This window comes from Duganella sp. Root198D2, from assembly GCF_001428585.1.
Taxonomy (GTDB): domain Bacteria; phylum Pseudomonadota; class Gammaproteobacteria; order Burkholderiales; family Burkholderiaceae_D; genus Rugamonas.
Map to the genome: position 1 here is coordinate 57,322 of NZ_LMIC01000048.1, position 224,594 is coordinate 281,915.

General features: G+C 62.5%; 216 protein-coding genes and 4 tRNA genes (2 of these 220 only partly in view). 76 read left to right on the plus strand and 144 right to left on the minus strand.

Annotated elements, in window-relative coordinates:
* Positions 1–528: the 3' portion of a TetR/AcrR family transcriptional regulator gene (locus tag ASE26_RS23980; protein ID WP_055929655.1), read on the plus strand. It extends 54 nt beyond the left edge of the window; 528 of the gene's 582 nt are visible here — the last part of the coding sequence; the start codon falls outside the window, past its left edge; its stop codon occupies positions 526–528.
* Here ASE26_RS23980 and ASE26_RS23985 read toward each other — a convergent pair.
* A complete protein-coding gene (locus ASE26_RS23985; RefSeq protein ID WP_055929652.1) occupies positions 525–1,106 on the minus strand; it encodes a DJ-1/PfpI family protein in 582 nt (193 codons plus the stop codon). The two genes, ASE26_RS23980 and ASE26_RS23985, sit on opposite strands and share 4 nt — an antisense overlap.
* A 141-nt stretch (positions 1,107–1,247) precedes the next feature.
* On the opposite strand from ASE26_RS23985, the gene ASE26_RS23990 reads away from it, so the two are divergent.
* Entirely contained in the window at positions 1,248–2,183 is a 936-nt protein-coding gene (locus ASE26_RS23990; protein ID WP_055929649.1) for a GlxA family transcriptional regulator, read from the plus strand.
* A gap of 83 nt (positions 2,184–2,266) precedes the next feature.
* On the plus strand, positions 2,267–3,187 hold the full coding sequence (locus ASE26_RS23995; RefSeq protein ID WP_055929647.1) for an alpha/beta fold hydrolase: 921 nt from the start codon (positions 2,267–2,269) through the stop codon (positions 3,185–3,187).
* Between the two features lie 19 nt (positions 3,188–3,206).
* Here the strand turns inward: ASE26_RS23995 and ASE26_RS24000 are convergent, their stop codons facing one another.
* The 11 genes from ASE26_RS24000 to ybiB all read right to left on the minus strand — a co-directional run bounded on the left by ASE26_RS24000 (position 3,207) and on the right by ybiB (position 14,263).
* The gene (locus ASE26_RS24000; RefSeq protein WP_156410004.1) at positions 3,207–4,259 is read right to left on the minus strand and encodes a DUF5694 domain-containing protein; all 1,053 of its coding nucleotides are present in this window, start codon (positions 4,257–4,259) and stop codon (positions 3,207–3,209) included.
* A 102-nt stretch (positions 4,260–4,361) separates the two neighbouring features.
* The gene (locus ASE26_RS24005) at positions 4,362–5,846 is read right to left on the minus strand and encodes a hypothetical protein (protein ID WP_057247075.1); all 1,485 of its coding nucleotides are present in this window, start codon (positions 5,844–5,846) and stop codon (positions 4,362–4,364) included.
* Between the two features lie 129 nt (positions 5,847–5,975).
* Positions 5,976–6,054, minus strand: a tRNA-Ile gene (locus tag ASE26_RS24010).
* Positions 6,055–6,098: 44 nt separating this feature from the next.
* Complete coding sequence (locus ASE26_RS24015; protein ID WP_057247076.1) at positions 6,099–6,650, minus strand: hypothetical protein; 552 nt, start codon at positions 6,648–6,650, stop codon at positions 6,099–6,101.
* 58 nt (positions 6,651–6,708) lie between these two features.
* A tRNA-Ile gene (locus ASE26_RS24020) sits at positions 6,709–6,787 on the minus strand.
* A gap of 8 nt (positions 6,788–6,795) precedes the next feature.
* Complete coding sequence (gene rpoD, locus ASE26_RS24025; RefSeq protein WP_055929639.1) at positions 6,796–9,039, minus strand: RNA polymerase sigma factor RpoD; 2,244 nt, start codon at positions 9,037–9,039, stop codon at positions 6,796–6,798.
* 170 nt (positions 9,040–9,209) lie between these two features.
* Positions 9,210–11,006 carry a DNA primase gene (gene dnaG, locus ASE26_RS24030; RefSeq protein ID WP_055929636.1) on the minus strand — a complete coding sequence of 599 codons (1,797 nt, stop codon included), beginning with the start codon at positions 11,004–11,006 and terminating at the stop codon, positions 9,210–9,212.
* A gap of 102 nt (positions 11,007–11,108) precedes the next feature.
* Complete coding sequence (locus ASE26_RS24035) at positions 11,109–11,558, minus strand: GatB/YqeY domain-containing protein (protein ID WP_055929634.1); 450 nt, start codon at positions 11,556–11,558, stop codon at positions 11,109–11,111.
* 126 nt (positions 11,559–11,684) lie between these two features.
* Positions 11,685–11,897, minus strand: coding sequence for a 30S ribosomal protein S21 (rpsU, locus tag ASE26_RS24040; RefSeq protein ID WP_005665410.1), 213 nt, complete (start codon positions 11,895–11,897; stop codon positions 11,685–11,687).
* Positions 11,898–12,094: 197 nt separating this feature from the next.
* Positions 12,095–13,306, minus strand: coding sequence for an NAD(P)/FAD-dependent oxidoreductase (locus tag ASE26_RS24045; RefSeq protein ID WP_057247077.1), 1,212 nt, complete (start codon positions 13,304–13,306; stop codon positions 12,095–12,097).
* Positions 13,307–13,312: 6 nt separating this feature from the next.
* Positions 13,313–14,263, minus strand: coding sequence for a DNA-binding protein YbiB (gene ybiB, locus ASE26_RS24050; RefSeq protein ID WP_055929628.1), 951 nt, complete (start codon positions 14,261–14,263; stop codon positions 13,313–13,315).
* A gap of 73 nt (positions 14,264–14,336) precedes the next feature.
* On the opposite strand from ybiB, the gene ASE26_RS24055 reads away from it, so the two are divergent.
* The gene (locus tag ASE26_RS24055) at positions 14,337–15,395 is read left to right on the plus strand and encodes a 3-deoxy-7-phosphoheptulonate synthase (RefSeq protein WP_055929625.1); all 1,059 of its coding nucleotides are present in this window, start codon (positions 14,337–14,339) and stop codon (positions 15,393–15,395) included.
* On the opposite strand, the gene ASE26_RS24060 is transcribed toward ASE26_RS24055, so the two are convergent.
* Positions 15,392–15,847 (minus strand): OsmC family protein, encoded by a 456-nt coding sequence (locus tag ASE26_RS24060; protein WP_055929622.1) that lies wholly within the window; start codon positions 15,845–15,847, stop codon positions 15,392–15,394. The two genes, ASE26_RS24055 and ASE26_RS24060, sit on opposite strands and share 4 nt — an antisense overlap.
* Positions 15,844–16,473: a GntR family transcriptional regulator gene (locus ASE26_RS24065; RefSeq protein WP_057247078.1), complete on the minus strand. Its 630-nt coding sequence runs from the start codon at positions 16,471–16,473 to the stop codon at positions 15,844–15,846. Before ASE26_RS24065 ends, ASE26_RS24060 begins: the two co-directional genes overlap by 4 nt.
* 86 nt (positions 16,474–16,559) lie before the next feature.
* Here ASE26_RS24065 and tsaD point away from each other — a divergent pair, with 86 nt between their 5' ends.
* Entirely contained in the window at positions 16,560–17,594 is a 1,035-nt protein-coding gene (tsaD, locus tag ASE26_RS24070) for a tRNA (adenosine(37)-N6)-threonylcarbamoyltransferase complex transferase subunit TsaD (RefSeq protein ID WP_055929616.1), read from the plus strand.
* Here the strand turns inward: tsaD and ASE26_RS30920 are convergent, their stop codons facing one another.
* From ASE26_RS30920 to ASE26_RS24095, 6 genes are all read right to left on the minus strand, one after another.
* Positions 17,595–17,765 (minus strand): hypothetical protein, encoded by a 171-nt coding sequence (locus tag ASE26_RS30920; RefSeq protein ID WP_156397970.1) that lies wholly within the window; start codon positions 17,763–17,765, stop codon positions 17,595–17,597. It abuts the gene before it with no gap.
* Between the two features lie 68 nt (positions 17,766–17,833).
* Positions 17,834–18,628, minus strand: coding sequence for an ABC transporter ATP-binding protein (locus ASE26_RS24075; RefSeq protein ID WP_055929613.1), 795 nt, complete (start codon positions 18,626–18,628; stop codon positions 17,834–17,836).
* 1 nt (position 18,629) lies between these two features.
* Entirely contained in the window at positions 18,630–19,526 is an 897-nt protein-coding gene (ntrB, locus tag ASE26_RS24080) for a nitrate ABC transporter permease (protein ID WP_055929610.1), read from the minus strand.
* 11 nt (positions 19,527–19,537) lie between these two features.
* The gene (locus ASE26_RS24085; protein WP_055929607.1) at positions 19,538–20,758 is read right to left on the minus strand and encodes a CmpA/NrtA family ABC transporter substrate-binding protein; all 1,221 of its coding nucleotides are present in this window, start codon (positions 20,756–20,758) and stop codon (positions 19,538–19,540) included.
* A 116-nt stretch (positions 20,759–20,874) separates the two neighbouring features.
* Positions 20,875–21,783 carry a LysR family transcriptional regulator gene (locus ASE26_RS24090; protein WP_055929604.1) on the minus strand — a complete coding sequence of 303 codons (909 nt, stop codon included), beginning with the start codon at positions 21,781–21,783 and terminating at the stop codon, positions 20,875–20,877.
* A complete protein-coding gene (locus ASE26_RS24095; protein WP_057247079.1) occupies positions 21,765–22,664 on the minus strand; it encodes a LysR family transcriptional regulator in 900 nt (299 codons plus the stop codon). The genes ASE26_RS24090 and ASE26_RS24095 overlap by 19 nt, the downstream gene beginning before the upstream one ends.
* A 109-nt stretch (positions 22,665–22,773) precedes the next feature.
* Between ASE26_RS24095 and ASE26_RS24100 the strand changes: the two genes are divergently transcribed.
* On the plus strand, positions 22,774–23,628 hold the full coding sequence (locus ASE26_RS24100) for an oxidoreductase (RefSeq protein ID WP_057247080.1): 855 nt from the start codon (positions 22,774–22,776) through the stop codon (positions 23,626–23,628).
* Here the strand turns inward: ASE26_RS24100 and ASE26_RS24105 are convergent.
* The 7 genes from ASE26_RS24105 to ybaK all read right to left on the minus strand — a co-directional run bounded on the left by ASE26_RS24105 (position 23,625) and on the right by ybaK (position 29,044).
* On the minus strand, positions 23,625–24,464 hold the full coding sequence (locus ASE26_RS24105; protein WP_055929595.1) for an ion transporter: 840 nt from the start codon (positions 24,462–24,464) through the stop codon (positions 23,625–23,627). The two genes, ASE26_RS24100 and ASE26_RS24105, sit on opposite strands and share 4 nt — an antisense overlap.
* A complete protein-coding gene (locus ASE26_RS24110) occupies positions 24,461–25,687 on the minus strand; it encodes a metal-dependent hydrolase (RefSeq protein ID WP_057247081.1) in 1,227 nt (408 codons plus the stop codon). Before ASE26_RS24110 ends, ASE26_RS24105 begins: the two co-directional genes overlap by 4 nt.
* 88 nt (positions 25,688–25,775) lie before the next feature.
* On the minus strand, positions 25,776–26,066 hold the full coding sequence (locus ASE26_RS24115) for a DUF427 domain-containing protein (protein WP_057247082.1): 291 nt from the start codon (positions 26,064–26,066) through the stop codon (positions 25,776–25,778).
* 17 nt (positions 26,067–26,083) lie between these two features.
* Positions 26,084–27,127 carry a sensor domain-containing diguanylate cyclase gene (locus ASE26_RS24120; protein ID WP_057247083.1) on the minus strand — a complete coding sequence of 348 codons (1,044 nt, stop codon included), beginning with the start codon at positions 27,125–27,127 and terminating at the stop codon, positions 26,084–26,086.
* Between the two features lie 56 nt (positions 27,128–27,183).
* Complete coding sequence (locus ASE26_RS24125) at positions 27,184–27,834, minus strand: DsbA family oxidoreductase (RefSeq protein WP_055929584.1); 651 nt, start codon at positions 27,832–27,834, stop codon at positions 27,184–27,186.
* Between the two features lie 6 nt (positions 27,835–27,840).
* The gene (gene plsY / locus ASE26_RS24130) at positions 27,841–28,464 is read right to left on the minus strand and encodes a glycerol-3-phosphate 1-O-acyltransferase PlsY (protein WP_055929581.1); all 624 of its coding nucleotides are present in this window, start codon (positions 28,462–28,464) and stop codon (positions 27,841–27,843) included.
* Between the two features lie 88 nt (positions 28,465–28,552).
* Positions 28,553–29,044: a Cys-tRNA(Pro) deacylase gene (gene ybaK / locus ASE26_RS24135; protein ID WP_055929578.1), complete on the minus strand. Its 492-nt coding sequence runs from the start codon at positions 29,042–29,044 to the stop codon at positions 28,553–28,555.
* Between the two features lie 38 nt (positions 29,045–29,082).
* Between ybaK and ASE26_RS24140 the strand changes: the two genes are divergently transcribed.
* Positions 29,083–30,042, plus strand: a complete 960-nt coding sequence (locus ASE26_RS24140; protein WP_055929575.1) for an endonuclease/exonuclease/phosphatase family protein — start codon at positions 29,083–29,085, stop codon at positions 30,040–30,042.
* A 29-nt stretch (positions 30,043–30,071) separates the two neighbouring features.
* On the opposite strand, the gene ASE26_RS24145 is transcribed toward ASE26_RS24140, so the two are convergent.
* A complete protein-coding gene (locus ASE26_RS24145) occupies positions 30,072–32,501 on the minus strand; it encodes a bifunctional diguanylate cyclase/phosphodiesterase (RefSeq protein ID WP_055929572.1) in 2,430 nt (809 codons plus the stop codon).
* 190 nt (positions 32,502–32,691) lie between these two features.
* On the opposite strand from ASE26_RS24145, the gene ASE26_RS24150 reads away from it, so the two are divergent.
* Positions 32,692–33,894, plus strand: coding sequence for an efflux RND transporter periplasmic adaptor subunit (locus ASE26_RS24150; RefSeq protein WP_055929569.1), 1,203 nt, complete (start codon positions 32,692–32,694; stop codon positions 33,892–33,894).
* Between the two features lie 11 nt (positions 33,895–33,905).
* On the plus strand, positions 33,906–37,025 hold the full coding sequence (locus ASE26_RS24155) for an efflux RND transporter permease subunit (protein WP_055929565.1): 3,120 nt from the start codon (positions 33,906–33,908) through the stop codon (positions 37,023–37,025).
* Between the two features lie 124 nt (positions 37,026–37,149).
* Here ASE26_RS24155 and ASE26_RS31255 read toward each other — a convergent pair whose 3' ends face one another.
* The 4 genes from ASE26_RS31255 to ASE26_RS24170 form a co-directional block, all read right to left on the minus strand.
* Positions 37,150–37,323 (minus strand): hypothetical protein, encoded by a 174-nt coding sequence (locus ASE26_RS31255; protein WP_200953789.1) that lies wholly within the window; start codon positions 37,321–37,323, stop codon positions 37,150–37,152.
* Positions 37,324–37,379: 56 nt separating this feature from the next.
* The gene (gene xerD / locus ASE26_RS24160; protein ID WP_055929562.1) at positions 37,380–38,282 is read right to left on the minus strand and encodes a site-specific tyrosine recombinase XerD; all 903 of its coding nucleotides are present in this window, start codon (positions 38,280–38,282) and stop codon (positions 37,380–37,382) included.
* Complete coding sequence (locus tag ASE26_RS24165) at positions 38,258–38,782, minus strand: methylated-DNA--[protein]-cysteine S-methyltransferase (RefSeq protein WP_229207119.1); 525 nt, start codon at positions 38,780–38,782, stop codon at positions 38,258–38,260. Before ASE26_RS24165 ends, xerD begins: the two co-directional genes overlap by 25 nt.
* Positions 38,783–39,107: 325 nt before the next feature.
* On the minus strand, positions 39,108–40,100 hold the full coding sequence (locus tag ASE26_RS24170) for a TRAP transporter substrate-binding protein (RefSeq protein ID WP_057247084.1): 993 nt from the start codon (positions 40,098–40,100) through the stop codon (positions 39,108–39,110).
* 122 nt (positions 40,101–40,222) lie between these two features.
* Here ASE26_RS24170 and ASE26_RS24175 point away from each other — a divergent pair, with 122 nt between their 5' ends.
* Genes ASE26_RS24175 through ASE26_RS24190 form a run of 4 tightly spaced genes read left to right on the plus strand, consistent with a single transcriptional unit; the run spans position 40,223 to position 44,159 of the window.
* Positions 40,223–42,199 (plus strand): PAS domain S-box protein, encoded by a 1,977-nt coding sequence (locus ASE26_RS24175; protein WP_057247085.1) that lies wholly within the window; start codon positions 40,223–40,225, stop codon positions 42,197–42,199.
* Positions 42,200–42,220: 21 nt separating this feature from the next.
* On the plus strand, positions 42,221–42,808 hold the full coding sequence (locus ASE26_RS24180; protein ID WP_055929553.1) for a response regulator transcription factor: 588 nt from the start codon (positions 42,221–42,223) through the stop codon (positions 42,806–42,808).
* Between the two features lie 48 nt (positions 42,809–42,856).
* Positions 42,857–43,312: a MarR family winged helix-turn-helix transcriptional regulator gene (locus ASE26_RS24185; protein ID WP_057247086.1), complete on the plus strand. Its 456-nt coding sequence runs from the start codon at positions 42,857–42,859 to the stop codon at positions 43,310–43,312.
* A 4-nt stretch (positions 43,313–43,316) separates the two neighbouring features.
* Entirely contained in the window at positions 43,317–44,159 is an 843-nt protein-coding gene (locus ASE26_RS24190) for a CPBP family intramembrane glutamic endopeptidase (protein WP_055929547.1), read from the plus strand.
* 31 nt (positions 44,160–44,190) lie between these two features.
* On the opposite strand, the gene ASE26_RS24195 is transcribed toward ASE26_RS24190, so the two are convergent.
* From ASE26_RS24195 to queG, 3 genes are read right to left on the minus strand one after another with little or no spacing between them, the layout of a single operon-like run.
* A complete protein-coding gene (locus ASE26_RS24195; protein ID WP_055929533.1) occupies positions 44,191–44,778 on the minus strand; it encodes a GGDEF domain-containing protein in 588 nt (195 codons plus the stop codon).
* A 34-nt stretch (positions 44,779–44,812) separates the two neighbouring features.
* The gene (locus ASE26_RS24200; RefSeq protein WP_156397968.1) at positions 44,813–45,169 is read right to left on the minus strand and encodes a hypothetical protein; all 357 of its coding nucleotides are present in this window, start codon (positions 45,167–45,169) and stop codon (positions 44,813–44,815) included.
* Positions 45,121–46,233 carry a tRNA epoxyqueuosine(34) reductase QueG gene (queG, locus tag ASE26_RS24205; RefSeq protein WP_156397967.1) on the minus strand — a complete coding sequence of 371 codons (1,113 nt, stop codon included), beginning with the start codon at positions 46,231–46,233 and terminating at the stop codon, positions 45,121–45,123. The genes ASE26_RS24200 and queG overlap by 49 nt, the downstream gene beginning before the upstream one ends.
* A gap of 41 nt (positions 46,234–46,274) precedes the next feature.
* Here queG and tsaE point away from each other — a divergent pair, with 41 nt between their 5' ends.
* Genes tsaE through ASE26_RS24220 form a run of 3 tightly spaced genes read left to right on the plus strand, consistent with a single transcriptional unit; the run spans position 46,275 to position 48,943 of the window.
* Positions 46,275–46,760, plus strand: a complete 486-nt coding sequence (gene tsaE / locus ASE26_RS24210) for a tRNA (adenosine(37)-N6)-threonylcarbamoyltransferase complex ATPase subunit type 1 TsaE (RefSeq protein WP_055929528.1) — start codon at positions 46,275–46,277, stop codon at positions 46,758–46,760.
* The gene (locus ASE26_RS24215) at positions 46,724–48,193 is read left to right on the plus strand and encodes an N-acetylmuramoyl-L-alanine amidase (protein ID WP_055929525.1); all 1,470 of its coding nucleotides are present in this window, start codon (positions 46,724–46,726) and stop codon (positions 48,191–48,193) included. Before tsaE ends, ASE26_RS24215 begins: the two co-directional genes overlap by 37 nt.
* A 9-nt stretch (positions 48,194–48,202) precedes the next feature.
* Entirely contained in the window at positions 48,203–48,943 is a 741-nt protein-coding gene (locus tag ASE26_RS24220) for a D-hexose-6-phosphate mutarotase (RefSeq protein WP_055929524.1), read from the plus strand.
* On the opposite strand, the gene ASE26_RS24225 is transcribed toward ASE26_RS24220, so the two are convergent.
* Positions 48,927–50,003 carry a carbonic anhydrase gene (locus tag ASE26_RS24225; protein ID WP_055929522.1) on the minus strand — a complete coding sequence of 359 codons (1,077 nt, stop codon included), beginning with the start codon at positions 50,001–50,003 and terminating at the stop codon, positions 48,927–48,929. The two genes, ASE26_RS24220 and ASE26_RS24225, sit on opposite strands and share 17 nt — an antisense overlap.
* A 66-nt stretch (positions 50,004–50,069) precedes the next feature.
* The gene (locus tag ASE26_RS24230) at positions 50,070–50,714 is read right to left on the minus strand and encodes a VTT domain-containing protein (protein ID WP_055929521.1); all 645 of its coding nucleotides are present in this window, start codon (positions 50,712–50,714) and stop codon (positions 50,070–50,072) included.
* A gap of 112 nt (positions 50,715–50,826) precedes the next feature.
* Here ASE26_RS24230 and ASE26_RS24235 point away from each other — a divergent pair, with 112 nt between their 5' ends.
* From ASE26_RS24235 to ASE26_RS24255, 5 genes are all read left to right on the plus strand, one after another.
* A complete protein-coding gene (locus ASE26_RS24235; protein WP_307144017.1) occupies positions 50,827–51,732 on the plus strand; it encodes a peptidylprolyl isomerase in 906 nt (301 codons plus the stop codon).
* Positions 51,733–51,784: 52 nt separating this feature from the next.
* Complete coding sequence (gene mutL / locus ASE26_RS24240) at positions 51,785–53,719, plus strand: DNA mismatch repair endonuclease MutL (protein ID WP_055929518.1); 1,935 nt, start codon at positions 51,785–51,787, stop codon at positions 53,717–53,719.
* Positions 53,720–53,726: 7 nt separating this feature from the next.
* Positions 53,727–54,692, plus strand: coding sequence for a tRNA (adenosine(37)-N6)-dimethylallyltransferase MiaA (miaA, locus tag ASE26_RS24245; RefSeq protein ID WP_055929514.1), 966 nt, complete (start codon positions 53,727–53,729; stop codon positions 54,690–54,692).
* Between the two features lie 35 nt (positions 54,693–54,727).
* Positions 54,728–54,804 (plus strand) — tRNA-Met (locus ASE26_RS24250).
* A 296-nt stretch (positions 54,805–55,100) separates the two neighbouring features.
* Positions 55,101–55,177 (plus strand) — tRNA-Met (locus ASE26_RS24255).
* 107 nt (positions 55,178–55,284) lie between these two features.
* Here ASE26_RS24255 and ASE26_RS24260 read toward each other — a convergent pair.
* From ASE26_RS24260 to ASE26_RS24280, 5 genes are all read right to left on the minus strand, one after another.
* Positions 55,285–56,226 (minus strand): acyl-CoA desaturase, encoded by a 942-nt coding sequence (locus ASE26_RS24260; protein WP_082507264.1) that lies wholly within the window; start codon positions 56,224–56,226, stop codon positions 55,285–55,287.
* Positions 56,227–56,315: 89 nt separating this feature from the next.
* A complete protein-coding gene (locus tag ASE26_RS24265; RefSeq protein ID WP_055931752.1) occupies positions 56,316–56,639 on the minus strand; it encodes a thioredoxin family protein in 324 nt (107 codons plus the stop codon).
* Positions 56,640–56,671: 32 nt separating this feature from the next.
* Positions 56,672–58,249 (minus strand): aldehyde dehydrogenase (NADP(+)), encoded by a 1,578-nt coding sequence (locus ASE26_RS24270; RefSeq protein WP_055929511.1) that lies wholly within the window; start codon positions 58,247–58,249, stop codon positions 56,672–56,674.
* Positions 58,250–58,290: 41 nt separating this feature from the next.
* A complete protein-coding gene (locus tag ASE26_RS24275) occupies positions 58,291–59,109 on the minus strand; it encodes a ChaN family lipoprotein (RefSeq protein ID WP_055929508.1) in 819 nt (272 codons plus the stop codon).
* A gap of 31 nt (positions 59,110–59,140) precedes the next feature.
* The gene (locus ASE26_RS24280; RefSeq protein WP_055929506.1) at positions 59,141–59,980 is read right to left on the minus strand and encodes an alpha/beta fold hydrolase; all 840 of its coding nucleotides are present in this window, start codon (positions 59,978–59,980) and stop codon (positions 59,141–59,143) included.
* Positions 59,981–60,084: 104 nt separating this feature from the next.
* Between ASE26_RS24280 and ASE26_RS24285 the strand changes: the two genes are divergently transcribed.
* Complete coding sequence (locus ASE26_RS24285; protein ID WP_055929503.1) at positions 60,085–60,633, plus strand: ABATE domain-containing protein; 549 nt, start codon at positions 60,085–60,087, stop codon at positions 60,631–60,633.
* On the opposite strand, the gene ASE26_RS24290 is transcribed toward ASE26_RS24285, so the two are convergent.
* Complete coding sequence (locus ASE26_RS24290; RefSeq protein WP_055929500.1) at positions 60,630–61,529, minus strand: LysR family transcriptional regulator; 900 nt, start codon at positions 61,527–61,529, stop codon at positions 60,630–60,632. The genes ASE26_RS24285 and ASE26_RS24290 overlap by 4 nt on opposite strands.
* Positions 61,530–61,630: 101 nt before the next feature.
* Between ASE26_RS24290 and ASE26_RS24295 the strand changes: the two genes are divergently transcribed.
* Both ASE26_RS24295 and ASE26_RS24300 read left to right on the plus strand, forming a co-directional pair.
* Positions 61,631–62,362, plus strand: coding sequence for an SDR family NAD(P)-dependent oxidoreductase (locus ASE26_RS24295; RefSeq protein ID WP_055929497.1), 732 nt, complete (start codon positions 61,631–61,633; stop codon positions 62,360–62,362).
* Between the two features lie 15 nt (positions 62,363–62,377).
* Positions 62,378–62,587 carry a 4-oxalocrotonate tautomerase family protein gene (locus ASE26_RS24300; RefSeq protein WP_055929494.1) on the plus strand — a complete coding sequence of 70 codons (210 nt, stop codon included), beginning with the start codon at positions 62,378–62,380 and terminating at the stop codon, positions 62,585–62,587.
* Here ASE26_RS24300 and ASE26_RS31260 read toward each other — a convergent pair.
* Genes ASE26_RS31260 through ASE26_RS24310 form a run of 3 tightly spaced genes read right to left on the minus strand, consistent with a single transcriptional unit; the run spans position 62,582 to position 65,009 of the window.
* The gene (locus ASE26_RS31260) at positions 62,582–62,755 is read right to left on the minus strand and encodes a hypothetical protein (protein WP_200953788.1); all 174 of its coding nucleotides are present in this window, start codon (positions 62,753–62,755) and stop codon (positions 62,582–62,584) included. The two genes, ASE26_RS24300 and ASE26_RS31260, sit on opposite strands and share 6 nt — an antisense overlap.
* A gap of 59 nt (positions 62,756–62,814) precedes the next feature.
* Complete coding sequence (locus ASE26_RS24305; protein WP_055929491.1) at positions 62,815–63,360, minus strand: DUF1697 domain-containing protein; 546 nt, start codon at positions 63,358–63,360, stop codon at positions 62,815–62,817.
* Between the two features lie 53 nt (positions 63,361–63,413).
* Entirely contained in the window at positions 63,414–65,009 is a 1,596-nt protein-coding gene (locus ASE26_RS24310) for a sensor histidine kinase (RefSeq protein ID WP_055929488.1), read from the minus strand.
* A 120-nt stretch (positions 65,010–65,129) separates the two neighbouring features.
* Here ASE26_RS24310 and ASE26_RS24315 point away from each other — a divergent pair, with 120 nt between their 5' ends.
* Both ASE26_RS24315 and ASE26_RS24320 read left to right on the plus strand, forming a co-directional pair.
* Positions 65,130–65,468: a hypothetical protein gene (locus ASE26_RS24315; RefSeq protein ID WP_055929485.1), complete on the plus strand. Its 339-nt coding sequence runs from the start codon at positions 65,130–65,132 to the stop codon at positions 65,466–65,468.
* The gene (locus tag ASE26_RS24320; RefSeq protein WP_055929482.1) at positions 65,465–66,310 is read left to right on the plus strand and encodes an HDOD domain-containing protein; all 846 of its coding nucleotides are present in this window, start codon (positions 65,465–65,467) and stop codon (positions 66,308–66,310) included. The genes ASE26_RS24315 and ASE26_RS24320 overlap by 4 nt, the downstream gene beginning before the upstream one ends.
* Positions 66,311–66,323: 13 nt before the next feature.
* Here ASE26_RS24320 and ASE26_RS24325 read toward each other — a convergent pair whose 3' ends face one another.
* Together ASE26_RS24325 and ASE26_RS24330 are read right to left on the minus strand one after the other, a co-directional pair.
* The gene (locus ASE26_RS24325) at positions 66,324–66,668 is read right to left on the minus strand and encodes a hypothetical protein (protein ID WP_055929479.1); all 345 of its coding nucleotides are present in this window, start codon (positions 66,666–66,668) and stop codon (positions 66,324–66,326) included.
* 204 nt (positions 66,669–66,872) lie between these two features.
* Positions 66,873–67,178 carry a hypothetical protein gene (locus tag ASE26_RS24330; protein WP_055929477.1) on the minus strand — a complete coding sequence of 102 codons (306 nt, stop codon included), beginning with the start codon at positions 67,176–67,178 and terminating at the stop codon, positions 66,873–66,875.
* 94 nt (positions 67,179–67,272) lie between these two features.
* Here ASE26_RS24330 and miaB point away from each other — a divergent pair, with 94 nt between their 5' ends.
* Genes miaB through ybeY form a run of 3 tightly spaced genes read left to right on the plus strand, consistent with a single transcriptional unit; the run spans position 67,273 to position 70,113 of the window.
* Positions 67,273–68,607, plus strand: coding sequence for a tRNA (N6-isopentenyl adenosine(37)-C2)-methylthiotransferase MiaB (gene miaB, locus ASE26_RS24335; RefSeq protein ID WP_055929474.1), 1,335 nt, complete (start codon positions 67,273–67,275; stop codon positions 68,605–68,607).
* Positions 68,604–69,671, plus strand: coding sequence for a PhoH family protein (locus tag ASE26_RS24340; RefSeq protein ID WP_055929471.1), 1,068 nt, complete (start codon positions 68,604–68,606; stop codon positions 69,669–69,671). The genes miaB and ASE26_RS24340 overlap by 4 nt, the downstream gene beginning before the upstream one ends.
* A complete protein-coding gene (gene ybeY, locus ASE26_RS24345) occupies positions 69,655–70,113 on the plus strand; it encodes an rRNA maturation RNase YbeY (RefSeq protein WP_055929468.1) in 459 nt (152 codons plus the stop codon). Before ASE26_RS24340 ends, ybeY begins: the two co-directional genes overlap by 17 nt.
* Here ybeY and ASE26_RS24350 read toward each other — a convergent pair.
* Positions 70,110–70,733: a LysE family translocator gene (locus tag ASE26_RS24350; protein WP_057247087.1), complete on the minus strand. Its 624-nt coding sequence runs from the start codon at positions 70,731–70,733 to the stop codon at positions 70,110–70,112. The two genes, ybeY and ASE26_RS24350, sit on opposite strands and share 4 nt — an antisense overlap.
* A gap of 92 nt (positions 70,734–70,825) precedes the next feature.
* Here ASE26_RS24350 and ASE26_RS24355 point away from each other — a divergent pair, with 92 nt between their 5' ends.
* Positions 70,826–71,713, plus strand: coding sequence for a LysR substrate-binding domain-containing protein (locus tag ASE26_RS24355; RefSeq protein ID WP_055929462.1), 888 nt, complete (start codon positions 70,826–70,828; stop codon positions 71,711–71,713).
* Here ASE26_RS24355 and ASE26_RS24360 read toward each other — a convergent pair.
* Positions 71,710–72,726 carry a transporter gene (locus ASE26_RS24360; RefSeq protein ID WP_055929459.1) on the minus strand — a complete coding sequence of 339 codons (1,017 nt, stop codon included), beginning with the start codon at positions 72,724–72,726 and terminating at the stop codon, positions 71,710–71,712. The genes ASE26_RS24355 and ASE26_RS24360 overlap by 4 nt on opposite strands.
* A gap of 85 nt (positions 72,727–72,811) precedes the next feature.
* On the opposite strand from ASE26_RS24360, the gene ASE26_RS24365 reads away from it, so the two are divergent.
* Both ASE26_RS24365 and lnt read left to right on the plus strand, forming a co-directional pair.
* Entirely contained in the window at positions 72,812–73,690 is an 879-nt protein-coding gene (locus tag ASE26_RS24365) for an HlyC/CorC family transporter (protein WP_055929456.1), read from the plus strand.
* Complete coding sequence (gene lnt / locus ASE26_RS24370; RefSeq protein WP_057247088.1) at positions 73,690–75,228, plus strand: apolipoprotein N-acyltransferase; 1,539 nt, start codon at positions 73,690–73,692, stop codon at positions 75,226–75,228. Before ASE26_RS24365 ends, lnt begins: the two co-directional genes overlap by 1 nt.
* Here lnt and ASE26_RS31265 read toward each other — a convergent pair.
* Positions 75,225–75,365 carry a hypothetical protein gene (locus ASE26_RS31265; RefSeq protein ID WP_200960840.1) on the minus strand — a complete coding sequence of 47 codons (141 nt, stop codon included), beginning with the start codon at positions 75,363–75,365 and terminating at the stop codon, positions 75,225–75,227. The two genes, lnt and ASE26_RS31265, sit on opposite strands and share 4 nt — an antisense overlap.
* The gene (locus ASE26_RS31270; RefSeq protein WP_200960841.1) at positions 75,362–76,255 is read right to left on the minus strand and encodes a hypothetical protein; all 894 of its coding nucleotides are present in this window, start codon (positions 76,253–76,255) and stop codon (positions 75,362–75,364) included. Before ASE26_RS31270 ends, ASE26_RS31265 begins: the two co-directional genes overlap by 4 nt.
* A gap of 179 nt (positions 76,256–76,434) precedes the next feature.
* Between ASE26_RS31270 and glyQ the strand changes: the two genes are divergently transcribed.
* Genes glyQ through ASE26_RS24405 form a run of 6 tightly spaced genes read left to right on the plus strand, consistent with a single transcriptional unit; the run spans position 76,435 to position 82,360 of the window.
* Positions 76,435–77,331: a glycine--tRNA ligase subunit alpha gene (gene glyQ / locus ASE26_RS24380; protein ID WP_057247090.1), complete on the plus strand. Its 897-nt coding sequence runs from the start codon at positions 76,435–76,437 to the stop codon at positions 77,329–77,331.
* Positions 77,332–77,344: 13 nt separating this feature from the next.
* Positions 77,345–79,447, plus strand: a complete 2,103-nt coding sequence (gene glyS / locus ASE26_RS24385; RefSeq protein ID WP_057247091.1) for a glycine--tRNA ligase subunit beta — start codon at positions 77,345–77,347, stop codon at positions 79,445–79,447.
* Between the two features lies 1 nt (position 79,448).
* Complete coding sequence (gene gmhB, locus ASE26_RS24390) at positions 79,449–80,006, plus strand: D-glycero-beta-D-manno-heptose 1,7-bisphosphate 7-phosphatase (protein ID WP_055929439.1); 558 nt, start codon at positions 79,449–79,451, stop codon at positions 80,004–80,006.
* Positions 80,007–80,019: 13 nt separating this feature from the next.
* A complete protein-coding gene (locus ASE26_RS24395; RefSeq protein WP_055929436.1) occupies positions 80,020–80,760 on the plus strand; it encodes a 1-acyl-sn-glycerol-3-phosphate acyltransferase in 741 nt (246 codons plus the stop codon).
* On the plus strand, positions 80,706–81,644 hold the full coding sequence (locus ASE26_RS24400) for a M48 family metallopeptidase (protein ID WP_082507261.1): 939 nt from the start codon (positions 80,706–80,708) through the stop codon (positions 81,642–81,644). The genes ASE26_RS24395 and ASE26_RS24400 overlap by 55 nt, the downstream gene beginning before the upstream one ends.
* Positions 81,644–82,360, plus strand: a complete 717-nt coding sequence (locus ASE26_RS24405; protein ID WP_055929433.1) for a phosphodiester glycosidase family protein — start codon at positions 81,644–81,646, stop codon at positions 82,358–82,360. The genes ASE26_RS24400 and ASE26_RS24405 overlap by 1 nt, the downstream gene beginning before the upstream one ends.
* Here ASE26_RS24405 and ASE26_RS24410 read toward each other — a convergent pair.
* The 8 genes from ASE26_RS24410 to ASE26_RS24445 form a co-directional block, all read right to left on the minus strand.
* On the minus strand, positions 82,357–82,962 hold the full coding sequence (locus ASE26_RS24410) for a response regulator transcription factor (protein ID WP_055929430.1): 606 nt from the start codon (positions 82,960–82,962) through the stop codon (positions 82,357–82,359). The genes ASE26_RS24405 and ASE26_RS24410 overlap by 4 nt on opposite strands.
* The gene (locus tag ASE26_RS24415) at positions 82,959–84,068 is read right to left on the minus strand and encodes a sensor histidine kinase (RefSeq protein WP_055929428.1); all 1,110 of its coding nucleotides are present in this window, start codon (positions 84,066–84,068) and stop codon (positions 82,959–82,961) included. Before ASE26_RS24415 ends, ASE26_RS24410 begins: the two co-directional genes overlap by 4 nt.
* Positions 84,069–84,074: 6 nt before the next feature.
* On the minus strand, positions 84,075–85,868 hold the full coding sequence (locus tag ASE26_RS24420) for a CIA30 family protein (protein WP_055929425.1): 1,794 nt from the start codon (positions 85,866–85,868) through the stop codon (positions 84,075–84,077).
* Positions 85,869–85,958: 90 nt separating this feature from the next.
* Positions 85,959–87,242, minus strand: coding sequence for a lipid IV(A) 3-deoxy-D-manno-octulosonic acid transferase (gene waaA, locus ASE26_RS24425; RefSeq protein ID WP_055929423.1), 1,284 nt, complete (start codon positions 87,240–87,242; stop codon positions 85,959–85,961).
* A gap of 2 nt (positions 87,243–87,244) precedes the next feature.
* Complete coding sequence (gene waaC, locus ASE26_RS24430; RefSeq protein WP_055929420.1) at positions 87,245–88,210, minus strand: lipopolysaccharide heptosyltransferase I; 966 nt, start codon at positions 88,208–88,210, stop codon at positions 87,245–87,247.
* A complete protein-coding gene (locus tag ASE26_RS24435; RefSeq protein WP_055929416.1) occupies positions 88,211–89,590 on the minus strand; it encodes a phosphomannomutase/phosphoglucomutase in 1,380 nt (459 codons plus the stop codon).
* A gap of 33 nt (positions 89,591–89,623) precedes the next feature.
* Entirely contained in the window at positions 89,624–89,938 is a 315-nt protein-coding gene (locus ASE26_RS24440) for an H-NS family nucleoid-associated regulatory protein (protein ID WP_055929413.1), read from the minus strand.
* Positions 89,939–89,990: 52 nt separating this feature from the next.
* Complete coding sequence (locus ASE26_RS24445; RefSeq protein ID WP_055929410.1) at positions 89,991–91,088, minus strand: glycosyltransferase; 1,098 nt, start codon at positions 91,086–91,088, stop codon at positions 89,991–89,993.
* Between the two features lie 221 nt (positions 91,089–91,309).
* Here ASE26_RS24445 and ASE26_RS24450 point away from each other — a divergent pair, with 221 nt between their 5' ends.
* Complete coding sequence (locus ASE26_RS24450; protein WP_055929407.1) at positions 91,310–92,155, plus strand: symmetrical bis(5'-nucleosyl)-tetraphosphatase; 846 nt, start codon at positions 91,310–91,312, stop codon at positions 92,153–92,155.
* Here the strand turns inward: ASE26_RS24450 and ASE26_RS24455 are convergent.
* From ASE26_RS24455 to ASE26_RS24485, 7 genes are all read right to left on the minus strand, one after another.
* Positions 92,152–92,634: a hypothetical protein gene (locus ASE26_RS24455; RefSeq protein WP_055929404.1), complete on the minus strand. Its 483-nt coding sequence runs from the start codon at positions 92,632–92,634 to the stop codon at positions 92,152–92,154. The genes ASE26_RS24450 and ASE26_RS24455 overlap by 4 nt on opposite strands.
* A complete protein-coding gene (locus tag ASE26_RS24460) occupies positions 92,631–93,428 on the minus strand; it encodes a 1-acyl-sn-glycerol-3-phosphate acyltransferase (RefSeq protein ID WP_055929401.1) in 798 nt (265 codons plus the stop codon). Before ASE26_RS24460 ends, ASE26_RS24455 begins: the two co-directional genes overlap by 4 nt.
* Entirely contained in the window at positions 93,409–94,713 is a 1,305-nt protein-coding gene (locus ASE26_RS24465; RefSeq protein ID WP_055929397.1) for a dihydroorotase, read from the minus strand. The genes ASE26_RS24460 and ASE26_RS24465 overlap by 20 nt, the downstream gene beginning before the upstream one ends.
* A 2-nt stretch (positions 94,714–94,715) precedes the next feature.
* Positions 94,716–95,681, minus strand: a complete 966-nt coding sequence (locus tag ASE26_RS24470) for an aspartate carbamoyltransferase catalytic subunit (RefSeq protein WP_057247092.1) — start codon at positions 95,679–95,681, stop codon at positions 94,716–94,718.
* The gene (pyrR, locus tag ASE26_RS24475) at positions 95,674–96,195 is read right to left on the minus strand and encodes a bifunctional pyr operon transcriptional regulator/uracil phosphoribosyltransferase PyrR (RefSeq protein WP_057247093.1); all 522 of its coding nucleotides are present in this window, start codon (positions 96,193–96,195) and stop codon (positions 95,674–95,676) included. Before pyrR ends, ASE26_RS24470 begins: the two co-directional genes overlap by 8 nt.
* Positions 96,182–96,508 (minus strand): Holliday junction resolvase RuvX, encoded by a 327-nt coding sequence (gene ruvX, locus ASE26_RS24480; protein ID WP_373922432.1) that lies wholly within the window; start codon positions 96,506–96,508, stop codon positions 96,182–96,184. The genes pyrR and ruvX overlap by 14 nt, the downstream gene beginning before the upstream one ends.
* A 64-nt stretch (positions 96,509–96,572) precedes the next feature.
* A complete protein-coding gene (locus ASE26_RS24485) occupies positions 96,573–97,148 on the minus strand; it encodes a YqgE/AlgH family protein (RefSeq protein WP_229207118.1) in 576 nt (191 codons plus the stop codon).
* 184 nt (positions 97,149–97,332) lie between these two features.
* Here ASE26_RS24485 and ASE26_RS24490 point away from each other — a divergent pair, with 184 nt between their 5' ends.
* Positions 97,333–98,715 carry a deoxyribodipyrimidine photo-lyase gene (locus tag ASE26_RS24490; protein WP_055929382.1) on the plus strand — a complete coding sequence of 461 codons (1,383 nt, stop codon included), beginning with the start codon at positions 97,333–97,335 and terminating at the stop codon, positions 98,713–98,715.
* Here the strand turns inward: ASE26_RS24490 and ASE26_RS24495 are convergent.
* The 7 genes from ASE26_RS24495 to ASE26_RS24525 form a co-directional block, all read right to left on the minus strand.
* Entirely contained in the window at positions 98,694–99,257 is a 564-nt protein-coding gene (locus ASE26_RS24495) for a YdcF family protein (protein WP_055929379.1), read from the minus strand. The genes ASE26_RS24490 and ASE26_RS24495 overlap by 22 nt on opposite strands.
* 60 nt (positions 99,258–99,317) lie before the next feature.
* Positions 99,318–105,392 carry an Hpt domain-containing protein gene (locus tag ASE26_RS24500; RefSeq protein ID WP_057247094.1) on the minus strand — a complete coding sequence of 2,025 codons (6,075 nt, stop codon included), beginning with the start codon at positions 105,390–105,392 and terminating at the stop codon, positions 99,318–99,320.
* 35 nt (positions 105,393–105,427) lie between these two features.
* Positions 105,428–107,755, minus strand: a complete 2,328-nt coding sequence (locus ASE26_RS24505; protein WP_055929374.1) for a methyl-accepting chemotaxis protein — start codon at positions 107,753–107,755, stop codon at positions 105,428–105,430.
* Positions 107,756–107,812: 57 nt separating this feature from the next.
* Entirely contained in the window at positions 107,813–108,361 is a 549-nt protein-coding gene (locus ASE26_RS24510; RefSeq protein ID WP_055929372.1) for a chemotaxis protein CheW, read from the minus strand.
* 3 nt (positions 108,362–108,364) lie between these two features.
* Positions 108,365–108,730: a response regulator transcription factor gene (locus ASE26_RS24515; protein WP_055929369.1), complete on the minus strand. Its 366-nt coding sequence runs from the start codon at positions 108,728–108,730 to the stop codon at positions 108,365–108,367.
* 24 nt (positions 108,731–108,754) lie between these two features.
* Entirely contained in the window at positions 108,755–109,153 is a 399-nt protein-coding gene (locus ASE26_RS24520) for a PleD family two-component system response regulator (protein ID WP_055929366.1), read from the minus strand.
* A 149-nt stretch (positions 109,154–109,302) separates the two neighbouring features.
* A complete protein-coding gene (locus tag ASE26_RS24525; protein ID WP_028104578.1) occupies positions 109,303–109,455 on the minus strand; it encodes a rubredoxin in 153 nt (50 codons plus the stop codon).
* A gap of 96 nt (positions 109,456–109,551) precedes the next feature.
* Between ASE26_RS24525 and ASE26_RS24530 the strand changes: the two genes are divergently transcribed.
* Together ASE26_RS24530 and hemL are read left to right on the plus strand one after the other, a co-directional pair.
* The gene (locus ASE26_RS24530) at positions 109,552–110,361 is read left to right on the plus strand and encodes a bifunctional hydroxymethylpyrimidine kinase/phosphomethylpyrimidine kinase (RefSeq protein ID WP_055929363.1); all 810 of its coding nucleotides are present in this window, start codon (positions 109,552–109,554) and stop codon (positions 110,359–110,361) included.
* Positions 110,358–111,641, plus strand: coding sequence for a glutamate-1-semialdehyde 2,1-aminomutase (gene hemL / locus ASE26_RS24535; RefSeq protein WP_055929360.1), 1,284 nt, complete (start codon positions 110,358–110,360; stop codon positions 111,639–111,641). Before ASE26_RS24530 ends, hemL begins: the two co-directional genes overlap by 4 nt.
* On the opposite strand, the gene ASE26_RS24540 is transcribed toward hemL, so the two are convergent.
* From ASE26_RS24540 to mpl, 12 genes are all read right to left on the minus strand, one after another.
* Positions 111,638–112,756 carry a sensor histidine kinase gene (locus ASE26_RS24540; RefSeq protein ID WP_082591466.1) on the minus strand — a complete coding sequence of 373 codons (1,119 nt, stop codon included), beginning with the start codon at positions 112,754–112,756 and terminating at the stop codon, positions 111,638–111,640. The genes hemL and ASE26_RS24540 overlap by 4 nt on opposite strands.
* A gap of 197 nt (positions 112,757–112,953) precedes the next feature.
* The gene (locus ASE26_RS24545) at positions 112,954–113,814 is read right to left on the minus strand and encodes a hypothetical protein (protein WP_055929355.1); all 861 of its coding nucleotides are present in this window, start codon (positions 113,812–113,814) and stop codon (positions 112,954–112,956) included.
* Positions 113,814–114,506, minus strand: coding sequence for a hypothetical protein (locus ASE26_RS24550; RefSeq protein WP_057247096.1), 693 nt, complete (start codon positions 114,504–114,506; stop codon positions 113,814–113,816). The genes ASE26_RS24545 and ASE26_RS24550 overlap by 1 nt, the downstream gene beginning before the upstream one ends.
* A 98-nt stretch (positions 114,507–114,604) precedes the next feature.
* Positions 114,605–115,570, minus strand: a complete 966-nt coding sequence (corA, locus tag ASE26_RS24555; RefSeq protein ID WP_055929349.1) for a magnesium/cobalt transporter CorA — start codon at positions 115,568–115,570, stop codon at positions 114,605–114,607.
* A gap of 102 nt (positions 115,571–115,672) precedes the next feature.
* On the minus strand, positions 115,673–116,050 hold the full coding sequence (locus ASE26_RS24560) for a hypothetical protein (protein ID WP_057247097.1): 378 nt from the start codon (positions 116,048–116,050) through the stop codon (positions 115,673–115,675).
* A complete protein-coding gene (gene mtgA, locus ASE26_RS24565; RefSeq protein WP_055929343.1) occupies positions 116,047–116,739 on the minus strand; it encodes a monofunctional biosynthetic peptidoglycan transglycosylase in 693 nt (230 codons plus the stop codon). Before mtgA ends, ASE26_RS24560 begins: the two co-directional genes overlap by 4 nt.
* Positions 116,736–117,557: a shikimate dehydrogenase gene (gene aroE, locus ASE26_RS24570; protein ID WP_057247098.1), complete on the minus strand. Its 822-nt coding sequence runs from the start codon at positions 117,555–117,557 to the stop codon at positions 116,736–116,738. The genes mtgA and aroE overlap by 4 nt, the downstream gene beginning before the upstream one ends.
* Entirely contained in the window at positions 117,557–118,438 is an 882-nt protein-coding gene (locus tag ASE26_RS24575) for an energy transducer TonB (RefSeq protein ID WP_055929338.1), read from the minus strand. The genes aroE and ASE26_RS24575 overlap by 1 nt, the downstream gene beginning before the upstream one ends.
* A gap of 45 nt (positions 118,439–118,483) precedes the next feature.
* Positions 118,484–120,517, minus strand: a complete 2,034-nt coding sequence (locus ASE26_RS24580) for a ribonuclease catalytic domain-containing protein (RefSeq protein ID WP_055929335.1) — start codon at positions 120,515–120,517, stop codon at positions 118,484–118,486.
* A complete protein-coding gene (locus ASE26_RS24585; RefSeq protein WP_057247099.1) occupies positions 120,514–121,098 on the minus strand; it encodes a chorismate lyase in 585 nt (194 codons plus the stop codon). Before ASE26_RS24585 ends, ASE26_RS24580 begins: the two co-directional genes overlap by 4 nt.
* Positions 121,095–121,676, minus strand: coding sequence for a YqiA/YcfP family alpha/beta fold hydrolase (locus ASE26_RS24590; protein WP_055929330.1), 582 nt, complete (start codon positions 121,674–121,676; stop codon positions 121,095–121,097). The genes ASE26_RS24585 and ASE26_RS24590 overlap by 4 nt, the downstream gene beginning before the upstream one ends.
* On the minus strand, positions 121,676–123,058 hold the full coding sequence (gene mpl, locus ASE26_RS24595; protein ID WP_082591467.1) for a UDP-N-acetylmuramate:L-alanyl-gamma-D-glutamyl-meso-diaminopimelate ligase: 1,383 nt from the start codon (positions 123,056–123,058) through the stop codon (positions 121,676–121,678). Before mpl ends, ASE26_RS24590 begins: the two co-directional genes overlap by 1 nt.
* 170 nt (positions 123,059–123,228) lie before the next feature.
* On the opposite strand from mpl, the gene ASE26_RS24600 reads away from it, so the two are divergent.
* From ASE26_RS24600 to ASE26_RS24635, 8 genes are all read left to right on the plus strand, one after another.
* Positions 123,229–123,837: a hypothetical protein gene (locus ASE26_RS24600; protein ID WP_055929327.1), complete on the plus strand. Its 609-nt coding sequence runs from the start codon at positions 123,229–123,231 to the stop codon at positions 123,835–123,837.
* A complete protein-coding gene (locus ASE26_RS24605) occupies positions 123,837–124,382 on the plus strand; it encodes a TlpA disulfide reductase family protein (protein ID WP_055929324.1) in 546 nt (181 codons plus the stop codon). Before ASE26_RS24600 ends, ASE26_RS24605 begins: the two co-directional genes overlap by 1 nt.
* A 115-nt stretch (positions 124,383–124,497) precedes the next feature.
* Complete coding sequence (aroQ, locus tag ASE26_RS24610) at positions 124,498–124,935, plus strand: type II 3-dehydroquinate dehydratase (protein WP_057247101.1); 438 nt, start codon at positions 124,498–124,500, stop codon at positions 124,933–124,935.
* 95 nt (positions 124,936–125,030) lie between these two features.
* The gene (accB, locus tag ASE26_RS24615) at positions 125,031–125,498 is read left to right on the plus strand and encodes an acetyl-CoA carboxylase biotin carboxyl carrier protein (protein ID WP_055929317.1); all 468 of its coding nucleotides are present in this window, start codon (positions 125,031–125,033) and stop codon (positions 125,496–125,498) included.
* Positions 125,499–125,573: 75 nt separating this feature from the next.
* A complete protein-coding gene (gene accC / locus ASE26_RS24620; RefSeq protein WP_055929314.1) occupies positions 125,574–126,932 on the plus strand; it encodes an acetyl-CoA carboxylase biotin carboxylase subunit in 1,359 nt (452 codons plus the stop codon).
* Between the two features lie 16 nt (positions 126,933–126,948).
* On the plus strand, positions 126,949–127,860 hold the full coding sequence (gene prmA / locus ASE26_RS24625) for a 50S ribosomal protein L11 methyltransferase (RefSeq protein ID WP_057247102.1): 912 nt from the start codon (positions 126,949–126,951) through the stop codon (positions 127,858–127,860).
* Positions 127,861–127,876: 16 nt separating this feature from the next.
* Positions 127,877–130,765, plus strand: coding sequence for a DUF3426 domain-containing protein (locus tag ASE26_RS24630; RefSeq protein ID WP_057247103.1), 2,889 nt, complete (start codon positions 127,877–127,879; stop codon positions 130,763–130,765).
* A 7-nt stretch (positions 130,766–130,772) separates the two neighbouring features.
* The gene (locus tag ASE26_RS24635; RefSeq protein WP_055929304.1) at positions 130,773–131,717 is read left to right on the plus strand and encodes a carbohydrate kinase family protein; all 945 of its coding nucleotides are present in this window, start codon (positions 130,773–130,775) and stop codon (positions 131,715–131,717) included.
* A gap of 46 nt (positions 131,718–131,763) precedes the next feature.
* Here ASE26_RS24635 and ASE26_RS24640 read toward each other — a convergent pair whose 3' ends face one another.
* The 3 genes from ASE26_RS24640 to ASE26_RS31885 all read right to left on the minus strand — a co-directional run bounded on the left by ASE26_RS24640 (position 131,764) and on the right by ASE26_RS31885 (position 132,790).
* Positions 131,764–132,057 carry a DUF167 domain-containing protein gene (locus ASE26_RS24640; RefSeq protein ID WP_055929302.1) on the minus strand — a complete coding sequence of 98 codons (294 nt, stop codon included), beginning with the start codon at positions 132,055–132,057 and terminating at the stop codon, positions 131,764–131,766.
* Positions 132,054–132,563 (minus strand): YggT family protein, encoded by a 510-nt coding sequence (locus ASE26_RS24645; protein ID WP_055931743.1) that lies wholly within the window; start codon positions 132,561–132,563, stop codon positions 132,054–132,056. Before ASE26_RS24645 ends, ASE26_RS24640 begins: the two co-directional genes overlap by 4 nt.
* A gap of 101 nt (positions 132,564–132,664) precedes the next feature.
* The gene (locus tag ASE26_RS31885; RefSeq protein WP_255356994.1) at positions 132,665–132,790 is read right to left on the minus strand and encodes a hypothetical protein; all 126 of its coding nucleotides are present in this window, start codon (positions 132,788–132,790) and stop codon (positions 132,665–132,667) included.
* Positions 132,791–133,085: 295 nt separating this feature from the next.
* On the opposite strand from ASE26_RS31885, the gene ASE26_RS31275 reads away from it, so the two are divergent.
* The gene (locus ASE26_RS31275; protein WP_200953787.1) at positions 133,086–133,727 is read left to right on the plus strand and encodes a hypothetical protein; all 642 of its coding nucleotides are present in this window, start codon (positions 133,086–133,088) and stop codon (positions 133,725–133,727) included.
* A 683-nt stretch (positions 133,728–134,410) separates the two neighbouring features.
* Here the strand turns inward: ASE26_RS31275 and ASE26_RS24650 are convergent.
* The 5 genes from ASE26_RS24650 to ASE26_RS24670 all read right to left on the minus strand — a co-directional run bounded on the left by ASE26_RS24650 (position 134,411) and on the right by ASE26_RS24670 (position 140,778).
* Positions 134,411–135,913 carry a chemotaxis protein CheW gene (locus ASE26_RS24650; protein ID WP_055929295.1) on the minus strand — a complete coding sequence of 501 codons (1,503 nt, stop codon included), beginning with the start codon at positions 135,911–135,913 and terminating at the stop codon, positions 134,411–134,413.
* Between the two features lie 3 nt (positions 135,914–135,916).
* Complete coding sequence (locus tag ASE26_RS24655) at positions 135,917–137,617, minus strand: methyl-accepting chemotaxis protein (RefSeq protein WP_057247104.1); 1,701 nt, start codon at positions 137,615–137,617, stop codon at positions 135,917–135,919.
* A 188-nt stretch (positions 137,618–137,805) separates the two neighbouring features.
* Positions 137,806–139,308, minus strand: coding sequence for a tripartite tricarboxylate transporter permease (locus ASE26_RS24660; protein WP_055929289.1), 1,503 nt, complete (start codon positions 139,306–139,308; stop codon positions 137,806–137,808).
* Positions 139,309–139,317: 9 nt separating this feature from the next.
* The gene (locus ASE26_RS24665) at positions 139,318–139,779 is read right to left on the minus strand and encodes a tripartite tricarboxylate transporter TctB family protein (protein ID WP_055929286.1); all 462 of its coding nucleotides are present in this window, start codon (positions 139,777–139,779) and stop codon (positions 139,318–139,320) included.
* A 21-nt stretch (positions 139,780–139,800) separates the two neighbouring features.
* Entirely contained in the window at positions 139,801–140,778 is a 978-nt protein-coding gene (locus tag ASE26_RS24670) for a tripartite tricarboxylate transporter substrate binding protein BugD (RefSeq protein WP_055929283.1), read from the minus strand.
* A gap of 134 nt (positions 140,779–140,912) precedes the next feature.
* Here ASE26_RS24670 and ASE26_RS24675 point away from each other — a divergent pair, with 134 nt between their 5' ends.
* Positions 140,913–141,656: an ABC transporter substrate-binding protein gene (locus tag ASE26_RS24675; protein WP_057247105.1), complete on the plus strand. Its 744-nt coding sequence runs from the start codon at positions 140,913–140,915 to the stop codon at positions 141,654–141,656.
* 25 nt (positions 141,657–141,681) lie between these two features.
* On the opposite strand, the gene ASE26_RS30930 is transcribed toward ASE26_RS24675, so the two are convergent.
* The 11 genes from ASE26_RS30930 to ASE26_RS24730 form a co-directional block, all read right to left on the minus strand.
* Positions 141,682–141,897 (minus strand): hypothetical protein, encoded by a 216-nt coding sequence (locus ASE26_RS30930; protein ID WP_156397965.1) that lies wholly within the window; start codon positions 141,895–141,897, stop codon positions 141,682–141,684.
* 870 nt (positions 141,898–142,767) lie between these two features.
* Positions 142,768–143,103 (minus strand): hypothetical protein, encoded by a 336-nt coding sequence (locus tag ASE26_RS24680; RefSeq protein WP_057247106.1) that lies wholly within the window; start codon positions 143,101–143,103, stop codon positions 142,768–142,770.
* Between the two features lie 2,561 nt (positions 143,104–145,664).
* Positions 145,665–147,170, minus strand: coding sequence for a type VI secretion system Vgr family protein (locus tag ASE26_RS24690; RefSeq protein WP_057247108.1), 1,506 nt, complete (start codon positions 147,168–147,170; stop codon positions 145,665–145,667).
* 367 nt (positions 147,171–147,537) lie between these two features.
* Positions 147,538–149,514, minus strand: a complete 1,977-nt coding sequence (locus tag ASE26_RS24695; protein ID WP_082591469.1) for a DUF2235 domain-containing protein — start codon at positions 149,512–149,514, stop codon at positions 147,538–147,540.
* Entirely contained in the window at positions 149,504–150,013 is a 510-nt protein-coding gene (locus ASE26_RS30275; protein WP_082591470.1) for a DUF3304 domain-containing protein, read from the minus strand. The genes ASE26_RS24695 and ASE26_RS30275 overlap by 11 nt, the downstream gene beginning before the upstream one ends.
* A 53-nt stretch (positions 150,014–150,066) precedes the next feature.
* Positions 150,067–150,948, minus strand: a complete 882-nt coding sequence (locus tag ASE26_RS24705) for a DUF4123 domain-containing protein (RefSeq protein WP_057247111.1) — start codon at positions 150,946–150,948, stop codon at positions 150,067–150,069.
* Positions 150,949–153,822, minus strand: a complete 2,874-nt coding sequence (locus tag ASE26_RS24710; protein WP_057247165.1) for a type VI secretion system Vgr family protein — start codon at positions 153,820–153,822, stop codon at positions 150,949–150,951.
* Positions 153,823–153,916: 94 nt separating this feature from the next.
* A complete protein-coding gene (locus ASE26_RS24715; RefSeq protein WP_055929274.1) occupies positions 153,917–155,659 on the minus strand; it encodes a chloride channel protein in 1,743 nt (580 codons plus the stop codon).
* Positions 155,659–156,075: a MarR family winged helix-turn-helix transcriptional regulator gene (locus ASE26_RS24720; RefSeq protein WP_057247112.1), complete on the minus strand. Its 417-nt coding sequence runs from the start codon at positions 156,073–156,075 to the stop codon at positions 155,659–155,661. The genes ASE26_RS24715 and ASE26_RS24720 overlap by 1 nt, the downstream gene beginning before the upstream one ends.
* 45 nt (positions 156,076–156,120) lie before the next feature.
* A complete protein-coding gene (locus tag ASE26_RS24725; protein ID WP_057247113.1) occupies positions 156,121–156,747 on the minus strand; it encodes a hypothetical protein in 627 nt (208 codons plus the stop codon).
* 4 nt (positions 156,748–156,751) lie between these two features.
* A complete protein-coding gene (locus tag ASE26_RS24730; protein ID WP_229208208.1) occupies positions 156,752–158,329 on the minus strand; it encodes a mechanosensitive ion channel family protein in 1,578 nt (525 codons plus the stop codon).
* 80 nt (positions 158,330–158,409) lie between these two features.
* Here ASE26_RS24730 and ASE26_RS24735 point away from each other — a divergent pair, with 80 nt between their 5' ends.
* On the plus strand, positions 158,410–159,132 hold the full coding sequence (locus ASE26_RS24735; protein WP_057247115.1) for an ABC transporter substrate-binding protein: 723 nt from the start codon (positions 158,410–158,412) through the stop codon (positions 159,130–159,132).
* Positions 159,133–159,145: 13 nt separating this feature from the next.
* Here ASE26_RS24735 and ASE26_RS24740 read toward each other — a convergent pair whose 3' ends face one another.
* Entirely contained in the window at positions 159,146–160,111 is a 966-nt protein-coding gene (locus tag ASE26_RS24740; protein ID WP_057247116.1) for a hypothetical protein, read from the minus strand.
* Between the two features lie 66 nt (positions 160,112–160,177).
* Between ASE26_RS24740 and ASE26_RS24745 the strand changes: the two genes are divergently transcribed.
* The gene (locus tag ASE26_RS24745) at positions 160,178–161,125 is read left to right on the plus strand and encodes a hypothetical protein (protein ID WP_055929258.1); all 948 of its coding nucleotides are present in this window, start codon (positions 160,178–160,180) and stop codon (positions 161,123–161,125) included.
* Between the two features lie 370 nt (positions 161,126–161,495).
* The gene (locus ASE26_RS24750) at positions 161,496–161,897 is read left to right on the plus strand and encodes a hypothetical protein (protein WP_055929255.1); all 402 of its coding nucleotides are present in this window, start codon (positions 161,496–161,498) and stop codon (positions 161,895–161,897) included.
* Positions 161,898–161,979: 82 nt separating this feature from the next.
* Here ASE26_RS24750 and ASE26_RS24755 read toward each other — a convergent pair whose 3' ends face one another.
* The 10 genes from ASE26_RS24755 to ASE26_RS24800 form a co-directional block, all read right to left on the minus strand.
* Positions 161,980–163,086 carry a ribonucleotide-diphosphate reductase subunit beta gene (locus ASE26_RS24755; protein ID WP_055929249.1) on the minus strand — a complete coding sequence of 369 codons (1,107 nt, stop codon included), beginning with the start codon at positions 163,084–163,086 and terminating at the stop codon, positions 161,980–161,982.
* 178 nt (positions 163,087–163,264) lie between these two features.
* Positions 163,265–166,156: a ribonucleoside-diphosphate reductase subunit alpha gene (locus tag ASE26_RS24760; protein ID WP_055929245.1), complete on the minus strand. Its 2,892-nt coding sequence runs from the start codon at positions 166,154–166,156 to the stop codon at positions 163,265–163,267.
* 336 nt (positions 166,157–166,492) lie between these two features.
* Entirely contained in the window at positions 166,493–168,010 is a 1,518-nt protein-coding gene (locus ASE26_RS24765) for a sigma-54 dependent transcriptional regulator (RefSeq protein WP_055929243.1), read from the minus strand.
* Complete coding sequence (locus tag ASE26_RS24770) at positions 168,007–169,653, minus strand: PAS domain-containing sensor histidine kinase (protein WP_057247117.1); 1,647 nt, start codon at positions 169,651–169,653, stop codon at positions 168,007–168,009. Before ASE26_RS24770 ends, ASE26_RS24765 begins: the two co-directional genes overlap by 4 nt.
* A gap of 8 nt (positions 169,654–169,661) precedes the next feature.
* The gene (locus ASE26_RS24775; RefSeq protein WP_057247118.1) at positions 169,662–169,910 is read right to left on the minus strand and encodes a PP0621 family protein; all 249 of its coding nucleotides are present in this window, start codon (positions 169,908–169,910) and stop codon (positions 169,662–169,664) included.
* The gene (locus tag ASE26_RS24780; RefSeq protein WP_055929235.1) at positions 169,907–170,710 is read right to left on the minus strand and encodes an inner membrane protein YpjD; all 804 of its coding nucleotides are present in this window, start codon (positions 170,708–170,710) and stop codon (positions 169,907–169,909) included. Before ASE26_RS24780 ends, ASE26_RS24775 begins: the two co-directional genes overlap by 4 nt.
* Before the next feature lie 21 nt (positions 170,711–170,731).
* Positions 170,732–171,520, minus strand: coding sequence for an ABC transporter ATP-binding protein (locus ASE26_RS24785; protein ID WP_057247119.1), 789 nt, complete (start codon positions 171,518–171,520; stop codon positions 170,732–170,734).
* Positions 171,521–172,336, minus strand: a complete 816-nt coding sequence (locus ASE26_RS24790) for an ABC transporter permease (protein WP_055929229.1) — start codon at positions 172,334–172,336, stop codon at positions 171,521–171,523.
* The gene (locus ASE26_RS24795; RefSeq protein ID WP_057247120.1) at positions 172,333–173,307 is read right to left on the minus strand and encodes an ABC transporter substrate-binding protein; all 975 of its coding nucleotides are present in this window, start codon (positions 173,305–173,307) and stop codon (positions 172,333–172,335) included. The genes ASE26_RS24790 and ASE26_RS24795 overlap by 4 nt, the downstream gene beginning before the upstream one ends.
* A gap of 68 nt (positions 173,308–173,375) precedes the next feature.
* Positions 173,376–174,179 carry a M48 family metallopeptidase gene (locus tag ASE26_RS24800; protein ID WP_055929223.1) on the minus strand — a complete coding sequence of 268 codons (804 nt, stop codon included), beginning with the start codon at positions 174,177–174,179 and terminating at the stop codon, positions 173,376–173,378.
* A 201-nt stretch (positions 174,180–174,380) separates the two neighbouring features.
* Between ASE26_RS24800 and ffh the strand changes: the two genes are divergently transcribed.
* The 3 genes from ffh (at position 174,381) to ASE26_RS24815 (ending at position 177,578) form a co-directional block, all read left to right on the plus strand.
* Positions 174,381–175,748, plus strand: coding sequence for a signal recognition particle protein (ffh, locus tag ASE26_RS24805; protein ID WP_055929220.1), 1,368 nt, complete (start codon positions 174,381–174,383; stop codon positions 175,746–175,748).
* Positions 175,749–175,916: 168 nt separating this feature from the next.
* Positions 175,917–176,294 (plus strand): SWIB/MDM2 domain-containing protein, encoded by a 378-nt coding sequence (locus tag ASE26_RS24810; protein WP_055929217.1) that lies wholly within the window; start codon positions 175,917–175,919, stop codon positions 176,292–176,294.
* Positions 176,295–176,414: 120 nt separating this feature from the next.
* A complete protein-coding gene (locus ASE26_RS24815; protein ID WP_057247121.1) occupies positions 176,415–177,578 on the plus strand; it encodes an MFS transporter in 1,164 nt (387 codons plus the stop codon).
* On the opposite strand, the gene ASE26_RS31280 is transcribed toward ASE26_RS24815, so the two are convergent.
* The 4 genes from ASE26_RS31280 to ASE26_RS24835 all read right to left on the minus strand — a co-directional run bounded on the left by ASE26_RS31280 (position 177,571) and on the right by ASE26_RS24835 (position 181,123).
* Positions 177,571–178,101, minus strand: a complete 531-nt coding sequence (locus ASE26_RS31280; protein WP_055929211.1) for a hypothetical protein — start codon at positions 178,099–178,101, stop codon at positions 177,571–177,573. The two genes, ASE26_RS24815 and ASE26_RS31280, sit on opposite strands and share 8 nt — an antisense overlap.
* Positions 178,102–178,173: 72 nt before the next feature.
* Positions 178,174–178,752, minus strand: a complete 579-nt coding sequence (locus tag ASE26_RS24825) for a hypothetical protein (protein WP_057247122.1) — start codon at positions 178,750–178,752, stop codon at positions 178,174–178,176.
* Positions 178,740–179,393, minus strand: a complete 654-nt coding sequence (locus ASE26_RS24830) for a lytic transglycosylase domain-containing protein (RefSeq protein WP_082507255.1) — start codon at positions 179,391–179,393, stop codon at positions 178,740–178,742. The genes ASE26_RS24825 and ASE26_RS24830 overlap by 13 nt, the downstream gene beginning before the upstream one ends.
* A gap of 5 nt (positions 179,394–179,398) precedes the next feature.
* Positions 179,399–181,123 (minus strand): proline--tRNA ligase, encoded by a 1,725-nt coding sequence (locus ASE26_RS24835; protein ID WP_057247123.1) that lies wholly within the window; start codon positions 181,121–181,123, stop codon positions 179,399–179,401.
* Positions 181,124–181,285: 162 nt separating this feature from the next.
* Between ASE26_RS24835 and ASE26_RS24840 the strand changes: the two genes are divergently transcribed.
* Entirely contained in the window at positions 181,286–181,891 is a 606-nt protein-coding gene (locus ASE26_RS24840; protein WP_055929197.1) for an RNA pyrophosphohydrolase, read from the plus strand.
* A 27-nt stretch (positions 181,892–181,918) separates the two neighbouring features.
* Here ASE26_RS24840 and ASE26_RS24845 read toward each other — a convergent pair whose 3' ends face one another.
* Positions 181,919–182,725 carry a hypothetical protein gene (locus ASE26_RS24845; protein WP_055929194.1) on the minus strand — a complete coding sequence of 269 codons (807 nt, stop codon included), beginning with the start codon at positions 182,723–182,725 and terminating at the stop codon, positions 181,919–181,921.
* 64 nt (positions 182,726–182,789) lie between these two features.
* Between ASE26_RS24845 and ASE26_RS24850 the strand changes: the two genes are divergently transcribed.
* On the plus strand, positions 182,790–183,215 hold the full coding sequence (locus ASE26_RS24850; protein ID WP_055929191.1) for a DUF1841 family protein: 426 nt from the start codon (positions 182,790–182,792) through the stop codon (positions 183,213–183,215).
* On the opposite strand, the gene ASE26_RS24855 is transcribed toward ASE26_RS24850, so the two are convergent.
* The 7 genes from ASE26_RS24855 to ASE26_RS24885 form a co-directional block, all read right to left on the minus strand.
* The gene (locus tag ASE26_RS24855) at positions 183,212–183,457 is read right to left on the minus strand and encodes a hypothetical protein (RefSeq protein WP_055929189.1); all 246 of its coding nucleotides are present in this window, start codon (positions 183,455–183,457) and stop codon (positions 183,212–183,214) included. The genes ASE26_RS24850 and ASE26_RS24855 overlap by 4 nt on opposite strands.
* A 90-nt stretch (positions 183,458–183,547) precedes the next feature.
* A complete protein-coding gene (locus ASE26_RS24860; RefSeq protein WP_055929186.1) occupies positions 183,548–183,994 on the minus strand; it encodes a hypothetical protein in 447 nt (148 codons plus the stop codon).
* Positions 183,995–184,062: 68 nt separating this feature from the next.
* Positions 184,063–186,234, minus strand: coding sequence for a molybdopterin cofactor-binding domain-containing protein (locus ASE26_RS24865; protein ID WP_057247124.1), 2,172 nt, complete (start codon positions 186,232–186,234; stop codon positions 184,063–184,065).
* Complete coding sequence (locus ASE26_RS24870) at positions 186,231–186,698, minus strand: (2Fe-2S)-binding protein (RefSeq protein WP_055929180.1); 468 nt, start codon at positions 186,696–186,698, stop codon at positions 186,231–186,233. The genes ASE26_RS24865 and ASE26_RS24870 overlap by 4 nt, the downstream gene beginning before the upstream one ends.
* A 137-nt stretch (positions 186,699–186,835) precedes the next feature.
* Positions 186,836–187,177, minus strand: a complete 342-nt coding sequence (locus ASE26_RS24875) for a cytochrome c (protein ID WP_055929177.1) — start codon at positions 187,175–187,177, stop codon at positions 186,836–186,838.
* Positions 187,178–187,188: 11 nt separating this feature from the next.
* Entirely contained in the window at positions 187,189–187,509 is a 321-nt protein-coding gene (locus ASE26_RS24880) for a cytochrome c (protein ID WP_055929173.1), read from the minus strand.
* 178 nt (positions 187,510–187,687) lie between these two features.
* Positions 187,688–190,615, minus strand: coding sequence for an ImpA family metalloprotease (locus tag ASE26_RS24885; protein WP_156397964.1), 2,928 nt, complete (start codon positions 190,613–190,615; stop codon positions 187,688–187,690).
* A 394-nt stretch (positions 190,616–191,009) separates the two neighbouring features.
* Here ASE26_RS24885 and ASE26_RS24890 point away from each other — a divergent pair, with 394 nt between their 5' ends.
* Genes ASE26_RS24890 through ASE26_RS24900 form a run of 3 tightly spaced genes read left to right on the plus strand, consistent with a single transcriptional unit; the run spans position 191,010 to position 193,623 of the window.
* The gene (locus tag ASE26_RS24890; RefSeq protein WP_055929167.1) at positions 191,010–191,864 is read left to right on the plus strand and encodes a MoxR family ATPase; all 855 of its coding nucleotides are present in this window, start codon (positions 191,010–191,012) and stop codon (positions 191,862–191,864) included.
* On the plus strand, positions 191,864–192,460 hold the full coding sequence (locus tag ASE26_RS24895) for a GNAT family N-acetyltransferase (protein WP_057247126.1): 597 nt from the start codon (positions 191,864–191,866) through the stop codon (positions 192,458–192,460). The genes ASE26_RS24890 and ASE26_RS24895 overlap by 1 nt, the downstream gene beginning before the upstream one ends.
* Positions 192,454–193,623 carry a VWA domain-containing protein gene (locus tag ASE26_RS24900; RefSeq protein ID WP_055929161.1) on the plus strand — a complete coding sequence of 390 codons (1,170 nt, stop codon included), beginning with the start codon at positions 192,454–192,456 and terminating at the stop codon, positions 193,621–193,623. Before ASE26_RS24895 ends, ASE26_RS24900 begins: the two co-directional genes overlap by 7 nt.
* Before the next feature lie 162 nt (positions 193,624–193,785).
* Here the strand turns inward: ASE26_RS24900 and ASE26_RS24905 are convergent, their stop codons facing one another.
* Positions 193,786–194,601 carry a two-component system response regulator gene (locus ASE26_RS24905; protein WP_055929159.1) on the minus strand — a complete coding sequence of 272 codons (816 nt, stop codon included), beginning with the start codon at positions 194,599–194,601 and terminating at the stop codon, positions 193,786–193,788.
* 127 nt (positions 194,602–194,728) lie between these two features.
* Here ASE26_RS24905 and ASE26_RS24910 point away from each other — a divergent pair, with 127 nt between their 5' ends.
* Together ASE26_RS24910 and parC are read left to right on the plus strand one after the other, a co-directional pair.
* Complete coding sequence (locus ASE26_RS24910; RefSeq protein WP_055929156.1) at positions 194,729–196,729, plus strand: DNA topoisomerase IV subunit B; 2,001 nt, start codon at positions 194,729–194,731, stop codon at positions 196,727–196,729.
* A 14-nt stretch (positions 196,730–196,743) separates the two neighbouring features.
* Positions 196,744–199,086, plus strand: coding sequence for a DNA topoisomerase IV subunit A (gene parC / locus ASE26_RS24915; protein WP_055929153.1), 2,343 nt, complete (start codon positions 196,744–196,746; stop codon positions 199,084–199,086).
* Between the two features lie 63 nt (positions 199,087–199,149).
* On the opposite strand, the gene ASE26_RS24920 is transcribed toward parC, so the two are convergent.
* Positions 199,150–200,556, minus strand: coding sequence for an IgA Peptidase M64 (locus ASE26_RS24920; RefSeq protein WP_057247127.1), 1,407 nt, complete (start codon positions 200,554–200,556; stop codon positions 199,150–199,152).
* 92 nt (positions 200,557–200,648) lie between these two features.
* Between ASE26_RS24920 and ASE26_RS24925 the strand changes: the two genes are divergently transcribed.
* Positions 200,649–201,203, plus strand: coding sequence for a sigma-70 family RNA polymerase sigma factor (locus ASE26_RS24925; RefSeq protein ID WP_055929146.1), 555 nt, complete (start codon positions 200,649–200,651; stop codon positions 201,201–201,203).
* A complete protein-coding gene (locus ASE26_RS24930; protein ID WP_057247128.1) occupies positions 201,200–201,886 on the plus strand; it encodes an anti-sigma factor domain-containing protein in 687 nt (228 codons plus the stop codon). The genes ASE26_RS24925 and ASE26_RS24930 overlap by 4 nt, the downstream gene beginning before the upstream one ends.
* On the opposite strand, the gene ASE26_RS24935 is transcribed toward ASE26_RS24930, so the two are convergent.
* The 6 genes from ASE26_RS24935 to ASE26_RS24960 form a co-directional block, all read right to left on the minus strand.
* Positions 201,887–203,005 carry a HupE/UreJ family protein gene (locus ASE26_RS24935; protein ID WP_307146993.1) on the minus strand — a complete coding sequence of 373 codons (1,119 nt, stop codon included), beginning with the start codon at positions 203,003–203,005 and terminating at the stop codon, positions 201,887–201,889.
* Complete coding sequence (locus ASE26_RS24940) at positions 203,002–204,222, minus strand: tetratricopeptide repeat protein (protein WP_229207116.1); 1,221 nt, start codon at positions 204,220–204,222, stop codon at positions 203,002–203,004. Before ASE26_RS24940 ends, ASE26_RS24935 begins: the two co-directional genes overlap by 4 nt.
* Positions 204,223–204,230: 8 nt before the next feature.
* Positions 204,231–204,470 (minus strand): hypothetical protein, encoded by a 240-nt coding sequence (locus ASE26_RS24945; protein WP_156397963.1) that lies wholly within the window; start codon positions 204,468–204,470, stop codon positions 204,231–204,233.
* 12 nt (positions 204,471–204,482) lie between these two features.
* Positions 204,483–205,946, minus strand: coding sequence for a DUF4331 domain-containing protein (locus ASE26_RS24950; RefSeq protein WP_055929139.1), 1,464 nt, complete (start codon positions 205,944–205,946; stop codon positions 204,483–204,485).
* Between the two features lie 66 nt (positions 205,947–206,012).
* Positions 206,013–207,470 carry a cyanophycinase gene (locus ASE26_RS24955; RefSeq protein ID WP_082507254.1) on the minus strand — a complete coding sequence of 486 codons (1,458 nt, stop codon included), beginning with the start codon at positions 207,468–207,470 and terminating at the stop codon, positions 206,013–206,015.
* 78 nt (positions 207,471–207,548) lie between these two features.
* Positions 207,549–208,064 (minus strand): hypothetical protein, encoded by a 516-nt coding sequence (locus ASE26_RS24960; RefSeq protein WP_229208209.1) that lies wholly within the window; start codon positions 208,062–208,064, stop codon positions 207,549–207,551.
* Between the two features lie 62 nt (positions 208,065–208,126).
* Between ASE26_RS24960 and argH the strand changes: the two genes are divergently transcribed.
* Positions 208,127–209,524 carry an argininosuccinate lyase gene (gene argH / locus ASE26_RS24965; protein WP_057247129.1) on the plus strand — a complete coding sequence of 466 codons (1,398 nt, stop codon included), beginning with the start codon at positions 208,127–208,129 and terminating at the stop codon, positions 209,522–209,524.
* Here argH and ASE26_RS24970 read toward each other — a convergent pair.
* The 3 genes from ASE26_RS24970 to ASE26_RS24980 all read right to left on the minus strand — a co-directional run bounded on the left by ASE26_RS24970 (position 209,506) and on the right by ASE26_RS24980 (position 211,058).
* Complete coding sequence (locus tag ASE26_RS24970) at positions 209,506–209,997, minus strand: hypothetical protein (protein WP_055929133.1); 492 nt, start codon at positions 209,995–209,997, stop codon at positions 209,506–209,508. The two genes, argH and ASE26_RS24970, sit on opposite strands and share 19 nt — an antisense overlap.
* Positions 209,994–210,662, minus strand: coding sequence for a class I SAM-dependent methyltransferase (locus ASE26_RS24975; protein WP_057247130.1), 669 nt, complete (start codon positions 210,660–210,662; stop codon positions 209,994–209,996). The genes ASE26_RS24970 and ASE26_RS24975 overlap by 4 nt, the downstream gene beginning before the upstream one ends.
* A gap of 81 nt (positions 210,663–210,743) precedes the next feature.
* On the minus strand, positions 210,744–211,058 hold the full coding sequence (locus tag ASE26_RS24980) for a metalloregulator ArsR/SmtB family transcription factor (RefSeq protein WP_055929126.1): 315 nt from the start codon (positions 211,056–211,058) through the stop codon (positions 210,744–210,746).
* 225 nt (positions 211,059–211,283) lie between these two features.
* Here ASE26_RS24980 and ASE26_RS24985 point away from each other — a divergent pair, with 225 nt between their 5' ends.
* The 3 genes from ASE26_RS24985 (at position 211,284) to ASE26_RS24995 (ending at position 214,352) form a co-directional block, all read left to right on the plus strand.
* Entirely contained in the window at positions 211,284–211,826 is a 543-nt protein-coding gene (locus ASE26_RS24985; RefSeq protein ID WP_055929123.1) for a TRAP transporter small permease subunit, read from the plus strand.
* On the plus strand, positions 211,823–213,523 hold the full coding sequence (locus ASE26_RS24990; protein ID WP_082507253.1) for a TRAP transporter large permease subunit: 1,701 nt from the start codon (positions 211,823–211,825) through the stop codon (positions 213,521–213,523). Before ASE26_RS24985 ends, ASE26_RS24990 begins: the two co-directional genes overlap by 4 nt.
* 97 nt (positions 213,524–213,620) lie before the next feature.
* Positions 213,621–214,352, plus strand: a complete 732-nt coding sequence (locus tag ASE26_RS24995) for a hypothetical protein (protein ID WP_055929119.1) — start codon at positions 213,621–213,623, stop codon at positions 214,350–214,352.
* 22 nt (positions 214,353–214,374) lie between these two features.
* On the opposite strand, the gene ASE26_RS25000 is transcribed toward ASE26_RS24995, so the two are convergent.
* The 3 genes from ASE26_RS25000 to ASE26_RS25010 are packed head-to-tail and all read right to left on the minus strand — an operon-like array spanning position 214,375 to position 215,932.
* The gene (locus tag ASE26_RS25000) at positions 214,375–214,848 is read right to left on the minus strand and encodes a hypothetical protein (RefSeq protein ID WP_055929114.1); all 474 of its coding nucleotides are present in this window, start codon (positions 214,846–214,848) and stop codon (positions 214,375–214,377) included.
* 5 nt (positions 214,849–214,853) lie between these two features.
* On the minus strand, positions 214,854–215,231 hold the full coding sequence (locus ASE26_RS25005; RefSeq protein WP_055931725.1) for a glyoxalase superfamily protein: 378 nt from the start codon (positions 215,229–215,231) through the stop codon (positions 214,854–214,856).
* A 38-nt stretch (positions 215,232–215,269) separates the two neighbouring features.
* Positions 215,270–215,932, minus strand: coding sequence for a hypothetical protein (locus ASE26_RS25010; protein WP_055929111.1), 663 nt, complete (start codon positions 215,930–215,932; stop codon positions 215,270–215,272).
* A 350-nt stretch (positions 215,933–216,282) separates the two neighbouring features.
* On the opposite strand from ASE26_RS25010, the gene ASE26_RS25015 reads away from it, so the two are divergent.
* From ASE26_RS25015 to ASE26_RS25025, 3 genes are all read left to right on the plus strand, one after another.
* Positions 216,283–218,799 carry a M4 family metallopeptidase gene (locus ASE26_RS25015; protein ID WP_055929108.1) on the plus strand — a complete coding sequence of 839 codons (2,517 nt, stop codon included), beginning with the start codon at positions 216,283–216,285 and terminating at the stop codon, positions 218,797–218,799.
* A gap of 197 nt (positions 218,800–218,996) precedes the next feature.
* On the plus strand, positions 218,997–221,510 hold the full coding sequence (locus tag ASE26_RS25020) for a M4 family metallopeptidase (protein ID WP_055929105.1): 2,514 nt from the start codon (positions 218,997–218,999) through the stop codon (positions 221,508–221,510).
* Between the two features lie 123 nt (positions 221,511–221,633).
* Positions 221,634–222,860 (plus strand): Xaa-Pro peptidase family protein, encoded by a 1,227-nt coding sequence (locus ASE26_RS25025; RefSeq protein ID WP_304438661.1) that lies wholly within the window; start codon positions 221,634–221,636, stop codon positions 222,858–222,860.
* On the opposite strand, the gene ASE26_RS25030 is transcribed toward ASE26_RS25025, so the two are convergent.
* The gene (locus tag ASE26_RS25030) at positions 222,861–223,307 is read right to left on the minus strand and encodes a DUF2846 domain-containing protein (protein WP_055929101.1); all 447 of its coding nucleotides are present in this window, start codon (positions 223,305–223,307) and stop codon (positions 222,861–222,863) included.
* A 117-nt stretch (positions 223,308–223,424) separates the two neighbouring features.
* On the opposite strand from ASE26_RS25030, the gene ASE26_RS25035 reads away from it, so the two are divergent.
* Together ASE26_RS25035 and ASE26_RS25040 are read left to right on the plus strand one after the other, a co-directional pair.
* Positions 223,425–223,847 (plus strand): hypothetical protein, encoded by a 423-nt coding sequence (locus tag ASE26_RS25035; protein ID WP_057247132.1) that lies wholly within the window; start codon positions 223,425–223,427, stop codon positions 223,845–223,847.
* Positions 223,822–224,106: a hypothetical protein gene (locus ASE26_RS25040; protein ID WP_055929090.1), complete on the plus strand. Its 285-nt coding sequence runs from the start codon at positions 223,822–223,824 to the stop codon at positions 224,104–224,106. The genes ASE26_RS25035 and ASE26_RS25040 overlap by 26 nt, the downstream gene beginning before the upstream one ends.
* 229 nt (positions 224,107–224,335) lie before the next feature.
* Here ASE26_RS25040 and paaZ read toward each other — a convergent pair whose 3' ends face one another.
* Positions 224,336–224,594, minus strand: partial view of a phenylacetic acid degradation bifunctional protein PaaZ gene (gene paaZ / locus ASE26_RS25045; protein WP_057247133.1) — the 3' portion only. Its footprint extends 1,787 nt past the window's final position; the window shows 259 of its 2,046 coding nt (coding positions 1,788–2,046); the start codon falls outside the window, past its right edge; the stop codon is at positions 224,336–224,338.

Genomic DNA, 224,594 nt, shown 5'->3' on the forward strand with positions numbered 1-224,594 from the left:
GCCCGCAAGCTGTTCAACCGTCACGGCTTCGAGCAGGTATCGATCGAAACCATCATGTCAGAAGCCGGCCTGACGCGCGGTGGTTTCTACAACCATTTCGGCAGCAAGGATGAACTGTACGCCGCCGCTGTAGCCAGCTTCACCACCTGCAACCCCTTCCGAAAGGACATCGCCAGCGCGCCCTCGGCCGACCCGCGCGACATGGCTCATCGGCTGTTGAACCTTTACCTTAGCGACAAAGTGCTGGAAGATATCGAGAACCACTGCCCCCTGTATGCCTTGCCCGGCGACGTGGCCCGCGCCGGCCTGTCGCCACAGCGCGCCTACACAGACCTGATCCGCAACCTGACACGCATTTACGCGCACGCGTTGAAGGACTACGGCGACGGCGAGCAGAGGGCGCAAGCCATCGTGGCGCTCTGCGTCGGCGGCATGGTGCTGGCCCGCACCACCGACGATCCTGTACTACGCGCATCATTGCGCGCGGCGGCACGCCAGCAAGCACTGGCGCTGCTGGGTGCGAATTAAGGCTTGATCTCGGTACCGAGCACCTTGAGGAACTGCGCCATCCATTGCGGATGCGCAGGCCACGCTGGCGCTGTCACGAAATTTCCATCAGTGACCGCCTGGTCCATCTCGACCGAAACGTATTCGCCCCCAGCCATGCGGACTTCAGGCGCACACGCTGGATACGCCGAGATGCGCCTGCCCTTGATGACGTCAGCCGCAGTCAGGATCTGCGCACCGTGGCAGATCGCCGCAATCGGCTTGCCCGCCTTGGCGAATTCCTGCACCGTTTCCAGCACTCGCTGGTTGAGGCGCAAATATTCCGGCGCCCGTCCGCCCGCAATCACCAGCGCGTCGTAGGCCGAGGCACGAGCGTCGTCAAAGCTCGCGTTCAGCGCAAACTGGTGGCCTGGTTTTTCAGTATAAGTCTGGTCGCCCTCAAAATCGTGGATCGCGGTCTTGATCTTCTCGCCCGCATTCTTGCCAGGGCAGACCGCGTGCACCGTGTGCCCAACCATCTGCAGTGCCTGGAACGGCACCATGGTTTCATAATCTTCCGCAAAGTCGCCCGTCAAAAACAGGATCTTCTTGATTGCCATTCCGATCTCCTTGTTAAAACTTGCATGACGAAATGCGCTTACGATGAGCAGCGCGACTGATGAGGATAACATCGCTTGCCAGCGCCGGCAGCCAATGGCGCGTATGATCGAAATACCTCCTTTTACGCCATAGGTCCTGCTTTGCTGAAGATTGGCTTCCTGCTGCCGCCTGGCTTCCAGATCATGGGGCTGGCCGCCGCCTCCGCGTTCGAACTGGCTAACACCACGGCCTGCGAGCGCCTGTACGACATCGGCTTTTTTTCCGCACATGGCGGCCCGGTTGCAAATTCGTTCGGCGCCTCGCTGGAAACCCAGCCGCTCGCGCGGCGCCGGCTGGACACCCTGATCGTCTGCGGCCTGGTTGCGCCAGCGCCCACCGACACGCAGATACTCATTCGCTTGCGCGCCGCCGCCAGGCTTGCGCGCCGGACCGCATCCGTCTGCACCGGCACTTTCCTGCTTGGCGAAGCTGGCCTGATCGACGGCAGGCGCGTCACAACGCACTGGTTGTTTGCCCGCGAACTGCAGCAGCAATTCCCCGCGGCGCGCGTCGATGCGGACCGCATTTTCATCAACGATGGCCCAGTCTGGACTTCGGCCGGCATGAGCACCGGCATCGACCTTGCGCTGGGCCTTATCGAGGCCGATTACGGCGCCGAACTCGCGGCAGCGGTGGCGAAGAAGCTGGTGGTCTACCATCGTCGCGGCGGAGGCCAGTCCCAGCATTCCACCCTCCTGCAACTTGGCGCCAAGTCCGACCGCATCCAGCGCGTGCTGGAGTATGCGCGCAATCACCTGCACTCCGGTCTGTCGGTCCAGGAACTGGCCGGTGTCGCACACCTCAGCCCTCGACAGTTCAGCCGAGCCTTCACAAGCGAAACCGGCCAGTCGCCGGCCAAGGCGATCGAGCACCTGCGGCTGGAAGCCGCGCGCCTGATGATCGAGCAAAGCCGCCACACCATCGAAGAAATCGCGGCGGAAACCGGCTTCATCGATACCGAACGCATGCGACGCGCCTTCCTGCGCGCCTACGGACAGCCGCCGCAAGCACTGCGCCGTATAGCGCGCATGTCCTGAAAGGAGGGAAATACGTCATTTACGCCACAAGCAGCGGAACCTATATTGAAGGCATCTCGAACCCTTCACCAAGGATCACCAATATGTCCGCGCTCAAGAAATCAATCGCCGCTGCTGCAGGCACCCTTGCATTGGCCGGCGCCGCCGCCCAGGAAATCGACTACGTAAAACTCAGCCCCGATATCACCCTGCGCCGGATGGTGGTCAAAAATCCGGCAGCCAAAGGCACGGTACTGTTCCTGCACGGCTTTCCGGAAACCATGCTCACCTGGCGCGACCTGGCGCTGGACCTGGGCCGCGATTACGAAGTGCACGCCTTTGACTGGCCGGGCTATGGTCAATCGTCACGCCCTTCCGCCGCCAAATTCGCCTACGCACCGCGCGACTATGCGCAAGTCGTTAAGGCCTACATCGACAAGGCAGGCATCGACCGCTCAACGCTGGTGATTTACGCCACTGATATCGGCGCCCTGCCGCCGCTGCTGGCAGCGCTGGAGCAGCCTGACATCGCAAGGAAAATCATCGCCGGCGACTTCGCCCCATTCGACCGGCCGCAATACATGTCCGACCGCCTGCGCAGCCTGAAAGAGCCGCAGACCGCCCAGGTAACCCGCACCGCGATCAACCAGAATCGCAACGAGATCATCGAAAACACCTTCCGCCGCGGCCTGGAAGCCAGCGAGCAATTCAATGTGCCTGCGGATTTCACGGAAGACATGCTGGCCGGCTGGACGCAGGGCCGCCTGAGCACGGGAGACGCCTTCTACCACTACTACTCGCACTTCACCCGCGACCAGCAGTATTTCGAGGCCAACCTGGAACGCCTGAAAACACCGGTCCAGGTTGTGTGGGGAGAGAAGGATATCTACATCGACAAGAAGATGGGCGAAGAATTCGCCGCCAAGTCAGGTCGGCCATTCAGCATCCTGCCCGGGCTCGGCCACTACGCCCACCTGCAGGCACCGCGACAAATCAGCCGCGAGATCCGGGCAGCGTTTGATTGAGCGGCGTTCCTGCGCTGCGTCACTTCAAAACGTCGACAGCATCGACGATCTCCACGCCCTGCAGCTGCGCAAGCCAATGGTCAAACCAAGGCTTATGCGCAGCGCCGACAATGGACAGCACACGGGCCCCCGGACGCTCGCGGAAGGTTTCACGGATGTTGGCCACCATGCGCAGGTTGCGGATCTCCCAGCCGCCTACCCAGATTTGCGGGTAAACTTCCGCCGACTTCGCCCGCATCGGCCCTACTACGTTCGACTCCGCATGGATGCGCATGCTCTCCGGCGCGTTTATGAAACGGTACAAGGGCAGCATATCGTCCGCCTGCGACAAGGCATCTTCCTGCTTGCGGCGGACGTTCATTTCGGCGCTGCTTGACGCCCAGGCAGCCTCCAGCTGCTTCACGAAGGCCTTGATGTCAGGCAGGTCGATACGGTCGCCGGTATGGTTATCAACCGAATAGACGCGCTGCAGGCCAAGCCTGGCGGCCAGTGGCGCCGCAATCAGGTTGTCCTCGTTCTTGCGCTTTTCAAGCTTTTCCAGCATTGCCACCAGGGCCGCATCCAGGCTATCGCCCTCGCGGCGCTCGGCCGCAGGCAACTGCAGCCACTGCACCAGGGCCGACGAGGGCTCGTTCGCCGCCAGGAACGCTGCCGCCAGACGCCTGCGCTGCGATGCAGTCGGCTTCGCAGGCCAGGCCTTCAGCGTCTTATCCACTTCCGCCAGCGCAGCCGGCATATCGAGCCCGGTCGCAGCCATCGCTACCTCAGTCTTGGGACACCAGTTCGCCCCATACTTTGCGGGATGCCGCGCCGCGAGGTCACAGTCCTCCCCGGACTCGCTCTCAATGGTAATGATGTCGGGCTTGAAGGCTGCCAGGCGGTCGATGACACCGCCCAGGGAAGCCGCTTTGAATGTGGCCGGCGTGCCGCTCAAATGGACGGTGCCCAGCACCATCACCTGCGACTTCGGCCCCGCCATGTCGCGATCGAGCTTGGTCAAATCGACCTGCGCTTGCGCCAGCAACGGCGATGCCGCAGCCAGCCCCCACGCCACTTTTTTCCACATGCCCATTTCACTCCCCCGACGGTTGATAGGAGTGCCGATTCTAGGATCCCGCGCGCGTGCGCGCCCCCGCTATCCGACAGGATGCAGGATCAAGTGGATGGATGGCGTTTAACGGCGGGCGCCTGCTGCGCTGAACGTCAAGGACACCTTGCCGCCGTTCTTGTTGCCGCAGCTGCGCTTTGCCTGCTCGGGCGCCAGGGTGCCGGTGAAAGAAGCCTGCCGCGGCGGTCCATCCAGTGGCAGCGTCAGGGCAATGCCCTCGCTGTCGTACATGACGACCTGCGGCAGCTCCTTGCCATCGTCTCCTTCTGGATTAAAGATATCCACTTGGACCGCGTGCCCGTTCATGCTGAAGCGGCATTCGCCGGCACGCTGCTCGTAAGCGAAATCGAAAGAGCGCTGGCCCTTCTTATCGATATTGATGCGGCCAAGGCTCAGGGAATGCTCCACTCCGGCTGTCGTCTGGCTGAAGCGCGTCTCGCCGCCAACAGCGCCCGTGTACCAGGCAAGCTTGCCGCCGGCATCTTTGGAGATGACGACCCATTGCCCTGAATTGGTGGCCGCGAACACCGGTTCCCCTGGCGCCAGTTGCAACGGAGTTTCCTTTCCATTGGCGGGAGAAATGAGTACCAGCTCCGCCGCCTTGCGCTTCACGTCGCAAGGCTTGCGCAAGGCCAGCACGTCCGCGCCATATTCGGTAATCGAACTCGTTTCGCAAAATTTGCTCGGATAGCTGGCCAGCGAGAGCTGCTTGCCTTCGGCGCTGGTCACTGCCAGTGTCGATCCTGTCTTCTCGTAGGCGAGCGAATAGATCGCACCCTGCTGGGAAATTCCCGCCGCCACGTGGCGCGGGGATTGCTTGAACGGACGCATGCTCCAGGCATAACCGCCATTGACCAGGACGCGCGAATTTGCATAGTCGTCGACCCAGTTGTCCTTCACTACTTTAGCTGCAACGAATGGCCCGGCAACCTGCACGTTGTCGCCTACAAAGCGCGCCTCGGAACCGCTCCTGAAGGCGCCCGTCTTGCGAACGTTCAGCTTACCCTCTTTCAGGCGCCGGTCCAGCGCGAGCGTAAAGAAGGAGTAATACTCGGAGGAGTCATCCTCGTCCTTGATATAGCCTGCAACCTGTAGCCCACTCGCGGATACGCCCAGCGCATGGCCGTAGCTGTTGCTTCCCGGGATCGCAAGCTCTTTCTTTCCAAGCTGCTTTCCCTGCATATTGAATTGGTATATGTAGACGAGGCCCTGGTTCAGCGAGCGCGAAGCTTGGGTATCCACGTTCGCCAGCAGGTAGACATTCTCGCCATCGAACGCGCACTGCACCGGGTACAGCGATGCGTCATCATCGGGCACGGGGATTTGCGTCTTGGCCAGGACGGCGTCGCGCTTCAGGTCAAGCAGCGTCAGCTCGGCAGTGCTATTCCCCCATTCGGGATCAAAGCTTTGTCCAACGAGACAAGCGCGAGCATTGTCGGCAGAAAAACCTATGTAAGTGGGTGAAAATTTGCTGGCATTGAGGGGAGCGGCCAGGGCGCTGGAAAATGCCAGGCCGAGCAGGATGGATCCAGGGAATCGAATAATATGCATAGAGGAAATATTACCAGAATAGCAATCGCATCCTTGAAACGATTCAATCCCTGATGTCCGAGGGAATATCCCAATAGAAAACGCCCCGACGATTGCTCGTAGAGGCGTTTTTCACTGCATATAGCGAATTGGTAGGCCCTCGCGGAGTCGAACCGCGCACCAAAGGATTATGAGTCCTCTGCTCTAACCAGGCATGAGCTAAGGGCCCTGGGAACCCGGCAGGATAGGGCTGAAGCCCCTTTCCGTCAAGTTTTACTTGCCGCCTTGCTTTGGCGCGCAAGAATTGATTGCTGCCACCAAAACCGCTTTGGTGTTGATATTCGGGTCAATTGGCGCATCACCTGCCCCGTAGGTCTGGTCGGTGGCCGTGCTGGCGATGCATGGGCAGGCCGCATCCAGTGCAGCAGTCCCTTGCCTGGCCAGCGGCGCGAAAATACCCCGGCCGCCGCGGCAGATTTCCTCCAGTTGCTGACCGACTTGTTTCTTGACGTACGGCCTCGCGCAGACGACTTCCGCGTCGCGTATCAGGTCGCTGTATTTGGCCTTGTCCTCCGCCGTTGGATCGCCAGGGGACCGCCAGTCTGCCGCGCGCAGGAACTCCTCGGCCTTTATCGGAAGGCAGACGCAATACTGGTCAAAATCCACATCCATCTTCTGGAATTTGGGGTCGTTGCGCGCGTCATCGCAGTGGGATTGGCCTGGCAGCAGCTGCTTCAGGACGGCTTCATCCATAGGCGCGGCATGGCCCGTGCCCATAACAGCAAGCGAAAGGAAGAGGGCCAGCAGTTGATCGCGTACGTTCATCGGTTCATTTACAGAAAAAACAAAGCCCGATCCAAAGGACCGGGCCTTGCTGATGTGTTGGTAGGCCTCCCCGGAGTCGAACCGGGTACCAACGGATTATGAGTCCGCTGCTCTAACCAAGCGTGAGCTAGAGGCCCGTCGGGCCTTAGTTCCCTTCCAGGAAACTCTTCAGCTTGTCCGAGCGCGATGGGTGGCGCAGCTTGCGCAGTGCCTTGGCTTCGATCTGGCGGATACGTTCACGGGTCACGTCGAACTGTTTGCCGACCTCTTCCAGCGTGTGGTCGGTGGACATTTCGATACCGAAGCGCATGCGCAGCACCTTGGCTTCACGCGGCGTCAGCGAATCCAGCACATCCTTCACGACACCGCGCATCGAGGCATGCAGCGCTGCGTCCGAAGGCGCCAGCGTGTTGTTGTCCTCGATGAAGTCGCCCAGATGGGAATCGTCGTCGTCACCGATCGGCGTTTCCATCGAGATCGGCTCTTTCGCGATCTTCATGATCTTGCGGATCTTATCCTCCGGCATTTCCATCTTGATCGCCAGGGTTGCCGGATCCGGCTCGGCGCCGGTCTCCTGCAGGATCTGGCGCGAAATCCGGTTCATCTTGTTGATCGTTTCGATCATGTGCACCGGAATACGGATGGTACGTGCCTGGTCGGCGATGGAACGGGTGATCGCCTGGCGGATCCACCACGTAGCGTACGTGGAGAACTTGTAGCCGCGGCGGTACTCGAACTTGTCGACCGCTTTCATCAGGCCGATATTGCCTTCCTGGATCAGGTCGAGGAATTGCAGGCCGCGATTGGTGTACTTCTTCGCGATCGAGATCACCAGGCGCAGGTTGGCCTCGGTCATTTCACGCTTGGCCTTGCGCGCCTTCATTTCACCGGCCGCCATCTGGCGGTTGATGTTGCGCAGGTCCGGCAGCGGCAGCACGACGCGCGCCTGCAGGTCGATCAGGCGCTGCTGCAGTTCCTTGATGGTCGGGATGTTGCGGCCCAGGATCGCGCTGTAAGCGTGACCTGCGGCGACTTCGCCATCCACCCATTCGAGGTTGGTTTCGTTGCCCGGGAAAACCTTGATGAAGTGGGCGCGCGGCATGCCGCACTTGTTCACCGCCACGTCGAGGATCTGCTTCTCGATATGGCGCACTTCATCGACCTGTCCGCGCAGGGTGTCGCACAGCTTTTCCACCACTTTGGCAGTGAAGCGGATGCCCAGCAGCTCGCCGGAAATCGACTCCTGTGCCTTCAGGTAGGCTTTCGAGTTATAGCCATCCTTCTCGAATGCTTTGCGCATGCGGTCGAACTGGTTGGCGATATTGTCGAATTTTTCGAGGGCGAGCTGCTTCATCGCTTCCAGCTGCTCGGCGGTGTAACCGGCCGCGGCGCCGCCTGGACTGGCGGCTTCGTCCTCTTCCTCTTCGCCCTCTGCTTCTTCGTCGTCGTCCGACTCTTCGTCGTCGGAAGCGGCGGCTGCAGTGGCGATGTTTTCGCCATCCTCATCAACCAGGCCGTCGACGATTTCGTCGATCTTGATCTCGTCGATGCGGATGCGCTCGGAGGTGGCGAGGATCTCGGCGATCGTCACAGGGCAGGCGGAAATCGCCTGGATCATGTCGCGCAGGCCGTCTTCGATACGCTTGGCGATTTCGATCTCGCCTTCACGGGTCAGCAGCTCGACCGAACCCATTTCACGCATATACATGCGGACCGGGTCGGTGGTGCGGCCGAAGTCGGAATCGACGGTGGACAGCGCGGCTTCTGCGGCAGCTTCAGCTTCGTCGTCGCTGGTGACAGTGGCGACGTTATCCGACAGCAGCAGGGTCTCGGCATCGGGCGCGTGCTCATACACGGCGATGCCCATGTCATTGAAGGTGCCGATAATGCCCTCGATCGCTTCCGGATCGACGATATTTTCTGGCAGGTGGTCGTTGATTTCAGCGTAGGTGAGGAAGCCGCGTTCCTTGCCGAACTTGATCAGCGTCTTGAGCTTCTGGCGGCGGCGTTCGAGTTCCTCTTCCGTAGCCTCGGTGTCGGACGAGAACGCATCTTTCAGCAATGCCTTTTCCTTGGCCTTGCGGTCTTTGGCTTTCGCCTTGTCCGCAGCCTTCATCTCGGCACGCTCAACAGCGTTCAGTGCTGCAACCTCGTCGTTTTCCGGCGTGAATTCCTTCGGCTTGCGGCCACGGCGTCCCGGCACCTTGACGGATGGCAGCACATATCCGGAAGTATCGATGGCAGCCAGGGCGGCTGCGTCCGTTGTCTGACTAACCACCGGCGGCGCCGTGACGCGAGTTGCCGGTTTATTAGCCGACTTGGTCGCGGGCTTGGCGGTCACTTTGCGAGGCTTTTCAGCCGCTTTGGTTTCAGGTTTCTTTGCTGGCACAGGCGCTTTCCGGGAATAGTTAAGTCCACTACAAACCGCAACAACTACTACTGTAACTTACTGAAAACAAACGAAAAATCAGACCCGCTAAATATTGCAATATTTAGCATTTTATTATAGCACGCCCCTTTACAATTACCAGACGGGAAGGTTTCCGTGCGTGCCAGCAATTACCTCGAACCTAAATCATCTTCAGCTTCCTTGCGCAGCTGGTCTTGCTTGGCAGTAATTTCGCGGTAGCGTACACCAATTTCTTCGGAGGATAAACCAGCGGTAAATAGCTGGTCCAGTTCCTGTTTTAAAGCATCCATCTTCAAGTGGCGCACGGTAGCGAGCAGCCACAGGCGCTCACCCTCGATATCCGGCTCCGGCGCGGCAGCAATCTCACCGATGAGCGCATCATAATCGCTGCCGGTTTCTTTCACCAACTGGCAGAACGCGGCAAAGCTGCCCTGCTCCCCCAGCGATTGCGCCTGCACAATCAGCCAGACCAGGCGCTCGGCGGCTTCCTGGCCGAAATGACTGAAGGCCAGCAGGGCTTCGTCATCCAGCTGCAGCGCCAGGGTCGGGTGCGTCAGCATGACGCGGATCAGTTTCAGCTCAAGCCCCACTGGCTGCACGCGCCGGCTCTTTGGCGGCGCTACCTTATTAGCAGCCACTGGCTTGGTCAGCTCAAATAGCTGCTCAACTTCGCCCGGCGTGCTCTGCGTCATGGTCGCCAGGCCGCGCACGATTTGCAGGCGCAGCGAGGTCGGCGGCATAGCCTGCAGCAGCGGCTTGGCGTCGAACTGGACGCGGGCCCGGCCTTCAGGCGATGTTAAATCATGCTCGCCGGCGGCCTCGCGCAGCAGGAATTGGGACAGCGGCATCGCTTCATGTACCTGCTGCTCGAAAGCCTGGGCGCCATATTCGCGGATATAGCTGTCCGGGTCGTGCTCAGCCGGCAGGAACAGGAACTTGATCGTCTTGTCATCCGACACATGCGGCAGGCAGGCTTCCAGCGCACGCCTTGCAGCGCGGCGACCGGCCTTGTCGCCATCGAAACTGAAGATCACGGTGTCGGTTTGACGCAACAACTTCTGGACGTGGGTCGTGGTGCAAGCGGTTCCCAGCGTCGCGACCGCTTGCGGAAAGCCCATCTGGGCCAACGCCACCACGTCCATATAGCCTTCCGTCACCAGCACATAGCCCGCATCGCGGATTGCCTGGCGCGCTTCGAACAAGCCATACAGCTCCGAGCCCTTTGAAAATAAAGGCGTTTCCGGGGAATTCAAGTACTTTGGTTCGCCCTGGTCCATGATGCGGCCGCCAAAGGCGATCACCTGGCCCTTGGTATTGCGGATAGGGAACATTACCCGCTCGCGGAAGCGGTCATAGCGCTTGGTGCGCTTACCGTCCTCATCGACGTTCTGGATGATCAGGCCGGCTTCAACCAGGACCGGGTTTTCATAGTCCGGGAACACGGCTTTCAAGCCATCCCAGCCGCTCGGCGAATAGCCCAGCGCAAAGCGGGCCGCGATTTCGCCGGTCAGGCCGCGGCCTTTCAAGTAGCCGATCGCCTGCGGCGCCAGGCGCAATTGGGCGCGGTAAAACTCATTAGCCTTGGACATGGCCTCCGACAGCGCCATGGACTGCTGCTGCTGGGCCGCGCGCTGGGCCGGCGGGATTTTGTCGTCCTGTTCAGGTACGACCATGCCGACATTCTGGGCCAGATCCTTGACCGCATCGACAAAGCCCATGCCCGAATACTCGATCAGGAAGCCGATCGCGGTGCCATGGGCGCCACAGCCGAAGCAGTGATAGAACTGCTTGGTCGGACTAACGGTAAAGCTAGGAGATTTTTCGCTGTGAAACGGGCACAGGCCCTGGAAATTGGCGCCGCCCTTTTTCAACTGGACGTAACGCCCCACCACATCGACGATATCGACGCGGTTCAGCAGGTCGGCAATAAATGACTGTGGAATCACGAGGCTGAACGGTATTTGTTATAAATCAGACTATACCGCCGCGCACAAAGGGAGTTTGATCCACCTCAACGCACGCGGCCCACGATATGGCTGGGCTGTAGATTATGACGGGGTGAGGGCCTTTTTGACCAGTGCGGAGACGACGGTCATGTCGGCGCGGCCAGCCAGCTTGGGCTTGACGATGACCATGACTTTGCCCATGTCCTGGGGACCTGCTGCGCCGGACTCGGCGACGGCGGCTTTCACTTCAGCGGCGATCTCTTCGTCGGACAGGCCGGCTGGCATGTAATCCACCAGGAAGGCCAGTTCGGCTTTCTCAATGTCGGCCAGGTCGGAACGGCCGCCGGCTTCGAACTGGGTGATCGAATCCTTGCGCTGCTTGATCATCTTCTCAACGATGGCCACGGTCTGCACGTCGTTGACTTCGATCTGCTCGTCCACTTCCTTGCGCTTGATCTCGGCCAGCAGCAGGCGGATGGTGGCCAGCTTGCCGGCTTCCTTGGCGCGCATGGCGGCTTTCATGTCTTCAGTGATCTGGGCTTTCAGGCTCATAGCTACCTCAAAAGTGTGCGTGGAAAAAAGGAAAACCCGCTGCGGCATTTACCGGAGCGGGTTGAAACTCTGGCGTGGGCATCCGTGGCGATCAATGCGCCTGCAAGAATGCCGACGAGAGCTGAATTAGTACAGCTTCTTAGGCAGTTGCTGGCTGCGGATGCGCTTGTAGTGACGCTTCACGGCAGCTGCCAGCTTGCGCTTGCGTTCTGCGGTTGGCTTTTCGTAGAACTCGCGTGCGCGCAGTTCGGTCAGCAGACCGGTCTTTTCGATGGTGCGCTTGAAGCGACGCATTGCGACTTCGAACGGCTCGTTTTCTTTAAGGCGGATAGTAGTCATGTAAAAATTCAAACCGTTAGGGTTCAGGAAAGACAGCGATATTAGCAGGTTTTGCTCAAAAATGGAAGAGACAATAGACGCCAAACCGGCCACTCAGGCGGTTCCGCAGGGGATATCGACGTCTTTCGCGGGCAATATTTCAGCCGAGCTAACATCATGAATCCGGCGAAAAATGCGTTGCCGGAAGTGGAATGATATCAGATCGCGAGGCCGGCAGCCACTCCGGATGCCCAAGCCCATTGGAAGTTGTAGCCGCCCAGCCATCCGGTCACATCCACCGCTTCACCAATGAAGTACAGACCCGGCACGTTCTTGCATTCCATCGATTGCTGGGACAACTCGCGGGTGTCGACGCCGCCACGCGTGACTTCGGCCTTGCGATAGCCTTCCGAGCCGTTTGGCGTGATGGTCCATTGGTTGACGGCGCGGCCCAGCTTGCGCAGGGTGTCGTCCTTCATGTCGGCGATGCGCGCTTCGGGGTCCAGCCCTTGCACTTGCAGCAAGCCTTCGGCCAGGCGGCTCGGCAGCCATTGCGACAGCAGGTTGCCGAGCTGCTTCTTCAGCGTGCCCTTCCCTTCGATCAGCGTCTGCGCCAGGTCCATTTCCGGCAACAGGTTGATCGTGATCGGGGTGCCGGGCTGCCAGAAACTGGAAATCTGCAGGATGGCCGGGCCGCTCAGGCCTCGGTGGGTGAACAGCAGGTCTTCGCGGAAGCGCGCGCCGCTCGGATTGCGGCCTTTCAGGGAGCCGGTTTCCACGTCCACTTCCAGCGATACGCCGGACAGCGGCACGAATGGCGCCCATTCCTCGGTGTCGAAAGTCAGCGGCACCAGGGCGGGACGCGGCTCGACCAGCTCCAGCCCAAACTGCTTGGCAATCCGGTAGCCGAAATCGGTCGCGCCGATTTTCGGGATCGACAAGCCGCCAGTGGCAACGACAATCGACGCCGCGTGGATTTCTTCGCCTTCGTCTGTTTGCAGGATGTAGCCGGCACCGTTCTGCTGCAACGCGTCCACTTTCGCAGGCATGCGCCAGTGCACATTGCCGTCGGAGCATTCATCCTTCAGCATCTGGATGATCTGCTCGGCCGAGTCGTCGCAGAACAGTTGTCCTTTATGCTTTTCGTGGAAGCCGATACGATGCTTCTTCACCATCGCCAGGAAGTCGTGCGGCGTGAAGCGCGACAATGCGCTCTTGGCGAAGTGCGGGTTCTCCGACAGGAAATTGGCGGGGCCGGCGTTAATATTGGTGAAGTTGCAACGACCACCACCGGAGATGCGGATCTTCTCCGCCAGTTTATCGGCGTGATCGAGCAGCACAACGCGTTTGCCACGCTTGCCTGCAGTCGCTGCGCACATCATTCCGGCGGCGCCCGCGCCGATCACCGCCACATCAAATTCTTTAGCCATAACCTCCTATTTTACGCGAAGCAAATGGCGGGCTACATCTTTACAGTGGGCGACTTGCTGAGCGATCGAATCCGGCACCGGAATCTCGCCGCGCAGCACGGCCTGGATCCAGGCGGCAGTGGACTCCGCGCTCTTATCTTCGGGCAGCTCGGGCAGCTTTTCCACCAGGGTCTGCTTCTCGACCAGCACCGTGCGCTCGCCGCCGTGGAACCAGTCGATCTTCTGCGCCTTGTTGGCATTGGCGACAGTCTCGCCTTCCGTGCCGCGCATCAGGAAGGCGTGGCCTTTGTTCAGCGTGAAGAATTCACCCAGCGATTCCAGGTACTCCGGGTGGGTATAGGACACCAGCCGCAGCGCGGCCCCTGCAAACGGCTGCACGATCTTCACCAGCGTATGCGTCGAGTTGCGCACGCCGAGGATGCGGCGCAGCGACAGCATCCACGCCAGCCGCGGCGCCAGTGCATCGATGGTGATGAAGGCCACGCGGCCATTCGCCAGCGCAGCTTCAGCCGCCGCATGGTCGGGCGAGGCGTGCACGCCGAGCGCCTCAAATACTTCGGCCGTGGCGACGCGCCCCACGTCATGTGCCACGCCGTGCACCAGCACCGGTACGCCTTCGCGCGCCAGCAGCAGCGCCAGCAAGGCCGTCAGGTTGGCCATCTTGCGCGCGCCGTTATAGCTGGGAATGACCACCGGTGCAAACTCGCCGGCCGGCGCAGACAGCTTGTGGAACGAGGCTTCCGAAGCTTCCAGGAAGCCTTCCAGCTCTTCCACCGATTCGCCCTTGATACGCATCGACAGCAAGATGCCGCCCAGCTCCAGGTCCGATACGCGCCCATCAAGAATCGCGCCCCACAATTCGCGCGCCTGTTCGCGCTCCATGCTGCGGGCGCCCTTCGCGCCCCGGCCGATTTCCTTGATGTACGGAGCGGCCTGGAAAGGTTGTTTAGTCGTCATTCAGCCAGTTTACGGCATTTCGGCTACACTGTTAGATCCCCCAAGAAAAAACACAGTGAAAAGCAGACTGATCATGATCGCCCAAAACCTTGAAAACATTAACGTTACCTCGTTCGCATCCATGCCCACCCCTGAGGAGCTGCATGCGAAACTGCCGCTGACCGACAAGGCCTCCGACACCGTCACCAAGGGCCGCGCCGACCTGCGCGCCATCCTGGAGCGCAAGGACAAGCGCCTGTTCGTCGTCGTCGGTCCTTGCTCCATCCATGACCCTGTCGCGGGCCTGGACTATGCGCGCCGCCTGAAAGCGCTGCAGGAAGAAGTCAAGGACACCATGCTGCTGGTAATGCGCGTGTATTTCGAAAAGCCGCGCACCACCACCGGCTGGAAGGGCTATATCAACGATCCGTATATGGACGACTCGTTCCGCGTCGACGAGGGCATGCTGAAAGCGCGCCAATTCCTGCTGGACGTCTGCGAACTGGGCCTGCCAACCGCCACCGAGGCGCTGGACCCGATCTCGCCGCAATACCTGGGCGACCTGATCGCCTGGACCGCCATCGGCGCCCGCACCACCGAATCGCAGACCCACCGCGAAATGTCGTCGGGCCTGTCGACTCCTGTCGGGTTCAAGAACGGCACCGACGGCGATATCGGCATTGCGATCAACGCCATCCTGTCGGCGGCGAATCCGCACGCCTTCCTGGGCATTAACAGCCAGGGTAATGTGTCCGTCGTGCGCACGCGGGGCAATCCGCATGGCCACGTGGTGCTGCGCGGGGGCGACGGCCGGCCTAACTATGATTCCGTGTCGGTGGCAATCGCGGAACAGTCGCTGCAGAAGGCCAAGCTGCCGGCCAATATCGTGATCGACTGCTCGCACGCCAATTCGTACAAGAAGCCGGAACTGCAGCCGCTGGTGATGACCGATGTGGTCAACCAGATCGTGCACGGCAATGAATCCGTCGTCGGCGTGATGATCGAGTCGAACATTGTGGCGGGCAACCAGAAGATTCCGGCGGACCTGTCGGAACTCAAATACGGCTGCTCGGTGACCGACGCCTGCATCGACTGGGAGACCACGGTTCGCGTGCTGAAAGAGGCTGACCGCGAACTGCGTGCCCGTCCTTAATAGCGCCAGCTGCCTTCAACCTTCATCTCGGACTTGACCGAACGCGCCAGGAAGCACGCTCCATGTGCTTCGTGGTGCAGGCGCTCCAGCTCCGCATCCGTCGGCGCCTTCTCGCCCGAGAAGGCGACCAGCGGCTTCAGCGTCACCACGCTGATCCAGCCATCTTCCATCTTCCCTTCCGCCGCATCGACGTAGCTGTCGACCACATACCCGTCGCGCGCCGCCAGGCTCAGGAACCACAGCATATGGCAGCTCGATAGCGAAGCCACATATGCCTCCTCCGGATCCACCGCAGAAGGATCTGACAGCGGCACCCTCACCACATGCGGCGACGACGATCCGGGCACTACCATGCCGCCGTCAAACGTCCATTTATGCAGGCGGCTGTACCGGTTATCGGTGAATTTGGCGTCGTGCCGATGCCACGCAACTTCCGCGGTATGAATGCTCAAGTCATGCTCCTTTCAGTTTCGCGCAGGTGCGCGGCCAGCATGGCGCACGCGCCCTCAGCATCACCTGCCCTCACCAGCGCGATCAGGCGTTGGTGCTCATCGTTCCATTCCGGACGGCGCGCCTCCGGCCCCAGGCGCGCCAGGTAAAAGCGCTCCACCGAAGACCGCAAGCTGCCCACCAGCTGCAAGCTGCGCGGCCTCGCGCTTGGCGCATACAGTTCGTCATGGAAGGCGCGGTCGAGCCGCAGCCATTCCAGCGGCACAGTCTCGCCATCCAGTTCGTGCTGGATCGCCTCCAGCCGGCGCAGGCTGCGCTCCGAATGCAAGGGCACCGCGCGCCGCAGCACCTCGGTCTCCAGCAGCACGCGCAGGTCGAACAGCTCACGCAGTTCTTCGGCGCTCAAGGTGGTCACGAAGGCGCCGCGATTCGGCTCGATCTGCACCAGGCCTTCCGCCTGCAGGGAATTGAGCGCTTCGCGCACGGGGATACGGCTGGTGCCGAATTGTTCGGCCAGTTCGGCCTGGCGCAGCACGGCGCCGGGCGCCAGTTCGCCGTTGCTGATGGCATCGCGCAGGGCCGCCAGGATGGCCGGACCGCCGTGCGCACGGGGTGGAGGTGTCTTCATGCAATCAATTGTATACACGTATACCAATCATCGCAAGCAGGCTTTCAATTACAATGGCGGATTGCTTTTACCCTTTGTGCACTCCAATGATCGTTCTCGGCGTTGAATCCTCTTGTGACGAAACCGGCCTGGCCCTGTATGACACGCAGCGCGGCCTGTTGTCGCACGCCCTGCACTCGCAGGTAGCGATGCATGAGGAATACGGTGGCGTGGTGCCGGAACTGGCCTCGCGCGACCACATCCGCCGCGCGATTCCGCTGTTGGAGCAGGCGCTGTCCAAGGCTGGAATGGCCGCCCAGGACATCGACGCCATCGCCTACACGCAAGGGCCGGGCCTGGCCGGCGCCCTGCTGGTTGGTTCCGCCATCGCCTGCTCCCTGGGCCTGGCGCTGGATAAGCCGGTACTGGGCGTGCACCACCTGGAAGGCCACCTGCTGTCGCCGCTGCTGGCCAGCGAGCCGCCGGAATTCCCTTTCGTCGCGCTGCTGGTTTCCGGCGGCCATACGCAGCTGATGCGCGTAGACGGCGTCGGCCAGTACGAACTGCTGGGTGAAACTCTGGATGATGCGGCTGGTGAAGCATTCGATAAATCGGCCAAGCTGCTCGGTCTGGGCTACCCCGGCGGCCCGGCCATTTCGCGCATGGCCGAATTCGGCGATCCGGAAGCCTACAAGCTGCCGCGTCCCATGCTGCACTCGAAGGACCTGATGTTCTCGTTCTCGGGCCTGAAGACAGCAGTGCTGACGGTAGTGAACAACAGCGGCGGCGCTGCCAATGTCTGCGAGCAGGACAAGGCAAACATCGCGCGCGGTTTCGTGGATGCGATCGTGGATGTGCTGACGGCCAAATGCCTGTCCGCGCTAAAGCAGACCGGCCTGAAACGCCTGGTGATTGCCGGTGGCGTCGGTGCGAACGCGCAGCTGCGCGCATCGCTGAACGCGGCAGCCAAAAAGAAGCACTTCAAGGTCTACTACCCGGAACTGGAATTCTGCACCGATAACGGGGCAATGATTGCCTTCGCCGGCGCCATGCGCCTGCAGATCAATCCGCAGGCGGCGCAGCGGGATTATTCCTTCAATGTCCGTCCGCGTTGGCCGCTGGACGAACTGCGGGTTATTTGATCAGGCGAGCAGCCAGGCGCTCAGGCCCACCAGGGCCAGCAGGCCGGCTGCAATACCGGTACGCAGGCCGGTGTGGTTCATCTGCTGGCGTACCAGTTCGTGGCGGTTCGGCTTTTCATCCCGCTTTGCTTCTTTGATAACTTCGTGCTGCTGTACTTCGGTACTCATCATGCGTCTCCATTTGTATAGACCACAAATGTAGCAGCAGAGCCGTCCTGCTGCCACACTTTTGTACATTGCTATGCAGCAAAACGTTGTGCCGGGCGTCCTTGCCGCTGGTAGAGGAACTCCAGTACGCTGGTCCGGTAGTCGAGGTAAAGCGCATCCTGGGCCAGGGCTAGCCTGTCGCGCGGGCGCTCCAGCCTTACTTTAACAATACCGCCGATCGTGGCAGCTGGACCATTTGTCATCATGACAATGCGGTCGGACAGCAACACCGCCTCATCCACGTCATGCGTGACCATCACCACCGTGGCACCGGTAGCGGCAACGATGCGCATCAATTCATCCTGCAGGTGGGCGCGCGTCAGGGCGTCGAGGGCGCCGAACGGTTCGTCCATCAGCAGCACTTTCGGCTCCATCGACAGCGCCCGGGCGATGCCAACGCGCTGCTTCATGCCGCCCGAAATTTCGGTGGGCCGCTTGCCGCCGGCCGCCGCCAACCCGACCAGCTCCAACGCTTTCCAGGTGCGTTCGTCCAGCTGCGCGCGCAACTCTTTGCCGCCGAATACGCGCTCCACCGCCAGGTAGATGTTCTCGAAGCAGGTCAGCCAAGGCAGCAGTGAATGGTTCTGGAACACTACCGCGCGTTCCGGTCCCGGCCCGGCGATTTCACGCCCGCTGCAAACCAGCACGCCGCTGCTTGGCAAGTTCAGGCCCGCGATCAGGTTGAGCAGTGTCGATTTGCCGCAGCCGGAATGGCCGATCAGGGTGATGAATTCGCCCTGCTCCACCGCCAGGTTGATGTCGCTCAGCGCGTGGAATTGGCCGAAGCGCATATCGACCCTGCTGATATCGATGAATTTCGACGCCATCTCATTTCTCCTCATAGCTGAAGGCTTTGGCCAGCGCGACCAGCGCCAGTTCCAGCAGCAGGCCGACCATGCCGATCACGCCAATGGCGATCAGGATGTGCGGCACATTCATGTTGTTCCATTCATCCCATACCCAGAAGCCAATGCCAACTCCGCCGGTCAGCATTTCAGCGGCGACGATCACCAGCCATGCGGTACCGATCGCCAGCCGCACGCCGGTCAGCATGTAGGGCAACACGGAAGGCAGCAGGATCCTGGTCACCACCTTCCACTCGGACAAGTCCAGCACACGTGCCACGTTCAGGTAATCCTGCGGCACGCGCTGCACACCAACAGCTGTGTTGACGATCATCGGCCAGATCGAGCAGATGAAGATGGCCCAGATCGCGGCCGGATCGGCGGCCTTGAAGACCAGCAGCCCAATCGGCAGCCAGGCCAGCGGCGACACGGGCTTCAGCAGGCTGATTAAAGGGCTGAACATGCCATACACAAAGGAGAAGCGGCCGATCAGGAAGCCTAGCGGAATGCCGACCAGCGCCGCCAGGCCAAAGCCAAGCGCCACCCGGCGCAGCGACGCAAGGATATTCCAACCTATGCCCTGGTCGTTCGGGCCCTTGCGGTAGAACGGATCGGCAAACAGCTTCACCGCCTCATGCCAGGTTTCCAGCGGCGTTGGAAACCCTGCATTTCGTACTGCCAGGATTTGCCAGGCCAGCAGCAGCAGCGACAGGCCAAGCAGCGGCGGCAGCACCTTCATGACGAAGGGCCGCAGCCGCCCGCCCTCCGGCGCCAGGCGTACTCCCTTCGCTGCCAGGCGTGCGCGGCGCGACGGTGCAGGCGCTGCGTCCGCGGCTGTGGCCGCGCCTATGCCCTCTATCGATTCGTAGACTGCATTCATATGCCCTCCCTTCACACCTTGATCTTGAACGAGTCGGCATACGCCTTGGGATTCTTGCCGTCCCAAAGTGCGCCGTCGACCATCTTCACGCTACGCAGCGGCGACTTCGGCACATTCACCTTCGCCATGCTTGCCGCATCCTTGTAGACCTCAATCTGGTTGACCTGCGTCGCAACGGCCAGGTAATCAGGCTCCGACTTCAGCAAGCCCCAGCGTTTCTGCTGCGTCAGGAACCACATGCCGTCGCTCAGGTAAGGGAAATTCACCGCGCCGTCATTGAAGAACTTCATGTAGTTCGGATCATCCCAGACCTTGCCAAGCCCATTCTGGTAGCGCCCCATGATGCGCTGGCCGATCACGTCGACCGTGGTGTTGACGTAGGATTTGTCGGCAATGGCTTCGGCCATCCTCACCTTGTTCGACAGGGATGCATCGATCCAGCGCCCCGCTTCCAGCACCGCTGCGACCAGTGCGCGTGCGGTGTTCGGATACTTCTTCACCCACTCCGCGCTGGTACCGAGCACCTTCTCCGGATGGTCGCGCCAGATATCCTGCGTAGTGACCGCCGTGATGCCGATGCCGTCCACGATCGCGCGGTGGTTCCACGGCTCACCCACGCAGAAACCGTCCATATTCCCGATCCGCATATTCGCTACCATTTGCGGCGGCGGCACGGTGATCATCTTCGCGTCCTGCATCGGATTGATGCCGTATGAAGCGAGCCAGTAATACAGCCACATTGCATGCGTACCGGTTGGGAAAGTCTGGGCGAAGGTGTATTCGCGCGGCTCGGCGCGCATCAGCTTTGCCAGCGACACGCCGTCGACCGCCCCTTTGTCGGAAAGCTTCTTCGACAGCGTGATCGCCTGGCCGTTGTGATTGAGGTTCATCAGCACGGCCATGTCTTTCTTCGCGCCGCCGGCGCCAAGGTGCACGCCGTACACCAGGCCATACAGCACATGTGCAGCATCGAGCTCACCGTTCACCAGCTTGTCGCGCACGGCGGGCCATGAGGCCTCTTTGCTCAACACGATCTTGATGCCGTACTTCTTGTCGAAGCCCAGCAAGGACGCCATCACGACCGAGGCGCAATCAGTGAGGGGAATGAAGCCGACTTTGACTTCTTCTTTTTCCGGCTTGTCGGAGCCTGCAGCCCAGGCGTAATTCGATAAGGCTGTCGCAGCGCCCGCAGCAAGCAGGCGACGGCGGGTAAGGCTGAACGTGCGATCCATCTCTATCCCCGGTGAGTAAATAATGGGGATATTGCAAGCGCCGTGCCACCCCGCTTCCGGGGCGATGCCGGTGAAAATCAAGCACTGCGTTTGTGCGCCGCACCAATTTAGCGCTGTCAGCGCACCGGTTGGAGCCTCGGATCGGTGCGCAGGCGCTCGGCCATCAGGTCCACGAAGCTGCGAATGCGGGTTGAACCCTGGCGGCTGTCGCGGTGGATGATATGGATCGGCACGGCCGGCGTGGCGTAGTCCTGCAGCACCTCCACCAGTTCTCCGGCATCGAGCAAGGCGGCCGCCTGGTAGGACAGCAGGCGGGCGATGCCGAAACCGCTGCGCACCGCCTCGATAGCCGAGTCATTGTTATTCACGCCCAGGCGCGGCTTGACCCGCAGCGATTGCGTGCTGCCGCCATGCTGGAAGCGCCAGTCCGGCGGCACGCTGGAGCCGGATGAAGCGACAACGGTGTGTTGCTCCAGTTCCTGCGGCGTGGCCGGCGCGCCATGCTTCGCTATATAGGAAGGCGAGGCGATGATCATGCGCCGCACCTGCCCGACGGGAATCGCACGCATGCTCGAGTCGGGCAGCTCGCCGATGCGGATGCCGACGTCGATGCCCTCCTCCAGCAGGTTCGTCACGCGGTCGACAAAGACAGTGGAAACATCCATCGCAGGATAGCGCTGCAGGTAGTCGACGATGCCGGGCACGACGTAGATGCGGCCGAACAGCACCGGCGCGGTGACGGTCAGGTGGCCGCGCGGCGCGGCGTTGATACCCGCCACCGCATCGTCGGCTTCATCGACTTCCGCGATGATGCGGCGCGCATCGTCCAGGTAGCGCTGGCCCGCTTCCGTCACCCGCACGTGGCGCGTGGTACGGTCCAGCAGCCTTACGCCCAGCCTTTCCTCCAGCGCCGCCACCGCGCGCGTGACGGCAGGCGGCGACAGGCCCAGGCGGCGCGCGCCTGACGCGAAGCCCTGCTCCTCGGCCACGGCCACGTAGACAGTCATCAGGTAAAGGCGGTCCATTTGCGTTTCATCATGAAGTCGATAAAGTGCCGCACGCGCATCGGCATGCGGCTGCGCTGCGGATAGTACATGTAAACAGCCGCATTCGCCGTCACGTGGGTCGGCAGCAGGTGCACCAGCCGTCCCTCTGCCAGGTCGCGCTCCACCATATACAACGCCAGCTGCCCGATGCCGACGCCGGCGCGTACCGCCTCCACCTCGCCTTCCGCCGTGTTGAAGGTCGCCACGCACGGCACATCCTGATAAACCGTTCCGCCCTGCCCTTTCATCTCCCACGGAATGACGCGGCCCGTGTTCGGCTGGCGGAAGCCGGTGCAGCGGTGCTGCTGCAGCTCCTCCACCGTGCGCGGCGCGCCGTGACGCTCAATGTAGCCGCGCGAGGCGCAGATATACAGCGGAATTCTGCCCAGCTGGCGCGCGACCAGGTTGCGCTCAGGCGGATTACCCGCACGGAAGCCGACGTCGATCTTCGATTCGATCAAATCGGTGAAGTGGTCATCGAACAGCATGTCGAAATGGGCGCTCGGATACAGCTCCTGGAACTCGCGCAGCAGCGGCGCCAGCATCACCGTGCCCAGCGAGGTAGGCGCGGCGACGCGGATCATGCCGTCGACCGCCTCGCGGCTGTTCTGCACATGGTCCAGCGCCTCGTCCAGCAGGCGCAGGCCGGGGTTGGCCAGTTCGAACAGGCGCTGGCCCTCGTCGGTCAGGCTCAGGCTGCGCGTGGTGCGGTGGAACAGGCGCACACCGAGGTATTCCTCCAGCTGGCGAATCGCCTTGCTGACCGCCTGCGCGGACAAGCCGGCATCTACCGCTGCCTGGCTGAAGCTGCCGGCGTGCACGACGCCGATGAACAGTGTGATGACGCGGGCCTTATCCATGATTCACAACTACTGGTTGAAGATCAATCACCTTTACCGTATCTAGTGTAGCAGCTTCCCGAGGCCTAATATTCCCTTCACCAACCCACCCGATTGAAGGAGCAATATCATGGCAAACAAAGTCTGGTTCATCACTGGTGCCTCCCGCGGCTTCGGCCTGCTGATTGCCCGCGACGCCCTGGAGCGTGGCGATTCCGTCGTAGCTGCAGCCCGCAACCCGCAAGCGATCGTCGACGCCCTGGGCGTTCATCCCAAGCTGCTGCCGGTGCAGCTGGACGTCACCAAGGAAGCCGCTGCCGTCGTCGCCACCCAGGCCGCAATCGAACGCTTCGGCCGCATCGACGTGCTGGTGAATAATGCCGGCTACGGCATCCTCGGCGCCGTTGAAGAGACTTCGGCTGAAGAAGTGCGCCGCAACTACGAGACCAACGTCTTTGGCCTGCTGAACGTGAGCCGCGCCGTGCTGCCGGTCATGCGCCAGCAGCGCAGCGGCCGTGTGCTCAATATTTCTTCGCTGGGCGGCTACCAGGCTTATTACGGCTGGGGCGTCTACGGCTCCACCAAATTTGCGGTGGAAGGCTTGAGCGAAGCGATGACGCAGGAACTGGCCCCGCTGGGCGTGCACGTCACTGTCGTGGAGCCGGGCTTCTTCCGCACCGACTTCCTCGACGCCACGTCGCTGGTCGAGACTGCGGTTCGCATTGAAGAATACCAGGACACGGTCGGCGCCATGCGCACCTTCGCCGCCGGCGCCAATCATGCCCAGCCCGGCGATCCGGCCAGGCTGTCGCAAGCCGTGCTGAAACTGGCCGATGCCGAGCAGCCGCCACTGCGCCTGCAGCTGGGCAGCGACGCCGTTGCCCGCGCCTACGCCAAACACCGGCAGGTGGAGCAGGAGCTGGCGCAATGGAAGGAGCTGGCGCTGTCGACCGACTTCGAGCAACCGGTCAAGCAGGCCGCTTAAATCGCGGGGAACCGGCTCCCGCAGCTCTTGCAGAAACGCGCCGACTGCTCATGGTCCGCGGCCAGGCAGCCGGCGCAAGTACGGTTCGAACGGCGCTGCTGGCTGATTTCCGCGCTGATGATACCGGTCGGAACCGCGAGAATGCCCCACCCAAGCAGCATCATGACCGAAGCGATGGCACGCCCCAGGTCCGTCTTCGGCACCAGGTCGCCAAAGCCCACCGTGGTCACGGCGGAAATCGCCCAGTAGACGGAAGTCGGGATGCTGGTGAAACCATGCGCCGGCCCTTCCACCACGTACATGACGGTCCCCAGCAGGAACACGATCATGAACACCACCGACAGGAAGATCAGGATCTTGCGCCGGCTGGCCAGCAAGGCACGGCCCAGCATCCCATATTCCTCGATGTAGAGCGTGAGCTTGAGGATACGGAACATGCGCAGCAAGCGCAGGATCCGCACATTGAGCAGCACATGCGCTCCCGGCAGGATCAGCGACATATAGCTTGGCAGTACCGCCAGCAAATCGATCATGCCGAAGAAGCTGCGTGCGTAGCGCAGCGGGTGCCGCACGCACAGCAGGCGGCAGGCGTATTCGATAGTAAACAGCGCGGTAAAGAACCACTCTGCCGCGAACAGCCAATCGCCATAGTCGCGCGCCACCCCTGACACGCTGGCCAGCACCACCGTCGTCACGCTAAGCAGGATGGCGCCGATCAGCGCCAGGTCGAAGATCATGCCGGCCCGCGTATCGGACTCGAAGATCACGGCATACAGCTTTTCGCGCCAGCCGCCTTGCGGCCGGCCGAAGCGCTGGTGCGGGTCGTAGGTCTTCATTGCACGCTTCCCAGCAAATCAGAGCGCGGCATGCCCCAGGCCGGCACGCCGAACGGGCATTCCGGCTGCGCTGCCAGCAGCAGCGTGGTGAAGTTGCCGCGCGGCGTGGTGGCGAAACGCAGGTCGCTGGCCTGCGCCGCATCCACCGCCGGCATGCGCGCGAAGCGCAGCCAGGCCGCAAGCTGGCAATCGGCGGCCGCACGCGCACGCAAGGCAGCCACATCGCCTTGCCACGAGCCGGAAACCAGCACCCCCGGCACGGTACCGGCCATTTCCTGCGCCGCGTCGGCCGTCAGCGCCGCAGGGCATGCGCGCGGCGGCAGCAGCGAAGGCGCAAGACTCAGATGCCCACGCCGCAGCTGATAAGCTTTCCCGTCCGATTCAATCGAAGTGAAGCTCCAGCACAATGGTTGCGACGGGAAAGCAGTCAGCGCCACATCCAGCACGCGCGCCTGCGGGTCTTGCAGCACCAGCGCCGCCGTCACCGCCTGGCGCGCCTTGAACGACGCCGACGCCTGGACGCCGACAAACGCCAGCGCCACGCCAAGCGCCAGCAGGAGTGCGCGCCGGCTGTGCATATGCATGAAGCGCAGCGCCGCCACCGCCCCGCCCAGCGCCACCAGCGCCGCGAACGAAGCCCAGCCAAGGTAGCCATGCATCGTCACATACAGCAGCACTACCGGCAGCACCGCCAGCAGCACCATGCGCATCCGCCGCGAAGGCGCCGCCATCGCCAGCGGCACCCCGAAGGCGACCCAGAACACCGGCTCGATGATGTAGACCATATCGCCGAAATACCAGGTTCCGCTGAACGGATAGAACGGATGGACGCCGTAGTTGTTCATGAAGTCCATGCCGAGGTGCAGCAGGAAACCCGCCGCCAGCGCCAGCAAAAGCCCACGCCGTGCGGCGCGGCTCTCCCGCAGCAACGCCCGCGCATTCGGCCACAAGGTCCACAACAGGGCGAACAGCAGCAATGCCTGCGGCAGCAGGTACAGCAAAGTGTGCGTATGTCCCCGGTGGTGCAGCAAATAGCCCAGCGGCGCCGGCGCCAGCCGGGTGAAAAACAGGTCAAGGTCGGGGAAATTGCTGGCAAGCGCGCAGGCTGTCAGCAGCAAGCGATGGCGCGTCTTATGCCGCGCCGGCTCAGCCTCCACGGGCAGTGAGCGCTGGATCAATTCGCCGACACCGAGGCCGACAACGGAATGAGTGATGTTATCCATACCTAAATGAAAGTCGGGGTCAGCTCCGGCAATCGGACATTCGTGTAGCGAATGTCCGATTGCCGGAGCTGACCCCGACTTTCAACCATTAATGCTGGACCTCGACGCCGTGCCAGAAGGCGATGCGGTCCTTGATGTTGTTGGCCGCTTCCTTCGGCGTTGGGTAGTACCAGGCGGCGTTGGCATTCACCTTGCCGTCCACCACCACGTTGTAGTAGCTGGCCACGCCTTTCCACGGGCACAGCGTGGTGTGCTCGCTCGGCTGGAGATAGTCCTGCCTGACCCGCGATGGCGGGAAATAGATATTGTGCTCGACGATCTCGACTTCGCTGCTATCGGCTTCCGCAATCACGGCGCCATTCCAAATTGCCTTCGGCATGCAAACTCCTGTCCTGTTCAACCTTCTACACGGTTGCGGCCATTGGCTTTGGCACGGTACAGCGCGGCTTCAGCCTGCTTCAGCAGCATCTCGGCATCATCAATATCCATGTGATTGAAGGAGCCGACGCCAAGGCTGGCCGTCACCGTTACCGTGCGTGCCCCGGCGCTGTGCACCTGGGCTTCAATCCGCGACCGCAACGTCTCTGCGAACTTGCGCGCTCCTTCGAGCGGCGTGTTCGGCAACAGGATACACAATTCTTCGCCGCCGTAGCGTCCAGCCACATCGATTACCCGCACGTTTTCGCGCACCAGCCGCCCGATGACGGCCAGCACTTCGTCGCCGGCCTGGTGACCGAACTCATCGTTAACGTTCTTGATGTGGTCGACGTCTACCATTACCGCCGATAAGGGGGTGCGGAAGCGGCGTGTGCGGGCGACTTCAAAGCTCAGCCGGTTCATTAGCGAGCGGCGGTTGTGCAGCCCGGTCAGCTCATCGGTGGTGGCCAGGGTTTCCAGCTCATCCATCGAGGTTTTGAGCGCCCGCTCATTGGCGCGTAGTTCGAACAGGGCCATCACCTGGCGCGCCAGCTTGCGCAATAGGTCGCGCTGGGATGTCGACAGGCAGCCGGGTTTGCTGTCCATCACGCTCAGGGTGCCGATCGCGTAGCCGTCGCTGGTCGCCAGCGGCACGCTGCTGTACATGCGCATGAAAGGAGCTTCGATGGTCAGCGGCAGGCCTGCCGTACGGGCATCCTTGCTCAGGTCGCAGATCTCGCTGGTCTCGCCGCCCAGCACCGCCAGCGAGCAGTAGCACTGGCTGCGCGGCATGGCGCCCAGCGCCAGCCCGGCGAAAGACTTGACGAAGGCGCGTTCCGCATCGAGCAGCGTGATGAAGGCGTAGGGAACGTCGCAAACCCTGGCGGCAAGCTCGGTCAGGAAGGTGAAATCTTCGCCAGCGGGCGCGTTCAGGGCGTCGTAGCGGTACAGCGCAGCCAGGCGGTTGTGGTCGTCCGACTGCCTCGGGTACAGGGCCCTTATGATCTTTTCTGCGGCAGACAATGCTTTCTCCCTTGTTACGATACCAAGTGTAACAAGGTTGTTAGCAAGATAACAGTCTATTTGGACGCCATGATTTGCCGCAGCGCACGCTCGAACGCTTCAGGTGGTTGCCCACCAGAAATGAGGTGTTTTTCGTCGATGATAACGGCTGGCACCGATTGGATGCCGTTGCGGTGGTAGAAGTGCTCCATATCGCGCACTTCCTGGGCATAGCGGCCAGAAGACAATACCTGCACCGCTTCCGCCTCGTCCAAGCCGACCTTGCCGGCTACCTGCACCAGCAGGGTGCGCGAGCTTGGGTCCTGGCCGCGCGTGAAATAGGCGTCGAACAGCGCCTTTTTCAGTTCCTTCTGCCTGCCCTGCTCGCCAGCCCAATGCAGCAGGCGGTGGGCATCAAAAGTGTTGTAAATACGGCTACGCATACCTACGCCGAAGTCGAAACCGACGTCGGCGCCGCGCTGGCGGATCATTTCACGGGTTTGCTCTTGCTGGGCGGGGCTGGCGCCGTATTTCTGGCGCAGGTGCTCGGTGATGTCCTGCCCTTCCGGAACCATGTGCGGGTTCAGCTCGAAGGGTTGGAAATGGATCTGTGCCTGCACGCCGTCGCCAAGCCGGCCCAGCGCCACTTCCAGGCTGTTCAGCCCGATCGCACACCAGGGACAGGAAACGTCGGAGACGAAGTCGATGCGGATCGGGGTAGTAGTCATGGTTATCTAGGCCTTTTTCTTGGCTTTGCTGCCGATACGGCTTTCTTTGCCAGCAATAAGGTTAGCAATATTTTTGGCATGGCGCCAAACCAGCAAACCACTCATTGCCAACACGGCAGCCAGCTGCGGCTCGGCGCCAAACAGCAGGCCATAGTAGAACGGCGCAAAAACGGAGGCGATCAGGGCTGCCAGCGAGGAATAGCGGAAAGCGTAAGCCACCACCAGCCAGGTCGCCAGCGTTGCCAGGCCCAGCCAAACATTCAGGGCCAGCAGCACGCCCAGCGCGGTCGCCACGCCCTTGCCGCCGACGAATTTGAAAAATACCGGCCACAGGTGGCCAACGAATACGGCTATCGCCACCAGGGCGATGGCCTGGTCGGCCTGGCTGCCCAGGCCCAGTTGCTGCTGGAAGTGGTCCACCAGGAAGACTGCCAGCCAACCCTTGAAGGCATCGCCGATCAGGGTCCAGATTGCCGCGCCCTTGTTACCGCTGCGCAGCACGTTGGTGGCGCCGGGATTGCCGGAACCATAGGTGCGCGGGTCGTCAAGCCCGTAGAACTTGCTCACCACCACGGCGAAAGAAATCGAGCCGATCAGGTAAGCGGCAATAATCAGAAGCAAAGTAATCATAAATCCCCAGGATTCGTTGTTTTTATATGCGGCAGCGACTATACACCATACCGTCCAGCGCGGGCGGCACGGCGGCCAGCTGATCTTATCAATCAGCCAAGGCGCATTGCACTGGCCTGGCTGCCAGCACTTCCGTCAGTACTGTTGGTTTAATACCAATCAGGAAGCCACGGCGCCCGCCATTGATATAAATCGTTTCCAGCCCGAGGATGCTCTCTTCAACGTAGACCGGCATCGCCTTCCTGGTGCCGAACGGCGACGTGCCGCCCACCATATAGCCGGAATGGCGCTGCGCCACCTCCGGCTTGCAAGGTTCGACGGCTTTGCAGCCGATATTGCGCGCCAGGTTTTTGGTTGAGACTTTGCAGTCGCCGTGCATCAGCACGATCAGCGGCTTAGCCGCCTCGTCCTGCATGACCAGGGTCTTCACCACGGCGTGTTCGTCGACGCCAAGTTCGCGCGAAGAAACGGAGGTGCCGCCATGTTCTTCGTACTCATAAGGATGCTCGGAAAAAGCGACTTTATGCTTACGCAGTAAGGCCGTCGCCGGAGTTTCGGAAATGTGCTCTTTTTTTGCCATGCCGTGATACGCTAGTGCCAAGAGAGGAGTTTCTCATTATGCAGCAAGAAATTCGCTTTGCCACCTTCAATGTCTGCAACCTTGCTCCGCCAGGGGCGAAACTGTACGACAACCTGCTGCCGTTGACGGAGCAGGAGTACGAGGCCAAGGCGGAATGGACCGCACAGCAACTGGACCATCTCGATGCCGACGTGATCGGTTTCCAGGAAATCTTCTCCCAGGCAGCCTTGCGCGATGTGCTCTCGCGCACCCGCAAATACCGCGATGCGCTGCATGTCGGCTTCGACCCCGATCCCCACGCTTCCCGCCTGACGCCCAATGTGGCGCTGGTGTCGCGCCTGCCGTTGGCCGTGGCGCCGGAAGTCTACGCCAATTTCCCCGAGGGCGTGCCGGCCGAATCGGGCTTGCCGGAGTCGGACCGTTTCGCACGGGCGCCGCTGCACGCGCAGATTGTGCTGCCCAACGAAGTGGTGGTGGATGTCATCGTGGTGCACTTGAAATCGCGCCGCCCCGATTACCGTAGTGGCGATACCTCGGAAGACCCGCTGCACCTGGCCATGGCCAGCCTGCGTTCGCTGGTATGGCGCGGGACCGAAGCCGTGGCGCTGCGGGTCCTGTTAAGCAAGATGATGCGCGAATCGCGCCGGCCTTGCATCGTACTGGGGGATTTCAACGATACGGCCGACGCGGTGACCACCACCATCGTGCTTGGCAACGGTGGCGGCATGATGCCTGGCGACGAGCGGCGCGGCCGCATGTACGACGCCAACCAGATCCAGCAGCGGCAAGACCATTTGCGGCATGTGGCCTACACCAGCATCCATGAAGGCCACTACTCCACCATCGACCACGTGCTGGTATCGGAAGAATTCAATCCGGCCTCGCCGCGCGCCATCGGCGAAGTGCTGGATGTCAGCTACTTCAACGACCACTTGCGCCAGGAGCGTCCCGAAGTTTCCGACCACGGCCAGGTGCTGGTGCGGCTGCGGCTGCGCTAGGCGGTCACAGTTTGTGACCACCACTTTTTCTAACCGGGGTCAGCGGCGCTTGCCAGATGGCCCTGGTATTGGTCGCAGCCAAGCTCGCGCAAGAGCTGGAGCTGGGCTTCTGTTTCGACGCCCTCGGCAATAACGGTCATGTCCAGGCTACGCGCCATGGCGATGATGGTGCGAATGGCGGTGGCGTCGGTACCCCGCTCGAAGAAGGATTGGGCGATCTTGAGCTTGTCGATCGGGCTGTCCTTCAACTGTCCCAGCCGCGAGTAGCCGGTGCCGAAGTCGTCGATCGACAGCCGGACTCCAAGGCCGCGCAATTTCCCCAGTATGGTTTCAGTCTGCGTGCCGCCTTGCATCAGCATCGCCTCAGTGAGCTGCAGTTCCAGCAGGCGCGGCGGCAATCCGGCCGAGCGCAAGGCCTTTGCTACGCAATCGAGCAAGTCTTTATGCACAAACTGCACCGGCGCCAGGTTGACCGACACCACCAGCTCGCGGCTCTCATCCTGCCAGCCGCGTGCTTGGCGGCAGGCCTCCTGCAGCACCCAATTGCCGACGGCCACCATCAAGCCCGCCTCCGTGGCGACATCGATAAAGCGCTCCGGCAGCAGCACACCCAGCTCGGGATGGCGCCAGCGCAGCAGCGCCTCCATTCCCACCACCGCGCCGCTGGGGATATCGACCTCGGGCTCAAACACCAGCTCAAACTGCAGCTCGGCCAATGCGCGCCGCAAGCCCTGCTCCAGCCCCGAGCGCTCGACGATGCGCGCATTCATCTCGCCGCTGAAAAAGCGGTAGCCGTTGCGGCCCTCCTGCTTGGCGTGGTACATGGCGATGTCGGCATTCTTGAGCAGGGTGTCAATCTCCTCGCCATCGGCCGGGAACATGGCGATCCCGATTGAGCCGGAAATATGGGCAATGTGTTCGCCGAACACGAACTCCTGCTCCAGCGCGCGTAGCACAGAGTCCGCGGCATGCGCAGCTCCCTGCGCACCCGCCACATCCGACAGCACGATGATGAATTCATCGCCGCCCTGCCGGCTCACCGTATCGGCCTCGCGCACGCAATGCACCAGCCGGCTGGCGACTTCCTTCAGCAGGCGGTCGCCCACGGAATGCCCCAGCGTGTCGTTGACCACCTTGAACCGGTCCAGGTCAACGAACAGCACCGCCAGCAAAGCCTGGTTGCGGCGCGCCGCCGCCAGCGCCAGGCGCAAACGGTCCAGCAGCAGCACCCTGTTAGGCAAGTCGGTCAGGAAGTCGTGTTCGGCCAGGTGGCGTGTATGTTCTTCGGATTTCTTGCGCTCGGTGATATCGGTCACGATGCCCATATAGTTGCTGACGCGGCCTGCACTGTCGCGTATCGAACTGATACTGGTCCAGCACGGGAATAGCCCGCCGTCGTGCCGCCGCCCCCACAACTCGCCTTCCCAGTGGTCGCCGGCCTCGACCTGCGCCCACACTTCGCGATAGAACGATTCGTCGTGCACACCAGAGCGGAACAGGCTGACCGGCTTGCCCAGCATGTCCTGCGGCCCGAATCCGGTAATCACGGTAAAGGCGCGGTTAAGGGCAATCACGCGCCGGCTGCGGTCGGTCAGCACGATGGCATCCCGGCTGTTCTCGAAAACCTGGGCCGCCAGGTGCAGCTTGCGCTCGGCCCGCTTGCGCTCAGAGATATCGCGCACTACCGCGTAATACAGCTTGCTGCCATCAAGGGAAAGCGCGGTCAGCAGTACTTCGGCCCAGAACAGTCCGCCTTCGCAATCGACATAGTGCCACTCACCGTGTGCGTTGCCCGCATGTCGCGCCTCGGCAGCCATGCTCTCCTCGGCCTCGGCCGACAGCACGCCGGACGGCTGCTGCATCGGCGAAAACTCATGCAGGCCGCGCCCGACCAGCCGCTCGGCCCCGTCGCACTTGAACAGGCTGACCGCCGCCGGGTTGGCTTCTTCCACCACGCCGTCGCGTAGCAGCAGGATGGCGTCGCTGGAGCGCTCGAACAAATGGTGGAAATTTTCGCCTGCCGCCTGCAAGGCATCGAAATCGCGGTGCCGCTGCGTGATGTCGACTTCCATGCAAAAGATCTGCGCCAGTTGCCCCTCATGCCAGACCGGGATATGGGTCGAATACAACCAGAGCTCGCGGCCGTCGCCAGTACGCACCTGCCAGTCGCCGGCCGGGCTGGAGTGGCCGTTGCGCCATATTTCTTCCAGCAGCGCATCGTGTTCCGCCTGCCGTGCACCATGCGAACGTAACTCAGCCATACGCTTGCCGACCGCCTCGCAGGCTTCGATGCCCAGCATGTCGGCACAGGCCTGGTTACAGAATTGCACTACGCCATCACGGCCGAAGCTGCATACCGCCATCAATGGCGTCAGCTCGAGCGCGGCCACCATGCGTGCGATCAGGTCGAGCGCGGCATGCGCAGGCGTGGCGGGCGCGGCAGGCGAAGGAGTACTCATAGCTCCATTGTTGCCACGTTGTGCGGCGCCCGTTTGCGATCCATCAAAGGTGCGGCTCCTCCCTCACTTTTTGCATTTCAGGTCGCCGATTTTGCGCTTTATCGCATTCCCGTGGCCGCTGGACTTGTTAAAACCTACAGTGACACCATCGCAACCCGCGCCAGCGGACAATTTTGACGAAGAGATAATAATGAGCCCACAACCCGTGCACCTGAAGTCCCCCAAACGCTGGCGCCTTCCCCTGATCGGCCTGCTTGTGCTGGGCCTGGCGGGTGGCGGCTGGACCGTCATGAAATCGCAGGCCAAGCCGGCCGGGGACCCCAAGGCCGGGGCCGCCAAACCGGCGCCCGTCCTCGAACTGGCCGGCGCCGACGTTGCCGCCATTGATGCGCGGCCCTTGTCGGTCGGCCTTCCACTGTCGGGTTCGCTAATCCCGGTCAACCAGGCCACCATCAAGTCGAAAGTATCGGGGCAGGTACAGGAAGCTGCGCTGCGCGAAGGCGTATCCGTGCAGGAAGGCCAGGTGCTGGCCCGCCTCGACCAGGCCGACCTGAAAGCGCGGCTGGCCCAGCAGCAAGCCATGCTGGAAGAAGCCCAGGCCAAGCTGTCCATGGCCCAGAAAAACGAATACAACGCAAAAGCGCTGCTGTCGCAAAAATTCATCTCGCAGACCAGCTTCGATACCACCGCCAATGCCGTCGAGCTGGCGCATGCCAACGTCAAATCCGCTTCCGCCGTGGTCGAGCTGGCCCGCATCGCGCTGAACGACAGCGTGATCCGCGCCCCGATCAGCGGCATCATCGCCAAACGTCATGTTCAGGCGGGCGATAAAGTCGCGCCTGACATGCCTGTCTACACCATCGTCGGCCTGCAAGAACTGACGCTGGAGGCGCAAGTGCCCACCACCGATATCCCGCGCGTCAAGATCGGCCAGGAAGTCAGCTTCCGCGTCGACGGTTTCGCCAAACGCGAATTCAGCGGCAAAGTGGCGCGCATCAACCCGACCACCGAGGCCGGCTCGCGCGCGATGCTGGTGTATATCTCGGTGCCGAATGCCGACAGCGTACTGCGCGGCGGCATGTTCGCCAAAGGGAATATCACCACCGAACGCACCAAGGAAGCGCCGATGGTGCCGCTGGCAGCACTGCGCGAGGAAGCAGGCAAGCAGGTGGTCTACCTGGTATCGAACGGTATCGTCGTGTCGCAGCCGGTCAGCCTTGGCCTGCGCAGCGAAGATGTGGGGCTGGCCGAAGTTACGGCAGGCCTGGACAAGGGCGCCAACGTCATCATCTCCAAGCTGGAGGGCGTGAAGCCGGGTGCGAAGGTGAAACTGGCGACGCCGGTAAGCACTCCCGCTGCCAAGCCGGCCATGCTGGCTGCGGCCAAAGGCTAAGGGGCGCCGCCATGTGGATCACTAAAATCTCGATCCGCCAGCCGGTCTTTGCCACCATGGTGATGGTGGCGCTGATGGTGCTTGGCATTTTTTCTTACAAGGGCCTCGGCGTGGAATCCATGCCGAACGTCTCCTTCCCGTTCGCGGCGATTGAGGTCGTGTACCCGGGCGCCTCGCCGGAGGCGGTGGAGAACGACATCACCCGCCCCATCGAGGACATCGTCAACACCGTGTCCGGCGTCAAGACCATTCGCGCCAACTCGTGGGAAGGCAAGGCTGGCGTGTACGTCGAATTCGAACTGTCCACCAATATGGACAAGGCGATGCAGGACATGCGCGACAAGATTGCGCTGGTGCGCCCGAAATTCCCGCGCGAAGCGAAGGAACCCTTCATTGCCCGCGCTGAAGGCGAGAACGACCAGCCGATTGTCAGCCTGTCCTTCACCTCGGACAAGCGCAGCCTGCGCGAACTGTCCACCATGACCGACCAGATCCTGGCCAAGCGCTTCCAGGGCGTGCCGGGCGTGGGCCAGGTGCGCGTGTTCGGCACCACCAAGCGCCAGATGCTGGTCAGCCTGCGCCCTGCCGACATGCGTGCGCAAGGCGTGGGCGTGGACGAAGTGATGCGCGCCATCCAGAACACCAATGCCAACCTGCCGGCCGGCCGCCTGACTGCCGACGTCACCGAAACCCTGGTGCGGGTCGAAGGCAAGCTGAAAGAAGCGGCGGAGTTCAACAAGATCATCGTGGCGCGCCGCGCCAACGGCCCGGTCTACCTGGACCAGGTAGCCGACGTGATCGACGGCGAAGCGGAAGAACAATCGATCTCGCGCGTCAACGGCAAGCGTGCCGTTTCGCTGGATATCACCAAGGTGCAGGACGCCAACGTGGTGGAAGTCGGCAACGGCATCCTGAAAGTGGCGGAAAACCTGCGCAAGACCCTGCCGGAAGATATCAAGATCAAGATCATGGATTCGCAGTCCGAGCGCGTGCAGGCGCAATTGGATAATGTGAAACGCACCATCATCGAAGGCGCGATCCTGACCATGGTGATCGTGTTCTTCTTCCTGCACTCCTGGCGCTCCACCATCATCACCGGCCTGACCTTGCCGATCTCGGTGCTGGCCTCCTTCATCGCCATGAAAGCTTTCGGCTTCACGCTGAACTTCCTGACGCTGATGGCGCTGTCGCTGTGCATCGGCCTGCTGATCGACGATGCCATCGTGGTGCGTGAAAACATCGTGCGCCACCTCGGTTTCGGCAAGCACCACCGCAAGGCGGCGGAAGACGGCACCAACGAAATCGGCATCGCCGTGATGGCGACCACCTTTGCGATCGTCGCCGTGTTCGTGCCGGTGGCCTTCATGGAAGGCATCATCGGCCGCTTCTTCCTGCAATTCGGCGTGACTGTGACCGTGGCCGTGCTGGTGTCGCTGTTCGTATCCTTCACGCTGGACCCGATGCTGTCGTCGGTATGGCATGACCCGGTCAAGGACCGCTTCAAATACCTGCCGTGGCTGGGCCGCATCATGGAAAAGGTCGAACACGGCGTGGAAAAGGTGCACAAGCTGTATGGCAAAGTGCTGGCCCTCGCGCTGAAATGGCGCAAGCTGACGCTCGCCACCGCGCTTGGCCTGTTCGTGGGCAGCCTGATGCTGGTGCCGATGATCGGCGGCGAAATGTTCCCCGAAACCGACCAGGGCCAGATTTTCCTGCAGTTCAAGGTGCCGGTGGGCTCCAGCCTGGAATACAACGACGCCAAGGTGAAGCAGGTGGAAGCGGCGCTCAAGGAATTCCCCGAGATCGACGCAGTGCTGGCCAACGTCGGCGACCAGGGCGGCCGCCACATGTCCTTCATGCGCGTGAAGCTGAGCGATGCCAAAACCACGCATCGCCAGTCGCAGCAAAAACTGGAAGGAGCGATCCGTAAAAGGCTGGAAAGCATTCCCGGCATCACCATGTCGGTCGGCCAGAAACCGATCTTCATCGCCATCCTTGGTACCGACGAAGCCAAGCTGGAGCAGACCGCGCAGACCCTGATGGCCAAGATGCGCAAGATCAAAGGCATCGCCGACCTGGAATACAGCCAGGAAGGCGCCAACCCTTCCACGCTGATCAAGATCAACAACGAACTGGCCAGCGACCTCGGGCTGAACGTGCAGCAGATCGGCAGCGCCATGCGTCCCTTCGTGGCAGGCGATACGGCCAGCTACTGGCTGGCGGCCGATGGCCAGAACTATGAAGTCAATGTGCAGCTGCCGAAGTCCGGCCGCCAGCGCATCGCCGACCTGGCCGACCTTTCGCTCACCTCCAGCAAGACCGGCCCGGACGGCAATCCGCTGATGGTGCCGCTGCGCCAGGTAGTGGACTTCGTGCCCGGCTTCAGCCCGCAAGTGCTGAAACGCCAGGCCCTGCAGCGCCGCGTGGCGGTCTACGCCGGCACCGAAGGCCGCCCGGCCGGCGACGTCGATGCCGACGTCAAGAAGGCGATGGACTCGATGACGCTGCCCGACGGCGTACGCTTCGACGTGGCCGGCAATGCACAGCAGATGGCCGAAACCATGAATGGCGCCATGACGGCGCTGGGCATTGCAGTGGTGTTCATTTATATCGTGCTGGCCTCGCAGTTCGGCAGCTTCCTGCAGCCGATTGCGATCATGGTATCGCTGCCGATGTCGCTGATCGGCGTGCTGGTGGCGCTGCTGGCGACCGGCTCCACGCTCAACGTGTTCTCCGTGATCGGCGTGATCATGCTGATGGGGCTGGTAACCAAGAACGCGATCCTGCTGGTGGACTTCACCAACCACGGCCAGCGCGACGGCATGAGCCAGTTCGACGCCATCATGGCAGCCGGCCAGGTTCGCCTGCGCCCTATCCTGATGACGACCCTGGCCATGATCTTCGGCATGCTGCCGATGGCGATTGGACTCGGCGAAGGCGGGGAAACGCAGGCGCCGATGGGCCGTGCAGTGATAGGCGGCGTGATCACCTCCACCCTGCTGACCCTGGTGGTAGTACCAGTGGCCTACACCTACCTCGACAGCTTCGGCAAGCGCGCCAAGCGCTGGCTGCGCCGCGGCCACCACGACGACGACGCGGCTGAAAAGCCGGATGTCGCCGAAGCCGCGTAAACAGTTTCCGCCTGAACAGTCCTTGCCTCAGCGGGGACGTGACGGCGACCCAAACGGAAGAGCCCGTGTCCCACTTGGGGACTCGGCGTCCCCGTGATGACCACAAGGTGTGATACGGGCTCGGCTATTCTGGACTGGTGGTGTCGGTTTCTTCGTTCTCGTAGCCGGCTTCGTCGGCATCCTGCTCGTCGCCGGGCCGATTCTTGGATGCAAGCTTTTTCTGTGCTTTTTCTTCGGCCTTGCGTTTCTTCTCCAGCTCGCGCTGGCGTTTCTCGAATGCGAAATTCGTCTTTGCCATGGAAATACCTCCTGAAAGCCTACATTAGGCCGATTGACTGCGCTGCGCAAACGAAATTATCCGCGCGGATGATGTAGCGCATGAATCTGCTTCAAACGCTCGCGGGCAACGTGCGTATAGATCTGTGTGGTGGAAATGTCGGAGTGGCCTAAAAGCAACTGCACGACGCGCAGGTCGGCGCCATGGTTCAGCAAATGGGTGGCGAACGCATGGCGCAGCGTGTGCGGCGACAAGGGCGCGCTAATGCCGGCCTTGCAAGCATGCTTTTTTACTACCACCCAGAACATCTGCCGCGTCATCGGTCCACCACGGCCGGTAATGAAGAGTGCATCGTCCTGCTGGCCATCGAGGATCACGCCGCGCGCTTCGCGCAGGTAGCGCTCGATCCACAGGCGCGCCTGCTCGCCAAACGGTACCAGGCGGGTCTTGGCGCCCTTGCCGGTAATGCGCAGCACGCCATCGTTCATGCTCAGCTCCAGCGTCTTCAGGGCGACCAGTTCCGATACCCGCAGGCCGCTGGCATACATCAGTTCCAGCATGGTGCGGTCGCGGATGCCGAGCGGCGTACGCAGGTCGGGCGCGGCCAGCAGCGCCTCGACCTGCCCTTCGCTCAGGGTATGGACGAAACGCAGCGGCTGCTTGGCCGAAGCCATGCGCAGGCAGGGGTCTTCTGCGATATGGCGCTGGCGCAGCGCGAGCTGGTAGAAGCGCTTCAGTGCCGACAGGCGACGGTTGGCCGAGCTGGCCTTGGTGTCTTCATGGCGTGCCGCGAAATAGGCTTGCAGGTCGGCTGTGCCGGCTGCGTGCAGGCTGCCAACCGAAGGGCGCGCCGTCTCCAGCCATCGGGCAAAGGCAGTCAGGTCGCGCCGGTAGGCATCGAGGGAGTTCTTGGACAGCCCGTCCTCCAGCCACAGGCTGTCGCAGAACTCGTCGATCAGAGCAAGGTTGCCTGCTGCCATTGATACTCTTGATGTCCTTCGTGGGCCAGCAGCCAGCGTTTTACGCCAAGGGTGAAGCCGTTCTGGTCGTCGCTGCCGGCAAAGCCGCCCAGGCTGTTGGCGCCCATCACGCGGTGGCAAGGCACCAGCGGCGGGAAGGGATTGCTGCGGCAGGCCTGGCCCACAGCGCGCGCCACGGAATCGAGGTGCTTGGCCAGTTCGCCGTAGGTGCGCACCTGGCCGCGCGGGATCTCGCGCAGCGATTGCCACACGCGGCGCTGGAATTCGCTGCCGCGCATTGCCAGCGGCAAGTCGAAAACATAGTCGGCATCGTCGCAATAGGCCAGCAGCTGCTGCACGGCTTTTTCAGCCAGGGCATTGCTTGGCGCCTGTTCCGGCGTGCCACCGGGCAGGTAGAACATTTCCGTCACGACCGCGCCGGCCGTGCCGACGCCCATGGCGCCGAACGGGAGATGGACGATGGCGCTGAAATCCCTGCCAGCTTGTTGTTTTTCGGTCACGCTTACTCCAATAAAACTGTGGCAATCATGCTACACCAGCGCGCCAGGATAGGGCAAAAAAAAACGCACCCTCAGGTGCGTCTTGAATCTTTTTTATCGCCACCCCGGCCATCTAACCCCGCTTGTGGCGGCGGCCAACAGCATACTGTCAGGCAGCGTGTCTCCTCAATGTATCCACGGGCTGGCCGCGTGTCTTCTTCTACACTCCCCACTAAATCCTGTGCCCTTAACCATCATGGTGCAAGTCGCACCGTTCGGGGGCGTCGCAATATTAACCGATCTTTTTCCGAATATCGTTATTTATTTTGAGCAACTTGACAGGATTTCACTTTGCTGTTTCGCGGTTGATGGACTGGATCAGGTCCTTGCCGATGCGCTCTTCCATCTGCTTTTGCACCGGCAGCAGGGCGTTGCGCCACCAGGCCTGTTCCTGCGCGCTCAGGTTGTAGATCTGGGTCTTGCCGGACTTGCGGATCGCTTCCAGCGCCATATCGTTGTCGCGCTGGGCGATGGCTTTTTCGTAAGTGGTGGCTTCCTTCATCGCGCCTTCCAGCTTGCCGCGTATATCCGACGGCAAGCCATCCCAGAACTTCTTGTTGACGATCACCGCATAGCCCAGGTAGCCGTGGTTGGAAATGGTCAAGTGCTTCTGCACCTCATGCATCTTTTGCGTGTACATATTCGACGGCGGGTTCTCGGTGCCGTCCACCACGCCGGTCTGCAGCGCCATATAGGCTTCGGAGAAGGCCAGCGATTGCGGAACCGCACCCAGCGCGCGCATCTGGATGTCCAGCACCTTGGAAGACTGGATGCGCAGCTTCAGGCCCTTGAAGTCGGCCGGCACGCGCAGCTGGCGGTTGGCCGACATGACCTTGAAGCCGTTGTCCCAGTACGCCAGGCCGGTAATGCCCTTGGTCTCGAGTTTCTTCAGCAGCGACTTGCCGATCGGGCCTTCGGTCACGTTATACAGCGCGGTCTTGTTGGGGAAGATGTAGGGCAGGTCGAAGACCTCGAATTCCTTCACGCCCAGGGGACTGAACTTGGCCAGCGAGGGCGCCAGCATCTGCACCGCCCCCAGTTGCAGCGCTTCCAGTTCTTCCTTGTCCTTATACAGTTGGCTGTTCGGGTAAACCTGGACCCTGACGCGGCCACCGGTGGCTTTTTCCGCGAGCTGTTTGAAGCGCTCCGCAGCCTGTCCCTTGGGCGTGTCCGGCGCGACAACGTGGCTGAATTTGATGACGATGGGTGCCTGCGCGAACGCTTGCGACGTGACGAGTGCGGCCGCGCCGAAGGCGGCCAGGAGGGACTTCAGATGCATAAGGTCTCCCGGCGATTTTGGTGCATTATTATTCTCACTTTATATTGTGTTCAGCGGAATGGTGGCACACAACTGTGGAAACCCACAATACAAGCAGCAACTGGATTCGATACTCTCGGCGCATGTTCAAACGCATATCACTGCCCTTTTCCATACGCTGGCTGCTGCCGGTGGTACTGGTGCTGCTGTTCGTCGCCATCGTGTTCTGGCTGCCCTGGCAGGCGCGCCAGCTTGAAAGCAATGAGCGGCAGGAGCAGTTGATCGCCGATACGCTGTGGGTTGAACAGTCGATCCGCTTCCAGCTCGGGCGCCATGAAGAGAGCTTGCGCGGCCTGGCCAATGAAATTGCCACCGGCCACCCGGCACCAGCCGACGTACAGCAGCGCATGGGCCGCATGCTGAAAAATGGCGCCGAACTGAAAAGCGTGATCCAGGTCGACCCCGAGGGCCGCGTTGTGGTGGCGAGCGAAGGGGCGGCGGCCAGCACAAGCGGCAGCGCCACGCTCGGCCCGGCTTCGCTGGCAGCGCAGGACCACGCCCGCCGCACGCACACGCCGGTCTACGCCGAGCCGGAACCGATCGGCGCAGACGCCCAGCCTGGCGCGCTGAAAATGGACCTGCTGTTCCCGATCTACCGCGGCGACAAGTGGCTGGGCAGCCTGGTGGCGACCTTCCAGCTCAGTAGCCTGCTCGATGAAATGGTGCCGTGGTGGTTCGCCCAGGACAACCAGATTTCACTGCTCGACCGCGACGACAAGGTACTGGCGCGCCGCAGTTCGGCCGGCCCCGGCCACGGCGTCTACACCCACAAACGCGCGCTCGACCTGCCCGGTGCCACCATCATCCTGATGACGGATAGCGTAAAGAGCGAGCCGAAGCTGCTGCCCAACCTGCTGGTCGGCTCCGTCATCGCCCTTTCGCTGGCCCTGTTATGGAGCTTGTTCGCACTATGGGGCCACATCTCGCGCCGCCTGGCTGCGGAAGGCGAACTGCGGCAGCAAATGAGCTTCCGCACCGCGATGGAAAACTCCCTGGTAACCGGCCTGCGCGCGCGCGACCTGGAGGGCCGCATCACCTACGTCAACCCCGCCTTCTGCCAGATGGTGGGATACCCGGCCGAAGAATTGATCGGCCGCCTGCCACCCATGCCTTACTGGGCGCCGGACGTCATGGAGGAGTACCAGCACCGCCTGGCCAGTGTTCTGGCCGGCTCTGTCACGCCGGAATTTGAGACCCTGTTCCAGCGTCCGGACGGCACCCGCATCCCGGTTCTGGTGTTCGAAGCGCCGCTGGTGGACAAGGAGGGCCGTCACACCGGCTTCATGGGCTCGATCCTCGACATCTCCGACCGCAAGCGCATGGAAGACCTGAACCGCCAGCACCAGGAAAAGCTGCAGGCCAGTGCCCGCCTGGCCACCATGGGCGAAATCGCTTCCATGCTGGCGCATGAACTGAACCAGCCGCTGGCCGCCATTTCAAGCTATACCACGGGCGCCCTGAATATCCTTGCACGCGGCGGCGAATCGGCCATGCTGAAGCCGGCGCTGGAACAGGCCGGCGCCCAGGCCCAGCGCGCCGGCCAGATCATCCGCAGCGTGCACGAATTCGTGAAGAACCGCGAATCGGAGCGCCAGGACGTGGCGCTGCAATCCATGCTCGACGCCATCCTGGTGCTGATCGAGCTGCAGGCGCGCCAGCACCACGTTTCGCTGCAAATCGAGATACCGGAATCGCTGCCGCTGGTGCGCGCCGACCGCATGCTGATTGAACAGGTGCTGCTGAACCTGACGCGCAACGGCATCGAGGCCATGGCCGACGTGCAGCCGCTGAAACGCGTGCTGCGCGTGGTGGCCGCGAACGATCCGCAGGCGGGCATGGTGGTGGTGCAGGTCATCGACCATGGCCACGGCATTCCGCAGGACGTGGCCGAGCGCCTGTTCTCGCCCTTCTTTTCGACCAAGGCGGAAGGCATGGGCATGGGCCTCAACATTTGCCGCACCGCGATCGAGTTCCACGGCGGCACATTGACCCACCGCGGCAACCCGCAAGGCGGTACCATATTCACTTTTACGCTGCCGGTCGCTGGCGGCGCCCAATAGAGTAAGTTCGGGAGACCCAGAATGCTACATATCGTTGACGATGAAGCCGTGGTACGCGATGCCCTGTCGTGGCTTGCTTCCTCGCGCGGCATCGCAGCAACCACTTACGAAAGCGCGGCTGCCTTCCTGGCCTTTGCGCAGGGCGGTGCTTTCGATGCGGAAGGAGACTGCGTGCTGCTCGACGTGCGCATGCCCGAAATCAGCGGCGTGGCGGCCTTCGACCAGTTGGCGGCGCGCGGGCTGACGGCGCGCCTGCCCGTCATCTTCCTGACCGGCCACGGCGACGTGCCGATGGCGGTCGACACGCTCAAGCGCGGCGCTTTCGACTTCTTCGAAAAGCCCTTCAATGACAACCAGTTGATGGACCGCGTGCAGGAAGGCCTGGCAGCCTCGCGCCTGGCCAGCGGCAAGGCTGCCGTACAGGCGCGCCTGGCCACGCTTTCGGGCCGCGAGCGGGAAGTGCTGGACCTGATCCTGGCCGGCAAGATGAACAAGGTGGTGGCCGATGAACTGGGCATCTCGATGCGTACCGTTGAAGTGCACCGCGCCCACATCTTCGACAAGATGCAGGTGAAGACCGCAGTCGAACTGGCCGGACTGCTGAAGTGAACTAAAAAATAATACATAAGCACTTATATATCGTGCTAGGATGGGTCCATGAAACAAGGACTCGGAACCCAGTTGCGCCATCTCATCGAACTGCTGGACGGCGCCGTGCAGCGCTCATATGTTGACGCCGGCCTCGATTACCGGCCGCGTTACACGCCCGTGATGCGCGCACTGGCCGGCGGCCAGCCATGCACCGTCAGCCAGGTAGCGGAAAGCGCCGGCATCACCCAGCCCGCTGCCACGCAGACCGTGGCCCTGATGCTGAAAGAAGGCTGGCTGGTGGCGCAGTCCAGCCCCACCGACGCGCGCCAGAAGCTGCTGCGCCTCAGCCCCCAGGGCGAACGCCTGCTGCCCGAGCTGCAGGCCTGCTGGCGCGCCACTTCTGCAGCGGCCAGTTCGCTTGATGCCGATCTGCCCTATCCCCTTGCCGAGACGCTGGCCCACGCGATCGCCGCACTGGAGCAGCAATCTTTTGACGAACGCATCCGCAAAGCAAAGGAGTAGAACGATGCAACAAACCATCCCTTCCCCGCTGCCCCAATCCTTGCCTTTGCGCAGCCGCCTGGCCCGCAATCCCGTGGTGCGCATCCTCGCCGGCATCGCTTGCGTCGCCGTGCCCTTGATCGTAACCATGATGCTGGTGCAGAACCTGGTGCCAAAAGAATTGCGCATCGCCTGGCATCACCTGCTCGCCGCGGCGCTGTGCCTGGCCGGATACCGCTTCTATGTACGCCGCTTCGAGCAGCGAGACGCCATCGAATCCGCACTGCCCGGCGCAGCGCCCGGCCTGCTGCGCGGCCTCGGCATCGGCGCCGTTTTGAGCCTTGCTGTTGCCGGCGTGCTGGCGGCGGCCGGCGCGCTGGAAATCACCGGCAGCACACACCCGGGCGCAGCCCTCAAGCCCTTGTCCGAGCAAGCCATGGTGGCGATCATGGAAGAACTGCTGTTCCGCGCGGTGCTGTTCCGCATTGTCGAGGCGCGCTGGGGCACCCTGGCGTCGCTGCTGGTGAACGTGCTGCTGTTTGCGCTGGCCCACCTGCCCAACGAACACATTACCGCGCTGGCGGTGCTCAACACCGGCGTCGCCGGGCTCGCCCTGTGCGCCGCGTGGATGCTGACACGCAGCCTGTGGCTGCCGGTCGGCGTGCATTTCGCGTGGAATTACCTGTACGACGGGGTGCTGGGCATTCCGGTCTCCGGCCATGCGGCGCGCGGCTGGCTGCAGGTACAGATGGCCGGCCCCGAATGGCTCAGCGGCGGCGCCTACGGCGTGGAAGGTTCGCTGGTCACGTTTCTTGCCTGGGGCGCAGCGGCGGCCTTGATGCTGCGCTGGCGCATCAAGCGCCCATGACCGCCTGGTTGCGGCCACCCTGCTTGGCGCGCTACAGCGCCTCGTCGGCACGCCGCACCCACTGTTCATAGCTCGCTTCATGCCTGTCGCTGACGGCGACGCCAAGGCTGACGTGGCAGCGGAACAGCCGGTTGTCGTGATTGATCTCGCAACCCGCCACGCGCTCGCGCAGGCGTTCGGCAAAGACGAACGCCCCTTCGCGCCCGGTTTCCGGCAGCACGATCAGGAATTCCTCGCCGCCACAGCGCGCCCCCACGTCAACTTCCCGCATCACCGAGCGGATGCACGCCGCCAGCATGCGCAGCGCGGCGTCGCCGCCCGGGTGGCCGTATTTGTCGTTGACCTGCTTGAAATGGTCGATATCGAGCAGCACCAGGGATGAAGCGTGGCCGGAGCGGCGCGCGCGGCGGCATTCCGCGTCGAGGTGGCGGTCGGCGGCCCGGCGGTTCAGCAGGCCGGTCAGCCCATCCGTGGTGGCCAGGCGCTCCAGGTCGATGTTCATGCGCTGCATTTCGCCCAACAGGCCATCGGTCGAATCCTGCCAATGCGAAAACACCTGGTAGCCGAAGAAGGCGATGAAAACGATGATTGCCGCGAACACCCAGTAGAAAATCCACACCGTCTGGCGGAAAACTTCCGGCGCATGGTCGGCATCAGTCCTGCCAGACCGGCAATTGGGCCCCGGGCGCAATGTGGTTGGTATAGCTCCAGATCAGGGCTCCGGACGAGTCGAAAATGCTGGCTACAAAACAAAGCTGGACATAGAACAGCAGCGATGTCAGTTGGCGCAAGTCGCGCCGCATCACCATGGCGCGGTAGCCGATCGCCAGGATGCTGAATCCGAGCGGATTGGCGCAGGCAAACAGCAGCGCCCAATGCAGCGGCATGCCGGCATACAGCGCCAGCACCAGGGTCGAACAGCAGGCGGGAATCGCGCCCCACCACCAGCCCAGGGCAAGGGTCAGGAGCAGGCCTCGGTGCCGGCCTGTTGGTGCTGAAGAACGGCCCATTTCACGTGTTCGCGCACCAGTTCCGACGGGTGCGCGCAGCGCGCCTGCAACGCAGCGAGGATCGCCGGATCGCCCTTGGCACCCATGCGTGCCGCGTTACCCAGGCCGACCGCAAGATTGCGCAGCCAGCGCTCATGGCCGATACGGCGGATCGGGCTGCCCTCCATGCGGCGGTTGAATTCCTCTTCGGTCCACGCGAACAGCTCGATCATGCCGGCGCTGCCCAGGGCATGGCGCTCGTCGAAGTCCGGCAGTGTGGCGCGCTGGGCGAACTTGTTCCAGGGGCAGACGGTCTGGCAATCGTCGCAGCCGTAGACGCGGTTGCCCAGCAAGGGCCGCAGTTCTTCCGGGATGGCGCCTTTGTGTTCGATGGTCAGGTAGGAGATGCAGCGCCGCGCATCCAGCTTGCCCGGCCCGAGAATGGCCTGGGTCGGGCAGATGTCGATGCAGGCCGTGCACTGGCCGCAGTGCGCGCCGGTCGGCTCATCCACCGGCAGCGGCAGGTCGACCAGGATCTCGCCCATGAAGAACATGGAGCCCGCGCTGCGGTTGATCAACAAGGTATGCTTGCCGCGCCAGCCCAGGCCCGACTTTTCCGCCAGCGGCAGCTCCATTACGGGCGCCGAGTCGGTGAACACGCGATAACCGAACTCCCCGACCGCCGCGCTGACCTTGTCGGCCAGCTGCTGCAGCCGCGCGCGCAGCACCTTATGATAATCGCGGCCGCGGGCATACACCGAGATCACGGCTTGCGCAGGATCGGCCAGGCGCGCCGTTTCGCGCTCGCGCCAGCCTTCGTCGGCCGCACCGGGCAGGTAATTCATGCGCGCCGTGATCACCCGCACCGTGCCCGGCACCAGTTCCGCCGGACGCGCGCGTTTCATGCCGTGGCTTGCCATATAGTCCATATCGCCGTGCATGCCGGCATCCAGCCAGGCCTGCAGCCCCGCCTCGGCGGCGGACAGGTCGATATCGGCAATGCGCACCTCCGCGAAGCCGAGTTCCAGCCCCCATGCCTTGATGCGGCTGGCTAATTCGTCTAAATTGGCTTGGGAGAGTGACACGGCCTTACAATGCGGGGAAATCCAAACCATCATTTTATTCGATGCTGCACTTTAAATCCCATCTTCACGACGAAGCCGGTACCGCGGCGCTGGGCGCGGCGCTGTCGCGCGCCCTGCTGCCCGGCATGGCGATCTACCTGCACGGCGACCTGGGCGCCGGAAAAACCGCGCTGACGCGCGCGTTGCTGCATGCGGCAGGCCATGCGGGGCCGGTAAAAAGCCCGACATATACCCTGTCCGAACCCTACCGCGTGAAAGTCGACGGCAGGCTTGCCAATGTGGTGCATTTCGACCTGTACCGCATGGGCAGTCCCGAGGAATTCCTCGATGCCGGCTTCCGCGAAGAGTTCAATCGCGAGAACGTTTGCATCGTCGAATGGCCGGAGAAGGCCGATGGCGTGTTGCCGCCGCCCGATCTACATGTTTTCCTCTCTGTAGCCGGGGCCGGACGTGATGTAGAATTGCAGCCGTCCTCCGCTCTTGGTACGTCATGCCTGCAACGCCTCCAATTCGCTCCAAACCTGTAAGCCGCCGCACGGTGCTCAAGGCCGGCGGCACCCTGCTGCTGTCGGTGCTCGCCCCCATGTCGGCGCAAGCCGCGCAGATCCTCGCTGTGCGGGTGTGGCCGGCGGAGGATTACACGCGCGTCACCCTGGAAAACGACACCGACCTCAAGGTCAAGCACTTCCTGGTTCCGGACCCGGACCGGCTGGTGGTCGACATTGAAGGCCTGGTGCTGAATTCCACGCTGAAAAGCCTGGTCGCCAAGATCGAGTCGAACGACCCGTACATCAAGGAAGTACGCGTCGGCCAGAACCGCCCGAATGTGGTGCGGCTGGTGTTCGACCTGAAAGAAAAAGTCACGCCGCAGGTATTCACGCTGGAGCCGGTCGGCAATTACAAGCATCGCCTGATTTTCGACCTTTACCCGGTCAAGGCAACCGACCCGATCGCGGCGCTGATCGAAAAGGGCGAATGGTCGCAGGATGAGAAGGACGGCGCCACCGTCGCGCAACAGCCAGCCCCCGCGGGCCAGCCGGCAGCGCCCGGCCAGGCAGGCGGCGCAAGCAGCAGCACCCAAGGCGCGTCCAGCCAGGCCGGCGTAACTGCCTCCGCGCCGAGCACCGGCACCAGCGCGCCCGGCCAGTCGCCCGCAATCGCCGCCCAATCCGGCAAACCCGCTCCTGGCGAGCCGGAACCTGCGCCGGCACACCACAAGCCGGGCCAGAAACCCGGGCCGGAAAAAATGGTCCGCATGCTCACCATCGCCCTCGACCCCGGCCATGGCGGCGAGGACCCTGGCGCAATGGGCGCGCGCGGCAGCCGCGAAAAAGACATCGTGCTGGCAATCGCCAAGCGCCTGAAAGAGAAGATCGAAGACCACCCCAATATGCGCGTCATGCTCACGCGCGATGGCGACTACTTCGTCCCGCTCGGCAAGCGCGTGGAAAAGGCGCGCAAAGTCGACGCCGACCTGTTTGTCTCGATCCACGCCGACGCTTTCGTGAAGACCAGCGCGCGCGGCTCTTCCGTGTTCGTGCTGTCCGAAAAAGGTGCAACCTCGAGCGCTGCGCGCTGGCTGGCGGACAAGGAAAACCAGGCCGACCTGATCGGCGGCGCCAATGCCAAAGGCCACGACCCGCAACTGGCCAGCGTGCTGTTCGACCTCTCCACCACCGCCCAGATCAACGACAGCATGAAAGTCGGCAAGGCCGTGCTGGGCGAAATCGGCGGTATCAACAAGCTGCACAAAGGCTCGGTCGAACAGGCCGGTTTCGCCGTGCTGAAAGCCCCGGACATCCCGTCGATCCTGATCGAGACCGCCTTCATCTCCAACCCGGAAGAGGAAGCGCGCCTGCTGGACGACGAATACCAGGACAAGATCGCGGACGCCATCGTCAAAGGTATCCGCCGCTATTTCGCCAAGAACCCGCCGCTCTCGAAAAACCGGCTCACCTGAGGAAAGCGCATGAACGAAGTTCGCATCTCCACACCTGAAGGCGCCGAAGCCACGATTTCCCTGTTCGGCGCACACTTGATGTCGTGGAAGACTGCGGACGGCAAGGAACGCCTGTTCCTGAGCCAGCGTTCAGCGCTCGACGGCAGCGCAGCCGTGCGCGGCGGCGTGCCGGTCATCTTCCCCCAGTTCGCCACGCGCGGCGACGGCCTGCGCCATGGTTTCGCCCGCACCGCCACCTGGCGCATCGTCGAGCAGGCCAACGGCTGGGCCGAACTGGCGCTGGCGCAGGGCGACCTGCCGCGCAATCGTTTCCAGTCCTGGCCACACGCCTTTGAACTGCGCCTGCGTTTCGACCTGAAAGCCAACGCCCTGGAAATGCGCTATACCGTGCGCAACACAGGCCGGCAGGACTTCAGCTGGGCCGGCGCCCTGCACACTTATTTCGCAGTTACGGAATTCGAGAAAGCCACGCTGGACGGCATGCCGTTCAGCGGTGCCCTGGACGATATCCGCCCCGCCACGCCGCGGCTACGCCTCGACACCGGCGCCGGCACATTGCAGCTGGAGCAGCAAGGCTTCTCGGAATGGGTGGTGTGGAATCCAGGAATGGAAGGCGCGGCAGCCACCGCCGACATGGACGACGGCGATTACCGCCGCTTCGTCTGCATTGAACCTGCCCAGGTGGACAAGCAGGTGCTGCAGGCCGGCACCGAATGGACCGGCCTGCACACCATCAGTTTGATTCCTTGATCATACGGCCGGAGTTGGCCTGGATCGGACGTGCATTGAACGGATACAGGCGGCTGAACAGGGCCAGTTGCGCGGGCGAGGCCTGCACCGGCTCCTTCATCACCAGCCACAGTACGCCTTCAGTGCAAGGCGGCGTGGTCAGCGAACCCATAAACGTGTAGTAATCGCGGCGCTGCGGCAGCATGTCGTTCGGGTCCAGCACGATGCTCGGCATCGCCGTATCGCCCTTTTCCAGCGGCAGGTTGTTCCACACGGTCTGGATGGTCGCTTGCGGCTTGCCGCGCTCCAGCAGCAATGCCAGCACCGCCAGCCTGCCTTCCGGATCCTTGTGCACCAGGTGCACCACCATTTCGAAACCCTTGCCGTTGACGCGCTCCTCGGCCGGGCGATGGAAGTGGAACTGCTGCAGCTCGTATGTGCGGCCGGCCACGCTCAGGTAATTGCCCGGACCGACCATTACCTGCACGGTATGGCCGTTATCGGTCACATTGAAGCCGGAGGGGCGGTAATCGAAGGCGATCTGCTCCAGGTCCACCTTCATGCCGTCACGGATATCGATCGGCGACTGGCGGCTGCCGCTTGAGCATTTGGCCCAGTCTGAATTGATTTTGGACCAGTTGGCCGGGCCGGATTCGCCCTCATACGTCCAATGGGTGCCGTACACGCGCGGCGGCGGGGCCTTGGCAGCGACTTCCGCTGCGGCGGCCTTGACGGCTTTCTGCTTGCGCGCCTTTTCAGCAGAGGCAATGCGGGCAGCCTGGTTGGCGCGCATTTCGGCCAGGCGCTGGGCGATCTTCTCCGACAGTTCCGCTTCCGCGCGCGCTTCTTCCTCGCGCTGGGCGGCGGCAGACGCCGCCGGGTTCTTGCGCGCGGGCGGGACGTACTTCGGGCCACCGGCCGCAGTGGGCTCTTTTTCAATATTCGCCCTGTCGGCAGCTGCGGCAGCGGCCAGGTTGGGGCGAATATTCGGCACGCTTTTCGACGGCGGTACGACGGGATCGGCGGCGCCTGCTGTCCCGATGACAAGACAACAGGCCGACAGGGCGATCAAGTTACGCATGTTAAATCCGGAGGAGAGACTGTTACTCCGGTTAACGGTTGCGCTGCGGGAAAACTTGAGAGCGGCTTAACGCTTGAGCATACGACGGCCCAGTTTCCAGGCACCGCCCAGTGCCATCGGCACCACGGCCGCGCTGACGCCAACCAGCACGATGGCGCTCAGGTGGTCGCGCACCCATGGAGTGTTGCCGAAGACATAACCGGCCACGCACAGCGACACCACCCAGGCCACGGCCCCGACGACGTTAAACAGCTGGAAGCGGGCATGGGTCATGTCCGATACGCCGGCCACAAATGGCGCGAAAGTACGCACCACCGGCACGAAGCGCGCCAGGATGATGGTTTTGCCGCCATGCTTCTCGAAGAATTCGTGGGTGCGGTTCAGCGCATCCTTGTTGATCCAACGATAATCATGGGTAAACACGCGCTGGCCGATTGCTTCGCCAATCCAGTAGTTGGTCGTATTACCCAAAATTGCGGCAGTCGCCAACAGGAACATCAGCAGTCCGAGGTGCATCTGGCCGGTCGCGCAGAAGGCGCCGCCAATGAACAACAGCGTATCGCCGGGGAAGAAGAAAAGTACCACCAGGCCAGTCTCGCAAAAGACGATGGCAAACAGCAGTGCATAGACATACACGCCATATTGAGCAATCAAAGTACCCATTGCGCGGTCTACGTGGACCAGCATGTCCAGCAATTGAACGAAATCCATTTATTTAAAGTCCCAAAAGGTTGCGGCGGGAATGATACCAAACTGTCTATCTTACAGGCTAAAATTGCCCGGCATCTTAGAACCTGCTTAGAACCCCACAAAGGAGACATTAGTGAAGTCCACCATGCCCGTAGTCCTGGCGTTGGCCTTACCCCTGGCCGCCATGGCCGCGCCCACCAAGGAATTGCCGCCCAAGGCGACTGTCAGCGACATCGTCAAGGCAGCGCCGCAAGCCCACTGGCGTCCTCTGGACCCGGCCAACACCCTGTACATGGACCTGCCGGCCGGCCGCGTGATCATCGAACTGGCGCCGGCTTTTGCGCCCAATCACGCCGCCAATATCCGCACCATGGCCAAGGAAGGCTACTGGGACGGGCTGTGGATCTACCGCACCCAGGACAATTTCGTGGTGCAGTGGGGCGATCCGCGCGAAGACAAGCCAAAGGCGATCGGGACGGCCAAGGCCAGGCTGGAGCAGGAATTCACGGTGCCGATGAAGAACGACGCCCAGTTCACCCGCCTGCCGGACAAGGACGGCTATGCGCAGCAGGTGGGCCACTCCAACGGCTTCCCGTCCGCGCGCGACCCGAAAACCGGCCAGGCCTGGCTGGCGCACTGCTATGGCATGGTTGGCGTGGCGCGCGGCAATGAGTCCGACAGCGGCAACGGCGGCACCCTGTACACCGTGATCGGCAACTCGCCGCGCCACCTGGACCGCAATATCACTGTGGTGGGACGTATTGTCAGCGGCATGCCGCTGCTGTCCGTGCTGCCGCGCGGCCCGGCGCCGATGGGCATGTTCGAAAAAGAAGAACAGTGGGTGCCGATCAAGTCGGTCAAGCTGGCCGCCGAAGTACCCGAGGCTGAGCGGTCGAAGTTTGAAGTGATGCGCACCGAATCGGCCAGCTTCAACTCCGTGATCGAAGCGCAGCGCAACCGCGGCGGCCCGTGGACGAAATATGCAGCCGGCCACGTTGACCTGTGCAACGTCCCCATCCCGGTACGCGAAGTGAAATAAGGAAAATGTCCACTTCGGGGTCAGGAACGAATGTGGACATTATAATGTGGCAATGAACGCGCCAACCCCTCCCCGCCCGATCCGGGCCCTGCCAGACCAACTGATTTCCCAGATCGCCGCAGGCGAGGTTGTCGAACGGCCATCGGCAGTTGTCAAAGAACTCCTGGAAAACGCCCTGGACGCCGGCTCGACCCAGGTCACCGTGCGGCTGGAAGAAGGCGGCGTCAAACGCATTTGCATTACTGACAACGGCCGCGGTATCCCGCCCGACCAGATGCCGCTGGCACTGGCGCGCCACGCGACCTCGAAAATCGCTTCGCTGGACGACCTGGAGAACGTCGGCACCCTCGGTTTCCGCGGCGAAGCCCTGGCGTCGATCGCCTCGGTGGCGGCCGTCACCCTGACCTCGCGCACCGCCGACGGCGCCCATGCCTGGGAACTGGAAGGCTCGCACGAAGGTACGGTAGTCCCTTCGTCCGGCGCCCCGGGTACCACGATCGACGTGCGCGACCTGTATTTCAATACCCCCGCGCGCCGCAAATTCCTGAAATCCGAGCAGACCGAATACGGCCACTGCGCGGAAGTGGTGCGCCGCATCGCCCTGGCGCGCCCCGACGTATCGTTTACGCTGAGCCACAACGGCAAGACCGTCGACCACTGGATGGTCAGCGACATGGCCAAGCGCAGCGCGCAGATCCTGGGCAGCAATTTCGAAGAAGCGCGCCTGGCGCTGGACGAAGGCTCCGGCGTGCTGCGCATCCACGGCTTTGCCGGCCTGCCGACTGCCTCCAAGGGCCGCGCCGACAGCCAGTACTTCTACGTCAACGGCCGCTTCGTACGCGACAAGCTGCTGGTGCACGCCGTGCGCGCCGCGTATGAGGACGTGCTGCATGGCGACCGCTATCCATCCTACGTTCTGGCGCTCGACCTCGACCCGGCACTGGTCGACGTGAACGTGCACCCATCGAAGATCGAGGTTCGCTTCCGCGACGGCCGTGCGGTGCACCAGTTCGTGTTCCACGCCGTGCAGCGCGCGCTTGCCGCGACCTCGGCCACCTCGCACGGCAGCGTGCCTTCGCCGCTGCCGGCCGCCGACAACCTGCATGCATCGGGACCTGTTTGGCGCCCGCAGGAGCAGACCAGCTTCGGCTCGATCCTGAACCCCGAGTATCGCCCGACCTTCTCGCCATCGCCGTTCGGCAGCCCTGCCGCGGGCGGCGTCGCCCAGAGCGCGGAGCGCTACGGCGCCCTGTGGTCGAACGAGCCGCGCGACAACTTCGCTCTGGGCGCGACCGCAGCGGACGGCGGCGGCGGCTTCCGCGCCTCCTCCGAATATACGCTGCCGCAAGCCACGCCAATCACCGCTTCCTCGGCCCAGCTGGCCGGTGAAGAATTCCCGCTCGGCTTCGCATTGGCGCAACTGCATGGCATCTACATCCTGGCCCAGAACAGCAAAGGCCTGGTGCTGGTCGACATGCACGCCGCGCACGAGCGCATCCTGTACGAACAGTTGAAGAATGCGCTGGACGCCCAGATCGACGGCACCGAAATGTCGGTGCAGAACCTGCTGATCCCTGTCACCTTCTACGCCGACGCAGTGGAAGTGGGCACCGTGCAGGAACACGGCGAGACCCTGAAAACACTGGGATTCGACATCGCCGTGATGTCGCCAACCACGCTCGCTGTGCGCGCCGTCCCCGCCCTGCTGAAAAATGCCGATGCCCAGACCCTGGCGCGCGACGTGATTCGCGACGTACGCGAATTCGGCGGCTCGCGCGTGCTGATCGAGCGCCGCAATGAGCTGCTTGGCACCCTGGCCTGCCACACCGCGGTGCGCGCCAACCGCATCCTGGCCGTGCCCGAAATGAACGCCCTGCTGCGCCATATGGAAGCCACAGAGCGCGCCGACCAGTGCAACCACGGCCGCCCGACCTGGGTGCAGATCGACATCAACGCGCTGGATAAACTCTTCCTGCGCGGGCAGTAAAGGCATAATGAACGAGCAGTCCAACAAGCGTCCGCTGGCGGTCGCCATCATGGGTCCGACCGCGTCCGGCAAGACCGCCGTCGCGCTGGCCATCGCACAGCAGGTGCCGTGCGAGATCATCTCCGTCGATTCCGCGCTGGTGTATCGCGGCATGGACATCGGCACCGCCAAGCCTTCAAAAGAAGAACTCGCCGCCGTGCCGCACCACCTGATCGACATCATCGACCCGCTGGACTCCTACTCGGTGGCGCAGTTCCGCACCGATACCCTGCGCCTGGTCGCTGAAATCAGCGCGCGCGGCAAGGTCCCGCTGCTGGTCGGCGGCACCATGCTGTATTACAAAGGCCTGGCCGATGGCCTGGACGAACTGCCCGGCGCCGACGCCGTCCTGCGCGCGCAACTGGACGAGGAAGCCGCCCGCATCGGCTGGCCAGCCATGCACGCACGCCTGGCACAAATCGATCCTGCAACGGCGGCCCGGCTTAAGCCCAACGACTCCCAGCGCGTCCAGCGCGCCCTGGAAATCCACGCCCTGTCCGGCAAGCCGATGTCCGAGCTGCTGGCCCAGCGCGAAAAAGAAGAGCTGCCCTTCGACCTGCTGTCGTACGCGCTCGAACCATCCGACCGGGCCTGGCTGCACCAACGCATCGCTCGCCGCTTCGACATCATGCTCGATTCCGGCTTCCTCGATGAGGTGAACACCCTGCGCGCGCGCGGCGACCTGCATCCTGGACTGCCCTCGATCCGCTGCGTCGGTTACCGCCAGGCCTGGGAATACATGGATGGCAGCATCGACTACGCGGCGATGCGCGAAACCGGCATTATTGCTACCCGCCAATTATGTAAGCGCCAGCTAACCTGGCTACGCTCCATGCCGGAACGGATCATGGTCGACTGCTGCGCCCCGGACGCCAGCGAACAATTGCAACAGCAAGTGCTTGCCAACATAGCCAGGGCGAAAACCAGTCCTTGACAGACCGCAGGCCAGCGCCGATAATGCTGGCCTGCGGTGATATAGCTCAGTTGGTTAGAGCATAGCATTCATAATGCTAGGGTCGGTGGTTCAAGTCCACCTATCACCACCAGAATTCAGGAAGCCGTTGATTCAATTGAATCAACGGCTTTTTTATTGACCAGATCCCGCTGTCGCAAGCCTGCCAATCCACGCGCTCCAGCGAAGTGGCCAGGCATGCTCAGCGTTCACGCCCCGCGTGGCGCAGCACCTGGTGACCGGCAATGCGGCTGATTTCGTCCGGTCGGTGCAGGAAGCAGGGCTTTTGTCACGTTGCGCGCAGGAATCATCTTGCGTGGGCATGGACAAGCGTAGAGGGGCCGTCAATGGTTGACAGCGTAGGCGAAACACTTCATAATGCGTGGCTCTGGTGATATAGCTCAGTTGGTTAGAGCATAGCATTCATAATGCTAGGGTCGGTGGTTCAAGTCCACCTATCACCACCAGGATTCATCAAAAAGCCTGATCCGGAAACGGTTCAGGCTTTTTTGTTTCGCCCTTGCTCATGAAGAGCGAAGCAGAGAAGGATTGCTGAAACTGCACAAGTGATTGGTCACCACCAGAGGCTGACCAGGAATGGCCTGAACCGGCAACGGTCCAGGCCATTTTTGTTTTCCGGCCCGTCCGGCAACTGCAAATCCCTCACCAGTCCAAAGCGCTCCAGGACCCGCAATGCCCACCAGCCAGGATCCCACTCCCCTTCCGCCAGCCCAAGCCGCGCCGAATGCGGGAAGGCATGGTGGTTGTTATGCCAACTCTCGCCCATGGTCAGCAGGGAAGTCCAGCGGATGTTGCGCCCTTGCACTGCGGCACCATCCACCTCATAGGACATATCGCCGTGGTTATGTGCGAAATAGCCGATCAGCCAATGGCCTGTCACACCGGCGCCGATACGGGCACACACACCCCAGCACACGAAGGCCCAGCCGCCCCAAAAATAGAACAGTAGGGCCAGCGGCAACTGCTGCAGCATCCATGTTCGTTCCAGAAACAGATAGAACGCGCTCCCGGTAATGCGTCGTTCGATGTGGATCACCGGAGGCTTGTCCAGAATCAGCTCGCAATGCAACTGCCACCAGGCGTCGCGCCAGAACCCAGCGCCGTGCCGCAGGTATGGGTGGCAATCCTGCTGCCGCTGCGCATGGTCACGCAGCTCGTGCTGGCGCAGCAAACCGATCGGCCCTGCCAGGCCAACTTGCACACCGGTCCAGACCAGCAGGTACTCCAGCCATTTGGGACATGCAAAACTGTTGTGTATCAGTTTGCGATGACTTCCCAGCGAGTGTCCGAACAGCAGCACAAACGCTGTGGCGAAGGCAAATAGCGCAATCGCTGGCAACACGGGGTATGCGAGGATGCCATACACCGCCCCGCCTCCCATCGCCACCAGCCAGAGTGACTTGGCTGGGGCATAACGCACCTGGCCGGCGCATACCGCGGCCAGGTCTTCACTGGCGACCCGATGCTTTCGTATAACGTTAGGAATCCTTTTCATGCGCCGCCCCAAAGATTTAACTATTAACTAATTAGTTAATAGTTAAATCTTTTTTCTGAACAATGTCAAGGATGCCTGAACAAATGGTGTCAAATGGCAGCAATCTGCGCGAAGCCTTCGCGCAGTTCGTCGGCATCTTCCGGGCGCACGACGCGCGCGACTTCCTTGCCATCTTTCAGGAAGACCACGGTCGGCCACAGCTTGATGCGGAAGGCGCGGCCCAGCACACGGCCGGGCCCGTCTTCCACTTTGAAGTGAGGAATGTTGGCGTACTCGCGGTACGCTTCGGCGATGGCCGGCTGGGCGCCGCGGCAATAGCCGCACCAGTTGGTGCCAAATTCCAGCACCGCAGGCCCGGTGAGCGCATCGATGTCAGCCCGGCTCGGCTGCTCTGTCTTGTACACAGTTTCCATCATGCGGACCACCTTACCATGACCACGCAGGCTTATGCGCCCGTCTGGATCTTGCCGTCGACCACACGCGGCACGTTTTGCGGATTGCTGTTGGCCAGGGTCGAAGGCAGTGCCCATTCCGGCGCATCCTGATAGCACACCGGCCGCAGGAAACGGTCGATGGCGGTAGCGCCGACCGAGGTGCTGCGCGGATCTGAGGTCGATGGGAACGGACCGCCATGCACTATCGCATGCGCCACTTCGACACCAGTCGGGAAACCGTTGAACAGGATACGGCCAGCCTTGCGCTCCAGCGTCGGCAGCAGGCCGGCGGCGATCTCTCGGTCGTCGGCGGTTGCATGCACGGTGGAGGTCAACTGGCCTTCCACATGCTCTGCGATGCGGCGCAGGTCGGCCGCGTCGCGGCAGCGCACCAGTACCGAGCTTGGGCCGAAGTTCTCGTCTTCCAGCGCAGGCGTGGACAGGAAGGTGTCGACGTCGGTGCTGTACAGGTGCGGTTGTGCCGCACAGGCAGTGCTCCCCGCGCCGCCTTGCGCCAGCAGTTCCACCTTGTCCAGCGAGGCCAGCTTGCCGACGCCGGCTTCGTACGATTTGTGGATGCCAGGGGTCAGCATGGTGGTCGACGGCTTGGCTTGCACCGCAGCCGCTGCCGCAGCAGCAAACTCGTTCAGCTCAGGGCCTTCCAGCGCAATCAGCAGGCCTGGATTGGTGCAGAACTGGCCGGAGCCCATGGTCAGTGAATCGGCAAAGCCTTGTGCGATGCGTGCAGCGCCGGCTTTCAGTGCGCCCGGCAGCAGGAACACCGGATTGATCGATGCCATTTCCGCGTACACCGGAATCGGCTCCTTGCGGGCCTGGGCGATACGCACCAGCGCCAAACCGCCGCCGCGCGAGCCGGTGAAGCCGACCGCCTTGATAGCTGGATGCGACACCAGATCGCCGCCGATCTGCACATCGCCGATCACCAGTGAGAACACGCCTTCATGCAGGCCGCAGTCGGCCACGGCTTTCTGGATCGCCTTGCCTACCAGTTCAGAGGTGCCAAGGTGCGCAGGGTGGGCTTTCACGACCACCGGGCAGCCAGCGGCCAGCGCCGACGCGGTATCGCCGCCGGCAACCGAAAACGCCAGCGGGAAGTTGGAGGCGCCGAATACGGCAACCGGACCGACGCCGATCTTGCGCATGCGCAGGTCGGATCGTGGCGGCACGCGTTCCGGCAGCGCCGAATCCAGCGTCGCTCCCAGGAACAAGCCGTCGCGCACCACCTTGGCGAACAGGCGCAGCTGGTTGACGGTACGTCCACGCTCGCCTTCCAGGCGCGCTTGCGGCAGGCCGGATTCCTGCATGGCGCGCTCAATCAGTTGCGGGCCGGCGTCGAGGATGTTCTGCGCCACGTGCTCCAGGAATTGCGCGCGCTTTTCCAGGGTGGTTTCGCGGTAGGAGTCGAATGCTTGCGCGGCCAGTTCGCAGGCGCGCTGCAGGTCGGCTGGTGTAGCCATGCCAAATGCTGGCTCGATCTCGATATTGCGGGCCGGGTCGGTAGCCTTCATCTGGCCTGCGCTGCCTTTGACGGCGGCGTGTCCGATCAACATTTCACCTGCGATCTGCATTCTTTGCTCCTTGGTATATTGGGGTCGGCAGGGCCGGAAGTTTACTTGAATTTCGCGCAAGGGTCTGTGCGCTTTTGCGCAGCTACCTTGCGGATTTCGTCATAGCTGCCCTGCAGTCCATCGGGCTCGATGAAGCCAATGGTGCGGACGTTCAGCCTGGGTTCAATGGCATTCAGCCAACGCGGTACGCCGATGTCCTTTCGCACATGGCCGTTGCCTGCGATGAGGACCACGTCGCGCGGCTGCTGCTGGCGAACCAGCTTGGCCATCCAGATATCGCGCGCCACCTGGGCATTGACCATGCCGGGCAACATCATGTCGGGCGCCATATTGCAGTGACCTTCCTGGATCGCCTTCTCCTGGCCGCGGCGCAGGTCGGAAGGCAGCGGCTCATTCAGCTTGTAGGCGGCGACGGTGGCGGCATCAAAGCTCGATGCCACGCCGTCGCGCACCACTTTCGACGCGTCTGCGCGCGACAGGTTGACGGCGACCAGCGGCAGGTGGTTGCTGAGTGCGAGCTGGATGAGCGGGTGGTACAGCTGCCAGTCCCAGCCCTTCTTGTTCATGACGTTGATCAAGCAGGACGCATCAAGGCAGCCCTTCTGCGCTTCGTCCAGCAAGCCTTGCGATTCACGGTCGAACTGTTCCATTGCGATCACGGGACGCCAGCCGGCTTCCACGCGCTGCCGCAAGTCTTCCAGGCGCAGCTTATGCGCCTCCTTGTTGTCATGCACCTCGCCCAGCAAGAGCACTTGCGGGTTGGAGGCGGTGGTGGGGGCCGTGTAGGTAACGGTTTGCTTGCTGCTGCAGCCGGCCAAAGCCAGGCCGGCCAGCAGCAGCGCGATGGTGTATGGCTTCATCGATGCGTGGTCAGGCTTTCCTCGAAAGCGTCTAGTCTAACAGGGCATGGATGGCTTTGCCGATCACCTCAGCGTGGGTCTCCAGCGCGAAATGGCCGGTATCCAGCAATTGCACGATGGCGTTCGGATTGTCGCGGCGATAGGCTTCGGCGCCAGGCGGGGTAAAGAACGGGTCGTTTTTGCCCCAGATCGCCAGCGTCGGCACCTGAGCTTTGCGGAAGAATTCCTGGAACGCCGGGTACAGCTCGAGGTTTTTCCGGTAATCGTAAAACAGCTCGAGCTGGATATCGATATTGCCTGGGCGTGCCATCAGTGCCGAGTCCAGGGTATAGGACTCGGGCGCTACGGTAGCGGGATCGGCGACACCGTGGGTGTATTGCCATTTGGTCGCTTCCGGTGTCAGGAATCCGCGCATCACGTTGGTGTTTTCTTCGTTCGGGTCGGCCCAGTGTTTGCGCATGGGGGTCCAGCCATCGCTCAAGCCTTCCAGGTAGGCGTTGCCGTTCTGCGAAACCAGGGCCGTGATGCGTTCCGGTTTGGCAGCCGCCAGGCGCAGGCCGACCGGGGCACCGTAGTCGAACACGTAGAGTGCGAATTTATCCAGTTTGATGGCTTGCAGGAAGGCCTCCATAGTGCGGGCCAGGTTGTCGAAGGTGTATTCGTAGTTGCGCGCCGCCGGCACCTCGGTAAAGCCGAAACCCGGCAGGTCGGGCGCGATCACGCGGTATTTGGTCGCCAACAGCGGGATCAGGTTGCGGAACATGTGGGAACTGGTGGGGAAACCGTGCATCAGGAGGATCGCCGGTGCGTCGGGTGCGCCTGCTTCGCGGTAGAAAATATTGACGCCGTCAGCCTGGATGGTGCGATTCATCACTAACCCCTTAAAGTTTGTTTTGATGGTTACTAGATTACTCCCACCACGTAACTTGTCAAGCTTTATTTTGATGGTTACAATAAAACCAGGAGGACAGGAAAATGATCGAGTTTTATGGCGACCATCCCGCACTGGATCTGATGAATACCGTGGTGCACGGCGAGGAAACCTGGCATGGCGATGCCGATGTCATGGCATGGCTGGCGGCGGCCGGACAGGTTACGGCGCAAGGCGGCGCGCCCGGCAACCCCGGCGAGTTGCTGGCGGCGGCACGCGCGCTGCGAGAAACCGTCCGCACTGCCGTGGCAGCCCGCAAGGCCGGCGAGCGGGTCGACGTCGCGGCGTTGAATGCAGCGCTGGCGCACGCCGAACGCCACATGGCGCTGGTAGCAGAAAGTGGGAATGGGCTGTCGCTGCAGGCCCGCTACGCTGCCGGCACGCCGCAGCAGCTGCTGGCGCCATTAGCCGAGGCGGCAGCGCAGCTGCTGGCGACGGCCGACTTCAAGCTGGTGCGCAAATGCGAAGACCACGCCTGCACGCTGTGGTTCCTGGACCGCACCAAATCGCACCGCCGCCGCTGGTGCAGCATGGCGCTGTGCGGCAACCGCAACAAGGTCGCTGCTTTCCGCCAGCGCCAGCACGAAAGCTAGCGCAGGACGAACTCGACGAAGCTGCGCACGCGCAGCGACAGGTGGCGTGCGTGCGGGTAGATCAAGTAAAAAGGCCGCGAGCAGCCGCCATGCTGCGGCAGCAGTTCGACCAGCACCCCGCTGGCCAGTTCGCGCTCCACGGCAAAGCGATAGGTCTGCGCTATGCCGCCGCCATGCACCGCCAGCGTCCCCATGCCGAGGAAGTCTTCCGCACACACGATGGCGTCGCTCCCCGCCAGCTCGATCTGCGCGCCGTCGCGCATGAACTGCCAGGGAATCAGGCGTCCCGTGCTGGGCAGCACGAACTGGATGCATTCATGGTCTGCAAGCTCCTCCAACGATCTGGGCATGCCGCGCCGCTTCAGGTAAGACGGCGATGCCACCAGCACCAGGGCCGCATCTTCCAGCTTGCGCGCGATCAGGGTTGAGTCCTGCGGCGCGCGGCCGCGCACCGCCAGGTCATAGCCCTCTTCGGCAAAGTCGATATTCCGGTTGCTGACGTGGATTTCGACCTGCACCTCCGGAAACTGCACGCGGAACGCAGCCACACGTTCCAGCAAACGGTAATGCGCATACGGCGTCGGTACGCTGATACGCAGCTTGCCCGATGGCGCGGCCTGCTGCCCCGTCACTTCGCGCTCAGCCTCCACCAATTGCGACAGCGCCTGCCGGCACTGCTCGAAATACACTTTGCCGCCATCGGTCAGGCGGATCTGGCGCGTCGTGCGCACAAACAGCCGCACACCGAGCCGCTCCTCCAGGCGCGAAATCGAACGGCTCACCGCCGCCGGCGTCACGCCTGCCAGCGCCGCCGCGGCAGTGAAGCTGCCCTGCTCCGCCGCCAGCACGAACAACTCGATACTGCCCAACTGCATATCGTCGAAATGGCGCCGCATTCATTACCCCATGTATCAAGTCAATTACCGAAAGCCATATTTATCCGCCTGAACGTCATAAGTATAGTGGACTCACCGTAACCCAACTCAAGGAGTTTCAAATGACTAAGACAGCCATCATCACCGGCGCTTCCAGCGGCCTCGGTTTTGCCATCGCCAAGGCCTACCTGGCCCGCGGCTACAACGTGGTCGGCAATGCCCGCACCATGGACCGCCTGCAAACCGCAGCGGCCCAACTGGGCAATCCGTCCAATTTCCTGCCGGTGGCTGGCGATATCGCCTCGCCGCAGACGGCCAGGGAATTGTTCGAAAAAGCGGCTGCACGTTTCGGCAAGGTCGACATCCTGGTAAATAACGCCGGCATCTTCATCGCCAAGCCGACGGTCGACTACACCGAAGCCGAGACCGACGCCCTGGTGGCGACCAACCTGAAGGGCTTCTTGTTCCCGGCGCAGGAAGCGGTGCGCCATATGGAGGCCAATGGCGGTGGCCATATCGTCAACATCACTGCCAGCCTGGGCGTGACGCCAGCCAAGGCGACCGCCCTGCTGCCTGTCCTGATCAAAGGCGGCCTGAATATGGCGACCCGCGCCCTGGCATTGGAAGTGGCCAGCAAGAACATCAAGGTCAATGCCGTGGCGCCCGGCATCATCAGCACCCCGCTGCATAGCCCGGATGCCGGCACCCAGGAATTCCTGAAAGGCCTGGTGCCGACCCACAAGATGGGCACCGCCGAAGACATCGCCGACGCGGTGCTCTACCTGACCGACTCGACCTTCATCTCCGGCCATGTGCTGACCGTCGACGACGGCGCCGCAGCCGGCAACTGGTAATCAAAGGAGAATGACATGCCCTATGTGAACATCAAAGTCACCCGAGAACAAGGCGGCCCGACCAGGGAACAGAAGAAGGAACTGATTGTCCGCACCACCCGCATGCTGCAGGAGGTGCTGGACAAAGACCCGGCGACCACCTTCGTCATCATCGACGAAGTGGAGACCGATAGCTGGGGAGTGGGATATGAAACGGTGACCGAACGGCGCGCGCGCCAGTCATAAGCCGCAAACGCTGTGGATATTGCTGAAGGCGACACCACCGACAATGGCGCGGCCAATGCAGCTGACCTTCTGCCAGCCATTGTCGGCCACAGCGAAGCCGCCGATTACCAGGGCCAGGACGACGCCACCGAGAATCAGGGCCCCTCTTATCGAATCATTAATCTTCATTGTGCGTCTGACAAAATCATGGATAAGCGATTTTAGACGCTCAACGCGACGGCGGACAACTAATTATTTGCCATCGCGTGCAATTTGCTGATCGTGCTCCAGTTGCGTGAAGTGACCGCATCGCCCAGTGCCTTGCCCATGGCGGCGGCAGCGCGGCTGGCCAGCACCCCATCCGGGCACCAGATATACGCAGCATGGCGTCCCAGCGCGAACGCTTCCGGCTGCCAGCGCTGCCGCGCCAGCGGTTCCAGCTTGCTGCGGTCTTCTTCGGGTTTATTGAGCACAGCCACCAGCAAGCGCGAATGGTCATCGGCCACGTGCTGCAGGCTGTTTTCCTTGACGATCTCAGCCAACTGGGCAGCCTCGATCACGGTGACTTTGGCGGGAACGCCGAGCTTCAAGACCAGCGCTTCCTCGATGTGCAGGGCGCTGTCGGCAGCATCGGCCGTGTCGCAATCGAACACCACATTGCCACTGTTGAGCAGCGTGCGCACGTCGCTGTATCCCATATCGCTCAGCACCTTGCGCAAGTCGGCCATCGCAACGCGTTTTGCGCGTCCGACATTTATGCCGCGCAGCAAGGCGATCAAGCGCTGCTTATCCATAAGGTTTCTCCCTGCATGGCTTCAGTATGCGGCAGAAACTGCAGTGGCGGCGCTCAGCTCACGGGCCGGGCGTGCAGCGGGGCGTCGGGATGTTTGTCTTCGTTCTCGCCGCCGGGTGTCACACGCGGAATGCGCAGCACAAAGCTGGCGCCCTTGCCCAGCGTACTGGAAACGGAAATGGTGCCGCCGAACTGCTTGACGATCAGGTTGAAGACAATGTTCAGGCCAAGGCCGGTACCGCCCTGCCCGCGCCGGGTAGTGACGAAGGGGTCGAACACCTTGTCCAGCATATCGGGGGCGATACCTTTGCCGTTGTCGACTACCTGCATCTCGATGGCGTCGCCTTCGGGAATGACGTTGATATCGATATTGCCCGCGCCGTCCGGCTCGAAGGCATGTTCGACACAGTTCAGCGTGAGGTTGGTGATAACCTGTGCCAGGGCGCCGGGATAGCTGTCCAGCATGATGTCATCCGGGCAGTTGATCGCGACCACGATGCGGGTTTTCTTCAGCTTGGGTTGCAGGCTCGACACCACCTCGCCGATGTACTCCTTCAGCTCGAAACGGCGCCGCGCTTCGCTGACCTGGTCGACTGCGATCTGCTTGAAGCTGTGGATCAGGTGTGCTGCGCGGTAAGCATTGTTCATGATCAGGCGCGCGCTTTCGCCGGCCGTGTCGATGTACTTCTGGATCTCCGACTTCCTGACCTGGCCGGCCTTCATCGACTCGTCGACGGCCGTGGTGGCATCCATCAGCACCGAGGCGCTGGTCAGGGCGATCCCGACCGGCGTATTGATTTCATGCGCCACCCCCGCCACCAGGGAGCCGAGCGAGGCCAGGCGCTCGGCCTGCAGCAGCGATTCCTGCGTGCGCCGCAGGTCGTCCAGCGCCTGCGCCGTTTCCTGCGCCGAGCGGCGCGCCAGGTCCTCCGCTTCGCGCGTGCGCTTGATAATCGATTTCACCTTGCGCTGGATGGCATTGAAGCCGCGGATCACGTCGCCCAGTTCATCGCTGCGCTTTTCCGGCAGCTCCTCCACTTCGTCGGAGCCGCGCGTCGCCAGTTCGAACAAACCGTCGCGCAACTTCTTCAAAGGGTCGAACACGATGCGCAAGGACAGCGCCAGCGCCACCACCAGGATCAGGTCCAGGGTCAGCACTTCCACCACCTTGCGCCGCACCTCGGCGGCCAGCGTGGCATCGATCTGGGCCCGGCTGAAATTCACCACCACGCGGCCGACAATCACCGGCTTCAATGCACTGCCGGCGGCGCCGGCATCGCGGTACGCCAGGTCGGCCACCACCGGGGCCCCCTGCACGGTCGTTTCGGATTCGATGGGGACGATGCTGCCGTCATCCTTGCGGCGCTTGCCGGAGAACAGGCCGACCGAAGTATCGTAGACGCGGATCGCCACCAGTTCCGGCGGCAGCATCTCGGCCGCCACGATATTGTCGACCTTGGCCTTGTCGAGGTCCCACAGCGCGGAGGGCAAGCTGGTTTGCAAACGGGTCAGCACGCCTTCGCGCAGGCGCTGGTTGGCTACTTCCAGTTCGTGACCCAGGCTGTACTGTGCGTAAGTGCCGGAAATGCCCAGCACAACGGTGACGATCACAACGAACAGTGCAGTCAGCCGGCCTTGGATACCAAACATTCACTCCCTCCCCATATTCCCACCAATGTAAGGGAAGCGGTGTCGCTTGGCAAGATTTTAAGGGTGATGCCTTTCCGTCACTGATGTAAGATTTGGCATGCTTATGTTGGAGATAAAAAAATGACGGCGACTTACCGCCACCTGCCTTTGGCCAAAGCCGAGCCTGGAATGGTGCTTTCCGATGAATTGCTGGACACGCACGGCCAGGTCCTGCTGCCGGCAGGTACCGTGCTGACCGAACGGATGCTGGCGCGCTTGCCGGACCATGGCATCGAATCGCTGGCCGTGGTCGACGACACGGCGCCCGATCCGGCCCAGGCGGCCGCCGAACGTGCAGCCCACCTGGCGCGCATCGAAGTGCTGTTCCGCCGCCACGATCCGGCCAATGCCGAAGATTCCGCGGCCAATGCGCTGCGCGCCCTGGTCACCGAATTTCGCGTCGGCAAGGAGGCTGCATGAGCGAGCAGCTCAGTTATGACGACGTGGTGAAGAACCTGGACGACCTGCCATCGCTGCCGGTAGTGGTGATGGAATTGCTGAATAGCGTGGACCAGGAGGACATCGACATCGCGGTGCTGGCCAAGAAGGTTTCACATGACCAGGCCCTGACGGCCAAAACGCTGCGCCTGGCCAATTCCTCGCTGTTCGGGCTGCAGGTCAAAGTCACCACGATCCAGCAAGCGATTACCTTCCTTGGCTTCCAGAGTACGCGCAACCTGATTACGGCAGCTGCCGTCACCGGCTGCTTCGCCGGCAAGCTGTGCCCTGGCTTCGACCATAGCATGTTCTGGCGCCATTCGATTGCGACAGCTGCCTGCGCCAAGGTGCTGGCACGCCACGTGCGATTCAACCAGGACTATGCATTCACGGCAGGCCTGCTGCACGATATCGGCCGCCTGGTACTGGTGTCGACGTTCCCGGACTTGTATGCGGAGGTCATCGCCTACCAGAAGCAGCACGATTGCTATACGCTGGAGGCGGAACGCGCCGTGCTCGGCATCGACCACGTCGAAGCCGGCCTGGCGTTGGCGGAGCACTGGAATTTTTCAGACACGATGCGGCTGGCGATTGCCGGCCACCACGAGCCCGGGAAGCCGGGCGCCGGCTTCCTGGCAGCGATCGTGCACGTGGCCGACGCGGTGGTGCATGCGCTGGACCTGGTGCGGAAACCGGACGACCTGGTGCCGTCCGTCTCCCCGATTGCCTGGAAAGCGCTCAACCTGGGCGAAGACACTTTCCTGCACCTGTTCCGCGAAACGGAACTGCAATATGAAGAAATTGCATTGGTGCTGATGGCTTAAGGCACCGGCACGCTCAATGCGCGCTGGCTTGCGGCATGCCGCCCTGGGTCGACGCGCCGACTGGCTTGTCTTCCGGTTTCGGGCGGCCCTGGGCATCCGACAGGCGGTACTTGGTGCGGCGGTCGCCCATCAAGTCACGCAGTTCGCGGATGCTCATGCCTGTCACTTCATGCATACGGATCAGCAGCGAAGCGCCGACCGGCAAACGGTGGTGACGGATTTTACTGATTACGGGTGGAGCAACTTCCAGCATGCGCGAAAGCGCAGCATCGTTCTTCAATTGCATTTTGCCGAGCAGGATGTCCAGCAGGTGGTTCGGGTTGTAGCTTTCCTGCGAAGCGAGAGCGTGGTGTGCCATGATGATCCTCTCTTGACAGTGGAGTGTTGAGGAAAGTGCTTGCAGTCTTGCTAAATTCTCATGCTGCTCTGCGAAGCTAACCTTGTTCAACATCAAGACTTGGCGATGATTTGCCGAAAATCTTGACAACAATGCCATTTCAACACAGTCATTATTCCTGTGTCGCACGAAAGAACCACACGGAAATTGTGTTGCGCGGATATTTCAGGCTGTAACGGAAATAATGCTGCCGGGTGCCGGCGTGCCCGGCACCGTGCGCCCGGCCTGGGCGTTTTGCGCCAATAGCTGCTGGCGTGTCAGGAAGTCTTGCTGCTGGGCCGACTGGGATTGTTCCAGGGCACGGGTTTCTTCACGGCGGGTGCTGATTTGCTCGGTTCGCGCAGCCTGCTGTTCGCGGATGCGCTGCTCTTCCTGCTGCAACTGGCGCTGTTCGGTCAGCCGGCGCTCGGCGGCGGCGTTATCGACCTGCTGGAAATTCGGGGTGGTCGGTCCTATTCCATTGATAGCCATGACGTAGCTCCCGCAGAAAATTGCTTTTTTAACTCTAGGACCCGCGCGGCCTTATTTCAAGGGCGAGGTGGCGATTTACGGTAAACTTGTGGGTATGCAGAAAAAAGTCTTCATTAAAACCTTCGGCTGCCAGATGAACGAGTACGACTCGGACAAGATGGCAGACCTGCTCGGCGCGTCCGAGGGACTGGTACGTACCGAATCCCCCGAAGACGCCGACGTTATCCTCCTCAACACTTGTTCCGTGCGCGAAAAGGCGCAGGAAAAGGTGTTTTCGGACCTGGGCACCTTCAAGAAACTCAAGCAAGCCAAGCCTGAACTGGTCATCGGCGTGGGCGGCTGCGTCGCCTCGCAGGAGGGCGAAGCCATCGTCAAGCGCGCGCCGCTGGTGGACGTGGTGTTCGGCCCGCAGACCCTGCACCGCCTGCCCAAGATGATCGAATTGCGCCGCCAGTCCGGCAAGCCGCAGATCGACATCAGTTTCCCCGAGATCGAGAAGTTCGACCACCTGCCGCCGGCACGCGTGGAAGGCGCCTTCGCCTATGTCTCGATCATGGAAGGCTGCTCCAAGTACTGCTCCTACTGCGTGGTGCCCTACACCCGCGGCGAGGAAGTGTCGCGCCGTTTCGAGGACGTGCTGACCGAAGTGGCCGGCCTGGCGGCGCAGGGCGTAAAGGAAGTCATGCTGCTGGGCCAGAACGTGAATGCCTTCCGCGGCGAAACCGCCGACGGCAGCATCGCCGATTTCGCCATGCTGATCGAATACGTGGCCGAAATCCCGGGCATTGAACGGATCCGCTTCGTCACCAGCCATCCGAAGGAATTCACGCAGCGCCTGATCGACTGCTACGCGAGGATCCCGCAACTGGCCGACCAGCTCTACCTGCCGGCCCAGCATGGCTCGGACAAGATCCTGGGCGCCATGAAGCGCGGCTACACTGCGCTGGAATACAAGTCCATTATCCGCAAGGTGCGCGCGGTGCGACCGAACGTGGTGATTTCGTCGGACTTCATCGTCGGCTTCCCCGGCGAGACGGACGAGGATTTCGAGGCGATGTTCAAGCTGGTGCAGGACGTCGATTTCGACAACAGTTTCAGCTTCATCTACAGCAAGCGCCCCGGCACCCCGGCCGCCAACCTGGCCGACGACACCGCGGCCGAAGTCAAGTCGGCCCGCCTGCAGCGCCTGCAAGCCCTGTTTGATGAAAACACCAAGCGCCACAGCGCCGCCATGGTCGGCATGACCATGCAAGTGCTGGTGGAAGGCCCATCCAGGCGCGGCGGCAGCGAGATGCAGGGCCGCGCCAGCAATACCCGCACCGTCCACTTCGACGGCGGCGCCAATGCGCAAGCCCTGGTCGGCCAAATGGTCAGCGTGCGCATCATTGAAAGTATGGATTACTCCCTGCGCGGAGAAGCGAACCTTTGAAAACTAAAACCCCTGTGCAACCGCACTACTTCGTTCCAGAACCACTGGACAACACGCGCCTGGCCCATCTGTGCGGCCCGCTCGACGAAAACCTGCGCCAGATTTCCGCGGCGCTGGACGTGACCATTTTCCGCCGCGGCGAGAAGTTCATCGTCAGCGGCACCAATGCCGAACGTGCAGTCGCCATCCTCGAGCGCTTCTATGAAGTCGCCGACAAGGTAGTACCGGTGGAGGAAGTGCAGCTGGCCCTGGTCGAACAGCGCGCCAGCGAAGCGCAGGACGATTACGCCCCAACCGGCGAAGAGCCCCCCTTCCACGAACCGGACATCACCAGCCCGCTGCTGAAGACGCGCCGCAACGACTTGCGCGGCCGTACGCCGCACCAGATCCGCTACCTGCGCAACATCCTCGATCACGACATCAGCTTCGGCGTCGGTCCGGCCGGTACCGGCAAGACTTACCTGGCAGTCGCTTGCGCCGTCGACGCGCTGGAGCGCGACGCGGTCAAGCGCATCATCCTGACCCGCCCCGCGGTGGAAGCAGGCGAACGCCTGGGTTTCCTGCCGGGCGACCTCGCCCAGAAGGTCGACCCGTACCTGCGCCCTCTGTACGACGCGCTGTACGACTTGCTTGGTTTCGACCGCACCCAGAAGATGTTCGAGAAACAGGTGATCGAGATCGCGCCGCTGGCATACATGCGCGGCCGCACGCTGAACCACGCCTTCGTCATCCTGGACGAGGCGCAGAACACCACGGTGGAACAGATGAAGATGTTCCTGACCCGTATCGGCTTCGGCAGCAAGGCCGTGGTAACGGGCGACGTCACCCAGGTCGACCTGGCGAAGCACCAGAAATCGGGCCTGGTCGACGCCATGCACGTGCTGCGCAATGTGCGCGGCATCGCCTTCAGCCAGTTCTCCAGCGCCGACGTGGTGCGCCATCCGCTGGTGGCGCGCATTGTCGATGCCTATGAAAGCGCGCAGGAAGCCAGCGCCGAAATCGCGCCCCTGCTGCAAACCGTCAAACCCGCTGTGAAAGCTGTGCGCAATGTCCGAAAAAAATAAGCTGGCCCTGTCCGTCCAATACGCCGACCCGCGCCTGCAGGAAGAAATCACCCGCCCGATGATCCGCAAATGGGTCAAGGCGGCCTTGTTCGCGCCGGCCGAACTGACCATCCGCTTTGTCGATGCGGCCGAAGGCCAGGAACTGAACCGCGATTACCGGGGCAAGGATTACGCCACCAATGTGCTGACCTTCGCCTACAACGAGGGCGAGGAAGTGGCCGAGGACGAACCGACCCGCGCCGACATCATCCTGTGCACCGACGTGCTGCAGCGCGAAGCGGCCGAGCAAAAGAAGTCCGTGGCAGAACACACCGCCCACCTGATCGTGCACGGCGTGCTGCACGCCCAGGGCTACGACCACGAGGACGACGAGGAAGCGGCCGAGATGGAAGGCATCGAAACCGAAATCGTCACCGGCCTCGGGTACGCCGACCCGTACTAAATCTGCAGCGACAGCATGGTCGCGCCGAAGGCGCAAAACACCAGGGCGCTCAGGCGCGACATGGTGCGCGCTGCGCTCCGCCGGCTGAGCCAGGCCCTGGCCTTTGAAGCCAGCCCCGCATAGATACCGTGGATAACCAGCAGCACCATGCAGTAGGTGGCAATGGCCAATGCCACTGGCACCTGCTGTCGCGCCGTCCCCGTGGCGCCGGCAACTTGCGGCAGGACCGACAGGAAGAACAATAGCGATTTCGGATTGCTCGCCTGCAGTAACGCACCGCGCAGCATTCGCCTGCCATAGCCCTTCGCAGGCGAAGCGCCGGCCGCGCCGATCGGCGCTGGTTCACGTTGCCAGGTCCTGTAGGCGAGGTAGAAAAGATAACCAACGCCGCCATATTTCAGCAGCAGGAACAGGGTCGGCCAGGAGCGAACCAGCAGCCCGATGCCGGCCGCTGACAATCCGGCCATGATCGCGGCGCCGATGGCCAGGCCCAGCACTCCATGCATGGCCGCGCGCCAGCCGCTTGCGATGGCGTTGTCCAGCGTCATCAGAACGCCGGGCCCCGGGCTGGACACGGTGAAGACCACCATGGCCACGAACATCCAATAAGTATTATTCATGCGCACAGTGTGCGGCTTGCCCGCCAGGCATTCAAACGAGAACTTGGTATGATGCGTTGAGTATTTCTCAACACCACTTCGCCGAGCTATCGATGACTGTCCGCCCGCCCCTCAACGCACTCCACGTTTTCTGCATCGTCGTGCGCGAAGGCGGCTTCCGCCAGGCGGCGCAAGCCCTGCACCTGACACCGGGCGCCGTCAGCCGCCAGGTGCAGGCGCTGGAAGAACACCTCCGGCAAGTACTGTTCGAACGTGCGGCCGGCAATTCCGCCACGCTCACAGCTGCCGGCCGGCAGCTGCACGAGCAGGCGGCGGGCAAGATGGCCGGGATCGTCGACCTGCTGCAACCCGGCGGCGGCCGGTCCAGCCAAGCGTCCATCCTGGTCGATACCAGCGTGACGCTGGCGATGCACTGGCTGATTCCGCAACTGCCGGGCTTCCGGCAACGATACCCGCACATCCACGTCGATTTGCGCACCACCGATGGCGCCATCAATCCTTCTGCACCGGTCGATGTTTTCCTGCGGCGCAATGCGGCAGAACTGCGTGGACTGCCATCCGAGGTCTTCATGCACGAGCGCTGCATCCTGGTGTCGAGTCCAGCCTTCGCAAAGGGCGCCACCCTGCGCGAGCGGCAAGATTTGCGCTGGCTGGCCAAGTCGCCGCGCATCGGTGTGCTTTCCCGGCCCGACCTGTGGCCAGGCTGGAACCAGGCGCACGGCATGGATAGCAGCGCATTGGCGCCGACCATCGGCTTCGATAACACCATCCTTGCCATCCAGGCCGCTGTACAGGGAATAGGAGTGCTGGTGGTGCCGGAAATCTTCGTTGCGGCAATGGTGGAAGGCGGTGCGCTGCAGCGCCTCGTTCCGGCCTGTATCGATAGCGGTACTTATTCGTTTGCCGTGGGCCGCCGGCGCGCCTCGCCGCGCGTGGCGACCTTTACGCAGTGGCTGAAGGAGCGCGGCAACGCCGGCTAATTGTTACGTTGGCGGAACAGCCAGGCGCCAGCCACCACGGTAAATATGGCCACGATGCCGGCGATGATCCAGAAGCCGGCCTTGTCGTCGGCCAGCGGGACGCCGCCGACATTCATGCCCAGCAGGCCGGCAATGATATTGATCGGCAGCGCCAGCACGGTCACGATGGTCAGCACATACAGGCTGCGGTTATTGGCCTCGCCGGCCAGCGCGGCAATCTCTTCCTGCAGCAACTTGATGCGCTCCTGCAGCGCGGCCATGTCGTTCAGCACCACCGCAAATTCCTCGGTTGACTCGCGCAACTCCTGGCGATCGGCTTCGCCGGCCCACGACGGCGGCCGTTGCAAAAGGCGGAACAGGGCGGCCGGTTCCGGCGCCAGCAACCGTTGCAGCCGCACCAGCACACGCCGCAGGGCACCCAGGTCGGCGCGCTTGAATTTCAGCCTGCCCGACAGGAGGTTGTCTTCGATCCGGTCCACCTTGCCGGTCGCGTCGCGCACGATGCGGGTCAGCACGTCAGCCTGGTCGCGCAGCAGGTGGGTCAGCAGCACGACGCTCGACACCAGGTTTTCGCCGCTGCGCACCGCCTGCCGCAAGCGCTCCACCGCCTGCAAGGGCTTGCGCCGGGCGCTTACCACCAGCCGCCGGTCGACGCTCAGGCAGACGCTGGAGATATCCGAGGGCTCGAAACTGAAATCCCGCAACACATCATTCACTACCGCCACCAGGGTATCGTCGGCCTGCTCGATACGGGTCGAACGCGCGCCCTCTTCGTGCAGGCTGTCGTAGTATTCATTGGCCAGCACGGCATGCTCGCGCATCCATTTTTCGCTGGCGGTGTTGGCAAGGTTGAAATGCAGCCAGAGAAATTCACCGGGTGGATTGCCGGGTTCGCGCAGCCAGTGTTCGGCCTCGGAGGCTTCGATCGGCACCGGCTGCGGGCCACGCCCGAACAGGTAACCGCAAACCAGGCCGCACTGGTCGGATCCATAGGTGACTGCACTGATCTGCATGAGTTTCCAATCTGATAATTTCGGCCGTGGCTCGGCTGTTTAGTGTATGCTATAGCACTTCGGAACGACGGCTTTAATGCCAATTATGCAAGAGCACTCTAGTAGCGTCAGGAATGACGCTAAACCACACCGGTCGCTGTTCGAGCGACTCACCGCCCTGATTTCCCCTGAGCCCGAGAGCCGCTCGGAGCTGCTTGAAGTCCTGCACGACGCTCATGAACGCAACCTGATCGACGCCGACGCATTGTCGATGATCGAAGGCGTGTTCCAGGTGTCCGACTTGTCGGCACGCGACATCATGATCCCGCGCTCGCAGATGGATGTCATCGATATCACCAAGCCAATCGAAGAATGGATCCCGCTGGTGCTGGAAACGGCCCACTCGCGCTTCCCTGCCATCGAAGGCGAGCGCGACAAGGTGGTCGGCATCCTGCTGGCCAAGGACTTGCTGCGCTACTACGCGGAAGAATCGTTCGACGTGCGCGACATGCTGCGCCCGGCGATCTTCATCCCGGAATCGAAGCGCCTGAATGTGCTGCTGCGCGATTTCCGCGCCAACCACAATCACATGGCCATCGTGGTCGATGAGTACTCCGGCGTGGCCGGCCTGATCACCATCGAGGATGTGCTGGAGCAGATCGTCGGCGATATCGAAGATGAATACGACTTCGACGAAGAAGAAGACAATATCCTCTCCATCAAGGAAGGCAAGATCGGCCCGCGCTGGCGCGTCAAGGCGCTGACCGAGCTGGAACAGTTCAACGAAGAACTGGATACCGGCCTGCTCGACGAGGATGTCGACACCATCGGCGGCCTGGTGGCCAAGCACCTGGGCCGCATGCCGCACAAGGGCGATACCTTTGACATCGCCAACCTGCGTTTTGAAGTGCTGCGCGCCGATGCGCGCCAGGTCCATGTGCTGACGGTTGAAAAACTGCCTGCCTCCCTGGACGAGCAGGACTAATGCGCTGGCGTAAGACCAAGGCAGGCGAACCGCCTGCCCCGCCCCGCTCTACCCGTAGCCGCATGCTGATCGCCGCCATCGCCGGCGCGGTTGGGGTGTTTGCGTTTGCGCCGTTCGGCTGGTGGCCGCTGCAGGTCCTTTCCTTGGCGGTGCTGGTGTACCAAGCCTTGCGTGCCGACGGCGTGCGCGCTTCCGCCCTGGTGGGCTGGGCTTTCGGTTTCGGCTGGTGCCTGGCTGGTTTCCACTGGCTGTACATCGCCATTCACGACTTTGGCGGCATGCCCGCGCCGCTCGCCGCGATTTCGATCACCCTGTTGGCGGCGGCAATGGCCCTGTATACGTCGGGCGCCATGGCTGCTACTGCCTGGCTGCGCAAGCGTTGGCCGCTGCCGCTGCCTGCTGCGGCGCTGCTGGTACTGCCGGCGTGCTGGGCTTTGTTTGAATGCCTGCGCGGCTGGCTGTTTACAGGTTTCCCTTGGGTCACCGCTGGCTACGCCCACAATACTTCGCCGCTGGCTGGCTATGCACCTGTACTGGGCGTATACGGTATCAGCTGGCTGGCAGCCATGACAGCGGGCGCCCTGCCGCTAATGATGCATCCTTTCCGCTACAAGGCGATAGGCCTGGTAGCGGCCATCTGGCTCGGCGGCTTTGTGCTGGGGCGGATCGAATGGACCGTGCCATCCGGCAAAGCGCTGTCGGTGCGCCTGGTTCAGGGCAACGTCGCGCTGCAGAACAAGTTCGATATCAAGCATCTCGGCGATATCCTGCGCATGTACCAGCAGCAGGTAACGGCAACACCGGCCGACCTGATCGCGATTCCCGAAACGGGCGTGCCGCTGTTTGCCTCGCAACTGCCGCCGGGCTACCTGGATTCCTACGGCCAGTTTGCGCGCCGCACCGGCAGCCACATCGCGCTGGGTATTCCCATGACGAATGGGGTGGAATATTCGAACAGCGTGCTGGGCCTGTCGCCAACGCTGGCAGCCAGCACTTATCGCTACGACAAGCACCACCTGGTGCCGTTCGGCGAATTCATCCCGACCGGCTTCCGCTGGTTCACCAACCTGATGCAGATTCCTCTCGGCGATCAGACGCGCGGCGCAGTAATCCAGGCCCCGTTCCCGGTGAAAGACCAGAAGGTGCTGCCAAACATCTGCTATGAGAATGTGTTCGGCGAAGAGATCGCGGAACAGATTTCGCTGACCGGTGCGACCGTGATGCTGAACGTATCCGAGCTGGCCTGGTACGGCGAATCGATCGCCATCCCGCAGCATTTGCAGATGTCGCAAATGCGTTCGCTGGAGACCGGCCGCCCAATGCTGAGCGCCACCAACAGCGGCGCAACGGTCGTGATCTCTCCGCGCGGCGAAATTGCGCACTCCCTGCCCTACCGCACGCCAGGTGTCCTCAGCGCAACGGTGCAAGGCATGTCCGGCGACACGCCTTACATCAGGCTGCAGAACAAGCTGTTCCTCGCCCTCGCCGGCTTGTCCATCGCCGCCGCCTGGCTGTGGTCGCGCAAGCTGCGCAGCTAAAAGACCTCGTCAATGGTCCTGGCGGTCACTACCGCCAGGCACCAACGCTGTAGCTCATCCGGCGAAGCATTCATCACTTTTTGACGTGCGTCCGCGTCGAGCTGCCCGAACCGCAGCTCAAGTTGGGCGTAGATCATGCTTCGCATCGACTCCAGTCGACCACGTGCTTCGCCTCGAACTTCGCCGCGTGCTTCACCGCGCGCCTCACCGCGTGCCTCCCCCCTCGCTTCGCCAATTGCCTCCCCCCTCGCTTTTCCAATTGCCTCCCCCCTTGCTTCACCCCGTTCCATTCCACGCTGTTCAGCGCGCTCTTGCCATAGATATTTCCAAGCCATTTCCAGCCTCCCGTCGAAAATTTGCTGCTGTGCTTCCAGCTCAGCCTGCAGGAATGCGTCAGTGTCATCATCCTCTCAATCAGGTCGAACACGTCCCTGGACTTCTTGCGCGTCCAACCACATGTACGCAGTCCCGTCAGCAGTTTTGCTTTGACAATCGCACGCTCTAAAGGTTCCTTGCGAGTACGCAGGGTGAACAGATGCGCCACCACCAGCCATGCAAAAACGTTGTCACTGAGCAGGAGCTCCGCCAGGCGGTCTTCAAAGTCCCGTAACTTGATGGTCTCGAAGTCGAACGTGGTGCGGGTGTTGCCGGCGGCAAGTTCAAACCGGCATGGCCGCCAGGTCGGGCTATGGTCACCCAGGATTGCGATACTGCGCATCGGCAATTGAAAATGCTCATATAAACGGTATTGGCAAACAAACATGCGCTGCGCGAACCCGCGCTGGCGGGCAGCCTGGATTTCGATATGCCACAGGTATGGCTGCCCATCCACACCGGGCGCTCGCAACAGCTTGTCGACCCGGAAAAGGCCCAGATTGCTATCGCGCGAGCATTTGGCAAGTTCCTGGTCCTGGCTCTCGGGCGCGGGACGGCATCCCCACTCTTCAAGCAGGAAAAGTTCAGTGAAATCAGGCCAGTAGAGCTCGATCGCCTGCTTCCAGGCCGAGTCGTAGTCGGCGTTTGGCATGTCCATGGCGCTTGGACTAACCGGCCGTGCATCGGTTCAGGTGGCGCGCACTGGCTTTGATATCGATCAAACGCCCCGCAGCCCGGGCAAAACTCTACAGGTTCGCCGCAAAAACCGCTAAAATGAGCCGTTTTAGCGAACCGATAACGCTCGCGCCCAGGGCGCCACCAACGACCACGATGCTGACATTTCAACAAATTATCCTTGCCCTGCAATCCTACTGGGACAAGCAGGGCTGCGCATTGCTCCAGCCATACGACATGGAAGTCGGCGCGGGCACCTTCCACACCGGTACTTTCCTGCGTGCAATTGGCCCTGAGCCTTGGCGCGCCGCTTATGTCCAGCCATCGCGCCGCCCGAAAGACGGCCGCTACGGCGAAAACCCGAACCGCCTGCAGCACTACTACCAGTACCAGGTCGTGCTGAAGCCGGCCCCGGAAAACATCCTGGACCTGTACCTGGGTTCCCTGGCCGCGCTGGGCCTGGACCTGAAGCAGAACGATGTGCGCTTCGTGGAAGACGACTGGGAAAGCCCGACCCTGGGCGCCTGGGGCCTGGGCTGGGAAGTCTGGCTGAACGGCATGGAAGTTACCCAGTTTACCTACTTCCAGCAAGTCGGCGGCCTCGACTGCAAACCTGTACTGGGCGAAATCACTTACGGCGTCGAGCGCCTGGCCATGTACCTGCAAGGCGTGGAAAACGTTTACGACCTGGTGTGGACCGAGTGGGAAGAGAATGGGGAGAAGAAGCAGCTGAAATACGGCGACGTCTTCCACCAGAACGAAGTGGAACAATCGACCTACAACTTCGAGCACGCCAACACCGACCTGCTGTTCGCGCAATTCGCCAACCACGAATCGGAAGCCAAGCGCCTGATCGAGCTGCAACTGGTGCTGCCCGCCTACGAGCAGATCATGAAAGCCTCGCACAGCTTCAATATGCTGGACGCCCGCGGCGCCATTTCCGTGACCGAGCGCGCCGCCTATATCGGCCGCGTGCGCACCCTGTCGCGCATGGTGGCCCAGGCCTACTACGAGTCCCGCGAACGCCTCGGCTTCCCTATGGTCGCCAAATAAAACAATACCGAACATGAATCAGACCCTGCTCATCGAACTGCTGACCGAAGAACTGCCGCCGAAAGCCCTGTCCAAGCTGGGCGCCGCTTTCGCCGCTGGCATCGTCAACGGCCTGAAAGCGCGCGACTTCCTGGAAGAAGACAGCGTCGCCACCACCTACGCCACTCCACGCCGCCTGGCGGTGTCGATCACCAAGGTGCGCGCCACCTCGCCGGACAAGCAAGTGCGCGAAAAGATCCTGCCGGTCGCCATCGCGCTTGACGCCGACGGCAACCCTACTGCGCCGCTGACCAAGAAGCTGGCCGGCATGGGCCTGGCCCACATCGCCGTGGCCGACATGGAACGCGCCCAGGACGGCAAGGCCGAAAGCTTCTTCTACACCAAACTGGCCGCCGGCTCCGCCCTGCAAACCGGTGCACAGGCAGCGCTGGAAGAGACCATCGCCAAGCTGCCTATCCCTAAGGTCATGAGCTACCAGCGTCCGGACGGCGAGACCGTGCAGTTCGTGCGGCCGGTCCACGCGCTGATTGCCCTGCATGGCGCCACCGTGCTCCCACTGACCCTGCTGGGCCTGACTGCAGCCAACAAGACCGAAGGCCACCGCTTCCTGACCGAACCTGGCAAGCGCGAGATCACCGTTGCCAACGCCGAAACCTATGCGTCCACCCTGGCCGGCGCCGGCAAGGTCGTTGCAGGCTTTGAAGCGCGCAAGGAAGCAATCCGCAGCGCGCTGCTGGCCAAGGCTGGCGCCGACCAGGTGCTGATGCCGGAAGCGCTGCTGGAAGAAGTGTCGTCCCTGGTCGAGTGGCCGGTCGTGTACGAGTGCCACTTCGAGGAAGAATTCCTGGCCGTGCCGCAGGAATGCCTGATCCTCACCATGCAGACCAACCAGAAATACTTCGCCCTGACCGACGCCAGCGGCAAGCTGCGCTCGCGCTTCCTGATCGTGTCGAACATTGCTACCGACACCCCGGCCGCCATCATCGGCGGCAACGAACGCGTGGTGCGCCCGCGCCTGTCCGACGCCAAGTTCTTCTTCGAGCAGGACAAGAAGAAGTCGCTGGAATCGCGCCTGCCGCTGCTGAAGAACGTGGTGTACCACAACAAGCTGGGCACCCAGGCCGAACGCTCCGAACGCGTCACCTCGCTGGCCGCCGCCATCGCTGGCCGCCTGGGCGGCGACAAGGCGCTGGCCGAACGCGCCGCGCGCCTGTCCAAGGCCGACCTGCTGACCGATATGGTGGGCGAATTCCCTGAGCTGCAAGGCATCATGGGCACTTACTACGCACGCCACGACGGCGAGCACGAAGAAGTCGCGCTGGCCGCCTCCGAACACTACCAGCCGCGCTTCGCCGGCGACAGCCTGCCGTCCACCGCCACCGGCACCGCCGTGGCGCTGGCCGACAAAGTTGAAACCCTGGTCGGCATCTGGGCCATCGGCCTGCAGCCAACCGGCGACAAGGACCCGTTCGCGCTGCGCCGCCACGCGCTGGGCGTGCTGCGCATGCTGGTGGAAAAGCGCCTGCCGCTGCCTATCTCCGCGCTGCTGGGCGAGGCCGTCGCGCAATTCGCAGCCGTGCCGAACTTCAAGGATCCAAGCGCCCAAGTCAGCGCCTTCATGCTGGACCGCCTGCGCGGCATGCTGCGCGAACGCGGCTTCAGCGTCAACGAGATCGAAGCCGTGGTAGCGCAGAACCCCGACCGCCTGGACGACATCGTGCAGCGCCTGGAGGCCGTGCAAGCCTTCGCCGCCCTGCCGGAATCTGTCTCGCTGGCCGGCGCCAACAAGCGCATCACCAACATCCTGAAGAAGAACGAGGAAGCGCTGGCGCAGGCGGGCACCGTCAAGGCCGAACTGCTGCAGGACGCAGCCGAGAAGGCCCTGCACGCCGCCATGGGCCGCGTGGCTCCGGAAGTCGATGCGGCGTGGGCCAAGGGCGACTTCAGCGCCACGCTCAAGACATTGGCGCAGCTGAAGGAAGAAGTCGATGCCTTCTTCAACGACGTGATGGTCATGGCCGAAGACATCGCCCTGCGCAACAACCGCCTGGCGCTGCTGTCTTCCCTGCACGGCATGATGAACCGCGTCGCCGATATTTCCAAGCTGGCGGCCTGATATGCCACAGAGCCAGCCGACCAAGCTGATCATCCTGGACCGGGATGGCGTGATCAACCACGATTCGCCCGACTTCATCAAGTCGCCGGACGAGTGGATTCCCATCCCCGGCTCGCTGGAAGCGATAGCCCGCCTGAACCAGGCGGGCTATCGTGTGGTGATTGCATCGAACCAGTCGGGCATCGCCCGCCAGTATTTCGACATCAACACCCTGAATGCGATCCACCAGAAGATGCACCGGCTGGCGCAGCAGGTTGGCGCCGACATCGACGCCATCTTCTTCTGCCCGCACGCGGCGGCCGACAATTGCGACTGCCGCAAGCCAAAGCCTGGCATGTTCACGGAAATTTCGAAGCGCTTCGAGATCAGCCTGAAAGGCGTGCCGACTGTGGGTGATTCGCTGCGCGACCTGCAGGCAGGGTTCATCAGCGGCTGCGTGCCGTTCCTGGTGTTGACAGGCAAAGGCGAGAAGACCAATGCTACGGGCGGCCTGCCGCCAGGCACGCAAATCTTCGCTGACCTGGCTGCCACCGTAGACCATATACTTAAGACCAATTGATTGGAGACCGTCGTTGCGTAATTTCGTTCTGTTCCTGCGTTCCGCCCTGTTCATGGCCGTGATGGCAATTGCCACCGTCATCTGGTCCGCAGTCTGCATGCTGGCGGCGCCGCTGCCCTACAACAAACGCTATTTCGTGACTTCGCGCTGGAATGTCTTCATCGTCTGGTGTGCCAAATGGATCTGCGGCATTAACTACCAGTTCAAGGGCCATGAGAACTTCCCGGATGCGCCGGCGATCATCCTGTCCAAGCACCAGTCGGCATGGGAGACCATCTTCCTGTTGGCGAACTTGCCACGCCCGCTGGTGTTCGTGTTCAAAAAAGAAATCCTGTACATCCCCTTCTTCGGCTGGGGCATCGCGCTGCTGCGCATGATCCCGATCGACCGCAAGCAAGGCAAGAACGCATTTAAATCGGTTGTTGCGCACGGCAAGCGTCGACTCAAAGACGGCCAATGGATTATCATGTTCCCGGAAGGGACCCGCATTCCGGTCGGCCAACAAGGCAAATACAAGAGCGGCGGCACGCGCCTGGCAGTGGAAACCGGTGCCGTGGTGGTGCCGATTGCGCTGAACTCCGGCGAGTGCTGGCCAAAGAATTCCTTTATCAAGAAACCGGGCACCGTCACGGTGTCGGTTGGCAAACCGATTTCGTCGGAAGGTAAAACTCCGGACGAATTGATGGAGCAGGTGGAACAGTGGATCGAATCAGAAATGCGCGTCATTTCGCCCCACGCCTACAGCGCTGGCTAGCCGAAAAGGCTGAAGCGCAACAGGAGGCGCCGCTGCCCGCGGCCGCGCCTTCTTCCCCGTTTCCCGTGCCCGCTCCCGCGGCCGTGAACCTGCTGCGTCCCCCGGTGCAACTGCGCCGCCCGGAACCCGCCTCCCCGCCACTGTCCGGCGACCAGGACAAACGACAACTGCTTGTCGGCGAATACATCCTTGAATATGTCCTGAAGCGCTCCACGCGCCACTCCATCGGGTTCACAGTCGACGACAACGGCCTGCATGTCACCGCTCCCAAGCGCTGCTCGCTGGCCGATATCGATAACGCCATCCGCGCCAAGCAGCACTGGATCCTGTCCAAGCTCGACGAGCGCCGCCAGCGCCGCGCCGCGCGCCTGGAAAAGCCGCCCATCGTCTGGGATGACGGCGCCAGGCTGCCTTACCTCGGTGAAGAAATCACGCTGCGCCTGTACCAGGCGCCTCGCAACCGCACCGAATTCGACCCGGTGGCGATGGAACTCTCCATGGGCCTGGTGCAAGGCGCCACCGAACAGTTGCTCAAGGAACGTGTCAAGAACTGGTACAAGGCGCAGGCGGAGGGTTTGTTCCAGCAGCGGCTGGACCTGTATGCGGCGCGCCTGGGCGTGCAGTATGCCGGTTTCTCGCTGTCCTCGGCCGACACGCGCTGGGGTTCCTGTACCGCCCAGCGCATCATCCGCCTGAACTGGAAGCTGATGCACTTTTCGCTGCCGCTGGTCGATTACGTGGTGGCGCACGAACTGGCGCACATCCTCGAAATGAACCACAGCGCGCGCTTCTGGGCCAATGTCGGCCGCATCTATCCGCAATACGAAGAAGCCAAGCAACTGCTGCGCAAACGCGCCGCCGAACTGCCGCCACTATTCACCTGATGCGCGCTCTCGCGGCCGCCGTCGCCCTGCCCCTGTGTGCCTTGCTGGCGGCGTGCGCGGCGACGCGCGCCGCCGAGCCCCGTTTTACCGTGGTGACGATCGATCCGGCCCGGCAACGCCTGCAGCTCTTTCTCAACGATGAAAAAGGCCGCCCGTACCAGCGGCTCGATAAGCTTGCCGCAGCGCTGGCCGGGCACGGCCAGCGCCTGGCGTTCGCCATGAACGCCGGGATGTACCATGCGGATTACTCCCCGGTAGGCCTGTTGGTGGCCGATGGCATCGAGTTCGCCCCGCTCAACCTGGAACACGGCAAAGGCAATTTCTTCCTGCAACCGAACGGCGTGTTCCTGGTGACGGATGCTGGTGCACAGGTCGTCGAATCAAGCGCCTACCCCGCCTTCGCCCGCCAGGCGCGTATCGCCACGCAGTCCGGCCCGATGCTGCTGTCGGAAGGCAGGATCAACCCGCTGTTCGACCCAATCTCCCGCTCGGCCTATATCCGCAATGGCGTCTGCGCCATTGATGGCAAGGCGATCTTTGTCATCAGCGATGTCCCGCTCAACCTGTATGCCTTCGCCAGCTACTTTCGCGACACGCTGAAGTGCCGCGACGCCCTGTATCTCGATGGTTCGGTTTCCTCGCTTTACTCCCCGGCACTGGGCCGCAATGACAGCCATGCCAAGCTGGGGCCGATCATCGGCGTGACAGGCAACTAAAGCCAGCCGGCTTCGCGCGCCAGGCGGAAAGCTTCGACCCGGTTGCCGGCATTGAGTTTGCTGATCGCTTCCGACAGATAGTTGCGCACGGTGCCTTCAGACAGGCTCAGTTGTTTCGCGATATCGGCACCGCTGCGGCCTTCGCCGGCCAGGCGCAGCACCTGGCGTTCCCGTTCGCTCAAGGGATCTTCGCTGCCGCTCCAGCTTTCCAGCGCCAGCTCGGGTGCGATGGCGCGCCCGCCGGCATGCACACTGCGGATGGCGGATGCCAGCGATTCGGAAGGCGCATCTTTCAGCAGGTAGCCGCGTACGCCGGCTGCCATGGCGCGGCGCAAGTAGCCGGAACGGGCAAAGGTGGTGACAATCACCACCCGCGACTGGCTGCCGCGCCCGCACAGCGCCGCAGCCAATTCCAGTCCTGTCATCAGCGGCATTTCGATATCGGTCAACACGATATCCGGGCGCAGCTCTTCGCATTGTGCCAGCGCTTCCTGCCCGTTGCGGGCCTGGCCGACGACGTCGAGGTCCGGCTCCAGCTTCAACAGCGCAGCCAATGCGCCCAGCACCATCGACTGGTCTTCGGCAATCAGGATCCGGATCATGCAGCAACTCCCATCGGTAAATACAATTCCAGCGCCAGGCCGTCCTCCGTGCGCAAAGCCAGGCGCCCGCCGGCCGCCGCGACACGCTCGCGCATGCCGCGCAGGCCGTTGCCGCACTCCAGGGCCGCGCGGTCCACTGGCGCGCGGCCGTTGTCGCGGATATGGCAGACGATCTGGCCGCCCTCCTGCCGTACGCTGACCAGGCAGCGGGTGGCACGGGCATGGCGCAGGATGTTCGTCACCGCCTCGCGCAAAGCCAGCGCCAGCACATTCTCCGCCGTCGCAGGCATGGCGAAGGCCTGCACTTCGGCGTCCAGCGTCACATCTGCCGCGGCCAGGGCGGCGCGAGCTTGCGCCAGCTCTTGCACAAAGCCTGTCTGGCGGAAGCCGGTAACCGCACTGCGTACTTCGGCCAGCGCATGGCGCGCCGTGCTCTCGATATCCTTGATTTCTTTTGCGCTGGCAGCAGTATCGCGCTCCAGCAGGCGCCCCGCCAGTTCCGCCTTGATCGCAATCAGCGACAGGGTATGCCCCAGCAAATCATGCAGGTCGCGCGAAATGCGTTCGCGTTCGGCAATGCGGGCAAGGTGCTCGACTTCTTCCTGCTTGCGCAGCAGCTGCTGGCCGGAACGGCGCACGCGCGCATCCATCACGCTGGCGATGCCGACCGGCGCACCGACGGCCAGTGACGGCAACAGGAATGGCAAGGGCAACTGCGCTGCCAGTGCCACCAGCGCGGCACTAGCCAGGATCAGCGTTATGCCAAGGTAGGCGTGGCGCGGCTGTTCCAGCGCCGCGCACATGGAGCAGGCAAATATGAAAAAGGTGCAGGCACCGAAATTGAACGGGGCCCACGCGAAGCCCAGGACGACAGTTGCCAGCAATAGCGGCAGCGCCTGCCGGTTGCGCAAGCGGTAGCTGGCCAGGTACATCGGCACGAACACCACGATCGACAATACCAGCAAACCAAACTCCAGCAGCGCTGGCTTGATGTAGAAGTACTTCCACAGGAAGAAGTTCAGCGACAGCAGCCAAAGGTAAGGTGCTTTGCCGAGATGCGGCGGCACCCAGGGGCCGGCCAGCAAGCGCTTGAACTTCTCCATCATCGCTCCTTACTGCAGCATCAGGCGCACGTCGGAAATCTGGAACCGGTAGTCCCCGGTCTGCGGCCCCGCGTTGAAAGCAATCATTGTAATCGCGCTGGTGTCGATGCCTTTGAATCCGGCCAGCGGCAAGCTCACTTCCTGCCAATCGGCTGCGGCCTCGAACGGCATGCTGACCGGAATCTGCCCGGCACGCGACATGATTGCCACCGCATAGCGCTTGCCATCGCCCTTGACGCGGAAGCGCAGAACCTTGACCGCGCTCAGGTCGGCCGCCGCCATCGGCGAAGTGCCCGGCATGAAGGCCAGGCCGGCCCATGGGAAGGCAAAGCCGGGCTGCACGCTGGCCTTCACGCTGACCGCAGCATCGTCGACGTAGTCGACCTGCACGCTCGACTTGCCCCCCAGGATGGCGTCATTGGAAGGCATCCAGCCGGCGCCGAAGGGGCTGTCCAGCTTGTCCCTGGTGAACAGGCTGATGCGGCCATCGGCCGGCATCTGCGGCGGCACGCCTTTCGAATTCAGTTCCTGCATCACCAGTGCCTGCTTCTTCGCGCGAAGCGGCGATACGATCTCGCCATCCTTCCACACTTCCACGATGCGCCGTGTCGCCAGGATATCCTTGCTCGGGTCGCCATCGACCAGCACCACATCGGCCTTGTAGCCCTTGGCAAGCTGCCCGCGCAGGCCGAGCCGGAAGTACCTGGCCGGCACCGAGGTTGCCGCTGCCAGCGCCTGTAACGGTGTCAGGCCCGCCTTGGTCAGCGCCAGCAGCTCATGGTGCAGGCTCGCGCCGTACAGCGTACCCGGATTGCCGGCATCGGTGCCTGCCAGCAGGGGCACGCCTGCGTCGCGCAGGGCGGCCACCACGGTATTCGGTGCGGCCAGGATGGCAGGACGCGGCTCCTTGCCATGCAGGGTTTCCAGGATCGCCACCTGCTCCTTGTCGAGCAGCGCCGTCAGCTGCCGGTCGCCAAGCAGCTCTTGCGGCGGCAGGCCGGCGACACTCTCCATCACGCTAAACGTCGGGATGATGAAGGCCTTATGCTGCCTGGCCAGTTTGACGAAGGACTGCAGTTCGGCGGGAGCGATCGACGCTGCGGTGAACAAGTGCACCAGGCCGTCGGCGCCGGCTTCCAGGGCGGCGCGCGCGTCGCCGAGCTTGGAAATATGCACCACGGCCAGCTTGCCGCGCTTGTGCGCGGCCGCCACCAGCGCCTTGACGGTCGGCACATCAAGGCTGTTCATCGGATGTCCCGGCCAGCCCGGTTCCAGCACGATCTTGATGAAGTCCGAGCCTTCGGCAATGCGGGCATCGACCCAGGCCTGCGCTTCTCCCGGCTGCTCCAGGGTCGGGATCGGAAAGCCGTACTCGGTGCCATGGCCGCCCGGCACGGTGGCCAGGATGCCGGCCGAGAAAACGTCGGCAGCATCCTTGTTCTCTCCTTTTGCCATGCGGGCGTGGATCGCCTGCATGCCCTGCACCGGCATGAACATGTCGACCTGGGTCGTCACCCCAAACAGCAGCGGCAAGTCGAGGTAGCGATAGGCATGCACGTGGGAGTCGATCAGGCCCGGCATCAGCGTGCGGCCGGTGCCCTCGATAATTTTTGCGCCGGCGGGCGCCTGGCCCTTGAAGTCGGCGCTGGCGATCTTGCCGCCTTCCAGCAGCACGCTGCGCCGGGCATGCACTTCCCGGCCGTCGAAGACGCGGACATCCTTGATCAGGGTGGTTTCAGCTGCCAAAGCAGGCAGGGCGCAGGCCATGCTGGCGGCGATCAACAGCTTACGGAACGATTGCATTGCGGTCTCCTTGGGTTCAGGTGAACGCAGTATCCGCTTTGCCCTCGCTGCGCACCAGGACAGAATGCCATGACTTCGTCATGACATTTGTCACTTCAAATCAGGAAGCAATGCAAGCGTGCGCGCGGTGGCGCCGCGGTGGGTATTGGCGAAGGTCAGCGCATGCGCGCCCATCGCGCCTCGCGCCGTACTATCGGCCAGCAGGCGCACGGCCTGCTGCATCAGGCCATCGCTGTTCGGCACCCGCACTGCGCCGCCTTGCTGCAGGCAGTCTTCGGTGGCTTGCGCGAAATTGAAGGTGTGCTCGCCGACGATGATCGGCTTGCCCAGTGCCGCCGGTTCGATCAGGTTCTGTCCGCCCAGCGGCTGCAGGCTGCCGCCGATAAACGCCAGGTCGCAGGCCGAATAGTAGGCGAACATTTCACCCATCGAATCGCCCAGCAGCACCACGGTGGAAGGATCGACGCTGGCGCCGGCTTGCGCCAGCGCCGTACGGCGCTGCAGCGACAGGCCGCGCTCGGCCACCATGGCCGCGACTTCGTCGAAGCGCTGCGGATGGCGCGGCACGAGCAGCAGCAGAACGTCCGGTGGCAGCGCTGCGCGCGCAGCCTGGAAAGCATCCAGGATCATGCCCTCCTCCCCTTCGCGCGTGCTGGCGCAAAGGAAGACCGGGCGCACGCCGATCTGCTGGCGCAGTTGCGCGCCGGTTGCCAGCGCAGCCTGCGGGATGACGACGTCGAATTTGATGCTGCCGGTCACATTCACATTGCTGGCGCCCAGTTCGCGGATGCGCAGCGCATCGGCTTCGGTCTGTGCTGCCACCAGGGTGATGCCCTGCGCCGCATCGCGTATCACCTTGCCGAAACGCTGCGCCTTGCCCAGCGAACGCTCGCTCAGGCGCGCGTTGGCCAGCACCACAGGCACTTGTTCGCGCTGGCATTGCAGGATCAGGTTCGGCCACACTTCCGTCTCCATCAGGATGCAGACGCGCGGCTCGAAATGGCGGATGAAGCGCGCCACCAGCAGCGGCATATCGTATGGCAGGTAGGATTGCACCACACGGGCGCCATGCTTGCCGAACAGGCTCTTGCCGGTAGCACGCCCGGTCGGCGTCATGCAAGTCAGCACGATGCGCGACTGCGGGTATTTCTTCAACAGGGCATCGACCAGCGGTTCGGCTGCGCGTGTTTCGCCCACCGATACGGCATGCACCCAGATGGTGGCCGGTTCGTCGTTGGCGGCGCGCGCGCCGTAAATGCCCAGGCGCTCGCCCCAGTACTGGCGATAACCCGGCTCCTTGCGGCCGCGCCACCACAGGCGGCCCAGCACCAGCGGCAAAGCCAGCCACCACATGAACGTGTAAAAAAGTCGCATGCTCAAAGCAGGCTCTTGGCGGCGGCCAGCACTTCAGGCACGCCGGGCGGCGAACCTTTGTCGCCAAGGTTGATGATGCGCGGCGACCAGTTGCCTTCCGTTTTCCAGCGCGGCGAGTCGGCGTAGATTTCCACCACCGGGCGCGAGAAGGCCGCTGCGATATGGGTCAGCCCGGTGTCCACTCCCACCGCCAGCGCAGCACGGCGCGCCAGCATGACGGCGTCGGCCATCTGCAGTTTAGGCAGCACGCGGGCATTCGGGATGCCGGCAGCCAGCGCTTGCGCTTCCGCCTTTTCCTTGTCCGAGCCCCAAGGCAGCAGCACCGGCATCGGCGCCAGCGCCCTGCCCAGTTCAGTCCAGTTGGCCGGCGCCCATTTCTTGGCATCGCGCGCAGTGCCGTGGAAGAACACGGCGTACGGCTCGTCGCCCATCCAGTACGGGCGCGCTTCGCCGGCCGGCACTTCGGGCAGGCCGAAATCGGCCGGATAGTCGACCTTGAAGCCCAGTGCGGCGCCCACTACCAGGCGGCCGCGCGCAACGGCGTGCGTACGCGGGTCGAGCGGGATGCTCCTGCTGTGGAAAATGCGGGAAATGCCTTCGTAGCCCGAACCTTCGCTGCCGTTGGCAAGACCGACCTTGTTCCTGCCGCGCGCCGCGCCCATGATGACGCCGGTCTTCAGCAAGCCCTGCGTGTCGAACACATAGTCATACTGAACCTCGCGCAGCTGGCGGAAAAAGGCGCCGATCTCGGCGCGCGTTTCCTTCTTGCCCAGGCTCTTGCGCCAGCGGCGCAGGCCCCAGGGCAGGATATGGCGCACCATGGGGTTCAGGCGCACCAGGCTGACATAGCCTTCCTCCACCACCCAGTCGATGTTCGCGTCCGGGAAATGGCGCTTGATGTCGGCCACGATGGGCATATTGTGCAGCACATCCCCCAGCGAGGAGACGCGCACGAGCAGGATATTCATTCAGAACGGCAGTTGCGCATCCGGCTTGGCAGCCAGGATCACATCGCGGAACTGGCCCTGGATGCGCGCCAGCGCGGCCGGCGATTCCGCCTCGAAGCGCATCACGATCACCGGCGTCGTATTCGAGGAACGTGCCAGGCCGAAGCCGTCGGCATATTCCACGCGCAGGCCGTCGATATCGATGACGCGTTCATTGCCCGGGAATTTCGCTTCAGCGGCCAGCTTGGCCATCAGCGCGTAATTCTCGCCTTCGTTCAGTTGCAGTTGCAGTTCCGGCGTGCTGTCGGACTTCGGCAGTGCGTTCAGCAGCGCGGAAGGATCGGCGTGGCGCGTCAGGATTTCCAGCATGCGAGCGCCGGCATACAAGCCGTCATCGAAGCCGTACCAGCGATCCTTGAAGAACACGTGGCCGCTCATTTCGCCGCCCAGCGGGGCGCCGGTTTCCTTCAGCTTGGCCTTCACCAGCGAATGGCCGGTCTTGCACATCAGCGGCTTGCCGCCCGCCTGCTCGATGTAAGGCGCCAGGTGGCGCGTGCATTTCACGTCGTACAGGATCTGGGCGCCCGGGTTACGGGACAGCACGTCTTCCGCAAACAGCATCATCTGGCGGTCCGGGAAAATGATCTGGCCGTCCTTGGTCACGATGCCCAGGCGGTCGCCGTCGCCGTCGAACGCCAGGCCGATTTCGGCGTCGCTATCCTGCAGCGCCTGGATCAGGTCTTGCAGGTTTTCCGGGTGCGCGGGGTCCGGGTGGTGGTTCGGGAAAGTGCCGTCCACTTCGCAGAACAACTCGACCACTTCGCAGCCCATGGCGCGATACAGGTCGCCTGCAAATGCGCCGGCCACGCCATTGCCGCAGTCGACGGCGATCTTGACCGGGCGTGCAATCTTCACGTCGCCGATGATGCGCTGCAAATACTGTTCGCGGATGTCGTGGGTGCCGTAACTGCCGGCAGCGGCCGCCGGCTGCAGGCCCGCTTCGATGGCCTGGTACAGGGCGGTGATGGCATCGCCATGGATCGCCTCGCCCTTCAGCACCATTTTGAAGCCGTTATAGTCCGGCGGGTTATGGCTGCCGGTGACCATGATGCCGGAACGGGTGTCGAGCACCTGGGTCCCGAAATACACCATCGGCGTTGCCACCACGCCCAGGTCGATCACGTCGACGCCGGCGGCCTGCAGGCCCTGCGCCAATGCAGCGATCAGGCCCGGGCCCGACAGGCGGCCGTCACGGCCGATCACCACGCTGCGTTCTCCCTTCGCGGCGGCAGCCAGGCCGAAAGCGTGGCCAATGGAGCGTGCCACGCCTTCGTCCAGTGTTTTACCGATAATGCCGCGGATATCGTAGGCTTTGAAGATGGATTTGGAGAGAGCAACCATAGAAACTAACAAGACAAATATTAAAAAGCTGGCTCAGATGCGCAGGTCGTCAATCGACTTGCCGCCCTCGACCCAGTCCTTGACCCATTTCGGCTGGCGGCCGCGGCCGGTCCACTGCTCGCTTGCATTGGCGGGATTGCGGTAGCGCGCTTCCACCTTGCCACCCTTGTTGCGCGTGCCCGGGAAACCGGCCAGCAATTCCTTCAGCGGCACGCCGGCTTGCAGGGCGATGGCGAATATCTGTTCGCGCGCCTTTTGCTTATCCATACCCTCGCGCTGCTTTAATTCGCGCTTAATCTGTTCCTGCAGGTCGCGCAATTCAGCGGATGCCAGTTTCGACAGGTCCATCTTCCTATCCTTTAATTTGATTTCGATGCCTTGAAATATACACGAAATCGGCTTAACGGATTTTCTTATGTCGAATCATCCAGCGCGGCGCTTTAAATCGGACAATGCGCGCATATAGCCAGACATAACTCGCAATAAATAGCAGGCAGAACAGCATGAGCACCCAGGTATAGCGCCAGAATACCGTGGCGGGAATAACCGCCATCAGCGAAAACATCCACAAATAAGGCGAGGTCATGGAATTGCGGCGCACCAGGGCACGCGCATCCTTGCGGCCCACCGCCCATTGCACCACGCGCCGGAAAATCAGGCTGTGCAGGTGAATGCCGTCCGGCATCGCGGGCGAGGTACCGCGGATGAAGAAGCGGCGATAAACACTGAACAGGGTTTCAAAAGTGGGATAGATTAATAGCAATACGGCATACCAAGTAGAAACTTGCGGATTGCGCATTACCAGCATCAGGGCCAATTCGCCCAGCATAAAGCCGATAAAGTAAGCGCCGCCATCGCCCAGGAATATTAGCCCGACCGGATAATTCCAGATCAGGAAACCGGCGGTGGCGCCTGCGACCATCAATGCCGCCACCAGCACAAACATATCATTGACCTGCAGCGCGACATAACCAAGCGACAACAGCATGCAAATCGTCACCACGCTGGCCAGGCCATTGAATCCGTCGATAATATTGATGGCATTGGCAATGCCGGCCACCGCCAGCACCGTCAATGGCAAGGTCAGCCACAAATAGGGAACCGGCGTGGTGGAGAACATCCAGTCGATGCGATCGATGCGCGCATCCATCAGGAAATAGGCGAGCAAGGCGGCAAACATGGTCAGCAGCAGGCGGCGGCGGGCGCTGACCTTGCCCGTATAGTCTTCGACAATGCCGCCGAGGAAGGCAAACATCGCGCACATGATCAACGACAGCATCCAGCTTGTCATGACCGGCACGCGCCAGACCGAAACGCAGGCGCTCAGCGCAACGGCCAAAAAGATCGACAGGCCACCGATGCGGGCCACGTGGTGGGCATGCACTTTCTGTACGCCACCGAAATCAGCATCTAATGCGGGGCCATGCAACCGCACTTCCTTGATGACCCACAGGGTCAAGAGTGCAGACGTGAAAAAGCTCACGAGGAAGGAAAACATTTGTTCTTATCAGTATAGTGAGCCAGCCGCTATTGTCGCAGCGCAGCAAGAAAGATTGCTCGCGCGCTAAGCGGCGATTGTACCGTATGCGTGCGGGGCGACGGGAAATTCTAGCCCATAGCGTTGCGTCTAAGGTATTTACTTACCAATTGATACTTCTAGTGCAGCGCGCCCGGCCCTGCGCACCGCCGGCGAGCGCGATCATGCGTTATCCTAATGCGATGAAAACATATGCAGTCGGCGACCTGCAGGGTTGCCATGGCGAGACAGTCACCCTGGTCGAAAAGATCCTGGATACCGAACACGCCGCCGGAAACGACCCGCCCGCCATCCTGTTTTGCGGCGACCTGATCAACCGCGGCCCCGATTCGCTGTCTACGCTGCGCTATGTGCAGGCCTTGAGCCAGGGCAGCGACGGCCGCATCGACGCGGTGCTGGGCAACCATGACTTGCACCTGCTGGCGGTCGCCAACGGGATCCGGCCCGAATCGAGCTCCGACACCATCGAGCATATCCTGGCGGCGGCTGACCGCGAGGCGCTGCTGCACTGGCTGCGCCTGCGCCCGATGGCCATCATGCGCCTGGAGCACCTGCTGGTGCATGGCGGCGTGCTGCCGCAGTGGACGGCGCAACAGGCCATGGCGCTGGCCGGCGAAGTGGAAGCGGCCTTGCGCGGCGACCAGTGGGTCGGCTTCCTGCGCGAGATGTACGGCAACCAGCCCGATCGCTGGAGCGACGACTTGAGCGGCGCCGCGCGCCTGCGCTGCATCGTCAATGCCCTGACCCGCATGCGCTTCTGCAGCGCCACAGGGGTGATGGACTTCAAGATGAAGGAGTCGGCGCACGCCGATCCGTCGAGCGGCCTGATGCCGTGGTTCGAAGTGCCGGGCCGCCGCAGCAGCGATACCACCGTGGTGTTTGGCCACTGGTCGGCGCTGGGGCTGCGCATCATGCCGCGCCTGATCGCGCTTGACAGCGGCTGCGTGTGGGGCGGCAAGCTGTCGGCCGTCTGCCTCGACGACCGCAGCCTGCTGCAGGTCGATTGCCCGGAATACCGGAAGGTTTAGTGCTTCGGCCTGCCCTCGGCCGGGGCCGAGGCCTGGGATTGAGCCAGCCCGTCGGCTTTGCCCGCTTCGCCAGCGCCTTCCGCCGCGGCGGGCGCCTCGCCTTCGGCCGCTGCCGCAGCGGCCGGCGCGAACGTGGCCGCCATCAGTTCCTTGTACGCTTCCGACCTGCGCAGCGGTTCCAGGTTGGCGCTGCCCTTGATTGCCTCTTCATCCGTAAAGCCGTTGACGATTGCCGTCTCCAGCGACGCGATGGCGGCATTCTTGCGGCCCAGCTGCGCCTGGGCCTGGGCCAACAGGAAAAACGACTCGGCTTCCTTGGGCGCTTTCAGCGTCGCGGCATACGCCTTGTCCGCCGCAATGCCGTAATTCTTTTGCGTCAGGCTTTCCGTCGCCTGCGTGCGCAAGGCCTTGGCATTGGTGAAGGTGTCGCCGCAGGCCGCCAACAGCAGGCACGCTGCCAGCACGCTGATCCTGGTCATGCTGATTGCTCCTGTAAAGTTTCCGTCTCCGGCACGATGCCCAGCGCGGCGCCGATCGCGGCGTGGGTCGCAGCCGCCAGTTCGCGGCGATGGGCGCCTTCGCCCGGTAACGCTTGCAGCACGGACAGGCGCGCCCGCACCGGCTTGCTGTCGAGGATATTCACCACGCTTTGCACGAAAGTCATGTCGCCGATGAAGTCCACCGAGGGATGGGGCTCGCCCGCCGGGTCGACATAGGACAAGGCAAACGGCTGCACCGGCACCTTGCCATCCACGGCCGCCTCGAACAGGTTGGCGTGGAAAGGCAGCAGCGTGCCTTGCGCAGCCGTCGTTCCCTCGGGGAAGAAGGCCACGCGCTGGCCGTCCTGCAGGGCGTGCACCAGGCCCTTGAAAATATTGCGCAGCTCGCGCTTGTTGCCGCGCGCGATGAACACAGTGCCCGCCTGCGCCACCAGCCAGCCGGCCAGCGGCCAGTCGCGGATCTCCGACTTGGCCACGAAGCGGCATGGATACAGCGCATTGATGACGAAGATATCCAGCCACGAGATGTGGTTGCAGACGATCATGCCCTGCTCCAGCGGCGCCGCGCTGCCCGGCGCCATCTGCACGCTGACGTTGCAGATCGCCAGCAGCTGGCGCGACCAGCGCCGGATATGGCCGTTGCGCTTTTCCGTCCCGATGAAGGGGAAGATGAACGCGCAAATCGCCATGCCGGCCAGCAGGTGCACCGCCACGCGCCCGATGCGCAGCACCAGGCGCCAGTCAAGATTGCGTTTAGCTTGCGGTGCGCTCATATGCCACCCGGCCCGCAACGATGGTCGCCTGCACCTGCCCCGCCAGCTCATAGCCGAGGAACGGCGTGTGCTTGCCCTGGCTGGCCAAAGTGCTGCCGCTGACGGTCCAGCGCGCGGCCGGGTCAAACACCACCACGTCGGCCACGCTGCCCACGCCCAGCTGCCCCGCTTGCGCCAGGCCTGCCACGCGTGCAGCTTCGCAGGTGACGCGCGCCACGGCGCGCGAAAGCGCGTCGTCCCTGCCCTGCGCCGCGGCGTAATCGTCGGCCCATTTGATAGCCAGCGACAGCAGCAGCTCCAGGCCGGTGGCGCCCGGCGAAGCTTCGCCGAACGGCAGCAGCTTTTCATCGTCGTCGCACGGCGTGTGGTCGGAGCACATGGCGTCGATGGTGCCGTCCAGCAGCCCGGCACGGATCGCCTCGCGGTCGCGCTGGGTGCGGAACGGCGGGTCGACGCGCGCATTGGAGTCGAAGAAGTTGATGTCGGTGTCGGTCAGGTGCACGTGGTGCGCGCCAACGTCGCAGGTGATCGGCAAGCCTTCCGCTTTCGCCGCGCGCACCAGCTCCAGGCCGGCGGCAGAGGACATGCGGCACAGGTGGACCTTGGCGCCGGTCGAACGCATCAGCTCGAAGATCGTGTGCAGGGCGATGGTTTCGGCCATCACCGGCACGCCGGACAGGCCCAGGCGCGACGCCAGCGGGCCGCTGTGGGCCACGCCGCCGCGGCCAACGTAGGCGTCCTGCGGGCGCAGCCAGATCGTAAAACCGAAGGTGGCGGCGTACTGCATGCAGCGCTGCAGAACGGTGGTGTCCCTGATCGGGGATTCGGCTTGCGAGAAGCCGATGCAGCCGGCGCCGGTCAGCTCCACCAGCTCGGTCAGCGCTTCGCCTTTCAGGCCGTGCGTCAGTGCGCCCAGCGGATGCACGTGGGCCTGGTTCAGGGCATTGGCGCGGTGCTTGAGCATTTCGATCAAGCCTGGTTCGTCGAGCACAGGGTCGGTGTCGGGCGGGCACACCAGGGAGGTCACGCCGCCCTGCACTGCCGCCTGCATTTCCGATTTCAGCGTGGCCTTGTATTCGAAGCCGGGTTCGCGCAGCCGCGCCGACAGGTCGACCAGGCCCGGCGCCACCACCTTGCCGGCGGCATCGATGGTGCGCCCGGCCGTGAAACCGGCCGGCGGGGTGCCGATGGCGGCAACCTTGCCGTCCACGATATACAGGTCTTGTTTGGAATCGATCTTGTTGGCCGGATCGATCAGTCGGCCGTTTTGGATAAGTACGTTCATTTTTATGCTTGCGTGCCTGCCAGGATGCTCATCACCGCCATGCGGACTGCGATACCGAAGGTGACCTGCGACAGGATCACCGCTTGCGGGCCGTCGGCCACGGCGGAGTCGATCTCCACGCCGCGGTTCATCGGGCCCGGGTGCATCACGATGGCGTCCGGCCTGGCCAGCGCCAGGCGCTCCGGCGTCAGGCCGTAGGCGCGGAAGTACTCGCCGGCGGACGGCAGCAGCGCGCCGCTCATGCGCTCGTTCTGCAGGCGCAGCATGATGATCACGTCCACATCCTTGAGGCCTTCGTCCATGTTGGTGAAGGTGCGCACGCCCAGCTGCTCCAGGCCGCCCGGCAGCAGGGTATGCGGGCCGATGGCGCGGATTTCAGGCACGCCCAGGGTGGTCAGGGCGTGGATATCGGAACGGGCCACGCGGCTGTGCAGGATGTCGCCCACGATTGCCACGCGCAGGTTGGTGAAATCCTTCTTGTAGTGGCGGATGGTGTACATGTCCAGCAGGCCCTGCGTCGGGTGCGCGTGGCGGCCGTCGCCCGCGTTGACCACGTGCACGTGGTTCTGCCTGGTGTCGTGCAGGTGCTTGGCGATCAGGTACGGCGCACCCGACTGCGAATGGCGCACCACGAACATGTCGGCGTGCATGGCCGACAGGTTGTCGATGGTATCCAGCAGCGACTCGCCCTTGCTGGCGGAAGACGCCGCGATATTCAGGTTGATCACGTCGGCCGACAGGCGCTTGGCCGCGATCTCGAAGGTGGTGCGGGTACGGGTGGAATTCTCGAAGAACAGGTTGAAAACGCTTTTACCGCGCATCAGCGGGACCTTCTTCACTTCGCGGTCGGAGACGGACACGAAGGAGGAGGCGGTATCGAGGATCTGGTTGATGATGGCCTTCGGCAGGCCCTCGGTCGACAGCAGGTGCTGAAGCTCGCCGTGTTTGTTGAGTTGCGGATTAAGCATGGTTCTGTTCAATAGTCAGGGAAAACTTTCCGTCGCCGCCCTGCTGCAGGCGCAGGGCCTGGCCCGGCGCGCAGCGCGTGTGGGCTGCCACGAAATCGGCAGCCACCGGCAATTGGCGTTCGCCGCGGTCCACCAGCGAGGCGAGCATGATGCGCGCCGGGCGGCCGTAGTCGAACAATTCGTTGATGGCGGCGCGCGTGGTGCGGCCGGTGTAGAGCACGTCGTCCACCAGCACAATGGTGGCGCCATTGACGTCGAAGCCGATATGGGTCGGCTTCACGTCGTGCGGCAAGCCCTTCTTCGCGTAGTCGTCGCGGTAGAAGGACACGTCCAGCACGCCCAGGCGCGCAATCAGGTTCAGGTCCTTGGCCAGGCGCTCGGCGATCCAGGCGCCGCCGGAGTGGATGCCGACGATGGCCGGGTCGTTGGCGCCGGCAATGCCGGCCTTGACCTGCTCGAGCAGGCTGGCGTACAGCGCTTCAGCGTCAAGCTGTTGGGGATCAGTGTGGGACATATTCGTCAAAGTATTGTTGGAGGATGATGGCAGCGGCGCGGTCGTCGATGATTTCGCCGCGCTTGGCGGCAATCATCGCCGACGAGTAGCGCTCGTCGACCAGCACCACGGGAAGATTGAAGCGGCCGTTCAACTGATTGGCAAACTTGCGGCAGCGCGCCGTCATTTCGTGCTCGGCCCCGTCCGGATGGAACGGCAGGCCCACAATCAGCCTGGTCGGCCCCCATTTATCGATCAGGGCCTTAATCTCGGCGAAGCGTGCATCGTTGACCGTGGATTGAATGACGGCCAGGGGACTGGCCTGGCCGATCATCGTGTTTCCCATTGCGACACCAACGCGTTTGATGCCGAAGTCGAAGCCTAAGACAGTTTCCGGACTATGCATGACCCGCTTCAGAGTTAAGCATCAGGGGGTCGAAGCCCAGCAGTTTGATGGCGGCCTGGTAGCGCTCCTCGATCGGCACCTCGAACACGATGCGCGGATCGGCGGCCACGGTCAGCCAGCCATTGCGCGCCAGTTCGTCTTCCAGCTGGCCGGGGCTCCAGCCCGCGTAGCCGATCGACACCATCATGCGTTCCGGGCCCTGGCCGCGGGCCACGGCTTCCAGCACGTCGATCGAAGTGGTGAAGGCAACGTCGTTGGTCACCGTCAGCGAAGACGAATAGTGCGCGCCCGGGGTATGCAGCACGAAACCGCGGTCGTCCTGCACCGGGCCGCCGAACATGATCGGCTCCGATTCCAGGTGGCGCTCGGCGGCGGACGACACTTCGAGGTCGATCCGGTCGAACAGCACTTCCATGGTCATATCGGTAGGCTTGTTGATCACGACGCCCAGCACGCCGTTCTCGTTGTGTTCGCACACATACACGACCGTGCCGCCAAAGATCGGGTCATGCATGGATGGCATGGCAATCAGGAAATGATTTGCCAGGTTGAGCGCAGGGGCAGTCATATGTGCCTTTAGCTCCTTCAGTTCACTAGTTTCCGGTAACAATCCCGGCACTGGCATGCTTCTGGTCAATTTGACTTTTTTCATGATTGCTCTCAATGCAGGACTGTTAAGTGTTCTTTACTGTAATATCCGCGCTGCAACTGTCGGATATACCCACAGTTTACTATGAATTGCTGATCCAGCCATGAAAAACGCCCTTGTCTGGTTGCGCCGGGACCTGCGCCTGTTCGACCATGCCGCCATGCATCATGCGCTGGCCTCTGCAGGGACAGTGTACGTGGCCTTTATTTTCGACCGCGCCATCCTGGATGCGCTGCCGGCAGCCGACCGGCGCGTCGAGTTCATCCACGACACGCTGGCCGCGCTTGCTGCCGAGCTCGACGCGGCAGGCGGGCACCTTATCGTACGGCATGATCTTGCCGAAACAGCAATCCCAGACCTCGCTGCCGAGCTTGCCGTCGATGTTGTATTTGCCAATCACGACTATGAGCCGGCGGCTATGGCCCGCGACGCCAGGGTGGCGCGCAGCCTGCGCCAGGCCGGGCGTGAGTTGCGCACCTTCAAGGACCAGGTGGTATTCGAACGCGACGAAGTGCTGACCCAGGCCGGGCAGCCGTTTTCCGTGTTCACGCCCTACAAGAATGCCTGGCTGCGCAAACTGGAAGCCGATCCGTCGGTGCTGGCGCCGTGGAGCGTCGAGCCGGGGAGCGCGCGCCAGCCGGGCCGCTTTGCACCGGGCCGCAGTACACTGCCCTCGCTGGCCGACATCGGCTTCGAACGCACCAACCTGCACCAGCTGGGCATCGGCAACGGGCTGCAGCTATTCGACGAATTCCTGGGCAGGATTGCCGATTACGGCGCTGCGCGCGATTTCCCTGCCGTCAAGGGCCCGTCCTACCTGTCGCTGCACCTGCGCTTCGGCACCGTCTCGATCCGCCACCTGGTACGCAGCGTGATGACCATGGCGGCGCGCGGCGCGGCCGGCGCAGGCGGTGCGGTGTGGCTGTCGGAGCTGGTCTGGCGCGAGTTCTACATGCAGATCCTGTTCCACCACCCGCATGTGGTCGACGGCGCCTTCAAGCCGGCCTACGACAAGATCGCATGGGAAACCGGCCCCGCAGCCGACGAACTGTTTGCAGCATGGTGCGAAGGCCGCACCGGCTACGCACTGGTGGATGCCGCCATGCTGCAGATCAACCGCACCGGCTATATGCACAATCGGCTGCGCATGGTGACGGCATCGTTCCTGTGCAAGGACCTGGGGATCGACTGGCGCCGCGGCGAAGCTTACTTCGCGCTGCACCTCAATGATTTCGACCTGGCAGCCAACAACGGCGGCTGGCAATGGGCATCGTCCTCCGGCTGCGATGCGCAGCCCTACTTCCGGATCTTCAACCCGGTCACGCAATCGCAGAAGTTCGATCCGGAAGGAAAATTCATCAAGCGCTACCTGCCCCAGCTGGCAGGCCTGTCGGCCAGGGAGATCCACTTGCCGCGCAACCCGATCGTCGAGCACGACGAAGCCCGCAAGCGCACATTGCAGCGCTACGAAGTGGTCAAGAAGTAAGCCGCGTAGCCGAGCAGCTCGCGCGGGATCGAATAGAGGTCGCGCAACTCGGCGTAGCGTGCATGGCTATGTCCGGCGACCTGCACGCCGGCCCGTTCAAGGGCAAGCCGGGTGCGCGGCACATGGAAGTACTGCGTCGCCACCAGCACCGACTTCAGGTCCCTGGCGCGCATGAAGGCAGCCGCGTTGCCGGCCGTCGCCCTGGTATCCAGGCCTTGGCTGTCGACGACGATGGCAGCCCTTGGCACGCCATTCTTTGCAAGATAGCCGGCCATCACTACCGCTTCGTCAAAGCCTTCCCTGCCCAGCCCTCCGCTGACGAATATCAATGGCGCACGATGGCCGCGATACAAGGCCAGCGCGATATCGAGCCGCGCCCGCAGCCGCGGGCTGGGCGTGCCGTCCGGCGCCACCGTGTTGCCGGGCACCACGATCAGGTCGGCGTCGGCCTGCTGGTCGCTGCAGCCCGCAACGACGATCACGCCGCAGCCCAGCAGGAAAACGCCGGCAAGCAGCGCGGCAAATAGCTTGAACAGTCGCATTCGATCGGATAAAAAAAGGGCAGGCGCGATGGCCTGCCCTGTTGTGCGCTACTGCACGCCTCAAGCGCGTTGCGGCAGCAGGCCCGCGATGGCGCCCAGCAGGATATCTTCCTGGAACGGCTTGCCGAAGTAGGCATTCACGCCCAGTTGCAGCGCGTAGTTGCGGTGCTTGTCCGCCGAACGCGAGGTGATCATGATGATCGGGATCTCCTTGGTGCGTTCGTCGCCGCGCACGTTGCGGGTCAGGTCAAAGCCGTCCATGCGCGGCATCTCGATGTCGACCAGCATCAGTTCCGGCAGGCGGTCCTGCAACTGCTCCAGCGCATCCACGCCGTCCTTGGCCAGCATGACGTGATAGCCTTCGCGCTCCAGCAGGCGCTGGGTCACCTTGCGCACGGTGAGCGAATCGTCCACCACCATGACAGTGCCATGGGCGCGCGTCTGTTGCACAGGCTCGGCGACGCCGCCGGCGGGTGCCGGCGCCGGGGTTGCCGAGGTACGCGGCGCCAGTTCCGGATGCTGCGCCACGTGCAGCTGCAGCGCCACCGGATTCAGGATCAGTACGATCTCGCCCGAACCGAGCACGGTTGCGCCGGCGATGCCGGGCATGCGCGACAGCTGCGGGCCGATGTTCTTGATAACCACCTCGCGGTTGCCGAGGATTTCGTCGACGTGCAGCGCGACGCGGTCGGTACCGTTACGCAGCATCATGACCGGCGAAGAACGCTGCAGCAGCGGACGCGCATCGCCGTCGCCCAGCAACGTGGCCAGGTAGCGCAGCGGCACGTGCTGGCCGTGGTGTACCACGGCGCCTTTGCCGGTAGCTTCAGCCAACGCGCCTTCCTTCAGCTGCAGCACCTGCTCCACCATCAGCGCAGGCACTGCATGGGTGCGGCCGCCGGCGGAGATCAGCACCACCTGGGTCACTGCCAGCGTCAGCGGCAGGCGGATCGTGAAGCGCGAACCCTTGCCTGCTTCGGTGAAGGTTTCCACGCGGCCGCCCAGGGCCTGCGCCTCGGACAGCACGATGTCCATGCCGACGCCGCGGCCGGCCAGTTCGGTCAGCGTATCGGCGGTCGAGAAGCCCGGCTGGAAGATCAGGTTGGACGCTTCGGCGTCGCTGACCACCTGGTCTTCAGCCAGCAGGCCGACGCTGCGCGCCTTGTTGCGGATGCGTTCCAGGTCCAGGCCAGCGCCGTCGTCGCTGAACTCCAGCACCACTTCGTTACCCTGCTGGCTGACCTGCACCAGCAATTCACCGGTCTCGCCCTTGCCGTGTTCGACCCGCCGTTCGCGCGACTCGATGCCGTGCACGATGGCGTTACGCAGCAAGTGTTCAAACGGCGCGGCCATGCGTTCCAGAACGCTACGGTCCATTTCAACGCCGCCGCCGCGGATGTCCAGGTTGACGCGCTTGTCGGTTTCTTTGGCACCCTGGCGGGCGACGCGGAACAGACGTTCGGAAACGCTGTTGAACGGCACCATGCGCACGCGCATCAGGTCTCGCTGCAGGTCGCGCGTCATACGCGCTTGCTGCGTCAAGTCGCCGGTGGCGCCGTCGATGGAACGGATCAGGCCTTCGTGGAAGGAGGCCACGTCGCTCACCGACTCGGCCATCATGCGGGTCAATTCCTGCAGGCGGGTAAAGCGGTCGAACTCGAGCGGGTCGAATTCGCGCTCGCCGGCAATCGACATACGCGAAGCGATCTGCGATTCAGCTTGCATTTCGACTTCGCGCAGCTGGCGGCGCAGGCGATTCAAGTTTTCCTGGAAGTCGGACACCGAAGTGCGCAGCGAGGTCACTTCGTTTTCCAGGCGCGAACGGGTGATCGACACTTCACCGGCCTGGTTCACCAGGCGGTCAAGGATGTCTGCGCGTACACGCACCAGAGGCGAGGCCTTGGCGCCGCCTTCCGCCTCGTCGCCAGCGCGTGCCGTTGCAGGCGCTGCGGCCAGGCGTGCGGCAAGTGCGCTGAGCGAAGGCTGTGCCGCACCCTGGGATGCAGGTGCGCCTGCTTCACCGGCAGGTGCTGCAGCGGCGGCTTGCGCGGCAGCCATGGCGGCGGCGTAGGCTTCCGGATTTTGCAGTTGTTCGAACAGCAGCAGCGCGTGGTCATAGTGCGCCATCAGCTCGTCGAACGAGTGCTGCGACGCACTGCCTGCGTGCACCATATTTTCAATGTGCGTTTCGATTTCGTGCGCGTGCTGGCCAAGGCGCATTGCACCTGCCATGCGGGCGCTGCCCTTCACGGTGTGCAGCACGCGCTGCAGGCTGTGGGCGTGACTGAAATCGGTCGGCTTGGCGTGCCAGGCGCGCAGCGACTCGCCGATCTGCGGCAGCAGGTCGGTGCCTTCTTCCAGGAACACTGGCAGCAGGTCCGGGTCCAGTTCGTCGTGGATGTCGGACGGGCTGGCGCCCAGCAGGTGCGGGGTTTCCGGCAGTTCGACGACCTGCACTTCGCTTGGCGCAGCGTGGTCGAGGTCGACCGCATCTTCTTCGATGGCTTCGCCCGCGGCCAGTGCGGTGGCGTCGATGGCGTCGACTTCGATTGCAGCTTCGGCCACCGCGGCATCGGCTTCGGCCAGCAGCGCTGCTTCGTCAATTTCTTCGATCGCCGGCGCGGCTTCCTCGATTGCAGGTGCGGCGATTTCCTCGGCGACCGGAGCAACGATTTCTTCGGCGACGGGCTCAGTGATTTCCTCGACGACCGGCGCGGCGATTTCCTCGACGATTGGTGCCGTGCTTTCTTCGACCACCGGCTCAGCGATTTCCTCGACCACCGGTGCCGTGATTTCCTCGACCACCGGCTCAGCGATTTCTTCGACGATCGGTGCCGTAATTTCCTCGACGACCGGCTCAGCGATTTCCTCGACCACCGGTGCCGTGATCTCCTCGACCACCGGCGCGGCCTGCTTCAGCTCCGGCGCGTCGAACGCGTCATCAAATGCGGAATCGAACAGGTTGTCGATGTTGCCGCCTTGCGCGAGCACTTCAGGTGCCGGCTGCTCGACGCTTTCGGCCGCTGCCGGCGCTTCGGTAACCAGGCTGTGGTAGGTATCGCTGAACAGGTTGTCCAGGCGCTGTTCCAGCTGCACGCCCTCAGGCTCGCCCACGATGCTGTCCAGTTGCTCGTCGAGCTCCTTGTCAACTTCCGGCGGATGCGCCAGATGCTCGCGCAGCTTATGCAGCGCCTCGATCAATTCCGGTTGTTCTGGCGGCAGTTCGCCGGTGGCGAAGCTTTGCAGCATCTGGCGCACGCGTTCGATGGTGAAGTCGAACAGGTCGTGCTGCGCATCGTCCAGGTGCGGTGCCGGCGGCTGCAGCTCCTGCAGCGTGATTTCCAGTGCATAGGACAATTCGCGCAAAGGCTTGAAGCCTACGGTGCCGGAAGTGCCGGTCAGGGTATGCACGGCATGCAGCGCTTCCGGGTTGACCGCACGCTGCTCGTGGCGCCACTCGCCGAAATCCTGCGACAGCAGGCGTACCAGTTCGTCGGTCTCCGCCATGTAGATGTTGTACAGCGGCAGCGGGATCGCCAGGCGTCCCACGAACTTCATATTATCTTCCGCCGGCGGCTCTGGCGGCGTAGGCGCGGTAGCAGTCGGGAACTCGATGACGTTGGTCGAGCGGGCCGGGGCAGCCTCTTCTTGCGCCTCGAATACGAGCGGCTCTTCGAGGGTCAGTTCGGCCTCTGGTTCCGACACTTCGATCGCTTCCAGGTCGAAGACCGGGTCGGCGGACAGCGCTTCGACCGGCTCGGCAGGCGCGGCCTCGGCTTCAAGCGGCGCAGCGGCTTCCTCGGCCACCTCGATCGCTTCGATAGCAGCTCCTGCGTCTGCTTCAGGCGCAGCGACAGCCTCGGTGCCGGCGGCCGGACGCTCGAACACGCCGGTGTCCTGCAGGCGCGTGGCGGCGTCGACGATCGGTTTTTCCTGGCGGGCCGAGTTGCCGGTGGTGGCCAGTTCTTCCACCCAGGCCGACATTTCTTCGCTCGCATAATTGAGCAGCGCGAACAGGTCTTCCGAGGGGCGGCGCTCTTCCGCCAGCCACAGGTTCATGACTTTTTCGATCGCATGCCCGCCGTCGCCGAAGCGGTTCAGGCCCACCATGCGGCTGCTGCCCTTCAGCGTGTGGAAGGAGCGGCGCAGCATGGTCATGGTGTCGAGGTTGGAGATCTCGCTGTGCGGACGCGCCAGCGTCTCGCGTACGAAGGCCAGCACTTCCTGTGCTTCGCCAATGAAGATTTCCAGCAGTTCCGCTTCGACTGCCTCGTCGCCGGCAGCGCCGGCTTCAGGGACAGGCGCCGTCAGCACCGGTTCAGGAGCCGCTTCCGGCTCCGGCAGTGCTTCTTCCAGCACCGGGATCGACTCCGGGCCGGAAATTTTCTTGAACGGCACGGCGCGGAAAGTGCCATGTTCCGGGTCGAACGCAAAGCGCTCGCGAGCGCCGGAAGGATTCTGCGCCAGCATGTCGACGAAGAAGCCCAGGGCACCCACGTTCTGGGCGATATCGTCCAGCGCCTTGGCTTCATGCGCCTGGTCGAACTGGCCCGATGCCAGGCGGCCGATTTCGATGCGCACGTGCGCAGCGGCGTTCATCGCATCATCCTGGTCCAGGATGGCGCAGGCGCCGTGCAGCTGGTGCAGCACCTTGTCCAGGTCCGACAGTTCGCCGCGGCGCGCCGGATCGGTGTAATACTCGTCCAGCATCTTTTCGACCTGGCGCAAGCCGGTCTTCATTTCCAGCGCGAGGGCGACAACGGTGTCCTCTTCGTGCAGCTGGCGGGCCAGGCCGCCCTGCCATTGCGCCGGTTCCGGCGCGGTGCCACCGGCCGCCAGCGCTTGCAGGCGCGCCGCGATGGTGTCGGCGTGGGCGTTGAAATCGTCCGGCAGGTGGCGGATCTGGGCAATGCCATGTTCGGCGAACAGCAGCGCCGTCGCCATTTCCAGTCCCAGCGCCTCGCTGCGGCGGGTGCCCAGGGTATTGCGGGCGGATTCAGCCAGCTGGCGCAGCAGCGCCGCCAGCGCGCCCAGGCCCAGCATTTCGCTGGCCACGGCCACCTTGGCCAGGGACTGGCCGAAATCGTTATCGAGTTCCGCGCTGTTTTCGTTCTGCTCGATGCGCTGCCACACCGAACGCGCGTGGGCAATACCCTCGCGCGCCGCAGCCAGCGATGCATCGTCGATACGGCCATAGCGGCGCGTTTCGAAATCGTGCGGCACCATGCCATCCAGCGCATAACCGGCGCGCAGCTGGCGAGCCAGCGGCGGCAGGTGTTCCGGATCGGCCGAGGCGACAAAGAACAGCGCCTCTTTCAGCACGTTGTCCGGCAGTTCAGGCGAACCGGCCGACAGGCGGCGCAGTTGCAGGTTGATCAGGCCGAACAGCTGCTTGACGTAACGGTTGCTTTCCTGCTGGCCGTTCACCACCAGCTCGGCGAAGGCTTGCATGGCGCGCCAGAATACGCGCGCCTTGTGCTCGCCCTGCTGGTCCGCCACATCGGTGATGGCAGCCTGCAGCGCGGCGGCGTGGATAGCCTGGGTGCCGGCATCGGCCGCCTTCAGGTAAGGCAGCAGCGCGCGTTCAAAACGCTGGCGCAGCGCCTTGTAGTCCGGCGTGCCGGTTGGCGCACCGGTCGACGGCAAGGCTGCCGGCAGTTCCGGCACATACGATACGTCAGGGAAGAACAGGTCGGCCGGGTGGACCCGGTCGATGCCCAGCAAATCCTGGATATCGCGGAAGAACGGGAACAGACGCACCGGCTGGAACGGGGCGCCGGACAGCAGCTCCTCCAGGAATTCCACCAGTGCCTGGTACATATTGGCCAGCAGCTGGGCATGGTCCGCAGTGCATTTCAGCGTGCCGTCACGCATGCGGTCCAGCACCACTTCCGCCAATTGCGTCAGCAGCGCCACGCCGTCCACGTCCACCATCTGCAAGGCGCCGTGCGCCTGGTGCAGGTGGGACTTGGCGTGCATCAGCGCCGTGGTCTGGTCTTCCGCATCACGCCCGCCGGCTTCGAACAGCGCCGTGCGGGAACGGGCCAGCGCTTCGCGGATTTCACCCATGACCCAGGACAGCGGGCCGGTGTCGTATTGCGGCAAAGCGGTGAACGAAAGATCAGGTTTGCTCATAGATTCTAAAAATTAAGCGGCAACTTGGGCACTAATCAGGCACCAACACGGAATCGCGACACGGAGTTCTTCAACTCCTGCGCCAGCGCAGTCAGCTTGCGAACCGAACTGGCGGTTTGCTGGGTACCGTCCTGGGTTTGCTGCGTTACCTGCAGGATGTGCTGCATATTGTGCGCCACGCCGTTAGCCGACGTCGCCTGCATGCCGGTCGCGTAGGAAATACCCTGAATCAGTTCCGCCAGGCGGTTCGAAACCTGCGAGATGTCCTGCAGTGCAGTACCTGCCGCGTCGGACAGCTTGGCACCTTCAACCACACCCTGCGTGGATTTTTCCATAGCGGCTACCGCGTCGTGGGTGTCGGTCTGAATGGTCTTCACCAGCGCACCGATCTGCTTGGCCGCTTCGGCGGAACGTTCCGCCAGTCGCTGCACCTCTTCCGCAACCACCGAGAAGCCTCGGCCTGCTTCACCTGCCGATGCCGCCTGGATCGCCGCGTTCAGCGCCAGCACGTTGGTCTGTTCGGTAATGTCGGAAATCAGCTCGGTAATCTCGCCAATCTCCTGCGAGGATTCACCCAGTCGCTTGATGCGCTTCGAGGTTTCCTGGATCTGCTCGCGGATCTCGTCCATACCCTTGATCGCGTTCTGCACCGCGTCCGCACCCTGGCGTGCCGCGTCAACCGACTGGCGCGCAACGTCCGCCGATTCCGACGCGCTACGCGACACGTCGGTAATCTCGTTGGCCATCTTCACAACGGTGTTGGATGCCTCCTGGATCTCTTTCGACTGCGCTGCCGATGCTGCCAGCAGGTCGTTCGAAATGCCTTGTGCGTGGCTCGATGCGGAAGTAACCTGTTCGGCGGTAATCGTCACACGGCCCACCAGGCCGCGCAGCTCTTCCACGGTGTAGTTGACCGAGTCGGCAATCGCGCCGGTAATGTCTTCGGAAACGGTTGCCTGCACGGTCAAGTCACCGTCCGCCACTTCCTGCAGTTCGTTCATCAGGCGCAAAATTGCGGCCTGGTTCTGCTCGTTAATGGCCTTGGTTTCTTCTTCCTGCTGCTGCGCTTTCTGGCGCATCGCTTCCGCTTCCAGGCGGCGGCGCTCGGAAGCGCGGCCACGGCTCTGGGAATCGAGCAGCAGCACGCGGCCGATCGCGGCAGCGGAGACCAGGGTCACCAGCAAGCCCACCACCATCAGCCAGAACGAGATGCCCAGCGAGTCCTGCTGCTCGCGCAGCTTGGTCTGCAGGTTGGCGAAGTTGGCACGCACGTCTTCGTTCTCGTTGAACAGCAGTCGTTCCGCGCTCTTCGCAGCGGAGAATTTTTCCAGACGGTCCAGGATGAACTTGACCAGTTTGTCGTAGTCCTCGAAGCCTTTTTTCAGCGCTTGCAGGTTTTCGCGGGTCTCGCCATCCTTCACCGCTGGCAGGCCAAGCTGGTCGCTGCCGGCCAGGAAACCGTCCACGGTCTGGCGGAACACGGTGGCGTCGCGGCCCAGCTGGAAGGCGGTTTCGGAGGAAGAAATGCCGCCTTCGGTCAGGAAGGCCGACGCGCTGCGGCTCATGCGCTGGGTCAGCATGCCCAGCTTGCCCAGTGCCGCCAGTTCCTTGGCGTTGCCGCCCTGCTTCAGGCGCGCGGCCGAGACTTCCTCGGTCAGCGACAGCAGGTCAGGCGACATGGCGTTCAGTTTTTGCAAGGTCTCGTCCAGACCGGCCAAGTCCCATTTGTATTTGGCGATGGTGGAGGCAGCCTTGTCGGACGCCGTCCACTTCTTGCGGGCGTCGTTCAGGGTCGGCAGCACCGTGCCTGGCGCCGACAGGATCGAGTGGCCGGCATAGCGGCCGCCTTCGGCCAGTGCCAGCAGAGCGCGATTCAGTTCGCTGCGGCTGTCTTCCAGCTGCTTGATCGCCTGCTGGTTACCTTTAATCGCGTTCGGCGCCGCCTTACCGATACGCTGCGAGTGCATCAGCACGTCGGAAGCGATCTGGGTACGGGTCGACGTCACGCCGCTGTTGTACGCGTTCCATGCCACGAAGACCACCGACAGCAGCAGGGATACACCGAGCGTGGTGGACAGCAGGCTCAACTGGCGTGCGCTTGGCAGGTGGCCGATCAGCGGCAGCTTGACGTTGGCCGCCGCTTCGCCCACCGAGCTGGTACGCAGGCGCTGCAGCAGGCCGCGCGTACCTTCCGCCGCTTCCGGGGTGACGCCTTCGGTCGCTGCCGGTTGTTCAGCCGTAGCAACAGCCGCTTCCGGCGGCGTGCCCTCGTACTGAGAATTGTTAAAGCTGGCAAACTCCGAATTGGAACCCAGCTCGGCGCTGGTCTCCGGCGCGGAGCGCGACAAGAATTTAAATGCCATTACTACGTCCCCCGATAGCTTTCGATAATGTTGCGCCTGCCCGATGGCAGCACGCGATTACAGGCCGATTTGCAGGAACCGCGCATCGTGCACCAGTTGGCCCAGGTCAAGCCTGGTCCACTGTTGCCCTTCACGGTCTTTGAATTGCTGGCCACCCCAGGCAGCTTGCCCGCTGTCCGCCGGTGCTTCCTGCACCATTTCGTCCAGGTTGCGCAAGCCAAGCACGCGCCCGGCCAGGATTGCGACATTGAAGCTGAGGTGGGTGGCCAAGGTCACCAGGCGGCTGTCCGGACCTGGCTGGGTGCCCGCTTCGCCCATATAGCGCGCCAGGTCGACCACACCGACCAGGTTGCCGCGAATATTGGACAGACCGCGGTACCAGTCCTGCGCCAGCGGTACCGCCGTCACGGCCTGGAACGGCACGATTTCGCCGACCTGGGTCAGGTCCAGCAGGCAGCGGCGGCCGCCCAGCAGCACGCCCAGTTCGCGCCCGGCATTGCTCGTGCCGGCCTTGGCGGCCTGCATGCGCTCCAGCAGCGTCACTTGGTACTGCCGCAGGCGGCTGCGGCGTTCAGCGCCGGTCGGCGCCTGCTGTTCGGTCGTCATCGCTTAACCGAGTGCGGCAATCTTGGCCAGCAGCTCGGCTGCATCGACCGGTTTGACCAGATAATCCTTGGCGCCCTGGCGGATGCCCCAGATACGGTCGGTTTCCTGGTTCTTGGACGAGCAGATGATGATCGGCACGTCCTGCAGCTCAGGATCCTTGGCGATGGCGCGCGTGACCTGGAAGCCGTTCTGGCCAGGCATCACCACGTCCATCAGGATCAGTTGCGGCTTGTCGGCCTTGATCTTTGCCATGGCTTCTTCGCCGTTTTCAGCGGTGGAAACGGTGAAACCGCTGCGCACCAGGATGTCGGTCAGGTAATAACGCTCGGTAGGCGAGTCGTCTACGATCAGGATTCGTTGAATGGCCATGCTTTACTCTCTGTATTACGGTTTTTACGCACTGGCAGCGGCGGTGTGCTCTCGCACCGCAGCCAACAGGCTGTCTTTGGTGAATGGTTTGGTCAGGTAGGCTGCCGAACCGACCATGGCGCCGCGCGCGCGGTCGAACAGGCCATCCTTCGATGAGAGCATCAGCACTGGAGTGGAATGAAACTTGGCGCTCTTTTTGATCAGGGCGCAGGTTTGGTAGCCATCCAGCCGCGGCATCAGGATGTCGCAGAAGATCAGCGCCGGCTGCTGGTCATTGATCTTGGCCAGCGCGTCGAAACCATCTTCGGCCAGGATCACCTGGTATCCCGCCTGGGTCAGGAAAATTTCAGCAGACCGACGAATGGTGCTGCTATCGTCGATCACCATGATTTTCAGTCCGGTTCCTTGCGGTTTATTCGTCATTTCTAAAGTATTCGCTCAATAGTCTCGCTACGATAGCACAGGGCAAAGCCCTGTGGCAGATCATGCTGCTGAAAAGAAACACTTATTTATTTGAAAACTTGGAAACATTCATTAATTGTCAAGAAACTTCGTTTTCAAAAACATAACACCTAGATCGCTACCATTTCGAAATCGTCCTTGCGTGCGCCGCATTCCGGGCAAGTCCAGTTCATCGGCACGTCGGCCCAGCGGGTGCCTGGCGCAATGCCTTCTTCCGGCAAGCCTGCGGCTTCGTCATAAATCCAGCCACAGATCAGGCACATCCAGCTCTGGAATTCCTGGCTTGTATCAATGCTGCTCACGTTGAGTCACCTTCTAATAAAGTAAAATGCTGAATTAGGTATCTTAATCTACCCGCCGTGCAAAACCAAACATCTCCCTTGATCCTGACATTTGGCGTGGCCGATCCGGTCGGAGCGGTCGGCGTGCATGCCGACCTGGCTGTTTTCCATGCCCTCGGATGCCGCGGCCTGTCCGCCACCACCGCCCTGCTGGTCGGTGACAGCGCGCGCGTCGAAGACCAGCAGCACGTCGATCCCGACTGGGTGGCCGACCAGGCCCGCATGGTGCTGGAAGACGTGCCGGTGCAAGCCTTCAAGGTCGGCGCACTGGACCACCTGGAACACGTCTCCACCCTGGCCGAAATCGTCTCCGACTATCCCGATGCGCCGCTGGTGCTCGACCCCTTCGGCAGCCAGTTGCCGCCACCGGGCGACGAGGACGACCCCGAAGAACTGCTGACCGTGCTGCGCCAGCTGCTGGTGCCGCAGGGCACGCTGCTGATGCTGTCCGAAGTCGAACTGGCGCGCATGGCCGAGACCTGGCGCGACCTGGGCAACGGCGAAACCATGGCCGACGACGCCGAGCACCTGATCGACCTCGGCTGCGAATACGTGCTGGTGACCGGCACCAATGCCGGCAGCGGCCAGCGCGCCAACACCCTGTACAGCGCCGAAGGCGTGCTGCGCCACGACAAATGGCAGCACCTGCCGGGCCCATTCGTCGGCGCCGGCGGCACCCTGTCCGCTGCCATCGCCGCCTGGCTGGCGCACGGCCTGGCCGTGCCGGAAGCGGTGGAACGCGCCGAACAATACACTTACCAGGCCCTGCTCCATGCCCAACGCTATGGCATGGGGCGCTTTGTCCCCAATCGATTCTTCAAACCATGACCACTTCGAAAAACGATATCCTGTTTGAGCGCGCCCAGAAATCCACTCCCGGCGGCGTGAATTCGCCGGTGCGCGCCTTCCGCTCCGTCGGCGGCACGCCGCGCTTCATCACCCGCGCCGAAGGCCCCTACTTCTGGGATGCGGACGGCAAGCGCTATATCGACTACATCGGCTCCTGGGGCCCGGCCATCGTCGGCCACGCCCACCCCGACGTGGTGAAAGCGGTGCAGGATGCCGCCACCCGCGGCCTGTCCTTCGGCGCGCCGACCGAAGCTGAAGTGGAAATGGCCGAGGAAATCTGCCGCCTGGTGCCCTCGATCGAACAGGTGCGCCTGGTGTCTTCGGGCACGGAAGCGACCATGAGCGCCTTGCGCCTGGCGCGCGGCGCCACCGGGCGCGACAAGATCATCAAGTTTGAAGGCTGCTATCACGGCCATGCCGACTCCCTGTTGGTGAAAGCCGGCAGCGGCCTGCTGACCTTCGGCAACCCGACTTCGGCCGGCGTGCCGGAAGACTTTGTCAAGCACACCCTGGTGCTGGACTACAACAACGTGGAAGCGATCCGCGCCGCGTTTGCCGAATACGGCGACGACATCGCCTGCGTCATCGTGGAGCCGGTGGCCGGCAATATGAACCTGATCAAGGGCACCCCGCAGTTCCTGGGCGCGCTGCGCGAGCTGTGCACCCGACACGGCGCCATCCTGATCTTCGACGAAGTGATGTGCGGTTTCCGCGTCGGCCTGGGCGGCGCGCAGGAACTGTACGGCATCAAGCCTGACCTGACCGCGCTCGGCAAGGTAATCGGCGGCGGCCTGCCGGTGGCAGCCTTCGGCGGCTCGCAAGAACTGATGTCGAAGATGTCGCCGGTGGGCGCGGTGTACCAGGCGGGCACCCTGTCCGGCAACCCGGTTGCCGTGGCAGCGGGCATGGCCACCCTGAAACTGATCCAGCAGCCAGGCTTCTACCAGGGCCTGGCCCGCAGCGCGCGCCGCCTGGCCGACGGCCTGACCGCCGCCGCGCAAGAAGCCGGCGTCACCTTCTGCGCCGATGCCGTAGGCGGCATGTTCGGCCTGTATTTCAGCGCCAGCCCGCCCAACAACTACGCCGAAATGATGGCCGGCGACCGCGACAAGTTCAACCTGTTCTTCCACAAGATGCTGGATGAAGGCGTCTACTTCGCCCCGGCCGCTTTCGAAGCCGGCTTCGTCAGCGCCCGGCACGACGACGCCGTGATCGACGCCACCATCGCCGCCGCGAAAAAAGTCTTTGCTACGCTTTAATTCACTACCGGGGCGCCGCTGAAAGGCCGTGCGTCCATCGGGATGTCGATCAGGAAGGTGGTGCCGAGCGCTGCCGAACTGGTGACGATGATGCTGCCGCCGTGGCTCTCGGCCACGCGGCGCGCATACGGCAGCCCTACTCCCCAACCGTCCTTGCTGCACTTGCCGCGCCGCGCCCGGCGATAGACCTGGAAGATCGATTCCATTTCTTCCGCCGGAATCGCCTCGCCTTCGTTGTGCACCGCCAGCTGCACGCGATGGCCGCGACTGGCCACCCGTACCAGCACCGGCGTACCCGCCGCGCGGTATTTGATGGCATTGCCCAGCAGGTTTTCAAGCGCACGTTGCAGCGAAGCGCGGCACCAGTGACCCACTGCCGATTCGAATTCCACCTGCACCTGCACTGCGCTGCGTTCCATCGTTTGCTGCGCGACCTCGTAGGCCAGCAAAGCCAGGTCGAATTCCTCCAGGTGCAGCGGCAGGCGCTGGCCGCCTTCGAACACCATGCAGTCGAGCAAGTCGCGCGTCATGGCTTCGATGCGCTGCGCGTTGACCACGATGCGCTCGGCCAGCCTGCGGATATCGTCGCTTGGCGCCTTGCTTTCAATCACCTGCGCCGCCACGCTGACGGTTGACAGCGGGGTGCGTAGATCATGCGTCAGCGCGGCGATGAACTGCTCGCGCAGGGCCGACTGGATCAGCGCGAACGCCGTCACGCTTTCGCGGATGGCGCTGTCGATCGAGCTGGCAATCGCTTCCCGCTGTTCATGCGTCAGCGTCACGCTGCACTGGTGCAGCATCGTAAACAGCACCTGCCGGAACAACTGGTATTCGCGGATCAGGGTAGTGGTGTCGTAGCCGCTCAGGCGCGCCCGTTCGCCGCCATGCTCTTGCGCAATGACCGCCACGTCGACGCCGCCGGCCTGGTAGTACTCATCCGTCAAAAGGCGCGCCAGGTGCTCGTAAAACGTCGGCAAGGTGTTCAGCAAGATCGGATCGGGCAGCTCGCCGGCTTTGCACAGCGTCTGCCGCGCGGCCTGGCACCAGGCTTCAATCACCTGGTCGCGCAAAGCCAGCATCGCTTGCGATGATGGAGACAAACCGACCTCAGTCATTGAGCCTCCAGGAAAATGTGCATTGTGAATCGAAAGAATCTTATGCAGATACTTTCGTGTCAATACACAGCGCAAGGCGATAAATAACTGACAAGTACAAAAGCGCCGCAGCAAGGGCGCGCCTGGCCTGCGCCGGCAAACATCGCTTAACCGGCGGTTACAAGCAGTGTTGCAATCTTGCAGCGTTATTGCCGCGCTTATCCCGTTGCCGCATCGCACCCGGGCGCGGGCGGCTGCGCGCGCTTGAGTGGAAGCGACATCAGCCAGCCGCGCAAGTTCCTGACCAGCGCGCGGCCGCAGCGCTCATTGACCGGTTCGGCACGTTCGACCGCATCCTTCTTCCCTTCCAGGTAGCGAAAAGTACGCTGCGCGCCAGCGGCCGTTGCGACCGGCGCCAGTGCATGCTCGCGCACGATCTCGACTGACGCGCGGAACAGCGCGGCGCTCATTTCCCGCAGCCGCAAACCGCCGTTGCGCTGCCAGAACACGGCTTCGTTCTCGACATCCACGGCGCGCGATACCACCCGCACCGTATTGGTGTAGAGCGGCAGCTCGCTTCCGGCCTGGAACACCGACACCGTATTGTCAATGATCAGCGCGCTTTGATCCTGCGTCATGTAGAACACCGGTGAACTGGCAATGAGCCATCCTGACTGCGGCCGGCCACCGCTACCGATCCAGGGCACGCCCGACGCCGCCGGGAAGGCTCGCTCAGCGAGTTCGCCATAGCTGAAGGTATCCAGCGTCTTCCTGAAAGGCACCAGGATCCTGTCCGCGTCAGCTTCGATCTCGCTGCGCTGCTCTTTCATTTGGCCCTTGACCACCACTGCGTGCGTCGCCAGGGCCACGACAAAACCGGCCAGGCCAGGGGCCGGATACAGCATGTTGCTTGGGCCCTGGCCCGCCTTGTCAAAATTAACCTGGCCGCGGAAGTCGATTTTTTCCCTGTCCGGCAAACTCAGCGACCAGACGGCGTTCGGCGGCGCCGATTCGGCCGCTTTCGGCGCCGGCAGGCAAGCCAGCAGCACGGCCAGTGCAATGAAGTGTTGCCGCATCATTATCTCGCCAGTGCCCGGAGAATGGCTTCCCGCGCCCCGTCGAGCGCCTGGTAAAAGGCATTGCTCAGGCCAGGGAAGGCCGGCGCCTCGTCCCAGTTGCCGAGGGCGCTCTTCTGCTGCATCACCGGCTGGTACCATTCGTAGGTGTTGTCCTTGAAGTTGACGATATACACCGCGCCGCTCACGATGCCTTTGGGCTCGCCAGTTGGAATGTACGAAGAATAGGGGCGCGTGATGCCGATTTCGGTCAACTCCACCACCAGCAGCTTGTCGAGCTGGTAACGCGATTGCAGCGAAGCGTAATTCCTGGCGGCCGCATTGCGCCCTTTGCCGCTGGCTTTGGGCAGCTGGTCGAGCACGATCGGCTCATCGATCACGACTGGCAGCTGGCCGCGCAATTTCAGTGCTTCGGCGATTTCAGCCTTCATGCGCAACAGCTCCTCTGCCGCGAGGGTCCGGGTGTGCGCCGTCAGCGCGGCGTTGGCAACCGTGGCTGCAGCACGGGACAGCGGCCAGTCGGCACCTGGGAAACTGGTATCGACCTGTGGCAGCTTGCTCATCGCGACACCGAGCCGCAGGCCCGGTTCCGCAAAGATTCCGTAGCCCATCGATACTGCGGCCTGGGGCGGCGCGGCGGCGCAGCCGGCCAGCAATGCCGCAATGGCGAGCAGCAAGCCAAATCGGAACATCATCTCAGCCCTTTCGTATAGTTGGAATTTTCCGCAAGCGGGAGTCGCGGCGAAATTTTACCTATCAATTGGGACTTAGCAAATGATTATGTTGCTTTAAGTCAACGCAGCCAGCCGCGGCGGCGGAAGTATAGCAGCGGCGCGGCGGCACTGACGATCATCAGGCCCCAGGCCCAGCCATAGCCCATCTGCCACTTCAGTTCCGGCATGAAGTCGAAGTTCATGCCGTACACCGAGGCGATCAGGGTCGGCGGCAGGAAGGCGACCGAAGCCACCGAGAAGATCTTGATGATCTTATTCTGGTTAATGTTGATGAAGCCGACGGTGGCATCCATCAGGAAGTTGATCTTATCGAACAGGAAGGAAGTGTGGCCGTCCAGCGATTCAATGTCGCGCAGGATCTGGCGCGCTTCCTCGAACTGGTCGGAATTGAGCAGGCGGCCGCGCATCAGGAACGACACCGCGCGGCGCGTGTCCATCATGTTGCGGCGGATGCGGCCGTTCAAGTCTTCCTCGTGCGCGATGGCGCTCAGCGCATCGGCCGCGTCCTTGTCGGTGAATTCTTCCTGCAGCACGCGGCCCGACACTTCTTCCAGGTTCTGGTAGATGCCTTCCAGCGCGTCCGCCGAATACTCGGCGTCGGTGGCGTACAGGTCGAGCAGCACGTCCATGTAGTCGGCGATCGAGCCGGGACGCGAACGGGCGCGCATGCGCACCAGGCGGAACACCGGCAGGTCGTCGGTATGCACCGAGAACAGCATTTTCTTGGCCAGGATGAACGCTACCGTCACCACGCGCGACGGGCCTTCATCCTCTTCCAGCAGGAAGTCGGTACGCAGGTGGAGGTCGCCGTTTTCCGCTTCGTAGTAGCGGGCCGAGGCTTCGATATCCTTGACTTCGTCTTCGCCTGGCAGGATCACGCCGTAGATGGACTTGACCCAGGCGCGCTCGTCTTCTGTCGGATCGGTCAGGTCGACCCAGACCGGTGCCGCTTGCTCAAGGTCTCCGCGCGTCTCAATAGGCACCTGGTTGAGCCGGCCATTTTGTAAAACGAAAACATTGATCATAGGCAATCTCAGCCGGACAGGGAGTGTAGAGCGCGGGTTCTAAAAAACTTCGCAAGTGTACCCGCAAAGGGGGAGGCGTTGCCACCCCGCCGCTGCAAATTTTTAACGCGTCGCCCGCTCGATGGCGCGGTCCGTCGCATTCGGCATCGCTTCCGGCGCCGGCTTCGGCGGCTCCTTCGGCGCTTCGATCCCGCGCGAGTCGTGGATCGCGATGACTTTGCCCTTCTCGCCGCAATCGGTATTGGAGATCACCGTCCTGCCATTGATAACGCACTTGCGCATCGGGGCCGCCGGCGGCGTCACCGTGGCCACCGCTGGCGCAGCCACTGCGGCAGCCTTGGCGCCGGCCTTGTTGAGCGCTTCGGCAAACAGGTTGCGGTCTTGCCGCATCGAGATCAGGGCAAACGCCGCAGCGCCGCCCAATACGCCCATCACGATCGCCACCGCGACCAGGCTGATACCGGATTGATTTTTTTTCATGGTAAGTCTGCAGAATTCATTCGTTGCATGATGATGCCGGTACGCCGCGCCAGGTAGGCCGATTCGCGGTGCACATCATAATATTTAGGGCGCGGCAGCATCACTGCCAGCCGCGCCGCCTGTTCAGGTCCCAGCTTTGACGCCGGAATCCGGTAATAGTGGCGCGCTGCCGCTTCCGCGCCGTAAATGCCGCGGCCGAACTCCGCCACGTTCAGGTAGATCTCGAAGATGCGGCGTTTATCCATCAGCATCTCCAGCATATAAGTGATGATCAGCTCCTGCCCCTTGCGCAGGTAGCTGCGCGAGCCGGACAGGAACAGGTTCTTGGCCAGTTGCTGGGTGATCGTCGAGCCGCCGTGGACCTTGGTGCCCTTTTTCTTTTCCTGGTTATGCTCGTAGGCTTTCTGCATCGCCTCCCAGTCCACGCCTTCGTGTTCGGCGAAGTTGGCATCTTCCGAGGCGATCACCGCGCGTTTCAGGTTGGGCGAGATGGCCTGGTAGCTGACCCAGGCCTGCTGCACGCGCGCTTTCGGGTCCTTCTCCTGCATGGCTGCCTGCTGCTCGCGCATGAAGGCTGTCATGCCCGGATTATGCTCGACCCACCACCAGATCTGCACGAAGAAATACAGCTGTACCGCGAGAAAAATCGCGACCGGCACGATGATGAACCACTTCAGCTTCCTGATCATAGCTTGGCGCGCAGCTGCGCCAGCACTGCGGCTGTCTGCGGCCGTACGCCGCGCCAGAGCTGGAAGGCTTCGGCGGCCTGCTCGACCAGCATGCCCAGGCCGTCGCGCGTGGCGGCGCCATGGGCGGCGGCGAACGCCATGAAAACGGTCGGTTTGGCGCCGTACATCATGTCCAGCGCCAGCGCGCCGGGCGCGAAGATGGTGGCCGGCACCGGCGGCAGGTCGGCGTTCAGGCTGGCGGAGGTGGCGTTGATGATGATGTCGAAAGCGTCCAGCACGTCGGCAAAGCCGCAGGCCGACAGCACCCCCGCCCCGGCCAGCGCGCCGAACTGCTCGACCAGCGCTTCCGCGGTGGCGACGGTGCGGTTGGCGATGACCAGTGCCGCGGGACGATGTTCAAGGATGGGCAGCACCACGCCGCGCGCGGCGCCGCCGGCGCCAAGCAGCAGCACGCGCTTGCCGGTAATCGCCACGCCGGCGTTCTGCACGATGTCGGCCACCAGGCCGGCGCCATCGGTGTTGTCGCCCGTGATGCCGCCGTCGGCATCGAACAGCAGGGTGTTCACGGCGCCTGCCGCCTGGGCACGCACGGTCAGGGCGCTGGCCAGCTTGTGCGCCTCCAGCTTGAACGGCACGGTGACATTGGCGCCCTTGCCGCCGGCGGCAATAAAGGCTTGCACCGCGGCGCCGAAGCCGTCCAGCGGCGCCAGCGACTTTTCGTAGCTCAGTTGCTGGCCGGTCTGCGCCGCATAGGCCGCGTGGATCTCAGGCGACTTGCTGTGGGCAATCGGGTTGCCGAAGACGCAGTACCTATCCATTACTCCGGGCTTCCGTAGGAGACCTGGACCTTCTCTTCACGCGTAAAGACGAACTTCTGCACGATCACCCACAGGTCGTCGCGATCCTTGGAACGCATATTCGGCGGGAATTTGCCGAACGGCGCCGAGCGCCGCACGATGCTGATCGCGGCCTTGTCGAGGTCCGGGTTGCCGGAGCTGCGCTCGACCACGGTGCCGCCTTCCCTCTCATAGACGCTGCCGTCCTGGAAGATGGGAATGCTCAGCACCACCACGCCATACAGCTTGCGCCCATCCTTCTGCGGGAAGTTCAGCGTGCCGATATCCTCCACGCGGCGGCGGAAGGCGTTGTAATACATGGCATAGCCGACGCCCTGCGTGCTCGGTGACAGGAAAGTCTTCTTCGGCCGCTTGTTCTGGTCTTCGATGGTTTGCGTGATTTCCGCTTCCATGCGGGCGATGGCCTTGCTGCTTTCAATCAGCTCGGCGCCGGTGCGGCTGGGATCGGTCTGGTTCTTTTCCGCCACCGGCGCGGCAGACAAAGGACTCTTCCTGACCTGGGTCAGCAGGTTCTTCTGGCGCTCTTCGAGCTCCTGCATATAACGCTGGGAAGCCTTGATGCTGTCGCCGGTTTCCATGCGGCGCATGTCGGGCAGCGGGGATTTGGCACGGCCGGCATCGGCGTTGCCGCCGCCATCCAGGTCGGCCTGCGCCAGTGCATCGGCCTTCAGCGGCTTGGAGGCATGCTTGGCATTGACCAGGATAACTTCAAGGCCGGGGTCCGTTGGCTCGACCTTGAAATCTTTGGGGGCGACGAAATGCACCGTCAGCGCCACGGCGTGGAACAGCACCGACACTGCGGTGGCGATGACAAGGAACTGGTTTTCTTTGAAAGACTTCACGCGCTGGAATCAGAAATGATGCTTTTGAGAATCTTGAATTCTACTTCACTGTGGGCCTGGTTCGGTAACAACCGTCTCGCTGGCGAGCGCAGCCTCCTCCGCATCGGCCTCGCTCGGCTGCGCCGGATCGGCTGGCGCCTCTTCCTCGTCCAGTTCCGCCGCGGGCTCGGCAGGCTGGGTAATCGAGCCTTCCTGCAAGCGCGTCTCGATGGCCAGGTCGACTTCGTCCCAGCGCAAAACGTCCAGCTTCACGTGTGACCCGCGTGCAACAGAGGGCATGCCAGGCATGCGCACGATCAGCGGTATCTCGGCCAGGCGCAGCACTTCATCCTTCAGTACCACCGCCTCGACTTCCTTCGCGTTTTCCTGGCCCAGCCAGCGCAAGCACCAGTAACGTTCCATATTCGACTGGAAGTCCGCGTACGACGCATAAGCCGCGTCGAAGGCCGAGACGATGGCAAACAGGTTGGCATCCTTGTGCTTGAACGGCGCCACCATGGGCGCGGTCACACCGTGCGAGGCGCAGGCCAGGATCTGCCACTGGTTGACCAGGTCGGTATACCGGCGCAGCGGCGAGGTCGACCAGGCGTACTGGTCCACGCCCAGGCCCTGGTGCGGCGCGGCCTGGGTCATCATGCGCACCTGCATCTTGGCAGCCCAGCCGCCTGCGCCCTGTCCCTGGGTACGGTAGATGCCAGGCACCCCGTGGTCGTGCATCAGCTTGCCCCAGGTGCTGTTGGCGAAGATCATCAGCTCGGCCACGATCTTGTCCAGCGGCGCACCGCGCTTGCGGCGCGAGATCGTGACCACATCGTCTTCCACATAGAAGTTGAAGTCGACGCGGTTATTCTGTTCCGGCTTCAGGCCGAAGGCCTCACGCTTGACCATGCGGCCCGCTTCCAGGTGCTGGGCCCAGCCCCACAGCAAGGTCAGCTCGGCCTTGCGCGGGTAGTCGCCGGCGCCGCTGGCCAGGGTTTCCTCGTTGACCAGTTCGTCCAGCGTGTTGTGGCGCAGGTTGTTGGCGATCGGCACCAGCTCGGCCTTGGTTGCGGTCGAGATGACCGACCAGTCGGCCGGATCCAGCACGGCATACAGCGACAGCGCCGGGCAGGTCTTGCCTTCGGCCAGGGTAAAAGCCTCAACGATGCTGTCCGGCAGCATGGTGATCTTGTCGCCCGGCATATACACGGTGGACATGCGGCCGCGCGCGATCTTGTCGATGGCGTCGTCCGGCTTGATGCCCAGGCCTGGTGCGGCGATGTGGATGCCGACACGCACCTTGCCGTCCGCCTGGTGCACCACGGAGAAGGCGTCGTCGATTTCGGTGGTGGTCACGTCGTCGATGGAGAACGCTGCCACTGCCGCCAGCGGCAGGCCGGCAGGCGCGGCAGGCACCGGCAGTTCGGGGAAGCCATGGCCTTTCGGGAAATTCTCGAACAGGAATTTCGCCATGTGCAGCTCTTTCGGCGACTTGATGCCGCCGGCCGACAACATCAGGCGCGCCGGCGTGGTGTGCGCTTCATTGGCGGCCTGCTCCAGCGCCTTGTATTCAATGGTGTTCTTGTCCGGCTTGAACAGCAGCTGGCTCACGATGTTCTGCATCGAAACCGGCAGGGTGCCCGCCTTCAGTTCCTCGGCGTACTGGCCCTGGATGACGGCTTGCTGCTTCTTCTTCTCGATACCGGCCAGTGCCGCCTTCAGCGTCTGCTCCGGGGCTTTCTTGTAGCGGCCGCGGCCCTTCTTGTGGAAATAGATCGGCGCCGCATGCAGGCTCAGGATCAGGCCGGCCGCTTCCGCCGGCTGCGGGGCGTGGCCGAAATACTCGGCGCCCAGTTCGGCGAAACCGAACTCTTCTTCGCCCGCCACTTCCCACAGGAAGTCCAGGTCGACGTCGGCGGCGATGGCCTTGGCCTGCTCCAGCAATTCAGCCGGCGCCGGCTTGTCGAACTGCAGCATCACGTCCTTGGTTTTGACCTTGTTGCGCTTGCCGCTTGCCATTTCAACCTGGTAGGCCTCGCCTGCTTGCGACAGCACGCTGCCTACTTTGAAATCGCCCGATTCTTCAAAAAATACATTCATTTCACGTTATTCCGTTCAAGCTTCAGCACCGGGGGCAGGAAGACCTCGGTCACCAGCAAAGTTCCTTCATGGCGCCGGTACAGGCAGCGCCGTGCATACAGTAAAGCATCCTCCGGCACCTCGGCGCCGTTGGCCGCCAGGGCCGCGCGTGCACGCAAGGCCAGCGGATGCGTCGCGCGCAGCCGCGCAAATTCCAGTCCGCCGCGCCGCACTTGCGGGTCGCCGAACAGTGTACTGCCGAGCGAGCGTTCGCCCAAGGCACTGAACAGCGGCCAGTCCGAGGCGTCCGCCGCCATCGGCACCACGGTGTGGGCGAAGACGACAGGCGTATTATCACACCGCAGCAACACTTCCCTCTCCCAGACACGGCCGGGGCGATGATAGCCGATGATATTGGCTTCGTCTGCCAGGCAGATTGCCGTGTCCTGGTGCAGCAGCTGCACGCGGAAAGCGCTGCTATGCGCTTTCAGTTTATTGGTCAGCGACCCGCCGCTGGCCAGCCAGTGGCGGTAAGGGTGCGGGGCGTTCGTTGCAAGCACGTGACCGTGCCAGTTGGCCTGGCGCAGCGATTGACCTTTCATCGCGTCCCGCCCGTGATGCCACAGAACTCGAGCACTTCGTCGAGGTAATCGGCGTATTCGCTGATAGCGTGGTCGCTGCCTTCCACCACCTTGCGTTTCGCGCCGCGATAGTGGACCAGCATCTGGCGGTAGTCCAGTACTTCGTCGCCGGTGCAGGCAATCAGGAAATAGCGCTCCATCTCCAGCATGTGGCCCGGAGACAGCGCCAGAAGCTCGTCTATATATTCACGCTTGAATTCGAACAGCTCATCGGAATGGTAGGCGGTCGTCACACCGACATGCTTCTCCAGATCCAGCGCCGCAACCACGGCCGGGTTCAAGACGACCGCGCGGCATTTGAGTTTTTCCGCCATCCAGGTGGCATAGTAGCCGCCCAAGGACGATCCGATGATGGTGAGCCCGGACGGCGGGACGTGCGCCACCAGTCCCATTGCCAGTTCCATCGCCAGCTTTGGGCTGGCCGGCAGCTGGGGGCAAATGAACTCCGCACTGCGGCCAAGCTGCGCCATCCGCTGCCCGGTCAGCCGCGCCTTCATCGACAGCGGTGAAGAGCGGAAGCCATGCAAGTACAAAATCATTACTTCAGCGCCTCCAGCAATTTCTGGTGCACGCCGCCGAAGCCGCCGTTGCTCATCACAATAATATGGTCGCCCGGCTTGGCCTGCGCCACGATGGCCTTCACCATCAGGTCGAGGTCTTCGTAGGCCGCAGCGATCTGGCCCATCGGCGACAACGCCTCGGCGAGCTTCCAGCCCAGGGCCTTTTCACTGCCGAAGCCGAATACCAGGTCGGCGTCTTTTAAACTGCCGGGCAGTGCGTCTTTCATGGTGCCCAGCTTCATGGTGTTGGAGCGCGGCTCCAGCACGGCCAGGATGCGTCCCGCCTTGGCGCCAGATTCATTATTGAGTTTCTGGCGCAGGCCGCCGACGGTGGTCTCGATGGCGGTCGGGTGGTGGGCGAAATCGTCGTACACGGTGACGCCGCCGACAGTGCCGCGCACTTCCATGCGGCGCTTGACGCTCTGGAAGTCTGCCAGCGCCTGGGCGGCGATCTCGATCGGCACGCCCACGTGGCGCGCGGCCGCAATCGCGGCCAGCGCGTTGGAACGGTTATGTTTACCGGTCAGCTGCCAGGTCACGGTGGCGGCCCTGGCGCCTTTGAAGATGACGTCGAAGCTGCCGTCGGCATGCTCGGCCATGGCCCAGTCGGCGCCTTGCGCAGCGCCGAAAGTTTCCTTCTCACTCCAGCAGCCGCGTTTCAGCACGCGCTGCAGGCTGCCTTCATCGGCATTGGCGATCACGCGGCCGATGCCGGGGACGGTGCGCACCAGGTGGTGGAACTGGGTTTCAATGGCGCCGATGTCCGGGAAGATGTCGGCGTGGTCGTATTCCAGGTTGTTCAGGATGGCCGTCTTCGAGTGGTAGTGCACGAACTTGCTGCGCTTGTCGAAGAAGGCGGTGTCGTATTCGTCCGCTTCAATGACGAAGAATTCGGAGTTGGCGCCGGGGCCGGTGAGGCGCGCCGAGATGCCGAAATTCTGCGGGATGCCGCCGATCAGGAAGCCGGGCGCGTAGCCGGCGTGCTCCAGGATCCAGGCCACCATGGCCGAGGTGGTGGTCTTGCCGTGCGTGCCGGCAACCGACAGCACCCATTTGTCTTTCAGGATGTGCTCGCCGATCCATTGCGGGCCGGAGATCATTGGCAGGTTGCGGTTCATGATCTCTTCCACCAGCGCATTGCCGCGCGAAACCACGTTGCCGATCACAAAAAGGTCGGGATGCAATTCCACCTGCTCGGGGCCGAAGCCCTGGATCAGTTCAATACCCTGGGCTTCCAGCTGCGTGCTCATCGGGGGGTAGACATTGGCGTCGCAACCCGTTACACGGTGGCCGGCTTCCTTTGCCAGAACGGCAAGGCCGCCCATGAAAGTGCCGCAGATGCCTAGGATGTGGATGTGCATGGTGGTGATGGAAAAGAATCAAGAGCCGGATTTTACCTGATTAAAACCGGTAAACCGGGGTCCGGCCCGCGGGGTTGGTTCGCATAACCCAAACCGCAGACCGCGAGACCGTACAGGGTCTGACCCTATGGGTCAGACCCTGGTTTACCGGTTTTAGGTATGATGCATCCATGAACCCCGAGATCAAAACCGAAATCGCCGCCGCCGCCGCCCGCATGATTGCGCAGGATGGCGCCGACTACGGCAGCGCCAAACGCAAAGCCGCGCGCCAGATATTAGGCGACGCCCAGGCGCGCGACCTGCCCGACGCCCTCCCCGACAACGAACAGATCGAGGAAGAAGTCCGCCTATACCACGCTTTATATAATGCGGACACCCACCCGGCGCATTTATTCAGATTGCGCGGCCTGGCTTTGCAGGTCATGGAAATGCTGGAACAATACCAACCCTTCCTGACCGGCTCCGTCCTGCACGGCACGGCCGGAATGCACGACGACATCCACCTGCAAGTCTTCGTGGACAGCGCCAAGGAAGTGGAGATTTATCTATTGAACAAGAACCTGCAAATCGAAATTTCTGAATCGCCCCACTTCCGCGGCCCCCGTTTCGAAGACGCGGAAACGGCCAGCTTCATGTGGAAAAATACCGGCGTGCACGTCGAAATCTATGAACAGGACGACCTGCGCGGCGCAAAAAAGAAAAGCGGCGACAAGCTGCTGCGCGCCGATATCGCGGAAGTACGCACCATCCTCACCAATAGCTCGCACCCAGCCCAATAATGAAAAAAATTGCAATTTACGCCGTTGTCGCGGTCCTTTTCCTGGGCGCCGGCGCCTGGTACGGCATCCACACCAAACAAACCCCGGACCCGCTCACCACCACTGCCCCGGCCGGCGTGACCAGCCCCGTAGCCGCCCTGATGGCAGAAACCTTGCCAAATGATAAAGGCTCCAGGGAAGCGCTGGCGCAATGGAAAGGCAAGAACCTGCTGGTGAATTTCTGGGCGCCGTGGTGCGCGCCGTGCGTGGAAGAGATGCCGGAATTGTCGGAACTGCAAAATTCCGAGCTTGGAAAGAAGGTCCAGGTGCTCGGCATCGGCATCGATTCGCCATCCAATATTGCAGAATTCACACAGAAGGTGAAGGTCGCCTACCCCGTTTATGTGGCCGGCATGAGCGGCACAGAACTGTCGCGCCAGTTCGGCAATACGCAAGGCGGCCTGCCCTTCACGGTCCTGATTGGCGCTGACGGCACGGTCAAAAAGACTTACCTGGCACGCCTGAAATTCGACGACCTGAAGGCCGACCTGGCGGCCTTAAACTAGTGGAAGCCGGTCGCCGAACGACCGTTCTATTAACTTCCGCCAAGTTATTTTCTCTTGCCAATGCTCGTAGATGGCGGCAAAATGCGGAACTTTCGCGGAAAATGGTCAGGGAATCATGGCATCGAAGCTGTTGCTACTTAATGGCCCCAACCTGAATTTGTTGGGGACGCGCGAGCCTGAAACTTACGGCGCCAGCACCTTGGCAGACGTTGAACAGGCTGCGCAGGCACAGGCCAGGACCGCCGGGGCCCAGCTCGCCTGTTTCCAGAGCAACAACGAAGGAGCGTTGATTGACCGCATCCACGCAGCCCGAACCGAGGGCGTGGATTTCATCGTCATCAACCCGGGAGGCTATACCCACACCAGCGTCGCACTGCGCGATGCATTGACAGGCGTAGCGATTCCTTTTATTGAAGTACACATTTCGAATATTTATCGGCGGGAGGAGTTCCGCCACCATTCCTATCTCAGCGCAATCGCACAGGGGACGATCTGCGGGCTTGGTATCGAGGGATATCGTCTCGCCATCGACTTTGCCTTAAAAAGCAAGTAATCTACCGCGATCTGCGCACATCTAACGCGATGCCGCCCATAAGGCGGCATCAAAGTAACCGTCAACATAATAGATAGAACAAGGGAGCCAACAACATGGATCTACGCAAGCTGAAGACGCTGATCGACCTGGTAGCAGAGTCGGACATCGCTGAACTGGAAGTGACCGAAGGCGAAAGCAAGGTTCGCATCGTCAAGTCCGGCGGTCTGGCCCAAAACCAGGTAATGATGATGCCGTCGCAAGCGCCAACCCATTACGCACCTGCCGGCGCTCCCGTCGCCGCACCGGTTGCCGCGCCTGCCGCCGCTCCAGCTGCCGCCGAGCCAACCGGCCACGTTGTCAAGTCCCCGATGGTGGGTACCTTCTACCGCGCTTCCGCACCTGGCAACCCAGCCTTCGTGGAAGTGGGCGCCACCGTGAAAGAGGGCGACACCCTGTGCATCATCGAAGCGATGAAGCTGCTGAACGAGATCGATGCCGACAAGTCCGGCACCATCACCCAGATCCTGGTCGAGAACGGCCAACCGGTCGAATTCGGCCAGCCATTGTTTGTGATCGGCTAAAGCCGGGCCATGGCTGCAATGGATACCCAGGCAGCCAACACAACCTCCCCTTTCCACACAAACATAGAAGCTGCCATGTTTGAAAAAATCCTTATTGCCAATCGCGGTGAAATCGCCCTGCGCATCCAGCGCGCGTGTCGCGAACTGGGCATCAAGACTGTGGTCGTGCACTCCGAGGCCGACCGTGACGCCAAGTATGTGAAGCTGGCCGACGAATCCGTCTGCATCGGCCCTGCTCCTTCGGCCCAGTCCTACCTGAATATGCCGGCCATTATTTCCGCGGCCGAAGTGACCGACGCGGAAGCGATCCACCCAGGCTACGGCTTCCTGTCCGAGAACGCGGACTTTGCCGAGCGCGTGGAAAAATCCGGTTTCGTCTTTATCGGCCCGCGCGCCGAATCGATCCGCATGATGGGCGACAAAGTGTCGGCCAAGCACGCCATGATCAAAGCCGGCGTGCCTTGCGTGCCAGGTTCCGAAGGCGCCCTGCCGGATGATCCGAAAGTCATCGTGCAGATCGCCCGCAAAGTCGGCTATCCGGTCATCATCAAGGCCGCAGGCGGCGGCGGTGGCCGCGGCATGCGCGTGGTGCATACCGAAGCTGCCCTGCTGAACGCGGTCACCATGACCAAATCGGAAGCCGGCGCCGCCTTCGGCAATCCGGAAGTCTATATGGAGAAGTACCTGGAGAATCCGCGCCACGTGGAAATCCAGATCCTGGCCGACGAACATAAGAACGCAGTCTGGCTGGGCGAACGCGACTGCTCGATGCAGCGCCGCCACCAGAAGGTGATCGAAGAAGCACCGGCCCCCGGCATCCCACGCAAGGTGATCGAGAAGATCGGCGACCGCTGCGCCGAAGCTTGCCGCAAGATCGGCTACCGTGGCGCCGGCACCTTCGAATTCCTGTATGAAAACGGCGAGTTCTATTTCATCGAAATGAACACCCGCGTCCAGGTTGAGCACCCGGTCACCGAAATGATCACCGGTATCGACATCGTGCAGGAACAGATCCGCATTGCCGCGGGCGAGAAGCTGCGCTTCCGCCAGCGCGACGTGCTGCTGTCCGGCCACGCCATCGAATGCCGTATCAATGCCGAGGATCCGTTCAAGTTCACCCCGTCGCCAGGCCGCATCACTGCATGGCATACTCCGGGTGGCCCAGGCGTGCGTGTTGACTCGCACTCCTATGCGGGTTACTTTGTACCACCGAACTACGATTCGATGATCGGCAAGGTCATTACTTACGGCGCAACCCGCGAGCAGGCTATCCGCCGCATGCAGATCGCTCTGTCGGAAATGGTGGTCGAAGGCATTTCGACCAACATCCCGCTGCACCGCGAGCTGATGGTCGATGCGCGCTTCATCGAAGGCGGCACCAACATCCACTATCTTGAACAACGACTGGCAGAAATGCCAAAAGCAGGTAAATAAGGCAGGTAGTAATAATATGAGCTGGACTGAAATCGTCATCGAAGTAGCCCGTGAACACGCTGAGGCCCTGTCCGAAGCGTTGATGGATGCGGGCGCGCTGTCGGTGTCGGTGGAGGATGCCGATGAAGGCACCGACGCCGAAAAACCCCTGTTCGGCGAGCCGGGCATGGAGCCGACCGAAGCGGCATGGGATCATAGCCGCGTGGTCGCGCTGACCGATGACGAGGAAGACCAGGCCCTGATCGTGGCGGCTGCCGCCGGCGCGATCGGGCTGGCTCACCTGCCCAAGTTCACCACCCGCAAGGTGGAGGACGCTGACTGGGTGCGTTTGACCCAGTCGCAATTTGAGCCGATCCATATCGGCAAGAACATCTGGGTCGTGCCGAGCTGGCATGAAGCGCCGGATCCGTCCGCGCTGATCCTGGAACTGGACCCGGGCCTGGCCTTCGGTACCGGTTCGCACCCAACCACCAAGCTGTGCATGGAATGGCTGGAGGCCCATCCGGCGCCAGGCAAATCGGTGCTGGACTACGGTTGCGGTTCCGGCATCCTGGCCATGGTGGCGCGCAAGCTGGGCGCTACCACCGTTGCCGGCGTGGATATCGATCCACAGGCTGTGGTGTCTGCCAACGACAATGCGGTACGCAACCGCGTGGAAGATATCCAGTACTTCGTGCCGGATGATTTCGCGGAGTCGGCGTTTGCTGCGCAGCGTTTCGATATCGTGGTGGCCAACATCCTGTCCTCGCCGCTGAAGCTGATGGCACCGATGCTTTCCGGCCGCGTGGCGCCGGGTGGTTCGCTGGTGCTGTCCGGCGTGCTGGCGCGCCAGGCGGAAGAAGTCGCGGCGGCTTACGCGCCGTTCATCAAACTGAGCGTCTGGGCTGAGCACGAAGGCTGGGTGTGCCTGTCCGGCACGCTGGCATAAGGTTTTTCCCTGACTGATGGCGCTCGCCACTAAATGCCCCCATTGCAGTACGATCTTCAGGGTCGCGGCTGACCAACTGAAACTACGCGGGGGCATTGTCCGTTGCGGCTCCTGCGCGCTGGTTTTCGATGGCAATGCTGCCCTGGTTGAACCGGCGGCCAAGCCGACTCCTGTCATTCCCGATGTAGTTGCCGATGCGCCGCCTGCGAAGCCGGCGATTTCCGACTATGTGCATGGTTCGCCGGTCGATTTCGAGATCGATTTCGCCGAAACGCCTGTCGCTGCGCCTCTGGCCGGCGAGCCGCCCAAGGAAGCCCCGCGCGCTGCCGTGCCGGCTGCTGAAGCTGCGTCGCCTGCCGTCTGGCGCTCCGCTACCGCACCCGCGAGCGGCGCGACGTCAAGCGTGGCCGGCTCCTTGCCTGTCGCCGAGCCGGCACCCGCTGCCGCCCAACCGCCAGCCAAAGCGCCTTCGCCTGACGACATCGCCATAGCCGCCGTGACCCGCGCCTTCGCGGCTGCGACCACGCATGCTGCGCCGCAATCGCAGCAGGCCGCACCGTCGCGCGCGGCTGAGGCACCAAGGGCACCCGCTTCGGTGCCGGCTGCGTTGCCGCCGGCAACTCGAACGCCGTCATCGCCAGCTTCGCGCTCGCTGATCGATGTCGTGTCGCCCGACGCCACGTTCACTGCCGCGGCCGAACCATCGCCTCCGCTGGTACCCGATACCGCCGCCGTGTCGCTTCCGTCACGGGCCCGGTCGCCTGCCGGCCTGTCGTCGCTGGCCGACTTGGTGGCGCCAGACGATATCTTCTCGGCAACGGCAGAAGCGTCGACACCATTGGCACCTCCGCCGCCGGATAGAGCCCCGTCCCCGGCTGCCCCGGCCTGGCATCCGGACGTACTGTCGCCGGATATCACCTTCTCGGCCACTACAAAAACGACACCGGCTGCCGCGGCACCGGCCGCACCCACAGCGCGCCCGGTATTCGCGCCTGCGCCGCCACCGCTACCAGTTGCAGCCTCCATCGAGGAGGCGGTATCTCCAGTCGTTCCTGTCCCGCCGGCCGTTACAGGCACACCGGCAGCCGCTCCCCTGTCCGATTCCGTCGGGCACGCGCCGCAGGCAGTCAATGAAGCTGCCGTGGCAACGCCGGCCGCCCTGGCAGATTCGCCGGTCGTGGAAGCGCAACCCCATCGCGACGAAACACTCGCCGAATCTTTGCCGGCGGCCGAAGAAAACACGCTTCCGTCGGAACCGGCCCTCGCAATCGCAGCGACGTCGCCTGTCGACCACGCGGATTTGCCGGCCGAAGCTGAAGCGCCTTCGTATCGCGACGAAACACCCGTCGAGTCCTTGTTGCCGGAAGACCATGTGGAGTCGCCAGCCGACGCCGACGCGTCTCCGCTGGAAGAAGAAATCCCCCTCGAGCCAGTGTACGTTGCCGAAGAGGCCCAGCCCACGGCGGAAGGTGCACTTGCTTTTGAAGCGCCATCGCCGCCCGATCACGCGGATTCACCTGCCGCAATCGAAGCACAGCTGCCAGGCGAAGCATTCCTCGCCGAGCCGGCGCAAACCGCCGGCGAGACCGCGCTCCTTGCGGATGCAGCACTCGCATTCGAAACGCCATCACACGTTGAGCATCAAGACGAAACCCCCGCCGAGCCGGGGCATGCGGCAGAAGAGAACTTGGGCCCGTTGGATGATGCGCTTGCATTGGAAACCACAGCGCCCGCCGAGCCAGAGCTGGCAATCGACGACATCGCGGTTGGGGAAACGGGCGAGCGCACCGGCACCTCCCTTCTGGATGCCATCGACCAATGGTCAGCCGACAATACGCACCCTGACGGCCGCGTCGAGCCCTCGCTCCACACGCCCCAGGAACACCTGGTCATCGCCGCCCTCGACGACGCGCACCATTTTGAAGACCTGCCGTCCGACGAAAGGTCCGCGCCCGACGCGCCAGCCGCAGCGGCCGAGGCAGATAGCCTGGACGGGCCGCCGCTTGACGCCGAACCATGGGCCGCGGCCGACGCAGCAGCGGCTGGCGAGCCGTGGAGCCTGGCCGAGCCCGACGAAACCGCCCTGCACGCCGTAGCAGCCGTCAACACGGACGCCCCGGATGACGGTGCGTCCGTCACCGACGACGAAGTGCTCGAACCGGTCGAACCGCCGGCCAGGTCGCGCCGCGAACGCGCCCTGAAACGCGCCAAATCGCGCCGCGACGCCAGCCCCCCGGGCGCAGAACATGACGTCTTCGCCATCGAAGAAAACGGCCCGGAAGCTGAAGCGAGCGCCGAAGAAATCGCCGCCCGCATGCGCGCCATCGCCGGCGTTGACGAAGCTGAAGCCAAAGCCGACGCCAACGCCGGGGACCTAGACCACTCCGACCTGAATTTCGTGAAGCGCGTCGACCGCAGCCAGAAATATGGCAAGGCCGTCACGATCACGATGGCGCTCGGCGTCCCGATACTGCTGGCCGGGCTGGTGCTGCAAGCCGCGACCACCTTCCGCGACACGCTGGCCGCCAACTACCCGCAACTGAAGCCGGCATTGGCCGCAGTGTGCCAGCCGCTGGGCTGCAAGATCGCCCTGCCAACCCAGCTCGACGCACTTAGCGTCGAACCGGGCGAACTGGCCAGCATGACTGAAAACACTTTCAGCTTCAGCACCGTCCTGCGCAACCAGTCCAAGACCCCGCAAGCCTGGCCGCATGTCGAGCTGACCCTGAACGACAACGCCGACAAGCCGGTGCTGCGCCGCGTCTTCGCTCCGGGCGAATACCTGCCGTCGCCTGCCGACGCCGAAAAAGGCTTCGGCCCGCGCAGCGAGCAAAGCATTAAACTGTACTTCGAACTAAAAGAGCTCAAAGCTTCCGGCTATCACATCGCCATTTTCTACCCTTAAGAATACTATGACTAAAACCGCGCTTGTCTGTGGCTCCCTGGCCATCGACATCATCATGCAATATGAAGGCCGTTTCGGCGACACGCTGCTGGCCGACCAGCTGCACAAGGTCAATGTATCCTTCCTGGTGCCGACCATGCGCACCGAGTTTGGCGGCTGCTCCGGCAATATTGCCTACTCGCTCAAGATGCTGGGCGGCGACCCGCGCATTGTCGGCGTGCTGGGCCAGGATTGCGCGGCCTACCTGGAACGCTTCCAGAAGCTCGGCATCTCGACCGACAATATCCTGATCAAGAAGGATGCCTACAACGCGCAGTGCTTCGTCACCGCCGATGCAGACCACAACCAGATCAACGCCTTCCACCCTGGCGCCATGTCTTTCGCACACGAGAACCCGATCGAGAAAGCCGGCCCGGCCCGCATCGCGATCATTTCGCCGGATGGCCACCTGGGCATGCTGAAGCACGCAGAAGACCTGGCACGCCTGGGTGTCCCGTTCATCTTCGATCCGGGCCAGCAGATGCCGATGTTCACGCCTGAACAGCTGATCGGCTTCATCGAGCAGGCCACTTATGTAACCTGCAATGACTATGAGATCGAGCTGCTGATGTCGCGTACCGGCCTGACGATTCCGGATATCGCGGCGAAGCTGGAGGCGCTGATCGTGACCCGTGGCGAGAAGGGTTCGGAGATTTATACCCAGGGCAAGCGGATTGATATTCCTGCCGTACTGGTGGATTCGTCGCTCGACCTGGACCCGACCGGCTGCGGCGATGCTTATCGCGCTGGCTTGCTGTTTGGTCTGGTCAACGACCTGGGATGGGAATCGACTGGCCGGCTTGCCAGCTTGCTGGGCGCGATCAAGATCGTCACCAAAGGGGCGCAGAACCACGTGTTCACCCCTGCGGAGATTGCCGACAAATTTGAGGCGGCGTTCGGGTACCGTTTCTAAACCCGGCAATTCCGGGGAGTGTCTGACCCTTGGGTCAGACACTGGTTTACCGGTTTAAAAGCCGGCCAACATCCTCCAGCGTCACCCCAGTCACCTCAAGTAGTTTCTTCTTATTGGTCTGCCCATGCGTCAGCGTCACCGCGCTGCGCGACACCCCCAGGGCCCCGGCCAGCCATTTCACCAGCGCCTCATTCGCCTTCCCCTCGATGGGTGGCGCGGCCAGTTTGATCTTCAGCACATCTTCCAGCACCCCGACCACTTCGGTCTTTTTCGCATTCGGCTGGATCTGCACCGCCAGGCGCACGCCGCCCGGCAGCGGGGAGTACCACGAACGGCTCATCGGCCGAACAGCATGCCAAGCAGGATCTGGCAGATTTGCAGCAGGATCAGGGCCACCAGCAGCGACAGGTCAAGGTTGCCAACCAGCGGCACCACTTTGCGGATAGGCCTGAGCAGGGGGTCGTTCAACGCGCGCACGAACGGCGCCAGCGGGGCATGCGGATTGACCCAGCTGAAAATCGCTTCGACGATCAGCAGCGCCATAAAGCCGAACAGTATCCATTCCAGGAAGCGCTGCAAGGCTGCCAGCAGTACAACCTCCGGTGTGGCGCCGACCAGGAACAGCACCGAAGTCGCCAGGATCACAATCAGGAAAGCGCCAATCAGGCTGGCCCAGTCATACCCCCCCATCCCGGGGACGATGCGGCGCAGCGGGCGCACCAGCCAGTCCGATAATTGAAAAGTAAACTGTGCCACCGACGAAGGCGGGCGGACGCGAATAGCCTGCATCCAGAATCGCAGCAAGAGCACACCGCCAAGCAGGCCGGCGGCGACATCGACGATCAGCTTAAGAATACTAAACACGAGTTCACTCCAAATAAAAAAACCGCTGTGCGATTGTCTCACACAGCGGTGTCTTCGCCATTCGGCACTAAGCGTTTAAGGGCTTAGGCAGGACGGGTGCTGGTCGGGAACGGCCAGGCGGCTGCCGGGGCGATCACGGTTTTTGCTGCCGGAGCGGCGGCTGGAGCTGGAGCTGCAGCAGCAGGTGCTGGTGCGGCAGCTGGCTTCACAGCTTCCTTCTTAGGAGCAGCAGGTTTCTTGGCAGCGGCCTTTTTAGGGGCAGCTGGTTTTGCAGCAGGAGCTGCAGCCGGTGCTACGGCTACTGGCGCAACAGCTGGCTTAGCTGCTGGCTTAGCCGAGGCTTTTTTTGGGGCGGCCTTTTTAGCTGCAGGCTTGGCAGCTGGTTTTGCGGCGGCTTTAGGAGCGGCTTTTTTAGCAGCTGGCTTGGCAGCGGCTTTCTTGGCAGCTGGCTTGGCAGCAGCTTTCTTAGCGGCTGGCTTGGCAGCAGCTTTAGGAGCAGCCTTCTTGGCAGCTGGCTTGGCAGCGGCTTTCTTGGCAGCTGGCTTGGCAGCAGCTTTCTTGGCAGCTGGTTTGGCAGCAGCTTTCTTGGCTGCTGGCTTGGCAGCGGCTTTCTTGGCGGCTGGCTTGGCAGCAGCTTTAGCTACGGTCTTTTTAGCTGCTGGTTTGGCGGCGGCTTTCTTGGCTGCTGGCTTAGCTGCAGCTTTCTTCGCTACTGGCTTAGCTGCTGCTTTTTTAGCGACGGCTTTTTTAGCTGCTGGTTTAGCGGCTGCTTTTTTAGCTGCTGGCTTAGCTGCTGCCTTGGCGACGGTTTTCTTCGCTGCTGGTTTAGCTGCTGCTTTCTTGGCTGCTGGTTTTGCTGCTGGCTTAGCAGCGGCTTTCTTCACAGCTGGTTTAGCGGCGGCTTTCTTAGCTGCTGGTTTTGCTGCTGGCTTAGCGGCAGCTTTCTTAGCGGCTGGTTTAGCGGCTGGCTTGGCAGCGGCTTTCTTAGCGGCTGGTTTAGCAGCCGGTTTAGCTGCGGCTTTAGCGGCCGGCTTAGCGGCAGCTTTCTTTGCTGGAGCAGCTGCTTTAGCGGCTGCTGGTTTCTTCTTAGCGGCGGTTGCCATTTTTAGTTCTCCTTCATCTGGGATGGGAAAGATCCACGCATAAATTTAAAACCCGTCCGGCCCTGCGCTGGACCAGGCGAATTATTCATCGGCACAAACAGGGTTGCGGTTTGCGCTAATGAATTCTGCACCCAGCTGAACTGCTGCACCTCCTCACAAGTGCAGCGCTTCAGCCATCGATTCCTGCGCCGGTGCTTGGCAGCGCAGGACTCAAATTCTTTGTCGCGACGATTGCGCGGGTGGGGCGTGAATTCAGCTCCTCGACCCCTCGTCGGGCCACGTGATACGACCAGCGTTCAAAGAAAAAACCGCCCGGCCTGATCGGGGGGATCAGGTGAGCGGCTTCGCTGTCGTCGTGTGGTCTTTCAGCATATGTATGCGTTTTTGGTTCCCATTATTTTTCGATTTTTGCGGTAACAACACACTCAAAAAACTGTGCTTGCAAATTCACGCGATTTCAAGTTCGCAAAGTACACGAAAGCTTGTCGATGCGCAACCAGCACGAATGATTTTCTTCTTCTTTTTTTGCGTCGATCTGCGAGTTCACGCACATTGAATCGCGCTTCGCGAGCACCTCGCGCGCTGCGATCGACCATCGCGCTGCCGGCCACCTTCGCATAACGCCTTTAGATAAAGGCTGTATAAAAACTGAAGCGCCCCGGTCCGCGCTTGGGCGCGAGAACGGGGCGACTGAATGATGCGTTTGAAAATTTTTTTTCGTCGCGATTACGCGACATGCAAAATTCGCTTCATCACGCGTTCCAGATCGAGCAAACAGGTGCTGTGCGTGCTTCCATCTGCTTGCGGCAGCTCCACCACCTCGTTCGATTCGGCCGACAAGCCTTGTGCAATCGCCGAGGTCTTCATCAGCGAGGGCGCGGCGAAGCGCTTGCCGTCATCGACCGTGACGATGTCGGCCACCGCGTCGACCAGCAGGCCGTATCGCCCTTCTTCCCGCTCGATGACCAGCACCTTGCCTGCGCCTTCGCCCGCTGCCATGCCATACAGGCGGCGCAAGTCGACCAGGCTGATGAGCTGCTGGCGCAGGTTCAGCACGCCGCACAGGTAGTCGGGCATGCCTGGCGGATGGCTGATGTCGCCGGCATGGTCGATGATCTCGCGTACCTGCTTCAATTCCAGTGCGAACAGCTCGCCGACCCGGAAGCTCAGGTAGACCTTGCGCCCGGCACGCTGGCCCGCTGCCGCCGGCCTGGCTTGCGCTGGGTAAAGCTGGCGATGGCCCAGGTCCATCTCGCCGATCTCGCTGCGCGAGAAGATGCCATCGTGGTCCAGCAGGATCACATCCTCCTCGCCGGCGCGCGCCACGCAACCGGCAAACATGGCGCTGCGCTCTTTGCTCAGCAAAGGAATGGCAAGCACTTCATCGCTGCTGAAATGCAGGATGCTTTCCACCTCGTCGACCAGGAATCCGAGCGTTGCCTCGCCGATGTGGGCCACCAGGATGCGCTGCCCGGCATCGGCCAGCGCCGGCTGGCCGCCGGCCAGTGCGGCAAAATCCACCACCGGCACCTGCATGCCACGGAACTGCATGCGGCCGCGGCACAGGGTGCTGGCCAGGATCGATTCGGACAGTTCCGGCACGCGCACGATCTCCTGGATCGCCTTCATCTCCATCGCAAAGCGGGCGCCGGCAGCGCGGAAGCTGATCGCATGGCGGCGCTCGCCGACCACCCGCAACTGGCGCCGCGTTTCCGCACCGCTGGCGCGCATCGATTGCACCTGCGGCACGTTCTCGATCCGCACCAGGCGCTCGATGTCGAGCACCTGGACCAGGCGCCTGCCCTCCTCCAGCAAAATGGTGCCGGCTACTACCCCTTGTGCCGAACCCTCCGCATAACGCAACCGGCTGCGTTGTTCGGGCCGCACGCGCAGGATTTCACCGGTTGCGTGAACCAGCAAACCGACCTGCGCATCCTGGTAGTCGATGATGGCGATCTTGTTCAACGCTTCGGCCGCCGGCGCCGCCGGATCGAACAAGCGCCCCAGGTTCACCACCGGGATCACGCTGCCGCGCAAGGTGAACATGCCTTCCAGGTAAGGCGGGGCAAGCGGCAGGCTGGTCATGCGCTCGGGGAAATTAACCACTTCCCGGATGCACAGTGCGGGCAGCGCGAACTCGTCCCCGCCCAGCAGGAAGGAGCCGAAAAGTTCGATCGCTGCCCCGGCGTCCGCCTGCGGCGGCGCCGATACCACACGCAAGGCTTCCATGGCTTACACCACGAAACCGGCGACCAGCTTGTTCAATTCCCCGGCGCGCGAATTCAGGCTGGAAGTGGACGAAGCAATGCTGTCGCAGCTGCCGGCCGATTGCTCGGCCGCTTCGGCGATATGGTTGATGGCGACGCTCACCTCGCGCGCCGACAGTAATTGCTCCCTGGCTTCATGCGAGATCTCGGCAATCGCTTCGCTGGTCTTGCCGACGCCCTTCACGATGCGGTCGAAGGCTTCGCTGGCCTGGTGCGAGATGGCGGTGCCGGTGTTGACCCGCTTCACCGACTCGCTGATCAGCTTGGAAATCTCCTTGGTCGCCTGCGAAGAGCGTTCAGCCAGCTTGCGCACCTCGTCTGCCACCACCGAGAAGCCCAGCCCATGTTCGCCTGCGCGCGCCGCTTCGATGGCCGCATTGAAGGCCAGCATATTGGTCTGATTGGCAATATCGCTGATCACTTTCACGATCTCGCCGATGTCTTCCGACGAGCGGTTGATCAGGTCCATCGCCTCGATCGAACGCGCCACTGCCTTGGCGCCCGCCTCGGCCTCGTCCTGGGTGGACTTGGCCAGCTCATTGGCATGGCCGGTACTGGTGGCAATCGCATCGATGGAACGGGTCAGGCCGTCCACCGTGGCATTCATTTCCTCCACCGTCGCGCCCAGCTCCTGCGAGCCGCCCGCCACCACGCCGGCGCGGTTGGCGATCTCCTCGGCGTCGTCGGCGAAGGCGGTGGCCGACATCACCACCTGCCCGATCACGCCGCGCAAGTCGCCCATCATCTTGCCGATGCCGGCGCCCAGCTGGTCGAGCGGCTCATCGCCGGCCAGCGGCACTTCGGCCGTCAGGTCGCCTTTTGCCGCGCGCGCCACCGCATCGAGCAAGCGTTCAATCTTGGCCGCATCGCTGGCTGCCTTGTCCTTGATGCCCTGCTCCATCATCACCTGCTCGGTAATGTCGCTGGCGAACTTGACGATTTTGAAAGGCGTGCCGTTCATGTCGAGGATCGGGTTGTAGGTGGCCTGGATCCAGATCGCCTTGCCGCCATTGCCGACGCGCTTGTAGCGGCCGCCGTCGAATTCGCCGCGGTTCAGTTTTTGCCAGAAGCGTTTGTAATCGACGCTGGACGCGTATTCGGTCTCGCAGAACATGCGGTGGTGCTCGCCCTTGATGTCGTCCAGCGAGTAGCCCATCGCATCGAGGAAGTTGCTGTTCGCGGTCAGCACGTGGCCACCCATGTCGAACTCGATCACCGCCTGCGCCTTGTCCATCGCGCTGACCTTGCCCTCGTATTCCGCGTTGCGCAGCTTGCTGGCCGTGATGTCGGTGGCGAACTTGATTACTTTATAAGGCTTGCCATCGGCATCGAACACCGGGTTATAGGATGCATTGATCCAGATCTCGCGCCCGCCTTTGCCGACACGCTTGTACTCGCCTTGTTCGTAATGGCCGCCGCGCAGGCGTTGCCAGAACTGTTTATAGGGTTCGCTGGCGGCAAAGGCACTGTCGCAGAACATCGAATGGTGGCGGCCTTGCACCTCATCCAGCGTATAGCCGACCGCACTCAGGAAGTTGTCGTTGGCGTGCAGGATGGTGCCATCGAGCTGGAATTCGATGACGGCCTGGACGCGATTGAGCGCGGCGTTGATGGCCTGCAGTTCGACTTCTTGCAGCTGGCTTTGCTGGAGGGCTGGGCTGTTCATTTTGGGTGAGCTCCTGAAGGGAAGGTGTTGCCACTGAGAATCTTCAGTATAGACAGCACCCTCGCCAGGAATCTCACCCTTTGTCACCCACCCCTGCCTGCGCTTTAAGCAGTTGAATAAAGGCCGCTGCTGCGTTGTCGGGCCACAACGAAACAACGCCCGGCGAACCGGGCGTTGTTATCTTTCTCTCACTCTTCGTGGAAAGCTTCTTCCCGCTTCTTGCGCAAGGCGGGCGACAGCACCACCGCCAGCGCCAGGCCTGCCAGCGCCAGCAGGGTGGCGCTGATAGGCCGGTTGAGGAAAACCATCGGATCGCCGTGCGACAGCGTCATGGCGCGCCGCAGGTACTCCTCCAGCATCGGACCGATGATGAAGCCGAGCAGCATCGGCGCCGGCTCGGCATCGAGCTTGGCGCAGATATAGCCGAACACCCCGAACAGCGCCATCAGCCAGACATCGAACTGGGAGTTATTCAGGCTGAACACGCCGATCGCGCAGAACAGCAGGATGGCCGGGAACAGGCGATGGTAAGGCACCGTGATCATCTTCACCCACAGGCCGATCATCGGCAGGTTCAGCACCACCAGGAACAGGTTGCCGAACCACATCGACACGATCAGGCCCCAGAACAGCTCCGGTTTCTCGGTCATCACCGCCGGCCCCGGCGTAATGCCCTGGATGATCATGGCGCCGATCATCAGGGCCATCACCGGATTGGACGGGATGCCCAGCGTCAGCATCGGGATGAAGGAAGTCTGGGCGCCGGCGTTGTTGGCCGATTCCGGCGCCGCCACCCCTTCGATGGCGCCCTTGCCGAACTCCTTGGCATTGGGCGACACCTTCTTCTCGATCGAGTAGGAGGCGAAGGACGCCAGCATGGCGCCGCCGCCCGGCAGGATGCCGAGCGCCGAGCCGAGCAAGGTGCCGCGCAAGACCGGCGCCAGGATGCGCTTGAAGTCTTCCTTTGTCAGCATCAAGCCCGACACTTTCTTCATCAGGATATGGCGGTCCTCATCATGCTCGAGGTTGCGCACGATCTCGCCGATGCCGAACATGCCCATGGCCACGATCACGAAGGAAATGCCTTCCGCCAGTTCCGGCACATCGTAGGTATAGCGCTGCTGGCCCGAATTGACGTCGGTGCCGATCATGCCCAGCAGCAGGCCCAGGATCACCATGCCGATCGCGTTCAGCAGCGAACCGCTGGCCAGCACCACCGCCGCCACCAGGCCCAGCACCATCAGCGAGAAGTAGTCGGCCGGGCCGAACTTCAGCGCCAGGTCGGCCAATGGCGGTGCGAAACATGCCACCACCACGGTGGCCACCGTACCGGCAAAGAAGGAGCCCAAAGCCGCCGTCGCCAGCGCCTTGCCGGCATGCCCATTGCGCGCCATCTGGTAGCCGTCGATGGCTGTCACCACCGAGGATGATTCGCCCGGCAGGTTGACCAGGATGGCGGTGGTGGAGCCGCCATACTGGGCGCCGTAATAAATGCCGGCCAACATGATCAGCGCCGCCACCGGCGGCAGGCCGAAGGTCGCCGGCAGCAGCATGGCGATGGTGGCGATCGGGCCCAGGCCCGGCAGCACACCGACCGCAGTGCCGATGAAGACGCCCATCAGGCAGTACAGCAGGTTGGTCAGGGTGAAGGCTGTTTCAAAACCCAGACCCAGGTTGCTTAAAATTTCCATGCCTGCTCCCTAGAAACCGAGCCAGGGGCCGAGCGCAGGTATCGGCAATCCCAACAATTTAATGAACAGCACATAGGCGAAGCCGGCCAGGCCGATGGCCAGCAGTGCCACTTCTTTCCAGCGGAACTTCGGGCTGGCATACGCGCTGACCAGCACCAGCACGGCGGCGGCCGGCACCAGGCCGGCGCCGCGCATCAGGATGCCGAACAGCACCACGGCCACGCTGACCAGGGCCAGCGGCTTGAGGTGCAGCTTCTCCATCGGCTCACCGTGGCGGAAGAAGGAGCGCAGCACGCCTGCTGCGCCGATCACGGCCAGCAGGATGCCCAGCACGACCGGAAAGAACGCCGGTCCCATGCGGACGGAGGTGCCCATGGCCAGGTCGCCGCGCGTGAACACGGCGCCCAGCCCGATGGCGATAAAGATCACCCCGATCCAGAAATCCTTCGGGTGGCGGATTGCGGAAGACATCAGATTCTCCTTGCTCGGCGCTTAATCAGCGTAAACACCGGCTTTGCTGATGATCGGGCCCCAACGGTCGATATCGGCCTTCAGGTGCGCCCGCAGGGCTTCCGGCGTGGCGCGCTTGGTGTCGACCGGCTCGGTACCCAGGTCGGCGAAGCGCTGCTTGACCGCCGGGTCTTTCAGCGCCACCTGCAGCGCGCCGACCAGGGAATCGATCACTGGCTTCGGCGTGCCTTTCGGTGCATACATGCCATGCCACACCGCCACTTCAAAGCCTGGCAGGCCGGCTTCATTCAGGGTCGGCACGTCCGGCATCGACGGCACGCGGGTCTTGGTGGTGACGCCGTAGACCTTGATCTTGCCGCCCTTGATCTGGCTGGTGGTGTTGGTGGTCTGGTCGCACATGAAGTCCACCTGGCCGCCCAGCAGGTCGTTCATGGCCGGGCCGGTGCCTTTATATGGCACGGTGGTCAGGTCGGTCTGGATGGCGGACATGAACAGCATGCCGCACAGGTGGGATGCCGAACCCAGGCCGGCATTGGCGTAAGTGACCTTGGCCTTGTTGGTTTTCACGTAGGCCAGGAACTCCTTGAAGTCCTTGGCCGGGAAGTCCTTGCGCGCCACCACGGTCATCGGCACGTCGGTCACCAGGCCGATCGGCTCGAAGCTGTCGATGGCGTTGTAGCTCAGCTTGCGGTACAGCGACGGCGCGGTGGAATGGCCGATGTGGTGCAGGAAGATGGTGTAGCCGTCCGGCGCCGACTTGGCGGCGCGCGCAGCGCCGATCGTGCCGCCGGCGCCGCCGACGTTTTCCACGATGATCTGCTGTTTCAGCTTGGTGCCCATGGATTGCGCCAGCAGGCGCGCCACGGTGTCGGTCGGCCCGCCAGCGGCAAACGGCACGATCATGGTGATCGGCTTGGTCGGGTAGCTTTGTGCCTGCGCGAGGCCGGCGCCGAACAGGGGCAGGCATGCCAGTGCGGTGATGAGGGCGCGTCGTTTCATGTGGTTCTCCAGTTGCTGATTAATTGTTGGATTTGCGCTACTAGTAATGTTGTACCAGCAATTATTCGAGGACACAAGTAAGGCCCTTTACTTTGATTGACTTCACCCGCCAAGGCGCACATGATTGGCTGACTATGACTCCCAAGCTGCACCTTGCCGCAACAGTCCTGGCGCTCCCCCTGGCAGCGCCAGCGGCCTCGCTCCAGCTGTTTACCGAGTACACGCCGCCCGACATCATGCGCGAAGGTGAAAGGATTGTCGGCATCTCGCCCGACAAGGTGAAAGAAATCATGGCGCGCGCCGGCATCGGCTACACCATCGAGATCATGGCCTGGCGCCGCGCCTACGAACTGGCGCTGCGCACGCCCGATTCCTGTGTGTTTTCCACCTCCCGTACGCCGGAGCGGGAAACCTTGTTCAAATGGGTCGGTCCGCTGCGCGAGGTGGACTGGACGCTGTACGGCCTGGCCAAGCCGCCGTTCCAGCTGGCCACGCTGGATGACGCGAGGCACCTGCGCATCGGCGGCTACAACGGCGACGTGCGTGCCCAGTACCTGGTGGCGCGCGGCTTCACGGTGGATACGGCGCCGGATAATTTCTCCAACCCGCGCAAGCTGCTCGGGGGGCGCATCGACCTGTGGGTGACCAGCCACCAGCTGGCGAACGGCGTGTTGGCACAGGAAGGGCTGCTTGGCAAAATCGTGCCCCTGCTCACCTTCCACACCTCGCGCGCTTACCTGGCCTGCAACAAGGCGGTGCCGGACGCGCAGATCGCCGCGATGTCGGCGGCTATGGCGGAGATTGTGAAAGACGGTACCTCGACCGCGATTGACCGCAAGTATGCGAACTGGCGGCCATCCCAATCAACTGGTCGCTGACCAGGGCAGCGTTGGGCAAGGATTTTCAAGGCTTTGGGACACGCGGAGATGGAAACGCCTCTCGAAATTCAATGCCTTTGATGAAGGCCTTGACGGCTTCCGTGGCATCGCGCCTTGCCTTGCGTTTCAATTTTGGCGTCATGGTGGAGCCACAAAAATAGTTTTCCATGCCGATGAAGCAAAAACCGAGCGACCGCATCCCTTCTTCGGGCGTGCCTCGATAGCCATCCGCCAGCAACATATTGACGTTGGAATCACCAACGCGAACCGACTCCTCCCAAGCTTCTGGAGGCGGCCTTTCGATTCCGGTTAGCGAACCTGGGGGGTAAGCAAGACAAATGAATATCCAGAATTGCCCCCTTCGGCAGCGACAGTTTGCACATGTTTTCCGTGCATTGATCGAGGGCCGCTGGAAGCTTGACGATACATGGAGGGCTTTGGTCGACCAGGTTGGGTAAGGTCACCATTGCCCCCGTAAAGGCAAAAGCCCAGATCTCTCAGGCGTTCTTCCGGTTCGCCTTCGGTGTCATCGACCAGCGACAGAAGTCCCACGGAATTGCGCGCACGAAGTGATTGCACCTTGACGTACTCTGGCGGATTATCAAATCCGGTCGGAGACCGCTTGGGAAAACAGTCAAAATTCAGTTCAATCGAATGAAGACTGCTACCTTCCGCAGCGGGCATAGAACAGCTCATCGTCAAAGTGGTTTGGAACCGTGACTACCTGCATGACCGGAGGTACTAAAGGCGCCGCCACAGTGCAACCGCACAGCAAAAACGATAACCAAAAAGACAATCCTTTCAATCTTCAGGTCCTCTTATAGTCATAATTTTCAGGGAAGGATAACGACTGATTTCCGCCGCTGTTGGGGAATCGCATTTCCGACAGTACGGCAAGTGCGCAGGCATAGGCCACACAGCGCGCATCAAATCCGTTAAGCGCCATCGCATATAGATCATTCACGCAAGACCGCAAGTTAACCTCGGCCGATGCGCGCCAGAAACTTGGGCTTCCGCTGACCTGGGCTACGCCTCCGCGCCCGTCATGCTTGCGACAGTGCATCAACGTCACAGTTAATGCATTGGAGAGCGCAGCGTTAGCCTGGAAACGTCACAATGTCCCATCCCGCAACTCGATGCTTTCGATGAACGCCTTGATATCGGCAGTTGCGTCTGCCTTCTCGCCGTCGATCAAACGCAACACATTCGCACCGCCGCAAAAATTGGCTTCTTTCCCGTAAAGGCAAAAGTCCAGTTGTCGCATTCGTTCTTCCGGTTCGCCTTCAATATCGTCAATTAGTAACATGTCCCCATAGGCGTTGCGCGCGCGCAGGGGCACCAACTTGGCATAATCCGCGGCATTGTCAAATCCGGTCGGCGAAAGTTTTGGCACACAGGTGAAAGTCAATTCGAGCGATTTCAGTGTGCTGCCCTTTGTCAGTGGCATGGAACAGCCTTTAACGGAACAAACAGCCTTCGTCCGAGGCAGCTTAACGACGCATGCCGGTTCCTTACGAAAACGGTTTGGCACCGACACTTCTTGAATAGCAGATGATTCCAAGCTCGGCTCTGCACTAGCGCATCCACACAGCAATAACATTAACAATACATACACGCTGTTCATTCTTTAAGCCCTCCTGAATTCATAGCCTTCTGGGAAGGCGAAACTTCCCCCGCCTGCACCGTTCGGGAACTTCATTTCCGACAATACGGCAAGGGAGCAAGCGTAGGCAACGCAGCGCGCATCGAAGCCGTTCAAACTGGACGCATACAGATCGTCGATGCGCCTCGGTAGGTTGACTGCTGCCGAAGCCTTCCAGAAGCTGGGGCTACGATAATAGACCCTGGTCGCTCCTCCAGCGATAATTACCCTTCTCTCCAGCTCGTGGTCAACATCTGCGTACATGGCCATTTGCAGCTTCGCCCAGTAAAAGCCAGCAGTATCCGATGGCGCGTAGGCCGAATCCGTCGACCCGGCCATTGAAACTCCGCGCACTTCCTCACGCCAGCCAAGAATTTGCGAGGTCAACTGCGGGAAATTTGCGTCGGCTAGAGTCACATTGCTTCGCAGTGCTACCTGAAGATCCGCCTGGACTTTTAGCGCAGCCCTCAGTGCCACGTCCAACGCCGCCGGCACGCGCCTGCCGCGGAAGCTCCAATAATCGAGGTAGTTACTTGAGTGGGTCAACTGCAAAAAGCCGCGCCCATACCAAGGGGCATACCAATACTCTGAACCACCACCCTCTGACAATCGGCTCAACCATTGGCTTTCCTGGATCACATTACCGTAGAACGATGCCAGTCGCATTGGAGAATTGATGCCATATTTGCGTGCCGTCCGGTTCAATCCTACGCGCTGGGTAACGGCAATCGAAGTGGCGCCAGTCAGGTTAGGCTGCACCTGCTCCCACAACATCGAGCTTGGACCAACTCGCCGCATTGCGTGGCAGGGCACCATCTGTTTGAACTCGCGTGCACTAAGCCATTGGCATTTACGGAAATGAAAGATGAATTGTTGTGGGTGAAAATGCCAGTGCGCCGCAACCAGTGGTCCTGGCAATTCGGCGACAGGCACCGTCAGGGCAGAAATATGGCTGCGCAGGTTGTTCCAGCATTCGTCATCCAGACCGTATTCGGGGTCCGACTGTAGCCAGCCCCAACGAGCATCAATGCTATCTCGATTCCATTCACTGGGAAACTTGCACACACATTTGGCCAGAGCGTCGCGCACTACCTGGATATTCATGCGTGCGATAAGCTCTTCTCGCGTCAACTGGCCATCAGCGCTGCTGGCGTCTTCAATGAGCGACCGGAGCAAGGCAGATTCAGCACGGCTATCATCGTCGGTGTCGTCATCAATCAGACGCCATCCCTTCCAGTCAGGGAAGTCTGCGTCGCTGAATTTTCTAATTCCTGCTGCAGCAAGATTAATCCAGCCCGCTTGCTGAATACCCTGTACCCGGCGCCAATGCGGGCAATTCGAAGGCGCCAGGGTTTCAGGGGAACCATTCAACAAACGTCCGAAACGGAAAATTTCATAAACGGCACTTGGTGCAGGGCGCACAGTCTCATGCGCCTTCGCATACACTTCGTTGACGGCAAGCGCGCGATCATACAAATCATAATCAGCGTTACGGTCCAGCATCGGAACGCCCACGATAGTTCCATCGGGTTGATATGTAGTCAGCCAAGCACTGCCGCGCTGGTCGGCTGCGCCATCGCCACTGGCATAGCGGATGCCAATGATCAGATCCGTCGCCGTCGTTTCGATTGCGGCCGTTGCCGGAGCAATGATATTGCTTTCAGGCTCCTCACCACCGTATAGGGCCGCGCCGGCCGGAACATGGAAATATACCTCGCCATACACGGCATCCCCGCGCCCATCGGCAGTCAGCGGCAGCGTGCCGGTTCGGCGTCCGACCAGTTTATTGAGATTGGCGTCATCGCAAACGATCTCCATATGAATATGGTCTGCGGCGTTATAGATGCGCCCTGCCAGACCGATTTCATCCTTGCGGAAAATGCGTCGCTGCGCGGTAGTGGCGCCACCGCCAGCAACCGTAAGTGCGTTGCCGCGCAATTCGGACAGGTGAGCAAACACGGAATAGAACTCGATATCCTCGGCATTCGCGCCGGCACCGATCTCGGTGCGGTGGCGCACGATCAGCATGCCGTCATCGGTCCATGACGGTGTATCGCCATAGGGGTTGTAATTCAACGCGTGGGTCGGCTCGGCAACCGGCCTGGTCGGGCGGCGGGCATAAACAATCTCACCATCGGCAATGGCGCACACCGGCAAGGCGGCACTCGCCTGGGCTGGCGCGTGCAGGTGCACCCCGCCGTGCCAGCCCAGGTTCAGGCTGACCGGGAAGCTACCTTCTGGAACACTACTGGCAGGGCAGTTGACTGTCGCCGGTGGCATCGCGGCAGCCACGTAACTGGCATCATCGGCATTGTCGGGGCGCGTCGGCAAAAACGGGGGACTAATAATCACTTGAACTAAACAATTTAAGACGAGAAAGCGTACTTTTTCTTGATCTTCATCTCCGAGCGCGGCAAGGAGGCCATCGGGTAATTGCTGCGGGCGGGCCCGATAAAGGATTTTTTCCCGGCGTTGACCGTGATCTTGCCGGGACACTGGATGGTGATGTTGCCGCCGTCAATGGTGATATTCGCGCCGCCCACAGTGGACAGGCTGATTTTCTTGGCCGAGGCAAAGTCGATGTGGGCGTTGGAACTCTTCACGTCGACCATGCCGAGTGCCTGCACAGCCAAGGCGCCGGCCTGGGCCTGGACGTCGACCGGATCGCGGGCGGCAATAAGCTGCACGCCGATATCCTGCTCGCCAGGGCCGACCGCGCCGCCCAGCACGCCGAGCGCCTGCACAGTGTGCACGCGCAGCTGGCCGCCGGTGGCGAACTGGCTATCCTGGCCGCTGGCGACAACCGCCACCTCGCCTGCCGCGATTTGCAAGTCCCTGGCCGCCGTCATCGCCAGGCCGTCCTTGGCCGAAATCGCGACCAGCGGATCACTGACATGCGGCAACTGGCCGGCGCCCGGCGCTGTCTTGCGCTTGCCGGCGTCGTTGTGCGCGGCATCGAGATGGCGCTCGCCGACCATGCCGGAAACGGACGTCAGCAGCGCCTGCAACGGCGCCTCCTTCGCATCCAGCGCGCTGGCTTTGGCCTTGCGGGCGCCCAGGTGGGCGGCCATGCCGACCGTCTGGTGCTTGACGGCCGCATCGCTGAAGGTCTGCGCCAGCTTGACCGCCTGTTTGACCAGCGCGATGCCGGCCGCATTGTCGCCGGCCGGATCGCGCTGCCCGGCGCCATGCTGGATGCGGTAGCTGGTGACCAGCAAACCGGCGCCGGCGCGTACCGCGCCGTAGGCATCGCTGCGCAATTCCGCGCCCTGGCCGCGCAAGCTGCCGCGGAAATTGTCGGCACTGTGCACCAGGTGCCCCAGGTTCAGTTCAGTCGCCGCCATGGTGGTGCGCATCTGGACCCGGCCCTGGTTGTCGGTATCGTCGAACAGGAGCTGGTTATAGCCTTCGCCGCCGAATTCCTTGCTGCGCACGCCCCACTGGGCCGCAGCATTGCGGTGGCCGGGACTGCCGCCTGCCGCACCGTGCCATGCCGGGCTATGGCCGCCCGCCAGGTTGCCCTGCCCCGAAACGGCGTGGTCATGCGCCTGCCCGAAGGCATCCGCCCCCTGTTCGCGCGCTTCGCCGCCCGGCGTGTGCGGCACGCCGCCTTCACCCTGGCCGTTGTACAGGGCGCTGATCACCAGCGGACGATCGATATCGTTTTCCAGGAACTGCACCAGCACTTCCTGGCCGATGCGCGGCAGGAACTGGCTACCCATGCCACCGCCGGCCGAGCGTTGTGCGACGCGCACCCAGCACGTGGCGTCGGCGGAGTGCTGCCAGTGGAAGCGGATCCGCACGCGGCCAAGCCGGTCGCAATAAATCTCGTTGCCACCCTGCGGCAGGTCCTGGCCGTTTTCGCCGACCACAATCGCGCTCTGCGAGCCCAGGGCGGTTGGCTTGGCATGCTGCCGGCCTTCGCTGCCGTGGTGCGCTGGGCGCCATGGGACGTCCGCTGCCAGCGCTGCGAAGTTGTTTGAGCTGGCGTTTTCGATGGCTTAAATTCCAGGTAGAACAGCAGATTCGGATATTGTTTCAGGCGGAACGGAATTTTCTTTTCTGTGGTCGGAATCGGCCCCTTTTCTTCATTGAAGAAGCCGAAGCTCGAACAGAATCCAGGCTTGGAAGGAATTTCCGCCGGTAGCCTCGTTTCATAGGTCGACCGCCAGCGACGTAGTTCTTTACTGGCGCCCCCGGGGGAATCTGGCGTCAGTAACACATCGATGTGGCCAAGCCTCATGATCTGGTGCGGGCGAACTCCGCCGCATCCAATTTCCATTGTTTCTTTTCGTGGCGTTTCGCTTTCACGATTTTCATCGCTTTGTCGTTCGCTTCGCTTGCAGCATTTCGAACGATCTCGTCTTCGTCGTCGCCAAAATAAACCCTGCGGAACTTCGCCAGTCCAGTACCATTGGCCAGAAATTCATTCATCCCGTCGAAGGCCAGGCCCGCCATGGAGTCATGGACCCAATGATCAATGAACTCGACGACCTCGCGCGGCTGAGGTACATCGCTCAAAGTCCGTAAAACGCTCAATATATCGCGCTCCGGCGCATCCTCATCGACGAGGTAGGCGTAATCGTTGTCCTCCAGCCATTTGTGCCACTTTTCAACACTTTTCTGGATGCCATATGCCAGTATGTCGTTGGTAACGTCCTCGCGAGAATCGACAATCGCGGCACCCCGCTCCAACAGCTTTTGCGGCATCAACACTGGGATTTGTGAATCTTCTTGTTTCGGGTTGAAAATACTTCTGAAAGGTTGCGGGAACGGATGGTCACCCCAGCTCTTTTCTTTTTGGAGTTTCTCCATCCGTTCGGCGGATAGCCCTATGATCGCCATAAAGTGCTGCTGGGAATCACGCAGGCATTCCCGCTCAGCGGTGGCTTTTTTATAGAACTTGCGCGAGTAGTAATGACTTGAGTTCGGATATAAGCCGGGCGAAAAGCGTGCCTGATAGCGGTACGTAAAGTAATGTGCCATATGCTGCCGAAGCATCTCCTCGACAGGCGCTGGCCGGACTTTGGCGTGTGCCATGTACGAATTGAATGCATCGACAGCAGCTTGCGATGGCAACAGCGCATTCCGGACGTCGACGTCAAGCTCTTTGACGTTATTCAGGGGAACGCCTGCGGCCAACGCTGCACAATACATCTCGAAGCCGGCAATTCGGGCCAGTTGGTCAGTTTTCCCCTGCGCACCAGGCGAATACCCGCCGCCAACATCGGAATGTGCCCCTGGGTACACGTACTCAGTTGTGTTGGGAGGATAGCTGCCATTGATCCTGACGGAATCCATGGGGAACGTCGAACGTACTTCGTGTGCGGCGACGATGTGCAAGCAATTCTGGACACTGGCGTGTACCTGCATATTGTCGTCAGCCCAGGATTGATGGCCATCCGCAGCCAACAGCCCTCCTGCGTAAGCATTAGCGATCCCAACCGAAGCAACGGTATCGAAGATACCCAGGAAATTCACGTGTAGTGGGACGCCAGCCAGATAGTGCTGGCCATTCCGTTCCTCGCAAATATCAAACAGCCAATTGACAAAGGCGCGCGCTTCCGCTGCGCCCCGGGAAAAGCCGAAGACTGAAAGATTGATTTGCTCGGGGAACGAGTAGCCGCTCCTTCGGCCTTCTATTTTGGTCTTGAGCCGCGAGGTCCAGACATTGAAGGCACTGTTGCGCAAAATTGCCATCGACCCGAGGCCGCCAAGATTATTTGAAATATTGTTTTGCTGGTCGCGTGGCAAAAGAAGATCATCCGAAACGTATCGGCTGATGAAGTTCAATACCTCGAACATGCTCCAGACTATCCGTTTCTCGCCATTCCAGGACATGGATTTGCCCATTTTCCCGCCTGTGTCGCTGATATCTTTGAACGGCGTCCCGACGCCAGGTACATAGCCGGCGTAATATTTGTCCGCCCCCTCCTTGGTGGCCCTGAACGTGTGGAAAAGCCGTACCACATTACTGTGTTTCTGTTGTGACGGATCATTTTGTGCGGCCACGAAGTCGATTTCGCGATTGTTTCCCGTGCCGTCAAAAAACATGCCGATAAATACTTGCCCGGAGCACCGCTTCACTTCTTCTTTGGACTTAACGGCGGTCAGCGCTTTCACACGCTGCATGGTCTCCATGGCGCTCAGTGGGCGAAACCTGGACCTGGTACTAAACAGTTCCGGATTTTTTGCGGGCTGGATGTTAACAGTCATGACTTTCCCTTGCTTTTTTTTCCCACTCCAAATACTCCTCTTTCGTTCCTTTGGTCTTCCATGGCAGAAGAGAATTTTCGTCCATTGGGTAAAATGGGTGGCCTGGCTGGCAATTGGAAACAACAACCTTCACCTGGTCCTGGTCATAAAAATGCACATGGATATCGCCCACTCTTCGTCCGTATTGAGGGACGTCGAGTTCAACCTGCTTTGACGGCGGTTGCGGATCTCCCTGGTTCTTGCGGCTGTACTGCCACCAGATCTTGACCCGCATGCCAGGACGCCATTCAGCAGGCAGGCTGATGCAACACATGGACTTGCCTCCTCCACTTTCCGGATCGACGTTGGGCCCCGGTGCTCCATTTACAGCGAACATGTAGATGGACTTGTCTTTCGTATGATTAAACCCCACCACGGCTGCGCCAACTGTTCGCTCCTCGCAGGAGGCCAGCAAAAATAAGAATGCAACGCTCAGGATTGCAAAAAATGTTCTTTTCATCTTGGACCTTCAATCAATTTCAATCGCACATCGATCCGGCGCCAAGCATCGGATCACAGAAAGCTCTCGCTTACCAGACTTGTCCCGAGATCGCCGGGTGGCCACTGTTTCCTGGCGAGGTATGCGGTCAAGCTTTCATTCTGGTTTGTCTTACCCTCTGTCAGGAAAGCTGCAACCGACAGCGAAACCACATCCGCCCAGTTAGTCACTTCGTGCTTGCGCGCCAATGCGCAACTATCCGAAACCATCGCATAGGCTCGCGAGCCCGGCAAATCTTGCGGAAGTATGTCCGACATCGAGTCAACGATCAGTGCCAGGATGTTGTCCGGCTCGGCTGCCGACAGCAAAGCGGCCAATTGCTCGTGCAGGAGATGAATGCTCGACGCTTTAGCTGCGTCAGGGGCTGGCAACGGAAGGGGAGTCAGCCTGCCGGAACGATTGACGACAGCCCATTGCGTCACTGGTGCGGCGAAAGCAGCCCACTGGCTTGGCTCCAATATCCTCGGTAGTTCCGCAAGGATTCTGGTGTCTGCCAATCGCAACAGCATCTTCTGATGATCGATTGCAGTGATCCAATGTAATGGCTCCCACGATTGGCACAAGGTGTTCAAATCAAAGCGGCTCGCGAGAAAGCTGACCATCGGGCGGTCGTGGCAGTGGCGCAAGAGTCGAGTCAGGAAAGCTTGGTCGTAGACCGGATCGAGTGGCACTAGTATTGGCGCGGCCTTGCGCAGGCCTTCGTACGCCGGGCCGCCATAGCAATTGATCCCTCGGCTCCAATACGGCGAAGCGTCGGGAGCGGGATAGTCAAATGCGGCATCAATCAATGCAGCCCAATGGTCGTCGGGCTGGGCTTCAGCCAGTGCTAGCAAGTCCGTCCGCACTGCAGGAATGTTCGTCCGATCTTGGCCGAAAAATTCTGGCTTTGTTTTCATTTACACCACCGCAACTGGCGCGCCAGATTTAAGAGCTTTGATCAGGCAGTCGATACAAACAGGCTCGCTCGAAGGGAACTTGGGAAGCGCGTAGTCCGTGCGCTCCGGGCCGATGAACGACTTCTTACCTGCCTTGATGTCGATCTTGCCAGGGCACTGCACCGTAATGTTGCCGCCATCGATCGTGATATTTGCGCCACCAACAGTGGACAGGCTGATCTTCTTCGCCGAAGCCCAATCGATATGTGCGTTGGAGCTCTTCACGTTGATCACGTCGCGCGCTTGCACAAGCATCGCGCCGGCCTGTGCCTGTATGTCGATCGGATCGCGCGCGGCGATAACCTGAACGCCGATGTCCTGCTCGCCCGCCTTGACTGCGCCACCCAGCATGCCAATCGCTTGCTGAGTGTGGATGCGCATCTGGCCACCGGTGGTAAGTTGCGTGTCGGCGCCGCTCATGACGGTTGCTGTCTCGCCTGCGGCCATTTGCAGGTCGCGTGCAGCGCTCATTGACAGGCCGTCCTTGGCGGAGAAGGCGATGACCGGATCGGCGCTGTGCGGCAATTTTCCTGCACCAGTACCGGTTTTGCGCTCGCCTGTATCGGCTTGGGCGGCGTCGAGGCCAGCGTCACCCACCATGCCGGAGACGGCAGTGAGCAGCGATTTCAGCGGCGCTTCTTTTTCATCGAGCGCGCTGGCATTGGCTTTGTGCGCTCCCATGTGGGAGGCCAGGCCCACGGTGCCATTTTTCACTGCGACATCGCTGAAGGATTCGCTAAGCTTGACGGCTTGCTTCAGCATCGCGATGCCTGCAGTGTTGTCGCCAGCCGGTTCGCGCTGCGAGGCACCGTGTGTGATCTTGTAGCTGGTGACCAGCAGGCCGGCGCCGGCGCGTACTGCACCGTAGGCATCGGTGCGCAGTTCTGCTCCCTGGCCGCGCAGGCTGCCGCGGTAGTTGTCAGTGTTGTGGAGCAGGTGGCCCAGGTTCAGTTCCGTCGCAGCTTGGGTGGTGCGCAGTTGCACGCGGCCCTGGCTGTCGGTGTCGTCGAACACAAGCTGGTTGTAGCCGCTGCCGCCAAATTCCTTGCTGCGCACGCCCCACTGCGCGGAGGCATTGCGGTGGGCTCCGCTGCCGCTGCCGGCGCCGTGCCATACGGGGGCATGGCCGCCGACCAGGTTACCCTGCGCCGAAGTGGCGTGGTCGTGCGCCTGGCCGAAGTGATCGGACGCTTGCTGCGCGGTGGCGCCGCCCGGCGTTGGTGCGATGCCGCTTTCGCCCTGGCCGTTGTACAGGGCGCCGACGATGATCGGCCGGTCGATGTCGTTCTCGATGAACTGCACCAGCACCTCCTGGCCAATGCGCGGCAGGAACTGGCTGCCCATGCCGCCACCGGCCAGGCGCTGCGCCACGCGCACCCAGCACGTAGCATCGGCCTGGTCCTGCCAATGGAAGCGGATGCGCACCCGGCCCAGGCTGTCGCAGTAGATTTCGTCCGCGCCGTTTGGGCGGTCATTGCCATCGGCGCCTACCACGATGGCGCTTTGCGAGCCCAGCGCCGTCGGCTTGGCATGCTGGCGCCCTTCGCCGCCGGCGTGCAGGGGCCGCCATGGCAAGGCCGCGTCCAGCGCCGTGAAGCCGTTGGCATATCCACTGCTTGCGGCCTGCTCCAGCGTGGCGCTGAAGTCCTCCGGCAGGCCGGCCAGCGGCGCGCCCAGGTCTTCCAGCAATTCCGGCACAGGGCCGAACAATTCGGCCAGCCCCTGCCTGAGCGCCACCGGCAGGTTGTTGACGCCGACGCTGACCACGCGCAGCACGACAAAGTTCTCGCTGCCGGCTGCGGCATCGAACGGACCTTGCGTCAGGGTGAAACGGGTGCCGGCGCGCAGTGTACGCACGGTGGAGCGCGCCTGCCATAGCTGGCTGTGCGCTTCCAGCGCCTGCATATGCAGCGTGGCATAGCGCTCGGCCTCGCCGCCATCGGCGTAAAAATACTGGCCGGGATAGTCGAAACTCTCGGGCAAATGCGCATGCTTGCCGAAGTTGTCCAGGCGGGTCGGCACTGTCTTGCCGACCGCCTTCTTGGCTTTGTAATCGTAGCTGGTCACGGCGACTGCGCCGCTGATCAAGCTGCGCCCGGTGCGCAGCGACTGGATGCTGTCCTGCTGCTCCCCGGCCCGTGCGGCGTGGTAGCGCAAGCCGCCAGCGGCGGCGCTGCTGGCATCTTCCGGCGCGGCTTCTTTGATCGTGCTGTCGGCGAACAGCACCATGGTCTGCTCTTCTTCGCCGTCTTCGAAGCGCCAGCCGATGCCCTCCTCGGTCAGCAGGCGGCGCACGAAGTCGTAATCGGACTCGCGGTATTGGCAGCAGTAGCTGCGCGGCGGAACCGACTGCATGGCGCTGCGCGCGTCGTCGCTCCACTGCCATTTGGCGTGCGGGGAATATTCCGCGAAGACGGCATCGATGATGTCGGCCACGCTTTTATCCTGCCAAACCCGGCTGCTGCGGCGCTGGGTCGCCAGCCAGAGCCACGGGGTAAGGCGCAGCCGATAGCGCGCCAGGCCACCCTCGCTGCCCAGCATGGCGGCGCCGCTGATGTAGCCATGGAAGTTGGTCCGGCTGCCATCAGGCAGGCTGGCCTGCAGCGAAGCGCGCTGGCCAAGCAGCGTTTGCAGCGCGATGCCGGCACTGGTGGAGAGCACGATCAGCTCGCGCGCAGCAACCTCCTGCAAGGCGTCATCGGCCAGGAAGGCTTCCACCAGCAGGCCGCCGGAGCCATACTCGCCCTCCGATTCCAGCTTGAGTTCGTACAAACGGCTGGCACTGGAAAACTGTGCCACGCCAGCATAAAGCTGGGTAAGGAGTTCGGTCCGCATCGGGTTTTTGCGCAGCAATAATTATCAAAACGAAAACGATAACAGCATTGCAGAAATTTGCTCGCACTGTTGAGCTAGCGGAGCCCCGGGGCCATCAGGGGCGCAGCGTAAAGCGCCGGAAGCGGTGGCGCCGGTGCTCCTCGTTGTCCAGTGAAAGCGAGGATTTGATCATGTCGCTGCGGCTGATCACGCCCACCAGCTGGCGGCTGGCGGCATCGGCCACCACCGGCAAGCGTTCCAGGCCGTGCACCGCCAGCCGCACTGCCACCGTGCGGCAAGTCTCGCCGCGCAATGCCACGATCGGGGCGTTCACGCCATACAGTTCGCGCACGTGCACCGCGTGGCTGGCCTGCTCCAGCGTCGCACGATCCAGCATGCCCAGCACCTTGCCCTTGCTGGTGACCGGGTAGGCTCGGTGGCGCTGCGACGTCCCGAAATGGGAGGCCAGCACGTCGACCACCCGCGCATCGGCCTCGATCGACACCGCAGTGGCCGTCATCACCTCCTCCACGCTATGCCGCTCCAGCGGATCGATGCCGTATTCGCGATAAATATGGTGGCCGCGGCGGGCGATCTTTTCGGTCAGGATCGAGCGGTGCATGGTGATGACGGTAAAGCCATACGCCACTACCGAAGCAGCCAATACCGGCAGCAGCGCGTTGGCGTCATGCGTCAGTTCATAGGCAAACACGGTGGCCATGATCGGTGCGCGCATCATGCCGCCCAGCGTGGCTGCCATGAAAACCAGCGGCCAGACCGCAGGCGAGCCGCCCGGCAGGTACGGCGCCAGCACGCTGCCCAGGCCCGCGCCCAGCATCAGCAAAGGCGCCAGCACGCCGCCCGAGGTGCCCGAACCAAGCGCGATCAGCCACATGACTGCCTTGGCCACCAGCAGAGTCGCCACCACGCCGGCGGCCAGATGGTTTTGCAGCAGGTCGCCGATCACGTCGTAGCCGACACCCAGTGCGCGCGGCTGGAAATAGCCGCCGATGCCGATGGCGAGGGCGCCCAGCGCCGGCCACCACATCCAGTGAATGGGCAGCTTATGGAAGCCGTCTTCCACGCGATACAGGGCGGTCGACAGCAGCCACGCCATGGCGCCGCACAGCACGCCGGCCACAGCGCAGGACAGCAAAGCCACCGGCGGCAGCACCGGGCTTTGCTGCGGGAACAGCGGGCCGGCTTCCATCAGCAGCGGCCGCAGGAAGCCGGCCACGGCGCAGGCAATGGCGACCGGCAGCAGGCTGCGCGGGCGCAGTTCGAACAGCAGCAGTTCAACCGCCAGCAGCAGCGCTGCAATCGGGGTGCCGAAGACGGCCGTCATGCCGGCCACCGCGCCCGCCACCAGCAGGGTCTTGCGCTCGGCATCGCTCAAATGGAAATGCTGGGCGAACAAGGAACCGACCGCGCCACCCGTCATGATGATCGGGCCCTCTGCGCCAAACGGCCCGCCGCTGCCGATCGCGATCGCCGATGCCAGCGGCTTGAGCAGCGCCACCTTGGGCGACATCGCACTGCGCTTGAACAGGATGGCCTCGATCGCCTCCGGGATCCCGTGGCCGCGGATCTGCTCCGAGCCATAGCGCGCGATCAGCCCGATCGCCAGCGCGCCGATGACCGGCACCGCAATGACCCAGGGACCCAGCGCATGGGCCGCCGGCGATTGCGGCGCGGTCGACAGGGTCTGGAAGAAGAACAGGTTGGTGAACAGCGAAATCGCTTTCAGCAGCAGCCAGGCAGTGCCTGTGCTGAGCATGCCGATAAAGGCAGCCATGGCGCCGATCTGCAACAGGCGCGCGTCGCCGCTGAAGTCGCGGCGCGGGTCGTACGGTTTCATCATTTTTGCGGCAGGTTGGGAACAGTGAATACGCCGTGCAGCGATTGCAGTTCGGCGCGGTGGATGGCCGCCAGGCGCAGCAGCACCTCTTCGCCGGCAGGCAACAGGTGGACTTCGACCCGGCGCCGGTCTTGCACATGGGGGCGGCGCTGCACCAGCCCCGCCGCCTCGCAGCGGCCCAGCAAGGCGACCACGCCGTGCTGCTGCGCCTGCAGCCGTTCGGCCAGCTCGCCGACCGTGGCCCAGTCGCGCCCGGGAAAGCCCTTGATATGCAGCAGCAGCAGGTACTGCAGCGGCGTGATGCCCTCGGCCTGGGCGGCGTTTTCGGAGAAGCGCTCGAAGCGCCGCATCTGGTAGCGGAATTCGGACAGGGCCATGAAGTCGGCCTTGGCCAGCGAATCTGGTGGAGACGGCATTGTTATATCACAACATGATGTAATTGGCCGTTCATCATACCACCATCAGTAAGCGGACCACTTTTCCGCGATTTGTTTCAGGTCGCCATGCTCGTCAAGCCGGCTTAGCGCCAGCGCGATCCTGCCCTCGGTCTCTTGGTCGAGATGCCGTCCCAGCACCATGTAAAAGACCTGCGTGTCGAAGACCGCGGGCAGCAGCCGCACCTGGCGTCCATGCCCGCCCTTCCTGATTTCCGCATCCAGGCCGGGAATGCGGTAATAGAAGAAGCGCCCCCTGCCCGCCAGCAGCTTGTCGATGTTCTGTGCGCTGGTATTGGCCGTACTGTCTAGCTTCAGGTTGCCGGCTGTTTTAAGCGCCGCAATCGCCCCGCTTCCTGCGTTAACGAGGACCACGCCATCCGCCTCAAGCTTGCGTCCGGCAATCAGTGCTTCGATGCGCTTGAGCGGCATCCATTGCCGGTCGCCGACAAACTTGAGCCCAGGATCCAGCCTTTCGATTGCCCGGAATATATCGATGCAGCTGCCGGCGACCGCAGTCCCCTGCAACACGAACTTGGGTTCGGAATCGACTGGCGCCGTAACGCGAATCGCCACCGGCGGCCCGGCCCAAACCATAGCGGCGCTCAAGATCCACAGGACCGCGAAGATGAGGGCACGAAAGCGCATGGCCATTGCCCTATTTCATGGGCGCTACGATATGCGGTTGCCGAGGCTCCTGCGTGAAGTGCGGCGACATGATCTGGACCCCTTCGCGATGGAAGACGTCGACCACCTTCTGGTGCAGCAGGCTGATCAGCCCGGCACGGCTGCTGGGCGAGCTCAACACCGAACATGCGACCAGCTTATATTCGATGTAAAAATCGGACAGTGCGCTCTGGATCACATACGGCCGCGGTTCGGCAGCAATGCCTTCGGTTGTCGCAGCCGCCTCCTCCAGCATTGCGTAGACCTGGCGCCAGGGCGTGTCGTAGCCGATCGTCACGGTGGTATCGAGTACGTAGGCGCCCGGCACGGCGCGCGAGTAATTCTTGATCGTATTCGACAGCACCCAGGCGTTGGGCATTGCCACGTCCACCCCCAAGCCAGTGCGCACACGGGTATCGAAGATCCCCGACTCCAGCACGGTGCCCTGCACCTCGCCGATGCTGACATAGTCGCCCTTGCGCAGCGCTCGCGTGTACATCAGGATCAGGCCGGCAGCGCCCTGGCCGACGATGCTGGACGCGCCGATCGACAGCATCAGCCCCGCCAGCACCGTCACGCCCTGGAATGCCGCCGTGTGCGAGCCGGGCAGGTAGGGGTAGGCCATGGCCAGCGCAAACAGCCAGATCACCACGGTTCCCAGCCGGCGCGTGGGCACGGCCGTATCGCGATCAAGCCAGCCGAAATGCAGCTCGCCGCTTTCGATGCGCTTGAACACGGAAGCCAGCGTAGCGCTGGCAAGGCGGGCCAGGATTGCAATCACGGCCACCAGCAGCAGGCCGGGAATGGCGCCGGCAACATTGCTGCCGATATCTGCCGCGGTATCGAGCAGGAACTGCTGCAGGCGCTCGCCCCAGTTGCGTGCAAAAGGAATCCGCGCCAGGACGAAGGCCAGCCAGACATATGCCGCCAGCAATCCAAGGAACCAGACCGCAACGTCCATGGCCAGCCGCATGAAATGGACCAGGTGCTCGGCGTCCAGTATGCGCACGTTGCGCACCCGGACCTGCGCCAGGCGCCGGCCCAGGATCGCCTCCAGCCGGCGCCGGGCCTGGCGGCGCAGTGCAGCGAGCAGCCAAAGGAAAAAGGCCAGCGCAGCGCTGGCCAGGGCGCACAGGGCAAGTGCTTGAGCAATGTAGGCAGGGCTGCGTTGCTCGCGGCGTTCCAACAGTGCTTTGCCCAGTTGCGCCGCGCTTTCATGGGCCAGAAGATCGGTGGTATCGCCTGCCAGGGCATTGACGTCGCCGGGCGACACCAGGAACAGCAGTGAACCATCGAGCAGGACTTGCGTGCCTTCGGCAATCGAGCGAATGCTGGCCTGCTGCGGCCCGCCTTGCGCGAGCGCGCGTTCCAGGCGCTTATCCGCAGCCTCGGCACGGTCTTGTGGGGAATAGCCGCTCAGCATTGCGCGGAACACGAATACGGTCCGGTTACCGACAGCGAGCCGCGCAGCCGCTGCCTGCGTTTTGGCCGGTGGCGCCGCCATTTGCTGGGCGTGGCCCAGCGGGCTAAGCGCGAGCAGGAAAAGACAGAAAAACGTGCGTAGCAGCATGGATTCCTTCATGTCAATTTGCGTGTCATCATTGCACACAATGCTGTACAACTCAATCTGTACCCTCGCGACTGCTCCGTATGAAATCGTTGCGCCTGCTCACACTCGCCAGCTTGCTGCTGTCTGCACCATACGGATGGTGCGGCGAGCTGGTCGTGCTGGTCGACCGTGCCGCCGATATGCCCATGTCGCGCATTGAAAATGGCCGCCTGGTGGACGGCGTGCACAAAATGCTGGGAGAGGCGCTGGCGCGCGGCAGCGGGCGCGAGCTGCGGTTCCTGCTGCTGCCGCGCAAGCGCATTGCCAGGGCGCTGCAGCAAGGCGAGGCCGACATCCTGTGCGGCTATACGCCGCAATGGATCGAAGGGGATTATCTATGGACGGAGCCGGTGTTCACGGCGGAGGAAGTGCTGGTCACCGCTGCCAGCCAGCCGCAACCGCACTCCATTGCTGAGCTGAGCGGACAGGCCATCGGCACCATCCTCGGCTACCAGCACCCGGAAATCGAAAAAATCCTGGGTGCAGGCTTTGTGCGGGACGATTCGCCCAATATGGAAACCAACCTCGAGAAACTCGCGCGCGGCAGAGTGCACCACATCTTGATTGCGCGCGGCGTGCTCGAGTACCGGCAGCGCCTGCGCACCATACCGCTGCAGTTGCATCCGCCCCTGCCCGCGGCAAGTTTCACCACCCGCTGCGCGGTCTCACGCAAGGGGCACCTCAGCCTGGAAGAAGCGAACCGCGCCATCGCGGCCGCCATCAGGGACGGCACGCTCGCGCGGATCCTGGCCCAGTTCCGTTAGGCGCCGCTGCGGCTCACGAGCCGACGTTCTTCAGCTCTTCCGGCATCAGGTAGGTGTAGCTTTTCGGATCGAACATCACTTTCCAGGTTTTCGCCTCGGTCTGGGCGCCGCCCTGCATGCCAGGCTTGCGCGTGATGTACAGCGGGGTGAAGGTCGAATCGGTCACCGGGTCGGTACGATAAGACCATGCCAGCTGGGTGCAACGCGGCGGCACGAATTCTTCGGCATCGCCCTCTTCCTCGGCGACGGTTTCCGCCGCGCCATCTCCCTCGGCTGGCGCAGCCTTCTTCTCACCCTGTGCCTTTTCCCACTCGGCGTAGCGGCGCTCGGTTTCCTTGCAATCGCCTGCCCCGATGACCTGGAAAGCCGCATTGAACTCGGTCAGCACGGCGATCTGTTCGTTGCGCGGTGCCAGGACGACGTTCTGCGTGGTGGTGAACTCTTCGCCCTCGCCGGTTTCGGTGGAGATGGTCTTGACCACCCAGCCCCACACATGGGCGCTCAAGGCTTCAAAATGCACCCGTTCCGGAGTAACCGGATCGACGCCGCTGGGACGGCGCGGGTCGCTGTATTCGTAGAGCTGTCCGTCACGGTAGCGCAGCTGGAAAACGCCGTAGAACGAGTCCGACCCGCTGTTCGATTCGACGGCATTACCGCTGGCGACCAGATAGAGCTCGTCGCCTTCCTTGCCCTCGACTTTCTTCTGCTGTACCACTGTGACGAGATAGGTCCTGTGGCTTTCCTCATCGACATAGAGCCAGCCACGCTGGGTCTCCGAGTACTTGCCATAGTTGCGCGTCATGACGCCTTCGATGGCTTCGGCGGCGTCGATGGTGTGGGTTTCCGGCGGCGGTTCGCGCAGCGCCATGACGGCGATGAACACCGAAAACAGGAGGCCGACTGCGGCAAAGATGTAGACGGCAATGCGGCCCAGTTTCCGGGCGCGCTTTGGCTGTTCTGTGGTGGTTGCTTCTTCCATGTTGTATAGTGGCAATATTAATAGGCGCGTAATTATACAAAAGTTAAGGAAGGCTTTATTTCAGCCGTGCGCACCCGAGTTGAACTTGCTGCCTGCTACATCGGCCTTGCCACCGTGCTGGCGGTCGCAAGCATTTTCGGCCCCGCCACGCGGCCCGCCCCGCTTCCGCCCAAGCCGACCATCGAAACGATTGCCGAACGAGATGGCTACGCCACAGCGATTTCCGCCGCCGACGACGGTTCGGTCTACTTGATTTTCAATGGCGAAGGCAAGGTATTTCGCCTCAACGGAACGAGTCCCGAACTCGAAGTCGTAGCATCGCTTCTCGTTCCAGACTTCGTAGGTATAGACAGGCTGGGTAATGTCTACGCAAGCAATGGCGCGGATGGCGACGGCTGCATTCTGGACCATGTGGTGGGTTTGCTCACACAGGCGGAAGCAATCGAAAAAATTCGCATCCACTCTTCTATCACGGGTCTCGCAGTGGACGGCGATGGAAGCATCTACCTCACCGCAGGGCTAGTTGGCGAAATATGGAAAGTAGACGCCAGCGGACAACGGACTTTATTGCGTAACTCGGAGCACTCCTATGACGGCAACCAGATCCCCACTATCGATGGAATAGCTGTAAACAAAAGAGGCCAGGTACTGGTCGTCGACAACGACGGCGCGGTCTTCCTGCTCGAAGATGGGCAACTCAAGCATCTTGCGGGAAAACCCCGCGAGTGCGGCATGGTTGATGGAAGCGGCGAAAACGCGCGCTTCTGTGGACCGACGGCAGCCACTGCCGACCATAACGGCGATTTCCTGGTGGTGGACCAGGACTGCGCCGTCCGCAAAGTGACAGCTTCCGGCGAAGTCACAACGCTCATCGGAACACCGGAGGGTCCCCTGCCCGGCCTGGTACGGCTTCCAACGGAGCAGTGCTCAACATGGATTCGCTCCATCGCAGTGGATCGGAACGGGGATATCCTGCTTGCCGCACGCTCAGCCCTACGTATTCGAATTCATTGACGTTGATCAGGAACTTTGCTCCCGATGGCGCTGTCCGATCTCCTGTGTACACCCAGTCCTTTTCTGGGCGCCGTGCTTAAAGCTGCTCAATCCTGCTCGAAGTTTCATATGGCTGCTAATTGTGCCTTATTTGCTGCACATTTCTGCTCGTTCACTGCACTTTTTGCCTCGATTTTGCTTAATTCCGCTCGTATTGGCCCAGCAAGATTCACGCCATGGCCTGAGCAACGTTAAGCAAAAATGAGCAGTTTCGTGAAAAAACGAGCATCAAATGAGCGCAATCGAGGCGGCAATAAGCAACTTTTAGCCACTTCGTGACGAATCGAGCAGGTTTAAGCGTAGTGTTGCCAAGGAGCCGAAAACGAGAGAGTTGATCGACATACCGGTACCGTTTCAAACCTTCAACGATCTTAGCGAATTCCTCGACGGCCGGCGCGTGACCGAGGAACTTGCCGACGTCGCTGGCCGCGCTATCTCCGACTGGATTGCAAAGCAAAATACTGCACTGACCAACGATGGTGATGTGCTGAAAGGAGGCTATCAATGGAAATCACTTTTCCTGCCGTCCGGCACGAGGATCCGCATCGCGATACGGCGCAAGATTTTTCACGCCACTGTTGATGGCGATCACATTCATCACAACGGCGCAGAAGTATCGCCTGCACAATTAGTGAACCAGTTAGCGGGTTGTACGCGCAACGCCTGGAAGCACGTCTGGCTGCTCCTGCCAGGTGAAACGCGCTGGCAGTTGGCAGAAACAATGCGTACGTGATCGTAAAAAAAGCCCCTTGATTCTCACCAAGAGGCCTTTTGGATTCATCACATGACGAATGGCATCGGACGACGATGCGAGATTAATCCCAGCTCAGCGCGCCACCGGTCTGGTACTCGGTCACGCGGGTTTCGAAGAAGTTACGTTCCTTCTTCAGGTCGATCATTTCCGACATCCATGGGAATGGATTCTCGTCCTGGTCGAACAGGGTTTCCAGGCCGATCTGGGTCGCACGGCGGTTAGCGATAAAGCGCAGGTAGCCTTTGAACATGGCTGCGTTCAGGCCCAGCACGCCACGTGGCATGGTGTCTTCGGCGTAGCGGTATTCCAGTTCGACAGCTTCCAGGAACAGGGCTTTGATCTCTTCCTTGAAGGCCGGGGTCCACAGTTGCGGGTTTTCCAGCTTGATGGTGTTGATCAGGTCGATACCGAAGTTGCAGTGCATCGATTCGTCGCGCAGGATGTACTGGTACTGTTCGGCGGCGCCCATCATCTTGTTCTGGCGGCCCAGCGCCAGGATCTGGGTGAAGCCGACGTAGAAGAACAGGCCTTCCATCAGGCAGGCAAACACGATCAGGGACTTCAGCAGTTGCTGGTCGGTCTCCAGGGTGCCGGTCTTGAAGGTCGGTTCGGTCAGCACGTTGATGAACGGGATCAGGAACTGATCCTTGTCGCGGATCGACGCTACTTCGTTATAGGCGTTGAAGATCTCCTGCTCGTCCAGGCCGAGGGACTCGACGATGTACTGGTAGGCGTGGGTGTGGATCGCTTCTTCAAACGCCTGGCGCAGCAGGTACTGGCGGCACTCGGGAGCGGTGATATGGCGGTAGGTGCCCAGCACGATGTTGTTGGCGGCCAGCGAGTCGGCGGTAACGAAGAAGCCCAGGTTGCGCTTGACCAGGCGGCGCTCGTCTTCGGACAGGCCGTTCGGGTTCTTCCACAGCTCGATGTCGCGCTGCATGTTCACTTCCTGCGGCATCCAGTGGTTGGCGCAGCCGGCCAGGTACTTGTCCCAGGCCCATTTGTATTTGAATGGGACCAGCTGGTTGACGTCAGTCTGGCCGTTGATGACGCGCTTGTCGTCGGCGTTCACGCGCAGTGCGACTTGGTCGGCGCTGGCTTCGGCTGTGGCGCCCTGTGGTGGGGTTTGGCGCGGGGCGGCCGCGGCTTCATCGTCCCAGGATAGCATTTGTTTTTTCCTCTTTGATTTACTTTTTTAAACCGGTAAACCGGTGTCTGACCCGCAGGGTCAGACACCGTCTGCTCAACGGCCGGCGATACTTTTCAAGCCGCGAACTTTGCTCAGCAAGTGTCAGACCCTGCGGGTCTGACACTGCTTTGCCGGTTTTAACGATGTATCTATTGTATTACTGGCAGGCTTCGCATTCCTCGAAACCGTCGTCACCAGGACGCAGGTAGCAGGCGGCGCCATCTGGCTCGGCAGCTACTGCCGCCGGGGCGTCCGGCACGTTCGCGGACACGGCGTTCAGGGCGCCGGTACGGGAAGTCGACTTCTCCATGTGCGATGCAGCGATGGTGCGCAGGTAGTAGGTGGTCTTCAGGCCGCGCAGCCATGCCAGCTTGTAGGTTTCGTCCAGGGTCTTGCCGGATGCGCCTGCCATGTAGATGTTCAGCGACTGGGCCTGGTCGATCCACTTCTGGCGGCGCGATGCGGCTTCCACCAGCCAGCTTGGCGACACTTCGAACGCGGTGGCGTAGATATCGCGCAGGTCTTGCGGTGCGCGGTCGATCTTGCTCAGCGAGCCGTCGAAGTACTTCAGGTCGGCGATCATCACCTCGTCCCACAGGTCGCGCGCTTTCAGGTCGCGCACCAGGTAGGCGTTGATCTCGGTGAATTCGCCGGACAGGTTGGACTTCACGTACAGGTTCTGGAAGGTCGGTTCGATGCAAGCCGACACGCCGATGATGTTCGAAATGGTGGCGGTCGGGGCGATCGCTACGCAGTTCGAGTTACGCATGCCGAACTTGGCGATGCGTTCACGTACCGGGGTCCAGTCCATCGCGGACGACAGGTCCTGCTCCAGGTAGCCGCCGCGCTGTTCCGCCAGCAGGCGCACGGAGTCTTGCGGCAGGATGCCGCGCGACCACAGGGAACCCTCGTACGACTCGTACTTGCCGCGCTCTTCGGCCAGTTCGGTCGACGCCAGGTAGGCGTAGTAGCAGACGGCTTCCATCGAGGTGTCGGCGAACTGCACCGCTTCCATCGAGGCGTACGGTACGCGCATCATGTGCAGGCAGTCCTGGAAGCCCATCACGCCCATGCCGACCGGACGGTGGCGCATGTTGGCGTTACGTGCTTTCTCCACTGCGTAGTAGTTGATGTCGATGACGTTGTCCAGCATGCGCATTGCGGTGCGGATGGTCTTCTGCAGCTTGACGTGATCGATCTTGCCCTCTTTCATGTGGGCAGGCATGTTCACGGAACCCAGGTTGCAGACGGCGATTTCGTCTTCGTTGGTGTTCAGGGTGATCTCGGTGCACAGGTTCGAGCTGTGGACCACGCCCACGTGCTGCTGCGGCGAACGGATGTTGCACGGATCCTTGAAGGTGATCCATGGGTGGCCGGTTTCGAACAGCATCGACAGCATCTTGCGCCACAGGTCCAGCGCTTCGATCTTCTTGAACACGCGGATTTCGCCGGCAGCGGCTTTGGCTTCGTAGCCGACGTAGGCTTCTTCGAAGGCCTTGCCGACTTTGTCGTGCAGGTCAGGCGTTTCGGACGGCGAGAACAGGGTCCAGTGCGATTTTTCCATCACGCGCTTCATGAACAGGTCCGGAATCCAGTTCGCGGTATTCATGTCGTGGGTGCGGCGGCGGTCGTCGCCGGTGTTCTTGCGCAGGTCGAGGAATTCCTCGATGTCCATGTGCCAGGTTTCCAGGTAGGCGCAGACTGCACCTTTGCGCTTGCCGCCCTGGTTCACTGCCACCGCGGTGTCGTTCACCACTTTCAGGAACGGCACCACGCCTTGCGATTTGCCGTTGGTGCCCTTGATGTGGGCGCCCAGTGCGCGCACCGGGGTCCAGTCGTTGCCCAGGCCGCCGGCAAATTTGGCCAGCAGTGCGTTTTCCTTGATGGCGTCGTAGATGCCTTCCAGGTCGTCGGACACGGTGGTCAGGTAGCAGGAGGACAGCTGCGAACGCTGGGTGCCGGAGTTGAACAGGGTCGGGGTCGACGACATGAAGTCGAAGGTCGACAGCAGGTTGTAGAACTCGATGGCGCGCGCTTCGCGGTCGCTTTCGTTCAGGGCCAGGCCCATGGCGACGCGCATGTAGAAGGCCTGCGGCATTTCGATGCGCACATCGCGCACGTGCAGGAAGTAGCGGTCGTACAGGGTTTGCAGGCCGATATAGCCGAACTGCAGGTCGCGGTCGGCCACCAGGGCCTTGGCCAGCTTGGCCAGGTCGAACTTGCCCAGTTCTTCGTTCAGCAGTTCAGCGGCAATGCCTTTGGCGATGTACTGCGGGAAGTACTCGATGTAGGCAGCGGCGGCGCCGGCTTGCGGCACTTCCTTGCCGAACACTTCCTTACGGATGGTGTGCAGCAGGATGCGGGCGGTCACCTGGGAGTACGCAGGGTCCTTTTCCATCAGCGCGCGGGCAGCCAGGATGGCGGACTTGTGCAGTTCTTCGACCGGCACGCCGTCGTACAGGTTTTTCACGGTTTCGGCCAGGATGGCGTCGGCATCGACGTGCTTTTCCAGGCCCTTGCAGGCGGCGCCGATCAGGTCGCGCACTTCCTGCATCACCAGCGGACGGGCAACGCCGTTCTCGGTGACGTTGATCTGCGGTTCAGCGGCGGCGGCGGCGCCGGCAGCTTCTTTCTTCAGGCGGCGTTCTTCCATGTGCTTGGCGCGGTACAGCACGTAGGAACGCGCCACATCGTGTTCGCCGGAGCGCATCAGGGCCAGTTCAACCTGGTCTTGCACGTCTTCGATATGGAAGGTGCCGCCGGTTGGCTGGTGGCGCATCAGCGCGGTCACCACTTTCTGGGTCAATTCTTCCACCAGTTCGCGGATGCGGGCGGAAGCCGCACCCTGGCCGCCGTTCACTGCCAGGAAAGCCTTGGTCATTGCCACGGCAATCTTGGATGGCTCGAAAGCTACCACGGCGCCGTTGCGGCGGATGATGCGGTAGTCGGCCAGTTGGCTAGCGGAAACAGCGACGCCGCCGGCAGTTTCGCCAGCGGAAACAGGCACGTGAGGCGCCTGCGTGGTGGAAATATCTTGATTAGATTGCATTTATGCTCCGCGTATTCAGTATTTGTTTATGACCACTATATCTAGTGAACCATCGAATTCTGTCCACTAATTGTAGTGACGGGATCCGGATCGTACAAGGTGAAATTTTTTCGTTTAGACCACGATTTCTTATTGACTTTTGATATCCCCCATCGCTACAGGCGATCGACGGTGAGCAAGCACTAACACTGCTTTTTCGCTGCTGATTTAATAAGCAATGTTGCAACGCAGCACAGAGTTGTGCGTTGGCGAAAACGCTACAGCAAAGATGGGGTTTTTAGCGGCGGACCGGGATTATAGACCAATCGGGCGGCGGCTGCCCCGCCGCCCGATTGGCTAGCTCGGATCCTGGATGTTCAGCTTCTGCATCTGGTAGCGCAGCTGGCGGAAGCTGATGCCCAGCAGCTGGGCGGCCTGGGTGCGGTTGTAATTGGTCTGGGCCAGGGCGCGGGTAAGGATGTCGCGCTCGACTGCCTCCAGGTAGGCCGGCAGGTTGCTGGGCAGGACGTCGAACACCGGCAACGGCGGCATGGCCGGCTCACCGGCAGGCGCCTCCGTTAGCGGGGCTTCGGCCGCCACGCTTGCCGCCGCTGGCGTGCTGGGCAGCGGGCTGGCCGGCTGGCCCGCTGCCGGGCCGGCGGGAGCGGCCGGCGCAGCCGCTGGCGCGGCGGCCAGTGAGGCGGTTGGCGCGGCCGGGGCCAGGCTGCCGCCCTTCAGCGCCAGGTCTTCCGCCGAGATCACGCCATCGTTGGAGAACGCCAGCGCGCGCTCCAGGATATTTTCCAGCTCCCGCACATTGCCCGGGAAAGAATAGCCCTTCAATACATCCAGCACGCCAGGCGCCAGCACCACCTTGTGCTCAAAGCTGCCAAGCCGCGCCAGGATCGCTTCCACCAGCTCATCCAGGTCATCGAGCCGTTCGCGCAGCGGCGCCAGGCGCAGCTCGATCACGTTCAGGCGGTAGAACAAATCCTGCCGGAACAGGCCTTGCTCCACCAGCTTTTCCAGGTTCTTGTGGGTGGCGGAGATGATCCGCACGTCGACCGGCTCTTCGGCCGTGGCGCCGATCTTGCGCACCCGCCGCTCCTGGATCGCGCGCAGCAGCTTGACCTGCATGGCCAGCGGCAGGTCGGCCACCTCGTCCAGCATCAGGGTGCCGCCATTGGCAGCCTGGAAGAAGCCATCGCGCTCGTCGGCCGCGCCGGTAAAAGCGCCCTTGCGGTAGCCGAAGAACTCCGCCTCCATCAGCGCTTCCGGTATGGCGCCGCAGTTGACGGCTATAAAGGGCTTGTCCGCGCGCGAGCTCTGGGCGTGGATTTCGCGCGCCGCCAGTTCCTTGCCGCTGCCCGATTCGCCATTGATGGCAATCGGCGCCATGGAACGCGCCAGCCGGGCAATCTGGGCGCGCAGGGCCTGGATCGCAGCGGAACCGCCGCGCAGCCGGCTTTGCGGCTGGCCGCGCGCCGGGGCCGCCGCAGGGGCGCTGTCGCTGACCTTCAAGGCCGACTGCACCAGGATGCGCAACTGCTCCAGCTGCACCGGCTTGCTGACATAGTCGAAAGCACCCGCCTTCAGCGCCACCACGGCATTTTCAGCGCTGCCGAAGGCCGTGACCACCGCAATCGGGATGTTCTTGCCGCTGGCCGACACCTCGCGCACCAGGTCCAGCCCAAGGCCGTCCGGCAGGCGCATGTCGGTCAGCACCAGTTGAAAATCTTTTTCGGCAAAGAGCTGGCGCGCTTGCTGAAGGGTTTCGGTGCTGTCCACGTCCAGCCCCATCCTCAGCAGGGTAATTTCCAGCAATTCGCGCAGGTCGGCTTCATCGTCAACGACCAGGACACGTGGAGAAGTCATGTGTTTTTCGCAAATGTAATTACAAAGCGGCCGCTCGACTTGCGCGCGCCGCCCTCTGTCACGCTGGCTTCGAAACGGTGCTCGTAATCCAGCATGGCTTCGTTATTCAAGCACAATTCGCGCGCCAGATACAGGCCCAGGCCCGTGCCTTTGCTCGATGTTGTATAAAACGGCTCGAACAGGTGGGCCCGCACCTGCGGCGAAATACCGGGGCCATCGTCCTGCACGTGCAATTCCAGCGGCCGGCCGGCCACCTGCACGATGAAGACGCGGATACTGGCCGGCGTGCCGCTGGCATAGCGTACCGCGTTGTTGAGCAGGTTGATCAGCACTTCGCGCAGGTGCAAGGGGTCGAAGCGCACCATCACCTGGCGCATGCCGCCCAGGCACACGATCTTGCGCTCCAGCTTATGGGTCTCGTCGAACTCCGCCTTCAGCTCGTTGAGGAAGGCTTCCAGCTCCATCGGTTCGTGGTGGCTTTGCGCCTTGCGCGAGAGCTGCAGGATGTCTTCCACCATGCGGTTCACGCGCGCCACATTGTCGCTGATGATCTTCAGCAGGCGCTTGTGCACCGGCGCCTGCAAATCCTCTTCCAGCAGCGAATTGGCGTGGCCGATCGCCGACAGCGGATTGCGCACTTCATGCGCGATGCTGGCTGTCAGGCGGCCCATCGAGGCCAGCTTGAGCTGCTGCGCCTTTTCCTCGATGCCCGTGACGTCTTCCAGGAAAATCACGTTGCGCTCCACATCCAGGCCGTTGGTGTCGGCGGCGGCAAAACGCAACTTCAAATGCAGCGCCACGTCGCGCCGTGAATTCCAGGCGGCTGTCAAATCCTCCTGTTCCGGGTCGTCGAACGGTTTGATGGTGATAAAGGCGCTGGCCTGCTGCGGGTCGCTGCGCCAGGCCTCGTAGGCGACTGCCAGCGGCTGCAGCGCCGTGCCGTCCAGCATCTGCGTGGCGCCGCCCAGCATCTGCTGCGCCGCCGGGTTGCTCATATGGATAGTGCCGTCCGGCCCCACCACCACGATGCCGTCGGCCGAATGGGCGATCACCAGGCGGTTGACGGCCTGCTGCACGCCGATTTCAATACCGCGCTGCGCCACCAGCTCTTCCTGGCCGATCAGGCGCGCCGCCATGCGGTTCACGATCAGCACCACGGCAAACCAGGCGACGCCGTACAGGCCGGCCTGCAGCACCTGCGACTCGCCGCCGGAAATGGCGAGGTAGGTGCTGTGGGCCAGCATGAACAGCGTGGCCAGCGAGGCGCTGAACAGCGACAGCACCAGCGGCGCCAGGATGGCGCAGCCGGCCAGCGGGAACAGGTACAGGATGGCCAGGCCGGAGCGCAGCCCGCCGGACGCCAGGTACAGCAGCGAGATACAGGTCAGGTCGCAGGCCACCTGCGACATCAGCTGCAGCATGAAGTGGCGGCGCCAACGCAGCGCCAGCAACTGCATCGCGGCGGCCGCCAGCAGGTAAGCGCTGCATACCTGGGCCGACAGTTCAGGGGTCGACAGCCGGCCGGCGCTGAAATACAGCAGCAAGACCAGGGCGATCACAATGCGGGTCGCGCCCAGCGCTTTCAGCGAGCGCCAGAAAGTGTCGCGCGAGGCGGCCGAGAGGGTGTGGAGACGGGCAAACACGCTGTGGCTTAATGCGGGGCGTGCGCCGCGCAGCAGTAGTCGCGGCCATTGGCCGGGACGTTTTCGGAGGCCGGGAAATGCACGCCGCACTGGGCGCATTGCAGCATCTTCTCAGCCTGCTGCGGGTCGGCCGCACGCGGCTGCTGCGGCGCCGGCGCCGGGCCGCCTTGCTGCGGGCCGCTCATCTTGCGCAATTTGCTGCGGATGGCGGCGATGACCAGGAACACCAGCGCCAGCCAGAACAGGATTCGTGTCATGCCAAACCTCGATGTAAAACCACTTCCAGGACAAAACGGCTGCCGACATAGGCCAGCAGCAGGGTCGCGAATCCCGCCAGCGTGAAGCTGAGGGCGGTCTTGCCGCGCCAGCCGCGGAAATGACGGCCGGCCAGCAAGGCGGCAAACAGGACCCAGGACAGCAGGGTGAAGACCGATTTATGGTCCCACTTCAGCGCCCGGCCAAACAATTCTTCGCTGAACACAATGCCCGACAGGACCGTCAGGCTAAGCAGCACGAAGCCGAAGCCGATCAGGCGGAACAGCAGCTTTTCCATGGTCAGCAGGGCCGGCAGCTGGTCCAGCGCCGCGGCGAAAAAGCCCGGGCTGTCGCTGCGGGTATGCAGGCGCGACTCCTGCAGCGCCATCAGCACGGCGTGGAAAGCGGCGATGGTCAGCGTACTGTAGGCCAGCGTGGCGATGGCGATGTGCCAGCCCAGCATGGTGGAGCGGCCGGCGGTCGGGATCAGCGCGCCGGGGAAGCCGGCCTGCAAAGCCACCGCCAGGGCGGCCACCGGCATCACGATACGGCGCAGGCCGTCCAGCGGGAAGTTCTGGTTCTCCAGCCAGTAGGCGCCGACCGAAATCCACAGCGCCGACGACAGCATGGTGGCAAAACCGATGCGCAGCGAGCCGGGCACCATCACGTCGACCCACAGCGCGGCGCCGTGCAGCAGCCACGCGCCGGCCGTCAGTGCGGCGATAGGCACGGATTTACGCGACGGGAGGAAACCACAAATCAGGTAAAGCAGCGTTGCTGCGAGCAGGAAGTAAGTTTGCATCCAGTAAGTTTAACACTGCCGTCAATCCACAGCGGCTGCGCGCAACTCGTCGTTATGGTGGCGTTGTTGTTCTTCCATCACCAACTGCCCCAGCTCGCGCTTCAAGGCATTGAATTCCGGGGCCGACGGGTCGCGCAGGCGCGGCAGGTCGACCAGGATGTCGCGCTTGACCGTGCCGGGGCGGTAAGTCATGACCACGATGCGGTCGGCCAGGTAAATCGCCTCCTCGATACTGTGGGTGACGAAGATGATGGTCTTTTTCTGCTCGTCCCAGATACGCAGCAGCTCGTCCTGCAGGTCGCGCCGGGTCAGCGCATCGAGCGCGCCGAATGGTTCATCCATCAACATGATCGGCGAATCGAGCGCCAGCACGCGCGCAATCGCGACCCGCTGCCGCATGCCGCCCGACAGGTCTTTCGGGAAGCGGTGGCGGAAGTCCTGCAGCGACAGAGTCTTCAGCAGCTGCTCCACGGTAGCCGCGATCTGCGCCTTCGGCAGGCCCTTGATCTCCAGGCCGAAGGCCACGTTGTCGGCCACCGTCATCCACGGGAACAGCGCGTACTCCTGGAACACCATGCCGCGCTCCGGCGCCGGCTCGGCTACCTGCTTGCCGTCGGCGACGATGCTGCCCCTGGTGGGCGGCGAAAAGCCGGCGATGGCGTTCAGCAGCGTCGACTTGCCGCAGCCCGAAGGCCCCAGCAGGCAGACGAACTGGCCGCGCGGGATCTCCAGGTTGATGTCCTGCAGCGCCACCACCGAGGTGCCGAATACCTTGCTGACGCCTTTGACTTCGATATGTGCAGCGCTCATTCAGCTCTCCAGGCCGCGATGCCAGCGCAGCAGGTGGTTGTTCAGGCGGTCCATGGCGACGTCGATCGCCAGGCCCAGCAGGCCGATGCTGATCATGCCGGCAATGATCTTGTCCGACCAGAAGTACTCGCGCGCCTCGCTGATGCGGAAGCCCAGGCCATTGTTCACCGCCACCATTTCCGCCACGATCACCACGATGAAGGCGGTGCCGATGCCGATGCGCACGCCGGCCAGGATCGAAGGCACGGCCGCCGGCAGGATCACGCGCAGGAACATGGTGGGGCCGGCGGCGCCCAGGTTGCGTGCCGCGCGCAGGTAGATGCCGTCGACCTGGCGTACGCCGGCGATGGTGTTGATCAGCACCGGGAAGAAGGCGCCCAGCGAAATCAGGAAGATGGCCGGCGGGTTGCCCAGCCCGAACCACAGCATCGACAGCGGGATGTAGGCGATCGGCGGCACCGGGCGGATGATCTGCACCAGCACATTGAACAGGCGGTAGGCGTGGGCGCTGGCGCCCATGGCAAGGCCCAGCGGCAGCGCCAGCCCGCCGCCGATGGCGAAACCAAGCAGCACGCGGTACATGCTGCCGATCGCATCGTGGATCAATTCGCCCGAGAAGGCCCACGCCAGCCGGCTGCCGTTGCCGTCATACGGTTGCAGCGGCAGCAGGTATTCCACCCACTTGCGCGCCACCGCCTCCGGCGACGGCAGGGCTTGCGGGTTGACCCAGCCGCGGTAAGTCACGACATGCCAGAGCAGCACCAGCGCCGCCGGCACCACCAGGCCGACCGCGACGTCGCGCCATGCGACCTTCATTTGACGCCCAGCGATTTCTTGGCCTGCTCCAGCAGGTCGGTCTTGACCCAGTCCTTGGCGACCGGCGGCTTGGCCATCTTGCCGACGCCCGTCTTGACCATGGTGTCGGTGGTGACCTGGATGTGTTCCGGCGTCACGTCATACGAATAGGGCGAATTGCCGATCGCGTCCTGGAAATCGTCGCTGCTGATCTGGCCCTTGAACACGGTCTCGCGCACGTATTTTTCGGCGGTGGCCGGCTGGTCGATGAAGGTCTTGGTCGCCTCCACGAAGCAGCGCATGAATTTCTCGGCCACCGGGCGGCGCTCCTTGTAGAACTTCTCGGTCATCACCATGGTCCGGATCGGCTCGCCGATCGGGGTGTTGTAGGGCTTCAGGATCTCGCTGCCGTAGCCCTTGTTGATGGCCTGCGAGGATTGCGGCTCCGACTGCATCATGGCGTCGATATGCTTGCCGAGCAGGGCCTGGTTCAGGTCCGCATAGGCCAGCAGCACAGTCTGCACGTCCTTGCCCGGCTGCTCGGAGACCGTCAGGCCGGCCTGCTGCAGTTCGGCCAGCAGCAGCACTTCCTGGATGCCGCCGCGCGTCACGCCGACTTTCCTGCCCTTCAGGTCCTTGACCGATTTGAGATTCAGGTCGCTGCGGCCCACCAGGCGCGCGCCGCCCTTGGCAAAGCCGGCCACCACGTAGATCGGCGCACCGCCGGCGCGGCCGGAAATCGCCGCTTCGGAAGCCGTCGCCCCCACGTCCAATTCACCTGCCAGTACCGCCGACATCACGTCCAGGCCCTTGGCAAACACCCGCTCTTCGACCTTGATGCCGCACTTCGGTGCGATCTCCTTGATATACGACACGGCGCCGTAGTGGGCAAACTTCAGGTTCCCGAGCCGCACCACTTCCTGCGCCTGCGCGCTCCCAGCCAACACCAGCGCCGCGAAGGCTAGCGCCTTGCCGATACTTTTCAGTTTCATCCAGGTCTCCTCAGTGAATAGTTGGCCTGCGCGGCCGCGCGCCCATCATACATTGAAGGCAGGGTCGCTTAAAGCGCGCTGCGTTCGAGCTGTTGCGCCAGCCGTTCCGCGCACGGCGCATGGATTGCGAGGTAGGCGCGCTCGGCGCCGGCCGTGCCGCTGGCGCCGCTGAGCGCTTCCTGCACTTCGGTCAGCAGGCGCAAGGACAAGCCGTTATGTTCCAGCAGGTCGGCGGCATATTTATCGGCTTCGATTTCGGCCTGCTGGGGCCACTCCAGGTGCGGCGCACGCGCCGCCATGCTGGCAGCGAGCCAGCTGGTATCGCCCAGCACCACGCCGACCGCGGCCGGCAGCATGGCTTCCTGCGCCAGACGGCGCAGCATGTGGCGCTGCTGCTGGTGGCCGAGTTCATGCGCCAGCACCGCCAGCACTGCGCCATCGTCGGGCAGCGCCAGCACCAGGCTGTCGGTCAGGATGATGTCGCCCGAAGGCAGCGTGAAGGCAGCCGCGCCGAGCCGGCTGCTGCGAAACAGCAGGCGATGCCGCGGCGCTCCCTCATGCGGCGCCTGCAGGCTGGTGAAGGCCGCGCTGATGCGGGCCCGGTGCGTCTCCGCCAGTTCGCTCGGCTTGAGCGCCTGCATCTCCAACTGCCGCAGCATGCCCTGCCCCAGCTGGTCTTCCAGCGCCGGCGAAAAGGCCGCGGCCAACTGGTTGACGACAGCGGGGCGCGCCAGCTGCCATCCGCCGTACAGCGCGATGCATGCCGCCAGCAGCAGCGCCGCGGGGCGCCAATGGCGCAGTGCGCGCCGCCGGCCGGGCGCGAGAATATTGATCAGCTCTGGAACGGCCAGCGTTTGCACAAGTTCATCCATAAAATTAATTTATGAACAAGATGCATGGAGGCCGCATGTCTTGTCAAGAAGAAACTTTGTTTATTTCGCAAATTTGTGCACGATAGTGACATTTTGTGAGAGACCGGCGGTCACCGTCCGCGCCTGCCGCCGACGCCGGCTACTAAGGTAGAATGGCGGGATTTTCCGCATATCGCACCACTCTTTATTAGTAGGCCACCAATGCTAGACAACCTGACTACGCGCCTTGCCAAAGTCGTCAAGACGATGCGCGGCGAGGCCCGCCTGACCGAAGCCAACACCGCCGAAATGCTGCGCGAAGTGCGCATGGCGCTGCTCGAAGCCGACGTCGCCCTGCCGGCCGTGCGCGAATTCATCGCCAAGGTCAAGGAAAAAGCCCTCGGCGAAGAAGTGATTTCCTCGCTGACCCCGGGCCAGGCCCTGGTCGGCGTGGTGCAGCGCGAACTGGGCGCCCTGATGGGCGCGGACCTGGGCGCGGAAGCCTCGCAGCTCTCCTTTGCCCAACAGCCGCCGGCCATCATCCTGATGGCGGGCTTGCAGGGCGTGGGTAAAACCACCACCGTCGGCAAGCTGGCCAAGTACCTGAAAGAGCAAAAGAAAAAGAAAGTGCTGACCGTATCGGCCGACGTTTATCGTCCTGCCGCTATCGCCCAGCTGCAATCGGTGACCAGCCAGGTCGGCGCCGATTTCTTCCCCTCCACCGCGCAGGACAAGCCGGTCGACATCGCGCTGGCCGCGCTGGACTGGGCCAAGAAGCACCACCATGAAGTGCTGATCATCGACACCGCCGGCCGCCTCGGTATCGACGAAGAGATGATGAAAGAGATCGCCGCCGTGCACGGCGCGGTCAAGCCGATCGAAACCCTGTTCGTGGTCGACGCCATGCTGGGCCAGGACGCGATCAATACCGCCAAGGCCTTCAATGACGCGCTGCCGCTGACCGGCGTGGTGCTGACCAAGCTCGATGGCGATTCGCGCGGCGGTGCGGCGCTGTCGGTGCGCCACATTACCGGCAAGCCGATCAAGTTTGCCGGCGTGTCGGAAAAGCTGGACGGCCTGGAAGCCTTCGACCCGCAGCGCATGGCCAACCGTATCCTGGGCATGGGCGACATCCTGGCCCTGGTCGAGGAAGCGCAGAAGAACGTCGACGCCAAGGCGGCGGCCGAGCTGGCAGCCAAGGTCAAGTCGGGCGGCAGGTTCGACATGAACGACTTCAAGGCGCAACTGGCGCAGATGAAGAAAATGGGCGGCATGTCCGGCCTGCTCGACAAGCTGCCGGCCCAGTTCCAGCAGGCGGCAGCCGGCGCCAATATGGACCAGGCCGAAAAGCAGGTGCGCCGCATGGTCGGCATCATCGACTCGATGACGCCGAAGGAGCGCGCCAAGCCGGAACTGATCAAGGCGGCCCGCAAGCGCCGCATCGCAGCCGGCGCCGGCGTCCAGGTGCAGGAAGTAAACCGCATGCTGGCCCAGTTCGAACAGATGCAGACCATGATGAAAAAGCTCTCGGGCGGCGGCATGATGAAGATGATGCGCTCGATGAAAGGCATGATGCCGGGCATGCGCTAAGCCCCGCCAAGCCGCAAAAAGCCGCCTTCGGGCGGCTTTTTTTGTGTTTAAGTCTTGTTTCCCCTAAAAAACCCACAAAAACACTTGCACAAGCTGCAAACCCCCGCCAATATTAGCCGTGCGATAGTATTGCGCAATTATCCATTTGTTTGTTAAGGAGGCTCGAATATGGCAACAGCCAAGAAAGCAGCACCAGCAGCAAAGAAAGCCGCCGCCAAGCCAGCAGCCAAAAAAGCTGCGCCGGCCAAGGCAGCAGCCAAGCCAGCAGCAAAGAAAGCAGCAGCACCAGCCGCACGTAAACCTAACGCAGCCTTCATGAAGGCGATGACGCCATCGAGCGCACTGTCCGCCGTAGTCGGTTCCGCACCGCTGCCGCGCACCGAAGTGACCAAGAAAGTCTGGGACTACATCAAGAAACTGAACCTGCAGGACGCCGCAAACCGCCGCATGATCAATGCGGACGACAAGCTGAAAGCTGTCTTCGGCGGCAAAGCCCAGGTTTCCATGTTTGAAATGACCAAGCTGATTTCCGACCACCTGAAATAAGCTGCTTCTGGCTGTTGCAGCCATTCGAGGAGCCCCGACGCCAAGCGCTCGGGGCTTTTATTTTTTGTGCCTCCACACCAGCACACCTTCCCGCCCCTGCCCGCTACCGGAAGCGCCGCCATGCAAGCACTGCACCGCCTCGCCATTCCACTTGCCAGCCTGACAGCATTGGGCTTGCTGGCCTCGGACCTGTACCTGCCGGCGATTCCTGTCATGGCGGCGGAACTTGGGGCTTCGATTCCGTCCGCACAGGCGACCATGGCGCTGTTCATGGCAGCGCTGGCCTTGTCGCAGCTGGCCTGGGGCTGGGCGGCCGATCATTGCGGCGACCGCCGCACCATCATGGCCGGCACCGCCCTGCTGGGCGGCGGCAGCCTGGTTTGCGCACTGGCGCCGGGGATCGACTGGATGCTGGCGGGCCGCTTGCTGCAAGGGCTGGGTGCCGGTGCGGCCACCGTGGCGGTTCCCGCGCTGATACGCCGGCGCTTCAACGAGGCCGACGCAGTCAAGGCGCTGGCCATGGTTGCCATGGCAGAATCCACCATTCCCGCACTGGGGCCGGTCGCCGGCGCGGCAATCGTGCTGTACGCCGACTGGCGCACCACGTTCTGGCTGATCGCCGCCATGTCGCTGTTGCTGCTGCCGCTGGTGGCACGCATCGTCGGCCGTGCTCCGCACGCCTCCCCGGCAGCGGCGCCCACCCGGCGCGGCTATGCCCCGCTGCTGCGCAACCGGCTCTACCTGCGCTACGCCATGAGCTACGCCCTGATGTTCGGCGCCCTGCTGATGTATGTCGCCAGCGCACCGGTGCTGGTCACGCACGCGCTCGGCCTCGGCATCGAAGCTTTCGCCATCCTGCAGATTTGCGGCGTGCTGGCCTTCATGGCCGGCGCCACGGCTGCGGTGCGGCTGGTGAAACGGCTTGGCCAGCAATGGCTGGTGCGCAGCGGGACGCTGCTGCAGTTCCTGGCCGGTGCCGGCTTGATGGGGATGGCGCTGGCAGGCCTGACCGGCATGCACGGCCTGGTCGTACTGGCCGTGCTGGCGGCCCTGTTCTGCGCAGGTCTTGGATTGCGTGGTCCCGCCACCATGGGCGGCGCCCTGCATGCGGCCGGGGATGATGCCGGCAAAGGCGCGGGCCTGCTGATGTTCCTCGCCTTTGCCTGCGTTGCCGCCGCCACGCAACTGGTGGCGCCCTTCCTGCATCACGGCTTGCTGCCGCTGGGCGCCCTGCTGTTCACGATGGTCACCGCCAGCGCGCTGCTGCTGCCGCGATCTATTTGATGAATGCGATGCTCTTGACGAACTTGAAGCGTTCATCGTCGCCCGGCCCGGCAATGCGACCGGCATTACGCTCGGTGGCGATGGTAGCCGTGACAGGTTTGCCTTTCAGCTTCGGGTTCAGCGCCTGGTATTCGCCGCCGGCCGCTTCGACGAACCAGTCGCCGCACTGGCCAACGCAGTAAGCCCTGATCTTTTTGCCTTGCTCGGACAGGATCGTCACCGACATGTCGTCATTGCCGCCGCCGTCAACCAGCTTGCCTTTCACGAGTACAGTCGGCGCAGGCGGGCAATACGCGGGCGCATCATCGCCCAGGATCTTGCAGCCGCGCTTGATTTCATCCGTGATCAGTTCACAGCTGTTGGCTGCATTGCACGGTGGGCGCGTAGCGGGAGAGACGTTCTTGCATTGCTTGACCAATTCGGCGGCCTTTGCCTTGCCAAGCTGCTGGTCACAGGACATTGCCGCAGCATTGCCGGCCAAGGCCAGGAAAGCCAGGGAAATTATGAATTTGTTGATTTGCATGGATGCGAACCTGCGTATGCTGGGAAGGCGCAAAGTGCAAGCGCCATCGCCCCCGCACCTATGCACGGAATGTCACGCGGCCGGAACTTTGACGCGGCGCAGCAGCTTCATGCGGGTGCCGGTCCATTCAAAGAACGAAATGCCGCGCCGTTTTTCGTCCTCTTCCGGATCGCCGATCAGGATGAACAGGCGGCTGTCGGCGCGATAGCGCAGCATTCCGCCGTCATCGAACAGCGGGCCATCGATATTCATGACCACATTGGTTTCGACGCCGGCCGGATGAAATACCTTGCCAGTGCGGGCATCGATGATTTTGTTCATCACGCAACTGCTGCCGCAGCCCCAGTGCGCCACGATGAAATGGCCGGCAAAATTCGGACGCTGGTCCTGCGTCGAGTTCTTCAACATGGTACGGTACATGCGCGCCTGCGGGTCCGCCCGCCAGCGCACGGCCGCTACCGGGCCGGTATATGGCTTGACCGGATAGTCCTCGAAGCGCGGCGCATCGGCCGGATAGTGTTCCTGGCAGATGGTGTTGGCATCCTCCTCGCCGGGAGGATCGCTCTTGCATGCCAGCGCCAGCGACGGTGCCGCGCAAGCCGCCAAGGCCAGGAGCGCGGCCAGGCGGCGCACGGCGCTTACAGCTTCCATTTATTCCACGCCGCCAGCACCGCGTTCGGATATTCCGGCTTGCCGCGGCTGCCGTTGTAGCGGCCCAGGGCGAGATACAGGTTGCCCTGCTCCATGTCGATATACATGCGCAGGATCGAGCAGCCGTAGCGCAGGTTGGTTTGCATATTGAACAGCTTCGAGCGGTCGCGGTCGCCGATCACATTGGTCCAGAACGGCATCACCTGCATATAGCCGCGCGCGCCGACAATCGACACCGCGTATTTGCGGTAGGCCGATTCAACCTGGATCAGTCCCAGCACCATGCCCGGGTCCAGCCCGGCGCGGCGCGCCTCGTACCAGGCGGTTTCGAGGAATTCGCGGCGCGTGAATTCGTCCGGCAGCTTGCGCTTCAGGCGGTCCGACATGGCGCCGTACCAGGCGTCGTACTGCGCGCGGTCGGCGGGGGTGAGCAGCACCGGCTTGGGAGGACGGGCATCCATGATGGCGTTGGACAGCGCCACCCGCACGCCGTCGGCCAGCGCTTCCTCTTTCTGGTTGCCGGCAAAGCCGAACGGCGCGCACAACACGCCGCTGGCGAATGCCAGCGTATGCCACCAGCGCAAGGGACGCGCCCACCAGCGGCGGCGTTCACGTCCCTGCTTTGGCGATCGCACAGCCATCGCAATCACTTCTGGATTTTGCCCTTGATGAAGGCCAGGGCGTCGGCCACAGGAACGGCTGTCGCCTCGGTATCGCGGCGGCCCTGGTATTCCAGGTTGCCTTCCTTCAGGCCTCGATCGCCGATCACCACGCGGTGCGGCACGCCGATCAGTTCCCAGTCGGCGAACATGGCGCCCGGACGCTGGCCGCGGTCATCCAGGATGACGTCGATGCCGGCTTCCAGCGCCGCGTTGTACAGCTTCTCGGTCTCGGCTTTCACCAGTTCCGAGCGGTCCATGCCCATCGGGCACAGCACCAGTTCGAACGGCGCCAGGGAGGCCGGCCAGATGATGCCCTTGTCGTCGAAGTTCTGCTCGATGGCGGCGCCCAGGATACGGGTGATGCCGATGCCGTAGCAGCCCATCTGCAGCGGGGCCGGCTTCTGGTTTTCGTCCAGGAAGGTGGCCTGCATCGATTCGGAGTAAGCGGTGCCCAGCTGGAATACGTGGCCCACTTCGATGCCGCGCTCGATCGCCAGCACGCCCTTGCCGTCCGGCGAAGCGTCGCCTTCCACCACGTTGCGCAGGTCGGCCACGACGGCAGGTTCGGCGACGTCACGGCCCCAGTTGGCGCCGGTGAAGTGGAAGTCCACTTCATTGGCGCCGGTCACGAAGTCCGACATCAGCGCCACGGTGCGGTCAGCCACCACGGTCACCGGACCCTTGGTGCCGATCGGGCCCAGGTAGCCAGGCTTGCAGCCGTAGACTTCCAGGATTTCCGCTTCGGTCGAGAAGCGGTTCTGCGCCAGGCCCGGCACCTTGCTGGCCTTGATTTCGTTCAGTTCATGGTCGCCGCGCAGCAGCAGCATGAAGTGCTGCTTGGTGCCGTCTTCCTTCTCCGACGTCAGGGCGATGGTCTTGACGGTCTGCTTCAGGTCGATGCCCAGCAGCTTGGCCACGTCTTCGCACTTGGCAGCCTTCGGGGTCGAAGTCTTGGCCAGCGCAGCGCCGGCCGCAGCGCGGGCGCCGGTGGCCACCGCTTCCGCCGCTTCCATATTGGCCGCGTAGTCGGAGGTCGGGCAGTACACCAGCGCGTCTTCGCCGGTGGAGGCGATCACGTGGAATTCATGCGAACCGGTGCCGCCGATGGCGCCGTTATCGGCTGCCACAGCGCGGAACTTCAGGCCGAAGCGGGTAAAGATGCGGGTATAGGCGTCGAACATGATTTTGTACGACTTTTGCATGCCTTCCAGGTCGCGGTCGAAGGAATAGGCATCCTTCATGGTGAACTCGCGGCCGCGCATCAGGCCGAAGCGCGGGCGGCGCTCATCGCGGAATTTGGTCTGGATGTGGTAAAAATTCAACGGAATCTGGCGGTAGGATTTAATCTCGCTACGCACCACATCGGTAATCACTTCTTCGGAAGTCGGCTGGATGGCAAAGTCGCGGCCGTGGCGGTCTTTTACGCGCAGCAGCTCCGGGCCCATCTTGTCCCAGCGCCCGGTTTCCTGCCACAGTTCCGCCGGCTGCACCAGGGGCATCAGCAGCTCAATAGCGCCGGCATTATTCATTTCTTCACGAACGATTGCCTCGACTTTTCGGATCACTTTCAGGCCCATTGGCATATAGGTATAAATGCCGGAACCGAGGCGTTTGATCATGCCCGCGCGCATCATCAACTGGTGGCTGACGATTTCCGCGTCAGATGGAGCTTCCTTGAGGGTTGAAATAAAAAAGCGGGATGCACGCATATCGGTGAATTCTTTTTAAAAAGAGAGAGTTATAATCAACCTAATTTTAAAGGATTAGCTGGCCCGATGCGTCCAAACTTTATACAAAGAGCGCTATTGCAGTTGGATTTGTAGTCAAAAATATAAGAGGACGCCTCGGCCACAGAAAGTTTGAGGTGCAATATGCTCGATCGTGAAGGGTTCCGCCCCAACGTCGGCATCATCCTGCTCAACTCGCATAACGAGGTGTGGTGGGGCAAACGGGTGCGCGAGCACTCGTGGCAGTTCCCGCAAGGCGGGATCAAGTATGGTGAAACGCCGGAGCAAGCGATGTATCGCGAGCTCGAAGAGGAAATCGGACTGCGTCCGGAGCACGTCAAGATTATCGGCCGCACGCGCGACTGGTTGCGCTACGAGGTGCCAGACCACTTCATCAAGCGGGAAATCCGCGGCCATTACCGTGGCCAGAAGCAGATCTGGTTCCTGTTGCGCATGTGCGCGCGCGACAATGACGTGAACCTGCGCTTGACCGACCATCCTGAATTCGACGCCTGGCGCTGGCACGATTACTGGGTTCCGCTGGACGTGGTGATTGAATTCAAGCGCGAAGTCTACCAGCGTGCCTTGCAGGAGCTATCGCGCTTCCTGACCTGGCCCGCGCATGGCGACCGCCGCCACTCCTCGCGCTACCTGCGCCAGCCGCACGGCCAGCGTGGACAGCGCAGCGGCGACAAGCCGCAGCAGCCAGTGGTGACGCCGCCGGATACGGAACTGGTGACCAAGGAATGAAAGAGCTGCCCGCAAGGGCGGCTTTTTTTACGGCTGCCGTACCGCCCAGCGCTGCGACACGTAGTCGATCAGCAGCACCTTCCCCAGCAAATGGTGCAGGCCGATTACGCCGGCCAGCGCCTCGTCCGGCTTGAAGCCCAGGCCCTCGCAATAGGCCCCGGCGAAGCTGGACAGCTTGATGCTGTCGCCAATTTCCAGCGTGCGCGGCACCGTCCCCATCACACAAGGCATTTGCCTGCCCCAGGAATTGGCGGAAAAGCGCTGCTCGCCATGCAGCCGCAAGCCGCCGGTCAGCCCGGCCCAGGCCTGCGCCGAATGGCCGTTGATGCCGAAGGCCGCCGACCCGGTATCGAGCAGCGCCGCCTGCGGCGCACCGCCGGCCACGCGCACCGTCACCAAAGGGTGGCCGCCCGGCCCGCCCCAGCGCACGTAGCGCATGGCTTGCGCGTCCGGCGCACCTTGCAAAGCAGCCCCTTGTTGCCAGCGATAGCGGGCTCCGGCCAGGTCCAGCTCCAGCGTGCCCTGCTCAAAAAACTCGTTGCCGACAGTCGCAATCAAGCCGGTGGCGCAGCGGCCCTGCTCCAGCAAGGCCAGGCTGGCCGCATCCGCTTTGGCGAGCCGGCGCATCCCGGCCAGTTCGACTGCCACCTCCTTGCGCGGGGTGTCGCCCTTGCTTTTGCTGTGCCAGATCACGGCGCCGGGCGCGCCGGTGTCGAGCTGCGCGTAACAATCGATGCCGTCGACCTTCACCGGCAATACGATGGCGGCAGGCACTTTGGGCGCGCCCTCATACAGCGCCTGTTCGACGAACAAAAACGGCAGGAAGTCTGGCATTATCAAAAGAGCAGCAAAAAGGAGTTGCAGGGTACACCGTCCCGCTGCAAGGTACAATGGCCGGATGTTTACCCCGTCTTCCCACGACGTACGCCGCTTCTTCTGCGACGTCTACCGCAAAGCCAACGCCAACGAAATCATGGATCCGATCGAGCTCATCGCCCGCGACTGGATCATGGCGCACCCCGAGTATCACGACCAGCTGAAGGATGTGGAAGCCGCCATTGCGCGCGACTACTCGGTCGATGGCAGCGAGGCCAATCCCTTCCTGCACCTGTCGATGCACCTGTCGATCACCGAGCAGTTGTCGATCGACCAGCCGCGCGGCATCCGCGAAGCTTTCGTGGGCCTGGCGCGCAAGCTCGGCACCGAACACGCGGCGCACCATGAAATCATGGAATGCCTGGGCGAGATGATCTGGAATTCGCAGCGCCGCGGCGTACCGCCGGACGGCGCCGCCTACGTGGAAGCGGTCAAGCGCAGGATTTAAGCCTCGTCCACGCGCACGATAGGCATATGCCAGATCAGGCCGAACACCAGCGGGCTGGCCACTGCCGCGAAAATCACCGAACGCGCAAGGTGGTCGGAACCGACCAGCAGCGCCGGGACAACATTGATCAGCCATGGCAGCGTGGCCGCCAGCAAGGCTTGCGATTTGCGTCCCAGGCGGGCGATCAGGCACAGCATCAGCACTGCCACACCGGCCAGCAATGCAGTAAGCAAGTACACCATCTTTCGGCACCTCCGCGATTTCTTGATATGGCCATCATAGACCACTAGTTCTGCTCGGAAACTATCCAAAAATCGCAACGCAGCAAATATTTATGCCGGCTTGCGGAACACGCAATAACCGCGCGCCAGGCGGGCATCGGGCGGCGCAGCCAGGTGGCCGTCCGGCAGCAGATAGATGCAGGAGCCGGCGCACGTTTCCAGGTGCGCCAGCATTTCGGGCAGCGTCGCGTCGGCCGTGAAGTCGTCCCACGCCGCGCCGGCACCCGGCCCGCCGTGCGGCGCGACGATAGCGTGGCTCGACTCAAATGCCGATGCCAGCCGCAGCGCCAGCCCCGCCAGCGCGGCCCGGCTGCCCACGCCCTGCAATACGCACGGCCAGCAAAAGGCATCGTCGCGCAGCTCAAGCGCCACCATATGCTGGCTGGCCTGGCGCACGCTGGCTGGAAGCCCGCCCACCCGGCCCAGCGCCTTGTCGACGCGCCGCAACAAGCCCCGCTGGGGCAGCGCATGGCTGACGTAGATTGTCGAAGTTTCCATGTTAATTTCCTCCAGGCATCTTGGTTTGCTTCAGCATAGACCATGGATGCCACATAGAAACTATCCAATCATTGCAGGCGCAGCCCCGCTTTGAGCAAAGGCAAATCGGTAAAGCGTTTGCCGGTCGCTGCGAACAGGGCATTGGCCAGCGCCGGCGCCAGCGGGCCGACCGCCTCCTCGCCGACGCCGCCAGGGGCCTCGCTGCTGTCGACGATGGCGACGTCGAGCGCCGGGGTTTCGGCCAGCGACAACAGCTTGTAATCAGTGAAGTTCGACTGCTCCACCGCGCCATCCCTGACCGTGATCTCGCCGTAGAAGGCCGCTGTCAAAGCGAAAATGATGCCGCCCTCCACCTGCCCCCGCACATTGCGCGGGTTGAGCGTGATGCCGCAATCGAGCACCGTGGTGACGCGGTGCAGCTTGACGCGCGATGCCGCATCGACCGACAGCTCGACCACCTGCCCGATATAAGTGCCATTGGCCCAGGTGAAGGCCATGCCGCGGTGATGGCCCGCCGGCAGGGCGCCGCGCCAGCCGGAACGCGCTTCCAGCCGGTCCAGCACGGCGCGTTCGCGGCTGCCGGGCTTCATCAGGCTGCGCCGGTAGTCGAGCGGGTCGTGCCCGGCCTGTCGCGCCAGTTCGTCCATGAAGCACTCGGTCGCAAACAGGTTCTGCGATGCCGCCACTGACCGCCAGTAGCCCAGCGGCACGCCGGCATCGATGGTGTGGGTCCGGTGGACGAAGCCGGGCACGCTGTAATTGCGGGTGAGCAGCACGCCGACTGCACTGCGGTCGAACGGCTTGCTGTATTCCTTGTCCGCACCGAAGCGCGAGTAGCTGAACAAGGTATCGCTTGCGCTGTCCAAACTCATGGCGGTCACCGCGCCTGCGGCGTCCAGCCCCGCGCGCAGGCGCAACACCGCTGCCGGGCGATGGTAGCCATGGCGCATGTCTTCTTCGCGGCTCCACAGCAGCTTGACCGGCACGCCGGCTTCCCTGGCGATCAAGGCTGCCTGCACTGCGAAATCGGCTTCGATACGACGGCCGAAGCCGCCGCCGCTGAGCGTGGTGTGGATGGTGACCGCTTCCGGCGCCATGCCGAGCGCCTTGGATACAAAGGTGCGGGCAGTGTCCTGCGCCTGCGTTGGCAGCCACAGCTCCGCCTTGCCATCCTTGACGCTGGCGGTGCCGTTCATCGGTTCCATCGTGGCGTGCGCCAGCAGCGGGACGGTGTAGGTGCGCTCCAGCCAGGTGATAGCCCTGGCCGCGCCCGCCTGGTGGGCGGCGCTGATGTCTTCGGCCTTGCCGTTGCGCGGCACCGCCAGCTCGCCCCCTTCCTGCACCGCCTCGTGCAGCAGCGCGCGGTACGGAGCGCTGGAGTGCTTGCTGGCAGCGGCAAGATCCCATTCCGGCTTGAGGGCATTGAGCGCTTGCTGCGCGCGCCAATAGCTGTCGGCCACGACGGCCACGGCATCGGGCAGGCGCACCACCTTTTTCACGCCGCGCCTGGCCAGTGCAGGCTGCGGATCGACGGCCGCCAGCTTTCCGCCGAAGTGCGGGCATTGCAGGATCGCGGCATGCAGCATGCCGGGCACTTTCACATCGATGCCGTACAGCGCGCTGCCATCGGTCTTGGCCGGCAAGTCGAGGCGGGCCACGTCCTTGCCCATATGGCGCCAGCGCTCCCTGGGCATCAATGGCGGATCGGCCGGTACAGGCTGGGTTGCCGCCTGCCGCACCAGTTTGGCGTAGGGCAGCCTGCGGCCGGTGGGCTTGTGCAGCACGGCGCCGGCGTGGCTGTCGCATTCGGCGGCGGGAACCTTCCATTCCGCTGCCGCCGCGCCCAGCAGCATGGCGCGCGCCTGGGCGCCGGCCTTGCGCAATTGCGGGAACTGGCGTGCCACGCCGCCGCTGCCGTAGGTGGCGTACTCGCCCCAGCCAGGATTGATGAACTGCTTTTCGACCGGCGCCATCTCGATGCGTACGGTTGTCCAGTCCAGGTCCATTTCATCGGCCAGCAATTGCGCGATGGCGGTGCCGGTGCCCTGCCCGATCTCGCTGGTGTTGGACAGGATGGTGACGCTGCCGTCCGGCGCAATGCGCACCCACCCCGGTGGCGGCGGAACCGGCGCGGTCGCCGGCGGCGGCGCGGCGGCGCCGGCAGCAACGGCACCGGGGCCGACGGCAACCAGCAAGCCGCCGGCCGCCAGCGTCTTCAGGAAATCGCGACGATTGCTCATGCCGGCTCCTCCAATGGCATGCCTGCCGCTCGCCTGATTGCGCGCCGCACGCGCGGATAAGTGCCGCAGCGGCACAGGTTGGTCATGGCTTCCTCGATCTGCGTATCGCTCGGCTTGGGATGCGTTTTCAGCAGCGCCGCGGCCGCCATCAGCATGCCCGACTGGCAGTAGCCGCACTGCGGCACCTGCTCCGCAATCCAGGCCTGCTGCAAAGCGTGCGAGCGGTCCGGCGACAGCGCCTCGATGGTGCGCACCTTGCCCTTGCCGACCGCGCTGACCGGCATCACGCAGCTGCGCACCACTTGCCCATCGATGTGCACAGTACAAGCGCCGCAAGCACCGGCGCCGCAACCGTACTTGGTGCCGGTCAGCCCCAGCGTGTCGCGCAACACCCACAGCAGCGGCGTATCGCCCTCGACGTCGGCCGTGCGCGGGGCGCCATTGATATTGAGCTTGTAAGCCATTGTCTCCCCCGAATAAGTTGGAGAAAGCTTAGCAGCGGCAGGAATGCGCGGTTTGCCGGTGTGACGAAAACCGGCAAGTATGGGTTAAAAATACAAAAAGCCCGCACATGGCGGGCTTTTCTTCCGGCAGCGCCGGTTCAGCGCTTCAGGACCAGCGAACCTGGCAGCGAGTGCAGGTAGGCGGCGATGTCCTGGATGTCCTTGTTGGTCAGCGGCTTGACCTGGCCGGTCATGATTGCGTTGGAGCGGCCGTTCGGTGCGTCGCCGCGCTTGTAGGCGGTCAGTGCGTGCTGCAGGTAGTCCTTGTGCTGGCCGGCCAGCTTAGGGTAGCTCGGGTCGATCGGCGAGTTGTAGTCCTTGCCGTGGCAGGCGGCGCAGCTGTATTTTTCAGTCAGGGCCTTGCCATTTTCGATGTTGCCGCCAGCCAGGGCGCTGAACGAGACTGCGGAGCAGAACAGAGCAATAATCAGTTTTTTCATGGTTCAGGGCCTTATTTCTGCTGGGAGTAGAACGCGGCGATGTCGGCGATGTCCTGGTCGGACAGGCTGACAGCGATACCCTTCATGCTCGGGTGCTTACGCTCACCCTTCTGGTAGCCCTTGAGCGCATTTTCAATGTATTTGGCAGATTGGCCGCCGATCATCGGCACCTGGAAAACTTCGGGGAAAGTCGCTTTGTAACCTGGAATTGCGTGGCAACCGATGCACATCTCGATCTTGCCTTTTGCGTTCTTGGCGTCGCCGACGATGTCCGCGGCTACGGCTGCCTGCGCAACTGCGGTCAGCGCGAGGAGTGCGAAGATTTTTTTCATGGTGTGGGCTTTAATCAGTTGAAATCGGACACTGCATTGCGCAACAAAACCGCTCCTTTGCGCCCTCAACCTGCGATTTTACCTTAGAAGTTGGCCAATCGTCCATAAGATGGAACAAGCAACAGCCTGGAACTGTGGTTTGCCGGGGCTTGCCATTTCAACAAGCCCCGGCTGTACCTCAATAGCCGGCAGGATAGCTGGCAGCCGCGTTCATGGTGACAGGCTGTCCGACCCCGCTTCCCGAGCTGACCAGGTCATTCATCGGGAAGAACAGTTGCGCAGCCGCCGGCAAGTTGTAGGCCGCCACCTGGGTTTCCGCAGCGGCACTGACCGTAATACCCCACAACCTGAACATCGGACGCATGTCGCGGCCAATCAGGAAGGAGCTCGAGATCAGCATGAAGTCGTTGCCGTCCATATCGGATGGGTAACTGGTGTAGGTGCCAAAGCCATAGCTGGCTGCCACGCTGGCCCATTTGCCCGAGTTAGCGCTTATATTGCGGTCCAACAGATACTGCAGGGTGAACAACTCCCAGCCGTCGACGTAACTGCTGTTGTAGTAGTGCGCGTACTCCACCAGCTGGCGATAGAACATGATGCGTGCCGAATTGTTCGCCGCATAGCTCGCATCGGACCAGGTGCTCGTGTACATGGCATTGAATGGATCAGCCGCAGCCAGCGCCGCCTTCATGGACGCGAATACGGCGGAACCGGTATTCGTGCGCACCTTGAGCGGTGCAGCCTGGCCGGCAGGCGTCTGGTTGAACATGATCATCTTATGTGTCGGGAAGATGTTGTTCGACACCTCGGTTGAGCGGTCGTCGTAGATCTTCATTCGGCCAACCTGGAGATTGTGGCCAATCTCGTGCGATTCGCCAAAGCCAAGCGGATCGAATGGCCAATCCTGGTCGTAAGGATTGCCCGAGCAGCCATTGCCGCACGCCGCATGCGCATCAACGATCACGTTCTGCATGGTGTCGCGGCGATGCTGCGTGCCGGTGCAATCCCAACCCAGGCTGTCGCACTTGGCCTTGGCGCTTGGCGCCAGGCCAAGGAAGCCGCTCGATGCGTTGAAGCCGGCCAGCTCGTAGGTATCCTTGATGGTGTACTTGAACGTGTAGTCCGCCAGTCGCGACATATTGCCCTGGTAGTTGGCGATGGTCTGCTTGAACTTGTCCTTCTGCGACTGAACCGTCAGGGTGTCGGTGGTAAAGGCGACCCAACTGGTTGGCGTGGTATTGACGGCATCCCGGAAGTTCGCCACTTGTACCGCGTCGTAGGCGTCGCGCAGGACCGGATGCGTGATCACGCCGTCCACCTTCACGCTGACCGACTGCTCGCCTGCCTTCGGTGCATCGATGAACAGGATCAACGGGCCGCCGTACGGGCTGGTGATCGTCACCGGCTTGTTTGCTTTCAGCGCGAAGCGTTGCGAGCTGATTTGCGATGGACGGTCATAGGTGTTGAAGATGCGGGTGGTGTCGCGCAACATGTTCACACCGAAACGTACCGAGTTGCCGCCGCCGTCGGTTCGGGTCAGCGTCACTTTGGTGCCGGGCATGACGTACAGGCCCGTCATGTATTGCTTGCTGCCGCTGGCCGGCAGGCCCGTGGTGACAGTGCTGGAAATGGTCGGGGTAGCAGCCGGGAACATATCCGAGAAGTTGCCCAGGTTCTTCGCCACGCTGGTGAAGCTGCGGTTGTTCATCACCGTCATGTCGGAGAACAGGCCGCGGAAAAAGTCCTGGCGGTTGTCCGTCCTGGTCATCGGGTACGACAGGGCCGCACGGTACTTGTCGCCCAGCAGGACCAGCAGCTTCTCCATCTGGTAGCCGGCTTGCGCAAACAGCGGAGCATCGGGGTCGTCCAGGCTCTGGATCATCTCCTGCACATCGCTTACCGGATTGCCGAATTCGGCCATGTAAGCGCTGTCTTTCGAGCAGTCAATGCGGCCGTCCTTGGTGCATCCGCTCCAGCTAGTGCTGAAGCTATTCTTGTTCAGGCGATTGAGCAGCGCCTGGAATTTCGACAGCTGCGGCGAAACGGCAGGCAAGGCCGCGGGATCGAACGACAACTGGCCCTGGCGCGCCCAGTAGTTGGTTTGCTGGCTGAGGCCAAAGTAATTCAGCATGCGGGCCGACAGGTCGTCGTCGTCGCGATAGTGGTGCAGGTACAGCACTGGAATGCCGCGCTTCTGGGCATCGCTCACTGCTTGCATGACAGCCGCGCCGTCGTAAGCGCCCGGCCCCTGCTCGCGGCCAATCACCAGCAGGTCAGCGTTCTGCAGGCAGCCGGCCAGCGCCGCGCCGTCGCACACATTGTCTTTCTGTGTTGCGCCGGCCGCCAGGCCATTGACGGTGGCGGTGGGAGACTTGGCAAAGAACCAGTCGCGCACTTTTTTCTCATGCGGGAACCAGTAGGTTTCAGTGCCGGGAAGATGGGCGCTAACGACTTTCAGGTTGGCCAGGTCGGTACGCGCAGTCAGCCAGGACACGACATTGAGCATGAACTGGTCCATGTTTGCATTGCCCGGCACGCCCAGCGGATTGCCGCCGAAAGCGGAATAGCGCGCCTTGCCATCCAAGGTAAAGCCCGCAACCGCCAGGGTCGCATTGCTGCCACCCGACTTGCTGCCGTAGTTCCAGTTGGATGGCAGGATGACGTGGTTGCGCGAGCTGTCCTTCACGCCAAAGATCGAGGAATCCTGGCTTGGGTCCCAGTCGATCAGGCCGACGCTGGAACTGCTGCGGGTGCCGTCCGGGTTGAGTTTGAAGAGGGCCTGCTTGACTTCACCGTACTTGGCCGCCTGGCCCGAAATCAGTGTCAGCGCGGCCTGCATGACTTCCTCGGTGCTGGCGTATTGGGCATCGCCCCCCACCAGCGCGGCGCTGACGCCGGTCAGCGGTCCTGTCTGGTCGCCCGGCGGAGTGCCAGGCTGGCCGCCCGGCGGGGTGCCAGGCTGGCTGCCCGGCGTCGCAGGCTGGCCGGCCGATGGACCAATACTGCCGGACGAATTGCCGCCCTCTGTGGAGCCGCCGCCGCCACAACCGGCAAGGACCAGGTACAAGCCGGCCACAGGGATCAAATGGAGAAAGTTCTTTTTCACGCCCAACCTTTTTATGGAATATCAGCAGTCAAATAAATGATTGCCTTATGGAAATATTGCAAAGTATATCGCAAAAAATCCTGATTTACTCCGGGCTGGAACCGGGATTTTAGCAATTCTTCGACGTGTTCCGATATTTGGCAGCAATTGGTCAACGTTTGACGAAGATAGATGAAGAATGCCGCCCATCGGAAAACCGAGACCATGCACTATTTTCCTGAAAACCTGCTGCCGGCAATATCGATATATTCAAAACATTTATATTGACGATTAAATAACTTGCAATGCAATAAATAGACGTTATTTCATTTGCATCAAACATTCCCGCACCGCCCCCCTCCGAAAGCGGCTCTGGCATATACTTCCGGTGATATCCTCTTCCGGAAGTTTTTATATGCACGCACCGCAACGATTTGAAGGTTCCGACAACTACGTCGCCACCAGTGACCTGAAACTGGCCGTCAACGCCGCCCTGACCCTGCAGCGCCCCTTGCTGATCAAAGGCGAGCCGGGCACCGGCAAGACCATGCTGGCCGAAGAAGTCGCTGCCGCACTCGATATGCCGCTGATGCAGTGGCATATCAAATCCACCACCAAGGCCCAGCAGGGCCTGTACGAATACGACGCCGTATCGCGCCTGCGCGACTCCCAACTGGGCGATGAGCGCGTCCGCGACATCCACAACTACATCGTCAAAGGCGTGCTGTGGCAAGCCTTCACCGCGCCGGAACCGGTGGTACTGCTGATCGACGAGATCGACAAGGCCGACATCGAATTTCCGAACGACCTGCTGCGCGAACTGGACCGCATGGAGTTCTACGTCTACGAGACGCGCGAAATGGTGACCGCCAAGCACCGGCCGCTGGTCATCATCACCTCGAATAACGAAAAGGAGCTGCCGGACGCCTTCCTGCGCCGCTGCTTCTTCCACTACATCAAGTTCCCGGACAAGGACACGATGGAAGCCATCGTCAAAGTCCACTACCCGCACCTGAAGCAGGACCTGCTGGCTACCGCGCTGCAAACCTTTTACGAAGTGCGCGACGTGCCGGGCCTGAAGAAGAAGCCTTCGACCAGCGAATTCCTCGACTGGCTGAAGCTCCTGATGGCAGAAGACATTCCGCCCGAAGTTTTGCGCGGCAAGGACCAGAAAGCCGCCGTGCCGCCGCTGCACGGCGCCCTGCTGAAGAACGAGCAGGACGTGAGCCTGTTCGAACGCCTGGTATTCATGTCAAGGACCAACCGCTGATGGACGCACCAGCCCCGGTCACGCTGGAAGCCAACGGCCTGCGCCTGGAGCCGCTCGGCCCGCAACATGCCGCCGCCCTGCGCGAAGCCGCCCAGGATGGCGAGCTGTGGAAGCTGCGCATCACCTCCGTGCCGGAACCGGACAAGGTGGAAGCCTACATCGCCGCCGCGCTGGAAATGCGCCCGTCCCGCCTCGCCTTCGCCGTGGTTGACGCGGCCAGCGGCCAGGTACTGGGCACCACCAGCTACCACGACATTGTGCCCGCCATCGACCGCATTGAAATCGGCTACACCTGGTACCGCCGCAGCGTGCAGCGCACCCATGTCAACACCAGCTGCAAGCTGCTGCTCCTGACGCACGCCTTCGAAACGCTGGGCTGCGCCGTGGCCGGCTTCCGCACCGATAACTTCAATCACGCCTCGCAGGCCGCCATCGAACGCCTGGGCGCGAAGAAGGACGGCGTGATCCGCCACCACGCTGTGCGCCGCGATGGCACCGTGCGCGACACGGTCATGTACAGCATCGTGCGCGGCGAATGGCCGGAAGTGAAGGCGCAATTGCGCTACCTGCTGGCACGGCGGGAGGCGGCATGCTGATCGACTTCTTCTTCACCCTGAAAGACGCCAGGATCCCGGTCACGATCAAGGAATTCCTCACCCTGCTGGAAGCCATGCAAAAGCAGGTGCTGGAACCCTCGCTGGACGACTTCTATTACATGAGCCGCCTGTGCCTTGTTAAGGACGAAGCCAACTACGACAAGTTCGACCGCGCCTTCGGCCAGTACTTCAAAGGCATCAACGCCGTCTTCGACACCACCAGGGAGATCCCGCTCGACTGGCTGCTGCAGCGCATGAAGCGCGAACTCACGCCCGAGCAGATCGCCGCGCTGGAAAAGTTCGGTTACGACAAGCTGATGGACCGCCTCAACGAACTGCTGAAAGAGCAGAAAGAGCGCCACGAAGGCGGCAACAAGTGGATCGGCAGCGGCGGCACCTCCCCGTTCGGCAACGGCGGCACCAATCCGGAAGGCATCCGCATCGGCGGCAAAGGCGGCAACCGCACCGCAGTCAAAGTGTGGGAACAGCGCACGTACAAGGACTACGACGGCGAGCGCGAACTGGGCACCCGCAACATCAAGGTCGCCCTGCGCCGCCTGCGCAAATTCGCGCGCCAGGGCGTGGCGGAAGAACTGGCGCTGGAGCAGACCATCCGCGCCACCGCCAACAACGCCGGCTACCTCGACATCAAGATGCAGCCCGAGCGCAAGAACAACGTCAAGGTGCTGATGCTGATGGACGTCGGCGGCACGATGGACGACCATATCGAACGCGCAGAAGAACTGTTCTCGGCCGCCAAGACCGAGTTCAAGAACATGGAGTTCTACTACTTCCACAACTGCGTATACGACTACCTGTGGCGCAGCAACCGCCGCCGCAACGCCGAGCGCTTCGCCACCTGGGACGTGCTGCGCAAATACCCGCCCGACACGAAACTGATTTTCGTCGGCGACGCCACCATGAGTCCCTACGAAGTGCTGCAGCCCGGCGGCTCGGTCGAATACAACAACGAAGAAGCCGGCGCCGAATGGCTGGGCCGCTTCACGTCCCACTTCCCCAAGTTCATCTGGCTCAACCCCGAGCCCGAAGGCCTGTGGCAATACCGCCAATCGATTTCCGTGATCCGCCAGATCATGCAGAACCGCATGTTCCCCATCACGATCGAGGGCCTCGAACGCGCCATGCGCATGCTCTCAAAATAAAAGTCGGGGTCAGCTCCGGCAATCAGACACGGCCTCAGCCGCTGCGCGGCTGAGGCCGTGTCTGATTGCCGGAGCTGACCCCGACTTTCAAGCATCGCAGCAGCCAGGAAGATTACGTTCTTCATACATCCACTTTCGTTCCTGACCCCAAGGTGGACATTTTCACAGCCGCATGAATTTGCGCAGCACGGCCTGCGCCTGGTGCTCGGCCAGCGGCTTATTGAGCATGCCTGCGGCGCCGGCGGCGCGGCCCCGGGTGAGGTCGTAATCGTGGGCGGACTGCACCAGGAAAACCACTTCGGGATGCGTCTCTTCTGCGCGCAGTTGGGCGCACAGCAGGTAGTGGTCGAGGATGGGTGCGGCAAAGTCGACCAGCACCACGGCAACCGGCCGCTGGCGGCAGATCGCCAGCGCAGCCACGCCGTCCACCGCCCACAATACCGCGGTGCCGAACTGTTTCAGCGATTGGCCCAGCTGCTCGCTGAAATGCGCATTGGCGTCCACGCACAGCACTGCCCCTTCCCGCCGCGGCTTGCGCATCTTTTCATAAACCGTGGGGTCGGTCAGGTCCAGGTCGAGCCGTTCGCGGCGCCGGCGCTCGGGTACCAGCGAATCGACGGAAGCCGACAGGCCGGCCAACACTTCTGCACGGCGCTCGACCAGGCGTGCCAACTCGGCGTACATGGCGCTCCACTGCACCGGCAACGGCAGGTTCGGGTAGGGCAGCAGCACGCCGGTCGTGCCCAGCACCAGCGCCGGGCGGATGTCGCCTGCAGCCAACGATGCGATGACGGCCAGGGCTTTCAATTCGGTGCCGTTGGCGAGATAGATATCGGGGTCCTGCAGGCTGTCTTCGGACAGGCAAAGATACGACGGCCCCTCGGCCGGTGCCCTGGACAGGCCATGCGCGAGCGCGTGCCCGGCTTCCGGCGGGAAGCCAACCAGCCTGACTGCGAACGGGCGCCGATCTGTGGTCATAAACCCATTTTACCGCTGCGATTCCCTTGCGCCACCGGCCGTTGCGGATAGAATGCGCAAGCATGCGATCCGTCAAAGCGGAAAATACTGTATATAATCACAGCACTTTGCATTACCAATAACACGTATGGCCACTAAAAAACCAGTTTCCGACTACAGCGAATCATCCATCCGCGTCCTCAAAGGACTGGAGCCCGTCAAGCAGCGCCCGGGTATGTACACCCGCACCGAGAACCCGCTGCACATCATCCAGGAGGTGATCGACAATGCCTCCGATGAAGCATTGGGCGGTCATTGCAAAAACATTATCGTGACGCAGAATGCGGACGGTTCCATCAGCGTCGAAGACGACGGCCGTGGTATTCCGGTCGGCTTGCATCCTGAAGAAAACGTGCCGACGGTGGAAATCGTCTTTACCCGCCTGCACGCGGGCGGCAAGTTCGATAAAGGCTCGGGCGGCGCCTACGCCTTCTCGGGCGGCCTGCACGGCGTCGGCGTTTCGGTCACCAATGCGCTGTCCAAACGCCTGGAAATCGCAGTGTGGCGAAAAGACGACGCCGGCAATGGTTTCCACAATCTCGCCTTCGAAAACGGCGACCTGGTGGAACCGCTGCGCTCGGAACCTGCGCCGAAAGACGGCAAGAAGTCCGGTACCCGCGTCACAGCCTGGCCGGATGCGAAGTATTTCGACTCGCCGCTGATCTCCCAGGTCGAGCTGCAACGCCTGCTGCGTTCCAAAGCCGTGCTGTTGCCTGGTGTGACCGTCACGCTGAAAAACGCCAAGAACGGCGACGAGCAGACCTGGATGTACAAGGACGGCCTGCGCGGCTACCTGAACGAACAACTGGCGCAAACCACCTCCGGCGGGGAAACGCTGATCCCCCTGTTCGAGGGCGAGCAATTCGCCACCCCTGACGCGGAAGGCTTTGCCGAAGGCGAAGGCGCTTCGTGGGTGGTGGCGTGGACCGAAGAAGGCGCCGTGGTGCGCGAGTCCTACGTCAACCTGATCCCTACTCCGAACGGCGGCACCCACGAATCGGGCCTGCGCGAAGGCCTGTTCGGCGCGATGAAGAACTTCGTCGAACTGCACTCGCTGCTGCCAAAGGGCGTGAAGCTGCTGCCGGAAGACGTATTTGCACGCGCTTCCTTCGTGCTGTCGGCCAAGGTCCTGGACCCGCAATTCCAGGGCCAGATCAAGGAGCGCCTGAACTCGCGCGATGCGGTGCGCCTGGTGTCCACCTTCTCCAAGCCTGCGCTGGAACTGTGGCTGAACCAGCACATCGACTATGGCAAGAAGCTGGCGGAACTGGTCATCAAGCAAGCGCAATCGCGCCTGCGTTCGGCGCAGAAGGTCGAGAAGAAGAAGTCTTCCGGCGTGGCTGTATTGCCGGGCAAGCTGACCGATTGCGAATCGGACGATACGGCACGCACTGAAATCTTCCTGGTGGAGGGCGATTCGGCGGGCGGTTCGGCCAAGATGGGCCGCGACAAGGAATTCCAGGCCATCCTGCCGCTGCGCGGCAAGGTGCTGAACTCCTGGGAGACCGACAAGGACCGCCTGTTCGCCAACAACGAGATCCACGACATCGCGGTGGCGATCGGCGTCGATCCGCACCACCATGGCGATACGCCTGATTTGTCCGGCCTGCGCTACGGCAAAATCTGCATCCTCTCCGATGCGGACGTCGACGGCTCCCACATCCAGGTGCTGTTGCTTACCCTGTTCTTCCGCCATTTCCCGAAACTTATCGAGAACGGCAATATCTGCATCGCCCGTCCGCCGCTGTACCGCGTCGACGCACCGGCACGCGGCAAGAAGCCGATCCAGAAGCTGTACGCGCTGGACGACGGCGAACTGGTGGCCATCGAAGACAAGCTGCGCAAGGATGGCCTGAAAGAAGGCTCCTGGACCATTTCCCGCTTCAAGGGCCTGGGCGAGATGAACGCCGAGCAGCTGTGGGAGACCACCATGAATCCGGACACCCGCCGCCTGCTGCCTGTGTCGCTGGGCGATTTCGACCACAGCTACTCGTCCTCGCGCTTCAATATGCTGATGGGCAAAGGCGAAGCCGCCGCCCGCCGCGCATGGATCGAAGAACACGGCAACGAAGTTGAAGCAGACATCTAATACACGTATCGAACATGACTCAAGCAAACCTCTTTGACGAACCAACCCCTGAGCTGCCGCCAAGCGGCGGCAATGGCGGTGACGACGGCGGCGAATCGCTGACCCTGTCGACCTTTGCCGAGCGCGCCTACCTGGATTACGCCATTTCCGTGGTCAAGGGCCGCGCCCTGCCGGACGTGTGCGACGGCCAGAAGCCGGTGCAGCGCCGCATCCTGTACTCGATGAATGAACTGGGCCTGGGCCCGACTGCCAAGCCGCGCAAGTCCGCCACCGTGGTCGGCGACGTACTGGGTAAGCTGCACCCGCACGGCGACCAGTCGGTGTACGACGCGCTGGTGCGCATGGCGCAGGACTTCTCGCTGCGCTACCCGCTGATCGACGGCCAGGGTAACTTCGGCTCGCGCGACGGCGACGGCGCGGCGGCAATGCGATACACCGAAGCCCGTTTGACCCCGATTTCTCGCCTGCTGCTGGACGAAATCGACGAAGGCACCGTGGACTTCGTCCCGAACTACGATGGTTCGTACGAAGAACCGGCCCTGCTGCCGGCACGCCTGCCGATGGTGCTGCTGAACGGCGCCTCCGGTATCGCAGTGGGCCTGGCGACCGAGATCCCTTCGCACAACCTGACCGAGGTGGCAAAAGCCGCGGTGGCGATGATCCGTAACCCGAAGCTCACCCACGCGGAACTGATGGAACTGATCCCTGGCCCGGATTTCCCGGGCGGTGGCCAATTGATCACCCCACGTGCGCAGCTGGACGATATGTACGCGTCCGGCCGCGGTTCGATGAAGGTGCGCGCGCGCTGGAAGATCGAAGAACTGGCGCGTGGCCAGTGGCAGGCGGTGGTGTACGAGCTGCCGCCGGGCACTTCAAGCCAGAAGGTGCTGGAAGAGATTGAAGAACTGACCAATCCGAAAGTCAAGCTGGGCAAGAAAGCCTTGTCGCCGGAGCAGGTGGCGCTGAAAGGCCTGCTGCTGGGCCAACTGGATAAGGTGCGCGATGAATCGGGCCGCGAGGCTGCGGTGCGCCTGGTATTCGAGCCAAAGTCGAAGAACCAGAACCAGACTGAGTTCATGCACATGTTGCTGGCGCATACCTCGCTGGAGACTTCGGCTTCGATGAATCTGGTGATGATCGGCGGCGACGGCCGTCCGCGCCAGAAGGGCATCAGCGATATCCTGGGCGAGTGGATCGAGTTCCGCTTCGCCACCGTGACGCGCCGTACCCAGTTCAAACTGAACAAGGTCGATGAGCGCATCCATATCCTGGAAGGCCGCCAGATCGTCCTGTTGAATATCGATGAAGTGATCGCCATCATCCGTAATTCGGACGAGCCGAAGGCGGCGCTGATCGAGCGCTTCAAGCTGTCGGACCTCCAGGCGGAAGATATCCTGGAAATCCGCCTGCGCCAATTGGCGCGCCTGGAAGCGATCAAGATCGAACAACAGTTGGCCGAGCTGCGCAAGGAGCGCGAAGGTCTGCTGGATATCCTGGAAAATCCGTCCACCTTGCGCCGCCTGGTCATCAAGGAGATCGACGGCGACGCCAAGACCTACGGCGACGCGCGCCGCACCCTGATCGAGGAAGCGCAGAAGGCTGTCGCCGAACAGAAGGTCGTCGACGAACCGGTGACCGTGATCATTTCCGAAAAAGGCTGGGTGCGCGCGCGTACCGGCATCGGCCACGATCCGGCGCAGTTCACCTTCAAGGCGGGCGACTCGCTGTATGGCGCGTTCGAATGCCGCACGGTGGATACCCTGCTGGGCTTCGGCGACAACGGCAAGGTGTACTCCGTGCCGGTAGCCGCGCTGCCTAACGCACGCGGCGACGGCGTGCCGATTACCACCTTGGTGGACCTGTCGGGCGGTGCACGCCTGCTGCACTACTTCGCGGGCAATGGCGACAAGCAGCTGCTGCTGGCGTCCGACGCGGGATACGGCTTTATCGCCAAGGCTGGCGATATGGTGTCGCGACTGAAGGGCGGCAAATCCTTCATCACGCTGGACGAGGGTGACAAACCGCTGCCGCCGACCATCGTTGCCGATGGCGCGAGCGCGGTGGCGGTCATTTCCGAGAAATCGAACCTGCTGGTGTTCGGCATGGACGAAATGAAGGTGCTGTCCAACGGTGGCCGTGGCGTGATCCTGATGGATCTGGCCGACAAGGAGAAGCTGGTTGCTGCTTGCGCGATCACCGACAAGGGTGTCACCGTGCTGGGGATCGGCAATGCGCAGAAGACGAAGGAAGACCGCATGGGGCCGACGGCCCTGGCGCCGCACTTTGGCAAGCGTGCGCGCAAGGGTAAGCCGATGCCGGTGCGGATCAAGCCTACCGGGTTGGCGCCGAACACCTAAAACCGGCAGAACGGTGTCTGACCCGCAGGGTCAGACACCGGGATGCGTCGGCCGCGGGCCGGTTTAGCGCGGCGCGTACAGGTCGATCGTCTCCTGCACCGCCTCGCTGCAAACCGCGCAAAACTCCTCGCTGCGGTCAAACATCAAGCACTGCTGCTGCGAACGGTAGTAGCCGGTCGCCTCATAGTTGGCGCCCTCAAAAGCCCCCACCGCTTTGCGATTCGGCGCCTTCGAGAACAGCGCATTGGTCCAGGCAAGATCCTCCTTGAACAGTTTGCTCATCTCCGACTCCGGACGATTATCCTTGCGCAGTTGCGCGCGGATCTTCTGGTACTCGCGAGAATGCGCCTCGTACTCCGCCTTCGGCCACGCCGTCGGCAAGGCAGCCCCCGGCGTCACAAGCTTCTTCCACTTCACATTGGCTGGATCCAGCAGCGCCGTCACATTCGGCTCCCAAGGCTCCATGCGTGCACCGCCGGTCGCATAAGCCACCGGCGAGGTGTAATACTCATCCGCAAGGCCTGCAAAGTGGTGGCCGAATTCGTGCACGAACAGGTATTTCGCCCAATCGTTATCCGCCGCCGCAGTGCTGAATTGGCCGTAGATGCCGCCACCGCCGTAAGTGTCGTTATTCACCAGGATTTCGATAAACTCGTACGGCGCATGCTGCGCAATCTCGCGCAGCGCGCGGTTATCAATGGTCAGCACATAACGTTCGCTGCCGAAGATGTCATAGCGGGTGCCCAGCTTCGACGCATGATGGGTGTTGGTCGAAGGGCGCGAAACGCCCGACTCCTGGGTCGGCACCGCCATTGCCCACACATTGAAGTCCTTGGCGCGCTCCTTGAACGGCGAAACGGTGAACAGGTAGTCGGACAGCTTGCGCGCTCGGTCTTCGAACTTGGCCATATCGGCCTTGGTATAGCCGTCGCCCAGGATCAGCAAGTCCACCTTCTTCTCGCTCGGCCCATTGACGCGGATCGGGATCGGCTTGGCAGGCGCCACATCCTGCCTGCGTACCACGTCCATCGCATCGGTATCGACGTCCACGCTCCACGCCACGGAGAATTCATTACGCTCGTCGCGCTTCAGGATGCGCACCTTGACCGGGCGGTCCGGCTTGGGGAAACGCACCGATTCATGGAAACCGCGCGACAGCTTGGCCGCTTCCTCGGTCGACTTCCACTCGACGAAAATGGTGGAGAAGGTGCGGGTATACAGCACCTTGCCGGTCTTGGCATCCGCCACTTCGAGCTTGTTCACGCCACGGTTGGTGGTGTCGATTGTCTTGGACATATCGCCCGGCCATGGCAGCGGCTCGATCACAACTTGTTCGATCGCATAACTTTCGTTTAGCGCGTTACCCGTATGCATATAGTCAAGGCGCACGGTTGCCGGTTGTGCCGCCAGCGCAAGGCCGGCCGCGGTGCTGAGCGCCGCTCCCGCCAGCAGTCGATTCAGGTACGACATGAAGTCTCCAGTGTGGTTTTGCTGGCGGCTATTGTAGCTTTGCTTTGCGGAATACAGTAGACCGGCCCCAAAGCCAGGCATAAGATGGCCCCATGCCTATCGAACCCGAACAGCTAAGAACCTGGCTGGCTGCAGCAGGCCGCCAGGACGCTGCGGCTTTTCGCGCGCTTTATGATGCAGCCGCGCCGAAACTGTTTGGCTTTGCCATGCGTATATTACGTCAGCGGGAATTGGCCGAAGAGGCGCTGCAGGAAGGCTTTGTGTCGATCTGGCACGCAGCGCCGCATTACGAGGCCGGCCAGGCGGCGCCACTGACGTGGATGGCCGCCATAGTCCGCAACAAGGCGCTGGATATCCTGCGCCGCACGGACGATACGGTGGAATTGGACCATGAAGCAGTTCGCGACGAATACACCATTTCGCCCGCCGAGGCGAGTGAAATGAGCAGCGACGCACGCGCACTGTCCGCTTGCATGGCGCACCTGGAAGGCCTGCACAGGCTGGCAATTGGCCTCGCCTTCTTCCACGACTTGTCGCACACCGAGGTGGCACAGCGCATGTCGCTGCCGGTCGGCACAGTCAAGACCTGGATCCGGCGCGGCATGGAAAAACTCAAGCTTTGCCTGTCGCAAGGAGATGCGCCATGAACACCCGTGGCAATGACGCCTTGCGCGACAAGCTGGCCTCCGAGTACGTGCTGGGCAACTTGCGCGGCGGAGCGCGCCGTCGTTTCGAGGCCTTGATGTACGGCGACGCCGCTTTGCGCATGCTGGTCAAGGAATGGGAACGCCGCTTGCTGCCGATGCACGAATTCGTGCGTGCGCAGGAACCATCTCCTCAAGTCTGGCGCAATATCGAAATGCGATTACACCTGAAGCCCGAACGCAGCAGCTGGCATTTCTGGCGCGGCTTCGGGCTCGGGACCTTATCCGCTGCTTTAGCTGCCGCCCTGGTGGTGGCAATCGGCTTGCAGCATTTGCGTGGGCCTTCGTACGACCTGGTCGCAACCTTGACGGACCAGCAAGCGCAGCCCGCGCTGCTGGTGAAAGCGGATACCGGCAAGCGGCTGCTGCAAGTCCATATCGTTGGCGGCGCTCCCGTGCCGGTCGACCGCTCCCTGCAGTTGTGGGCGATTCCGAAAAAAGGTTCGCCGCGTTCGCTGGGGGTGCTTGGCAGCGAGGGGCGCGCGACTTTCTCGCTGGCGTCGGGTGCCGTCGGCGACGATATTGTGGTGCTGGCGATTTCCCTGGAGCCGCGCGGCGGATCGCCAGATCCGAACGGGCCGACCGGGCCGGTGCTGTATAAGGGCCCGTGGGTGCGGGCCATGTAATCAAACCGTGGCTCGATCGACGAGCCACACCATCGCCAACAGGGCAATGGCGGCCGAACCGCCCTTCACCATCAGCTGTTTGTAGGCCCATGTGCTGCGCATGGCGTAAGCCAGCGGGACGAAGGCTGCAACGATTGCCAGTTGTCCCAGTTCGACGCCGATGTTGAACGCCGCCAGCGCGAGTACCGTCGCTCCTTTTGGCAAACCCAGGTCGCCCAGCACGCCTGCAAATCCGAAGCCGTGCAACAGGCCGAATGCGAAGGCGGCCAGCCAGCGCTTGCCTTGCACCAGTGGCCAGAGGTTGTTCAGCGCTGCGATTGCAACCGAGGCTGCAATGGCGGATTCGATCAGCCGGCTTGGCAACGCGACCACTTGCAACGTCGCGAGCGAGAGCGTGACCGAGTGGGCCAGTGTGAACGCGGTGACGACGCGCAGCACCTGCGCGCCCGCGGCCCGCCATCCTTTCCCCAGCACGGCTGGCAGCAACAGTGAAAGCAGGAACAGGATGTGGTCGTAGCCGGTCCAGATGTGCCAGATACCGTGGCGCAGGTAGTCGATGGCCTGGCGCCACGCGCTGCCCTCGCCAGCGCCGGCGACGAAGCGCGTGTGGACACCGCCCAGCACAGCCGTTTGCGTGCGGCCGTTGAGCATGATGCTGGACATACCGCGGTGCTGGGCATCGAGGTCGGCAAACAGTTGGTAATCAATGGCGAAGGTGGTGCCGGGCTCGCACTCGCCTTGCAGCAGCAGGACGGTGTAGGCGCCGTCGGTGTGGCGGTCGACCTGCTGGCCTGTGACGCGCAGCCGGCAGCCCTGGGCCAGGACAAGGCGCGGCATGGCGTAGGCCGCGATCCCGGCGTGACGCGAGCGGACCTCGTCCCAAGTCAGCTGGCCGTCGCCATCGGCATCGAGGCCAATGGCGAAGTCGAGATCGCGCAATGCGATGTCCCAGCGTCCTTCGATAAACTGCCGCCCGCGCGAAGCCTCGCTCGCTGCCGTCACATGCAACGCAAGGTAGCTGTCGCTCGGCTTGTGCGCATGGGCCGCGCCGGCATCGAGCAGCAAAGGCAGGAAGAACAGTGCGGCCAGCTTGCGCGCAGCGATCTGCATGGTGATCATATGCTGCCTCCCTCGAGCCGGCGTGCCAGCGAAGCGATCTTGCTGTCCTCAAGGCCCTGCCGGCGGCGCCAGGCAAGTGCATGGCGCGCTGCCGCGGGATCGCGCGCGGCGAGCGCCGCTTCAAGCAGGATACGCAGGTCGGCAGGCTCCTTCTGCACTTGCCAATTGGCCAGAGCGAGTTCCAGCGCCGCGCGCGCGTTGTGGCGCAAATACAGCTCGAAGCGAGCCTGCTCGCGCTGATGGATGGCATCGCCACGGCGTGCGGCCGCCTCGAAGCGCGCTTGCAGCTCGGCGATGGCGCCCGCTGCTGCCGGCGCGGAGGCATGCACCACGGTTCTCGCTGCAATCGTATGCCGCAGCAGCAGGCCGTCAATGCGCAGGTGGCCGCGCAGCAGCGCCTGCACTTCCGCATTGCGCCCCAGGTCCAGCAGCAGGTCCGCATAAGCGCCAAGCAGGTAGCTGTCGCCCGGCGCCAGGATAAGCGCCTGGCGGAAGCTGCCTTCGGCGCGCGCGGCATCCCCGCGCCTGGCTGCCAGTTCGCCGAGCAAGGTCAGGGCCCAAGTATGCAAGCCGGTATCGGTCGCGCCCCGGCCCTCACGCGAGACAGCCAGGGCCAGCAGGCGTTCGCTGGCTGCAAGTTGTCCGCTGGCTGCACGTGCGTTGGCCAGGCAGGTCAGGCTGGCAAATTGACTGGCTACTGACGACAGCCGCCCGCAACTGCGCACGGCGGCGGAATAGTCTCCGCGGACGACCTGCACAGTCGCCAGCGTCAGCCACGCCTGGGCATTGCCAGGATCTGCGCGCGTGACGGCGTCCAGGTCGCGCATTGCTTCCGCAAAGCGGTGGCTGGATTGCAGCAGCGTTGCCCGCAGCAGCAACACCGGCACAGGCGGAGCAGCGTCAGCCCACCAGGGAGCCAAGGCCGCTTGCGCGTAACCCAAATAGCGCGGGTCGCCCGCAGCACGTCCAAGCTCGATATATCGCCGCGCGGTCTCGGCGGCAAGCGCCGGATCGCGCGGTGCAGCAGCCAACCGTGCACGCTGGCGGCGCAAGGCAGCATCAGGCGCATCGCTTCGGCGCGGCAGCGTTTCCAGGACCTCGGTCCCGGATTGCGGCACGAACGGCGCCGCCATGCCTGGCAGCGGCAGCGCCATGGCCGCGATGGCAGCGACGGCCGATGCGGCGGCCTTCGCCGGCGTGAAGGCTGCGCCCTTCATGGCAGACCTCACTCCACCGCCACCGGCTCGCTGCCTTCTGGCAGGGCCAGCGCCGCGCCATCAATGTCGACCGGCTCGGTGTTCTCGGGAGAACTGCGGACCAGCGCAACCAGCGCGGAGGTAAAAGTATCCCCAGGCGACGCAACCGGCACCGGGTCGGGCAGTGGCATCGCCGGCGTGGCCCCGCCACCGCCGCCACCGCAGCCAGCCATCAACGCGGCCGCAAACACAAGACATGAACGTTTCATGATCGCGCCCTCCTATTGCTGCGGCGAGCCGGCAATCGGTGTCTGCAGGTATGGGAAGCCGGCACTGAAATAGCTGTCGTCCAGGTATGCCCCGTCGGTGAAGCGAATCGCACCCGCCGGCGCATCGCTCGGCGCGCAGCCGATATTCAGTGTGCACAGCTTACCCATCACCACGCGCAAGGCGATATCCACCACGTCATCGCCCGGCCTGCGCCCATTGGGGAAACCCGCGTTGTCGCCGTCGATCACACCCAGCCGCTTCTGCGCGCCCTTCGCAAGCGGCGCAATCAAGGTATTCAGTCGCAGCATCTCGGAAGCCTTCACGCGCGCCGGCTGGTTCAATCCAGGCACGCCGGTAAGGAAGGTAGTCACCAGGTCGTTGCGCGGGAAGTTGGTGGGCGCTTTGGCGCCGGCGCTGCCGAACAATACCTCCACCAGCGCCGGCAAGGTCGGGTTGGTGACGTAGTCTGCGAACTGGCCATCCTGCGCCGGCTTGCTGTGGTTGAAGCGGTCTTTGTCCTTCAAGCCGATCACCACCTCGTTCACCAGCGGCATGCCGAGCCGCGACACCTGGGTCCACGCCCCGCCCTCCTTCGAGCCGCCGCTGGGATTGATCAAACGGCCCTGGCGCAAGCTGGCCGTGGTCCAGCCGCCGATCACCGGCTCCGTACCGGATGTCAGGCACGACGCCGCCACTTCCAGTTCGATGGAAGTCACGTTCTTGTCGTCCAGGTCGTCGCGCGCATTCTTCTCCGCGTTGGCGAGGAATTCCACCGCCGGCGCCTTGATGTTGATCAGGTCGAAGGTCTCGCCCAGGTTGACCACGAACGAATCCTTGCGCTGCCCGACAAACATGCGCGCCGGTACCGCACAACCCGGAATATTCACGCTGTACACATGCTTGCCCGCATACCCCGCGTAATCGGGAATCGATTTGTTGCCGATATTGTCGATCGGCTTGTCGAACACCGTGGCGCCGTTGCCGGCCATGCGCACCGGCTGGCGCGTGCTGCGCCGCTCGCCGCGCACCACGTCCACCGTGTATGTCTCGCGCACATTCAGTCCGGCCGCATTGACGTCGTTAATCGGCCCGCCGTTGATCACCAGCGGAATCGGCACCTTCTTGCCGCCCACCATGAACGCGGCGTTTTTGAACGTGTTGGTAAAGCGGAACTGGAACGTCAGGTCTTCCCGCGCATCGCCATTGTTATCGATATGGATTTCGTATAGCGCATCGGGATCCATGGTGAAGAAGTTCGGGCCGCCATATGCATCCTGCAAAGGCACGTAATTGGCGATCAGGGTCACGAATTGCCCGCGCCCCGGTTCGTAGCTGCGGAACATATAGAAGTCCGTGCCGTCGACCTTGGGTTCGCGCGTGATGAATGGTGCTTCGCGGTGACTGGACGCCTGCGCCGACGGCGCCAGGGCCGACAGCAGGGCTAACTGGACAGCAGCTTGCTTGATGGGTGCCATGGTTTCCTCCCGTGTGGTTGCTTGCCATGGCATATACGCGGCGGATGCCGCGCCGGATTCAGATCTTCATTTATATTTATATAGCGGCCGCGTGATTTCGATAGGCCGGATATCGAGGCGGATATTCAGCACCGAATACGCCTCAGCCACGCTGGAAACATAGCCCACCGTATCGGCCGTCTTGGTGAAGCGGAACTCGAAACCAAGCTCGGTGCCGCTGGCGCGCGGGTTGCCGCTGGCAATGCCGATCGCCTCTTCCTGGTTGCTGTCGATCAGGCGCTCCATCAGGTCGATCACGGCGTTGTTGCCCAGCACGTCGTTGCTGAACACTGCCCCCCGGCCCAGCGTGCGGGTAGGGTCGATACGCCCGCCGGCCTTGTCGTTGGACGGCAGGAACATGTGGGTGCCGATATTGAACTTGTCGCCCCGGTCGAGATAGCTGATCACGGCATTGCGCACCCCGAAGTGCGGCGCCTCCCTGTCCCATTCGGCCCGCGACAGGTCGATCAGCAAAGCGCCCTTGTAGCCGATGATTTCCACTTCACGTTGCGCATTCACCACCATGGCGCTGTCTTCGTCGATGCCAAGGCCGATCTGGTAACCCTTGGCCAGCATGGCCGGGATCATGCGCGCAAAGCGCCCGCGCACCAGCAAGTGCTGGTCCACGAATACGTCGTCGCCGATGAAGCCCAGGCCCGGCCCCAGTTCACGGCCATCCGCGATACCGGTCTGCAGCATGGAAAGGATTGCCTTCGGGTTGGCGAACATGGTGCTGCTCATGATGGCGGCACCGGCAGAGGAACCCGCAACGACGCCGCCGCGGCGGTACACGTCCCACACCGCTTCCAGCACTGCAGTCTGGGTGCCGTCTTCGCGCAGCAGTGCTTTGGTGATGCGTCCCTGGTCGCCGCCGGCGAAGTAGACGCCGTCCGATTCCCGGATTCTCCTGGCCAGCGCCGCATCGTCCGCGTTCTTCTTGTAATCGCTGCCGGCCAGGCGCACGGCAACGGGCACCAGGAAGGCATCCGCGCCCCACTTGCGCAGGTAGCCGATGATGGTCTGGGCCGAACGTTCCGGATTGCCCGCAGCGGAAGGAAAGACCGCAATGCGCGAACCCTTGCCGCCAGCCAGTTTCACAACGCGCTGCCACACATCCGCATTATCGCCGCGCAGGCCGCCGCCAATGATGACCAGCGAGCCTTGGTGGGCCGCTACGGGCGACGGCGCGATGGCTGCCGATCCGCCGCTGACGGTCGCACTGGCGCCGGCCACGATGCGCACCGGGGCGGCGGTATCGGGCAGCGGCGGCGTCAAGGGCGGTGCAGTGGGAGGTTTGGCCGGCGCGTCCGGTGGCGTGGTGCTGGTGCGGGCAGGAACGGGATTCCTGGGCGGCGCTTCGCGGGCATGGATCGGAAGGCCGCATGCGGCTAGCAAAGCCAGGCCCAAACGGGCCAGGCCGGCGGGGGAGTGCAGCTTCACGATGGCCTCCTGTTCAGCTTGCTCGCTGGCATCGCTGCTAGACATCTGGGTAACACCTTTCCATCAGTGTAGCCGGACGCAACGGCGGAGTAAAACCCTATCGCGCGTCCGTGCACACTTTGTTTATTGCGGCTTCAGGTAGCGCTCCGGCAGCGGGGTCTTTTCGCCTTCCGGCTGCCACAGGAGTTGCGAAATCCACCACCGTTTGCCGTCGTTCACCAGCTGGATCGAGTTGATGCCGCGTACAAAAGGCTGTTCCGACGGCGCATGGCGCGCCTCATAGGTACTGAAAACCTGGGCAATCTGTCCAAATTCCTCGCCCTTGCGCGCCAGTTCGGATTCGTAGAAGCCCTCCTTTGCAAAAACCGGCGTCACGCGGGTGATGTAGTCTTCCAGCGACAGTACGCGCGTGTTGAGCGCGCCATCCTTGCCCGTGCTATGCACCACCATGCGGCCATCGCTGCGGAACAGGGAACGCAGGCGCTCCCAGTCGCGCGCCTTGCCGGCCGGGCCGGAAATGCTGTCGTACAGGGCCGCCACGATGCTGTCCACCGATGCCGCATCGGACGCCCGCGCGCCCTGCGCGAACGCGCTACCGCTGGCCAGCACCAACAGTAGCAAACTTGCTAACTTCTTCATTGACTCTCCTACTAATTTATAATCGTTTGAATTTCTCGTGCAAATCTCACCGCAAAGCCACTATGACAGATCAATTCTCCAAGAAGGCGGAAGCCTGGTCCGCTCGTTTCTCCGAACCTGTTTCCGACCTCGTGAAACGTTACACCGCCTCGGTGTTTTTTGACAAGCGCATGGCCAAGGCCGACATCCAGGGTTCCCTGGCCCACGCCGACATGCTGGCAGCGCAAGGCATCATCCCGGCCGCCGACCTGGCTGCGATCCAGAATGGCCTGGCCCAGGTCAGCGCCGAAATCGACGGCGGCCAGTTCGAATGGCAGCTGGACCTGGAAGACGTGCACCTGAATATCGAAAAACGCCTGACCGAACTGGTTGGCGACGCCGGCAAGCGCCTGCACACCGGCCGCTCCCGCAACGACCAGGTGGCCACCGATATCCGCCTCTACGTGCGCTCTGCCATCGACGACATCAGCGGCCTGCTGCAGCAGCTGCGCGGCGCCCTGGTCGACCTGGCGGAGAAGAACGCCGGCGTGATCCTGCCGGGCTTCACCCACATGCAGGTAGCGCAGCCGATCACCTTCGGCCACCATATGCTGGCTTACGTTGAAATGTTCGGCCGCGACGTCGAGCGCATGCAGGATTGCCGCAAGCGTGTCAACCGCCTGCCGCTGGGCGCCGCCGCACTGGCCGGCACCACCTTCCCGATCGACCGCCTGCGCGTGGCCAAGACCCTGGGCTTCGACGACGTCTGCCACAACTCGCTGGATGCCGTCTCGGACCGCGACTTCGCGATCGAATTCACCGCAGCGGCCTCGCTGCTGATGATGCACGTGTCGCGCATGTCGGAAGAACTGATCATCTGGATGAGCCCACGGGTTGGCTTTATCGACATCGCCGACCGCTTCTGCACCGGCTCCTCGATCATGCCGCAGAAGAAGAACCCGGACGTGCCGGAACTGGCGCGCGGCAAGACCGGCCGCGTCTACGGCCACCTGATGGGCCTCCTGACCCTGATGAAGGGCCAGCCGCTGGCTTACAACAAGGACAACCAGGAAGACAAAGAGCCGCTGTTCGACACCGTCGATACCGTGGTCGATACCCTGCGCATTTTCGCCGACATGGCAGGCGGCATTACCGTCAAGCCGGAAGCGATGCGTTCGGCGGCGTTGCAGGGCTATGCCACCGCGACCGACCTGGCCGACTACCTGGTGAAGAAAGGCCTGCCGTTCCGCGATGCGCACGAGGCCGTGGCGCATGCGGTGCGTGCTTGCGATGACCTGAAGATCGACCTGGCGCAGATGTCGCTGGAGCAGCTGCGCGCGTTCTCGCCGCTGGTGGGCGAGGATGTGTTTGCAGTGCTGACCTTGGAAGGCTCGGTGGCGGCACGCGACCATATCGGCGGTACCGCGCCGAACCAGGTGCGCAGCGCAATTACGCGCGTGCGTCAGCAGTTGGCCGGTTGAGCCTTGCGGGCATGGCGGATGCTGTTCGCCATGTCCCCCATCACAAAGCGGTGCATCGACCGGATCACCTGGTCCACCAGGAAGCGCCGCAGCATATTGTCCGCGCCTTTCGGCGCATAGCTGGTCGCCATGCTCACCAGCGTGCGCCCGTCCGGCAGGCGGGACAGGTAGATGCTGCCGCCCAGCAGCGCCAGATGCCGCTGGAACTGCTCGCTAGCCTGCGTCACGCTGAATTCAAGCGCCGCATTGTGGCTCGACCTGGTGATGCGCTTCAGGATGAACTGCTGGTCCCCGTACTCGCAGCGGCATAGCGTGCCGACCGTCTTGTGATCGCCGACCGTCCTCACCGGCAATGGCAGGGCCCAGCGCAGGAACCAGTTGGGCCGGCCTTTCACCTCCTCATAAAAACACACCTTTTCCCATACTTCCGCGATGTCGGCATCGATGATGCGTTCCGTTTGAGCGATATTCATTTTGTAGCACCCCTATGGTTTTTGGCAGTGAAGAAAGCGTTGCATCCGACCAGCCAGACTTCGACCTGGCTGAATCGTTGTGAAAGTTCGGCCTGCAGTGATTGCAGCGAGTCGCCGCGGTTGTTGACCACCTGCAGCCGGTTCATGAAGCCCATCAAGGCCCTGGCGTACCACGACATGGGGGCGCCCGTGCCAAGCAGCGTGTAGCCGAACAGCGTCGTCCCCGGCCCGCACAGAGGCGCGATGGCGTCGAAAATCCGGCCCTTTTCCTGCATCGTTCCCGGTGCGCAGTGAATCAGGCCGCCGATGCAGATCGAGTCCACCTTGTGCCCGATGGCGATCGGTTCGAAGGCATTGCGCACATGGCATTCCGGCGCAAAACGCTGCAGGCGCTGCGCAGCGTGGCGCAGGCAGTTCCGGTTCAAGTCGACCAGGGCGATCTGCTGCCTGCTTTCGTCAAGCCCGGCATGGTCCAGGAAATAACCGGTGCCCACGCCGATATCGGCGTGGCGCTGCCCGGCGTGGCGCCGGTAGATCCCGATGTAATGCCGCCCTTCGCATTTCCAGAAGATGCGGGTGAAGATCCCGATCACCAGGAAATCGTAAAGGCGGAGGAAAAAAGGCGTATAGGCCTTGATCCCGTGACGGTAGGTTCCAACGTCCATGCACTGCCCCTTCCTGAAAAAAAGCGCGCAGAGACCCCTGGCCTGAAAATGGCCAACATCGTGCCCGGGTGTACTGGCGTATTACGCTTCGCTGGCCTTTTTCTTGGCCTTGCTTTCGCGTTTGAGCGGCCCGGCTACCGGGCACAGCGCAAAGGCAAACTGCGTCAGCGTGTTCACGAGGTTGTCGGACATCAGCTTGTAATACACAAACTGGCCGCGACGCTCGCTGCTGACCAATCCTGCGCCTTCGAGGACGGACAAATGACGGGAAACCGCAGGCGCACTCATTTCAAAGCGTGAGGCAACCTCCCCTGCCGTCATCTCATGTTCCGAGAGGTAGGCGAGGATCAGTCGCCGCGGCGACGATGCCAATGCTTCAAAAACTTTGTCCGACATGCTGGTTTTCTGTTGAGGGACGCCGCAATGCGGCGCAAGCCTCTAGTCTATACCCGAAGGACGCTCCAGCCAATGCTGGAGGACTACTTTTTTACTAATTAAGCATTTAACTAATATCTTAAATGCTTAATTGTCATCCGTCCAGTTTTTTCCTGCCCCGATTCAATTTGAAGGGATTCTCAGCTAATATCCTTGCAACAACTAATCCAATTACCAGGAGACGCAATGCAGGGTTTTCTTCGCCTGTCGCATTGGCTTGACCGCATCGGCTACCGCAGCGGGCAGCTGGCCAACGTGATGATTCTCGCCTCATGCTTCATCAGCGCCAGCAACGCCATGATCCGTTATGGCTTCGACTGGAGCTCCAATTCGCTGCTTGAAATGCAGTGGTACCTGTTTGGCGCTGCCGTCATGCTTGGCGCCAGCTATACCTTCCAGCGCAATGAACACGTGCGCGTCGACCTGGTCTACGGCCATGTCTCCGAACGCAAGCAATTGTGGATCGACATCTTCGGCATCATTTTCTTCCTGTTCCCGGCCTGCATCCTGTTTGCCTGGCTGTCATGGGAATCGCTGTTCCTGCCTTCCTGGGCCATCATGGAGCAATCGAGCAACGCCGGCGGCCTGCCGCGCTGGCCGATCAAGCTCGTGGTGCCTGTCGGCTTTGCCCTGCTCGCGCTGCAAGGCCTGTCTGAACTGATCAAGCGCATCGCCCACCTCACCGGCCGGGCCCTGTTGGACAGCAAATACGAAAGGCCAGTGCAATGATCCCCTTGGAGATGATGCCGCCGCTGATGTTCGGCGGCCTGGTCGTATTCATGCTGGTCGGCTTCCCGGTAGCGTTCTCGCTGCTGGCGGTCGGCCTGTTCTTCGGTTTTATCGCCATTACGGAAGGCTTCTTCGGCGTGCCCTTCCTGCAGGCGGTGCCGCAAAGGATTTTCGGCAGCGTGCTGGCCAACGACCTGCTGCTGGCGATCCCCTTCTTTACCTTCATGGGCGCAGTGCTGGAGAAGTGCCGCCTGGCGGAGGACATGCTCGACTCCATGGGCCGCCTGTTCGGCGGCGTGCGCGGAGGCCTGGGCTATTCGGTGATCATCGTCGGCTTCATCCTCGGCGCGATCACCGGCACCGTGGCGGCGCAGGTGATCGCGATGGCCATGATCTCGCTGCCGGTGATGATGCGCTACGGTTACCACATGCGCTACGCCACCGGCGTGCTGGCCGCCTCCGGCACCATCACGCAGCTGGTGCCGCCATCGCTGGTACTGGTGGTGCTGGCCGACCAGCTCAAGACCCCCACTGCCGCCGCCGACGTCGGCAGCATGTACCTGGGCGCCTGGGGCCCGTCGCTGGTGCAGATCGGCCTGTTCGCGCTATACACCTTTGCCCTGTCGCGCGTGAAGCCGGAGTGGCTGCCGGCCGCGCCGCAGAACGAACTCGGGCCGCGCGGCTGGGCACTGTGGAAGCAGTGCCTGCAAGGCATCGTGCCGGCCGCGGTGCTGATCTTCATGGTGCTGGGCACGATGATGCTGGGTGTCGCCACGCCCACCGAATCGGGCGCCATGGGCGCGCTGGGCGCGGTGATCCTGGCCGCCTTGCGCCATCCGGAATTCAACCGGCGCGACAAGATCGTGTTCCGCGTCGGCATGCTGGCCCTGCTGGCGGCAGCGCTGACCGGCGCCTTTGTCGAAGGCGCCAAGCCGGTGGTGCAGGCCGCGCTGGGCGTGCTGTACGTATGCGTGGCCTGGATCGTGATCCGCGCCAGCCAGATCAAGCCATTGCGCGACCTGATCGTCCTGAGCTACCAGTCCACCATGCGCCTGACCGCGATGGTGGTGTTCATCCTGATCGGCTCCACCTGCTTCTCGGTGGTGTTCCAGGGTGTGGATGGCGGGCTGTGGGTCGAGCACCTGTTCAACGGCATTCCAGGCGGCTGGATCGGCTTCCTGCTGGTGGTGAACCTGTTCGTGTTCTTCCTGGCCTTCTTCCTCGACTTCTTCGAGATCGCCTTCATCGTGGTGCCGATGCTGGCGCCGGTGGCGCAAAAGGTGCTGGCGCCGCAGCTGGAACCGCTCATGGGCAGCCCTGAAGCCGCGGCATCGGCGTCCCTGGTGTGGTTCGGCGTGATGTTGTGCGTGAACATGCAGACCTCTTTCATGCACCCGCCCTTCGGTTTCGCGCTGTTCTACCTGCGCGGCGTGGCGCCGAAAGAAGTGAAGTCGTCCGATATTTACTGGGGCGCGCTGCCTTGGGTGGGCCTGCAGATGCTGATGGTGCTGCTGGTGGCTGCGCTGCCGCAAACCGTCACCGCCTTCCTCGACCGCAGTACTGGCGGCAAGGTGGAATCAGGCGACCTGCGCATCGAGCAGCCGGCGCCGCCGGAATCGCTGCCGGCGCAAAAGCAGGACGAGGAACAGCAGCCGGAGCTGAATTTCTCGCAGCCTGAAGAAGAGAAGAAGAAGTAAGCCAAGGGTGCCTGATTATTTATATTGCAACCTTGTCGTGAAGTAACTATCCTGTGGTTTACGGTCCGCCTGCAGGGCCGACACCACAGGATGAACAATGTACAAGAAACTGCTGTTCCCACTCGCCGCCAGCGCAATGCTGGGCGGCTGCGCAAGCACTCCGCTGGTCGAACCGGATCGACTGGCAGCGCCAGCGTCCATCACTTGCATCCAGCTGCCTCAAGCGCTCACAGCCAGCGATACTGCCGGTATGCTGAAACTGGTGACTGAGACCCGCCTGGAACGCGGCCCATATGTATCGGAAAAAGAAGATGCGCAAGGCACTTATTTCCGCGCACCGCAAGGCGGCATCTCCATCTTCCAGCCTGGAAATCCCGGCGCCAAGCGAAGCCACAGTGACGGCGGCTTCTTCATGCCCAAGGACCCGTCAAAAATGCCGTCCATCTACCTGTATACGTCGATGGAAGGCGTAGCGCCGGAAGTGCCGGCCGAAGGCACCGGCTGCGCCAATGTCGGCTACACCAAGGACCCCGTCACCCACAAACTCAGTGTCGGACTGATGGCAACAGCTGGCGGCCTGGGTGGTGCAGCAGGCCGTGCGGTGGTCAAGAACAGCAGCCTCAGCTACGGGCAGGCAGCCGCCGGAGGTGCCGTCGCCGGCGCACTGGTGGCATACCTGGTGAACAAGGACATGGGCAAGATCACCACGCTGACGGTGGTCAAAGACCAGGCCGTGCTTGGCAAATTGCGCGAGCTTTCGGTGCAGGCCGTTGCGCTGGCAGTGCAGGAAAATCCCGCAGCGCCGGCTGCAGGCGCGGCACCGCAATAAGCGGCGCCGCCAGGGCGGCCCCTCAGTCGAGCGGGCCGCAGGCGCCCTTGGTGTATTCGGCCTCCAGCTTGTCGATATCGTTCTGGGTCTTGGACATCGCATCGAGCTGGGAATTGCGGCGGTTCTCATTGCGCTGGCCGTACAGCTCTTCACGGCGGGTACGCAGCGAATCGCAGCTGCTCTTGGCCACGCGCTTGCTGGCCGCTTCTTCCTTGGCCTCTTCCGCATCCACGTTGGCCTTTTTCTCGCGTGCCCGGCGGTTGTTCTCGGCCAGCTGATTCACGCGCTCGCGGTCTTCCTGGGCGCGCGCCTGGGCCGCTTTCGCCTGGGCAGCAGTCGGCGGCGGCGGGTAGTCGAGCGACGCGCCGCCGTTTTTGGGACAGGGCATGGACTGGTAAGTCACCTTGCCATCTATCGAACACTTGAATAGTCCCTGCGCACTGGCCTGCGATGCGGCGGCCATGCCAAGGAATGCGAACAACAGCGCTTTCTTCATTGCGCTTACTCCCAATGGGTCTGGGTCAAAAATTTGAGCCGGTTATTGTCTGGATCGAGAACGGACATGACACGCAGGTCCGCTCCCAAGTCATTGTTCGGCGCTTGCTCGACGTTCACGCCATACTCCAGGAAGTCGTCAAAGAGGGCGTCGACGTCCGGAACATAAAAGTGTACCAGCCCGCCGGGTTGGCAGTCGCCCGAATGTTCAGATAGGAAAATTTCCATGCCGTCGAGCATCATCGAGGCAAAGGCCGGCAAGCCGGGTTCGAATTGGTGGGCCCACTCTTCGCGGAAGCCGAGCGATTCATAGAAAGGCTTGCTGGCGGCGTAGTTCGCCACCCGCAATGCCGGCACCACCCGCTGCGTGTCTTTCAAGCCCATGCTGACTCCCTGTAGGTTTGCCCTACCGGGAGTGTACATCAGTGCTTGTGCGCGATCATGTTGGAGAGGACGCTGAAAGCGGCGCCTGTGTGTTCCTTCTCCAGCAGCAGGGTGAGTTCGGTATGGGTCGAGATCAGGTTGATCAGGTTGACCTTGTCCCATGCCAGCTTTTTCAGGATGGCGTGGTAGATGCCCGGCGTGCGCCAGGAATCGGCGGTCAGCTGCAGCGTGACGGCGTTCAGGTTCTCCAGCCGCGCCAGCAGGCGTTCGCCGGCGAAGATCTGTTCGACCAGGCCGATGAAGGGGCGGCTGCAGATCACCACCACCTCTTCGCTGCCACGGGTCACGGTCAGGTACAGGCCATGGCCGGTCCCCGAGCGCTCCAGCAGCTGGCGGTGGCATTCGTCAATGCGGTCCGAACGGCGGAAGGTGAATTCGACCAGGTCGGTGCGTGCGGTCAGCTGGCCGGACTGCTGGGCCAGCACGAGTTCCTGGGCATCCTTGTCCGGCAGGCGTCCGGCGACACGGCGCAAGGCCATGACCACGGCCGCCTGGCCGACGGGCTTCCACAGGTCGTTCTGGAGCTGCGGCTGCAGCTGGCGCGCCAGTTCCGACAGGTTGATCAAGCCACGGCGCAGACCTTCGCTCAGGAAGGGCGACTCCGCGACGATCCTTTCAACTTTGGTAGAAATAGACAACATGAGTGATGCGCCCTCACTAAGTGGTACGTCAAACAAACGACGGGCTAGTGTAAAACGCAAAATTCAACTAGTGCAACATGAGTGTGACAATTAGATACATATTTCTGTTGCATCCAACACGAAACTAGAAAAACACCTCTATTTCGTTGTAACTTCCCTACAAATCGCGCCAATCGTGCGCCATTTGGTCGCAAAGCGAGCTAGTTCAAGAACCACCCAAATGTAATCAAATGTCTAAAACTGAACAAAAAGTGTAGAACCGACTTATTTTGCAACTTTTTTGACTTGCATAAAGAACAGGCATAACTTCCCGCTCTCCCTACCACCCCCACCGCTCACAAGGAGAGCTGATGAACCTTCGCAAAAGCCTGCTGGCTGCAGCCGTAGCCGCCTCTTTCGCCCCTGCATTTGCAGGCGTCCTGCCAGAAAACATGATGGCCGCACCGGCCCAGCCGATGGGCCTTGAAGCCAGGGCCAACCTGGCTGCACGCCTGGACGCGCGCCGCTCCGCTGCTGGCCTGGATAGCGAGCACGGCTACAAAGTGCGTGAACAGCACCCTGGTGCCGGCGGCCAGCGCATCCTGCGCGCCGACCATACCTTCCAGGGCCTGCGCGTGTTCGGTTCCGAGTCCGTCGTTGTCACCGACGAAAACGGCGATATCGTGAGCGAATCCGCTTCCGACCGCCGCAACGGCCTGGATGCACACCGCTCCGCCCGGGCGACCGGCAAAGGCGCGCCTGACACCACCGCAGCTTTCAGCGCCGACGAAGCGATCCGCGTCGCTGTTTCACGCACTGCAGGCAAAACGCACCGCGTCAAGCCGGAAGCCGAACTGCTGATCTGGCCAGTGGTCAAGACCCAGCGCACCGCCGCTGCCGCCAACAAGGCAGAAAGCGCGCTCAATGCGACCGACGTGGAAGACGTGGTCGACCACTACGAGCTGGCCTACCTGGTCAAGACCCGCATGAACAAGGACGGCCGTCCAGTGTTCCGCGACACCGTGATCAGCGCTACCACCGGCGCCGTGATCAAGCAATGGGATGCGCTGCAAACCGTGGTCGGCGTCGGCCATAGCCAGTACAACGGCGACGTACCGATCAACACCACCCTGTCCGGCTCCACCTACAAGATGCTGGACTCGACCCGCGGCGTAGGCGGCACCTTCGGCGGCATGGCGATCACCAACGCCAACCACTCGCCTGAATCGAATCCACAGGCCGGCTCGATCTACACCAACAGCAGCAATACCTGGGGCGACGGCCAGCAGTACATCAGCGGCGGCAGCACCACCAACGCCAACGGCCAGACCGCCGCAGTGAATGCGCTGTGGGGCCTGATGAACACCTACGACACGCTGAAAAACGTGATGGGCTGGTCTTCGCTGGACGGCAACAACACCGCAACCTATATCGCGGTCCACGTCGACAACAACTACGACAACGCCTTCTTCGACCCGAACTGCAAGTGCATGTACATCGGCGACGGTTCCAGCTTCAACAGCCTGGGTTCGATCGACGTGATCGGCCACGAAATGGGCCACGGCGTAACCGACGCCACGTCCAACCTGACCTACTCCGGCGAATCCGGCGGCCTGAATGAGTCGAACTCCGACATCACCGGCGAAATGGTGGAAGCCTATGCCCGCAATGGCGGTACCGGCACCACCATCCCGACCGGCAACGACTGGATGATGGGCAAGGAGATTGCCAAAAACGGCCAGCCGCTGCGCTGGATGTGGAAGCCATCCAAGGACGGCTCGTCGAAGGACGCCTGGAGCAGCACCCTGGGCAACCTGAACGTGCACTTCTCCTCGGGCCCGAACAACCGCATGTTCTACTTCCTGGCCAACGGCTCCAACTCCTCGTCCTCGAGCGAGATGTACAGCTCTTACCTGAACAAGCAGCCATTGGCGATGACCGGTATCGGCAGCGACAAGGCGTTCCGCATCTGGTTCAAGGCCAACACCACCAAGTTCACCGCATCGACCAATTACGCCGATGCACGCACCAAGGTGATCCAGTCGGCTGAAGAACTGTACGGCGTAGGCAGCAAGGAATCGATCGCCGTCAAGCGCGCATACGCAGCAATCAACGTAGGCACCGACGTCGACGAAACCGGCGCCGGCACCGGCGTGTCGATCAGCACCCAGCCGAACAACATCACCGTGGCAGCAGGCGGCACCGCCAGCTTCACCGTGGGCGCGAGCGGCGGCACTTCGCCTTACAGCTACAAGTGGTACCGCAACGGCACCCAGATCTCGGGCGCCTCCTCGGCCACCTACTCGTTCACCGCGCAGGCTGCCGACAACGGCGCCGTGTTCAAGGCCGAGGTCACCGATTCGTCGTCGCCGGTGAAGACCGCGACCTCGAACAACGCGACCCTGACCGTGGGCACCACCCAGCAATCCGAGCTGGTCGTCAACGGCGGCTTCGAGTCCGGCACTACGCCATGGGCCGGCAGCACCGGCGTGATCGGCAACTACAGCGGCCAGTCGGCATACGAAGGTACCCGCTTCGCATGGCTCGGCGGTAACGGCGCCACCGCGACCGAAACCCTGTACCAGTCCGTGGCCATCCCATCGACCGCAACGTCGGCGAACTTCTCGTTCGCGCTGCATATCGACACCGCGGAATCGGGCAGCACCGCGTACGACAAGCTGGTGGTGACTGTGAAGAACAGCGCCGGCACCACCCTGGGCACCCTGGCAACCTACAGCAACGCGAACGCCGCCAGCGGCTACCAGGTGCGCAGCTTCAACCTGCTGCCGTACAAAGGCCAGACCGTGCGCCTGCACTTCAACATGACCGAAGACTCGTCGCTGCAGACTTCGTTCGTGGTGGATAAGGTCAGCCTGCAAGTCCAGTAATACACGGTCAAAGCAAGCAAAACGGGGTGGCGCCGAGGGGGGCCGCCCCGTTTCATTTGGTGACTATGGAACTGTAATCTATTGTCTAAAAATATACAAAATCTGTAAAACTGACTCATTTCATAAGTTTTTTGACTTGCACAAAAAACAGGCATAACGTCGTCTCTCCCACCAACCCAAGTTCCCTAGGAGAGTCGATGAAACTTCGCAAAAGCCTGTTGGCCGCAGCCGTAGCCGCCTCGTTCGCCCCTGCATTTGCAGGCGTCCTGCCTGATACCTTGATGGCCTCTCCCGCTCAGCCGATGAGCGTCGAAGCAAAGGCGAACCTGGTATCGCGCCTGGATTCGCTGCGCGCCGCGGCCGGCCTCGATAGCGAGCATGGATATAAGCTGCGCGAACAGCACCCGGGCGTCAACGGCCAGCGCATCCTGCGCGCCGACCATACCTTCCAGGGCCTGCGCGTATTCGGTTCCGAGTCCGTCGTTGTCACCGATGAAAACGGCAATATCGTCAGCGAGTCGGCTTCCGACCGCCGCGATGGACTGGACGCTTCACGCGCCGCCAAGGCCGCCGGCAAGGGCGCTCCCGACACCACCGCGGCCTTCAGCGCCGACGAAGCGATCCGCGTCGCTGTCTCGCGCACCCCTGGCAACCAGCATCGCATCAAGCCGGAAGCCGAGCTGCTGATCTGGCCTGTGGTGAAGACCCAGCGCACCGCAGCCGCCGCCAATAAAACCGAAAGTGCGCTGAATGCGACCGACGTGGAAGAAGTAGTCGACCACTACGAGTTGGCCTACCTGGTCAAGACCCGCATGAACAAGGACGGCCGTCCGGTCTTCCGCGACACCGTGATCAGCGCCAAGACCGGCGCCGTGATCAAGCAATGGAACGCCCTGCAGACCGTGGTCGGCGTCGGCCATAGCCAGTACAACGGCGACGTGCCGATCAACACCACCCTGTCCGGCTCCACCTACAAGATGCTGGATTCGTCGCGCGGCACCGGCGGCACCTATGGCGGCATGGCCATCACCAATGCCAACCACTCGTCGGCCAACAACCCGAGCCCGGGCGCGATCTACACCAACACCACCAACACCTGGGGCGACGGCCAGCAATACAACGGCGGCAGCACCACCAACGCCAACGGCCAGACCGCCGCAGTGAATGCGCTGTGGGGCCTGATGAACACTTACGACACGCTGAAAAACGTGATGGGCTGGTCTTCGCTGGACGGCAACAACACCGCGACCTATATCGCGGTCCACGTCGACAACAACTACGACAACGCCTTCTTCGACCCGAGCTGCAAGTGCATGTACATCGGCGACGGCTCCAGCTTCTACAGCCTGGGTTCGATCGACGTGATCGGCCACGAAATGGGCCACGGAGTAACCGACGCCACGTCCAACCTGACCTACTCCGGCGAATCCGGCGGCCTGAATGAGTCGAACTCCGACATCACCGGTGAAATGGTGGAAGCCTATGCCCGCAATGGCGGTACCGGCACCACCATCCCGACCGGCAACGACTGGATGATGGGCAAGGAGATCGCCAAAAACGGCCAGCCTCTGCGCTGGATGTGGAAGCCGTCCAAGGACGGCGCATCGCGCGATGCCTGGAGCAGCACCCTGGGCAATATCGACGTGCACTACTCCTCGGGGCCGAACAACCGCATGTTCTACTTCCTGGCCAACGGCTCCAACTCCTCGTCCTCGAGCGAGATGTACAGCTCTTACTTGAACAAGCAGCCGCTGGCGATGAGCGGTATCGGCAGCGACAAGGCGTTCCGCATCTGGTTCAAGGCTAACACCACCAAGTTCACCGCCTCCACCAACTACGCCAACGCACGCCTGAAGATGATCGAGTCGGCGGAACAGCTGTACGGCGTGGGCAGCGTTGAATCGACTGCCGTCAAGCGCGCTTACGCGGCGATCAACGTCGGCACCGACGTGGACGAAGCCAACCCGAACACGGTAACCATCACCACGCAGCCGAACAACGTCACGGTAGCTCCCGGCGGCACCGCTACCTTCTCCGTTGGCGCCACCGGCGGCACCGCGCCTTACAGCTACGCCTGGTACCGCAACGGCACCCAGATTTCGGGCGCCTCATCGGCTACCTACTCGTTCACCGCGCAGACTGCGGACAACGGTGCCGTGTTCAAGGCCATCGTCAGCGACTCTTCGTCGCCGGCGAAGACCGCCACCTCGAACAACGCCACCCTGACCGTAGGCACGATCCCTCCGCAAAGCGAGCTGATCGTCAACGGCGGCTTCGAGTCCGGCACTACGCCATGGGCTGGCACCACCGGCGTGATCGGCAACTACAGCGGCCAGACGGCGTACGAAGGTTCGCGCTTCGCATGGCTGGGCGGTAACGGCAGCACTGCTACCGAATCGCTGTACCAGACCGTCACCATCCCATCGACTGCAACGGCGGCCACGCTGTCGTTCGCACTGCATATCGATACTGCCGAAACCGGCAGCACCGTGTATGACAAGATGGTCGTGACCGTGAAGAACAGCTCCGGCACCACCCTGGGCACCCTGGCGACCTACAACAACACCATGCCTGCCAGCGGCTACCAGGTGCGCAGCTTCAACCTGCTGCCGTACAAGGGCCAGACCGTGCGCATCCACTTCAACATGACGGAAGACTACTCGCTGCAGACTTCCTTCGTTGTTGACAAGGTAAGCCTGCAAGTCCAATAAGCTGCACCATCCTGGCCGGTATGCGGCTATCGTCATCCCCGGATACGATAGCTGCATAGCCGGCTTTTTTGCGTCCTGGCGATGCTATGATGTTCCCCTTGTTTTTAAGGAGGCAGCATGGGCATTGGCATTGGCGGCAAGACAATCGAAGAGGCATTGGCATCCCTGTCGGACATGACTGCGGGCGCAACGCCGATCGGCAAGGATGAGCACCTGGCACGCATCGAAAAGGCACAAGTCTTCATGCGCCAACAAGGCATCGCGGCCATCTACATCAATGCCGGCTCCAGCCTGCTCTACTTCACCGGCACCAAGTGGTACCCGAGCGAACGCATGGTCGGCGCCATCCTGCCCGCCAGCGGCGCGGTGGAATACATCGCCCCTGCTTTCGAAGAAAACACACTGCAGGACTTCATGCTGGTGGAAGGTACGGTCAACTGCTGGCACGAGCACGAAAGTCCCTCCGCCCTGTTCATCGCGGTCCTGAAAAAGATGGGCATTGTGCCGAATGCCGCACAGCCGCCGCGCATCGGCATCGACGAAAGCGCCGCCTTCTTCATCTACGATGGCATACGCCCGCTGGCCGAAGGCTATGCGCTGGAAAATGCACGAGCGGTCACGGCCCACTGCCGTACGCGCAAGTCGAAGACGGAAATCGCCCTGATGCAGCGCGCCAAGGACATGACCCTGGCCGTGCACGTCGCCACCGCCAGCATCCTGCGCGAGGGCATCACCACCACCGAGGTGGCGGAGTTCATCGACAAGGCGCATCGCAAGGTCGGTGCGCCGGCCGGCTCCTATTTCGTGATCGTGCTGTTCGGCGTGGCCAGCTCCTTCCCGCACGGCGTGTCGTACGTGCAGACGCTGAAGCAAGGCGACACGGTGCTGATCGACACCGGCTGCAAACTCCACAACTACATTTCCGACATTACCCGCACGTACGTGTACGGCGCAGCGAGCGAGCGCCAGCGCGCGGTATGGAATGCGGAGAAGGCGGCGCAACTGGCCGCGTTCGAAGCTGCCCAACTGGGCGTGCCGTGCGAAGAAGTGGACCAGGCCGCGCGCCGTTCACTGCAGGCGGCCGGCTTCGGCCCTGAATACAAACTGCCGGGCCTGCCGCACCGCACCGGCCACGGCATCGGCCTGGACATCCACGAATGGCCATACCTGGTGGGCGGCGACAAGACCCCGCTGGACGTCGGCATGACGTTCTCGAACGAGCCGATGATCGTGGTGCCTGGCGAATTCGGCGTGCGCCACGAAGACCACTTCTACATGGCGGATGATGGCCCGCGCTGGTTCACCAAGCCGTCCCACTCCATCGACGATCCGTTCGGCTTGCAAGCCTGATCAGTTGGCCTTGGGCGCGCCGGTGAAGTTCAGGGAAGGCAGTTCCCTGCGGGCTTCTTCGGCGCCTACCAATTCCAGCACCACGCGGCCGACTTTCTCTTCAAACTGCGCCTTGGTGCGTACGTATTTGGTTTCCCCTGGCTCAAGAACGAAATTGAGCTTCCTGGTGACACGGGTGGTGGCTGACGCTTCGTGCTTGCCGGCAGCGGCATCAACAAAGAAATAGCCGCCTGGAAGCGAATCCCCTGCCACCATCCCGTCCAGCATGACCGGAGCGGCCATGCCGCCCCCGGTGAAGGCGTCAACGCGGTAGAAATACACGCGGCCCTGGCCGGCCGACAGCTTCGGCATGACGGCTTCCTGCTGCGCGAACCTGGTGCCGGATACCGCCGTGCAGCCGGTAAGCAGGGCCATGGCGGCAATCCCCGCCAGCGATACACATTTCATGACTAACCTTATGATGTTAAGAGCAGAGCAGCCCGCAGTGTAGCGAATCCTTGCCCGCTTGTGGCACTTCACCGTCGTTTCATTCTGAGCGCATTCAGGCCCGCTACAGTGCAGGCCATGAACATCCCTACCTCCATGCAGCGCGTCATGTACGCCCACCTTCTTGCGGTCAGCTGCGCCGCTGTGACCTTCGTCTTCGGCAATGAGCTGTGGGACTTCGTCGTGAACGGCGACAAAACCTTCCGCTTCCCGCTTGCCACCGTGGTACTGGCATGGGTCATGGCTTTCGCGGCCTCGGTCCTGCCCTATGCCGGCGCCATGACCCTGGCTGTGCGCCGCAACATTCGCAGCCCCAGCTTCTTCATTGGCGGTGCGATCCTTACGGCCATGGCATTCCTGCCTTTGCTGGCGTGCGCCTACTCCCCGCGCCACCTGGTGCGGCTGGCCCCCATGCTTTTCCTTGCCGGGCTGGCAGCGGGTAGCTCTTGCTGGCTTGTGCTAAAGTCGGCGCATTATGAAGATACTGTTCCTGCTATTTAGCGCGCTGCTGGTCGCGGCGCTGGTGACGGACCGGCTGCGGCAGTGGCGCGGCGGGAGACGGAATGAACGCGGCGCCTGTGCGCTGTGCGCCGCTGAAATCAATTGGAATACCTACGAGGAGCTGCCGCTGGCAAGCGGCGGCGGTGCGAAGATGCGGGTTTGCCAGCGCTGCCATGCGCGCCACTACAAATTGAAGTGGTCCGCCGTGGCATTGATCGTTATGGCCTTTGCCGGCGTCGTCTACATAATGGCGATGTAGCGGCGTTTCGCAGCCACTTCATACTCGCAGCACATTCGCCCGCTACAGTGCGGGACATGAAAAACACCATCACCTTCCGCCGCGCTTGTGCAGCATATCTTGCCGCCGTCACGGCCTCCGCCGCCTGCGGCGATGAGCCCGCGCCACTGGAGATGTTTTTTGAACTTGCCCTTCACCTCGCAGCAAGCGGGGCCGCCGGCGGCGCCGCTTGCTGGTACGTGCTGCAGCGTCAGGCGCGCTTGGACACCAGGGTGAGGATGTCGTAGCTGGCCACCAGTTCATCGTTCTGGTTGGTCACCTGCACGTCCCACGCCACCACGCCCTGGCCGCGGCCTTTGTCGTCGGTGCGGTTGCGGTCGACCTTGCGCTTGCAGGTCAGGCGGGCGCGGATGGTGTCGCCGATTGCCACCGGGGTGATGAAGCGCAGGTTGTCCAGCCCGTAGTTGGCCAGCACGGGTCCCGGCGCCGGCGACACGAACAGGCCGGCC

Coding starts and splice junctions, on each gene's coding strand:
- ASE26_RS23985 (WP_055929652.1), bottom strand. CDS start 1,106: ATGGCAATCAAGAAGATCCTGTTTTTGACGGGCGACTTTGCGGAAGAT.
- ASE26_RS23995 (WP_055929647.1), top strand. CDS start 2,267: ATGTCCGCGCTCAAGAAATCAATCGCCGCTGCTGCAGGCACCCTTGCA.
- ASE26_RS24000 (WP_156410004.1), bottom strand. CDS start 4,259: ATGGGCATGTGGAAAAAAGTGGCGTGGGGGCTGGCTGCGGCATCGCCG.
- ASE26_RS24005 (WP_057247075.1), bottom strand. CDS start 5,846: ATGCATATTATTCGATTCCCTGGATCCATCCTGCTCGGCCTGGCATTT.
- ASE26_RS24015 (WP_057247076.1), bottom strand. CDS start 6,650: ATGAACGTACGCGATCAACTGCTGGCCCTCTTCCTTTCGCTTGCTGTT.
- ASE26_RS24035 (WP_055929634.1), bottom strand. CDS start 11,558: ATGAGCCTGAAAGCCCAGATCACTGAAGACATGAAAGCCGCCATGCGC.
- rpsU (WP_005665410.1), bottom strand. CDS start 11,897: ATGACTACTATCCGCCTTAAAGAAAACGAGCCGTTCGAAGTCGCAATG.
- ASE26_RS24045 (WP_057247077.1), bottom strand. CDS start 13,306: ATGGCTAAAGAATTTGATGTGGCGGTGATCGGCGCGGGCGCCGCCGGA.
- ybiB (WP_055929628.1), bottom strand. CDS start 14,263: ATGACGACTAAACAACCTTTCCAGGCCGCTCCGTACATCAAGGAAATC.
- ASE26_RS24055 (WP_055929625.1), top strand. CDS start 14,337: ATGATCGCCCAAAACCTTGAAAACATTAACGTTACCTCGTTCGCATCC.
- ASE26_RS24065 (WP_057247078.1), bottom strand. CDS start 16,473: ATGAAGACACCTCCACCCCGTGCGCACGGCGGTCCGGCCATCCTGGCG.
- tsaD (WP_055929616.1), top strand. CDS start 16,560: ATGATCGTTCTCGGCGTTGAATCCTCTTGTGACGAAACCGGCCTGGCC.
- ASE26_RS30920 (WP_156397970.1), bottom strand. CDS start 17,765: ATGATGAGTACCGAAGTACAGCAGCACGAAGTTATCAAAGAAGCAAAG.
- ASE26_RS24075 (WP_055929613.1), bottom strand. CDS start 18,628: ATGGCGTCGAAATTCATCGATATCAGCAGGGTCGATATGCGCTTCGGC.
- ntrB (WP_055929610.1), bottom strand. CDS start 19,526: ATGAATGCAGTCTACGAATCGATAGAGGGCATAGGCGCGGCCACAGCC.
- ASE26_RS24085 (WP_055929607.1), bottom strand. CDS start 20,758: ATGGATCGCACGTTCAGCCTTACCCGCCGTCGCCTGCTTGCTGCGGGC.
- ASE26_RS24090 (WP_055929604.1), bottom strand. CDS start 21,783: ATGGACCGCCTTTACCTGATGACTGTCTACGTGGCCGTGGCCGAGGAG.
- ASE26_RS24095 (WP_057247079.1), bottom strand. CDS start 22,664: ATGGATAAGGCCCGCGTCATCACACTGTTCATCGGCGTCGTGCACGCC.
- ASE26_RS24100 (WP_057247080.1), top strand. CDS start 22,774: ATGGCAAACAAAGTCTGGTTCATCACTGGTGCCTCCCGCGGCTTCGGC.
- ASE26_RS24105 (WP_055929595.1), bottom strand. CDS start 24,464: ATGAAGACCTACGACCCGCACCAGCGCTTCGGCCGGCCGCAAGGCGGC.
- ASE26_RS24110 (WP_057247081.1), bottom strand. CDS start 25,687: ATGGATAACATCACTCATTCCGTTGTCGGCCTCGGTGTCGGCGAATTG.
- ASE26_RS24115 (WP_057247082.1), bottom strand. CDS start 26,066: ATGCCGAAGGCAATTTGGAATGGCGCCGTGATTGCGGAAGCCGATAGC.
- ASE26_RS24125 (WP_055929584.1), bottom strand. CDS start 27,834: ATGACTACTACCCCGATCCGCATCGACTTCGTCTCCGACGTTTCCTGT.
- plsY (WP_055929581.1), bottom strand. CDS start 28,464: ATGATTACTTTGCTTCTGATTATTGCCGCTTACCTGATCGGCTCGATT.
- ybaK (WP_055929578.1), bottom strand. CDS start 29,044: ATGGCAAAAAAAGAGCACATTTCCGAAACTCCGGCGACGGCCTTACTG.
- ASE26_RS24140 (WP_055929575.1), top strand. CDS start 29,083: ATGCAGCAAGAAATTCGCTTTGCCACCTTCAATGTCTGCAACCTTGCT.
- ASE26_RS24145 (WP_055929572.1), bottom strand. CDS start 32,501: ATGAGTACTCCTTCGCCTGCCGCGCCCGCCACGCCTGCGCATGCCGCG.
- ASE26_RS24150 (WP_055929569.1), top strand. CDS start 32,692: ATGAGCCCACAACCCGTGCACCTGAAGTCCCCCAAACGCTGGCGCCTT.
- ASE26_RS24155 (WP_055929565.1), top strand. CDS start 33,906: ATGTGGATCACTAAAATCTCGATCCGCCAGCCGGTCTTTGCCACCATG.
- ASE26_RS31255 (WP_200953789.1), bottom strand. CDS start 37,323: ATGGCAAAGACGAATTTCGCATTCGAGAAACGCCAGCGCGAGCTGGAG.
- xerD (WP_055929562.1), bottom strand. CDS start 38,282: ATGGCAGCAGGCAACCTTGCTCTGATCGACGAGTTCTGCGACAGCCTG.
- ASE26_RS24170 (WP_057247084.1), bottom strand. CDS start 40,100: ATGCATCTGAAGTCCCTCCTGGCCGCCTTCGGCGCGGCCGCACTCGTC.
- ASE26_RS24175 (WP_057247085.1), top strand. CDS start 40,223: ATGTTCAAACGCATATCACTGCCCTTTTCCATACGCTGGCTGCTGCCG.
- ASE26_RS24180 (WP_055929553.1), top strand. CDS start 42,221: ATGCTACATATCGTTGACGATGAAGCCGTGGTACGCGATGCCCTGTCG.
- ASE26_RS24185 (WP_057247086.1), top strand. CDS start 42,857: ATGAAACAAGGACTCGGAACCCAGTTGCGCCATCTCATCGAACTGCTG.
- ASE26_RS24190 (WP_055929547.1), top strand. CDS start 43,317: ATGCAACAAACCATCCCTTCCCCGCTGCCCCAATCCTTGCCTTTGCGC.
- ASE26_RS24200 (WP_156397968.1), bottom strand. CDS start 45,169: ATGGGCCGTTCTTCAGCACCAACAGGCCGGCACCGAGGCCTGCTCCTG.
- tsaE (WP_055929528.1), top strand. CDS start 46,275: ATGCTGCACTTTAAATCCCATCTTCACGACGAAGCCGGTACCGCGGCG.
- ASE26_RS24215 (WP_055929525.1), top strand. CDS start 46,724: ATGCCTGCAACGCCTCCAATTCGCTCCAAACCTGTAAGCCGCCGCACG.
- ASE26_RS24220 (WP_055929524.1), top strand. CDS start 48,203: ATGAACGAAGTTCGCATCTCCACACCTGAAGGCGCCGAAGCCACGATT.
- ASE26_RS24225 (WP_055929522.1), bottom strand. CDS start 50,003: ATGCGTAACTTGATCGCCCTGTCGGCCTGTTGTCTTGTCATCGGGACA.
- ASE26_RS24230 (WP_055929521.1), bottom strand. CDS start 50,714: ATGGATTTCGTTCAATTGCTGGACATGCTGGTCCACGTAGACCGCGCA.
- mutL (WP_055929518.1), top strand. CDS start 51,785: ATGAACGCGCCAACCCCTCCCCGCCCGATCCGGGCCCTGCCAGACCAA.
- miaA (WP_055929514.1), top strand. CDS start 53,727: ATGAACGAGCAGTCCAACAAGCGTCCGCTGGCGGTCGCCATCATGGGT.
- ASE26_RS24260 (WP_082507264.1), bottom strand. CDS start 56,226: ATGAAAAGGATTCCTAACGTTATACGAAAGCATCGGGTCGCCAGTGAA.
- ASE26_RS24265 (WP_055931752.1), bottom strand. CDS start 56,639: ATGGAAACTGTGTACAAGACAGAGCAGCCGAGCCGGGCTGACATCGAT.
- ASE26_RS24270 (WP_055929511.1), bottom strand. CDS start 58,249: ATGCAGATCGCAGGTGAAATGTTGATCGGACACGCCGCCGTCAAAGGC.
- ASE26_RS24275 (WP_055929508.1), bottom strand. CDS start 59,109: ATGAAGCCATACACCATCGCGCTGCTGCTGGCCGGCCTGGCTTTGGCC.
- ASE26_RS24280 (WP_055929506.1), bottom strand. CDS start 59,980: ATGAATCGCACCATCCAGGCTGACGGCGTCAATATTTTCTACCGCGAA.
- ASE26_RS24285 (WP_055929503.1), top strand. CDS start 60,085: ATGATCGAGTTTTATGGCGACCATCCCGCACTGGATCTGATGAATACC.
- ASE26_RS24290 (WP_055929500.1), bottom strand. CDS start 61,529: ATGCGGCGCCATTTCGACGATATGCAGTTGGGCAGTATCGAGTTGTTC.
- ASE26_RS24295 (WP_055929497.1), top strand. CDS start 61,631: ATGACTAAGACAGCCATCATCACCGGCGCTTCCAGCGGCCTCGGTTTT.
- ASE26_RS24300 (WP_055929494.1), top strand. CDS start 62,378: ATGCCCTATGTGAACATCAAAGTCACCCGAGAACAAGGCGGCCCGACC.
- ASE26_RS31260 (WP_200953788.1), bottom strand. CDS start 62,755: ATGAAGATTAATGATTCGATAAGAGGGGCCCTGATTCTCGGTGGCGTC.
- ASE26_RS24305 (WP_055929491.1), bottom strand. CDS start 63,360: ATGGATAAGCAGCGCTTGATCGCCTTGCTGCGCGGCATAAATGTCGGA.
- ASE26_RS24310 (WP_055929488.1), bottom strand. CDS start 65,009: ATGTTTGGTATCCAAGGCCGGCTGACTGCACTGTTCGTTGTGATCGTC.
- ASE26_RS24315 (WP_055929485.1), top strand. CDS start 65,130: ATGACGGCGACTTACCGCCACCTGCCTTTGGCCAAAGCCGAGCCTGGA.
- ASE26_RS24320 (WP_055929482.1), top strand. CDS start 65,465: ATGAGCGAGCAGCTCAGTTATGACGACGTGGTGAAGAACCTGGACGAC.
- ASE26_RS24325 (WP_055929479.1), bottom strand. CDS start 66,668: ATGGCACACCACGCTCTCGCTTCGCAGGAAAGCTACAACCCGAACCAC.
- ASE26_RS24330 (WP_055929477.1), bottom strand. CDS start 67,178: ATGGCTATCAATGGAATAGGACCGACCACCCCGAATTTCCAGCAGGTC.
- miaB (WP_055929474.1), top strand. CDS start 67,273: ATGCAGAAAAAAGTCTTCATTAAAACCTTCGGCTGCCAGATGAACGAG.
- ybeY (WP_055929468.1), top strand. CDS start 69,655: ATGTCCGAAAAAAATAAGCTGGCCCTGTCCGTCCAATACGCCGACCCG.
- ASE26_RS24350 (WP_057247087.1), bottom strand. CDS start 70,733: ATGAATAATACTTATTGGATGTTCGTGGCCATGGTGGTCTTCACCGTG.
- ASE26_RS24355 (WP_055929462.1), top strand. CDS start 70,826: ATGACTGTCCGCCCGCCCCTCAACGCACTCCACGTTTTCTGCATCGTC.
- ASE26_RS24360 (WP_055929459.1), bottom strand. CDS start 72,726: ATGCAGATCAGTGCAGTCACCTATGGATCCGACCAGTGCGGCCTGGTT.
- ASE26_RS24365 (WP_055929456.1), top strand. CDS start 72,812: ATGCAAGAGCACTCTAGTAGCGTCAGGAATGACGCTAAACCACACCGG.
- lnt (WP_057247088.1), top strand. CDS start 73,690: ATGCGCTGGCGTAAGACCAAGGCAGGCGAACCGCCTGCCCCGCCCCGC.
- ASE26_RS31265 (WP_200960840.1), bottom strand. CDS start 75,365: ATGATCTACGCCCAACTTGAGCTGCGGTTCGGGCAGCTCGACGCGGAC.
- ASE26_RS31270 (WP_200960841.1), bottom strand. CDS start 76,255: ATGCCAAACGCCGACTACGACTCGGCCTGGAAGCAGGCGATCGAGCTC.
- glyQ (WP_057247090.1), top strand. CDS start 76,435: ATGCTGACATTTCAACAAATTATCCTTGCCCTGCAATCCTACTGGGAC.
- glyS (WP_057247091.1), top strand. CDS start 77,345: ATGAATCAGACCCTGCTCATCGAACTGCTGACCGAAGAACTGCCGCCG.
- gmhB (WP_055929439.1), top strand. CDS start 79,449: ATGCCACAGAGCCAGCCGACCAAGCTGATCATCCTGGACCGGGATGGC.
- ASE26_RS24405 (WP_055929433.1), top strand. CDS start 81,644: ATGCGCGCTCTCGCGGCCGCCGTCGCCCTGCCCCTGTGTGCCTTGCTG.
- ASE26_RS24410 (WP_055929430.1), bottom strand. CDS start 82,962: ATGATCCGGATCCTGATTGCCGAAGACCAGTCGATGGTGCTGGGCGCA.
- ASE26_RS24415 (WP_055929428.1), bottom strand. CDS start 84,068: ATGATGGAGAAGTTCAAGCGCTTGCTGGCCGGCCCCTGGGTGCCGCCG.
- ASE26_RS24420 (WP_055929425.1), bottom strand. CDS start 85,868: ATGCAATCGTTCCGTAAGCTGTTGATCGCCGCCAGCATGGCCTGCGCC.
- waaA (WP_055929423.1), bottom strand. CDS start 87,242: ATGCGACTTTTTTACACGTTCATGTGGTGGCTGGCTTTGCCGCTGGTG.
- waaC (WP_055929420.1), bottom strand. CDS start 88,210: ATGAATATCCTGCTCGTGCGCGTCTCCTCGCTGGGGGATGTGCTGCAC.
- ASE26_RS24435 (WP_055929416.1), bottom strand. CDS start 89,590: ATGGTTGCTCTCTCCAAATCCATCTTCAAAGCCTACGATATCCGCGGC.
- ASE26_RS24440 (WP_055929413.1), bottom strand. CDS start 89,938: ATGGACCTGTCGAAACTGGCATCCGCTGAATTGCGCGACCTGCAGGAA.
- ASE26_RS24445 (WP_055929410.1), bottom strand. CDS start 91,088: ATGTTTTCCTTCCTCGTGAGCTTTTTCACGTCTGCACTCTTGACCCTG.
- ASE26_RS24450 (WP_055929407.1), top strand. CDS start 91,310: ATGAAAACATATGCAGTCGGCGACCTGCAGGGTTGCCATGGCGAGACA.
- ASE26_RS24455 (WP_055929404.1), bottom strand. CDS start 92,634: ATGACCAGGATCAGCGTGCTGGCAGCGTGCCTGCTGTTGGCGGCCTGC.
- ASE26_RS24460 (WP_055929401.1), bottom strand. CDS start 93,428: ATGAGCGCACCGCAAGCTAAACGCAATCTTGACTGGCGCCTGGTGCTG.
- ASE26_RS24465 (WP_055929397.1), bottom strand. CDS start 94,713: ATGAACGTACTTATCCAAAACGGCCGACTGATCGATCCGGCCAACAAG.
- ASE26_RS24470 (WP_057247092.1), bottom strand. CDS start 95,681: ATGCTTAATCCGCAACTCAACAAACACGGCGAGCTTCAGCACCTGCTG.
- pyrR (WP_057247093.1), bottom strand. CDS start 96,195: ATGTCCCACACTGATCCCCAACAGCTTGACGCTGAAGCGCTGTACGCC.
- ruvX (WP_373922432.1), bottom strand. CDS start 96,508: ATGATCGGCCAGGCCAGTCCCCTGGCCGTCATTCAATCCACGGTCAAC.
- ASE26_RS24485 (WP_229207118.1), bottom strand. CDS start 97,148: ATGACTGCCCCTGCGCTCAACCTGGCAAATCATTTCCTGATTGCCATG.
- ASE26_RS24490 (WP_055929382.1), top strand. CDS start 97,333: ATGAAAAACGCCCTTGTCTGGTTGCGCCGGGACCTGCGCCTGTTCGAC.
- ASE26_RS24495 (WP_055929379.1), bottom strand. CDS start 99,257: ATGCGACTGTTCAAGCTATTTGCCGCGCTGCTTGCCGGCGTTTTCCTG.
- ASE26_RS24500 (WP_057247094.1), bottom strand. CDS start 105,392: ATGAGCAAACCTGATCTTTCGTTCACCGCTTTGCCGCAATACGACACC.
- ASE26_RS24505 (WP_055929374.1), bottom strand. CDS start 107,755: ATGGCATTTAAATTCTTGTCGCGCTCCGCGCCGGAGACCAGCGCCGAG.
- ASE26_RS24510 (WP_055929372.1), bottom strand. CDS start 108,361: ATGACGACCGAACAGCAGGCGCCGACCGGCGCTGAACGCCGCAGCCGC.
- ASE26_RS24515 (WP_055929369.1), bottom strand. CDS start 108,730: ATGGCCATTCAACGAATCCTGATCGTAGACGACTCGCCTACCGAGCGT.
- ASE26_RS24520 (WP_055929366.1), bottom strand. CDS start 109,153: ATGACGAATAAACCGCAAGGAACCGGACTGAAAATCATGGTGATCGAC.
- ASE26_RS24525 (WP_028104578.1), bottom strand. CDS start 109,455: ATGTGCCTGATCTGTGGCTGGATTTATGACGAAGCCGCAGGCTTGCCG.
- hemL (WP_055929360.1), top strand. CDS start 110,358: ATGACCACTTCGAAAAACGATATCCTGTTTGAGCGCGCCCAGAAATCC.
- ASE26_RS24540 (WP_082591466.1), bottom strand. CDS start 112,756: ATGACTGAGGTCGGTTTGTCTCCATCATCGCAAGCGATGCTGGCTTTG.
- ASE26_RS24545 (WP_055929355.1), bottom strand. CDS start 113,814: ATGATGCGGCAACACTTCATTGCACTGGCCGTGCTGCTGGCTTGCCTG.
- ASE26_RS24550 (WP_057247096.1), bottom strand. CDS start 114,506: ATGATGTTCCGATTTGGCTTGCTGCTCGCCATTGCGGCATTGCTGGCC.
- corA (WP_055929349.1), bottom strand. CDS start 115,570: ATGATCAATGTTTTCGTTTTACAAAATGGCCGGCTCAACCAGGTGCCT.
- ASE26_RS24560 (WP_057247097.1), bottom strand. CDS start 116,050: ATGAAAAAAAATCAATCCGGTATCAGCCTGGTCGCGGTGGCGATCGTG.
- mtgA (WP_055929343.1), bottom strand. CDS start 116,739: ATGATCAGGAAGCTGAAGTGGTTCATCATCGTGCCGGTCGCGATTTTT.
- aroE (WP_057247098.1), bottom strand. CDS start 117,557: ATGGATAGGTACTGCGTCTTCGGCAACCCGATTGCCCACAGCAAGTCG.
- ASE26_RS24580 (WP_055929335.1), bottom strand. CDS start 120,517: ATGAATGTATTTTTTGAAGAATCGGGCGATTTCAAAGTAGGCAGCGTG.
- ASE26_RS24585 (WP_057247099.1), bottom strand. CDS start 121,098: ATGAAAGGTCAATCGCTGCGCCAGGCCAACTGGCACGGTCACGTGCTT.
- ASE26_RS24590 (WP_055929330.1), bottom strand. CDS start 121,676: ATGATTTTGTACTTGCATGGCTTCCGCTCTTCACCGCTGTCGATGAAG.
- mpl (WP_082591467.1), bottom strand. CDS start 123,058: ATGCACATCCACATCCTAGGCATCTGCGGCACTTTCATGGGCGGCCTT.
- ASE26_RS24600 (WP_055929327.1), top strand. CDS start 123,229: ATGAACCCCGAGATCAAAACCGAAATCGCCGCCGCCGCCGCCCGCATG.
- ASE26_RS24605 (WP_055929324.1), top strand. CDS start 123,837: ATGAAAAAAATTGCAATTTACGCCGTTGTCGCGGTCCTTTTCCTGGGC.
- aroQ (WP_057247101.1), top strand. CDS start 124,498: ATGGCATCGAAGCTGTTGCTACTTAATGGCCCCAACCTGAATTTGTTG.
- accB (WP_055929317.1), top strand. CDS start 125,031: ATGGATCTACGCAAGCTGAAGACGCTGATCGACCTGGTAGCAGAGTCG.
- accC (WP_055929314.1), top strand. CDS start 125,574: ATGTTTGAAAAAATCCTTATTGCCAATCGCGGTGAAATCGCCCTGCGC.
- prmA (WP_057247102.1), top strand. CDS start 126,949: ATGAGCTGGACTGAAATCGTCATCGAAGTAGCCCGTGAACACGCTGAG.
- ASE26_RS24630 (WP_057247103.1), top strand. CDS start 127,877: ATGGCGCTCGCCACTAAATGCCCCCATTGCAGTACGATCTTCAGGGTC.
- ASE26_RS24635 (WP_055929304.1), top strand. CDS start 130,773: ATGACTAAAACCGCGCTTGTCTGTGGCTCCCTGGCCATCGACATCATC.
- ASE26_RS24640 (WP_055929302.1), bottom strand. CDS start 132,057: ATGAGCCGTTCGTGGTACTCCCCGCTGCCGGGCGGCGTGCGCCTGGCG.
- ASE26_RS24650 (WP_055929295.1), bottom strand. CDS start 135,913: ATGGAAGCCTTGCGTGTGGTATCGGCGCCGCCGCAGGCGGACGCCGGG.
- ASE26_RS24655 (WP_057247104.1), bottom strand. CDS start 137,617: ATGAACAGCCCAGCCCTCCAGCAAAGCCAGCTGCAAGAAGTCGAACTG.
- ASE26_RS24660 (WP_055929289.1), bottom strand. CDS start 139,308: ATGGAAATTTTAAGCAACCTGGGTCTGGGTTTTGAAACAGCCTTCACC.
- ASE26_RS24665 (WP_055929286.1), bottom strand. CDS start 139,779: ATGTCTTCCGCAATCCGCCACCCGAAGGATTTCTGGATCGGGGTGATC.
- ASE26_RS24670 (WP_055929283.1), bottom strand. CDS start 140,778: ATGAAACGACGCGCCCTCATCACCGCACTGGCATGCCTGCCCCTGTTC.
- ASE26_RS24675 (WP_057247105.1), top strand. CDS start 140,913: ATGACTCCCAAGCTGCACCTTGCCGCAACAGTCCTGGCGCTCCCCCTG.
- ASE26_RS30930 (WP_156397965.1), bottom strand. CDS start 141,897: ATGTTGCTGGCGGATGGCTATCGAGGCACGCCCGAAGAAGGGATGCGG.
- ASE26_RS24680 (WP_057247106.1), bottom strand. CDS start 143,103: ATGCCACTGACAAAGGGCAGCACACTGAAATCGCTCGAATTGACTTTC.
- ASE26_RS24695 (WP_082591469.1), bottom strand. CDS start 149,514: ATGACTGTTAACATCCAGCCCGCAAAAAATCCGGAACTGTTTAGTACC.
- ASE26_RS30275 (WP_082591470.1), bottom strand. CDS start 150,013: ATGAAAAGAACATTTTTTGCAATCCTGAGCGTTGCATTCTTATTTTTG.
- ASE26_RS24705 (WP_057247111.1), bottom strand. CDS start 150,948: ATGAAAACAAAGCCAGAATTTTTCGGCCAAGATCGGACGAACATTCCT.
- ASE26_RS24710 (WP_057247165.1), bottom strand. CDS start 153,822: ATGCGGACCGAACTCCTTACCCAGCTTTATGCTGGCGTGGCACAGTTT.
- ASE26_RS24715 (WP_055929274.1), bottom strand. CDS start 155,659: ATGAAACCGTACGACCCGCGCCGCGACTTCAGCGGCGACGCGCGCCTG.
- ASE26_RS24720 (WP_057247112.1), bottom strand. CDS start 156,075: ATGCCGTCTCCACCAGATTCGCTGGCCAAGGCCGACTTCATGGCCCTG.
- ASE26_RS24725 (WP_057247113.1), bottom strand. CDS start 156,747: ATGGCCATGCGCTTTCGTGCCCTCATCTTCGCGGTCCTGTGGATCTTG.
- ASE26_RS24730 (WP_229208208.1), bottom strand. CDS start 158,329: ATGCTGCTACGCACGTTTTTCTGTCTTTTCCTGCTCGCGCTTAGCCCG.
- ASE26_RS24735 (WP_057247115.1), top strand. CDS start 158,410: ATGAAATCGTTGCGCCTGCTCACACTCGCCAGCTTGCTGCTGTCTGCA.
- ASE26_RS24740 (WP_057247116.1), bottom strand. CDS start 160,111: ATGGAAGAAGCAACCACCACAGAACAGCCAAAGCGCGCCCGGAAACTG.
- ASE26_RS24755 (WP_055929249.1), bottom strand. CDS start 163,086: ATGCTATCCTGGGACGATGAAGCCGCGGCCGCCCCGCGCCAAACCCCA.
- ASE26_RS24760 (WP_055929245.1), bottom strand. CDS start 166,156: ATGCAATCTAATCAAGATATTTCCACCACGCAGGCGCCTCACGTGCCT.
- ASE26_RS24765 (WP_055929243.1), bottom strand. CDS start 168,010: ATGACTTCTCCACGTGTCCTGGTCGTTGACGATGAAGCCGACCTGCGC.
- ASE26_RS24775 (WP_057247118.1), bottom strand. CDS start 169,910: ATGACACGAATCCTGTTCTGGCTGGCGCTGGTGTTCCTGGTCATCGCC.
- ASE26_RS24780 (WP_055929235.1), bottom strand. CDS start 170,710: ATGCAAACTTACTTCCTGCTCGCAGCAACGCTGCTTTACCTGATTTGT.
- ASE26_RS24785 (WP_057247119.1), bottom strand. CDS start 171,520: ATGAGCGCTGCACATATCGAAGTCAAAGGCGTCAGCAAGGTATTCGGC.
- ASE26_RS24790 (WP_055929229.1), bottom strand. CDS start 172,336: ATGAAGGTCGCATGGCGCGACGTCGCGGTCGGCCTGGTGGTGCCGGCG.
- ASE26_RS24795 (WP_057247120.1), bottom strand. CDS start 173,307: ATGAAACTGAAAAGTATCGGCAAGGCGCTAGCCTTCGCGGCGCTGGTG.
- ASE26_RS24800 (WP_055929223.1), bottom strand. CDS start 174,179: ATGGATGAACTTGTGCAAACGCTGGCCGTTCCAGAGCTGATCAATATT.
- ffh (WP_055929220.1), top strand. CDS start 174,381: ATGCTAGACAACCTGACTACGCGCCTTGCCAAAGTCGTCAAGACGATG.
- ASE26_RS24810 (WP_055929217.1), top strand. CDS start 175,917: ATGGCAACAGCCAAGAAAGCAGCACCAGCAGCAAAGAAAGCCGCCGCC.
- ASE26_RS24815 (WP_057247121.1), top strand. CDS start 176,415: ATGCAAGCACTGCACCGCCTCGCCATTCCACTTGCCAGCCTGACAGCA.
- ASE26_RS31280 (WP_055929211.1), bottom strand. CDS start 178,101: ATGCAAATCAACAAATTCATAATTTCCCTGGCTTTCCTGGCCTTGGCC.
- ASE26_RS24825 (WP_057247122.1), bottom strand. CDS start 178,752: ATGGAAGCTGTAAGCGCCGTGCGCCGCCTGGCCGCGCTCCTGGCCTTG.
- ASE26_RS24830 (WP_082507255.1), bottom strand. CDS start 179,393: ATGGCTGTGCGATCGCCAAAGCAGGGACGTGAACGCCGCCGCTGGTGG.
- ASE26_RS24835 (WP_057247123.1), bottom strand. CDS start 181,123: ATGCGTGCATCCCGCTTTTTTATTTCAACCCTCAAGGAAGCTCCATCT.
- ASE26_RS24840 (WP_055929197.1), top strand. CDS start 181,286: ATGCTCGATCGTGAAGGGTTCCGCCCCAACGTCGGCATCATCCTGCTC.
- ASE26_RS24845 (WP_055929194.1), bottom strand. CDS start 182,725: ATGCCAGACTTCCTGCCGTTTTTGTTCGTCGAACAGGCGCTGTATGAG.
- ASE26_RS24850 (WP_055929191.1), top strand. CDS start 182,790: ATGTTTACCCCGTCTTCCCACGACGTACGCCGCTTCTTCTGCGACGTC.
- ASE26_RS24855 (WP_055929189.1), bottom strand. CDS start 183,457: ATGGTGTACTTGCTTACTGCATTGCTGGCCGGTGTGGCAGTGCTGATG.
- ASE26_RS24860 (WP_055929186.1), bottom strand. CDS start 183,994: ATGGAAACTTCGACAATCTACGTCAGCCATGCGCTGCCCCAGCGGGGC.
- ASE26_RS24865 (WP_057247124.1), bottom strand. CDS start 186,234: ATGAGCAATCGTCGCGATTTCCTGAAGACGCTGGCGGCCGGCGGCTTG.
- ASE26_RS24870 (WP_055929180.1), bottom strand. CDS start 186,698: ATGGCTTACAAGCTCAATATCAATGGCGCCCCGCGCACGGCCGACGTC.
- ASE26_RS24875 (WP_055929177.1), bottom strand. CDS start 187,177: ATGAAAAAACTGATTATTGCTCTGTTCTGCTCCGCAGTCTCGTTCAGC.
- ASE26_RS24880 (WP_055929173.1), bottom strand. CDS start 187,509: ATGAAAAAAATCTTCGCACTCCTCGCGCTGACCGCAGTTGCGCAGGCA.
- ASE26_RS24890 (WP_055929167.1), top strand. CDS start 191,010: ATGCACGCACCGCAACGATTTGAAGGTTCCGACAACTACGTCGCCACC.
- ASE26_RS24895 (WP_057247126.1), top strand. CDS start 191,864: ATGGACGCACCAGCCCCGGTCACGCTGGAAGCCAACGGCCTGCGCCTG.
- ASE26_RS24900 (WP_055929161.1), top strand. CDS start 192,454: ATGCTGATCGACTTCTTCTTCACCCTGAAAGACGCCAGGATCCCGGTC.
- ASE26_RS24905 (WP_055929159.1), bottom strand. CDS start 194,601: ATGACCACAGATCGGCGCCCGTTCGCAGTCAGGCTGGTTGGCTTCCCG.
- ASE26_RS24910 (WP_055929156.1), top strand. CDS start 194,729: ATGGCCACTAAAAAACCAGTTTCCGACTACAGCGAATCATCCATCCGC.
- parC (WP_055929153.1), top strand. CDS start 196,744: ATGACTCAAGCAAACCTCTTTGACGAACCAACCCCTGAGCTGCCGCCA.
- ASE26_RS24920 (WP_057247127.1), bottom strand. CDS start 200,556: ATGTCGTACCTGAATCGACTGCTGGCGGGAGCGGCGCTCAGCACCGCG.
- ASE26_RS24925 (WP_055929146.1), top strand. CDS start 200,649: ATGCCTATCGAACCCGAACAGCTAAGAACCTGGCTGGCTGCAGCAGGC.
- ASE26_RS24930 (WP_057247128.1), top strand. CDS start 201,200: ATGAACACCCGTGGCAATGACGCCTTGCGCGACAAGCTGGCCTCCGAG.
- ASE26_RS24935 (WP_307146993.1), bottom strand. CDS start 203,005: ATGATCACCATGCAGATCGCTGCGCGCAAGCTGGCCGCACTGTTCTTC.
- ASE26_RS24940 (WP_229207116.1), bottom strand. CDS start 204,222: ATGAAGGGCGCAGCCTTCACGCCGGCGAAGGCCGCCGCATCGGCCGTC.
- ASE26_RS24945 (WP_156397963.1), bottom strand. CDS start 204,470: ATGAAACGTTCATGTCTTGTGTTTGCGGCCGCGTTGATGGCTGGCTGC.
- ASE26_RS24950 (WP_055929139.1), bottom strand. CDS start 205,946: ATGGCACCCATCAAGCAAGCTGCTGTCCAGTTAGCCCTGCTGTCGGCC.
- ASE26_RS24955 (WP_082507254.1), bottom strand. CDS start 207,470: ATGTCTAGCAGCGATGCCAGCGAGCAAGCTGAACAGGAGGCCATCGTG.
- ASE26_RS24960 (WP_229208209.1), bottom strand. CDS start 208,064: ATGAAGAAGTTAGCAAGTTTGCTACTGTTGGTGCTGGCCAGCGGTAGC.
- argH (WP_057247129.1), top strand. CDS start 208,127: ATGACAGATCAATTCTCCAAGAAGGCGGAAGCCTGGTCCGCTCGTTTC.
- ASE26_RS24970 (WP_055929133.1), bottom strand. CDS start 209,997: ATGAATATCGCTCAAACGGAACGCATCATCGATGCCGACATCGCGGAA.
- ASE26_RS24975 (WP_057247130.1), bottom strand. CDS start 210,662: ATGGACGTTGGAACCTACCGTCACGGGATCAAGGCCTATACGCCTTTT.
- ASE26_RS24980 (WP_055929126.1), bottom strand. CDS start 211,058: ATGTCGGACAAAGTTTTTGAAGCATTGGCATCGTCGCCGCGGCGACTG.
- ASE26_RS24985 (WP_055929123.1), top strand. CDS start 211,284: ATGCAGGGTTTTCTTCGCCTGTCGCATTGGCTTGACCGCATCGGCTAC.
- ASE26_RS24990 (WP_082507253.1), top strand. CDS start 211,823: ATGATCCCCTTGGAGATGATGCCGCCGCTGATGTTCGGCGGCCTGGTC.
- ASE26_RS24995 (WP_055929119.1), top strand. CDS start 213,621: ATGTACAAGAAACTGCTGTTCCCACTCGCCGCCAGCGCAATGCTGGGC.
- ASE26_RS25000 (WP_055929114.1), bottom strand. CDS start 214,848: ATGAAGAAAGCGCTGTTGTTCGCATTCCTTGGCATGGCCGCCGCATCG.
- ASE26_RS25005 (WP_055931725.1), bottom strand. CDS start 215,231: ATGGGCTTGAAAGACACGCAGCGGGTGGTGCCGGCATTGCGGGTGGCG.
- ASE26_RS25010 (WP_055929111.1), bottom strand. CDS start 215,932: ATGTTGTCTATTTCTACCAAAGTTGAAAGGATCGTCGCGGAGTCGCCC.
- ASE26_RS25015 (WP_055929108.1), top strand. CDS start 216,283: ATGAACCTTCGCAAAAGCCTGCTGGCTGCAGCCGTAGCCGCCTCTTTC.
- ASE26_RS25020 (WP_055929105.1), top strand. CDS start 218,997: ATGAAACTTCGCAAAAGCCTGTTGGCCGCAGCCGTAGCCGCCTCGTTC.
- ASE26_RS25030 (WP_055929101.1), bottom strand. CDS start 223,307: ATGAAATGTGTATCGCTGGCGGGGATTGCCGCCATGGCCCTGCTTACC.
- ASE26_RS25035 (WP_057247132.1), top strand. CDS start 223,425: ATGAACATCCCTACCTCCATGCAGCGCGTCATGTACGCCCACCTTCTT.
- ASE26_RS25040 (WP_055929090.1), top strand. CDS start 223,822: ATGAAGATACTGTTCCTGCTATTTAGCGCGCTGCTGGTCGCGGCGCTG.